The sequence below is a fragment of the Nitrosovibrio sp. Nv17 genome, from assembly GCF_900119085.1.
Classification (GTDB): domain Bacteria; phylum Pseudomonadota; class Gammaproteobacteria; order Burkholderiales; family Nitrosomonadaceae; genus Nitrosospira.
Genome location: NZ_FPIQ01000001.1, coordinates 114,433 through 345,118, shown reverse-complemented (window position 1 = coordinate 345,118; position 230,686 = coordinate 114,433). Strand labels below are relative to the sequence as shown.

The window sequence follows — 230,686 nt, the reverse complement described above, 5'->3', positions numbered from 1 at the left end:
ACCTTGTATACACCCCGACGCGGTGTTTCGCGGGCACGCCCGAACCCACCGGGCATGCCGGCCAGGTTCTGCAACTCCAGCGTGACGTGCTCGAGGATATGAGCAGGCCAGGTGCCCTCCTGCAGCCGCCGCAGGAATCCTCCCCGCTCGCCATAGCTGCAGCGATGGTCGATCAGGGAAGGCAGCCAGGCGGAGAGCCGCTCGTACAACCCCGGGATGGTGTTGGAAGGAAAATCCTCCAGATCGCCTATATCGACCAACGCCTCCAGCACCGGGCGGCAGCTCCAGACATTGGGGCCGTTCAGGTGCCGTATGGCAAGAAACTTGATATTCCTCCGGCTGTCGGCAGGATGTAAAGCCTTATCGGGGCAGCTCGCCATGAAGTCACGCAACACGTGGATTGGGCCGGAACTCCACTGCCGCCTTCAGGCTCATGAACCGTCTGCAGGCCGGAACGACATGGACAGCGAAGCCCCTGAAAATACAAGCATATGTCATGCCAGACATTATTTATAATACTAAACAATAACTTATCATGGTCACATTGAATGTCATCCGGGTGAGAATGTCGCGACTCGCCGACAGGGAAAATTGTCTCCAATGACAACTACCTGAAACATAATGGATATGCCATGTCTCCAGATGGAGACATGGGTCGTTCGGCCTGTGCTGGCGCCCCGAGCGTGAAATATTCGTCACAGGAAACGATCGAGCACCCTGCGGCTGAAGGAATCGAGCGCTTCCGAGTCACGCACCAGGAACTGTATCCCGTGGCTGTCCACGATCAGCAGGCTGGGAATGGAGAGGCGCCGGATGCTCTCCTCCCCCCTCAGGATGAAGGAAGTCGGACCGCGATCCGTTTCCACGCTCCAGACATTGGGGGTGACGAAGCTCGAAACCCCCAGGATGCGGATGATCTCAGGGATGAACTCGCGCTCCGCCAGATCGGCTTCGACCAGCCCGTGCAGCGCCTCCGGCAACCGGCTCAACCGGTCTATCCATGCCAGTTCATGCCCCTGCCGGTCGACCAGCGCGATGCCGCTGCCCGGAGCGGTGACCGGAAAGGCCCGCACACAGGCCACCCCTACGTGGAGTCCGCCCTCCGCATCGGTCAGGATCAGCCGTCCGAAGGCGTCCCGACTCAACTCGTATCCCATCCCTGCGCTCATTCGTACTTTTCCCCGGCGTCCCGGGCCATGTCGACGCGGGGCACCCCGTTCTCGGCATCGACGTTGCGCACCTGCGCCTGATACAGGTGGTAATAGGCCCCCTCCCGCGCCATGAGTTCGGCGTGGCTGCCGGTTTCGATGACGCTTCCCCGATCGAGCACGATCAGCCGATGGGCACTGCGCAGCGTCGAAAGACGATGGGCGATGGCAATGGTGGTACGGCCGCGCACGAGATTCTCGAGCGCCTTCTGGATTTCCTGTTCCGTGGCGGTATCGACGGAGGAGGTGGCCTCGTCCAGGATCAGAATGCGGGGATCGATGAGCAGCGCACGCGCGATGGAGATGCGCTGCCGCTCCCCTCCGGAGAGCGCCTGCCCGCGTTCGCCCACCAGCGAGTCGTAACCATGCGGCAGACGCAGGATGAACTCGTGGGCATGCGCGGCGCGCGCGGCGGCGACGATCTCTGCGCGGCTCGCTTCCGGCTTGCCGTACGCGATGTTCTCGGCGACCGTGCCGAAGAACAGAAAGGGTTCCTGCAGCACCAACCCGATATGCCTGCGGTATCCGGTGATCGACAGGGAACGGATGTCGTGGCCGTCCAGGAGGATCGCGCCTGCAGTCACGTCGTAGAAACGACAGATGAGATTGACCAGCGTGCTCTTGCCCGAACCGCTGTGCCCCACGAGGCCCACCATCTCCCCCGGTTCGATGGTCATGTCGACATCGCGCACGATGCTGCGGGTGCCATAGCGGAATCCGACTCCCTGCAATTCGAAATGCCCTCGGACTCCCGCCAGGCGTACCGGCTGCGCAGGCTCCGGCACGCTGGAAACGTGGTCGAGAATCTCGAAGATACGCTTGGTGCCAGCCGCCGCCTTTTCCGTGAAGGAAACGATCCGGCTCATCGAATCGAGCCGCAGGTAAAAGCGGCTGATGTAGGCAAGAAAGGCGGTGAGCACACCGACCGTGACCTCGTTTCGCGAGACCTGCCAGATGCCGAATATCCATACCACGAGCAAGCCCGCCTCGGTCAGGAGGGTAATGGTAGGGGTGAATAGCGCCCACACCCCGTTGACCCGGTCATTGACCTCGAGATTGCGCAGATTGGCCGCACGGAAACGCTCCGCTTCACGCTTTTCCTGCGCAAAGGCCTTGACCACGCGTACGCCCGGAATGGTGTCTGCCAATACGCTGGTAACCTCGGCCCATACGCGGTCCACCTTCTCGAAACCGGTGCGCAGCCTGTCGCGCACCTGATGGATCAGCCACGCGATGACCGGCAGCGGTGCCAGCGTGGCCAGCGCCAGCCAGGGATCGATCGAGACCAGTATGACGACCGTCATGCCCATCATCAGCACGTCGGTGGCGAAATCCAGCAGATGCAGCGACAGGAAGAGATTGAGGCGGTCCGTTTCAGTACCGATGCGCGCCATCAGGTCACCCGTGCGCTTGCCGCCGAAATAGGCATGCGAGAGCCCGAGCAGGTGCTCATAGGCGGCCGTGCGCAAGTCGGCGCCGATGCGCTCGGAAATCCGCGCCAGGGTATAGGTTCGCGCCCAGCCCAGCCCCCAGGCCAGGATCGCGGCGGCCAGGAGGCCGGCAAGGTAGGACGCGACCAGCACGGGATCGATCGGTTTGCCGTTCTGATGGGGAATCAGCACGTCGTCCATCAGGGGCATGGTGAGGTAGGGCGGCACCAGCGCGGCTGCGGTGCTGCCCAGCGTCAGGAGGAACCCCGCGAGCAACTGCCGTCTGTAGGGCCGGGCGAAACGCCACAGGCGAAACAGCACCCGGGCCGAAGTCGGCGCATGGGCCCGGGTTCCGCAGGCCGCGCATACGTCTTCACCGGGCAACAGCGGAACCTCGGGTATCCTGTGGCAGCCGGGACACACCGGGTCCGCGAGCGGCGGCGCCTCCGCGAGCCGCCCGTCGCGCCCTATCGTGAAACATTCGACCAGCCGACCGACCGCGGCGGCGCGGCTGCCCAGCGTGTAGCGCCAACTCCCGAGCCGGGCAGCCCTGTCGACGAGTTCGAGCATGCCGACGCCGTGATGGTCACGGTGGATCAGTGCCAGTTCCGACCGGTACTCCCATGTCCGCCAGTCCGAACCTGCCTCATCCGGATCCGGGCTCGCCTGCATGCGCCGATCGGTCACGACCACCAGTCCGGAAGCGTAGCGCAGTCGCGTATCCAGATCCGTTTCCAGCCAGGCCAGCACCTGCTCGCCGGGAAAGAGGCGGGATGCGACCTCGTCCGCCCAGGCACCGGGCAGCGCAGGCAGCACAGCGTCCGGCAGGACGCCGGCGGATACACCTGGGGCGGATGAAGCCACCATCATCAGGGAAATGGATCGTTCGCCTCAGTCTGGGTGGGTAAAGGCAGGGGTCTGGCTCAGGTGGAGCGTCCACGCACCGGCCTGAATGACGGACCGTACGTTATCATCCGCGCCTTTCTCCCGCAACTGCCTTCCCCTTTCAGGGCAAGGCCGGCCCCGCTCCGTGCACCGCATCCCTGATGCGCTCCAGTGCAGTGCGGAGGGTACGGCGCGGCGTGCCAAGGTTCAAGCGCATGAAACCGCTGCCGACCTCTCCGAACAATGTCCCCGGGCTCATGCCCACGCCGGCTTCCCGCACGAAGAAGTGCCTCAGCTGACTATCGTTCATCCCCAGGCGTACCGCCAATGCGCGGCAGTCCAGCCACAGCAGGTAGGTACCCTCCGGCTCGACCAGGCGGATCTCCGGGACATGGGCTGCCAGATATCCCGCCACTTCCTCGCGGCTGTGCCGCAGGTACTCCATGAGCGCGTCCAGCCATGGGCCACCCTCCCTGTAGGCAGCTTCAAACGCCACGATGCTGAACGGATTGGACGCACTCACGTGCATGGCATCGAACACCCGGGCGAGCGCATCGCGGCAAGCCGGGTCCGGTACGACGAGGGCGGACAGATTCAGCCCCGGTATGTTGAACGCTTTGCTCGGCGCCACGGCGGTCACGATATTCCTGCAGGTACCGTCCGCCTGCAGCGCCAGCCGGGCAAGCACGCGATGCCGGTTTCCGGGGTAGACCAGATCGGCGTGCACTTCGTCGGAGAAGACAACCAGATCATGTGCCTGCGCGATCCGCAGGACACGCTCCAGCTCAGGCTCACTCCACACCCGCCCCACCGGATTGTGCGGCGAGCACAGCAGCAGCAAGCTTGCGTCTGCCGCGCACTGCTCCAGGTGATCGAAATCCACGGTATAGCGACCTTCCCGCAGCCGCAGGGGGTTGTGCACCAGCCTCCTGCCACTGTCGGTTACCGCGGAAAAAAAGGGAAAGTACACCGGCGGCTGCACCACGACCGATCCACCCGCCGCGGAGAACGCCGTCACCGCCGCGTACAGCGATGGCACCACACCCGGGCACATCATGATCCACTCGCGCCGCACCTCCCAGTCGTGACGGTGTTTCAGCCAGCCCATCAACGAATCGTACAGGCTGTCCGGATAGACGGTGTAGCCGTACACCGGGTGCATCGCACGCTGCGCCAGCGCCTGCGTCACGGCGGCCGGAGCGGCAAAATCCATGTCCGCCACCCACAGCGGAATCACTTCATCCGTACCGAACACCTCCCGCCGTCCGTCGTACTTCAGGCTGGCAGTGCCCTCACGGTCGACGTCGCGATCGAAATCGACCGTCGGGACACTTTCGCCGCTCAGGGCACCCTTTCCCATACCGTCGTTTCGGAGAGCGTATGCTGGAACTTGCGCCGGGTCTCACGGATCACGAACGGTACTTCCAGGGGACCCCGGATCAGCCTGAAATGCCGGCCGAGGATCTCCCTAAGGCCGTCCAGGGTGGAGAAGCTCTCACCATCGCGTTTGAATCCTCCGATCCAGGCATCCTTCTTGGTGTGCTCCTCCAGCCAGGTATAGGGAGATGCGATGACCAGCAGCCCCCCCGGCTGGATGCGGGTGTGAATGGCCGACAGCAGCCGGGCAGGATCGTACAGGCGATCGATCAGGTTGGCCGCGAGAATCAGGTCGTAGCCTGAGAACAGCGGCTTGAGATTGCAGGCATCGCCCTGATAGAACGCCACCTTGCGCCTGGCGCCGTCCAGGCCCAGGCCGGCGAGGGTGCGCTCCTTGTAGTAAACGAGTTCTCCCTCGTCCGCCAGCGTATAGCGGAGCACGCCCTGGCTCGCGAGCTGGGCGCCCTGACCGATGAAACGGGCGGAGAAGTCGATGCCTGTCACCTCATCGAAGTGACGGGCCAGTTCGAAGGTCGCACGCCCGGATGCGCAACCGAGATCCAGCGCGCGCCGGGCAGGCCGGTCTCCCATGGCGGCGATCGCCAGTTCGGCCAGCGTCTGCGGAAAATTGGCCACGCCGAAGTATTCATCCCCATAATGGAATTCCGCGTATTCGGACAGGAGCCTGTCGGTTTCGTAACGGGAATCCAGCCGGATGGCGGGTGCCTCCGCCACCACGTAGCGAAAGCCGGCATGCTGGAAGAAATGCCGGCGGAAGGCGTAGCGGGCGCTCCTGCGCGACTCGTTGCCGCACGAGATCCAGGAGCCGCCCTTCATTAGATTATGGCGTCCGTCGAAGGTCGGCGTGGTGAAATCGTCGTAGTGCGGATGGGTGTCGAAGCCCTCGAACGGATAGATCGGCGTTTCCGTCCACTGCCATGCGTTGCCGATCACGTCGTAGAACTCCCCGTGCCGGAACTCATCGACGGGATGACTGGAAGCGGAGTGGTCAAGGTGAATGTTCGCGGCCGCGGGTTCCGCGTCCGAAATCTCGGAGAGCCCGCCCATATCGTACAGCCGGTACCATTCGTCCTCGGTGGGCAGCCTGAACGGCCGGCCGGTGGCCATGGCCTTCCAGTTGCAGAAGGCCTTGGCCTCGTGATAGTTCACCTCCACCGGCCAGTCCCAGGGCATGGGCACCTCCTCGGTCATCAGGCGCAGCCACCATTCTTCCCCACGTCGAATCCAGAACGTGGGACAGTGCGCACGCACATGACGTTGCCATGCACGGCCCTCTTCCTCCCAGCAATCCTCCAGGACATATCCGCCGGCCTCGACGAACGCCAGGAATTCCTGGTTGCTCACCAGATACTGCCCAGCCTGAAACGCGGGAATCTCCTCCGTGTGACGACCGTATTCATTGTCCCACCCATAGAAAGGATCGGATCGATCCTTGCCCAGGGACACCGTGCCGGCAGGAACGTCGATCAGCCGATTCCGCGGCGCCTCGCGGGACACCCGGCAAGGTGTCCACTCCGGATGCGGCTTGACGTATCGCAACGCATGCTGCCGTATGAGCACCGAAGAGGTCTCGAGGTGGATACGCTCGTGTTCGATTCCCATCAGTATCGTCCACCACGGGTGATTCCAGCCGATCGGCAGAGTCAGGGGCGCCTCCCGGATGATGCGATCGACGGTGCTGCGAACCGCATTGCGATAGGCCCAGACCTCCTCGACCGCGGGCCAGCGATAGTGGGTCGTGTTCAGATCATCCCAGCTCATTTCATCGACGCCGACCGCGAACATGGACTCGAATCCAGCATTGATCCGCTGCGTCATCAATCCCGCCAGCAGCAGCTTGTTGGTAAAAAAGGTTGCCGTGTGGCCCAGGTAGAAGATCAGAGGATGCCGCAGCGGTATCGGTTTCTCGAAGTAGGCTTCGTCCCCCTGCAATGTCTCGAACAGGCTTTCGTAGCGATCCAGCGTGGCATGAAAATAGGCGCGTATCTCCTCGCGTTTCGCGGTCACGTCCCCGTCTGTCAGACTCGGGCTTCTCTGAAACAACAGTTTCGGCATTGAACGCATGGCATCGATTTTCCGTTTTTCAAATGAAAAATTGCGCAAACATTATAACTTTTCACGAATTCGAATTGATACTCAATCGTCCGGGTTGAATCGCGAGCGAATCCTTGGAAGCGGGAGGCACGCCATCCGCTTCACGCTGCATGGGCTTGCTGCTATGATGCCTTTTATATTTGGAGCAGGAATCATCGCCTGCGCCCGCTGTCATATGAAGAGAATACAATCGGGATCCCAACCGGCCGCAAGCAAGGTGGACAAGCCCGATATCGGGCCGGCCGGCCCGATATCATCGTCAGGAGATCGTGCGTGAGACACTATTCGCTGGGTGTATGTCTTCTTCTTGGCGCATGTGCCGGCCTGCCATCCGGCGTCAAGGACATTCCGGTCAAGAATGTCTCCTACGGCCAGGTGATCCAGGATCCGGCGGCCTACCGGAATACGCCGGTACGATGGGGTGGCGTCATCATCGACGTGGAGAATGAGGACAGCTTCACACTGGTGCAGGTGCTGTCCTACCCGCTCAGCTATTACGGCCGCCCGCAGCTGAGCAGGGCAAGCGAGGGACGCTTCGTCATCAGGAGCGACGAATTTCTCGACCCGGCGGTATACGCGAAAGACAAGGAAATCACCGTTGCAGGCACGCTGCAGGACGACGTCGAGCGAACGATAGGCAAAAAGGTCGTACGGCTGCCGCTGCTGACTTCCCAAGCGATCCACCTTTGGCCCACCTACCAGGCCGGCCCCTACGGGTATGGCTACCCGGGGCCGTGGGGATATGGCTTCAGCCCCTACATGGGGTACGGATTTTATGGCAACCCGTACTCCTGGGGAGGATACTACCGGCCCTACTGGTAAAGCCGGGACAACCGGTGTCTCCGCGGTGCGCGCCGCCGCCCGTCCGTCCATTGCCGCATCGAACCCTCTCCCCGACAGGGCGAGTCATCGCACGATATTCCTCACGTCACGCACATGAATTGCTGCACTCCCCATCCGTAACCACAGGCCATGCGCAGATTCGCGCTTCTTTCCCTGACCCTGCTGGTTCTCCCTCCCCTGTTCCTCCTGGCGCTGACGGTACTGGCCATCGAAGATTACCCTCGCACAGATCGTCAGGTGATCCTCACCCCCGAGCACATAGAACGGGTGAAACGGATCGTCGATGCGCACCGCTACCAGGTTCGCCCCGGCATGCTGGCGTCGGCCGGAATCCTGCCGGGTGATGTCGATCTGGCGGCAAACTACCTGGCTCACCGACTGGGAAAGGGCAGTGCGCGGATCGCGTTGGCCCATCGGAATGCCAGGGTCCACCTGAGCCTCCCTCTGGATCGATACTTCATCGACGGCTACCTGAACCTGGAAGCAACGATGACGGAAACGACCAGCCTGCCCAGGCTGGAATCCGTAAGGATCGGAAGGCTTCCCGTTCCGGACGTGCTGACGGATGCGGTCGTACCCCAGCTGATCCGATGGCTGCGGAACAATCCGGAGTACTCGACGGGGCTGGACGCGCTCCATCTGGTCAAGATGTCGCCGCATGAATTGAAGGTGATCTACCGCTGGAACGGGAACATCCCGCGTGAAACCAGGACTTCGATCGTCAGCAGCGACCTGGGCGAACGCCTGTTCCGCTACCAGTCGGCGCTGACTTCGATCGTTCGGAGGCATGGCCGGGTGATCCCTCTTCCGGAAATCCTGATGCCGCTGGCACGCCTTGCGGTGCAAGGACGGGAAGACGGCGATGGCCCGCAGGAGAACCGCGCGCTGATCCTGGTCGCGACCTGCTACGTCCTCGGCGTCCCGCTGGAGAAGATTTTCCCTGATGCCGCACGCTGGCCCCGCCCGCCGCATCGGACCGTCACCCTCGACGGACGCAGCGACTTCGCCAAACATTTCATGGTATCCGCCGCGATTGCCGCTTATGCCGATACCATGCTGTCGGATGCGATCGGCCTGTACAAGGAAATCGAGGATTCCCGCTCGGGAAGCGGATTCTCGTTCAACGACATGGCCGCCAACCGGGCCGGCACGCGATTCGGCGCAAGGGCCGTGTCCGGCGCATCCTCCGCGCGGGAGATTCGGCGGCGAATCGCGGGGGGCTTGAGGGATTCGGATCTGATGCCCGCCTGGTCGGACTTGCCGGAATTCATGCCGGAGGCCGAATTCAAACGGCGCTTCGGCGGCATCGATGCTCCCGCCTATCACGACATGATGGAAAGGATCGATCGCAGGGTTGCCACCCTGCCCATCCTGGCCTCGCCGGGCGATGGCCGGGACGGGTCCGTCGCGCCTACAAGCGATTGAGGAAAGTGGAGATCGTGGGCCAGGTCCACGCGTCGAGCTCGCGCTCACCGAGGGGATCCGGCAGCTTGGACGGCAATTTCTCGTCGTCGCCCTGGAGCAGCAGCACCGGCATTCTTCCCTCATAGGCACACCGGATCTCCCAGCGCTGGCCATCCGCCCGGATGACGTTCTTCGTGACGATGGCGATCACGCCGTCACAGCTGGTCACCTTGTCCCGGCACTCCTCCTTCCAGGAGGGTTCCCATGATTGCTTGATGGGCATGTCCACGAACGCATAACCCGTCTGTTCCCTGTTCAGCTGTTCCAGCAACTGATCGCGCAGCTTGATGTCCCTCAGTGCGAAGCTGATGAATACCTTGTTTGTCTTTTCAGCCATCTATTCCCCCTGGAAGTCAGATTTACCACCGATGATTCCGAGCGCCAGGCCATCCGGCGTCGGCGCATCCGTCGGGTCAGGCGCCTGAGCCGCGGCGGGCCGTCGCCTGGATCTCGATGCGCATGCGCGGATCCGACAGGCCGGCGCAAATCATCATGGCCGCAGGCCTGACCGTACCCAGATACTTTCGCAATATGGGCCAGCACTTGGGAAAATCCGCGGCATCGGGCAGAACGTACACCACTCGCACGATATCCCGCAAGCCGGAGCCGGCTTCGTCCAGCGCGGCCTGGATATTGACGAAGCACTGCTCCGCCTGCTCCAGCAGATCATCCGAGATCGTCATCCTGCCGTAGTCGAATCCCGTCGTGCCCGAAACAAAAATCCAGTCGCCATCCACAACGGCGCGCGAATACCCGATCTCCTGCTCGAACGTGGAACCCGAGCTGATCAGCCGACGCGACATGACACGCCTCCCCCGCCGCCGGATATTCCCGCCACGGTGCAATCCCCGACCGGCATGAAGGGGGAGCGACCCCAACTGGAACCGGCCGCCGTACCCCGCGGGCTCAATTGGAAAAACACTGGTTCTTGTCCGACACCACGGTACAGGCATAACGCATTTCCTGTACCCCTCCGGCCCGGTTGAAGACATACTCCGCCCGTAATCCCTTGAATTGCTCGGGCGTGAATGAGACCGCATGGGGAATGAGACGCGCCTCGTTCCAGAACCTCACCCTGCAGAAATCGGTCTCGGAGCGGCATATCTTGCTGAGTGCGGCACCGTACACCGCCGTATCCATGTCCCGCTTGCTGTCGATCAGTACGAAATGGATGTAGTTTCCCGAACTTCCGAGCTCGATCGAACGCACGAGCTGCCAGCCATCACCGTGCAATGCCGGCTGAGACACAGCCTGCGGCTGCGCCTCCGGCGGCGGCACCGCGAAGACATGGCCCGAGAAAATGAATGCAGCGGCTACCACAATGATTCTTCCGTTCACGACCACTCCCTGGTTGAGCCGTTCCCCAGCCCCAAAATCCGGTTGACCACATTCCACCGCGCGGGATTGCATAAAGGAGCCCCTCCCGTCGACGACCCCGTCGCAGGGTCTTCATTTTAGCAACAAAGAAACGGCGGGAGCAAATCTATACGGGATAAGGAGCGGCAAGAGGCAGGGAGCCGGTAAACGAATGATATCCCCGCACCGGCATTTGGAAGCGAAAGCACGGCACCCCTCCGGCCAGCAGGATGCCCAGGCCGCAGGCCGGGGCGGGAATCCGCCCGATCCGATTTCAGAACGCCATCACCGCTCCCCGGACAGCGCCTGTGCCATGGGACGGAACTGCAGGTGATAGAACATGCTGAGATAGCGCATGGTTTCCTGGTGCTCGATGTTGCTGACGAATTTCCAGAAACCGTAGATCCTGGACAGGGTCATCATCCTCTCCGCGTAGAGGCGCCAGGTATAGTGGGATTCGACCCGCTTCAGGGCCATCTCGGATACCCTGTTCCAGAAATCCGGGTCGGCGGCGGAGCGTGCGAAGAAGTCCGCCATGGCCGCCGCGGCCGCGGCCCCATCGTTGGGATCGAAATGATAGCCCGAGACTCCATGCTGGATGATTTCACGCGGACCGCCGTAGCAGGTGGCGAATACCGGCAGCCCCGACGCCATGGCCTCGATGATGGTCAGTCCGAACGCCTCGAACCGCGCCGGCTGCACGAAGATCCCCCGCTTGTCGGCCACATGGCGATAGAGCTCTCCAGCGAGATTCTTTTCCAGGCGGGTGCCCAGCCAGCGCATCCGCCCCTCCAGCCGGTACTCGTCCATGATGGCATGCATGTGTTCGATCTCGGCGCGCTCCTCGCTGTCGGTGGAGGCAGCCGGGTCGATGTGTCCGCCGATGATCAGCAGATTCGCGGCATCCGACAGCGGCGGGCACTGCGCGAACCACGCCGCCAGCGACGTGAGGTTCTTGACCACGTCGAGACGCGCCATGGTGAAGATGAGGGGCTTGTCCGGATCGTCGAAGTGGCCGCGCCAGGGTGCACCCGGATCCGGTGCGTAGAGAAGCCGCTCGATGTCCGGCAGCACCGACTGGAGCCGGCGCGCCTGGTCGCGGTAGGAAAAATACACCTCAGCGTCGGCACCCGGCGAAACGATGTTGAACTTGGGATCGAAGAGATCGATGCCGTTCACCACCCGGTACAGGCCGGGCATGGTATAGCTCTGGTAGGTCTCGTACTGTCCCACCGTATGGAGTGTGCCTGCAATCTCCTGGTAAGTGCTGGTGATGATGAAGTCGGCGCTGTTCATGGCGATGAGATCGGCGGTGTACTGGCAGTTGAAGTGGTACTGGGCCTCGCTGTCGCGCCAGTACAGGGCGGAGTGCAGATACTTGCTCTGCTCCAGCGCATGGGCGATGTTGCACTGCGTGACCCCGGTGCGCTTGGAAACCAGCGAGGCCACCAGGTTGCCGTCGGAATAATTCCCGATCACCAGGTCGGGGCGCCCGTTCAGCTGCGCCAGCGCCTCGCGCTCGACGTCATGGGCGAAATCCTCCAGATAGGGCCAGATCTCGAAACGGGAGATCCAGTGGCTGACGATCTCGCCGCTCGGCCTGCGGAAGGGCACGCGCACGATCCAGGCATTGCGGGTGCCGTGCACCTTCTCCAGCGGCTGGTTGCACGACGTGGTTCCGGCCTCGGGAATCAGGCGCGTGCATACCAGGATCTTGGGCTGCACGTCTATCCCCTGCAGCAGCAGGCGTTCGCTCATTTCCCGCTCCAGCGCCCGCACCTGGTCGAGGATATATACCACCTGGCCGCCGGTATCCGGCAATCCCAGCACGCTGTCCTGCCCGAAATAGCCGTGCGGCGAGAGAATCAGCAGTTTCGAGACCATCGGGATGCGCGCCAGGAAATTCTCGAGTATCTGCGGGGAAGCCGCCTCGAGGATATCCACCAGCAGGCTCATGGTCTCGCTGACGCGCCGCGCGCGATCGCCCCAGCCGGGCGCGAACCCCAGTTCGCCCAGCGGCCCCGCGATCTCCCGCCAGGGCGTATCCTCCGCATGGCTGTCCAGCAGATAGAGTGCGTGTCGCAGGCTGGTGCGCAACTCCGCCACGTCGCCGAAGCCGCGATTCAGCATCAACTGCTGCCCCTCCATGGAATGGACCGCGAGAAAGTGCAGCAGCTTGGTGGTGCCGCCGCCGGACTGGGTGAACAAGGCGCCCGCGAGCTGCCGGTTGAGAAACATCACGCCCTGCCCGATCGACCGGATTTCCTTGAGCCTCGGAAAATCGCGGTTGAAGGGCGCAAAATCCAGTTCCAGCACCGGCTCATGCGCGCCCTCCGGGCGAACCAGCGATTCCTTGAAGGCCAGGTACTCGGATACGCCGATGCGTTCCGGCAACAACAACTCCTGGTGGATGCGCAGGTAGGACCAGCGTCCCGCGCCTTCACGCAATGCCAGGCAAACCAGCGGAGGCTTGCAGGCCGCCTCCTGCAGCAGCTTGACCAGCTCGTGCAGCGGCGTATTGGCGAGCGGCAGGGGATGGGAGACGCATGCCTGGTTGAACGCTTCCAGCAGGTCGGAACGCAGCAGCAGCACGCGTTCCAGCTCGAACCACTTGCGCAGCAGCGCGTGGAGTTCGTCACGATGGTCCGCTGCCCAGGCTTCAAGATGTTGGATCATTTCCGGCCTCCAGGTTAGAAACACCGAATGCGTAATGTGCCATGCCTTCCAGGATCCCGTCGGCATGGGTGCTGCGGGCGAAATAGATCTGCTCGTTGCCCTTCAGAACGTCCAGCTCACGGCTGTGATTGGCCACCACCACCCCCAGGGTATCCCCGACCAGCATCTCCAGATCGTTTCCGGAATCGCCCGCCACCAGAAAGGCGCGCAAGGGCAACCCCCACTTGTAGGCAAGGTAGCGTATCGCCCGGCCCTTGGAAGCGCGTACGGGCAGCACATCCAGGTATGCCTGGCTGGAATAGACGAGATGGACGGGCAGACGCCGGGCGTGCAGCAACGCCTGGATTTCGGGAATGGGCGGCAGTTTATCCGGATCGACATCGTAGCTGAGCTTGAATTCGCGCTGGTTCTCCAGCGGCTGCAGGGCCAGTCCCGCCACGTCGCGCAGCACCTCCTCCACCCTGTCGCGGCGCCACGCATACCGGATGAGATTCCGCCATCCCGAATCGCGCCGGAGTTCCCGGCCGTAGTGTATCTCGCTGCCCACCGCCGTGATCATCACGTCCGGCGGCGGCACGCCCCATTCCTTCAGTATCGCGACGGCGCTTTCCAGCGTGCGTCCGGTGGCGATGCCGAAACCCAGGTCCGGCGGCGTGGCGCGCAGCACTGCGAGAAATCGGCGCAGGGCGGCGCTCTCGCCGAGCAGGGTGTTGTCGATATCGCTGATCAGCATGCGCGACACGAAAGGCAGCGGATGCCGCTGGGTGGAACGGAATACCTCCATGTCACGCCGGATCTGCTTGCGTTCATGGCGCAGCAGACGGGAGACGGCGCGCAGGTACTTTCCCACGTGCGCCTCCCACGTATAGTGCCTTCTCACCCCCCGGACGCCATTGCGCGCCCAGTTGCGCCAGCGCTGCGCATCCGCCAGCACATGCTCGATCGCCTCGGCCACGGCCGCCGGATCCAGGGGATCGATCAGCAGTCCGTTCTCGCAATGGGTAATGATGTCGCGCGGCCCCCCGTCCTCGGTCGCCACGACCGGAAGGCCGCTGGCGGCGGCCTCGATCAGCGTCAGGCCGAACGGCTCGGTCAGGGCGGGATTCACGAATACGCCGCGGCGGTACGCCGCGAGCCGGTAGAACCCCGGGATATCCGACGCCTGGTGATGCTTGGGAAGCGCTACCCTGCCCCACAGGTCGTACCGGTCGATATCCAGCAGCAGATCGGTCATCACCTGGCCCTGTGCCGCCTCCAGCGTGCGGATATCCTCGCGGTTGCCGGCAACGATGGCAAGGTTGGCGCGCTCGTGCAGCGAGGGCGACCGTCCGAATGCCTCTACCAGCACGCCAAGATTCTTGCGCATCTCCGGGCGGCAGATCGTCAGGATCAGGGGCTTCCGGGGCTGCTCCAGGAAGCGGTCGATGAGACCGGCGATTCCCGGTTCGAACGGCCGCTGGCGGGTGGGCGGCGCGAAGCGCGATACGTCGGTCCCCGGCGGGATCACGAGCGCGTGCTCGGGCTGGTAGCTGGCATACAGGGCGTACTGCTCGCTGCTCTCCTGGGTGGTGCTGGTGATGATCACGCTGGCATGCTGCAGCACCGCTTCCTCGGCGGCGATACGCCGCTGGAAATTGAATTGCCGTTCCAGGGCGTGGGGCTTGCGCCCCTGTGCCAGCAGGCGCTGCAGCTTGCCGCGTCCGAGCGAGTGGCCGGTATGGATCTGGGGAACACCCAGCAATTGCGAGAGCTGCGTGCCGACATAGCCGGCATCGGCATAATGGCTGTGGATGACGTCGGGCAGGCGCGCCTGCGCACGCAGATACAGCAGCGTTCGATCCACCAGTTGGTCGAGGTAGGGCCAGAGGCCCTCCTTGCGCAGATAGCGGCGCGGGCCGCAGCGCAGGCGGATGATGCGCGCGCATCCATCCAGCGGCTCTTCGGGGCGCGCATAATCCTCCGACACCGCGGCATCCTCCACCAGGCGGGTGAGCAGGTCGACCCTGCCGACCTGCGGCTGGCGCGCGAGTGCCCTAGCCAGCTCCACCACGTACAGGGTCTGCCCGCCGGTATCGGCATCGCGCCCGAGCTCCAGATCGTGCCCGCGGATCAGCCCGTGCACGCTCAACATCAGCACGTACAGCTCATTCATCCGCGTGTCCGTCGATTTCGCCGAACCATCGATCGAGGAACGGCCTGTAGAAATCCCCGTCCTGCGGAATCGCGCCGCGTATCCCGCATATCGCGCCGGCAAACGCGTGCGCCCGCTGCAAGGCGACGGATATCGCCCAGCCGTGCAGCAGGCCGAGCATGAAAACCGCGGAAAACGCGTCACCGGCCCCCACGGTATCGCGGATCTGCACCGCAGGGCCGGCGGCCGTTCTCGTGATCCGCGCGGCATCATCCATCCACCAGGCACCCTGGGCACCGCAGGTCACCAGCATGCCCCGCAACCGGTAGCGCCTGATCAGCGCTTCCGCCTGGGTTTCTGCAGACGCCTCCCGGAGATCGAGCAGACGAGCGATGCAGGCGAGCTCGCCATCATTGGCCTTGACATGGTCGGCCTGCTCCAGCGACCAGTCCAGCTTCTCCGTACAGACCCACGGATCACGCAGATTGACGTCGAAGAAACACTGTCCGGTCACCACCTCCAGTACCCGGCGCAGCGCCAGGTGCGAGGCGGCACGCTGCGCCAGGGTTCCGAAGTACACCAGGTCGGGCGCGAGATCCCGTGCCGCCGCGCACGACCGGTCGGGATCAATGTGGTCGTAGGCGCGATCGGGCAGGATGTCGAAGCGATGGCCTTCCCCGGACAGAACCACCTCTACCGCCCCGGTCGGGCGCAGGGAATCGCGCTGGATACCCTCCGTCTCGATTCCGGCTCCCCCCAGCGCCCGCACCAGAGATGCCCCCGCCGCGTCTTCCCCTATGCGGGTCACCAGCAGCGGTCGGCAACCGAATGCCTGCAGATGCCAGGTCACGTTGAAAGGCGCTCCACCCGGCGTTTCCTGAGCTGGAAAACGATCTATCAGGATCTCCCCGAACAGCAGGACGGGATGGCGGGCGATGGTCATGCTCGACGATTCATGGCAGAGAAACGGGAAAACCGGGCCGCCGGAAGATTCGTTGAACTCCCGTGGAGCGCGAACCGGACTTGAATGACGAATGATAGGCCGTCCGAACGCGGGCGTATGTACGATTGTTCACGCTCGCGGCCGGCGATGGCACGAAACCGACCTGCATCCCTTCCGGAATGCTGCCGGTTAGAACTTGTAGCCGCGATGCAGCGCCACCACGCTGGCACTCAGGTTGAAATATTCCACCCGCTCGAAACCCGCATCCTGCATCAACTGCTTCAGTTCCTCCTGGGAAGGATGGACACGAATGGACTCGGCCAGGTAGCGGTAGCTGTCCCGATCCTTGGCGATGAGGCCGCCCATTGCGGGCAGAATCTTGAAAGAGTAGGCATCGTAGAGCGGCTGCAGCGGCTTCCACACCTTGGAGAACTCTAGCACGACCACGCGCCCGCCCGGGCGCAGCACGCGCAGCATCTCCCCGAGCGCCTTGTCCTTGTGGGTCATGTTTCTCAGCCCGAACGCCACGCTCACGCAGTCGAAATGATCATCCGGAAAAGGGAGGTGCTCCGCATCGCACTGCGCCACCGATACGGCTGCCCCCGCATCCAGCAACCGGTCGCGGCCGATGGTGAGCATGGCATTGTTGATGTCGGTCAGCCAGACTTCCCCTTCCGCGCCGACGCGATCCATGAACAGCGCGCTCAGGTCGGCGGTGCCGCCGGCGATGTCGAGCACCCGCCCTCCTTTTCCGATGCCGCTCGCCTTCACGGCGAAGCGCTTCCACAGGCGGTGCATGCCTCCCGACATCAGGTCGTTCATCAGGTTGTAGCGTTGCGCCACCGAATCGAACACACCTGCCACCCTGCGCGCCTTTTCCGTCTCCGGTACGGCGGCGAAGCCGAAATGGGTCGTTTTAGTCATGAATGTCCATTCCCGATGAAATGATTCCGGCATGCCATGGGCTATTCCGGGCCATGCCTCCCGGGGGAGGCGCGCGGGGTGGCAACAGGCGCGCGACTCATGCCCGCCGCCGCCATGCGTTCGAGATACCGCTGCCACATCTCGTCCTGGTTGAGGCCGTAGTCGTACAGCAGATCCCATGAATACAGGCCGGTATGATGGCCGTCCGAGAACACCAGCTGGACCGCGTAGTTCCCCACCGGCTCGATATGGTTGACCGTCACGCCCTGCTTGCCGGCCTGCAGCACCTCCTGCCCCGGCCCATGCCCGCGTACTTCCGCGGATGGGGAATACACCCGCAGGAATTCGCACGAAAGCCGGAAACGCTTCCCATCCGAGAAGGCGATCTCCAGGAATCCGGATTTTCTGTGCAACCTGATTTCGGTGGGAACGGGCGTCCCCTTGCTCAGCCCCGCCATCTCGATGCTCCATCGGCAAGCCCACATGATAAACCAGGGCACCGGAAACGGAAACCCGCCGGGCGACGGCCGGCGGCGATCAGCTCCGCAAGACGGCGTGCCTTCGCCATTCTTCCGACGGTCTGCGCCTCATGCGGCACGTGCAAACTCCGACGGTGCCGGAACCGGGACACGGCCGTCATTGTGCGACGTGGCCGCATTCCCTACAATCGAGCCTTGCGACCCGCACCGACGACGCATGCAGAGTCTTCCAGTCGCACCGCCCAGGAAACACCCCGTGAGCCGCTATCTCGTACAACTGGACTTCATCTCTTTCCTCAAATTCAATTCGGTGGCGTTCTGCTGCGCCAACACATTGTTTTCGCCCTTCAATGCCTTCCATACCTTTCAAGGCAGCGGCATCAGCCGCGCGCTGCTGGTGCTCCTGCTCGCGCCCCCCGCCGGCCTTCTCCTGGGACTGGTCTTCGGAGCGCTCGCCTTCCCGCTCTACAAGTTTCTCACCAGCCGCAGCCGGTTTCTCGCAACCCTTGCCGGCACCTTCCAGGAACTGCCGGGCGAGGATGCGGACGCGGCGCCACCGCCCGGCGATGACTGACGGCCTGCAGACGGCCGGGAGCCGGCGTTGAAGACCCGATCCACCGTCGCGGAAGTACTCGCGCGCATACCCGGCCCCGCCACTGCCGAGTGGCCCATGGGGGAAAGATTCGCCGTCGCCCTGGCGCACGGCACCATGTCCGTCGAGTACTATGCCCCCATCGGCCATGACCCGCAGACCCCCCACGACCAGGATGAAGTCTACTTCGTGCACCAGGGCAGTGGCACGCTCGTCGTCGAGGGAGAACGCCACCCGTTCGAAGCGGGAGACTGCCTGTTCGTGGCCGCCCACGCCGAGCACCGTTTCGAGGATTTCTCCCGGGATTTCGGCACCTGGGTGGTCTTCTGGGGCCCGAAGGGGGGCGAGAAACCGGACGGCGCCTGACGGAACGGCCAACCGCCGTTGAATGAGCATGCAATCGCAATGAATGTTTCACTCCCATTCGAGGCAACCCGGCAACTGTCGGAAGCATGTACCGTCCTCGAACGCCACCTGGCTGGAACGCTGCAGGCCATCCACCTGCTCGGGTCAGCCGTCGACGGGGGACTCGAGCCACATAGCGATATCGACCTGCTGGCGACGGTGAGCGCACCGTTGTCCCTATCGGTTCGACGCGCGCTGATGACGGACCTGCTGTCGGTCTCCGCGAGGCCCGGAGGCAGCGCCGCCCGGCGCCCGCTCGAAGTGACCGTCGTGGTGCAGCGCGAGGTAGTGCCCTGGCGCTACCCGCCGCTGCGCGAACTCCAGTTCGGCGAATGGCTCCGCGATGAGCTGCAGGCCGGAGGCGTACCACTCCCCGTTCCGGATCACGATCTCGCGATCCTGCTGACGAAAGCAAGAGCGCGCAGCGCCTGTCTGGCCGGCACGCCCGCGCCCGAACTGATCGATCCCGTTCCCAAGGAGGATTTCGTCCGGGCGCTGGCCGACACCATCGCGCAATGGAACCGGGAAGCGGATTGGCAGGGCGATGAACGGAACGTGGTGCTTGCACTTGCGCGCATCTGGTTCAGCGCATCGACCGGCGGAATCACGCGCAAGGATACCGCCGCCACGTGGGCGCTCGAACGCCTGCCGGATGAGCACAGGCCGATCCTGATGAATGCGCAGGCAGCCTACCTGGGCACCGCCCGGGACGACCTGGGCGCTCGTGCGGCGGATGTGGCGGCGTACGTGCGCCACGTCAAGGCAGTGGTTGATAATATCTGCTCAGCCAGGCGACCGTTTGCCCGTAGCCACGTGTAACGGCTGCAGCAGTTGCTCAACAGGTACATCTCCCGGTGAACACCTGCCGATACGGATTCTCCATCCGCGTCCCTGCCACGTCCCCGTCCGACAGGTCGACCGTATTCCGAGGTTATTCAGGACCGACTCGTTACTTGAACACGGTCAAGTCAAATGATGTGTGACGGTGTGCCATTGCACAGACCAGAGCCTGCTGCCTTGGCTAATGTACGAACTGTAAGAATTTGTAAATTATTATCTTTGTGCCATTTCTCAAACATGAATCCATAAAATGCACGCGAGAATCATTATCTAATTCCGAGAGAATATCATGACAGTATATTATTTTCACAACCCCCATGAAAATCCCGGCCAGCCCGAGAAAAAACCTGATCCGCCGGATAAACCCGTCGATCCCAGGCCATTTGATCCAGATCCGTCCCCGGGAGACCCGATCGTGGATCCTGCAGACGAGCCTCTGCTTTGATTTGCAGGTATCCGCCTCGCGCATTGGGAGCGCCATTGACATCGGCATCAAGTGCCGGGTGTCACACATCATATTTGACACGCAGGTGCTGAATATACGATCCGATCTGCCCGGCATGCTTCTCAGCATGGTCATGCGCGCCTGAAGCGCCGCACTCAGGAGAAGAATTATGGAAAACATTATCGCAGGACGATTTGAAACGGAAGATGAAGCCAAGTCAGCGGCGGCATCATTGGCCCCTTTAGCAAACAAGAATGATATTTTCATTTTTTTCAACAACCAGCCGGGGGCTCATGATGCAGACGGCAGACCCGCCGATCAGGATGCCGCAGAAAGCGCCGCAAAAGGCGGGGCAGCAGGCGCGGCTGCCGGAAGCGCCGCCGCAGGTATCGTCGGAACCGTGGTCGGGGGGCCTGCCATAGGCGCAGTGGCCACTGCTGTTGGTGGATATACCGGTTCACTCATGGGCACAGCGCGAGGTCTATCGGGAGTAAACGAGCATGCAAGCAATGCCTCACATTCGCGGTCAGCCGGAATGATGCTTGCAGTACGCGTTGCGGATGCCAAGAACAGACAACGGATAATCGATCGCTTAAGACAGCATGACGCTGCGGACATCGAGACTGCGAAAGGCGAGTGGAGGAATGGGGAGTGGCTAGACTTCGATCCAATGAGTTCACCACAGCTCGCAGGTTAATCCCTCGTTACGTCGAATGCCACCACGAAGCCGGTGGCTTACCCCTATGGATTCATCTCCGCATCAAGAATCGGGGCGTAGCGGTATTTCGAGAGCAGGGCCGCGCTGCCGGTGGTCATCGCCATGACGCTGCCCTGGCAGTCGCCGTGGAAGTAGCGCACGCTGGGGGGTGCTGCGCTGTCCATGGTGATCACCTTGCCGATGGGATGGCCCCCGCCGTAGAGGGTGTGACGGTGCTCCACGGCGCCGCCTGCGTAGCGGGCGCGCTCATCCGCACCCGCCGGTGCTCGGGGTCGTAGGTCCCGGCGGTGGCCTGGCCCAGGGCGTTGGTGACGGTGGCCACGCGGCGCAGGGCGTCGCGCTTCTCGGTGACGCCGTGACCCAGGATGCCGGTGCGCACCCGGGTCAGGCCGTCGTAGGCGACGATGAGGGCCGCGGTGGAAGAGCTGTCCGGCTCGAAAATAACAAGATCTGACCCCATATTACTGTTCTCCGGCGGCGAGCAGGTCGAGCACGTCCTTAACCCGGATGCGCATACCCCGGATGCAAAGCCTGCCCTGCCGCATGGCTCACGCCTCGTTCCGGCTGAAATCCGTCACCGTCGTGAACACGAAACAGGACAGGCCCTAGAATTTATAGGTCAACCACGCCGTGAAATAATCGACTAAATTGTTTCCCGGATCGTCATTAAAGGCAGGTCCCGGAAAGAAATGGACATAGCTGGCCAGCATAGTGACGTGCCGGCTGAAATCCCAGGCTACCGTCACCGCGGGGGAGCTCCCCGAAAATCGCTTCTGATTGACTTGAATCGAGCGTATAGGCAAGGTCGCAATGGAATAGAATCCATCATGAGTACTTTCTCGCCAGAAGAATCCCCAGTCCAGCGTCATTCTGAGCTTCGCGGCCAAATAGATATCGACGGAAGGATGTATATGGATAAAATTCGATGGCCCAAGCAAATCAGCCAGATTAAAGTAGGCTCCGGTCGGGAAAAGGGGGTTGTATGTCTGGAGATTGGCTGAGTCTGGATTCCGATCCCCACTGGTAATATCCAGTGTCAACCCCAGCCGGGGACGCAATGGCAGATCATTCAGCCAATAGCGCAGATTGGTGGCTACCGCCCAGGCGTTGATATCTCCGCTACCAAACCGGCCGAACTGCCAGATAAACTCGGCATTATATTCCCATGGCGCTGGCTGTCCCCATAACCGGGCGCCCAGCGTGTGGCGTACTTCGTGTGCGGTGCCCTGGATAAATACCCCCTGCCTGTTCTCGAAACCAAGGTAATACAGATCGGCATGCCCATCAGGCAGAAACGAATGAGGGCGAACCGCATAAATGCCCCACAGGGATTTATTCCGATCTGGATCATCGTCGAACACGCGGAAACGGTTACGCACCGGTTTACCCCAAAACCCATCGATTGCCCATTTCCCCGTTCGGAAGAGTACCCGAGCCGCATCGAACGAACGGCGCGTATTCGGCACCTCACGAACAGAAACGAGTCGGCCAGAGCCATACTCGAACTCCTGCCGCCCTAGCCGCCAGGTAGCTGACGTACTCTCGGTGAACGGAATCACAACATCCATGAACCCCTGATGTACGTCGAACGCATTTTGATCCACTTCCGGGCGCGCGCCCCCGACTCGGCCATGTTCCAGACTCGACATGAACTGGCCAAAAAAGCGGAGATGTGGCCCCAAATGTAGATCGCCATGCAGAAAATAACGCTGCAGCAGGTAGTCATTGGTTCCCCGGCTGTTGGATGGGCCGCTCCCGAAACCGGGATTGCGGTAGAACTCATACCGCTGCCGCATTTCACCGCCGATCGAGAAAAACCAGTCGTCTCGATCGCCAGGAGAACCAAGTGGGATATATTTGACAGAATCCCAGAGGTCGATATGACGATTGGGATCTCTGAGATACCTGTAGTCCTCATCGTAACGCAGCAGCTTGAATGGTGGAGCAGCAGGTATCATCGTCGCATTCTTTTGGACAACGGCTGTCTCCATCGATCGGGCAGGTGGTACCTCTTGGGCTCCACTCGTAGAAACAGACAGCATCCCGTTCGTGAACAAAATCATACCGGCAAACACAATGGCATCTCTTTTATTCGGCAGCCTGGTCACTGTTATACGCCCAACTTGCATATGCACAATCGATCACAAGGCGTGCCCATGAAGGGCGGCATGGAGTACAAGGCACCATATAAGTCGAAGAAATAGCCTAACGGCGTGAGGCCCCCCGCCAGGTCGGCGGCCTTGCCTGGGCTGAGAATTCCGTCTTCACCGGGAGTCTCGTCCTCGTCGGAGATCTCGAGCGGTTCGACATCCCCCCTGCGCCATATGAATGGCCCGGAAGGGGGGGTGGGGGACTGTACCGCCGGTGGAGCATTGTCGAACCTTTGGGCGAAGTCTGCAGGCGAACGCCCAGGGCCGCTCATTCCGCCGGATAGCCCGCCGGCCAGAGTGTCGCCGAGCAGGGGGTTGACGGTCACGAGAGGGTTGATCCATCTGCCTTCGGTTATCTTGATCTCGTTCAGATTGGATTGATACCCCGACGGATCGGTGTAGGCCAGGGGGTTGTTGAACACGTAGCCGTAGCGGTTGAGGCTTTGCAGGTCGTGCGGCGCCTGCACCAGGGGGTCGGCGGAGATGAAGCGCGCCAGCACCGGATCGTAGAGGCGCGCGTTCATGTGGGTGAGCCTGATCTCCAGCATCTCGTGCCCGGCGTGCCCCTGCCGGGTGGCGAGAAGGCCGCTGGCCCTTATTCCCCCTTATCTACTACTTTTAGCACTCAACATTTCATGCTCAATAGTCAGCCCAATGTTCCTTTGCATATTCAAGTTTTAGTCTCTCAGACTTAGTAAGATGATTCTCGATCGATATATATAGATCAACGATTCTTTTAAAATCTCGTTTCTGCCAAGCTTCTTCGACCTCGGATCGAACTCGCTGTACCTTCATGCCTTGCATTAACGCATCTGCTTTTGAATGTCTGAATGTCTTTAACCGTCGAAAAAACATTCGATCACCCGCCAGCGCTGGTTGTGCATGAGCCTCTACTTCTCTAGCCAATTGATCCACAAATGGTCGAAGTCGCTTCTCGTCTGCGATTTGAAAAGACATTCTGCGATTCCGTGGCAGCACTCCTTGCATGTCGAGAATGTCCGTCAACGAATATAAATTCTGAGTTTGATTAATTTCTAATCGAGGTCCGACGAACACCTCCAGCCCCCCCGAACGAATATCCCGTTTGATTATGACAATACATTTATCCGTTTCATACTGCGACTGACCTGCTTTATTTTTTGTGAAACAAAAACCCGCATCGTTCAAAAAGGAAAACGCCTGATTCACGATACCGATAAATCGTTCGCTCATGGTCTAGTCGGAGGGTACCACATGGTACTTCCCGGATCATAATTCGCTTGACTACAAAATCTGGAACTTCAGTCTAACTCAGGACATTAGGGCAACGGCCACAAGCCGCTCACCTCCATGCAGCTTGACGAACTCACACTTGACTAACTCGCCCGGTAAAAATTCCCAATGCTCGTCACCTGGATCATAATCGGAGGTTGGAAACAACCGGTAAAACCCATCCGACGTACGCTCTGCCTCAGTAGGCCGGAACACGTCCGTGCCTTCGTCCAACAGGCGAACATAAACGGTAGCTGTGCTCATCGATGGAGATCCCAGTCGGAATAATCGAAGTTCTTGCCACCGACGTGAATAATTTTATTGGTTTTACTATCAATTACTATTGATTGACCAGTTTCAGGGTGGACATGCCGCATCGCGGGATTTCCTGGACTTACCGCATTCCGTGTGGGAATCCCCTTCATACCAAGCGCCTCACCAATCTGCTTTTCGTTCCAACCCCGCTTAACCATCTGATTGGCCCAGGTGGTGGCGGATTTTCCACTGCCAAGTATCCACTTCACCGTCCCCACCGCCGCCCCACCCACTCTTTGAACGGAGCCTGCGAAAGGGATTATACCCAGCAGCCGCTCCCAGGAGGTGAGCCGCTTCCTGCCGAAGAGCGTCTCCCCATACAGGGCATCGCGTAGGCCCACAGCGGGGCCGGGTGGCGAGGAGGCCGTTGGCCGCCCCGGTGACGATGCTGCGCCTGCCCCAGGGGTCGTAGCGGTACTTGGAGAGCAGGCTGGCGCTTTTGTTTTTGCGGCGGCGCCGCGATGTCCATGGTGATCACCTCCCGATGGGATGGCCCCCCGCCGTAGAGGGTGTGTCCGAAGGAGATCTTGGGGGCGGCTATCGGAAAACAGCACCTGCTTCACGTCTCGGTTCTAAATTGAACCGTGGTGAGAAACCACACCTAAATATAAGAGGTAAAAAAAGAACACGAGCGCGATCAGCGCACTTCGATGAGGCGTTCGCCCTGCTGGACCATCGTTTCGACCTGAGGCAGCAACTGCTCGAACCATTGGAGCAAGGCCCGGCGGCTGGTGCTGCCAATGCGCAGCCAGAGAACGATCGGAGCGGTGCCACCCTGCCGCAGCCGGTGCGGGAAATCCTCGTCCTTGGTGACGAGGATGGCCTGTTTCTCCACGGCATAGCGCCAGATCGGGGAGTCATCGGCATCCCGCAGACCGATGTCGGCGACGTGTTCGGCGCGGTGGCCGCGCGAAGTCAACAGCTGGGCGAGGGCGGGCGGAAGCTGGGCGTCGATGACGAAGCGCATGGGCTACCGGCGACGAGAACGGGGTGATCGGCTTCGGCGGCGGCATACTCCAGACAGGCCCGGATGTCTTCGGCTTCAAGGTAGGGATAGTCTGCGAGGATTTCGACTTCCCCCACTCCGGCGGCGAGCAGGTCGAGCACGTCCTTGACCCGGATGCGCATGCCCCGGATGCAAGGCCGTCCGCCGCATTGGTTCGGGTTGAAGGTGATCCTGTCCATAACGGGATGATCATAACCTACGGAGGATGGCGGGTAAAGGGCGCGGGGAATACACCTATAGGATGCCTCTGCCGGCAGCCGCTCCAGTGCTCGGTGACGAGATTGTAGCGGTAGAGAGGGATGTCCTCTCAGACAGATACTCATGACTTCCACCGGCCAGGACATCTCCGCCAACATGGAGAAGAGACCACCATTATTCCAGCCACACGAGGCCGCCCACCCCCGGGGCAATGCCCTCGGCCACGCGCTCCCTGCGTTTGGTCTTGAAGGAATAGGCCCAGAGGTCGTAGCGCTCCAACATGAAGGTGCCGTCCAGCCAGCCCATCGTGGGCTTGTTCATCAGCAGAACGTCCTGCTTCTCGCTGTAGGCCAGTAGCAGGAGATACCCTTTCGGCAGATCGATCGGCTCGACCCGGCTGCCGTCCAGGCTGACGAGGTAGTACCCATTATTTCCGTAGGTCTCGCAGATCAGCTGGCTGCTCGCGCTGCGCCAGGCGCACGGGATGCACTTGCCGAACGTCCATTCCGGCAACCGCTCCAGGTGCTCGGTGACGAGGTTGTAGCGATAGAGGGGGATGTCCTCTTCTCCCTGATATTTCCTGAAGACGATCTCGTCGTCCGAGACGCGCACGATCGGGTCCGACGAAATTACTCCTTCATCCGGCGCGATCTCCCTCGCCTCCGCTTCCGGATGGTCGAGGTCGGCCAGGAAGAGTCGGGGGCCGGTTTCGCGGCTGCCTTGAATGAAGAAGAATTTGCGGTGCCTGGGCATGTACAGGGGTTCGGTTCCCCTGCGAAGATCCTTGACCTCCAGGGAGGAAAGTGTGAGGAGGGCAAGCCTGCTTGGTTCGGCAAGCCCCTCCGACCCTATCAGGAGGGTGTCGTTGTCCACCACCTCGAGGAAGGACCGGAGCTTCGGCCAGTCGACCAGCGGTTTCGGGATACGGGTGGCCAGATCGAAGGCATGGAGCTTGTTGCCGCGCTCGTAGATCAGGGTGCCCTGCATGGATATCTTCTCCTGTGCGCCGCAGCCCGGAATCAGGCACAGCAGCGCCAGCAAGGACAGGAAGACGGGCCAGGCCCTCATGGCTTCCACCGGCCAGGACATCTCCGCCAACATGGAAAAGAGACCACCATTATTCCAGCCACACGAGGCCGCCCACCCCCGGGGCAATGCCCTTTGCCAGCCGCTCGCGACGCCCCGTCTTGAAAGAATAGGCCCAGAGGTCGTAGCGCTCCAACATGAAGGTGCCATTCATCCAGCCCATCGTGGGTATGTTCACGATCAGGATGTCCTGCTTCTCGCTATAGGCCAATGGAAGGAGATACAAGAAATCCATCGGCTCAACCCGGCTGCCGTCCAGGCTGACGAGATAGTGCTCTTCCCCTTCGTATGTCGAGCAGATCAACTGGCTGCTCGCGCTGCGCCAGGCGTAGGGAAGGTATTTGCCGAATACCACTGCCGGCAACTGCTCCAGGGCACCGGTGACGAGGTTATAGCGATAGGGTGGGGTCGTGCCGCCATCGCCCCGGATCTTGAAGACCACCTCGTCATCCGAGATGCGCACGAGCGGTGCCATGGACGAAAATTCTCCTTCATCCGGCGCGATCTCCCTCACCTCCGCTTCCGGATGGCCGAGGTCGGCTAGGAAGAGCCGAAGTCCGATTTTCCGGTCTCCGTCCTTGAAGAAGAATTTGCGGTGCCTGGGCATGTAGAGGGGATTCTTTCCCTCCCGCAAATCCGTGGTCTTCAAGGTTCTGAGATTGAGCATGTGAATACGGTAGTCTCCTGCCGTATCGACCAACACTTGCTCTCCATCCACACCGGCCAGCGAGGGACTTCCATGGTGATAGAACCAGTCGATCAACGGCCTCGATGTACGAATGGCCAAATCGAAGGCGTGGAGCTTGTTGCCGCGCTCGTAGATCAGGGTGCCCTGCATGGGTATCTTCTCCTGTGCGCCGCAGCCCGGAATCAGGCACAGCAGGCATATCACGACCATCCAGTGTCTCATGATTCATCCCTCCCTACGGACCCAGGCGGGGTATCGCGGCGCAGTACGCCTGGCAGTTGTTGTGCCAGAAGGTATAGTCGCCGGCTTCGAACCCTTCCATGGATCTCAGATAATTGCCCAGATCGGACGGCCCCTGGAAGGGTTCGCTAAAAAGGAATCCCTTTATATGATCGTTGTCAAATCGAAGGTCGGGACGAACGCCGTCCGGAAAGAAACCCATCGAGACAGGATCACCGTCGGGATCGAGATAGACCACGCCCGCGTGGTAGACCCCAAATCAGATTGATGAACCCGGTATTGCCGAAACTTTCCAGCATCGTTGAAGGTTAAGCGATCCATCAATGATTGCTCTCTCACTGCAAAATTCTTAAGATCAAGAATCTTGCCAACCACTGTCCCTCATATGTCCTGCCACAGATTCTGGATCGAGCTTGCTCAACAAGGGCTCTATAATTCGGTCGAAGTTGCCCAGATGCCAGTCTCCATCCATTCACGAATTACCGCTAGGAATTGCTATGACGTTTAGACTAGAAGCCGGTCAAGACAGAGCCTTCAGGATCAGTAGAACGTGAGCGTATTCCAATCAGGCCCAATTACCTTGCCTTCTTCGAAGCGCACAATCTCCAGTTCGTACAAGCGATCATTTTCGTCAGTAAATAAAATTACATCGAGATAGGCTCCATCCTGATCTTTTGCCCTGCTATCAGCTATCACTCGTCCACCTGATTTCGGCGGATGTTGATATCCAGGTATTTCAAAACGAATAATTGTGTCGTCATCATTCATAGGTAATGCTGTTGCTTGCGCCAAGTCAGCCATGATCTGAGCCCGCTTGGAATCTACCAAGCCCTCACACATGCGAGAGACAACCATCCTCTCGGTCTCCGTTAAAGGCCGAGTCATGGTGTCACCTTGACGATTGTTCCAACCTCTATCGATCCGTTGGGAAGCTTGAATGCTCGGTACTCAAGCATGACATCATCCATCATAAATCGACCGCGGAACGGTGCCTCAACAGCTACATTTGAATGGATAGTATCTATCCTTTCAGCAATCGCTTTTTCCGCACGAGCAACATCCACTCCTTTTGCTCCCAATCGATCAGCATAGTGTCCCGACTTAAATACTGTCGCTCCTGCCTTCACCGCCCCCACCGCCGCCCCACCGACTTTCCGAATGGAGCCTGCGAATGGGATTATACCCAGCAGCCGTTCCCAGGGAGTGAGCTGCTCCCTCCCGAAGAATGTCTCTCCGTACAGGGCGCCATACACCTCGAGGGGGTAGCCGAGCAGCGTGAAGGCACCCAACAGATCGGCGGCCTTGCCTGCATCGAATTCCGGTGTCTCCACCACATTGATGGTCGGCAGGACCACGGGCTCCTCCGATGCTGCGTCGGCGGATTGTACCGCCGGCGAAACATTGTCCATTCTCTGGGCAAAGGCCTGGAATGAAAAGGCAGGGCCGCCCATCCCACCGGATAGCCCGCCAGCCAGGGTGTCACCGAGCAGGGGATTGACGGTCACGAGAGGGTTGATCCATCTGCTTTCGGTTATCTTGATCTCGTTCAGATTGGATTGATACCCCGACGGATCGGTATAGGCCAGGGGGTTGTTGAACACGTAGCCGTAGCGGTTGAGGCTCTGCAGGTCGTGCGGCGCCTGCACCAGGGGGTCGGCGGAGATGAAGCGCGCCAGCACCGGATCGTAGAGGCGCGCGTTCATGTGGGTGAGCCCGATCTCCAGCATCTCGTGCCCGGTGTGCCCCTGCCGGGTGGCGAGGAGGCCGCTGGCCGCCCCGGTGACGATGCTGCGCCTGCCCCAGGGGTCGTAGCGGTACTTGGAGAGCAGGCTGGCGCTGCCGGTGGTCACCGCCATGACGCTGCCCTGGCGGTCGCCGTGGAAGTAGCGCACGCTGGGGGGTGCTGCGCTGTCGAAGGTGATCACCTCGCCGATGGGATGGCCCCCGCCGTAGAGGGTGTGGCGGTGCTCGACGGCGCCGCCGGCGTAGCGGGTGCGCTGGTAGTGGCCACCCTGGTGGATGCCGGGGTTGAAGTACCAGGTGGTGCGGTCGGGTGCAGTCATCTTCACCCGCCGGTGCTCGGGGTCGTAGCTCCAGGTGGTGGCCTGGCCCGCCTGGGTGATCGACGCGGGCATGTTCCAGGCGGTCCAGCCTATGGTGCGCCCGCCTCCGCTGGTGAGGTTGCCGTTGGCGTCGTAGGCGTAGGCTTCGCTGCCCGCACGGCACACCGCGTGCGGCCCGGCGCCGCTGCCGGGGGCGCAGCCCGGGTTTCCGCCGTAGAGGTAGGCGCCCACCCCGTCCTTGGCGGCGATGTTGCCCAGCACGTCGTAGGCCACCTCAGTGAGCGTCTGCACGCCGTTGGTATCGTTCTCGACGCGCGTGAGGCGGTGCAGGGCGTCGTAGGCCAGCACGTCGCCGCTACCGCTGCCGCCGCCCTCGTCCCAGCGCAGGGTCACGTTGCCCGCCAGGTCGTAGCCGTAGAAGTTGTACTGCACCGGCTGGTTCAGCGCATTGCGCGCATCCTGCGTGACCAGCCTGCCGTTCTGGGGCAGGTAGGCGCGCGTGGTGGTGACGCCGTTGCCGTACGCCTCGCGGGTGACGTGGCCCTCGGCGTCCACGTCCAGCGCCTGCCAGTACAGGGCGTTGGTCGCCGTGTCGCGCAGCTCGTGGGCGTAGCCGGTGGCGGTGTAGGCGTGCCGCGTGCCCTGGCCGGTGGTGAAGTACTGCGCCTGGATGCGCCCGGCGGCGTCGTACTCGGTCATCTGCCCCATCTCGATGCCGTCGACGGCCACGACGGTGGTGAAGGGCCGCCCCTTCTGGTCGTAGAGGTGGGTGCGCAGGTAGCCGCCGCCCGTGGCGGCAGTGTGCAGCCGCCCCTTGCCGGCGGTGGGGGAGGTGTCCCACACCCAGGTGCTGGCAAGCCCCGGCTCGGTGCGCTGCACCAGCCGGCCCAGCTTGTCGTAGGCCAGGGAGGTGACCTGGCTGCGCGCGTCGGTCGTGCTCGTAGACCCAGGTGCCCATGTCGGGATCAATGGTCTGCGTCTTGCGCCCGCGGATGTCGTAGGCGTTGACGATGCGGTTGCCCGCCGGGTCGGTGGTGCCGAGCAGGTTGCCGAAGGGATCGTATTCGTAGGCGGTGGCCTGCCCCAGGGCGTTGGTGACGGTGGCCACGGATGGCCTTGAGGCGCTTGCCGGTCTGGTAATGCGAGCCGTTGACGTAGCCCGTGTCGAGATCGGGCCGGGCTTCGTGGATGAGTTCCACCGCGTTGTAGGGGCTGGCGGGGATGGACGCGTTGCCGGTGTAGTCGATGCGCTGGAGGTAGTGCTCGCCGTTGGCGGCGTCCTCGGTGTAGGTGTAGGCGATGTAGTTGCCGGTGGTGTCGCTGGTCCTGTTGAGCGCCCAAGAGCGCGCGATGGCCTTGCCCTGGGCCTCGACGCGCGAGTCGGCGGTGTTGCCGTATTCGAGGATCCGCCCCGCCTTGGTCCAGACCTTGAAGTGGCCGGGGTCGCCCGCGCTGCCGCCGTGGGAGACGATCCGGGCGAAGGTGTCGATCTCGGTGCGGTATTCGGTGCCGGGCTCGCCGTAGCCGCCCGTGATGGCGACGAGGCGCTGGCCGTCGAGGCAGAAGCGGTCGCGCGCGTCCAGGCGCACGCCGCCCTGCACGCCGTCCTGGACGATGGTCCTGCCGCAGCGGGTGATGGCGGACTGGCCCGAGAGCGACCAGCCCACGCCGAGGTGGCCGTTGCCCGCATGGCTGTCGTAGGCGAGGGCGAGTTCGGGCGCGAGGCCCGCGGTGCCGGGCGGCACGGCGATGGGGATGGCGTAGGTGGCCCCGCCGTTGGCGGAGACGGCGAACGTGCCGTCGAGGGTGCCGACCGCCGCGTGGACGCGCGGGAGAACGGCGGCGAGCAGGGCCAGGGCGGCGAGAGACGGGCGAACGTGCGGCGGCAGGGCGGGCATGGCAGGCTCCGGTTCGGGTGCGTGTCTTCCTGGAGCGGTGAGGAGCAGCGGCGGGACAATGTGCGGCCAACCGCGAAGTCGCCCGGGCGCCGGGAGGCATGCGCGTATGCGCTACGGGGCTGGCATACCCGCTCCGGGGAGCGGGAGGCTGGCGGGACGCCTGGCGACAAGCCGAAGCCGTACTGCCGGGCGAGGAACGGTATTGCGGTGCTGCCGCAGCATGCCCCCCGGCGACGGCGGGAGGCGAAACTCATGCGTGATTCAAGGATGAGGCTAATGCATGGAGAGGGCAAATGTCAAGCGTTATTTATCCCGAAAGCCGGCGACCCCGCCTGGGCCCGCCGGCGGAACCCATCTTCATGAGAAGAAACAAGGTGACAAAACAGCCGTGATCGGGTATACAATCCAGTTGCCATGATCAGACGCCATGCCCCTCTCGTGATGCTCGCCCTGGTCGTCAGCATGCTGACGAACGCGCTGGGCTGGGCGTTCAACGGCGAAGTGTTCGCCCACGAACTGGATCACGAGCACCACGTGCTCTCGCTCGACCCGACGGCGCACCTGGAGGCGCATCGTTCCGCGCTGCGCAACGACGAAGGGCATCTGGACGCCGCGACCCACCTCTGCCTCCACGCAGCCGGACAGTACCAGCCGTTCTTCTTCACCGCGCCCCTGGCCGTGCCGCCTGCCCTGCACGCGCAGGCACTGGTGGCGCCCGTCTCCGCCAGCGTCCCCGAAGCCATTCCCGATTCCCCGCTGCACCCTCCCCGGCTTTCCGCCCGCGCCTAGAGCCGTTGCGGCGCCGCCCTGGACGGAGAATCCGTCCGCACGCAGCTGCCGCCCCGTGACGAGCGCCGCATCCGCCGCGTGGAATGCCGACCGCATCCCCATGCGGCGATCCGCCGCGCACCCATGCTTGCGAGGGAGGATTTCCCATGAGTTTCGAGATTCCGTTCATGCCGCCGGGAAACCGGCTGCCGGCCTGCCTGCTCGCCGCGGCGCTGGCGCTGGCCGATGCGCACCCGGCCGCCGGCGGGGCATTCTCCGGCACGATGGCGGGCGTGTTGGACCCGGCCGGCGCGCCCGCCCTGCCACCCGAGGAGAAAGCCGAGCTTTTCCTTCCCGATGCCATGCGCCTGGCGCTGCTGCGCAACCCCGAACTGGCGGCGTTCGCCAAGGAACGGCATGCCCTGGAAGGCCTCACGCTGCAGGCCGGGCTGCTGCCCAATCCCGAACTGTCCGTCATGGCCGAGAACGCGGGCAACTTCCAGAGGACGAATACCAGCGGAACGTCCATCAAGGAGGTGGAGCAGCAGGACACCATGATCCGCATCCAGCAGCTGATCGAGCTCGGCGGCAAGCGCGCGGCCCGCGTCAAGGCGGCGATGCTGAACGAGGATCTGGCGGTGCAGGCCTACGAGGTGAAGCGCCTGGCGCTCATGACGCAGGTGGCCGACGGATTCACCGAGGTCCTCGCCGGCCAGGAGCAGTTGCGGCTGGCCCAGGAAAACCGGCAGCTGGCGCGCGACGTGGCGGACGCGGTGGCGCGCCGCGTCGAGGCCGGCAAGGTGGCGCCGATCGAGCATACCCGGATGGAGGTGGCGCTCGCCGCCACGGAGATTGCCCTGGTGCAGGCGCAGCGCGACCTGGCCTCCGCGCGCAAGCGCCTGGCGCTGCTGTGGAGCAGCCCCGCGCCGCAATTCGAGAGGGCGGTGGGCCACCTCGAGTCGTGGATCGACCTGCCGGGGCTGGAGACGCTCGTGGAGCGCGTGCTGGCAAGCCCCATGGCGCTGCACGCCGCGAAGAACATGGAGCAGCGCCAGGCGCTGCTGGAGGTGGAGCGGACGCGGCGCATCCCCAACCTCACCCTCGTCGCCGGCATCCTGAACCACTCGCAGACCGGCGGCACCACCGCCGTGGCCGGCATCAGCCTGCCGTTGCAGATATTCGACCGCAACCAGGGCAATCTCCTGGCGGCCCACCGGCGCGCGAACAAGGCGATGGACGAACGGGCTGCAACCGAGCTGCGGCTCAGGAGCGAACTGACGCAGGCCCATGAGGCCTGGTCGGCCACCCGGAACGAAGTCCGGGCCCTGCGCGACGACATCCTGCCCAAGGCGGCGGCGGCCTTCGAAGCCACACGCAAGGGCTACGAGCTGGGGAAATTCGGCTTCCTGGAGGTGCTGGACGCGCAGCGCACCCTGTTCCAGCACCGCGTGCTGTACGTACGCGCGCTGTCGAACCACAGGCGCCTCGTCAACGAGATCGAGCGGCTGATCGCCGCTCCCACCGACGGCGCAGCGGATGCCCTCGCCGTGGACGGAGCGGATGCGCATGGTATCGCGGGGAGCGGATCATGAGTACGACCCCGGACGCAAGCCGGCGGCAATCCTTCCTGATCGCCCTTGTCATCATCGCCGGCGTGGCGCTGGGGGGGCTGATCCTGACCCTGGACAAGGCCCCGGTATCCGGGGACGGGCATGGACACGCAGGCGGCTCCCACGCGGCGCACGACGATTCCGGCGACCATGGCGGCCACGAGGATGAGGCGGGCCACGACGGCCACGAGCATGACGATCATGACGACCATGATCACGGCCATGACGAGGACATGCACGCGGATGAAGCCGGGGATGGAAGCGGGAAACACCGGCCCGCCCGGGGTCCACGGGGCGGAAAGCTGTTCGTGGAAGACGGCTTCGGCGTGGAGGTGACCCTGTTCGAGAAGGGCGTGCCGCCGCAGCTGCGCCTTTACCTATATGAAAACGGAAAACCGCTGCCGCCGGCCGCGGCCCGCATCACCGTCACCCTGGCCCGCCTCGGCGCCCCTGCACAGGTGTTCGGCTTCAGTCCCGAGAATGACTACCTGCTGGGAGACCAGGTGGTCGACGAACCGCATTCCTTCGACATGGCGATCGCCGCGGAGTACGGCGAGAAATCCTTCCGCTGGGGATACAGCCAGGTCGAGGCGCGCATCACGCTGTCCGACGATGTGCTCCGGCGCATCGGCGTGGAGATCCGCACCGCCGGGCCGGCCACGATCAGGCCCAGGCTCAGCCTGCCGGGAGAGATCGTGTACGACGAACACACGATCGTGCAGGTGGTTCCCAGGCTGCCGGGCATCGTCACCGCCGTCCACCGCCACCACGGCCAGCAGGTGGAGAAGGGCGAGGTGCTGGCGGTCATGGAAAGCCAGGTGCTGGCGGAACTGCGCGCGCAGTTCCTGGCCGCGCGGAAGCGGCTCGACCTGGCGCGCATCACCCACGACCGGGAAAAGCGGCTGTGGGAGGAAAAAATCTCCGCCATGCAGGACTATCTGGCCGCGCGGCAGGCCCTGGACGAGGCCGGGATCGCGGCGGATCTCGCCCTTGCCAGGCTGCGCACGCTGGGCATCCCGCCCGGGGCGATGCAGGGCAAGGGCAACCTCGCGCGCTACGAGATCCGCGCGCCCAACCGCGGGCTCATCACCGCCAAGGCCATCGCCCAGGGCCAGACGCTCAAGGAGGATGCCGCCATCTTCACCATCGCAGACATCTCCACCCTATGGGCGCACGCCACGGTCTACGAGCGGGATCTGGAGAAGATCCGGGTCGGCAGCCGCGCCGTGGTCCGCTCCACCGCGCTCGGCATCGAGGCGGAGGGCGTCGTCTCCTATGTCAGCACCCTGATCGGCGCCCAGACGCGCAGCGCCACGGCGCGCATCGTGCTGGACAACAGGGCGGGCCACTGGCTGCCCGGCATGTTCGTCACGGCGGATGTGGTCACGGAAGAAATCGCCGTGCCGGTCGCCGTGTCGCGGGATGCGATCCAGACGCTGAACGACTGGTCGGTGGTATTCGGCCGCTACGGGCAGTACCTGGAAGCGCGGCCCCTGAAGCTCGGACGCAGCGACGAGACGATGGTCGAGGTCAGGGGAGGAATCTCCGCCGGGGAACGATACGCGGCGGGCAACAGCTTCGCCGTCAAGGCGGAACTCGGCAAGGCGGGCGCCTCCCATGACCACTGAGCATATCCCCGCCCGCGACAGGCCGGGCCTGGTCGAACGCATCCTGCACCTGTCGATCCGGCGGCGCGTGCTCGTCCTGGGCGCGGTGCTGGCGATGGCCGCACTGGGCGTCCACAGCTACCAGAGGCTGGCCATCGACGCGGTGCCGGACATCACCAATGTCCAGGTCCAGATCAACACCCCGGCGCCCGGCTACTCGCCGGTGGAGACGGAGCAGCGCGTGACCTTCCCGATCGAGACGGTGATGGCCGGCCTTCCCCACCTGCACCATACCCGCTCGCTCTCACGCTACGGGCTGTCCCAGGTCACCATCATCTTCGAGGACGGGACGGACATCTACTTCGCCCGGCAGCTGGTGGACCAGCGGATCCAGGAGGCGCAGGGCAGCCTGCCTGCGGGAATCGTGCCGACGATGGGACCGATTTCCACCGGCCTGGGTGAAGTCTTCATGTGGACCGTCGATGCGCAGGAAGGGGCGCTTAAGCCGGACGGCACGGCGTACGACACCATGGACCTGCGGGAGATCCAGGACTGGATCATCCGCCCCCAGCTGCGGACGGTGAAGGGAATCACCGAGGTCAATTCGATCGGCGGCTACGTCAAGCAGTACCACGTGACGCCCCACCCCGAAAAGCTGCTCTCCCTGGGCCTGACCCTGCAGGACGTGGTGCGCGCGCTGGAACGCAACAACCTCAACGTCGGCGCCGGCTACATCGAGAAGAGCGGAGAGCAGTACCTGGTGAGAGTGCCCGGCCAGCTCGCAAATCTGGACGAGATCGCCGATGTGCTCCTGGAAAGCCATGCCGGCGTGCCGCTGCGCATCCGGGACATCGCCGACGTGGCCATCGGCAGGGAACTGCGCAACGGCACCGCCACGCGCGACGGCAAGGAAACGGTGCTCGCCACGGCACACATGCTGATCGGCGAGAACAGCCGCGCCGTGGCGCGAGCGGTGGCGGAAAAGCTGGCGCAGGTCAACCGCACGCTGCCCGAAGGCGTGGTCGCCAGCGCCGTGTACGACCGCACCCACCTCGTCGACCAGACTATCCGCACGGTGGCCACCAACCTGTTCGAGGGCGCCACGCTGGTGATCGCGGTGCTGTTCCTGTTCCTGGGCAACCTGCGCGCGGCGCTCATCGCCGCGCTCGTCATCCCGCTTTCCATGCTGTTCACCTTCAGCGGCATGGTGGCCCACGAGGTCAGCGCCAACCTCATGAGCCTGGGGGCGCTCGATTTCGGGCTCATCGTGGACGGCGCCATCGTCATCATCGAGAACAGCATCCGCCGCATCGTCCACGAACAGGAAAGGCTGGGACGCGCACTCACGCCCCCCGAGCGGCGCGCGGTGGTCTTCGAGGCCTCCCGGGAAGCGCGCAAGGTGCTGATCTACGGGGAACTGATCATCATGGTGGTCTATCTTCCCATCTTCGCGCTCTCGGGCGTGGAAGGGAAGATGTTCCATCCCATGGCCTTCACGGTGGTCATTGCGCTACTGGGGGCAATGATCCTATCGGTCACCTTCGTCCCGGCCGCGGTCGCGCAATTCCTCTCCGGCAGGCTCGCGGAAAGGGAAAGCCCCGCCGTCGCCTGGGCGCGGCGGGCCTACCTGCCCCTCCTCGACGCCGCCCTGCGCAACCGGGCGCTCACCGTCACGCTGGCGGTGGTGGTCATGGCGCTGTCCGGCCTGCTGACGACCCGCATGGGCAGCGAGTTCATCCCCAGCCTGGACGAGGGCGACATCGCGCTCCATGCCATCCGCATCGTCGGCACCAGCCTCACCACGTCGATCGGGATGCAGAACGAGATCGAGCAGCGCCTCGCGGAATTTCCCGAGGTGGACCGCACCTTCTCGAAGATCGGGGTGGCGCAGATCGCGACCGACCCCATGCCGCCCAACGTCACGGACGTATTCGTCATCCTCAAGCCCGCGTCGGAGTGGCCCCGGCCGCGGCGCACCAAGGCTGAGCTGGTCGCCGCCATGGAGCTGACGCTGCAGCGGATACCTGGCAACAACTACGAATTCACCCAACCGATACAGATGCGCTTCAACGAGCTGCTGTCGGGCGTGCGCGCGGATGTCGCGGTCAAGGTGTTCGGCGACGACATGGAAACGCTGCTCGACACCGCCGGACGCATCGAGGCCGTGCTCGGTACCGTGCCCGGGGCGGCGGACGTGCGCGTCGAGCAGATCACGGGACTGCCGGTGCTGTCCGTGCGCATGGATCGGGCCAGGCTGGCGCGCTACGGCCTGAGCGGTACTGACGTGCAGGACGCCGTCACCATCGCCATCGGGGGCAGGACCACCGGCACCCTCTACGAGGGCGACCGCCGCTTCGACCTGCAGGTGCGGCTGCCCGAGGCCCTGCGCAGCGACGTCGACGCCCTGGGACGCCTGCCGATCAGGCTGCCGCCGATCGGGATAGAGGCAGGCGCGGGTGCCGCTGTCCCTGGCGGAGTGGCCGGCTACGTCCTGCTGAGCGAGGTCGCCGACATCGTGGTGGCGCAGGAACCCAATCAGGTGAGTCGGGAAAACGGCAAGCGCAGGGTGGTGGTCACGGCGAACGTGCGGGGGCGCGACCTCGGTTCCTTCGTCGGGGATGCGCAGGCGCGCATCGCGGAAAGGATTTCCATTCCTCCCGGATACTGGGTGACCTGGGGCGGGCAGTTCGAGCAGCTCGTCGCCGCGGCGCAGCGGCTCAAGATCGTGATACCGCTTGCGTTGGGGCTGATCTTCGCACTGCTGTACACGATGTTCGGCAATTTCCGGGATGGATGGCTGATGTTCACCGGCGTGCCCTTCGCCCTCAGCGGCGGCGTCGTGGCGCTGTGGCTGCGCGGCATTCCTCTGTCCATATCGGCGGGGGTGGGCTTCATCGCGCTCTCCGGCGTGGCGGTGCTGAACAGCCTGGTGATGCTCGCGTTCATCCGTGACCTGCGCAACCGGGGAGAAGCCCTCGACGACGCCATCCGCAACGGCGCGCTCACCCGGTTGCGGCCGGTGCTGATGACCGCCCTGGTGGCGGCCATCGGATTCATTCCCATGGCGGTCGCCACCAGTACCGGCGCGGAGGTGCAGCGTCCGCTGGCGACGGTGGTCATCGGCGGCATCCTGTCATCCACGGCGCTGACGCTGCTGGTGCTGCCGGTGCTCTACCGGCTGGCCCACGCCGGCGACCGCACGCAGGCGGCACCCTCTGGTTCCGGCATGGGCGATCGGGCAACGAATTGAATCAGGCGGATTTAGGTTAGAATGGCGCTTTACCGCATCCGTCCATCCTCCCATGAAGAAGCCCCGCGCCCTGCATCGCACGCGATCCCTGCGCCTGGTCCAGGAACTTTCCAGGCTGGCCGCGGGACTTGCCGCCTCCGGCAGTCGTATCGAGGATGCTTTCTGGGAAAGCCGGCTTGCAGCCAAGATACTTGCGCAACTGCGCGCCGGCGACGACCAGAACCTGGAAGCGGCCCTGGATCAGCTCTATGAGACCGACTCGGTGGCCTACGGCGAATTCATCTACGCCATCGAGGCTGCCATCGAGTGCAGCCTGCTGACACACGAGAACACCGATAACGACGTGCTCATGTTCGCTGCGCCGATACTCACCTGGTCGCGTTTTTCCATTCCCTCGGGCCCGGTTTCCGGCCCGGTGCTCGCCGACGTACGCGTACAGCTGCAGACGCACGTGATGGCGCAGGAAACCCGCTTCGTATTGGCGAACTGCCTGTTCAGCCCCGATCAGCTTCCGCGCGGCTACCACCTCACGCACGAATTCGCCGGCAGGTTGTGGGCCGCCGCAGTGAACGAGGAACACTACCTGCACATCAATCCGCGCCAACTGGCGGAAACCGGACGCTTCCTGTCGGATACGCGCTACCTCCTCGGTGCAGTCGCCGCACCCCAGGGCAAACCCATGTTCCGATGGCAGGAAATCCAGGAAAGCCGCGCGAGCAAGAATGTCCATGCCCCCGATGGCAGGCTTTCCAAGGAAGAAATCCTGCAGGCGTGGCAGGCGCACGGGAGCGAAGCCCTCCGCCCCCTGTTCCAGGGATGCGCATTCGAGCTGCTGCTGCCGGACAGCTTCTTTTCGGCATGGCGCACGGCCGACCGACTCGCCCGTCCCTATTCCACGCACGCCACCGTCAATTTCCTGCAATCGACGCTGAACATCCCGGCGAGCCGCCTGCGCGCCGTCATCGCCCCTTTTCACGACCAGTGGCTGGAGGAGTATCGCGTCAGCTTCACTCTCAACGATCGCGACGACGTCCTCTACGGCATCGTCTGGGCGCTGGTGGGCGACGAGGACGAGCACAGCGACACCGTGGCGCAGATCGAGTCGACGCTGCGGGAGTGCGGCGTCACGCACATCGTCACGCTGGACCACCATTTCCTGCTGGAGTACTGCGAGGAATGCGGCGCACCGCTGTTTCCCAATCCGGAAGGCGAGGCCGTGCACGCCGAATTCCCTGACGAGGGGGAGGTGATGCCGGTTCACCTGCACTGAGAACCGAATCGCCGTCGAGGTGGCGCGATGACCGATACCCTGCTACATTCCGCCCATTGCGCCCGGCATCCGGCATGGGCCTCGAACGCCTTCCGGCGACGGTATCGGCATCCATGAAATTCCTTTTCGACCTCTTTCCCGTCATCCTGTTCTTCATCGCCTTCAAGGCCTACGACATCTACGTCGCCACGGCGGTGGCGATCGCCGCCACCTTCGCGCAGATCGGCTGGGTCTGGTTCCGCCATCGCAAGGTCGAGACCATGCTCTGGGTCAGCCTCGTCATCATCGCCATTTTCGGGGGTGCGACGCTGATCCTGCAGGACGAATCCTTCATCAAGTGGAAGCCATCCGTGCTCTACTGGCTGTTTGCGGTGGTGCTGCTGCTGGCCCACGCGATCTTCAAGAAGAACCTGATACGAATCATGATGAAGGAGCAGATCGTGCTGCCCGAACCCATCTGGGCCCGCCTCAACGCCAGCTGGGCTGCGTTCTTCGCGATGATGGGGGCCATCAACCTGTATGTCGCCTTCAACTTCTCCACCGAGACCTGGGTCAACTTCAAGCTGTTCGGATTCATGGGGCTCATGCTGGTGTTCATCGTCCTGCAGGGACTGATGCTGAACCGGTACATGGAAGACAAGGAAGACAACGAAGCATGATGCTGTATGCAATCAGCGGGGAGGATGTGCCCGACAGCCTGGACAGGCGCCTGGCGGTGCGCACCGCGCACCTGGAGCGCCTCAACGAGCTGCGCCAGGACGGCCGCCTGATCCTGGCGGGACCCTACCCGGCCATCGACAGCCCCGATCCCGGTCCCGCCGGCTTCTCCGGCAGCCTGATCGTGGCGGAATTCGAGTCGCTCGAGGCGGCACGCGCCTGGGCGGAAGCCGATCCCTATGCCACCACGGGGGTCTATGCGAGGGTGACGGTGAAGCCGTTCAAGAAGGTACTGCCGTGACCGGCATCCCCGGAACGATCGATGCGATAAGGGATAGGCTCGCCCCGTTGGAACCGCAAGACGTCCACATCGTGGACGAGAGCGCAAGGCATGCGGGGCACGCGGGCGCACGAAGCGGTGGCGGCCACTACCTCCTCACCGTGGTCTCGCACAAATTCATGGGGCAGTCGGCGCTTGCCCGGCACCGCATGGTATATGGCCTGCTGCGGGAGATGCTGCACGGGGATATTCACGCGTTAAGCGTAAAAGCGTATACTCCCGAAGAAATTTGACCTGACCTACCGTCCACTCACAAGGAAACCCCATGCGTCTCATGAAGCCCTCCCTATTGACGACACTCGGCATCTCCAGCCTGGTCGCCGTAGCAATCGCACACGCGCAGCCCAGTTCGCCTCTGGCAAAGGTGAACGGCGTCACGATCCCCCAGTCACGCCTGGAATTCATCGTCAGGGCGCGGGCGGCTCAGGGGCAGGCCGACAACCCGGAAACCAGGAAGGCACTCAAGGAAGCCCTCATCACCGAGGAGATCGTCGCGCAGGAAGCCCTGAAGAAAGGCCTCGACAAGGACCCGGATTTCGTCTCCCAAGTGGAGATCGCCCGCCTGACGGCGCTGGTGAAGGCGTACGAGGTCGACTATGTGAAGAGCCATCCGGTCGCCGACGAGGAACTGAAGAAGGAATACGAAGCCTTGAAGGCCCAGGTGGGGGACAAGGAGTACAAGGCGCACCATATCCTGGTTGCCACCGAGGCGGAAGCCAAGGACATCATCGCACGCCTCAAGAAGGGCGGCAAATTCGACAAGATCGCGCAGGAAAAATCCATCGACACCGGCAGCAAGGGCAAGGGGGGCGAGCTCGAATGGAGTCCTCCCGTGAGCTATCCCCAGCCTTTTGCCGAGGCCCTGACGAAAATGAACAAGGGGCAACTGAACGAGCAGCCGGTACAGACCCCTTTCGGCTGGCATGTCATCCGGCTGGAGGATATCCGGCCCCTGAAGATACCCTCGTTCGAGGAAGCGAAGCAGAACCTGACGCAGCGCGTGCTGCAACGCCAGTTCGCAGCCTTCGTCGGCGATCTTCGCAGCAAGGCCAGGATCGAATAGTCGGGATTCGGCAGCCAGGCCCCTGGAGGAGCCTGCGAATCCCCTCCGGGGCGAATGTCCCTCCGCACCCCGCTGCTCAGGTTCAGGTCACGATACGCATGCGCGGCGCCAACGCGCATAGCAATTCATAGGCTATGGTGCCTGCCGCGCGAGCCACTTCATCCACCGGCAGGCCCTTCCCCCAGAGCGTGACGGGGCTGCCGACACCGGCATCTTCCATTCCGCTCAGGTCGACGTGCAGCATGTCCATCGACACGCGTCCGACGAGCCGAGTGCGCCGGCCATTTACCAGAACAGGCGTGCCAGTGGGCGCATGCCGTGGGTAGCCGTCCGCATAGCCGCCCGCCACGATCCCGACGCGCATGGGCCGGTCGGCGCGGAATGCATGACCGTACCCCACGCCGTCTCCCCCCTGCAGCGCCTGCACCGCGATGATCCGGCTCGAGACGGTCATCGCCGGACGCAGATCCAGCGCGGCGGCACTCGTGCCCGGAAGGGGCGAGGCACCGTAGAGCATGATGCCGGGGCGCACCCAGTCGCCATGCGTACCGGGACAGCGCAGGATGGCGGCGGAATTGGCCAGGGAGCACGGTAGCCGGCGCCCGCCGGCAGCGGCTTCGAAGGATCGCATCTGCGCAGCAACGCTTTCGTCGCCGGAGGATTCGTCGGCGCGGGCAAGGTGGGTCATGAGCGTGATCCGATGAGGCGGGAAATCGGCCGCCAGCGCGTCCAGCACGGAGGGGATCTCCGCGAGTGAAAACCCGAGGCGATGCATGCCGGTGTTGATCTTCACGAATATATCGACCGGGCTGCGCCGCTTGTATGATGAAAGCATCTCGATCTGCTCGCGGTGATGAATGACCGTGCTCAGGCGGTAGCGCTCGATCCACGCCAGTTCCTCCATCGAGAAAAAACCCTCCAGCAGCAGGATGGCCTGGCGATGTCCTGCCTCGCGCAGCTGTATGGCCGCATCGATCTCGAGCATGGCGAAGCCTTCCGCGCGCTTCAGCGCATCCGCGGCGCGCAGCAGGCCATGCCCATAGGCATCGGCCTTGACCACCGCCATGACCTGCGGACGGGGTGCGTGGCGGCGAACGACGGTGAGATTGTGCTCGATCGCGGAAAGATCGATCAGCGCCTGGATGGGACGCGACATCAGGAGCGGCAGGACAGGCGCGCCACCGGCGCGGCCTTACCCGCCCCCTGCTCCCTCAGGGCGGCACAGCAGGGAAATGCCTTGATGATTCGTGGCGTTTCGCCGGGATAAGCCTGGATGCGCATTGTATAATCTCACGCCTGACCACGAGGGGATCTCTGGAGAACGTTCGAAGTGAAACGCGGATTCTATACCATCATGACGGCGCAGTTCTTTTCCTCGCTCGCCGACAATGCCCTCCTGGTCATCGCCATCGCGCTGCTGCTCGAATTGCACGCGCCCGCCTATCTTACTCCGATGCTCAAATTCGTCTTCGTCCTGTTCTACGTGATACTGGCGCCTTTCGTCGGCGCCTTCGCCGATTCCATGGCCAAGGGACGGGTCATGTTCATCAGCAACGCGATCAAGATCACGGGTTGCGGTCTGCTGTTCCTGGCAGCGCACCAGTACGTCGCGCTTGCCGCCTACGCGGTGGTGGGTCTCGGCGCGGCGGCCTACTCGCCCGCCAAATACGGCATCCTCACCGAACTGCTCCCGCCCGAGATGCTGGTGATCGCCAACGGCTGGATAGAGGGCCTGACCGTCGCCTCCATCGTGCTGGGCACGGTGCTTGGCGGACTGTTGATCACGCCCGAGATTTCCGCGGTACTCCTGGATCTCGATCTGCCGCTCATCGACACCATGCTGGAAGCCGCCATCCTCGTGACCGCCGTATTCTACAGCATCGCCGCCGCCTTCAACCTGTACATCCCGAATACCGGGGTCGACCACCGCATCCTCAGAAAGGATCCCGCATTCCTGGTCCGGGAGTTCGCCCACTGCATGAAGCTGCTGTGGACGGACAGGCTCGGCCAGATCTCGCTCTCCGTGACGACGCTATTCTGGGGAGCCGGGGCCACGCTCCAGTTCATCGTGCTCAAGTGGGCCGATGCCGCGCTCGGCTATCCGCTGAACAAGGCTGCCCAGCTGCAGGGCATTGTCGCCCTCGGCATCGCGATCGGCGCCGTCACCGCGGCGAAGGTGGTATCGCTGCGGCAATCGGTGAAGGTGATCCCTCTGGGGATCGCCATGGGCATCGTGGTGATGGCCATGATCTTCGCGCGCGACCTGTGGATCGCGATCGTGCTGCTCGCCCTGATAGGCGGGCTGGCGGGATTCTTCGTGGTGCCGATGAATGCGCTGCTGCAGCATCGCGGGCATATCCTGATGGGTGCAGGCCACTCCATCGCGGTGCAGAACTTCAACGAGAATCTGAGCATACTCGCCATGCTGGCGATCTATGCGGGACTGGTCAGCCTGGACGTGCACGTGTACACGGTCATCGTCCTGTTCGGGCTGTTCGTCTCGGTCATCATGGCGCTGATCCGCCAATGGCACCTGCACAACCAGAGCGTGGAGGACTCCCTGCACCTGATCGGTGCGCACAAGAGGCACTGATCGCTACAGGATGACGGGAGCGTCGGGCACCACGTTGCCGTTCTCCCGGCCGTCGCCCTCCACGCCGAAATGCGCCCGCAGATGGCGATCGACCGCATCGATGCCGGCAATCACGCCCGGCCCATAGCGTCCCTGGCCGAACGCATGCTCCATTTCACGACAGATTCTCTCCCACTCCCCGGAACCGACATGCGCCGCGATCCCCCGATCGGCGATGATCTCGACGTCGCGGTCCGCCAGCAGCAGATAGATCAGAACGCCATTGTCATGTTCCGTGTCCCAGATCCGCAGATGGGAAAACACTTCCACCGCACGATCCCGGGCCGACTGCCCCCTCACCAGGGGCAGGGTGTCGAGCGCCGCTTCCACCGCGAAGCAGATTTCGCCGGTATGCCGCGCTTCCGATGCACGGATGGCCCTCTCGACGGCAGCCAGGCAGGCCTCGGGAAACCGGTGCCGCACGGCTGCACGGCCCATCAGGAAATGCCGCCATATGCGTCCAAGGCTCACTCACCACCTCCCCGAAGCACCACCACCGCCAAAGCCGCCTCCACCTCCTCCGAACCCCCCGCCCCCGCCAAAACCGCCGCCGCCGAATCCGCCGCCGGGAGGCCAGCCGCTCCGGCCGCCTCGCGCGATTCCACCGCCCATGCCGCCCAGGAAACCCATGACAAACGCAAGCAGTGCGAGAACGATGGCGGCCGCCAGCGACGAGAAAACGATCCAGCCGATGATGCCTCCCGCCGTGCTCATGAGGGTGGCGCCGGCCAGACGCCCGAACATGGATTGCAACACCCTGCCGGCCAGAAGCAGGCCGATGAACAGCAGCAGAACCGCATCCGCGGCACCGGCCATCGGCGCTCCACTGCCCGGTCGCGGCGGCGGCAGCGCTTCGCCCTGGACGATGCGCTCCAGCGCCTCGATTCCCGCATCGATGCCGCCGGCGAAATCCTCCGCCCGAAAGCGGGGCAGGATGACTTCCTCGATGATGCGTTTCGTCACGGCATCCGGCAGGATGCCCTCCAGTCCGTATCCCACCTCTATTCGCAAGGCCCGATCATCCCTGGCCACCACCAGGAGTATTCCGTCATCCACCTTGCTGCGCCCCAGCTTCCAGTGCTCGGCCACGCGGATCGAGTATTGCTCGATGGATTCGGGGTGGGTGGTTGGAACGACCAGCACCGCCATCTGGCTCCCCCGCCTTTCCTCGAAGACGGCCAGCCTGCGTTCGATCGCGGCTGCCCGGTCCGCGGGCAGGATACCCGTCAGGTCGGTCACGCGGGAGACGAGGGGAGGTACCGCCACTTCCGCCGCCACTGCGGCGGCAAGGAAGGGCAGGCACGTCAGCAGGAAAACCCTTCCCCAGGTGGAAATCATGATGACGAGCCGCTGCGCATCGCCGGGAGGGCTATCTGTCCGCCGCAGGGGCGCCGAAATCCACTCTGGGGGCGGAAGATATCGCTTGTTCGTTCTCCACCGCGAAGCCCGGCTTCACCTCGTAGCCGAACAGCTTTGCGGTCAGGTTGCTGGGAAAGGCGCGCACCGTCACGTTGTAGTCCTGTACCGCCTCGATATAGCGCTTGCGCGCCACCGTGATCCGATTCTCGGTACCCTCCAGCTGAGCCTGCAGATCACGGAAATTTGCGTCCGACTTGAGCTGCGGATAGTTTTCGGCCACCACCAGCAGGCGCGACAGGGCGCCCGACAGCTCCCCCTGGGCGCTTTGAAATCGGGCAAACGCTTCCGGATCGTCAACCAGTTCCGGCGTGGCCTGGATGCTTCCCACCCTGGATCGTGCATCGGTCACGCCCAGCAGCACCTCCTTCTCCTGGGCGGCGAAACCCTTCACCACATTGACGAGATTGGGAACCAGATCCGCACGGCGCTGGTACTGGTTCAGCACTTCTGACCAACTCGCCTTGATCCGTTCATCGGCGGACTGCAGGGTGTTGTAGCCGCAACCGCTCAAGGACAGGGCAAGCAGTACCAGGGACAGCAGTTTGAGCATGGCGTTCTCCCGAAAGAATCGAAGCTGAACCTTAGAAATGGCCATCGAAGCGCAGGATCCATGATGCACAACCATGGGCGACCGGATTCCCGGGCATTGGACAGGCAAGGTCGCAGGCGGCGCAACCCGCTTCCCCCATCGGACCGTGGCCGGGCATTCATCCGGCGGGCATCAGATCCTGCATCGTGCTGCGGGCGAAACACAAATCCTCCCAGACTTTGGCCTTGTCGGCAAGCGTGCGCAGCAGGTAGGCGGGATGGTAGGTGACGATCACCGGAATTCCGGCATGCCGATGCAGCCTGCCGCGCAGGCTGGCGATACTGGCATCGGTATGCAACAGGTTCTGCGCGGCGATCCTTCCCAGTGTCACGATGAGCCGGGGCTGGATCAGTTCGATCTGCCGCGCGAGGTAGGGCGCGCACTGCTCCATTTCATCGGGGGCGGGATTCCTGTTGCCGGGCGGACGGCACTTCACGATATTGGCAATGTACACGCCTCGCCCACGCATGAGGCCGACAGCCGCCAGCATGTTGTCGAGCAGCCTGCCGGACGGACCGACGAAAGGCTCTCCCCTGGCGTCCTCCTCCGCCCCGGGCCCTTCGCCTACGCACAGCCAGTCGGCACGCCTGTCGCCCACCCCGAATACCGTATGGGTGCGTGAACGACACAGCCCGCATGCCGTGCATGCCGCCACGCTCGCCTCAAGCTCGCTCCAGTCCATGCTCCGGATCGCCGCGACGCGTCCGGCGATCGCATCGGCGGGAAATGCCGGAGCGATGGTGTCCTGTGCAGCGGAGGGGCCCATCGGGGCCCGGGCACGCCACAGCGGCCCCAGTCCCAGTTCCCTGAGCACCTCTTTGCGCCGGGATCGCCGGGAGGGATTGTCCGGCGTCACAGCATCAATTCCATCACCAGAGAATCCTCGCGCCCACCCATCGCCGGGTAGTAGTCCCTGCGCCTGCCGACCTGAACGAAACCCACCCGCTGATACAGCCGGGCCGCGGCATGATTGGACTCGCGCACATCCAGGAACATCGAGCGGGCATGCTGCTCCCTCGCGATGCGAATGAAGTGGCGCAACAGCTTCTCCCCCCAGCCTTTTCGCTGCGCCCCCCCCGCGACGCTGAGCGTGAGCAGGTGCGCCTCCTCGGCTCCGATCGTCATCACCCCGTAGCCAACGGGGTGATCATAGTACTCCAGCACCAGGCAGTGATAGCCGGAATCGAGCGAATCGCAGAAATTACCGCGCGTCCACGGAAACAGGAAGACTTCGCGTTCGATCGCCACGACTTCGTCCAGATCCGCCGCAAGCATCTTTCTGATCCGCGGAACCTCCTGCAGCTGCGCACTCATCGTTCCCGTTCCTTCAGCGCCACCTTGTCGCGTACATAGAACGGCACGGCTCCGGCAGGGTCCATCCCTCGGCCGCACTCGAACGCTGCTTTCGCCAGTCGCGCCACTTCGCGGGCATGCGGCCGGATTCCGGGCAGGATGCGGTCGATGCGCCCCGCATGACGGGCACGCAATGCCTCACCGTATACTGCAAAGCCGCTGCCGCAGCCTGTCCAGCCGCTGCCCTCCATCCGCGGCGCCTGCTGCGGCGCGCACAGAACGGGCGCGCTCACCGGTTGCCACCCATCGAGCGTCCTTTCATAGGCTGCATGATAGATCTCGCCCATGCGGGCATCAAGGGATGCGACGACACGGTCTCCACCCGCCGCCTCGGCCAATGCCTCCAGCGTGCCGATGCCCGCCACCGGCAGGCCGGCTCCCAGGGCCATTCCCTGCGCGACACCGCAGGCGATGCGCAGACCGGTGAAGGATCCGGGGCCGGCACCGAAGGCGATGCCGTCCAGCTGGGCAAGCGCCAGGCCAGCCTCGTCAAGCAGGCATCTCGCCATCGGCAGGATCAGCTCGGAGTGCCGCTGCTGTGCGAGCACCTCCCGGTGCACGCACGCGTCGCCCGTCAAAACGGCAACGGAACAGTATTCGGTGGAGGTGTCGAAGGCCAGGATCCTCAACGCCGCGCCGGGAATCATGACAGCGGCCAGCGGCGAATGGCACTATAGACCGATCCGCCCGCAGCCGGCATCGATTCGGCCAACACCCATTCGCGCACCCGCCAGCCGATGGGCGCCGCCAATGCGGGCAACGCGGAACATGACGCACCCCGCATCAGCGTCACGTGAGGCACATAGGGCCGCCGCTCCAGCGGAAAGCCGGCCTCGGACAGTGCGTCTTCCAGGGTATGCGCCAGATCCACGAGGGCCCGCGAAGGCTCGCTCACGGCTGCACAGATGATACGGCTCCGCTTCCAGTAGCAGAGCCTGTCCAGGGTGCATTCGAATGCATCCGCATTCCGGCGACCCACGGCGTCGGCCACCCCATGGAGTACCGTCAGTCGCTCCGGTGCGACCTGCCCCACGAACGCCAGCGTCAAGTGGAGATTCGCCGCCCTGACGCCGTGGCCACCGCCGCACGAACCTGCGTACAGACGCTCGGCCAGCGCCGCCAGCTGCCGTCGCGCCGGCTCGTCAGGCCAGAGTGCGAAGAAAATCCGGATGCCGCCCCCTTTCACCCATCCGCAACATGCGGCCGGGCGATCAGGCATACCGCCTGCGCCTCCACACCCTCTCCCCTGCCCACGGGACCCAGATGCTCGGCGGTCTTTGCCTTGATGTTGACATCCTCTCCCGGCACGCCGAGATCCTGCGCGATATTGGCCACCATGGCAGGAATGTACGGTGCCATCCTCGGCGCCTGGATAATGATGGTGGCATCGATGTTCACCACGCGGCACCTGCGCTGCGCCAGCAGATCCGCAACGGCCCGCAGCAGCGCGCGGCTGTCGATATCCTTGAAGCGCGGATCGGTATCGGAAAAATGCCGGCCGATGTCCCCCAGCGCCGCCGCACCCAGGAGCGCATCGCAGATCGCGTGCAGCAGCACGTCGGCATCGGAGTGGCCGAGCAGCCCCTTGTCCCAGGGAATGGCCACGCCGCCGATGACGAGCCTGCGGCCCTCGACCAGCTGGTGCACGTCGAATCCCTGCCCCACCCTGAATCCGTCCATTTCCCTCCCTATCCGGAATTCTTGCGCCATGTGGCGCGCCTGCCCGCCAGGATCAGTTCCGCCAGGGCGAGATCCTGCGGATAGGTCACCTTCAGGTTGAACGGATCCCCCGGCACCAGCCTGGGATGCAGCCCCAGCGCCTCGATGGCCCCGGCGTCGTCGGTCATGGCCGTGCCGCCCGCCCTGCACAGCGCCTCGACCAGCCGCGCGTAGCGGAACATCTGGGGCGTTTGCGCCTGCCACAGATCCTCCCGGGACTCGGTGTGCGCGACACGGCCACCGCTGCCTCCGCGCTTCAGCGTATCCGCCACCGGCACCGCGAGCAACCCCCCCACCGCATCGTCGGCCAGTTCGTCCAGCAGCCGGTCCAGCTGCGCAGCCGCCAGGCAGGGCCGCGCCGCATCATGCACCAATATCCAATCGTCATCATTGATCGCGAAGGCCTGCCGTGCCGCCCGCAGACCGTTGAGCACGCTTTCGGCACGGGTGGCGCCGCCGCATTCGAGCACGGCCAGCCTGGACGAGAAAGCCGACCAATCATGCCGTTCCCATTCGGTATCGCCGGGGGAGAGCACCACGCATACGCGGGCGATCCTGGGAGAGCCGCACAGAAGCTGCAGCGCATGATGGATCATCGGCCGGCCGGCCAGGGGAAGGTACTGCTTCGGAGTCTCTCCACCCAGGCGCGAGCCCGCCCCCGCCGCGGGAATCAATGCGAAGAACGGCATCGGACGAATCCGGAATGAATCGGATGCAGCAGACGCAATTCAGGCCATTTCTCCACGCGATGGGGATTCCATGCCCTTGCAACCGGTTTCACAGGCTACAGAACGTCAGGTCGAACGCGACGTCGTTCTCGTACACCCGTGTTCTCTGCCTCGAACCCGACGTGACGAAGCGGATGTTGAGCGCGTACTTGTTGGCGCTGATTTCGGGAATGCACGGCAGCTTCTCGTCCACCTTCAGGCACAGCATATGGGCGACCCGTCCGGCGGCCATTTGCTGAAACGACCCCCGCCGAGCCACGTAGGAAGCGGTCTTGCCGCTGCGGCGCAGCAGGTCCAGCACGATGTCGATACCTTCCCTGAGGGGCAGCAACGGTGCCAGCCATCCGTCGAGATCGGTACGGCGCAGGCCGGGATTCAGGTGCAGCCAGTAGTGATAGGACGGCAGGTCGAACTCGCACGCGCCGCCGGGTATCCCCACGCGCTGCCTGATGCCCATCAGCCATTCGTCTTCCCGCATGTGCTCGCCGATCTTGCCCGCCATGCCGAGCATGCTGCGGGACGCAGCCTGAATGCTGCCCAGCACCTCGTTCAGCGCCCCTTCCGAGATATTCGGGCTCCTGCGCATGGTCTCCAGGGACTGCTTCTGGCGCTCCAGCTCCTGCAGCAGTTCCGACTTCATGTCCGAGCGGCTCGTCACATCCAGTATCTCGAACAGCGTCACGAGAGCGGAATGATGCTCGATCGCCTCGTCCCTGGCTGTAAAGAACGCCACCCTGTCGAACAAATCCTCCAGCCGCAGCAGTGTACGGATGCGTTCGTTCAGCGGATGTTCGTAACAGATCACAGTGACGATCCAGAAAACAGGGGCCGTTATGGAGAGAAGGGCGGCATTGCCCGGCGAAACGGAATTATACAATCAATTCGGGGCGGGATTCCCGCTCCCTGCCATCGCTGCGAATCATCGGCGCGCACCGGCCAATGCCAGGTATCTCCGATGCAGCGCATGCACCTGCCGGGTCAGACACGTCATGCCGCCGTCGTTGGCAATGACGTCGTCCGCCCGCTGCAACCGCTCCTGCCGGCTCATCTGGGTCGCGACGACGGCGAGCACCGCCTGCCGGTCCAGGCCGGTACGGGAGATGGTACGCGCGATCTGTTCCCGCTCGCTGCAGTCCACCACCACGGTACGCTGGATCATGTCCCGATAGTGGCCGGTCTCGAACAGCAGCGGTACCACGACGATCCCATAGGGTGCGGAAAAAGCGGCCACCTGACGAGCAAGCTGGTCGAGGATGAGAGGATGCAGGATCGCTTCGAGCCTGTGTCTGGCAGCCTCGTCGGAAAACACCAGATTACGCATCCTGGCGCGGTCAAGTGCGCCTTCCGCCGTGATGAATCGTTCCGGAAACGCCCGCCGGATGGGGGCAATGGCCAGGCCCTGCGGTTGGGTGAGCGCGTGCGAAACCGCATCGGCATCCGCCACATCGACGCCCAGTTCGGCGAAAAGGCGGGCGGCAGTGGTCTTGCCGCTGCCGATGCCACCCGTCAACCCGACGACCAGGGACATGGGCTAGGCCGTCAGGCCGGACCATCCGAGCCAGGCACGGTTGGCGCAATCGCCCCAGAACAGGGCGACGCCGCCCGCGCCGGCCAGATAAGGCCCGAAAGGAAGGGGCGCCCGGTGGTCGCGCCCCGCGATCGCCATTGCCCCAATGCCCGCGGCCGCACCCGCCAGCGATGCCAGCAGGATGACCAGCGGCAGCATCTGCCAACCGAGCCATGCGCCTATCATGGCCAGCAGCTTGAAATCGCCGTGCCCCATGCCCTCTCGGCCCGTCGCAAGCCTGAAGCACCAGTATATCAGCCATAGCGCGAGGTAGCCGGCGGCTGCGCCGATGACCGCGGAACGCGGATCGGTCAATCCGCCCTCCAGGCTCGCGAGCAACCCCGCCCACAGCAAGGGAAGCGTGATGCCGTCGGGAAGCAGTTGCGTCCGGGCGTCGATGAAGGCCAGGGCGATCAGCCCCCACACGAACACCAGCGCCATGAGCGCAGCCGGGCCATAGCCGAGATGCGCGGCAGTCAGGCCGCTCAGCGATGCCGTCAGGATCTCGACCGCCGGGTAGCGCAGGGATATGGACGCCCGGCACCGGGAACAGCGCCCTCCCAGCCACACGTAGCTCGCCACGGGGATATTCTCCAATGCCCGCAAGGTATGCCCGCAATGCGGGCAGGCCGAACGCGGAACACAAAGATTGAACGGCGTCGCGCTGGATTCGACGGTCCCCCCGCGCAGCCCGGCGCATTGCTGCATCCACTCGCGCCGCATCATTTCCGGCAGGCGGTGGATGACGACGTTCAGAAAACTGCCCGCCGCCAGGCCAACGACAGTGCACAGCGAGATGAAGGCAGCCGGCGAGTGCTGCAGGAAGTCGTTCAACGGCATCGGGACATCGCGCTACCGGCCCGCAATCCGTTCTTCGGCTTCCGGGGACTCTGTGACGGGTGCCAGGCTGGGGAAAATCCGTACCACCTTCACCACTCGATCCTGAGTCTGGATGATCTCCATCGGATAGTCTGCGATTTTCAGGCCGGTACCGGCTTCGGGAATGTCCTCGAAGTATTCCAGGATGAGACCATTGAGGGTCTTCGGGCCACCCAGCGGCAAGCGCAGCCCGAGCTTGCGGTTGAGGTCGCGCAGCAGGCTGCTGCCTTCCACGATCACGCTGCCGTCCTCTTCCTGCTTGATTGCCATGCCCGCCTGGGTCGGCGCGTGCGTGGTGAATTCCCCGATGATCTCCTCGACGATGTCCTCCAGCGCCACCAATCCTATCCATTCTCCATACTCGTCCACGATGAACCCCACACGTTCGCGATTCTCCTGGAACGATTGCAGTTGTGAAAACAGGGCGGTACCGGAGGGAACGAAATAGGGGTCGCGCATGGTTTTTTCGAGTATCGCCCCGGTGATCGCGCCGTGTCGCATCTGGTGCAGCACCTTGCGCACATGGATCACGCCCACGAGGTTGTCGAGCGTTCCGCGGTATACCGGCAGACGGGTATGGTGGCACGTCAGCAACTGGTTGTGGAGCACGTCGTCACCGGCATCCAGGTCCACCGCCTCGATCTGGCCACGCGGCACCATGACGTCGTCGACGCTGACGGTCTCGAGGTCGAACAGGTTGAGCAGCATGCCCTGATGCTTCTTGCGGATGAAGTGCCCGGCTTCCAGCACCAGGGTTTTGAGTTCCTCCAGACTGACCGTCTGCGCGGCGCTATTCTCCCCGGGCTTCAGGCGCAGGATCGTGAGCAGCGCCTGGACGAACAGGTTGACGAACCATACCACCGGATAGAAGATCTTGAGCAGCGGCGTCAGGACGTAGCTTGACGCGAGGGCGATGGGCTCGGGGTAGGCGGCGGCGATGACTTTGGGGGTGATCTCGCTGAATACCAGGATGGCAAAGGTTACGCCCACCGTGCCGATGAACAGCGCCAGGTCGTTATGCCCGAAGAGGCTGGAGACGATCACCGCCACCAGCGTGGCGGCTGCCGCGTTGAGGAGGTTGTTCCCGAGCAGGATCACGCCCAGCAGCCTGTCGGTGTTCTGCAGCAGCCGTGATGTCAGGCGCGCTCCCCGATGCCCGGTTTTTGCAAGATGCCTCAACCGGTAACGGTTGATGGCCATCATGCTGGTCTCTGAAATCGAGAAGAATGCGGACAGGATCAGCAGAACGGCCAGTGCCAGCAGCAGCGCATACAACGGCAGATCTTCCAATAGAAACGCCTCTCCTTCTCATGCGGTGGAGGAATTCGGAACCTGCGAGCGGCCACGGCGCGCAATCGACAGCCTTGCGGCACGTCAGCGCTTCAGGATCACTTCCAGTACGAACTTGCTTCCGAGGTAGGCCAGCAGCAGAATGACGAAGCCGGTCAGGGTCCAACGGACGGCGATGCGCCCACGCCAGCCGTAGAGCTGCCTGCCCGCCAGCAGCGCTGCGAACACCGCCCAGGAAATGATGCCGAACAAGGTCTTGTGCGTGAACTTGAGTGGCTGGCCAAACACTTCCTCCGAAAAAACGATGCCGCTGAGCAGCGTCAGCGTCAGCAGCACGAATCCCACCCAGATGACGCGGAACAGCAGCTTCTCCATGGTCAGGAGCGGAGGCAGCCCCGCCAGCACCGCCGGCATCGAGGGACGATGCAGGCGGCGTTCCACCACCGCCATCAGCAAGGCATGGAACGCGGCGATGGTGAGCAGGCTGTAGGCCAGCATGGCGATGGAAATATGCGCCTTGAAAGCGGGAAATTCGGTGTTGGCCAGGGGACGCAGCGAGGGAAACGCCAGCGGCAGCAGCACTGCCACCGCCGCCACCGGGGCCACCAGGGTCTGCAATCCCTCGAAACGGTGAAAGAACCCCGACAGCCAGTAGATCGACGCCGTCAGCCAGACGATGGACGAGACCGCGCTGCCCACTCCGAAATTCAGCCCTTCGCCGGAAAATACCGACTGGTACAGCGTGTAGCCATGCAGGCACAGCGGCGCGAGCAACGCGTATCGCTCCCATTCCGCGGCCGGGGCATCTCCTTTCCGCTGCGACACGGGGCTCCATTGGGTGCGCCAGAAATGCCAGCTGATCAGTCCGTACAGCAGACAGGCAACGGCATAGGCTAGAATGACGGGCATTGAACGGGCAGATCTTAAAAATTCAACTGAATTCAACCTATTTCAGTTAGTCTACACCAATTTTTCCCGAGGGGCATTTCGCATGTTCGACAACCTGACGCACCGGCTTTCTGCCGTCATCAAGACCCTGAAAGGCGAGGCAAGGCTGACCGACGACAATATTCAGGATGCGCTGCGAGAGGTGCGCATGGCGCTCCTGGAAGCCGACGTCGCCTTGCCTGTGGTCAGGGAATTCGTCGCACGGATCCGGGAAAAGGCCGTCGGCCAGGAGGTCGTGGGCAGCCTCTCGCCCGGTCAGGCGCTGGTGGGAGTGGTGCACCGGGAGCTGATCGCCATCATGGGCGGGGAAAAGGCCGAGATCAACCTGGCGACCACCCCGCCGGCAGTGATACTCATGGCCGGGTTGCAGGGCGCGGGCAAGACGACCAGCAGCGGCAAGCTCGCCAAATGGCTGATGGAGCAGAAAAGGAAAAAGGTGCTGTTGGTATCCTGCGATACCTATCGGCCTGCCGCCATCCAGCAACTGCAGTTGCTGGCCGGGCAGACCGGCGCGGACTTCTTTCCGGTCCAGAGCGGGCAGCGACCCGGGGAGATCGCCGCCGCCGCCCTGGATTTCGCCCGCAAGCACTTCCATGACGTCATGATCGTGGACACCGCCGGCCGGCTTGCCGTCGACACGGCCATGATGGAGGAGATCAGCGCGCTGGGAGCGCTGTTGAAACCCGTTGAAACGCTGTTCGTGGTGGACGCCATGCAGGGACAGGACGCGGTCAACACTGCAAAGGCGTTCGCCGAGGCCCTGCCTCTGACAGGCATCGTGCTCACCAAGCTCGACGGGGATGCCCGCGGCGGAGCCGCATTGTCGGTACTCCACGTAACCGGCAAGCCGATCAAGTTCGCCGGGATCGCCGAGAAAATGAACGGACTGGAGGCATTCCACCCGGACCGCATGGCCTCGCGCATCCTTGGCATGGGCGATGTCCTGGGCCTGATCGAGGAAGCCCAGCGCGGTGTGGATCGGGAGGAAGCCGAGAAGCTCGCCAGGAAGATGAAGTCCGGCAAGAGCTTCGACCTGAACGACTTCAAGGCACAGCTTCAGCAGATGAAGAACATGGGCGGGATGGGCGCCATGATGGAAAAGTTGCCCGCCCAGCTGACACAGGCGGTGCAGAAGGTGAAGATAGACGACAGACTCATGGGGCGCACCGAAGGCATCATCGATGCGATGACCCCCCAGGAACGCACCCGGCCGGATATCCTGAAGGCATCCCGCAAGCGGCGCATCGCCGCCGGGGCGGGCGTCACGGTGCAGGAGGTGAATCGCCTGCTGGCGCAGTTCGAGCAAACCCAGAAGATGATGAAGATGATGAGCAAGGGGGGCATGGCGAAGATGCTGCGAGGCATGAAGGGCATGCTGCCGGGCATGCGGTGAACCGACGGGTCATCTGGCCGGCGGGACCTTTTCGAGCCCGGTCAGGCGTGCGCCGGCGGCGATCTTGCGCGCTGCGAACCAGCCCAGATTCATCTCCAGCGCATACTTCGCCGCTCCCGCCGAACGATGCGCCGTCAAGGTATAGGGCGCCATGTCGGCAATATTGAGAATCACGCCCGCTTCATCGATGAAGGCCACGCTCAGGGGAATCGCGGTGTTCATCATCCACATGCTCTGCTCCACGGTCTCGGCAAACACGAACAGCATGCCGTCGTTCTCGCCCAGCGACTGCCGGAACATCAGCCCTCTTGAGCGGGTATCATGGGTGCGCGCGACCTCCACGGAGAAAGCATGACCGGAAATTCCAAGGTCTGCCACCGGCATTTCCGCCATGGCTGACCCGGACGTCAGCGGCAGGACAAGAATGAACAGCCACCGGAAGACGCGATTCATTCGTTCTCCTCTTTCTTTAATGCCAGAATCGTGCTCGAGGCCCGGCAATCCGGCACCGATTTCCCGGTGGCTTGACGATTAGCCGGTCGCGGTTCTCGAGAGAATGGGAGCATTTCCATGCCCGCCGGTTCAATGCTTGCCGGTGCTGCCGAACCCTCCGTCGCCCCGCCGGCTCCGCGCAAAGTCATCGACCACCTCGAAAGCCACCTGCACCACCGGCACCACCACCAGTTGCGCGATACGCTCGAAGGGATCGAGAGAAAAGGAGTGCGTTCCGCGATTCCAGCAGGAGACGAGTATCTGCCCCTGATAGTCTGAGTCGATGAGACCGACCAGGTTTCCCAGCACGATGCCATGCCTGTGGCCCAGGCCCGAGCGTGGCAGCACCATCGCCGCCAGGCCGGGATCGGCGAGATGAATGGCGATGCCGGTCGGGATGAGGTCAGCCTGTCCCGGCGCTATCGTCATGGCGTGATCGATGCAGGCGCGCAGATCCAGGCCCGCGGACCCCGGGGTGGCATAGGTGGGCAGTTGATCCCGCATGCGCGGATCCAGGATCCTGACATCGACCCTCTTCCTGTCATCCACCGGCTCTCCCTCCATCCCATTTCGCATACAGTGCCGCGGCATGCCCGATCAGTCGCCGTGCCTGCTCGATCTTGGGCGCTTTCGGTAGGTACGTCCTGCCGCCATCGTCAAACAGAATCAGTATGTTTTCATCGCTGGAAACCGCGTCCTGTACTAGGTTGGCGGCCAGCAGCGGGAGCTTCTTGTCACGCCGCTTGGTCTGCGCATTCTTTTCCAGGTTTTCCGTCTCCGCCGCGAAGCCGACACAGAAGGGCGGCCGGGGCAAATCCGCCACGTAGCCGATGATATCGGGATTCGGAACGCACTCCAGCAGGATACCCTCTGCCTGCTTCTTCAGCTTGCGCCTGCTCGTGCTGGCCGCACGATAGTCGGCGACCGCCGCAACACCCACGAAGATATCGACGCCATCCTCGAGCTGCGCCTTCACGGCCGCCAGCATCTCCAGTGCGCTGACCACGCCCACCCGCCTGACCCGTGCGGGAACGGGAAGGCACACGGGACCGGAGACGAGCGTCACGTCCGCTCCGGCCTCGGCCGCCGCGCGCGCCACCGCATAGCCCATCTTCCCCGAACTCAGGTTGGTCAGCCCCCGCACCGCGTCGATGGCCTCGTACGTCGGCCCTGCGGTCACGAGTACGCGCCTGCCGTGCAGGAGGCCCGGACGGGAAAAGGCATGCACCGCCCCGGCAAGCTCGGCAGCCTCCAGCATGCGGCCCATGCCGGTCTCGCCGCAGGCCTGGGCGCCGCTCGCCGGGCCCAGTATCGTCACGCCATCCTGCGTCAGCGTGGCGATGTTGCGCTGCGTGGCGGGATGCTCCCACATCTGCCGGTTCATGGCGGGCGCCAGCAGCAGGGGACAGTCACGCGCAAGACACACCGCGGAGAGCAGGTCGCCGGCAAACCCATGGGCAAGCTTGGCGATGAAGTCGGCGCTGGCAGGTGCCACCAGGATGGCATCCACACCCCGCGAAAGTTCGATATGCGCCATGCCGCCGGCCGCACCGGGGTCCCATAGATCCGTGAATACGGGTTTTCCCGTCAGGGCCTGCAGCGTCGCAGTACCCACGAAATGGCGGGCCGACTCGGTCATGACCGCCTGCACGTCCATGCCATCCTGCACCAGCAGGCGAGCAAGCTCAGCCGCCTTGTACGCAGCCACGCCGCCGGTCAGCCCCAGCAGCAGGCGTCCGGCGTGAGGGGGGAGTGGATCGATCGCCATACGTAGTGGTAAATAAGAACGCTTCGATGGAGACCGGGAGTTTAACTCAAAAAGCACGTCCTCATGCACGCCCCTGCTTCGGCACTGCAGCGGGATGATGCAGCATGCGAATGGACGATATCCGCCTACCTCCACTGGAAAACAAGGCGCTTCCCTGATACTCTGCTCATTCGAACTCCGCCTCTTCCCTCGTTCACCACATCATGGCGATCCCGGACTGGCCCGAATCCGAGCGGCCACGCGAAAGACTGCTGCTGCACGGCGCATCTCACCTCTCCGATGCCGAACTCCTGGCAATATTCCTGAGAACCGGCATGAAGGGAAAGAGTGCCGTGGACCTGGCACGCGAACTTCTCGGACGCTTTGGCGGACCGACGGGTCTATTTGCGGCAGAGCGGGAAGCTTTCTGCCAGGTGCCCGGACTGGGACCCGCCAAGTACGCCCAATTGCAGGCGGTACTTGAGATGGCGAGGCGTGCGCTCGCGGAAAGGCTGAAGACCGGCGATGCCATGGATTCTCCGGAAGTCGTGCGCAATTATCTGCGGCTGTTGCTCGGAGGCAGGCAGCATGAGGTGTTCATGGGCATCTTCCTCGATACCCGGCACCATGCCATCGCCAGCGAGGAACTGTTCAGGGGAACCCTTGCGCAGACCAGCGTATATCCCCGTGAGGTGGTGAAACGCGCGCTGCACTACAATGCCGCGGCCATCATCTTTGCCCATAATCACCCTTCCGGCGTGGCGGAACCCAGCCGCGCCGACGAGATTCTGACCCAGTCGCTCAAGCAGGCGCTTGCGCTGGTGGATGTCAGAGTGCTGGATCACTTCATCATCGGCAACGGCATCGCCATGTCTTTTGCCGAACGAGGATTGATTTGAGGAAATCCTCGGATCTGGAGTATAATTCCGGATCAATCGATTTCTGGAGCGCTCCACATGGCACGCGTATGCGAATTGACCGGCAAGAAACCCATGACCGGGCACCATGTTTCCCATGCCAACAACAAGACGAAACGGCGTTTTCTGCCCAATCTGCAGCATCGTCGCTTCTGGGTGGAAAGCGAGAAACGGTGGATCAGCCTGCGACTGTCGAATGCGGCGCTGCGCACCATAGACAAGAACGGTATCGAACCCGTGCTGGCGGACCTGCGCGCTCGCGGCATCGTCTAGGTCCAGGATAGACAACTCGGGAAAACATCATGCGGGAAAAGATAAAGCTGGAATCGTCGGCGGGTACGGGACACTTCTACACCACCACCAAGAACAAGCGCACCACGCCGGAGAAACTGGAAATTCTCAAGTTTGATCCCGTGGTGCGCAAGCACGTCAAGTACAAGGAAATCAAGCTGAAATAGGATCCCCGTCACCACCAACAAAAAACCCGCATGATGCGGGTTTTTTGTTGGTGGTGTAACCCTGGGCTCCTCTCAGGCGTAGCAGCGCAGCCTGCGGGAGAATTTTTCGAGCACCTCGATACCGCTTTCTTCCGCACGATGACACCAATCCTCGAGCTGCCGCACCAGATCATCCTTCGAGGCCGTCGAGCGCTGCCAGACAGTCATGAGCTCCTCGCGCATGGTATAGACCTTGTCCAGCGTGACGGCCTTGCTCAGCACCGCGCTCAGCTTCGCGCGCTCGTCCTCCTGCAGGGTCTTGGAATCGGCCAGCACCCAGCGCTTGAGCGTAGGCCGATCCACCCCCAGATGGGTAGTGGCCTCCTTGAGATGATCGATTTCCTTGGCCAGCGTCAGCTTGAGCGACTGGGCATACTTCGCGAGCACCTCGTAGCGATGTGAAATGACGGCCTGGAGGGTATCCAGGTCGCACTTCGTCTTGGCCGCATCCAGGCGCAGCTTGGGCGCGATCTTCTTCACCTGCGCCAGCCCCATCATCTCCAGGATACGGATATACAGCCAGCCGATGTCGAACTCGTACCACTTGTTGGAAAGCCTGGCGGAGGTGGCATAGGCGTGATGATTGTTGTGCAGTTCCTCTCCGCCGATGAGTATGCCCCAGGGAACGATGTTGCGGCTTGCATCCTCCGCCTGGAAGTTGCGATACCCCCAGAAATGCCCCACTCCATTGATGACGCCGGCCGCCATGATGGGAGCCCACGCCATCTGTATCGCCCATACCGTGAGACCCATGGTTCCGAACAGGACGAGGTCGATGACCAGCATCAGCGCGACACCCTTGCGGCTCTGGCCGGCATAGACATTGCGTTCCAGCCAGTCGTCCGGCGTCCCGTGGCCGTACCTTTCCAGGGTTTCCAGATTCTTGGCCTCCGCCCGATAGAGTTCCGAACCTTCCTTGAGGACCTTGCCGATGCCGAATATCTGCGGGCTGTGGGGATCATCGGAGGTTTCACACTTGGCATGATGCTTGCGATGTATCGCGGTCCACTCCTTGGTGACCATGCCGGTGGTCAGCCACAGCCAGAATCTGAAGAAATGGCTGGGTATCGGATGCAGATCCAGTGAGCGGTGGGCCTGATGGCGGTGGAGATAGATCGTGATGCTGGCAATCGTGATATGGGTGAGGCCCAGAATGACCGCAATATAGCCCCACCATGGCAAATCGACAAGACCCGTCACTGTTGAGTATCCTTTTTTTGAATTCCGGGAAAAAGAGATTGCAATTTAAAGTGAAACCGATCTTTAGTCAAGAAATTGTGCTAAGAAGCATCAAGGATCGGCCGGGTCGTGGAACCCTCTCCTATATCCGTTTCCTGCGGATTCCTGCAGGGATGTCCGATGGAATGCCGCGGCGCTCGGTGTCCTTCAATCCGCTCTCGACATCCCTGCCGGCCTGCTCAACCGCATCGCGCGACTTCTTGTGCATCGTGGCTGCGGCAGTGCTTTCCGGCCCGACGGTCTCGTCGCGCTCGTGTGGCAGGAGCACGGCCCGTGATTTCCGTTTTCTTGAAGATGAAGGCTGTCGATGCGCCATGTTCTCCTCGCTTCCCGTTTTCCCGCCTGCACAAAAATTACGACCCGATCCCGTCAGGGGGGTTCAACGCAACGCCGGCAAATTTTTTCGGTTCGGCGTGGATCAGGGCCTGGCAACGCTTAACACCTGTTTCCTGGCCGCGTTGCTGCGCGAAAAAAAAGCGCGAGGGCAAGGACGGGCAGGATGGGCAGAGCGCAGCGCAACCCATCATCTTCCGGACAGCGCTGGGATGCGTTGCATTTCACTTTACCATGGTGCCTGGTTTACGGATGTCACGACCAGAAATGCCTCTTGCCGAAATCCGTGCCGCTTTCCCCGGCAATCTTCGATGGACCCATTTTTTCCGCATGCCGCCATTGATTAGTGGGAGAGACAGGTTCTGTATTAGAATACCCGTCCATTCCCGCCCTCGATGAAAGATGGCACGAGGCCGGCGGTCCGGGATGCACAGCCTCCCCTGCCTCGGCAGGAGAATATCCTGCCAGCGCTCCCTCTCCAGCCGGGCTCGTCGAAGTCGTGATATCCATCAGTACAGTCGGGAGCGACCATTACCCGGAATCCTGCTCTCTGCTGCAACGATCGATTGCCTGGATTTCAGGATGGCTTCAACCAGGACAGGATGACCTCACCCGAAAACCGGATCTATCTTGCTTCGCGCAGCCCCCGCCGGCGAGAGCTGCTGAAGCAGATCGGCGTCGATTTCGCCACGCTGCTGCTGCGCGAGGCGGCGCCTCGCGCGGCCGATGTCGACGAGTCGTCGATGCCGGATGAAGCGCCGCATGCCTACGTCGCGCGCGTGGCGCGGAACAAGGCGGGTATCGGTTGGATGCAGCTCATGCAGCGCAAGCTGCCGCAACTGCCGGTGCTCGCCGCCGATACCATCGTGGTGCTGGGAGACCGTATCTTCGGCAAGCCGGCGAGCCCGGCCCATGCACGGGAAATGATGGAGGCGCTGTCAGGCCGGATTCATCAGGTATTGACCGCCGTCGCAGTCGCCGCGCAGAATGGGCTGCACGTACGCGTCTGCGCCTCCACGGTGCGTTTCCGCTCTCTCAGCGAACGCGACATCGAAAGCTACCTCGCGCACGAGGAGGGCCACGACAAGGCCGGAGGCTACGCGATCCAGGGGATCGCGGCGGTCTTCGTGACGGAGATCGCCGGGAGCTACAGCGGTGTCATGGGATTGCCGCTGTTCGAGACCGCCCAGCTCCTGGAGGAATCCGGGATCAGAATACTGCGCTGACCTGACGCCGCCCCCTCCAGCCCCGACTTCCATGACCAGCGAAATCCTCGTCAACGTCACGCCGCAGGAAACCCGCGTCGCGGTCATGGAGCAGGGCGCGGTCCAGGAACTGCACATCGAGCGCACCAGCAATCGCGGCATCGTCGGCAACATATACAACGGCCGCGTCACCAGGGTGCTGCCGGGCATGCAGTCCGCATTCGTGGACATCGGCCTGGAGCGCGCCGCCTTCCTGCATCTGGCCGACATCTGGAGGGTGCGCCAGGGCGAGGACGCCGACAAGCCCATCGAACGCCTGCTGTACGAGGGCAAGCACGTGCTGGTCCAGGTGATCAAGGACTCCATCAGCACGAAGGGCGCACGCCTTTCCACGCAGGTGAGCATCGCCGGACGCATGCTGGTCTACCTGCCGCAGGTCTCCCACATCGGCATTTCCCAGCGCATCGAGGACGAAACCGAGCGCAAGCTGCTGCGCGAGAAACTGAAGCACCTGCTTCCCACGGGGGAGAAGGGCGGCTTCATCATCCGCACCATGGCAGAGGCCGCCAGCGACCAGGAACTGCAGACCGACATCGACTATCTGTACAAGCTGTGGCACGACATCGAGGAAAAATTCTCGACCGGCGCGCCCGGGCTGCTCTATCAGGATCTGACCCTGGGCCACCGCGTGCTGCGCGATTTCGTGGATGACGGCACGGCCAGGATACTCGTGGATTCACGCGAGACCTTCCAGAAAATGATCGGCTTTTCGCAAGACTACATGGCCAATGTGACGGAGCGGATCAGTCACTATGCGGGAGAACGCCCGCTGTTCGACCTGTACGGCATCGAGAGCGAGATCGAGAAATGCCTTGCGCGGCGCGTGGACCTCAAGTCCGGCGGCTACCTGATCATCGACCAGACCGAGGCCCTCACCACCATAGACGTCAATACAGGCGGGTTCGTGGGGGTCCGCAGCTTCGACGATACCGTCTTCAAGACCAACCTGGAGGCGGCGCAGGTCATCGCGCGCCAATTGAGGCTGCGGAACCTGGGCGGCATCATCATCATCGATTTCATCGACATGGAGAGCGTGGATCACAAGAATGCCGTCCTCGCGGAATTCAAGAAATCCCTGGCGAAGGATCGCACCCGCATGACGGTCAATGGCTTCACGGCACTCGGATTGGTGGAAATGACGCGCAAGCGCACGCGCGAGAGCCTGGCCCATATCCTGTGCGAAACGTGCCCTACCTGCCAGGGGCGCGGCGAGGTCCGGACCGCCCAGACGATGTGCTACGAAATCCTGCGCGAACTGCTGCGCGAATCACGCCAGTTCGATGCCCGGGAATTCCGCATCCTCGCCTCCCAGCAGGTGATCGACCTGTTCCTGGACGAGGAGTCGCAGAGCCTGGCGCAGCTCGGCGACTTCATCGCCAAACCCATCAGCCTGCAGGTGGAAACGACCTACTCGCAGGAGCAGTATGACGTCATCTTGGTGTAGGAAGGGCAGACATGTTGCGCCGCCTTTCGCCAAGCCGTCGTGCGGCGCAGGCGAGCACGGCGCTCATGGCTCTTCCGCCTCCTTCTGCTCCAGGCCCCTTGCTATGTCCGCCGCAATGGTGCGGTAGAGTGACTGCAGGTTGGTTCGCATGTTGCGTATGACGCTGCTCACGCTCATCATCGAGGGAACACGTACGCCATGGTGCTCGATCGGGCGGCCGATATACTGGAGATTGAACCCCAGCTTGTCGAAATGGCTCGCAAGCCGTTCCTCCGTCAGGACAAATACCGTCTCGACCCCGTTCAATCGTGCCAGCTCGGTCGTGGCAAGGTACAAGCCAATCGGGATGAATGGAAAACGGGGCTGGAGCGGCGTGCCGAAATCCGCCTCCGAAATCCCCATTGCCACGTTCGACTCGCCCTTGCGTCGGCGGTAATCGGCCACCACAGCCAGGCGTGACACTTCCCCAATGCTGCAACGCGCTAGTTTTGCGGGATCGACGACGGATCGGTCCAGCGTCGCGGCACACGCCTTCTCGAAAGGCAGAAGGTCGTGCGGATTGCCCGGCCGGGGACGAATGATGCGCGTGCAACCGACGAACCTTTTCGTTTTGCTGCTGCATATCAGAATATGCAGCGAATGCGGATCATGTTCATCGACCTCACGGCCATCCGGTCGCGTTGGCTCGAATTTCAGATCCTCGCAGTAGACCTGATGCCGTATCCGATAGACCTCGTCTTTCAAGGCATCGGAAACTGCGGGCACGATTTCAAAGTACTGCCTGAAAGCGTTACCCAGGGTAAAAGCTTCACCAGAAGTCATTTCGATCTCCTTGGCAAATCGAGATGCGGAAGGCTTCAATAGGGATATTCGAGTTTTTAGGTAGGTGGTACTCGTTGCAGGGTATTACGGCCGTTGCCGACGATTCAATAGGGGTCTACTCGAGTTTCTTCAGGTAGTTCTTGGTAAAGATTTTATCCGGCAAATCCTGCAGCTTCATTTCGGAATATTCCAGTACGGATTTTTCACCCTTCCGCAATGCATCTTCCATGACGAGGCGTGTAGGCCTGTGTTTGCCGAGGAGCAACTTGAAGTCTTCATAATAAGCGGTTTTGAGCAGACGATCGGAAAGCGAGTAAAATTCGGCACGGTATGGCCAATGGTTCGTTTGGCGTATCCAGTATAAAACCTTGTGATAGGTGACTCCCCGGTCGACACCGGTCAGTTCCAATACGTAGAATTTCTCGTCGTCTATGGTGTCCGTGCGCAGGATCGTCGCATTGTAGTCGCCTGTAAAATTGGCGCGGGCCAAGTCGCCATTTGCCACCTGGCCGGTCAGTCTCTGAGATAATGACAGACGTACCGGTTGAGAAACATCCGGAAGGAATATCCACAGATCACGACCCTTCATCAATATCGCCTGGCCACGATCCGAGGCAGGCTCGACAGTCATCACGACGCTGTTTTCATTGCCCTTGGACAAGACCCGGTATTTGCGGATGTCCGCCGCCTGGTCAGGCGCAGTGGAGGTGACGTTGACATCGACCTGGAAGCTTTCCCGCGGGAAGCGTATCTGATCGGCGTTCTCGAGGATGCCTTGCGCGGATATCGCCTCCTCCGCTCTGGCCACCGTGGAAGGCACCGAGGCCAGGAAGAGGCAGGCTACCATCAACCGATACAGGAAGGACTGGTTCATCATGGCTCCTCGCTACAGGTGGCGATTCCTCACGGAATCGCACATTTCAGGACTGGGATGATCTTCATGGCATGCGGGAGCCGCATGCACATGTGACATGGCCGGAAACCCCTCTGCAGACAAATCGGCTGGGTTTCCATCATAGTCCCAGTGAAAGCACTCTGCAATGGGTAAAGCAACGGCGAAGGCTTGATTCGGCGGAGCATCAAAGGAAATCCAGGCACACATCATGGCACGGCGTGAGACATACCCATACGAACTCGGAGGCTCGGTACTGATTGCGGGACTGCTCTCCCTGTCGTCCCACGGTCTGGCCGACGGGACCGGCCATCCGCCCTACTCTCACCCATATGAAGCGCAAACGCCATTGGGCTCGCCGGTCACCAGGGCGGTCGGGCATGCCGCAGTCGGCAACGGGCCCTCCCTGCTGTCCCCGATTCATGCGGCAGCCGGGAATACGGGGGGCAGTCTGATGACGGTGCAGCGCGGCGGGGGAAACGGAAATATCCTCGACACCTCCCCGCCGCCCTCCGGCCCCGACGAATCCGCGTCATCCGGCGCGCTCATCTGGAACGAGTTGACAACCGGCTGGAAAGGATTTTCCCAGCTTGAGATTGCAGGAACCTACAGTCGCCCGGAACATTTTTCCAAAGGAAAACTGCGTACCGAGCTTTCCCGCACCGGGCAGTTCGGCGCGAATGTGAAGTGGAAGATAAGCGGCCGCTTCGACTATGACGCCGCCTACGATCTGTCAGGCTTCTATCCATCCGAGGTTCGGCGGGATCAGCGCTACGACTTCTTCCTGCGCGAGAACTATCTGGACATCTCCGCAGGTGATTTCGATTTCCGGCTGGGCCGCCAGCACGTCATATGGGGTGAAATGGTCGGGCTGTTCTTCGCGGACGTGGTGTCGGCCAGGGATATGCGTGAATTCATCCTCCCTTCGTTCGATATCATGCGCATTCCCCAATGGGCCATGCGTACCGAATATACGAAAGACGACCTGCATGCCGAAGTATTGTGGATCCCCGTGGCAACGCTCGATGAAATCGGCAGGCCGGGCGCCGACTATTATTCCGGCCCGCTGCGAGGGGCCGGCTACCTTCCCGAAGATCGATCGGGGCGCAATATCGGCAACTCGAACTATGGGCTTCGTCTGTCATACCTGAAAGACGGCTGGGACGTGTCGGGATTCTATTACCACAGCCTCGATGCGTCTCCCACGTTCTATCGCGTCAGCGGACCCGCTGCCCCCCCCGTGTTCCAGGCACGCCACGACAAGATCGACCAGGTCGGCGCAACCTTCGCCAAGGACTTCGGGTCGATCGTGCTGAAGGGCGAGTTGATCTATACGGATGGCCGCAAGTTCAATGTCACTCGCCCGGCCGCCGTCGATGGCCTGGCCAGGCAGAATACCCTGGACTACGTGCTGGGCCTCGATTTCAATCTTCCGGCCGAAACCCGCCTGAATCTGCAATTCTTTCAACGCGTCTATTTCGGGCACGATCCCGATCTCATCGCGGACAAAAGGGAAAGCGGCGCCAGCATCCTGCTCAACGGCAAGATCTGGAACAAGCTGGAGGCGCAGGCCTTGCTGATTCACAGCCTGAATCATAGCGACTGGATGTTCCGGCCCCGGTTGTCCTGGAATTTTCAAAAGGACTGGCGCTGGGCGCTGGGTGCCGACATTTTCGGCGGGAGGCCCACCGGCCTGTTTGGGCGCTTCGACCATAGCGACCGTGTCTACAGTGAATTGCGCTATTCCTTCTGATATCTGCGGGCATCGAGTGCCGCATTGACCCCTGATGGGGTTGGAGGTATATTCCCCGGTAGCTTTCATGCTCGCGTATTTGGAATCCAATGGTTGAGCGAGGCACGGGAAGGACGTACGGGCCTTCGATGCAGTCGTGCTTCATTCGCCCGCCTCTCCGCCGCACGCTGTCGTCGCTGCGTCCGTCTCCAGGCCCCTTTTCCAGCCGAGATCGGCGCTTAACAGATTCCCGGATCGCATGCCGTCCTTCAACTATGACGAGGCTTTTTCCAGAAATGTCGGCTGGCTGACCCGGCAGGAGCAAACGCAACTGCGTCATGGAAGGGTAGCCATCGCCGGCCTTGGAGGAGTGGGAGGCATCCATCTTCTGACACTCTGCCGGCTGGGCATCGAAAAATTCCACCTGGCCGATTTCGATACCTTCGATCTGGTCAACTTCAATCGTCAGGCCGGTGCGACTGTGAGCAGTCTGGGTCGGAGCAAGCTCGAAGTCATGATCCAGCAGGCTCACGATATCAATCCCGGGATCGAAATCAGGGAGTTTGCAACCGGAGTCACCCCTGACAACCTGGAAGAGTTTCTGGAAAACGTGGACGTGTACGTCGACGGCCTGGATTTCTTTGCCCTGCAGATTCGCCAGCAGGTCTTTGCGGCGTGCCTGCGCAAGGGTATTCCCGGTGTCACGGCCGCCCCGCTGGGCATGGGGGCGGCAGTTCTCAATTTCCTGCCGGGCGGCATGAGTTTCAGTGACTATTTCCGCCTCAATGACGGCCCTGCAAGCGAGGAACCCGTGCGTTTTCTCATGGGGCTTGCACCCGCCCGCCTGCAGATGGGCTATCTGGCGGACCCATCGACGGTCGATCTCGCCAACCGTAAAGGCCCATCGACCATCATGGCCTGTCAGCTCTGCGCCGGCGTGGCCGCAACCGAAGTCCTGAAGATCCTCCTGAAGCGCGGCCCGATCCGGGCGGCACCCAGGGGCTATCATTTCGACGCCTATCGCAACAAGCTGGCATCGACCTGGAGACCCGGCGGCAATCGCCATCCTCTCCAGCGTCTCGCCATCGCCCTGGCGAAACGCAGACTGGGACTGTAGGCCATGATCCCCCGACTTCTCGCGGATATTCTGGAGTCCGCCCGTTGGGCGCCGAGCGGGGACAACACCCAGCCATGGAGATTTGAAGTCATCGATGACCATCATCTGGCTATCAATGCATTCGACACCCGCGACCACTGCGTCTACGATCTCGATGGCCACCCCAGCCAGATGGCGCTGGGCGCATTGCTGGAGACCCTTGCGATCGCCGCCAGCGCGCACGGCATGCACGCCGAATTCAGGCGCTGCACCGAATTGTCCGATACGCACCCCAGGTATGTCGCGACGCTGAATCCCCAAGATCAACCGCCCGATCCGCTGTTTCCCTGCATCAGGACACGCTCGGTACAGCGCCGGCCCATGCGCACCACGCCGCTGACCGCAGCACAGAAAACGGCGCTGCAACATGCCGCAGGAAACGCCTGCTCCATCAGATGGTTCGATACCCGGGCACAGCGGCGGCAATTGGCCAGGCTGATGTTCGACAATGCCAAGCTTCGGCTGACCTTGCCGGAAGCCTACACCGTACACCGGGACATCATTCAATGGCGATCACGATACAGCGACGACAAGGTACCGGATCAGGCCCTCGGACTGGATGCCATGACCCTCAGGCTGATGCGTTGGGTCATGGCAAGCTGGCAACGTGTCGCTTTCTTTAACACCTACCTGTCCGGGCATCTCGTTCCCCGCATCGAAATGGATCTGCTGCCCGGCCTGTTCTGTGCAGCCCATTTTGCCATCCTGTCCGCGCGCGCGCCGCAGACGATCGACGACTACGTCGCCGCCGGACGGGCCGTCCAGCGTTTCTGGCTGACGGCGACGCACCTGGGATTGCAGCTGCAGCCCGAGATGACCCCTTTGATCTTCGGCCGTTACGTGCGCGAGCAGCGGACGTTCAGCCGTCTGCCCGGCATGATGGATACCGCGACCGAACTGTCCGCACGCCTGTCTCGACTGATGGGCGATTCCCTGGTCGAGCGGGTCGTTTTCCTTGGGCGCATCGGCCATGGCCCCCCAGCAGCAAGCCGCTCCTTGCGCCTGTCCCTGGAACGCCTGGTTGAGCGCGAAAAATAGAATCACGCGGAAGATGCGGCGCAAGCGATGGCAGTCACGCCCCCCTTCCTTCACATTCCCTGGCCGATGATCTGGCCATCGGCCAGCCTGACCAGCCGGCTTGCCATCTCCATGACCCGCGGATCATGGGTCGAGAAGATGAACGTGGTCCCCTCTTCCTGATTGAGCGACTTCATCAGGTTCAGTATGCCTGCGCCGGTCTTGTGATCGAGATTGGCGGTTGGCTCATCCGCAAGTACGATGCTGGGACGGGTGGCGAGCGCACGCGCGATGGCCACCCGCTGACGCTGCCCGCCGCTCAGTTCATTGGGACGATGGTGCGTGTAGTGCTCCAGTCCAACCACGCCCAGATAGTGCCGTACGCGCTCATCCCGTGTTTCCTTGGACATGCCGGCCTTTTGCAGCAAGGGGTATTCGACGTTCTCCCATGCAGACAGGACCGGCAGCAGGTTGAAGGTCTGGAAAACGAAGCCCAGGGTGTTCAATCGCAGGTCGGAAAGCTCATCGGGTGTCCTGCCGCCGATATCCTGCCCTGCGATCAGGATGCTTCCCGACGTAGGGGTATCGATGCAGCCGATCAAATTGAGCAAGGTCGATTTGCCGCTGCCGGAGGGGCCCGCTAGCGCCATGAACTCGCCTCGGCCCACGGTAAGCGAGACCGCATCCAGAGCCATGACCGACTGCTTCCCGAGCGAATACACTTTGCTGACCGCGCGAACCTCGACCATCGCTGCCGACGATCCGGTGTCATGCCTCTCATTCATGACCATACTCCCTCTGGAAGCCATATTGCCCCTAAGACCACGGACAGCGGCCGATTGCACATGCATTCGACGTCCGGCCCGTCATGCCGCCCAAAGTGGCCCGATCGGATGCCTGGAAAAGACCCTCCATGGCCGGCGACGCACGCATGCAGGACCACCTTGCCCATCAGATATTCTGGCGCAACGCATTCACGATCACTAGGCGCGAGGCGCGGCGAGCCGGCAGCAGGGCAGCCATGATCGCCGCCAGAATCCCTATCGTGGCCGCCGTTCCGAGTATCCAGGGGGCCAGTTGTATCGTGGCGGTATAGCCGATGTTCGAGCCGGGCGGCGGCGGCATGGCAATGCCGATGTTCGATATCGCTCCCGCAAGCGCAGTCCCCAGCAGCACGCCGAACATGCTGCCGATCAGTCCCAGCAGCGTGTTCTCGATCATTACGAGCTTGAAGATCTGACGCTGACGCAGCCCCAGCGCAAGCAGGGTTCCGAACTCCCCGGTGCGCTCATGCACCACCATATTGATGGTGCTGGTCACGCTCAGAACCAGCATGACGAGGACGATGAACTGCAGCGCCCCGAGCTGGCGCCGATAGAGCGCTTCCGTTTTCTGATAGAAATCGGCCAGCTCGTCCCAGGACTTGATCTCATGGCCCAGCGATTCCAGTTGCGTCTTAAGGGCTTGCGTCACGGTATCCGTGGTGCGGGTATCATCCAGCAGCACGACCATGTTGTGCACCGACTGGGTAAAGAGAAGCTCCTGGGCGGAGACCAATGAAATACGGATGGCACGGTCGTCGTATTCCTTGGAGAATGTTCGGAATACCCCGACGACTTCGCACTCCAGCGTATTCAACGCACCCTCCAGGGTATTCACCATCAGGGTTATCTGGCTGCCGGGCCGCAGATGCATGGCTGTTGCAACGCCCTCGCCGATCACCGCCCCGAACGTATCGTTGCCGGACAATGCACGGCCGGCGATGATGGCCATGCCGGTTCCCAGCTGGGCCTCCTTGTCCGGTTCGATGCCTTCGCCCACAATGGACAGGTTGGCGCGGCCGTTGTTGATCAATCCGGAAAAATTCAGACGCGCCATGACGGTACGCACATGCGGGATATGCCCTATGGCATCCGCCACGGGAGCGGGCTGCGTGATCATGTAGCGCGAAGGCTCGCGCCCCCCGTATTCGTTGTATCCGTACCTGAACACCTGGACGTGCCCGATACGTGAACGAATCGTCGATTCGCGCAGCTGCACGAACACATCCTCGACGAAACCGCCACTGATGATGATGGCCACCACACCGGTGGTGATGGCCGCCAGCGTCAGGGCAGTGCGCAAGCGATTCCGGAAGATGTTGCGAAAGGCAAGCTTGAGCATGCGGAGATCCGTACTCAGGTGGCCGTATTCAATCGATGCCTCATATATTGTGGCGCAATGCGTTGATGATCTGCAGGCGCGATGCCTGCCATGCCGGATACACGCCTGCGAGCGAGGTGGTAACGAGCGCGACCAGGAAGGCATGCGTCATCACGCTCGCGGTCACCCGGATCTCGCCAGTGTAGCCTTCCGTCATGCCGGGTGGAGGCGGCATGGGAATGCCGATCGCCGAGATCACCTCAGCCAGCGCATACCCGAGGACCAGTCCCATGGAGGCGCCGATCAGGCCCAGCAGCAGGCCCTCCATCGCAAACAGGCGAAGAATCTTGCTGCGCTTGAAGCCAATGGCCAGCAGCGTGCCGATTTCACCCGTGCGCTCCAGCACATTCATCACCAGCATGTTGGAAATGCTGAGTATGATGATGCAGCCGATGATCAGCCGCAACACGTTCATCTGCTGCGAGAACAGCGTCACCGTCTTCTTGTAGAAATCGGCCTGCTGATGCCACGGCACCAGTTCGAGCTGGCTCGCTGCCATGGGAAAGCGCGCGCGAAACCCGGCCAGATAATCGTCCGTACGCTCGGTGTCGTCCAGCAGCACCAGCCAGAGGTGGGCGCCCTTCACCCGCATCAGAGACTGGGCCAGGCCGATCGGGAGACGCAGCGCCGAATCATCATAGACTTTGTTGACACTGACGAAAGTCCCGGCCACCTTCGCTTCCACGGCATTGATGCCTCCGCTCGCGGTGGTCGCCAGCAGGGTGATGGTAGCCCCCGGCTCCACAGCGAGGGTGCGCGCCAGACCGCTGCCGAGAATCACCTCTCTTGCTTTCGCATCGGCGAGGTTCCGTCCCGTCACGATGTTCAAGGACTTGCTCAGCTCAGCCTCCCTGTTCGGGTCCACACCGTCCGCCATGAATGCGACAGTCGTCTCGTCATGGCTGATGAGTCCGCTCAGTGCCAGTCTCGGGGTCGTGAGCTTGACTCCTGCCGTGGATTCGATTGCGCTACGCTGCGGCGAATTCTCCGGTAACATGTAGGCGTAGGGATCGCTGGCGCCCGCAGCGAGGTATCCTGGACGCATGACCTGGATGTGCCCGGACTGGGAGTGGATGGTGCTTTCGCGCATGGCCCAGAAAATCCACTGGATGAAACCGTCGGCAAGTATCAGCGAGACGCCGCCGACGACCACCATGAGCAGGGCCGCAAGCGCCCGCCGCCGGTTCCGTGCGAGGTTGCGGGCAGCAATCCGAAAATCCGCCATCGCGCTTTTGATCATGACATCCTTGCGAGCACCGGTAAGATTGGCTGGAACAGCGTGCCGGTCAATCGAGTGACGGTTCCGTCTGACCGGGAAAGGCCTTCATGACACGACCCGCCCTTCTCATCCCGATGAGAATGACCTCATGTGAACCAGCGTAATTGAAAACGCCAGCCAAGCCCGTCATCCTCCTTGTCGCCGAAGCGGTCACGCTTGCACATTTTGCCCGGATCGCCGTGTTGGCTCGCTCGCTCGATCCATCCGAATATGAAGTGGTGGTCGCATCGGATCCCCGCTATCTGGCGCTGGAGTCATTGTCAGGATGTGCGTTCCGTCCCATATGGTCCATCCCTTCCGCCGCATTCGAGCGCGCCCTTGCCCGGGGCGAGCGGCTCTACAGTGCGGAAACTCTTGCCCGCTACGTCGAGGAGGACCTGGTGCTGCTGGACGACGTCAAGCCGGATCTGGTGGTTGGCGACTTCAGATTGTCCCTGGCCGTCAGTGCGCCACTGCGCAACGTACCATATGCCTCGATGGTCAACGCCTACTGGAGTCCATTCGCAGGGACGGAATACCCCGTGCCTGACTTGCCCATCACCCGCTTCCTCGGGGTCGGTATCGCACAAGCGATATTCGACACCGCCAGGCCCGTCATATTTGCCCTGCATGCAAGACCCCTGAATCAGGTGCGCCGCCGTTACGGGCTGCCGCCCTTGCAGCCCGATCTCAGAAACGTCTACACCTGGGGCAACTATACGCTATACGCGGACATTCCCGAGATTGTACCCACACGTGCCCTGCCGTCCCACCATTATTACCTTGGTCCGGTATTCTGGTCGACATGCACTCCCTTGCCGGCCTGGTGGACCCATCTGCCCCCGGACAGACCAGTGGTGTTCATGACGCTGGGAAGCTCGGGGCAGGCCGGCCTCCTGCCTTCGGTTCTTGTCACACTGTCAAGGCTCCCGATAACGATCATCGTGGCCACCGCCGGGAAGATCGTGATTGCCGATCCGCCCTCGAATGCCTTCATCATCGATTACCTCTCCATCGAGAGCGCAAGCCGGCGATCCCGGTTGATCATCAGCAACGGCGGCAGCCTGACCACCTATTGGGCGCTTGCCCACGGGGTACCGGTCATCGGCCTGTGCTCCAATATGGACCAGCTATTGAACATGAAGGCGGTGGAGCGCTCCGGATCCGGCATCGCGCTGCGCGCGACCAGGAATTGCCTCGCAGACCTGGACAAGACGGTGACCGAAGTGCTGGAAAACACCACCTACGCCGAAGCCGCCGGACGGATCAGCCGTATCCTGGCCCAGACCGACGCCAGCCGGCGTTTCCGGGCGATCACCGCGGAAATCCTGCACGGGAAGCGCCACGGAGCATGAGCATGCATCCGCATCCAACACGGCCGGCCCATCCCGGACGACAAGCCGTCACAGCCGATCGAGCAGCGTTCTGGCCTCTGCCTTCTGGGGAAACTTGCCGTTGGCCGCCAGCAATTTCTCCAGCTGCCGGCGTGCCTTGACCTTTTCTCCCGCCTTGGCCAGGGCCACCGCGTAATGGTATCCGATCTCCAGGTCGGCAGGCGCGCCGGTCGCCGCCTTGTGCAGCAATTCCACGCCTCGGGCGACCTCACCCTGTTCCGTCAGGATCCAGCCCAGGGTATCGGCGACGACGGGCGAGCCCGGGCTGAGCTTGTAGGCCTTCTCGGCCCATGTCAGCGCCTCGGGATTCTTTTCCTGGTGATACAGCCCGGCAAGATTGTTCAGTACCGCGACGTTCTCAGGATTTTTCTTCAAGAGAATCGAATACTGCTCAATCGCCAGCTTGTGACGTCCCGAAGCCAGGTAAGCGTGCGCAAGATGGTATCGCGCATCCGGGCTGTCGTGGCTCTTCAGCCATTGCAGCAGGTCGGCATCGGCCTTCTGTGGATTGCCCGCAAGAATCCGTGCCCGATGGACTTCGATGGCCACCGGGCCACTGTTTTCGATCGCCAGGGCCTTTTCGTAGGCCGCCGCCGCTTCCGCGTGCTTTTCCTGGGCGGTCAGAACCTTGGCTTCGAGCATGAAGCCGGAGGCAAGGCCGGGGGACTGCTTCTGGATTCTCTGCGCGAGCTTCAGCGCCTCCGCCGGCCGGCCGGCATTGTACTCCAGCCAGACGAGCGCCGTTTGCGCAGGCAGGTAGTCGGGCTTGAGCTTCAACGCCTTGGTCAGGGATGCCCGGGTCGTGTCGCTATCCGTCATGGCCGCCTGTACCGATGCCAGCTTGTAGTAGGCGACGGCGGACTCGGGCGGCATCGCGGTGGCAAGCTGAGTAAACGTCGCCAGTGCCTTGTCCTTTTCTCCATTTTCCCATTGCGTCGTGCCGAGCAGGTCGACCGCATCGCGGCTGGCGGGATTCAGGCGCACCCCCTCCTGGGCGAGCGCCAATGCCTGGGCCGGCTGCTGCTTTCTCAGGTAATACTGGGCCAGGAGAATCCTGGGTTCCAGCACAGCAGGATTGGCTTCGACCGCCCGCTTGAGCCAGGTAATTTTTTTCCCCTCGTCGCTCTCCAGTCGCATCAAGGCCAGCATGGACTCAACATCGCTTTTATCCATCACTAGGACAGCCTCGAAATGCTTGCGGGCAGCGGCCAGATTGTTTTCCTGCAGCTCCAGTTTCGCCAGATTGGTCAGCGCGGCTTTGTAATTGGGCTGTATCGCCAGGGCCCGTTCTAAGCTCCTGCGTGCATTGGCGATATCCTTCCTGGCCGCGTAGATCGCGCCACGGAAATTGTGCACGGTAGGATCGTCGGGGTGCTTCTTTTCCAGCCTGGCAAGGGCGGCGAGCGCCTTGTCATATTCCCGCTTGTCCATGTAGCTCAGGATCAGCAGTGTTTCCGCGGTCGTCTGCTCCGCATCCTCCGCGACGACCGACTCCAACTCCGCCACGCCGCGAATCGCGTCACCGGCCATCATCAGGCCCACGCCCAGGGCGGTGCGCAAACGGGTATTCTTCGGATCGTCCGCCGCCGCCTTTTGAAGATAGTCCCTGGCCTGGGCAGGGTGCCCCCCCTGGAGCGCCGCCTCGCTGGCCAGAACCCATACGTCCGTATTCTGACTACCCGCTGTGAGTAGGGGCTTCAGGGTAGTCAGCGCACGGTCGGATTGCCCCGTTTTCAGCAACGCGGCAGCCAGGGCTTTGCGAGCGTGCTCGTTATCGGGGAATCGATCCAGCACCTTCCCGAGATTCTGGATCGCCTGCTGGAAGCTGCCCAGTTCATGAAAAACTACCCCGGAAAGCAGCAAGCTGGGCGTGTCATCCGGAGCACTTTTCAGCACTTCCAGCAGGTTGTCCCTGGCCTCCGTATAATTTTTCTCCCGGAAATTCAACAACCCCTGCAGATACAAGAGCCTGAGATTCTTGGGCGCGAACTTGCGCGCTGCGCCGAGTTGTGTCCGTGCCTTGTCGTACTCACCCGTTGCTAAGTACAGGAAGACCAGGTTCTGATAAGCCTCGACATGATCCTGAGAGATCTCGAGCGCACTGGAGAAGGCCGCCTCGGCCGCCTTGAAATCGCTCGTCATCTGCGCCAGCTTGCCCAGCCATATCCAGGTCTCGGCATTCCGGGCTTCGAGTTCCAGTGCGCGCTCAAGCAGCGTCCTGGCATACTGGAAATCTTCCCTGATGGCGGCACACCGGGCCAACCCCCAATAAACCGGGACATAGGTCGAGTCGACTCGCACGGATTGTTCCAGCAGGTCGCAGGCCTGCTCCGGATGCCCCAGGCCGAATTGAGCTTCCGCACGAAGCTGCTGTATCCTGGCCACATCCTTGGGGGATGCCCCGGGATCCGGTTCGATCTCTTCCAGGATCCGGGTGTAGCTTTCCTGCAGGAGCAGCGCCTGACCCAGCATTATTTTGCTGGATTCGCCATCGGCTCCCAGTTTTCTCGCCCGCGACAATTCCTTTTCGGCGCTGACCCCGTCGCGTACCGCGACATATATCTCCCCAAGCAGCAGCCGCGCTTCCGCGCTGTCGGGATTCTGCTGCAGTGCATTCTTGAGCTCGATGATGCTTGCGCGCAGTTCCCCCTTGTCCTGAAAAACCTTCGCATTCTGCACGTGCTGATCGAAAGTCTGGCCGCCGACCCTGTCGCACGCCGGGAAAAAAAGCAGCAGGGCGACCGCTGCCAGCGACGCGGCCACCACCTTGCCTCGGTTGTTTAACACATACATGAAACGCCACCGATCCATTCTTACAACCTCTCCCATCGACCAAAGAGACATGATGATAAGCGATGTATGTCTAGAATATTGTTTACGGTCGGCTTTACCGGTACATTTGCGGGATCAACCAACGCGCAGCGTCACGGCATCACCCCTGCCCCATGGGTGCATTTCCTTTTAAGGGCATTCGCTTCCGTTCGAGCGAGCTTCAGGGTAATCCGTCCGATCGGTCTGGTTTATTCACCCTCATTCACAAGCTCGTGACAACGCACCGCATATCATGCAGATGCAACTAAATCCGACGCTTTGCCCGGTTTTCTTCCTAAAAGGCTCCATGCCCTTCCGATCGTCGTAATCTACAAACATTGCCCCTGCCGTAAATCTGGTCTATTGTGCCTATACTAGGGCAAAAAGTCCCGCAAATGGTTCAGGAAAATGCAGATAAAAAATATGGTTGTCGGAATATTTTACAATCCGGTCGTGCCCAATTCGTTAAAAGGCGGCCCCACCCCGTTTCATCGTCCGAACTACATAAATATTCCTTATTAAACATTGATATATAATACAACAACAAGAGATGGCACGCGAATTGCTTTATGAAGCATGTCAGGCTAGTTGTCGAAAAATACCGGTTTATTGATTTTATCTCTCCTGGGAGCCACAAGAAATGAACAGTCTCTTTAAAAAAGCCACAATCAGCGCCGCGGTCGCCATGCTTTTCAGCGCTGCCCCGGCGTCAGCCACGTTCTTCACGGACCTCGCTAATTTTCAAATCGATTCCGCGGGAGGCACAACGCCAAATGTGACCGACGTGAATGGCATCACCGGTCGCGGTGTCACTTTCACAAACAACGTTACCAGCAATGCCGCGGGCTCTGCTGGAGCAATTCGCGTAGTCGGTTCCAACCTGCTCGGCAGCTATACGGTACAAGGCGGTACTGGGGCGGATGCCACTTATAACGGATTGGCGATCGTCGGCGTCTTCTCCCTTACGGGTACCGCGAGCGCTCCGGACGCTGCTGGTGTATCGACGGCAACTTTCACCGGCGGCAGCCTGGCATTCTTCACGATTTCCAATCCGAACTCGTACAACCTGAATGACCCGCTTTCGTGGGGGGCGACTAATGGTGCAGGCACACTGCTCAACGCGCCGATCGCGGTTTTCAACCTGGGTACCCCCGATAATGTTGCACCTGGCACTGGCTATTCCGCCTTCAATTTGTTGGCAGGACAGGTCAATACATCGGGCGTAAGCACCACAACAGCCACGGATCAACAAGGCAACATTCTGTTCCTGCCGGAAAACGGTGGCCCGCTGACCAACACGGACGGCACACCTGTGACGCTCGATCCCGGTGCGAACTGGCTGACGGTGACATCGCCTACGGGTAGCGGGGAAGGATTGATCATTCAATCCAATCAACACGTTATTACCGGAACTGCCAATCAGGGGGCGCTGGATTCGATAACGGGACTTGCTGCATTGAATACGATTTCAGAAGTTCTCGCCGGTGTGGAGTTTGCCAGCACCATTTGCAATCCTCTGAATTGCACAGCAGCAGAATTGGCTGATCCGGAGGCGTTCGTAATTGCTTCCACCGTAGGGGCCACTGGCCTGAATAGTGCCGATGCCCGGCTCACCTTGGGCACGATCGCAGCGCCGGGATCCAGCTTCGTGCCGGAACCTGCAACACTGGCCCTGCTGGGATTGGGATTGGCGGGCATGGGATTCACCACCCGGAGCCGCAAGAACAAATAATTCAATCTAAATAATAATATCCTTTAAACGCCTGCTTTAGCAGGCGTTTTTTATTCTGGAAACCGGGAAGGCAAAGGAAGACAGGAAAGAAAGACAGGGTGTAAAAAATTTCGACAGCGGATCGAAGACCGCGTCGATCAATCGGACAAAACCGCTGGCGTCCCGCTCATGATCCTGCTGAGATATCCACTCACCTTGCTCGCCGCCTTTTCTTCTTCGCGCTTGGAGAAGAAGTAGGGATAGAGCGAGCGCTCGCCCTGGTCACACAGCTCCGCGAGTCCCGCCAGCTGGGCAATCTTCTCGTCCACGTAGTCCAGTTCCAGGTGCATCAGGACCGCAGGCGCCTGGACACGCCGGCAGGTGCGTTCCTCGCCAATCTGGCGCAGGCCGAGCATGCGCCGGTAGAATCCGGCATGCCTGGGGTTGACCTCGATGAACAGATCCGTGGCCTTGTTAATGTTGCGCCCCAGGATATAGGCAAGGTGAAACAGGGATGCCAGCATTTCTTTCGAACCATGCTCGAGATCCATGGCAAGCCTGGAAAGCTCGCAAACCTTTCGATTCTGCCGACGGAAGAAATTGATCTCCCGCCCATAGAGCTCATCAGCCAGGAGCCCTGATTCGGAATCCATGCCCAACGTCAATGTTCCCAGGATTCGACAGGGGTCCGAGGCCTCGAGCGTGAGCTGATTGGCACGATTCTGCAGGAGCGCGCAGATATCGGTGTGGTAGCCCCTGCATGAATACATGCGCTCGATGAATATCCCGGTCTTGATGCGCTGCCGGGATGTGCTCACCAGCCGGATATCGTAGTGCTCGCGTTCGAGCAGCAATTCTTCGTGCGGAATATCGCCAAAAGGCCGGTCCGCTCGTGCGGCATGTGACGCGGTGGAATACTCCTCTGCCTCACGATTCATGATTCAGGTACTGGAAGAATGGACTTGGCATGGCTCACTCGTGCAAACATGACCAGCGATCCCTGTCGACGAATCTTTCACTGCGCGGAAATCCTGTCCCCACAAGAGGTAATGGGAGTCATTTCCTTCGAGAAACAATCTGCCAGCAAGTCTCATCGAACAAGGAGTGTATCGTCATGGATTGAAAACAAGGCTAGCAGTTACCTGCTAGTTGGCTTGACCAACGATGGATCCCCCAGGAAAAACCGGGAAATCCGATGCTCCACTGCATGCCCCCCCCGACGTCTGGAGCAGGACGAACATCTATCCCAACCGGAACGCTCTCGATAGCAGTTGACGAACCAGTGGCATGCCTGTCTCAACACGCCGGTCCGGAAAGAATCGATTCGAATGCCATCATCCGGTTTCCATGATACGGATCACTTCGATATCGACCTTGATCGCGGTTCATTCTACCGGAAATGGTCATGCGGTATTTGGCTACATCGTACTACCAAAAATAATGGAGCGGTGTGTTCATTTGCATATGCCGGATGTATCCAGATCAGATCACCAAGTTGATTAGCACGATTCATGCCATGTCATTAAATGATTATTTAAACCAGTCACTTATAAATAATATATTTGAGATTATGTCGTAGAATTACGACAAGATATCCCATATCATTATCAAGACTTTGTTTTATATGAAAATTGATTGTCGCCATATGGCGACAACATGTATTTCCGTATCATGAAAATGAGACGGATGAAAATCCGTACCCGCCCCGATCACGCGTGCGCATCGTCCTGACACGGGTCGGGTGATGCTGCAAAGAACACCGCCTGAAAATCCGGGCTAGCGGTGGCTCCTGACCCAGTCCCGCCATTTGATGAACAGCTCCGGGTCGAGTGCGGCGATGGTGGAACGCTGCCATGGAGGCTCCGCCCAGAAATCATCCTGGTCGAACCCGCACATGCTTCCCCCTGCCTCTTCGAGGATCAGGCTGCCTGCGGCATAATCCCACAGCTTCTGCCCGCCGTGCAGGGAAAGGTCGAACCGCCCTGCGGCGGTATAGCACCACTCCAGTGCGCAGGATCCATAGTTGCGCTGGGAGGAGAAGGGCCGCCCGGTGCAGATCTCCCGTGCCAGCCGGTTGCCCAGCCGCTTGAGATCGACGTTCGCCATGGCGCCGGAGAGAGGGGGGGCATGCGTCCTGATGGGCAGTTTCTCGCCATTGAGATAGGCGCCGCCGCCCTTGGTGGCGTGGAACATCTCGTCCATCACGGGATTGTAGACGACGCCCAGCACACTCCTTCCCCGCCGCATCAGGGCCACCGATACGGCAAAATAGGGCAATCCGTTGACGAAATTGGAGGTGCCGTCTATGGGATCCATGCACCACAATCCCGCATCTCCCGCCAGCCATTGTTCCACCTGCTCGCGCTCCGTCATCTCCTCGCCCACCACCGCGGCGGGCAGGATCTCACGCAAGGCATGCGACAGCGCCTCCTGCGTCGCAAGGTCGGCGTCCGTGATCAGGCTTCCGTCCGCCTTCCGCTGGCGCGCGACGTTGAGGTAACGGGGAACGATCTCCTGCTGCGCGACCGTGCGCACCGCCTGCATGACGGCATCGATCACCGGCTAGCGTTCCCGCCACTTGATCGAGCAGCCGATGCTGGGAATCTGTTCGGCGGGACCACGACTCGTCTCGGCCACCTGCTGCATGGCCTCAAACAAGTCGCGGCGCGCACCCACGGGTGCGGCCTCCTTGCGCGACGCATCCAGCCGGCCGCGGTACTGCAGCTCCAAGCGGGCGTTGAAGCCGAAGAAATCGGGCGTGCATACCGCACCATAGGCCCGCGCCACCTGCTGAGTTTCGTCCCATACGTAGGGAAACGGAAAACGATGCTCCAGGGCGATCCGCGCCATGTTGTCGAAGGAATCCTCGGGATAGTCGGCGGGATCGTTCGACATGATGGCGATGCTGCCGATACCGTACCGGGCCAGTTCTCCAGCATCGCGGACGATGCGATCCCGCACCGCCTTGACGTAGGGGCAATGGTTGCAGATGAACATGACGAGCACCCCCTTCTCGCCGGCCGCCGATGCCAGGGTATGGCGCCTCCCGTCCACACCCGGCAGGTCGAAGTCCACCGCCTTCCAGCCGAAGTCGCACACCGGTGTTTCCAGACTAGCCATCTCTGTTCTCCAGGTTACTGAGGGATCCATGGGCGCTCAGCCGCCACGGTCGGGAATCCGGAACGGAATCAACGGTCCTTGCTTGCCGGGCCGTATAATGTAGCCATCCAGAACTCCGTTATATTATCATGAGAGCCGATGACTGACCGCCCCGCCCGGGTGCCGGTGCTTCCCCGCTTCTACCATCCGGGTGCGATGAGGATCGGCGAGGCCGTCAGCCTGCCGGACACCGTCGCGCATCATGCCCTCCGGGTGCTGCGGCTGAAACCGGGCGCTGGGCTGGTCCTGTTCAACGGCGAGGGAGGAGAGTTCGAGGCCGCCCTGGTTCGTTGCGGCGCGCAGGGCGCGGAAGCCGTGGTCGAGCGCCATCTGGACGTCGAGCGCGAATCGCCGCTGGACATCACGCTGGCCCAGGCGATCTGCGCCGGGGAGAAGATGGACTGGATCGTCCAGAAGGCGGTGGAACTCGGAGTCTGCCGCATCCAGCCGCTCATGGCCGAGCGGAGCACGGTCAGGCTTGCCGGGATGCGCGCGGAACGGCGCCTGCGCCACTGGCGACAGATTGCCATCTCCGCCTGCGAGCAATGCGGACGCAACCGCATCCCGCCGGTGGCGCCGTCGGCGTCCCTGCCGGAGTGGCTGGATACCTGCAGAACGGAGCGTGCCGGCGGAGACGGCACAGCCGCGCCGCGCTTCATACTGCTGCCCGCCGCGGAAAGAGGGTTGCGCGACCTCTCAGGCACTTCATCCCCGCGCCGGTTGATCCTGATGGTAGGTCCGGAAGGCGGTCTTGCGCCGGGGGAAGTAGCGGCCGCCCTGGCATCCGGATGGATCCCCCTGCGCCTGGGCAGGCGCACGCTGCGCACGGAGAGCGCTGCCCTGGCGGCGGTGGCAGGCATGCAGGCCCTGTGGGGGGACTATTGATGCCGCCCGGACGATTGTCCCCCCATCCGTGCTGCGCCTGCATATGGCCCTTAATGCGATGAAACCCCCTGCGTCTCCTTCACCGACATGAAAATCCATACCGGCTTCGTCACCTGGTTCCGCTCGGTGGCACCCTATATCTATGCATTCCGTGGCAAGACGTTCGTCATCGCCTTCGGTGGCGAAGTGGTGGCCGATGGAAAATTCGTCGGGCTCGTCCATGACCTCAATCTTCTGGCGAGCCTGGGAGTGCGGCTCGTGCTGGTGCACGGGGCACGCCCCCAGATCGAGGCCAGGCTGAAGGAACGGGGGCTACGGACCACGTACGCCGGCAGCCTGCGCGTGACCGACGCAGAGGCGCTACAGTGTGCCAAGGAGTCCGTGGGACACATCCGCGTCGACATCGAGGCGCTGCTGTCCATGGGGCTGCCGAACTCGCCCATGGCCAACGCCGACATCCGCCTGGCCAGCGGCAACTTCGTCACCGCCCGCCCCATGGGCGTCATCGATGGCACGGACCTGATGTACACCGGGGAAGTGCGCAGGATCGCGGTCGCCGCGATCCGCGCCCGGCTGGAGCAGGGCGAGATGGTGCTGCTGTCGCCGCTGGGATATTCCCCCACCGGGGAAATCTTCAACCTGACCCTGGAAAACGTCGCCACCGAGACGGCGATGGCGCTCAAGGCCGAGAAACTGGTATTCCTGATGGACACCGCCGGCGCCGAAGCCGCCTCCGGCGAGGCCCCGGAACTGCCCCGGGAGCTGACCGTCGCACAGGGCAAGGCCCTGCTCGCGGGGACTCCCGGCGAAACATCCGCCCTCTGCGAGGATGCACGGCTGTATCTGCCCTGTGCGATCCGGGCATGCGAGCACGGCGTGGCGAGGGTACACCTCATCAGCCGTCACGTCGACGGCGCCATACTACAGGAGCTGTTCACGCACGGCGGCATCGGCAGCATGGTCGCGGAAGGATCGCTGCAGAACCTCAGGAACGCGGGGATCCGCGACGTGGGCGGCATCCTGCAGCTGATCGAACCGCTCGAGGCCGACGGCACGCTGGTGCGCCGAAGCCGGGAGCTGCTGGAAATGGAAATCGATCGCTTCATCGTGGCCGAACATGACGGCATGATCGTAGGTTGCGCCGCACTTTACCCGTTTCCCGACGACAAGGCCGGTGAACTGGCCTGCCTCACGGTCCATGCCGACTACCGCAGTACGGGATGCGGCGATGCGCTGCTCAGGCACGTGGAGACCCGGCTCCAGTCCATGGGTGGCCGGAAGCTCTTCGTTCTCACCACCCGTGCCGCCCACTGGTTCGTCGAACGCGGGTTCCGCGAAACCGGCATCCGGTCCCTTCCCGGGATCAAGCGCGGACTGTACAACTACCGGCGCCGCTCCAAGGTGTTCATCAAGACGATGGCGCCGCGCGTATAGCGCGGACGCATGTTGGCGCCGAGATTCACGGCAAAAGGGCAGGCCGGGGATCGGTGACGGCAGCCGCGTGTTTACGGGGTCGGCCGAAATGGCCATAATGCATCCCTTATCTGTTCATTACGGAGACGCGATCGATGCCAAGACTGGTACGCTGCATCAAGCTCGGGCGAGAGGCCGAGGGCCTGGAATTTGCGCCTTATCCGGGGGAACTCGGGAAGCGCATACTCGACAACGTCTCGAAGGAAGCGTGGGCGCGATGGGTCAGGCACCAGACCATGCTGGTCAACGAGAACCGCCTGAATCTTTCGGAAGCGAAGGCACGCAAGTACCTGCTGGAACAGATGGAAGCGTACTTCTTCGGCGAGGGGGCGGAACAGCCGGCGGGCTACGTGCCCGTAAAATGACCAGAAGCGATGTCAGACATGGCTTTCGTCGCTGAAACGGCGGCACTGCCTGCCTCCCGCCCTCCTGACGGCGGAGCCGGAAGCCGATGGGCAGTGCGGCCATGCTGAGCACCCTCAACGGCAGCCAGTTCATCAACCGCGAACTGGGCCAGATCGAGTTCAATCGCCGCGTGCTCGCGCAGGCCGGCAACAAGCTCACGCCCCTGCTGGAGCGGCTGAAGTTCCTGTGCATCGTCAGCAGCAATCTGGACGAGTTCTTCGAGGTCCGCGTCGCCGGGCTGAAGGAGCAGATCGACCTCGACACGCACGGCTTCGGACCGGACGGCATGCTGCCGCAGCAGGTATTCAGGCTGGTATCCGAGCAGATCCACACGCTGGTGGCACGCCAGTACCAGATCCTGAACCAGGAGGTCCTGCCCGGACTCGCCAGCGAAGGCATCCATTTCCTGCGCCGCGACGCCTGGAACGACGCGCAGCGCGAGTGGGTCAAGGCGTTCTTTTTCCGCGAGTTGATGCCGGTCCTGACCCCGATCGGCCTCGACATCTCCCACCCTTTCCCGCGCGTGCTCAATAAAAGCCTGAATTTCGCGGTCGAACTGGAAGGCAAGGACGCCTTCGGGCGCAGTTCCGGCACCGCCATCGTACAGGCGCCCCGGGTGCTGCCGCGCGTGATCCTGCTGCCGGACGAATTGACCATCGGCAAGTACAACTTCGTCTTCCTGTCCTCGATCCTGCACGCCCATGTGGGTGAACTGTTCTCCGGCATGAGCGTGCTGGGCTGCTACCAGTTCCGCGCCACGCGCAACAGCGACCTGTTCGTCGACGAGGAGGAGGTCAAGAACCTGCGCATCGCGCTCCAGGGCGAGCTGCCGCAGCGCCACTTCGGCAATGCGGTACGCCTGGAGGTGGCGGACAACTGCCCGCGGCACATGGCGGACTTCCTGCTGGAGCAGCTCGGCCTCACCCGCGACGACTTCTACCAGGTGGAGGGCCCCGTCAATCTCGTCAGGCTGATGCAGGTGCCGGACCGCATCGAGTGCCCCCAGCTCAAATACCCGCCATTCGTCCCCGGCCTCCCGCTCACCCTGCAGAAGAAAAAGATCGTCGACATCTTCCAGATCATCCGCAAGAACGACGTCCTCCTGCACCACCCGTACCAGTCGTTCCAGCCCGTGATCCATTTCATCCAGCAGGCGTCGACCGATCCGGATGTGGTGGCGATCAAGCAGACCGTCTACCGCACCGGCGCGGATTCGTCGGTGATGACCGCGCTGATTGCCGCCGCCAGCAGCGGCAAGGAGGTCACGGTGGTGGTGGAGCTGCTGGCGCGCTTCGACGAGGAGGCCAACATCAACTGGGCCGGGCGCCTCGAAGAGGTGGGCGCGCACGTGGTGTACGGCGTGGTGGGCCACAAGACCCATGCCAAGATGGCGATGGTGGTGCGGCGCGAGGAGGGGAAGCTGCGGCGCTACGTGCACGTCAGCACGGGAAACTACCACCCCAGCACGGCGCGCTTCTACACCGACTTCGGGATGTTCACCTGCAACGAAGAGGTCTGCGCGGACGTGAACGAGGTCTTCATGCAGCTCACCGGCCTGGGCAAGGCGGGAAAACTCAAGCACCTGTGGCAATCTCCCTTCAGCTTCCACAGCCAGATGCTCGCGGCCATCAACAAGGAGGCGCAGAGCGCCAGGGCGGGGAAGCCGGCACGCATCATCGCCAAGATGAATGCGCTGCTGGAGCCGGAAATCATCCAGGCGCTGTACGCCGCATCGAACGCCGGCGTCCGCATCGATCTCATCGTGCGGGGAGTGTGCGCCCTGCGTCCCGGCATCGCGGGACTGTCGGAGAATATCCGGGTGCGATCCATCATCGGTCGCTTCCTCGAACATACCCGCATATTCTGTTTTCATGACGACGGCAGCCACGCCATCTATCTCTCCAGCGCGGACTGGATGGACCGGAATTTCTTCCGCCGCATCGAGATATGCTTCCCCATCCTGGAGCCGAGACTCAAGAAGCGCGTGCTGGCGGAGGGTCTGAACACGTACCTTCGGGACAACACGCAGGCCTGGGAGATGGACGGCAACGGCCACTACCGCCTCAAGTCTGCCCGCGCCGGCAAGAAGTTCTGCGCTCAGGAAACGCTGCTCGCGGAACTTGCGCTGACAGGCCCTCCCGCCCTGTAGCGGGAGCGTGACCGGCATGACCACCGAGATCGAACTCAAGCTGCGCCTGTCTCCGTCCGCCGCCGCCCGCGTGCTGCGCAACCCGTGGCTACGCGCGCTGGGCGGCTCGGATCCGGTCACCCGCAGGCTGCGTACGGTCTACTACGACACGCCCGCCTTTCATCTGCGCCGCCACGACGTCGCCCTGCGTCTGCGGCGCGAGGGTCGCCACTGGATACAATCCGTCAAAGGCGGGGGAAGCGTCGCGGCGGGGCTGCATCGACGGGAAGAGCAGGAAGCGCCGGTACTGGGTCCCCACCCCGACTTCACCAAGATCGCGGATCCCGCGCTCGCCCGGCTGCTGGCGTCGGACAAGCTGCGCGAGCGCCTGCGACCGCTGTTCACCACCACCTGCCAGCGCAACACCCGCATGCTGCGCCTGCCGGACGGCAGCGAAGTGGAATTCTGCCTCGATCGGGGCACCATCGCCGCGGGCGACGGCGAGGGACCCGGCGTGCCCCTGTGCGAGATTGAACTCGAACTGCAGTCGGGCCATCCGCTCTCCCTGTTCCAGCTGGCACAGGCGCTGATGCACCACTTTCCCGTCCGGATCGAACATGCCAGCAAGGCCGCGCGGGGCTACGCCCTCGTGTCCGGCGCCGCACCGACACCGCTCAAGGCGCGCCCACCCCGCCTGACCTCCGGCATGGGTATGGATGCGGCCCTCAAGGCGGTGGTGCAGAGCTGCCTCGACCACCTGCACGGAAACGAGACCGGCATGCTGGAGGGAAGCGGCATCGAGTACCTGCATCAGATGCGCGTGGCCTTGCGCAGACTGCGCTCGGCCTTCGGCCTTTTTTGCGGGAAGCAGGCCCGGACGGGGCTGATCGCGCCCGCTGCCGGGGAGCTGCAATGGCTCGCGGGACAGCTGGGTCCGGCACGGGACTGGGACGTATTCACGGAAGAGACATTGGCCGCAGTCGATGCCGCCCTGCCGGACCATGCGGGAATCTCGGAGTTGCGGGATCGCTGTGAACGCATGCGACAGCACCATGGCGAGATCGCGCGCCAGGCCGTGGCGTCCCGGCGCTATACGGAAACGATGCTCAGCCTGGGAGCGTGGCTGTGCGGGGCGCCTATGGAGGCTCAGCAGGAGAATCCCCAGGCGCCGGACGACGCCCGGGCGGACATGGGGGTGGGACCCTTCGCCAGGAAACTGCTGACCCGGCGGCACCGCCAGTTGAGAAAACACGGACGCACGCTGCAGGGCCTCGGCGCTCCCGCGCTGCACGCCGTGCGCATTCTGGCCAAGAAGCAGCGCTACGCAGTGGAATTCCTGTCCAGACTCTACCCCGCCGGCGCAGCGGGTGCCTACCTCGACTCCCTGTCCGCGCTGCAGGACATCCTTGGCATCCTGAACGACGCCACGGTAGCCAGGGGGCTGCTCGGCGAGATGTCGGCCGCCGGAGAGGACCGACATCCAACGGCCAGGGGCCAACAGGAGAAACACGAAGCGATCGGCATCGTGCTGGGATGGAGCCTGCGCCAGGCCTGTCCCAGGCAGGATCTGCTGGACGATGCCTGGCAGCGTTTCCGCAGCGAGCAGCCATTCTGGTAGGCAGGGGCGGCGGTGCGCCCCTTCCCTCGTCAGTGGATGATGGCCTTCAATTCCCCTTTGACGTACTTGCTGGCCATGCTGTCGAGCGCGACGGGCTTGATCCTGCTTGCCTGGCCCGCGCTGCCGAATGCCTCGAAGCGCGCCTTGCAGATCTCCTTCGCCGCCGCGGTGGCATCCTTGAGGTACTTCCTCGGGTCGAATTCGCTCTTGTTCCTGGCCAGGTGCCGGCGGATCGCGCCCGTCATGGCGAGCCGGATATCGGTATCGATGTTGACCTTGCGCACGCCGTGCTTGATCCCTTCCTGGATCTCCTCCACCGGCACGCCGTAGGTCTCCTTCATCTCTCCACCATACTCGCGGATGATCTCGAGCCATTCCTGGGGCACGGAGCTGGAACCATGCATGACCAGATGGGTATTGGGAATACGCTGGTGGATTTCCTTGACGCGCTCGATGGCGAGGATATCGCCGGTCGGCTTGCGGGTGAACTTGTACGCCCCGTGGGAAGTGCCGATGGCGATGGCCAGCGCATCCACACCCGTCTGCTTGACGAAGTCCGCCGCCTGCTCCGGATCGGTCAGCAACTGGTCGTGGGAAAGCTTGCCCTCGGCTCCGTGGCCATCCTCCGCCTCGCCCATGCCCGACTCCAGCGAACCCAGGCAACCGAGCTCCCCTTCCACGGATACTCCCACGGCGTGGGCCATGCTCACCACCTTGGCGGTGACCGCGACGTTGTACTCGTAGGATGAAGGCGTCTTGGCATCCTCTTCCAGGGAGCCGTCCATCATCACGCTGGAAAAGCCGCTGCGGATGGCATTGACGCAGACCGCCGGCGAGGCGCCGTGATCCTGATGCATGACGATGGGAATGTGCGGATAGCTTTCCACGGCCGCCTCGATCAGATGCCGCAGGAACGCCTCCCCGGCGTACTTGCGGGCGCCCGCCGAGCCCTGCATGATCACGGGGCTGTCGCATTCGTCGGCAGCCTGCATGATGGCGTGGATCTGCTCCAGGTTGTTCACGTTGAAGGCGGGCAGACCGTAGTCGTTTTCCGCCGCATGATCCAGAAGTTGACGCAATGATACGAGTGCCATGTCGAGCCTCCTTTACCTTTCAAATTAAAATCCGTATATGAGCAACGCCCGGACTCTCGTCCCCGACGACCGAACCGCCATCCGGAGGATCGGAAGTCCGGCATGTCGCTGGCCCGATCAGGACTTGGCCAGCGCCTTCTTGTATTCTCCCACCCTGACGATCTTCATGGTGTTGGTGCCGCCCGCCTTGCCCACCGGCTCACCGATCGTCATGATGATCAGGTCGTCGTTGCGCACCACGCCCCGCTTGAGCAACTCGTTTTCGGCGTGATTCAGGATGATCTCCGGATCGTTCGAGCCGCCCCCGAATTTTATCGGATACACACCGCGAAACAAGGTCATTTTGCGGCGCGTGTCCTCCTGCGGGCTCAGCGCGAAGATGGGCACGTTGGAGCTTCTGCGGGACATCAGCAGCACGGTCCGGCCGCTTTGCGTCAATGCGGCGATGGCGCGCAGCTTGAGTCCGCCGGCGGTGAACATGGTGGCCCGCGCGATCGCCTCCTCGATGGTGTCGGGCAAGCCTCCCTGCGAGCGGCGCAGCTCGCTGCCCGCCAGGTACTCCTTCTCCGCCTCGAGGCAGACCCTGGCCATGGCCGCGACCGATTCCACCGGATACTGCCCTGCCGCGGACTCCGCCGAGAGCATTACCGCATCGGTGCCGTCGAGCACCGCGTTGGCGACGTCGGAGACTTCCGCCCGGGTAGGCACCGGACTGCTCACCATCGACTCCATCATCTGGGTAGCCGTCACCACCAGCTTGTTGTTGGCACGCGCGGTGCGGATCATGCGTTTCTGCAGGGCGGGCACCACCGCGTCCCCCACCTCGACCGCAAGGTCGCCGCGCGCCACCATGATGGCGTCGGATTCCTGCAGGATGTCGTCCAGCGCGAGGATCGCCTCCGATCGCTCGATCTTGGCCATCAACAGGCTCTTGCCGCCCACCTCGCGCATGACCTGGCGCGCCCAGCGCATGTCCTCCCCGGATCGCGGAAACGACACCGCGAGATAATCCGCCTTGATCGCCGCCGCGGTCCGTATGTCCTCCACATCCTTGCCGGTCAGGGCAGGGGCGCTGAGTCCGCCGCCCTTGCGGTTGATGCCCTTGTTGTCGGACAGCACACCGCCCTGCTCCACCGTGCAATAGACCTGCGCACCCTGGACCTCGGCCACGCCCAGGACGATGCGGCCGTCATCCAGGATCAGGGTTGCGCCGGGCTCGACGTCATTGGGCAGTTCCTTGTAGTCCAGGCCGACCCGCTCCTGATTTCCCAACTCGCACTCGGCATCCAGGATGAAGGTATCGCCGGTCGCGAGCAGGATCCTGCCCTGCTCGAACCTGCCGATCCGGATTTTCGGCCCCTGCAGGTCGGCCAGCACTCCCACGGCATGGCCCGCGGCATGCGCCAGCGAACGGGCCAGCTCGGCACTGCGGATATGCTCCTCGCGCGTGCCGTGGGAGAAATTGATGCGTACCACGTCCACGCCGGCATTGATCATGCGCTCCAGCACCCCGGGATCACGGGAGGCCGGCCCGAGGGTGGCGACGATCTTGGTTCTGCGGATCATTCTGGATCGGCCGGGGAAACGATCATGAGGGATCAGCCTGCACGCTGCTCCAGGATTTCGACGGCCGGCAGCGTCTTGCCCTCCAGGAATTCCAGGAAGGCGCCGCCGGCCGTCGAAATGTACGATATCCGGTCGTAGATGCCGTACTTCTGGATCGCTGCGATGGTATCGCCGCCACCCGCCAGGGTGAACGCGGCGGTCTCGGCGATCGCCGTGGCGATGGTGCGGGTGCCGTCCCCGAACTGCTCGAATTCGAATACGCCCACGGGTCCGTTCCATACCACGGTTCCGGCCTTCATGATGATGTCGGCCAGCTCCTGCGCACTCTTCGGGCCGATGTCGAAGATCATCTCGTCATCGGCCACTGCATCGGCATCCTTCAGCACCGCGGGCTCGTTGGCGTCGAACTTCTTGCCCACCACGACGTCCACCGCGATCGGAATGGAGGCCTGACGCCGGGCCATCTTGTCCATCAGGGCCCTGGCGGTCGGCACCAGGTCATCCTCGCACAGCGACTTCCCGACGCGCTTGCCGGTGGCCTTGAGAAAGGTATTGGCGATGCCGCCGCCCACCACCAGCTGATCCACTTTTTCCGACAGGGATTCCAGCACCGTAAGCTTGGTCGAAACCTTGGAGCCGCCGACGATGGCCACCATGGGGCGCGCGGGATTCAACAGCGCCTGGCCCAGCGCGTCCAGCTCCTGCGTGAGCAGGATGCCCGCGCAGGCAACCGGCGCATACCTGGCGATGCCGTAGGTCGAGGCTTCGGCACGATGGGCAGTGCCGAAGGCATCCATCACGAACACGTCGCACAGGCGTGCATACTTTCGGGCCGTCTCGTCGGCGTTCTTCTTCTCCCCCCGGTTGATGCGGCAGTTCTCCAGTACCACCAGCTCGCCTTCGGCCACTTCGAACTCGCTTTTCGTCCAGTCCCTGATCAGGCGAACCTGCCTGCCCAGACGGGCGGCAATGTCATCGGCCACCGGCTTGAGCGAGTGCTCGTCCGACCATACGCCTTCTTCGGGCCGCCCCAGATGCGAGGTCACCATCACGCGGGCGCCCTGCTTGAGGCAGTGTTCGATGGTGGCCATGGAGGCGGTGATGCGCGCGTCCGAGGTTACCCTTCCATCCTGGATGGGAACGTTCAGATCGGCGCGGATGAATACACGCTTGCCCTTGAGATCGAGGTCGATGAGCTTGATGACTGGCACGGGAATACTCCGGGTTGGTAAGGCACGGGAAAGGGCTGCGGCACCTTCCCGCGCCGGATCAGGATGATGAGCGAAAAGGAGACGTGGACGGGACCCCGCTCCCGCGGTTGCCCCGTTCCACCGATTGCCGCAGGTTATCTGGCCGCAATGACCCGGGCCATCTCCAGTATCTTGCTGGAGTAGCCCCACTCGTTGTCGTACCAGGACACCACCTTCACGAAACTGCCGTCAAGCGACATGCCCGCCTCCGCATCGAAGATGGAGGTACAGCTCTCGCCCCGGAAATCGGTGGACACCACCTTCTCGTCGGTATAGCCGAGTATCCCCTTCATCGACCCTTCCGATGCATCCTTCATGGCGGTGCAGATTTCCTCATAGGTGGCATCCTTGCTGAGCTCCACGGTCAGGTCGACCACCGACACGTCGGAGGTCGGGACACGGAACGCCATGCCGGTCAGTTTCTTGTTGAGTTCCGGAATGACCGCGCCCACCGCCTTGGCCGCCCCGGTCGACGACGGGATGATGTTCTCGAGGATGCCACGGCCTCCGCGCCAGTCCTTGTTGGAAGGACCGTCGACGGTTTTCTGCGTGGCAGTGGCGGCGTGCACCGTCGTCATCAGCCCGCGCTTGATGCCGAACGTGTCGTTCAGCACCTTCGCGACCGGCGCCAGGCAGTTGGTGGTGCAGGACGCGTTGGATATGATGGACTGTCCCGCGTAGGCCTTGTCGTTCACGCCGTAGACGAACATGGGCGTATCGTCCTTGGACGGTGCCGACATGATGACTTTCTTCGCGCCTGCCGCGATGTGCTTCTGGCAGGTTTCCTTGGTGAGGAAAAGCCCCGTGGACTCGATCACGACGTCCGCGTCCACCTCGTCCCACTTCAGTTCGGCCGGATCCTTGATGGCCGTCAGCCGGATCTTCTTGCCGTCGACGACGAGCGTATCGCCCTCGACGGAGACGCTTCCCTTGAAGCGCCCGTGCACCGAGTCGTGCTGCAGCATGTAGGCAAGGTAATCTGGTTCGAGCAGGTCGTTGATCGCCACGATTTCGATGTCCTTGAAATTCTGTACCGCTGCGCGAAACACCATGCGTCCGATACGGCCAAACCCGTTGATGCCGACTTTTATTGTCATGTCTTGAACTCCTCGAATAAAAAATCTTGCCGCGGTGCGAGATTCCTGTCTCCGCAATCAGGCGATGCCGTTGACCGCCTTCACCACGTTTTCGACGGTGAAGCCGAAGTGTCGGAACAGATCGCCGGCCGGGGCCGACTCGCCGAAGGTATCCATGCCCACCACCGCACCGTCGAGTCCCACGTACTTGCGCCAGTAGTCGGTGATGCCCGCCTCCACCGCCACACGCCCGACGCCCTTCGGCAGGATGCTGTCGCGATAGGCTGCGTCCTGCCGGTCGAACAGGCTGGTGCAGGGCATCGAGACCACGCGCACGGGCACGCCCGTCTCCGCCAGCGCCTTCTGCGCCAGGATCGCGAGGCCGACCTCGGAACCGGTCGCGATGATGACCGCCCTGGGCGCACCGCCGTCCGCCTCGGAAAGGACGTAGCCCCCCTTTTCTATCAGCCCGATGGTGGCCGCGTCACGCTTCTGGAAAGGCAGGTTCTGGCGGCTGAATATCAGCGCCGACGGCCCCTCCCTGCGCTCGATCGCATGCGCCCAGGCGACGGTGGACTCGACGGTGTCGCAGGGACGCCAGACATCCATGTTGGGGATGTAGCGCAGCGTCGCGGTCTGTTCTACCGGCTGGTGCGTCGGACCGTCCTCGCCCAGGCCGATCGAGTCGTGGGTGAACACGAACAGGGTACGGATCTTCATCAGGGCGGCCATGCGCAGGGCGTTGCGCGCATATTCCGAGAACATCAGAAAGGTGGCGCCGTAGGGAATGATGCCGCCGTGCAGGGACAATCCGTTCATGATGGCGCTCATGCCGAACTCGCGCACGCCGTAGTAGATGTAGTTGCCGCCCCGCTCCCGGTTGCAGCCCTTGGATCCGGACCACAGGGTCAGGTTGGAGCCGGCCAGGTCCGCGGAGCCGCCCACCAGTTCCGGCAGCACCGGCGCCAGGCCCTCGATGGCGTTCTGCGATGCCTTGCGGGTGGCGATCGTCTCCTGCCTGGCATCGACCTGGCGCAGCAGATCCTGCACATGCTCCCTCCAGCCGGCGGGCAGTTCCCCCGCCGTGCGCCGCCTGAACTCGGCAGCCTCGGCGGGGTACTGGGCAGCGTATTCGGCAAACCTGCGATTCCATTCGCCTTCCAGCGCCTCTCCTTTTGCGCGGCCGTCCCACGCCGCATAGACCTCCTCCGGAATCTCGAACGGCGGATACTGCCAGCCGATGTGCGGGCGGGTTGCCGCGATCTCGGCGTCGCCCAGCGCGGCGCCGTGCACTTCGTGGGTATCGGCCTTGTTGGGCGAACCCATGCCGATGACCGTCCTGCAGCAGATCATGGAAGGTTTTCCCGCGGCCCGCCTGGCCGCCTGGATTGCCGCCTCGATCGCTTCCGGATCGTGGCCGTTCACGTTCGGCACCACGTGCCAGCCGTAGGCCTCGAAGCGCTTCGGGGTATCATCGGTGAACCATCCCTCGACGTGGCCGTCGATGGAAATGCCGTTATCGTCATAGAAGCAGATCAGCTTGCCGAGCCCGAGGGTACCGGCCAGGGAGCAGGCCTCGTGCGACACCCCTTCCATGAGGCAGCCATCTCCGAGGAACACATAGGTGTGATGATCGACGATGTCGAAGCCGGGGCGGTTGAAATCCGCCGCCAGCATCTTTTCCGCCAGCGCCATGCCGACCGCATTGGCGAGTCCCTGCCCCAGCGGTCCGGTGGTGGTTTCCACCCCGGGGGTATAGCCGTATTCCGGATGCCCCGGGGTCTTGGAGTGCAGCTGGCGGAAGCGCTTGATCTCCTCCATGGGCAGGTCGTAGCCGGTCAGGTGCAGCAGGGCGTAGATCAACATCGATCCATGCCCGTTCGAAAGCACGAACCGGTCGCGGTCGACCCATTTCGGATTGGCGGGATTGTGGCGAAGATGGCGGGTCCACAACACCTCGGCGATCTCGGCCATACCCATCGGCATGCCAGGATGGCCGGAATTGGCCTTCTGCACGGCGTCCATGGCCAATGCGCGGATTGCGCTGGTCGAGTTCCTGAACACCGGCGCATCGATATTTCTGAATGTTCCCATGGACGTAGACTCCCTCGTTCGATGGATAAGGATACAGGTGGATACGGCAACGAGATTCCGCGCCCGGCAGCATGCCGGTGCGGATCGAAAGCGCGTTATTATCGCTTAAGATGCGATGTCAGACAACTTCGCTTCCACTCTGCACCGGATGGGGTACAGGCGCGGGACGGGGCCGGGCGCGCAGAGTCGCGCCACCAGCCGCCGCGGCCCCACAGTTCGCGCCCGCGGCTGGCCACGGTTCAGTGGCCGCGCAACCGGATGCCGAGCAGCTTGAGCTTGCGATACAGATGGGTACGCTCCAGTCCCGCCCGCTCGGCCACACGAGTCATGTTGCCATTTTCCTGATTGATGAGCTGCTCGAAATAGACCTTCTCGAACATGTCGCGCGCCTCGCGCAGTGGAACGTTGAGCGGAATGCCACTCACCGCCTGAATGGGTGAGGACGAGGCCAGTATCCGCTTGACGTCCTCCGCCGATATCTCTTCGCCCGCGCAGGTGAGCGCGAGCGAGCGCACCGTGCCTGCGAGCTGGGCGAGATTGCCGGGCCAGTCATGGTTTCTCAGGCTGTTGAGCGCCGCGGTGCTGAACTGCCGCACGGGCGCCTCGCCCGATTCGATGCAGCGCGAGAGCATCTGGCTGGCCAGCTCGGGGATGTCCTCCCGGTGCTCGCGCAGGGCCGGCACGCCGATGCAAAGACCACCCAGTATCTCGTACAGCTGCTGGTCGTAGGCGCCCTGCGCGGTCAGATCCGCCAGCGGCATGGAAGTGGCGCATACCAGGCGCACGCCGTACTTTTCCAGCTTTCCCATGAGCAGCAGCAGGCCCTTCTGCGCCAGCCTGCCGAGGTCGCCGATCTCCTTGAGGAACAGCAGCCCGCCCTTCGCGCGTTCGAGCAGGTCGAGCGGGGCATGGGCAAGAACGGTGAAGGTGTCCGGCTCCACCCAGGGTGTATTCGGGCGGTGCAGGAAGCGCGCGCACAGATCCATGCCGGTTCCCGGTTCGCCAGTGAGCAGCAGCGGCGTTCCCAGATCCGCCACCTGCTCCAGTCGTCGCTTCAGGTCCGCAATCACCGGCCCGCGGCCGAGGCTGGCAAGCGGGAAAATCGTCAGCGGCCTGCCCTGTCCGCCGCGCAGGGCGCGACCCACCGTGCTCAGCAGTTTCTGCAGCGGGATCGGTTTCTCCAGATAACCCGATGCCCCCATGCGCGTCGCCTCCACCGCGGTGTCTATGGTGCCGTGACCCGACATCATGACCACCGGCATGGTCAGCAGCCCGCTGCTCGCCCATTCCTTCAACAGGGTGATGCCATCGGTGTCCGGCATCCAGATGTCCAGCAGCACCAGGTCGGGGCGCATCTGCCGGCGCAGGTGGCGCGCCTGCTCGGCATTTTCCGCAAGGGTGACGTGATAGCCCTCGTCCCGCAGGATTTCGGACAGGAGCTCGCGTATGCCGATTTCATCGTCGACGACGAGTATGGAATTGTTGCCCATGGTTCAGAAGTCGAGTCTCATCGGTAAATGGCCGGAAGCGGTGGCGTCACACGGTGCGGGATGGAATGATACGACAAAGTCGCCGCCCCCTCATCCGACCGGAAACGTGATCGACACGCGGGCACCGCGAGGCTGGATATTTTCTATCTGGATCATGCCGCCGTGCTCCTCGACGATCTTCTTGACGATGGGCAGCCCGAGCCCCGTCCCCCGCGCCTTGGTCGTGATGTAGGGCTCGAACACCCGCGCCTTGACGTGCTCAGGAAACCCGGTGCCATTGTCGCTGACGCTGAGGCGCACGCCTTCCGGCACGGTTTCGGTGCGCACCGTGATGGCGGATTGCGGCAGCCCGATCAGGGCGTCCTGCGCATTCTGCAGGAGATTGTGGATCACCTGGCGCAACCGCACTGAATCGCCCCGCACGGCGGGAAGGTCCGGCGCCAGTTCAGAATGGATGGGGGACGGGGGTTCGGCCGGTACCGCGAGGCTCGCCGCCTCGTACAGGGCGAGCACTTCCCGTATCAGGCGGTTGAAATCCAGCATGTGAAATTCCAGTTCCGGCACGCGCGCATACTCGCTGAACTCGTTGACCATCTTCTTGAGGGCCTCCACCTGGTTGACGATGGTCTCGGTGGAGCGCGCCAGGATGCCTGCATCCTGGGCGTCCAGCTTTCCGGCGAGCTTGTGCTGCATGCGTTCGGCGGAAAGCTGGATCGGCGTGAGGGGATTCTTGATCTCGTGCGCCAGGCGCCGCGCCACCTCCCCCCAGGCCGCGGTACGCTGCGCCTGCAACAGGCTGGTGATATCGTCGAATACCACGACGCCCCCGCCACCCGACTTCTGCGGCAGGCGCGTGCCGCGCAGCAGCAGGACCTGATGGGCGACCTCCGTCGGGCGTTCCACCTGGTATTGCCACTCTCCGCTCCTTCCGGAATGGAATCCCTCCAGTATGCGGGCCTTGAAGGATCCCAGGCGAGGCTCCCGCGCCGCGCACTCTTCGATGGTCAATCCCTGCAGAGCCAGCAGCGGGACGTCCAGGATCTGCTCCGCACTGGGGTTGGCGGTGCGCATGCGCAAATGCTCGTCGAACACCAGCACGCCGGATGACAGGTTGGCAAGAATGTTTTCTAGATAGGCCCGGGCGCTCTCCACTTCCTGCTGATTGCGCTGGGCCATCGTGCGGGCTTCTTCGAGCTGCTGGGTCATGAGATTGAACGACTCGGTCAGTACGCCGAGCTCATCCCGGCTCTGCACCGGATGCCGCCTGCTGAAATCGCCCTGCGCCACCGCGCGCGTACCCTCGGCCAGCATGCCCAAGGGAGCGCTCAGCCGCTCGCTGACGAGGAACGCCGCCGCCAGGGCGGAAAACAGCGAAAGCAGCAACGCAAGCGTGAGCGTCACACCGTACAGGCTCTTGAGCCCCTCGCGCGACAACAGCAGCTCCTGGTAATCGCGATACGCCGCCTGGACGATTTCCGCGTCTTCCGCCAACCGCTTGGGCACCGGCTGCAGGAGTTGCAACGCCCCGATGCCCTCAACCATGGCGACAGGCACCACCACCCTGAGATACAGCCCTTGGTCGGCAATGGATTCGACCACGCTGTACGACTGCCCCGTCCTCATCTGCTGCAGGATTTCCCCGTTCAGGGTGCCGGGAAGCAACGGAGCGCCGGATGCCTCGGACGATGCGATCGCCTCGCCGCGCCGGTCGAACAGGATGGCCTCCCGTATCGCCGATTGATCCAGCAGATGGGCCAACACGGGGCGCGACGCACCGGATTCGTCGGACAGCGTCGATGCGATGGCCTCGGCCCGGTCGCGCAGATCGGCCAACAGGTTGTCCAGGATGGTACGGCCAAGATTCAGTCCTCCTTCCAGCGCCCGATCCACCTTGACGTCGAACCATGTCTCGATGCTCTTTCCGAGAAACTGGACGGAGACACCATATACGAGGGCGCCCGGCAGGATCGCCATGAGCGAGAGGATCAGCAGCAGACGCAGCGCCAGCCGGGAGCCGAACACGCCCACCTTGAGTCTGCGCCTGAGTCTCCACAGCAGGTACCCGACCACCGCCATGAGCAGCAGCACGAACCCTGCGTTGATCCGGATCAGGAGCCGGTACTTGCGCTCGAACAGCCCCGTGTCCGCACCGGCGCTGGCGAGCAGGAACAGCATGACCGCACCCAGACCCGCCATGATTATGACAGCATACTTCACGGCGCAGCGCGATCCTGAAGTCCCGGTACCGGCAGTTTCGTGCCCCAGCGCAGCACGCCGGTACCCAGATCCCATTCCCTGGTACCCAGCGTTTCCACCTGGAAGGGCTTGGGCAGCGCCGATATGTCCAGCCACATGCGCAATTCCAGGATGTAGTCGCGGTCGGGCGCGAGTTCCGCGCTGGCCAGGATGGGGCGGTCGCGAACCCGGCCCAGGACTTGAAGTGCCTCCTCTATCGTATTGAAATTCTGGGATAGCCCGCCACGGCTCAGGCGATACTGCCGGGTCAGCGCGTAATAGCTCAGCCCCTCCCTCACCCTGCTGTGGGCGACGCGCTGATTCAGCCAGTACCAGCGGAAATTCACCAGGTTGAGCTCGGTGACGAAGTACAGCACGATCCCCTTCTCCAGGGCGCGCTCCAGCTTGGAGTTGAGCGTGATCTCGAAATCCGCGTCGAAGCGGTAACCCTCATCCGCCGAACCGATCGCGATCGATTTGACCTGTATGCCTTCTGCATGAACGGGAGCGCCGAGGGACAGCATCAGGCCACCGAGGACCACCGCCCCCCGCAGCAGGCGCCTCAAGGAGTCAGGCTTTGCGCAGCAGGGCATAGAAGAAGCCGTCATGGCGGGAGTCGGGCAGCAACTGCCCGTCCATCGCTCCGATCCGGGACAATGGCAGCAGCCGGGCATCCGGATGTCCTTGCATGAAGCGCTCGATCTGAACCAGGTTCTCTTCGGGAAATACCGAGCAGGTGGCGTAGAGCAATTTCCCCCCCCTGGCGAGCAGCGGCCACAAGGCCTCCAGTATCATCCCCTGCCTTGTTCCGAAGCGGGGAAGATCACCGGGACGCCGCAACCACTTGATGTCCGGGTGGCGGCGCACCACGCCCGAAGCGGAGCAGGGGACGTCGGCCAGAATACGATCGAAGTGCCGGCCGTCCCACCACTGCGCCGGGCTTGCGGCGTCTCCGTGGACCACACGCCGTGCGTCCAGCCCCAGGCGCGCCAGATTCTGGACGATGCGCGCAATCCGGTCACAGTCGCTGTCGAGCGCGGTCAATTCCAGGTTCGCCAGCTCCAGCAGATGGGCGCTCTTGCCCCCCGGTGCGGCGCACGCATCCAGAACGCGCATGCCGTCGCGCGCGTCCAGCAGGTGGGCGGCAAGCTGGGCGCCCGCATCCTGCACCGACACCCATCCACGTGAAAATCCAGGCAGCCTGTCCACCGCGACCGGCCGCGCCAGCATGAGGGCGTCATCCCATAGATGCTGCGCCTGCATGCCTTCCTGCTCGAGGCATGCCGCGTATTCCGCCACCCCGATTCTGCGCCGGTTGACCCTCAGTGTCATGGGAGGACGCTGGTTACCGATCTCCAGTATCGTTCGATAGCGCTGCGGATAGTCTGCGCGCAATCGGTCCATCCACCATTGCGGATGCGAATACCGGCCCATCTCGGTGCCGGCCGCACGCGTCAGAAAATGGGCCCGTCGGCGCTCGAAGTTGCGCAGCACCGCATTGACCAGCCCCTGAGCGCCCGTGTTGCCGTTCAAGGCCCGCACCGACGTCACCGCGTGATCGACGATGGCATGCGCCGGGGCCCTGCTGTATTCCAGCTGGTACAACCCCACCAGCAGCAGGTGACGCACGCTTCCATTCCGGATCGGCTTGTTCAGCAGCAACGCCAGCAATCCGTCGAGCAGGCCATAGAAGCGCAACACGCCGTAGCTCAGGTCCTGGATGGCGCCGCGTTGCTGGCCGGACAGGTCCGAGCGTGCCCGCCACAATTCCTGCAGCACGTCCGTCAGAGCCGCGCCCGCCAGCACCTTGCCGACCATCCTGGCGGCCAGGCACTGGGCTTCGATCATCCCGCCATCCATGCGGCCCGAACCGCACAGGCGAGTGCCTTCCTTCGTCTTCACCGGACGGGTGAAGGGGCTGCCGGGCCGGGAGCGATCGTGCCATCGACCGGCGTCGCCCGGATCAGCCATCATGCCCGGATTCGAAGCGATCGCCCGGCGCGAGCGCGTGCCCGGCAAGAAACTCCGCCACGCTCATTCTCTTCCCGCCGGACTTCTGCACCACTTTCAGAACCATCCCTCCCCTGCCGCACGCCACCAGGACGCCGCCCCGTCCAGCATCGACCACTTCCCCCGGCCTGCCGGAGATGCTTCCAACGACGTCCGCCCGCCATATCTTCAGGAGCACTCCGTGAATGCGGGTGTATGCCCCCGGACGGGGATTGAACGCCCGCACGGCGCGACCGGCCTGCTCCGCATCGGATCTCCAGTCGATACGGGCCTCGTGCTTTTCCAGTTTGGGAGCGTAGATCGCCGCGGCCTCGTCCTGCACGACCCCGTGTATCGTGCCGGCCTGCAACTGCGCCAGCGTCTCCACGATGCAGCGGGCTCCCGCGGATGCCAGCCTGTCGTGCAGCGTCTGCGCCGTATCGTCCGGCAGAATCGCGACGGGGTGCTGCAGCAGGATCGCGCCCGTATCCATGCCGCGATCCATCTGCATGATGCTGATTCCGGTATCCCGGTCGCCCGCCAGGATCGCGCGCTGGATCGGGGCCGCCCCGCGCCAGCGGGGCAGGAGCGACGCGTGGATGTTGAGGCAGCCGAGGCGGGGGATGCCCAGCACCGACTCGGGCAGGATCAACCCGTACGCGGCCACCACCATCACATCAGCATCGATCCTCGTGAGCAGGGCGTGCAGTTCCGGCTGCCTCAGCGAAGAGGGCTGCAGAAGGTCGAATCCATGACGCTCGGCCGCGAGCCGGACTGCGCTGGCGGCTGGTTTCATGCCCCGGCCCGCGGGGCGGTCCGGCTGGGTCAGCACCAGTGCGATCTCGTGCCCCGCATCCGCCAGCGTTTCCAGCGCAGGCACGGCGAACGGCGGGGTACCCGCAAAAATGATCTTCATGGCAAGACGGCGCCGTCAAGTCGATGGAAGGGAAACCCTGCAGAACAGGATCTGCGCACCGAAGGCATGAATGCACGTCCCCGGCACCGGCGACATCAGGCCGGATCGGCGCGCCCCCACATACCACGCTGGTGCGATGTCATGCCGCAACCTTGCGCCGTTGTTTCCTTAATCTGGCCTGCACCCGCTCCTGCTTCATCCTCGACCAGTATTCGACGAATACCCTGCCTTCCAGATGATCCATCTCATGCTGTATGCATACCGCGAACAGGCCCTCGGCGTCGAGGACGAACGGCGCACCTTCACGATTCCAGGCTTCCACCGTGATGCGTTCCGCACGCGTCACCTTCCCGAATATGCCCGGCAGCGAGAGGCAGCCTTCCTCGTAGTCGGATTCGCCGCTGCGGGCGACGATGCGCGGGTTGATCAGCACCTGCAGCCGGTCACGGCTATCCGAGGTGTCGACGATGACGATGCGCTTGTGCACGTCGACCTGTGTGGCCGCCAGGCCGATTCCCGGCGCGGCGTACATGGTCTCCGCCATGTCGTCCACCAGCGCCCGGATTTCCGGAGTCACCGCAGATACCGGCTCCGCCACGGTATGCAGCCGCTCGTCAGGGTATTGCAGTATTTTCAGGCGCGCCATAAAAAACTTGCACGTTTACCGTTCTAAATGCAGAATTCAGGCCGAGTCCTCATCGGTACGATCATTTGACCCGTATTACAGGATCCCGTTCATGGCCTTCGCTCCCGCGATCTTCCGCGCATAGATCCATTATATCCCGATTTTGGCCGGGAACTTCTTGAGTTCGCCCACCCTCACTCGCAACGAATCCTTCCGCACAGCGCGCGGCCGTGGCCCGGAAGAGCGGGTGCCAGCCTCCGGGCAGTGGCTCGTGCGCTGCGCCCGGCCGGCATGAAACCGATGGACGATATCGAATCCTGGTTGGCGCTTGGCCTGATCGACGGCTTGGGCGACGAATCGATACGGCGGCTGCTGGTCACCTTCGGCAGCCCGGAGGCCGTACTTTCCGCCGGACCCGCCGAGTTGGAGCGCGTGGTGAAAAGGAAAGCGGCGGCGGCCGTCGGCCGGGGCGCGGACCCGGCGCGGGTCAAGGCAGCGCTCGCCTGGCTGGAGGATCCCCTCAATACGCTCATGACGCTGGCGGATCCCGACTATCCGTCCCTGCTGCTCCATATCGCCGATCCTCCTCCGTTGCTGTACCTCAAGGGCAGGCGTGAACTGCTGGGTACCCCGGCACTGGCCGTGGTCGGCAGCCGCAATGCCACCCCGCAGGGGCTCTCCAACGCGGAAGCCTTCGCCAGGGCTGCAAGCGATGCCGGACTGTGCATCGTGAGCGGTCTGGCACTGGGCGTGGATGCCGCCGCCCACCGTGGCGGTCTGGGCGGAATATCCGCCAGCATCGCGGTCGTGGGCACTGGGCTGGACATCGTCTATCCCGCCCGCAATCGGGAGCTTGCCCATGAACTGGCGCAGCGGGGGCTGCTGGTCTCGGAGTTCCCGCTCGGCACCCCGGCCGTGGGCAGCAATTTCCCGCGTCGCAACCGTACGATCAGCGGCATCAGCCGGGGCTGTCTGGTGGTGGAAGCCGCCCTGCAGAGCGGCTCCCTCATCACCGCCCGGCTGGCGCTGGATCAGGGACGGGACGTGTTCGCCATCCCCGGCTCGATCCACTCCCCGCTGTCGAAGGGATGCCATGCGCTCATCAAGCAGGGCGCGAAGCTGGTCGAAAGCGCCGGGGACATCCTGGATGAACTGGGGCATGCCCCGGCGGGACACGCGAGCGGCGATGCAGCGGCGACGCCGCCAGCAGCCTCGCCGCTGCTGGCGTACCTGGGCTACGACCCCACCAGTATCGATATACTGTGCAGCCGCAGCGGCTTGACGCCGGAAACCGTATCAGCGATGCTATTGCCGCTCGAACTGGGCGGCATGGTCGCCGCATTGCCTGGCGGATACTACCAGCGGCTGCGTTGACCCGCCGGCGGACAGGCCGCCCGGTATCCGTGCAACATTCACAGGAGCTTCATGGGAAAAACCCTGATCATCGCCGAGAAACCGTCCGTCGCCGCCGACATCGCGCGCGCGCTGGGAGGATTCACCAAGCATACCGATTATTTCGAGAACGACGAGTATGTCCTGTCGTCAGCCATCGGCCATCTGCTCGAACTGGCGGTCCCCGAACAATACGAGGTCAAGCGCGGAAAATGGAGCTTCACCAACCTGCCGGTCATCCCGCCCTATTTCGACCTCAATCCCATCGAAAAAACGGCTCCGCGCCTGAAGCTCCTGACGAGACTCATCAAGCGCAAGGACGTGACCGCTCTGATCAACGCCTGTGATGCAGGCCGCGAGGGCGAACTGATCTTCCGTTACATCGAACGGCACACCGGCACCCGGAAACCGGTCAAGCGGCTCTGGCTGCAGTCGATGACCCCAGCCTCGATACGGGAGGGATTCGTCCGGCTGCTCGACGACGACGCCGTCCAGCCGCTGGCGGAAGCGGCCGTCAGCCGCTCGGAGGCGGACTGGCTGGTGGGCATCAATGGCACCCGTGCCATGACCGCCTTCAATTCCCAGGAAGGAGGGTTCCACAAGACCACCGTGGGAAGGGTGCAGACCCCGACCCTGGCGATCCTGATCGAACGCGAGGATGCGATTAGGAAATTCGTGCCCCGGAACTACTGGGAGGTGCATGGCACCTTTGCCGCCTCGTCAGGAGCCTATTCCGGACGCTGGTTCGACGAGAAATTCTCCAGGAACAAGAAGGATTCCGAACAGAAAGCCGAGCGCCTGTGGGAGTCCGGCCGCGCCGAAGCGATACGGACCCGATGTCAGGGGAAGCTCGGCAGCGTCACCGAGGAAAGCAAACCGGCCACGGAAGTCTGCCCGCTGCTGTACGACCTGACCAGCCTGCAGCGTGATGCCAATGGCCGCTTCGGGTTTTCTGCCAAGACCACCCTGGGACTGGCGCAGGCACTGTACGAGAAGCACAAGGCACTGACCTATCCACGCACGGATTCGCGCGCCTTGCCCGAAGACTACATCGGCACCGTCCGCGAGATTCTCGCCGCGCTGGAGCCCACTCGCTACGGATCCTTTGCCGCCGGAATCCTGCAGGCGAACTGGGTCCGGCCCAACAAGCGCATCTTCAACAATGCCAAGATATCCGATCACTTCGCCATCATTCCGACCTCCATCGAACCCAAAAGCCTGAACGACGCGGAAGCGAAACTGTATGACCTCGTCGTCAAGCGCTTCCTGGCCATCTTTCATCCCGCTGCGGAGTTTCTCGTCACGACCCGCATCACCCGCGTGGAAGGCGAGCCGTTCAAGACCGAGGGCAAGGTGATGGTACACCCCGGATGGCAGGCCGTGTACGGCAAGGAAGCACAGGAAGGCACCGCGGCCACCCTGGTCGCGGTACAGCAGGGCGAGCAGGTGCTGGCCACCGAAGTCCAGGTCGTCGCCAGCAGCACGCGGCCGCCGGCGCGGTTCAACGAGGCCACCCTGCTCTCGGCCATGGAGGGCGCCGGCAAGCTGGTGGAGGATGAGGAACTCAGGGAGGCCATGAGCGCAAAGGGTCTGGGCACCCCCGCCACCCGGGCGGCGATCATCGAGGGCCTGGTACTGGAAAACTACATGCAGCGCGTGGGACGGGAACTGCATCCGACGGCCAAGGCGTTTTCGCTGATCACGCTGCTGCGCGGCCTGAACGTTCCCGAGTTGACCTCGCCCGAATTGACGGGCGACTGGGAATTCAAGCTGCGCCAGATCGAGCAGGGCAGGCTCGAGCGCGACCGCTTCATGCAGGAGATCGCGGGCATGACGAGCCGGATGGTGGCGCAGGCGAAGAATCATTGCGGCAAGACCATTGACGGGGATTTCTCCACGCTCCGGTCACCCTGCCCCCGGTGTGGAGGTATCGTGCAGGAGACCTATAAGAAATTCCAGTGCCAGGCGTGCGATTTCGCGCTGTGGAAGATCCTGGCGGGGCGCCAGTTCGAAACCGAGGAAATGGAACAACTGATCACCCGGCGCGAAGTGGGCCCGCTCCAGGGGTTTCGCAGCAAGATGGGGCGCTCCTTCAACGCCAACATCAAGCTGACCGACGAATTCGAGATGAAGTTCGACTTCGGCGACGATAACGCGGAAGGCGCGGCCGTCGTCGACTTTTCCGGCCAGGAGGCGCTGGGGCAGTGCCCACGCTGCGGCGGTCGCGTATTCGACCACGGGATGGGCTACACCTGCGAGAAGGCGGTAGGGGCGGGGCGCACCTGCCAGTTCAGGATCGGCAAGATCATCCTTGCGCGGCCGCTCGAGCGCGAACAGGTCGAGAAGCTGCTGCGCACCGGAAAAACCGATCTGCTGCAGAAATTCATCTCCAAGAAGGGCAGGCCGTTCTCGGCCTACCTGGTGGCAGGAACGGATGGAAAGGTGGGATTCGAATTCGAGCCGAGACAGCCGAAGACCATTGGACCTGCCTCCCGTCCCAAGGGAGGAACATCGAAATCCAGGGTGCCTGCGGCAGGAAAGTGAGGAGCGGGTGAGGGCCTGCCTTCCGCATCACTCAACCGCCGCACGACGCGGCGGTTGCATGGGGGCAGGTCATGCGGATGATGCCTGATGCTTCTCGATGTAGGAAACGATGTCGCCGACACTGGTGAATCCCTTCGCCTCCTCGCTGTCGAAACTGATCCCGAAGGTATCCTCGGCATCGAACAGCAGTTGTATGGTATCCATGGAATCGAGCCCCAGGTCCTCGAACTTCGAGGACCGGTCGATGACGGCCGCGTCCAGATTCTCCACCTTGGTCGAGATGAACTGTATGACTTTCGTTTCGATATCCGCTGTATCCATGTTCGATCCATTCCTTCATTCAAGTGTTGTGAAGACGATGCTTGCGTTGCTGCCGCCGAATCCGAACGCGTTGCAAAGACCGTTGCGGGGATTCCTTTGCTGCGCGGAATTGGGCGTGTAGTCGAGATCGCATTCCGGGTCGGGCTCGTCGAGGTTGATGGTGGGGTGTATCGTACCGCTGTGGAGCGCCATCACCGTGGCGATGCTGCCGATGGCAGCCGATGCACCGATGGAGTGCCCGACCATGGATTTGGTGGCATTGATGGCGATCTCGCGCGACCGGCTTCCGAACAGGTGCTTGATGGCGCGGGTCTCCACGACATCCCCGAGCGGCGTCGAGGTGGCATGCGCATTGATGTGCTCGACGGCGTCGGGACCCATTCCGGCGTCTTCGATGGCCGCGCGCATCGCCGTGACCTGGCCCTCCATGTCCGGCATGACGATATGCACCGCGTCGCATGCCTGGCCGTAACCGGCCAGGCATGCGTACATTTTTGCTCCCCTCCGCACAGCCTCGTCTTCTCTCTCCAGGATCAGGATGCCGGCCCCCTCCGCCATGACAAATCCGTCGCGGCCCTTTGCGAAGGGCCGGGATGCCCGCGCCGGCTCCGTGTTGAATCCGGTGGTCAGGGCATGCAGCACCTCGAAGCCGGTCATGGTCAGGGGCAGCACACAGCCCTCGGCGCCGCCCGCAATCACGGCATCCGCCCGTCCTGTCCTCAGAAGATCAAGAGCCATGCCGATGGCATTGGCACCGGAGGAGCACGCCGTGCTGCAGGTCAGGTTCACGCCCTTGAACTTGTGCCGGATGGCGATCCAGGCTGCCGCGGAATTCGCCATGGTGCGGGGCACCGTGAACGGCGGTATGGGTTGGTCGCGGAACTTGCGCAGGGCCGAGGATTCGAAGGTGGAAAATCCGCCCATCCCCGAGCCGACGCTCACGGCCAGGCGTTGCGGCGCGTATGCGTCGAGCCCCCCCGCGTCCTCCAGTGCCAGATCCGTGGCCAGCAGCGCCAATTGGGTAAATCGATCCGTCTGGTCCAAATACTTGGGCGTCAGGAACGCGGCCGGATCGAACCCCGGCACCTCCCCCGCCACCCGGGAACGCTGGCCGGATGCGTTGAAAGCGGTGATCGACCGGATACCGCTGACTCCGGCGACAGCTGCCTCCCAGAACCGCTCCACGCCCACTCCGATCGGCGAGACGACCCCCATGCCTGTCACGACTACCCGCATACGCGACAGGGGGGAGCGATCCGGTTGAGGTCTATCCGTACGGTCGTCACGTCACGCAGATGGGAATGGGGCTCTGGCAATCCGGAAATCGTCACAGCCGGTCCGGACTTATTGTGCGTTGAACATCATGGGGAACAGGTATCTCGCAATTCCGCCCATGATCCAGATGATCAGCAACAGGCTGCCTATGATGGCCACCCCTTCGATGAGGGTCGACAGCAGCATGGCACCCATGCTGTCGAATTCCTGCTGCCCCGTTTCATTGCGACGATGGCTGCGGCGATTCTTTACCCAGAGCTGCAGCATGAACACGACCGGAATCAGGGCAAGGGAGATGATCAGGTTATATTCAGCGGTATCCATGGTTCCTTCCATAAAATTTTCCGATTCTGCTGCTCTTTTTTGCCTCCGGTATCCGGCTGGCCATCCCGGTGGATGATAGAATCGCACCCGATCATGGATGCCTGCCCCCGCCCTCTGCCCGCCACCCCGAGCAACACCGGGAAACCGGTGATCGGTTCCCGGATTTCCGCCCTTCGAGCGGTCATTATAATAGCACACCACTCGGTTCACCATCGGCATGGCGTCCATCATGGGACAGGGTAGAACGGGTGGCGGGAATGATGCGAAAAGGATGATGCATCACTACGATGGTCGGAGTCGATCGGGCTTTCGGGCGGATGCCCGGTTGGAAGCCTTGCCGCCTCGCGGACGGCTCAGGAGCGGAAGGTACGCCTCCGGCATCCGCGCTTCACATGGGTGAGCCATCCGGCGGGCTTCCCGAGGGCGCCGTCGCGGTGCGGCCGGTGACCGGTCGACACGGGATGAAGGCGTTCATCGACGTTCCCTGGCGCATCTACGCGGACGATCCGATGTGGGTGCCCCCACTGCGCCTGGAACGGCGCTTCCACTTCTCCCGATTCAACCCGTTCTTCAGGCATGGGGAATGGCAGGCATGGGTGGCGTACCGGGATGGACAGCCGGCAGGCAGGATCAGCGCGCAGATCGACCGGTTGCACCGTCAGCGCTACGGCGGGGATACAGGCCATTTCGGCCTGCTGGAGGGTATCGAGGACGTGGAAGTGTTCGCGGCGCTGCTGAGGGTCGCCGAGACATGGCTGACTGCACGGGATACCCGCCGTGTCAGCGGCCCGTTCAATCTATCCATCAATCAGGAATGCGGCGTTCTGGTGGACGGCTACGAAACCCCGCCCATGGTCATGATGCCGCATTCCCGCCCCTGGTACGGCAGGCTGCTCGAGGCGCAGGGCTACCGGGGCCAGAAGGATCTGCTGGCTTACTGGGTGGAAACCGATCGCGAACTGACCAGACTGATGCGTGCCGTGATCGAGCGATTCGCGGGGCAGATACGACTGAGAACGCTGCGGCGTGGCAGATTTGCCGAGGAAATGGGCATACTGCGTGATATATTCAACGATGCGTGGTCGGAAAACTGGGGCTTCGTCCCCTTCACCGAGGCCGAGTTCGCCGAACTGGGCAGCAGCCTGCGCCTGCTCGTACCCGATGAATTCATCCGGATCGCCGAGGTGGATGGCATGCCGGCGGCATTCATGGCGGGATTGCCCAATCTCAACGAGATTTTCGCGAAGCTCGACGGCCGCCTGTTTCCGCTGGGCTGGGCGCACATGATCCGATCCCTCAGGTCCGGGAGTGTCCGTACCGGCCGAATACCTCTGATGGGCGTGCGCAAGCAATTCCAGAATTCCCCGCTGGGCATGGCGCTGGCGATCACGATGATCGATGCGCCCCGCCAGGCGGCGCTCTCCAGGGGAATACGGGCGGTCGAGCTGTCATGGATACTCGAGGACAATCTGCCGATGCGTGGCATTCTGGATCATCTGGGATGCCGGGAATACAAGCGCTACCGGATCTATGGAAAAACGCTGCCATGAACCGTTCCTGGAACTGCAAACGATGAATGCAGCGTCGCGATTCACCGCCATCGTGCTGGCAGCGGACCGTACCGGCCGTGACCCGGTGGCCACTGCAGCGGGCATGGCGTGCAAGGCGATCGTGCCGATCGCCGGCGTGCCGATGGTCATTCGCGTGCTCGATGCGCTGGAGGACAGCGGCGAGGTCGACGCCATCATACTCTGCGGCCCCCCCCCGTCCGCCATCGCCGACTGCCCGGAACTGGAACGGCGCATCGGGAGCGGGCGCGTCACCTGGGTGCCGAACCTGGATTCCCCCAGCCGCAGCGCCGACAGCGGACTCGCGCAGTGCGACGCAGATACGCCGGTCCTGCTGACGACGGCGGATCATGCGCTGCTTTCGCCCGCGATCGTGCGCCATTTCCTGCATGCGGCGCGACTGGCGCAGACCGACGCCGCGGTCGGCGTGGTCAGGCACGAGGATGTCGCCGCCGCATTCCCCGGCGTCGGGCGCACCGTCATACGCCTGGGCGACGGCGGAATCTGCGGCTGCAACCTGTACGCCTTCCTGAACCCGCGTGGCCGCGGCCTGGTTGCCTTCTGGCAGCAGGCCGAGGATCTGCGCAAGCAGCCCTGGCGGCTGATCGCGCAGGTCTTCGGCCTGCGCATGGTACTGTCCTACGTGCTGGGCAGGCTGACGCTCGGCAAGGCGCTGCATCGCGTCTCCGCCAGGACCGGCATCCGGGTACAGCCGGTGTTCCTGCCCTACCCCCAGGCTGGCATCGACGTCGACAAGGTCGAGGACATGCGGCTCGCAACATCCGTACTCGCAAGCACCGCACCGCCCGCCGATGGAGACAGGCAGATACGACCTGCCGCCAAGGCGGAAAATCCGCCGGCCGAGAAACGGTGACGGCACCGTGAAGATCGTCGAGCGCTACATCACGCGCGAGCTGATGACGCCGTTCACGGTGGTGATCGTCATCCTGGCGGCACTCTTTTCGAGCTTCAGCAGCGCCCGCTTCCTGGCGGGCGCGGTGACGGAATCGCTGGGGATGGCAGCCATGCTGAAACTCGTGCTGCTGAAGACGCTGATCGCCCTGGAAGTCCTGATGCCCATCGCCCTCTACGTTGCGATCGTCATGGGATTGGGCCGCCTGCACCGGGACCAGGAAATCAACGTACTGCGGTCCGCCGGCATCAGCGAGCATCGCATCGTCTACGCCGTACTCCTAGTGGCCATCCCGGTAGGGATCGTCAGCGGCGCGCTGTCGATCTTCGCACGCCCCTGGGCCTACGAGGAAAGCTATCTCCTGAATGCCCAGGCGGAAGCCGAGCTCAACATGGACCGCTTCCAGGCCGGACGCTTCTATGGCAGCGAAAGCAGCGGCAGGGTCGTCTATCTGCGCGCCAAGGACGACACGGGCAAGGAGATGGCGGAAGTATTTCACTACATCAGAAAGAATGGCGGCAGCGAGGTGATCGTGGCCAAGAGGGCCCTTTCGCGGGAACCGGCATCCGGTCAGCGGCCCCAGATTCACCTATTCGACGGCGCTTCCTACCGGCTGACGCATGCCGCCCCGGGAGACACCGCCACCCGCTTCGAGAAGCTGGTATATTTCACCGACAGCGGCAATGCCCTGGACTACAAGCGCAAAGCCGCCACGACCGCAACGCTGCAGGCATCCGACGAACCGCGCGATATCGCAGAATTCCAGTGGCGGCTGTCGCGTCCGCTGGCTACCGTCCTGCTGGCGCTGATCGCCGTACCGTTCAGCCGCGGGTCGCCACGGCAGGACAAGAATGAAAAAACCTACTATGCTGCGGCGCTGGTCTTCGCGATCTACTACATCCTCAGCGGGCTGGCCCAGACATGGGTCGAACAGGGCACCATCGGCAGGTTTCCCGGCGTCTGGTGGCTCTATCTGCTGATGACTGCAATCGCCCTCGCACTACTTTCCCCCGGCTATCGGTGGAAGCAGGCCTTGCGTCGATGACGGTCGCCTATCGCTACCTGGCCCTGCAGGTGCTGCTGGGGCTGTGCATCGCGACCGCCATCCTGCTGCCGCTGTTCGGCTTCCTGGATCTACTGGACCAGCTCGACGACGTCGGCAAGGGCACCTACCGCGTCCCGGACGCATTCATGCACACCGCATTGCTGCTGCCGCGCCGATTCGTGCAGCTGGCTCCATTCATCGCGCTGCTGGGCAACGTGATCGCGCTGGGACGGCTGGCAGTCAGCTCGGAGTTGACGGCGCTGCGGGTGGCAGGCGTTTCTCCCCTGCACATCAGCCTCGCGCCGCTGGGCATCGGGCTGGCGCTCCTGCTGGGTATCGCGATACTGGAGCAATTCGTGGCGCCGCAGCTGCAGCAGCAGGCGATATCCTCCCGTGCGGCGGCACTCGACAAAAGTACCGCACTTGGCAGAAACCTGGGAATCTGGACCCGCGACGAGCACAATATCCTGCGAATCGGCGAGATGCTGCATGCGAAGAAAGCCGTGGACATCGAGATCCTGCACTTCGACGACGCGGGCCTGCTCGCCACCCATATCTACGCCCGGCATGCGGACCTCGTCGCCGACGACCTGTGGAAGCTCGACGACGTCACCATCAAGACCTTCTCGGCGCAGCGTATAGAAACCGCACACAGCGCGTCGATGGACTGGAAATCCTTTCTGAATCCCGATGATATCTCCACCCTGACCAAGTCGCCCGAGAGCCTCTCGCCCGTCGAGCTGTTCCTGCACGTCCGCTTCCTGCGCGCCACGGGTCAGGAAGCGGATGCCTACGCGCTGGCCCTGTGGCGCAAGGTGGGCGGCGCGCTGACGACCATCGCGATGCTGCTCCTGTCCATACCTTTCGTGTTCGGATCGGTCCGCACGGGTCTCGGCAGCAAGCTGGTATTGGCGGCGATACTCGGGATCAGCGTCTACCTGCTGGACCAGATCATCGCGAACGCGGGATTGCTGCTGCGCCTGAATCCGGCGTTCACCGCGCTCTTCCCGGGGCTGATGCTCATCGTCCTGGCCGGCGTCTGGCTGCGGCGGATCATCTAGCCCCCGGTCGACCGATCGCGCGAATGCCATGGCATAACGATGGAACCATCACACCTCGACAACCTGGAAGCCGGCACGGCGACCGTCGGTATCCTGTTCAACCCCTTGGGCGGACGCATACGCAAGCGCGAGCACTCGATCCGGGATGAACTGGAGCGGATTCCCCGTGCCATCTGCCGCCGGGCAAGCGACGCACCGGCCATCCGTGAGGCGATCGACGCGTTCCTGGTCGCGCGGGTCGACGTGCTGCTGGTGGTGGGTGGCGACGGCACGGTGCAGGCGACGCTGAGCCGCCTGTTCGAACAGCGGCCCGCCGAGGAATGGCCTGTGCTGGCAATCGTGCCGGGCGGCACGACCAACATGACCGCGCTCGATCTGGGCATGCACGGCAAGCCGGAGATGGTTCTGCGCGAACTGCGCACGCGGCTGTCGGCGCAGATCCCGCCCAGGCTGATGAAACGCCATATCCTGTGCATCGAACAGCCGGGCGCCGGCAAGATATACGGGATGTTCTTCGGGCTGGGCCTGATCGCCCGCGCCGTGATCTTCTCCCGGGGCAGCATCAAGCGGCTGGGCATCACGGGAGAAGGCTACTCGGCCCTCATCACCGTCGGATACTTTCTCGGCATCCTCCTCGGCCGCCGGAAGGGCGCCTGGGCACCGGCACATCTGTCTATCCGCCATGAGCAAGGCGAGTTCCTTCACGAAACCTGTCCGTTCCTGTTCGCCAGCACGCTCGATCGTCTGCTGTTCGGCATGCGCCCGTACTGGGGACGCGAGGCGGCGCCGCTGCACGTCACCTTCGTGCGCCAGCAATGCAGGCGTCCGCTGCGGGCCCTGTGGAGGGTGCTGGCGGGCCGCGGGGAAATCCTCCGCGAAGTGGAGGGCTACCACAGCTTCAACAGCGCAACGCTGGAACTCCTGGTGGACGACGACTACATCGTCGACGGCGAGTCCTACCGGGCCTCGAGCGCCCATGGGCCGCTGCGCGTCGGGGCGGCCGGGCCGGCCACCTTCCTGGGCATCGATGCGGGCACCCCGATGCCGTCTTCTCCGGTGCCCCCGTCGCCATGACGGCCGTCCATCCGCCAGCCGGTCTGATCGCGGAAATGGCCATCCTGAGCGCTCTGCCGGTGTCGGCGGATTTTCACGTGCTGGTGGAAGCGCTGAGGCAGCGTTTCGGCCCTGCCCTGGATGCGGTGCTGCTCTATGGATCCTGCCTGCGCGCCAGCGAGGTCGGCGAAGGGATCGCGGACTTCTATGTCATCGTGGACCGCTACGACCATGCCTATGGGCAGCGTCATCTGGCCTACCTGAACGCGATGCTGCCACCGAACGTCTTCTACCTGGAGGCGTGCCATCAGGGCAGAACGCTGCGCGCCAAGTACGCCGTGGTCTCGAGGACGCACTTCGAACAGGGCACCCGCGACTGGTTCCATCCCTATCTGTGGGCGCGCTTCGCCCAGCCCACGCGGCTGCTGTACGCACGTGACGACACGATCCGCGCCCGCGCCCACGTCTCCCTGGCAGAAGCGGTCATCGTCTTTCTCGAATCCATCCTTCCCATGCTGGAGGTTCCCGTGGTGAACGTGGAAACCCTCTGGACCCACGGACTGGGTCTGACCTATGCGGCGGAACTGAGGCCCGAGCGGACGACGCGCGCGCAGCAACTCGCCCGGCTCAATCTGGAGGATTATGCGCGCCTGACCGCTCGCGCCGTGCCCGGACTGGCGGGAAAGCTCGAAGAACTGCCGGACGGCAGGTATCGGCATCCGGCGGACGCCTCGGCCCGCCGGCGCTCGGCAAGGCGCTGGCGACTGCGGCGCTGGCAAGGCAAGATCCTGACCGTGCTGCGACTGGCCAAGGCCGCGTTCACCTTCGGCGACAGCATCGGCTACGCCGCATGGAAGATCGAACGCCATACCGGCGTGCACGTCGAGGTCACTCCCCTGCTGCGGCGGCATCCGCTGCTGTGGGGCCTCAAGGTGTCGTGGCGCCTGCTGCGGCGTGGCATCATGCGCTGAGGCTGAAATCGCTCAGCAGCCCCTCAGGTCCGGTACCACCTCCACCTCCGCCGGAAAGGGATTGGCGTCTCCTGGACGCACGCGCCCCAGGAATGCGATGCCGTGCTGCCTTGCACTTTCATAATCGATGAGCGCGTCCCCCACCATCAGGACCTGTTCGCGGGACAGGCCATGGCCAGCCAGAATCTCGCCCACCAGCGTCTGTTTCGGCGTCGGGGATCCGCGCACTCCCGTGAAATAGCCGGACAAGCCGCGGCGTGCCACGATCGCGTTGAGTTCGACCTCTGGCGTACCCGAAGCAATGAACAGGGGGATGCGCGCCGCCTCGCGGCGGATCAGCTCGTTCGCCCCCGGAACCGCCTCGCTTGCGATGACGGCCTCGACCACCAGTTCCGAGAAGCGCCGGTCCAGCTGACGTTCCTCGTCCGCGGTCAGCGGGGGCCGCTTCAGCAGGTGCTCCTGGAAGTAGTGGAACTTGCGGTAGCGTGACATGCCCCCGTGGAGGCGGTGATAGTGCATCACCGCCTCCACGACCGCCTGCCCGTGCGCACGGTACAGACTGCCGAAGGCCTGCGTCTTGATGTCGCCCGACTCGACCACCACGCCATCGAAATCGAAGATGATGGCCTGCCAGCGGCTCGCCCTCATGCCTTGTTGGCGGAGGCCAAGGGCGTGGCGCCGTCGTCGTCTCCGGAGTGATGCAGGGCCTGATGGATGTCTCCGAGGCAGTCGAGCAGTCCCTGGCCGAGGTCGACGTGCTCGTTCAGCACCAGCTTGCGGCCCACCCGGGGCTGGAATGCGTAGGGCGTCACCTCGTAGTGGTGCACGGCACTGCCCTCGTCGAAGTTCAGGGTGACCTCCCAGGGCATGATCTCCGATATCATCGTCATGACATCCCTGATGCGGAGCCGTTCCTGGCCTGTCAGGATCAGGTGGCGATTGGCGAATTCCGGTGCCAGCACCTGGACGCTCATGCGGGCGGCGTCCTCGACATGGATGTATTCGCGCAGCGCCTCGCCGGTTCCATGGTAGGTGATCGAACGTTGCGCCACGGCCTCGTGCAGCATGCGGTAGATGCCGTTGCGCGCATCCGCGCGCCTGCCGTACAGGGAACCGTAGCGCAGGATGCTGTAGTCCAGCCCGTAGCGCTCATGGTAGGTCTCGATGAAGCGCTCCGCCGCCTGCTTGCTTGCGCGGTAGAAAGAGCCCGACTCGGAATAGACGTAGATCGTGCTGGCGAAAACGAAGCGGCGTGCCTGGGCGAGGCGTGCCGCCTCGAGCGCGTGCATGTTGCCCAGCACATTGATGGTGGCGGTGGCGAGCGGCTTGTGGTGGGCCTCGTCGATGTCGGCGATCGCAGCGAAGTTGTAGACGACGTCTGCGCCGCGGGCCGCCTCCGCCACCTGGCCGAGATCCATGATATCGCCGATGATCATTTCCTGGTCGGATCTCTGGTAGCGCGACGGCACCCGGTCGAACAACCGCACCCGGTATCCGGCCGTGGACAGCGCGTCAGCAACGTGGCTCCCGAGAAAGCCGCTCGCGCCGTACACGATCGCGATCTCGTCAGCCATTTTTCAACAGGCCCGCCGCAACCAGCCCCTTGTGCAGGTTCTCGGCGGCCTCGATCTCCATGCGATGGCGCGCTTCCCGGGCGAGCGAGCCGACGTGCGAAGTCAGGATGGCATCACGGCAGCCGAGCAAAGGCCCGTGATAGGGTTCCTGCTCGAACACGTCGAGGGCGGCCGCCCCGATCTGGCCTGATGCCAGGGCCCGCGCCAGCGCCCCCTCGTCGACGAGGCCGCCGCGCGCCGTGTTGATGACCACGGCCCCCGGCTTCATGCGCCCCAGCGCCGCCTCGTTCACCAGGTGATGGGTGGCGGCATCGTAGGTCAGGTGCAGGCTCACGACGTCCGATTCCGTCAGGAGCCGGTCCAGCGGCACCAGATCCACACCCTGCGGCGCGGACGTCACATAGGAGTCGTGGGCCACGACCCTGGCGTCGAAGGCCTGGCACAACCGGGCGACGCGCCGCCCGACACGCCCCAGGCCGACGATGCCGACGGTCTGGGCGGCGAGCAGCCGTCCCTGGGTCCTGGGCCATGCGCCGGTCCGCAGCTCTCCATCGATCCGGCAGATGTGCCGCAAGGCAGCCAGCATCAGGCCCATGGCCAACTCGGCCACCGCCTGGGCCGGCGCCTCCGGCGTACTGAGCACGGTGACGCCATGGCGCTGTGCAGCTGCGAGATCGACGCTGTCCAGGCCGCTGCCGCAACGGGAAACGACCCTCAGGTTCCTCGCCGCCGCAAAGACGCGCTCCGTCAGGGGCTCGATGCCGGCGATCATGCCGATGGCCTCGCTGCCCAGCAGCTCGATCGCCTCGCTCTCGGTGAGCTTGCGCCGGTAGGGATTGCCGGTGACGCGCAGGCCCGCCTGCTGGAGATCCCGGATGTGCGGATTGTTGTCCACGTCGAACGAGGAGGTGGAAATGACGAGTGTGCTCATAGCGCGTCCCTTATGGTCTGCATGTGGCTGCGACACAGGGTGTCGAGGATGCGGATATCCAGACCGTAGCCGAGGAAGTTGAAGCCGGCGTCCACATGGCGGCGCAGAGCCTCCGGATCCGGTTCGACCACATGGATGCCGCCGGGTTTTGCCAGCCGCTGCCCCGCCTCGCGTACCCGCTCGACGGCGGACTCGACGTCCGGGTGGTCGAGTTCGCCGGGCCGGCCAAGCGAGCCGGACAGATCGTAAGGCCCGATGATGTAGGCGTCGACACCGGGTACGGACAAGATCGAATCGATGGCGTTGACGGCATCCACGTGCTCGATCATGACCACGATGACTGCATTATCCTCCAGCCAGTGACGGTATTGCTGGAAGCGCGCGCCGTAGCCCTGCGCGCGCGCCAGACCGACTCCCCGCCTGCCGCGCGGAGGATAGTAGACCGCATCGACCGCAGCCTGGGCATCGGCGGCGGTCCGCACCATGGGCACCATCACGCCCGCGGCGCCCGCATCCATCACCCGCTTGATCTGATCGGGGTGGTTCGATGTCAGCCGCACGATCGCCGGGCACTGCTGGCCGTCGAGCACCTGAATCAGCATCTGCACCTCGCTCAGTTCCAGGACGCTGTGCTCCGTATCCAGCACCAGCCAGTCGAATCCCGCCGCCGCCATGATCTCGGCGATCGCCGGATGTCCCAGCGTGATCCACGAGCCTATGGTCAGGGCGTTTCGGGTCAGTTTCGATTTGAGCTGCATGGAACTTCCCAGGTTCGAAGGAGTTTACGCCGCATCCGCGGAGGGCGGATGCGATTCAATAGGTGCCCAGCAGCGGGTCGGCACCCATCAATCCCGCAACGCGCGCCAGGTCGGCCGGCGTATCCACCGCCTGGGTATTGAAGGGCGTCTCCACCATCTTCACGCGATGGCCATGCTCCAGCAGCCGCAGCATGTCCACCGATTCCAGCCGCTCCAGCGGAGTGGATGGCAGACGGGTGAATTCGACCAGGGTTTCACGCCGGAACGGGATGATGCACACCTGCTTGTACGCATGCACCTGTGCGAAGTCGACGGTGGCAGGCAAGTTCGGAACAGGCTGGCGCGACATGTACAACGCATCGCCCTGTCGGTCCATGACCACCTTGATGGTGTTGACATCATGGAAATCGGCTGCGCTGCCGATGCGGTGCGCCAGATTGACGCAACCCAGCCGGTCGTCATGGCGGAACGGCTCCACCGCGGCATCGATCATCTCCGGGCGGGTCATCGGCTCGTCGCCCTGCACCATGACGACTAGGTCGGCGTCGAGTCCCGTGACTGCCTCCGCCACCCGGTCGCTGGCCCGCTCGTGCGTGTCGGAGGTCATGATGACCGGCGCGCCGAAACCTTCCGCCGCTTCCCGAATCTCCTCGTCGCAGGTAGCGATGTAGGTGGCATCGATGGCGCCACTGAGGGCCACCCGCCGGTAGACATGCTCCAGCATGGTCCGGCCCAGCAGGGGGGAAAGCGGTTTGCCCGGAAACCGGGATGAGCCCATGCGGGCGGGTATGACGGCAATCGTTCTCATTCGTGGCGTAATAAATCGTGGCACCTGCATCGCGGAGAAAAGCCGCCGCTCCCGTCATGGCCCGAGCCGGCATGACCGGAAGGGCGGGCATCGCCCGCTCCCCGGCCACTATCGTATCACCAGACAGGAGACTCCGCGAGGAAAACCGCGGAAACCGAATCCCGTACGGCGCATGCCGGGAAGGATGCGCGTCCTGCGCCGATGCCGTAAAGGGCATCGGGCGGATGCATTCCCGATGCGCGCGCATCGGGCGTGCCATGCTGGTCAACCCCTATCCGCGCGTGTACAATGACGCGCTTTTTCGCCGTTCACCGCTTATCCACCGACTCCCCGGCCACGGAAATCAGTGAATCCGGACTGGCCGGCTACGCGTACGCGAGAGATGGGCATTGGCATGAAGGCTCTTTTTTTTCTTCGCCACTACAACGATATCGATCACATGACCCCGGTAATCCACAAGTGGATCACCTCGGGCCACACGTGCGACATCGTCCTCATCGGCAACTCGCGCTTCCGCAACGACTATCGCATCGAATTCCTGCGCGGCCTGAAGGGGGTGCGCATGGCCTACATCGGCGACGTCCTGCCCCCCGTGGAGTTCATCGGCTGGTTCCTGCAGACGCTGATCCTGATCCGCAGCCTGAGGCGTCCGTTCATCGGCCCGATCATGGCGGCACTCGCCAAATGGTACGATGCCGGGCGAAGGGCGCCGCTGTGGCACAGCACCGCGCAACGCCTGCTGAAGCGCTGCTTTGGTGACGATGCCGCACCCGGGGGCGTAGTGGCGTTCGACTGGATCGAACGGAATTCTTCCATATGCGTGGAATGGGTCGAGATCGTGCTCTCCACGGCCCGCACCATGGGGCTGGGTGTGGTATCGCTCCCCCACGGCGACAGTCCGCATGCAAGCCAGCTGATCCGGCGCCGGGAGCTGCGCCTGGAACCCGATACCACCTTCTCCAATGCAGGAATATTCGACAAGGTGGTGGTGCCCAACGAACTGTGCTCGATACGGTTTCGCCCCTTCATGAACGACGACAAGCTGAAGGTTCTGGGATCCCCGCGCTACTGCGACGAATGGCTCGCCAAGGTGGCCGAACTGATGCCACCCTCGCCGCTGGCGCGCTCCGACAGCCGCCTCAAGGTCGTCCTGTTCCTGAGAAAAAGCAACTTCTCCACCTTCTGGGAGGAGGTCGGCGAGGTCGTGCGCATCGTTGCCGGTTTTCCCGGCGTGGAACTGGTCATCAAGCCGCATACCCGCGGCGGCTGGCAGCAGTCGCTGACCAAGAGCGCTTCCCTGCGGCGTCTCTCGAACGTGAGCGTGGCCGGCAGTATGCACTCCATCCATCTCATGAACTGGGCGGACGTGATCATAGATCTGGCCACCTCGGTCGTGTTCGAGGCGGTCCGCAAAAAGAAGCCGGTGCTGGCGGCAGACTACCTGCACGCGGGGCGCTCGGCGCTGGCCGAGTACCTGCCGGAGACGGAACTGCGCTGCCGGGATGACGTATACCGCCAGATCGAGCGGTTTCTGGCACAGGGCTGCGCCGACTTCTACGTCGAGGCGCACCATCAGCGCTTCGTGAAGGAAATGATCAACGCAGGAGAAGAAACGGATGTGCTATCCCGCTACGTGGCGCTGCTGGAGGAGCAGGTACGATCGCCTGCACGGGAAAGCCGGTCCGATACACACGAACACGACGCGACCCCCTACGCTGGATGACCATCGATCATTCGATGCAAACTGCCCCTTTCCCGAAACATAGCTGAGACGTGACGCCGGTTCCATCGTCGGCCATGCTCCCATTCCCGTCCATGTCGCCCATAGACGTGATCATTCCGGTCTACAATGCACCGGAGTTGACCCGGCGCTGCATCGACTCCGTACTGACCCACCTGGATTCCTCGATGGGACGCATCCATATCCAGGACGATGCCTCCGACGAGGACACGCGCGCAATGCTCGCTGAACTGCCGCAGGCGCGCATAGAGGTACATCGTGCCCTGGAAAACCGGGGATTCGGCGCATCGGTGAATGAGGCGATGCAGCGAACCGGCACCCCCTGCGTGCTGGTGCTCAACTCTGACGTCGAAATCAGCGCGGATATTCTGCCACCGTTGTACGCGGCGCTCGCAGCCGATGCGCGGTTGGCGGTCATCATCCCTGCCGGAAACGACTATGCCCGGTATGATCTGGAACGCTACTCGCGCACGCCCGGCGGCTATATTCCGACCCATCGCCTGCAGGGTCACGCGTTCCTGGTCCGGCGCGACGTCTTCCTGGAGCTTGGCGGCTTCGATCCGGCGTACGGACGCGGCTACTACGAGGATGTCGATCTCGGCCGGCGCCTGGATCGTCATGGCTGGCGCATCGGCGTGCATCCCGAAGTCCATGTGTACCATGCCGGGGGAGGTTCATTCGGACGCGGCCAGGCCTTCAGGGAGCTCGTGCGCCGCAACCGGAGCCTGTATTACGCACGCCACCCCGGTGCACGCCGCAATGTCCTGCTTCTCACCGGCCGCTCCGTTCCCGGGAGCTTGCCCCCGGCCCTCGTGGATGCGACCGAGGATGTATTCCACCAGGGAGGGTACATACACTGGCTCACGCCGGAATCCACTCAATCTCTTTCCTGCCTGCAGATGAGGCACGATCTCATCAGCCCGGGAGCGGTGGCGAAACTCGTGCTGCGAGGCTGGCGCAGCGACAAGCGTATTTCCGATATATGGATGGCTGCGGACGCACCGCGCCTGTTGCGCGCATTTCTCACGCTCTGGGGATACTGTCGAAATATCGAGGTACGCCTTTGGGAGAAACATGGCAGCTTGAAAAAATGAGCCTGGCTGGTTAAAAATGGGGTCAATCCCCGTGGAATCGTCGCCATCCGGTCGATGTCAGCACGATGATCAAGGATGGCGACGGAATGCAGGCGAGGAAGGCCACAGACCTTATGCGCGTGACGATTCTTGGATGTACCGGCGGTGTGGCGGCCGAACTGAGAACCACCTGCCTGATGCTGGACGAGGATGTGCTGGTCGACGCCGGTACCGGCGCGGGCGATCTGACGGTGGAGCAGATGCTGCGAATCGATACGGTATTCCTCACCCATGCCCATCTCGACCACGTGGCGCTGCTGCCGATGCTGGCCGACATGATCGGCCCGCGGCGAACGTTCCCCCTGCGGGTCCACGCCCTGCCCGAGACGATCGCCGTCCTCAGGCAGCACGTATTCAACTTCCGGCTCTGGCCCGACTACACCATTCTGCCTTCGCCGCAGCGGCCGTACATCGTGCTGGAGCCCATCACCGTGGGGCAGACGCTGGAACGGGGTGGGAAAAGAATCACAACCCTGCCGGTACGGCATGCGGTGCCCGCTGTGGCCTACCGGTTCGACAGCGGTGGCGCCAGCTTCGTCTTCAGCGGCGACACCACCTACCACGAACCATTCTGGGATGCGCTGAACGCGATTGCCAACCTGCGCTACCTGATGATCGAGGCGACCTTCCTCGACGACAATACCGCCGCTGCGACGGCTGCCGGCCACATGCGTCCGGAGTTGCTTGCCAGGGGGCTGCGGCGTCTCGATGAGCGGCTACGCGGACGGATGCGCCTGCTGATCACCCATATGGAACCTGGCAATGAAGAGACCATCATGGCGCAGATCCAGGCCACCGGTATCGGACTCGAGCCGGAGAGGCTGCACCGGGGGCAGGTATTCGAGTTCTAGACCGGCCGCCCGAGGCGGAACGCACGACCACATGCCCATGGCACAGACACCCAATCTTCGAATGCCGCGGCGGTCTATTTCTCCGGGGAAACCTGCCGCACCCGGAAATCGAAATTCACGGCCGCCCATTCCTCGATTTCATCGGACAGCGCGGTATCTGTCAGTGGATTGCGCTGCAGCCAGGCCTGCTCGATGGCGAGTTCAAGTCTTGTGTCCTCCGCATGGACGTCCAGCCAGGGTATTTCGATGTCGCTGCGATTGCGGTAGAACAACGTTGCCAGGCGCAGTGCGAATATCAGGATGGGATCCCACGTCTCGGCGGCCCCGTTTTTCGCTTTACCGATCGAGCCGCGATGAGCGAGGGCAAGCAGGCTCAGCCGCTCCTGCTCCATTCTCGAGAAACCAGGCATGTCGGCATTGCCCAGTATGTACGCCGAATGCTTGTGATAGCCGGAATGGGCGACCGAGATGCCAACCTCGTGCAGTCGCGCCACCCACGACAGGCTTTGCAGCCTCTCTTCCCGCTCATCGCCGAACTCCGCCAGCAACTGCCCTCCCAGCAGCAGCGCCAGCGATTCCACGCGTCTGGCCTGCGCAGCATCCACGCGATAGCGCTGCATGAACTGCCTGACGGTCATCTCGCGCATGTCCTGGTTATGGAAGCGTCCCAGCAAATCGTAGAGCACGCCCTGGCGCAGGGCGCCCATGGCCTGGGACATGCGACGGATGCCCAGTTCGGAGAAAGCGGCCGACATGATGGCGAAACCGCCGGGGAAAACCGGCACCCGATCGGCGCGTAGCCCGGCGATCTGCAGCTTCCTGATGTCACCTGCCCTGAGCAGGAGGTCACGGATACGGCTCAATCCCTCCGCCGTGATGTCGCCGTCGCTGTCGTCGGCATCGAGGCCGTTGAGCTCGATGATTTCGCCCAGCGCGTGCGCTGTGCCGGACGAACCGAAGGCATCCTGCCAGTGAGCGCTGGAGAATCCGGCAGCAATGGCCTGGATCTCGCTGCGCGCCGCCAGTTCGGCCCGCTTCATCGCACTTTTCGTGATCCTGCCATCCGGAAAGAAACGCAGGCTGTGGCTGACACAGCCCATGTAGAGGCTTTCCAGCTTGATGGGCCTGAGCCGCTTGCCGATGATGAACTCGGTGGAGCCCCCCCCGATGTCGATGACCAGCCGATCACTGGTGGACAGCGGCAGGCTGTGGGCGACGCCGAGATAGATGAGGCGCGCTTCCTCATACCCGGCGATCACCTCGATCGGGAAGCCTATGGCATCCTCGGCCTTCTTGAGAAAGGCAGGGGCGTTTCCCGCCACCCTCAAGGTATTGGTCGCCACCGCACGCACCGCATGCGGCGGAAAATCACGCAGGCGCTCGCCGAAGCGCTTCAGGCAATCCAGCGCACGCGTCTGGGAATCCTCATCCAGCCGCCCGTCGGCGCCCAGGCCGGCGGCGAGCCGCACCATCTCGCGCAGGCTGTCGAGCGGGTAGATCTGCTTGCCCACCACCCGCCCCACCTGCAGGCGAAAACTGTTGGAACCCAGATCGACGGCCGCAAGTGTAGAGTATTCGAGCATAGTCTTGCCGGTCACTGCGGAACAGCCAGGCTATTCCCTGACCTCGCGCTCGATCTCCTCAACGGTCACGTGCCGCACGTCCTTGCCCTTCACCATGTAGATCACGTATTCCGCCATGTTCTTGGCGTGGTCGCCAATGCGCTCGATCGCTTTGGCGACGAACAGGATCTCCAGTGCCGTGGAAATCTTCCGAGGATCCTCCATCATGAAAGTGATCAGTTGACGCATGATGGACCGGAATTCCTCGTCGACCTGTTCATCCTGGCGCACCACCCTCGCAGCCGCGGTCAGATCCAGGCGAGCGAACGCATCCAGCGAGGTATGCAGCATCTCCATCGCGATACTGGCCACATGCCTGATCTCGAAGAAGCGCGGCACATGCATGCGGTCGACCTTATAGATCAGTTTTGCCATGCGTGCAATCTTCTCCGCCTCGTCGCCGATGCGTTCCAGGTCGGTGATGGTCTTGATGACCGTCATGATCATGCGCAGGTCGCCGGCGGCAGGCTGGCGACGAGCAATGATCTGACTGCACACCTCGTCTATCGAGACTTCCATGGCATTCACCCGGTGATCGTCGGCAACGATGTCGTCGATCAGATTCTCGTTGCCGCTGATCAGCGCCTCGATGGCTCTTTCGATCTGCTCCTCCACGAATCCGCCCATGCGCAGCACGCGCGTACGCACTGCTTCGAGATCAGTGTCAAATTGCTTGGAGGTATGCTCGCTACTGACCATCGGCGCCTCGACCATGGGAGGGAAGAAGGATATGCGAGAGATGTGACAATTTCGTGGCCGCGATCCCCGCATGTATTTCAGACAACAATCGTCTGCACGCCGCCGTCGGCGCCCAGCAACAGCATATCGGCGCCACGTCTGGCGAACAGCCCGTTGGTCACCACGCCGGCTATCTGATTGAGAGTGGCCTCCAGTTCGAGCGGATTCGAAATCCGCAGGTCGTGCACGTCCAGTATGAGATTGCCGTTGTCCGTCACAAAGCCGCCGCGCACGATCGGCCTCCCCCCCAGTCGGACGATCGTGCGCGCGACATGGGTGGAGGCCATCGGGATCACTTCCAACGGCAGCGGGAACCGTCCCAGCACCTCGACGAACTTTCCCTGGTCGGCGATGCAGATGAATCTATCCGCCACGGCGGCAACGATCTTCTCGCGCGTCAGGGCACCCCCGCCGCCCTTGATCATGTGCAGACGGGCGGTGATCTCATCGGCGCCGTCCACATACACCGGCAATGCCTCGACCGCATTCAGGTCGATTACCTTGATGCCATGTCCCTCCAGTCGGCGGGCGGTGGCTTCCGAACTTGCCACCGCGCCGTGAATGGCGTGCCGGATGCCGGCCAGCGCATCGATGAAGTGATTCACGGTGGAACCCGTGCCCACTCCGACCACGCTGCCCAGCGGGATATGCTGAATGGCTGCCTGCGCGGCCAGACGCTTCTGTTCGTCTTGAGTCATGTCGTATGTCTTGGAATAAAAACCGACCTTGCGAGGATAATCCTATTCGTCAATTATCACAATGCGTCAGAAACCCCAGCGGCACGAAACGGCGACCACCGCCGCCAGCGGGGATACGCGACGATACGCTGCACGCGAGGCGATTCATGTGGTTTCTTATTTAAGTTTGACATTGAACCAAGGCTGGCATAGAATTTTCGGCCTTATTTGCGGCTTGTGCGCACGCGATGGTGTGGGCATGATCGAAACCGCGTGCAACAATCTGGAAAAACGGACGCATCGTGAAAACCTTTTCAGCCAAACCCCATGAAGTGACCCGCGACTGGTTCGTAATAGACGCGGCGGACAAGGTTCTGGGTCGCCTTGCCGCAGAGATCGCCCTGCGCCTGCGGGGCAAACACAAGCCCATCTATACACCCCATGTGGATACCGGCGACTTCATCGTGGTCGTCAATGTCGACAAGCTGCGCGTCACGGGCGACAAAGCGAACGCCAAGACCTACTACCGCCATAGCGGCTATCCCGGCGGAATCTATGAGACCAGTTTCGCCAAGCTGCATGCGAGATTTCCCGGGCGGCCGCTGGAGAAGGCGGTCAAGGGCATGCTGCCCAAGGGCCCGCTGGGCTACGCCATGCTGAAGAAATTGAAGATCTACGCCGGCGCCACGCATCCGCACGCCGCCCAGCAACCGCGACATCTCGAAGTCAGGGCCTGAGAACATGGGGACAGTCTACAACTACGGTACCGGACGCCGCAAAAGCGCGGTGGCCCGGGTGTTCATCAAACCCGGGAAGGGCGTCATCATCGTCAACGGCAAGCCGGTCGACGAATTCTTCTCCCGGGAAACCGGGCGCATGGTCGTGCGCCAGCCCCTGGAATTGACCGGAAACCTCACCAGCTTCGACATCACCGTGAATATCCATGGTGGCGGCGAATCTGGACAGGCGGGAGCGGTACGCCATGGCATCACTCGCGCCCTGATCGACTATGACGCGGCCCTCAAGCCGGTGCTGAGCAATGCCGGACTGGTCACGCGTGACGCGCGTGAAGTGGAGCGGAAAAAGGTCGGCCTGCGCAAGGCGCGCCGGCGCAAGCAGTTCTCCAAACGCTAGCACCTCGCCGCGTTCCGGAGCGTACGGCTCCGGGTGCAGTTGCAGGCGGTTCCCCATCCTCCGTGCTCCGTCCGGGGTTCGCCCATGCCGACCCGCGCAGGGATGCTTTGCATCCCCGGGCGCCTCCCGTTATCATGGCGGATCTGGCTCGACCGCGCAAACCCGACCATCCATATCAACGACGCACATCGCCGTGAGAATGCCCATCCGCCACCCTCTTCCCCCCGCTGACCCGGAAGCGCCATGCTGAAGGTCGGTATCGTGGGCGGCACCGGCTATACGGGTGTGGAGTTGCTGCGCATCCTGACGCGACATCCCGAAGTGGAAATACGCACGATCACCTCGCGCAAGGAAGCGGGACTGGCAGTGGAGGAACTGTTCCCCAGTCTGCGCGGGCATGTGTCGCTCAGATTCTGCGATCCGGCGGAAGCAAGGCTGGACGACTGCGCCGTCGTATTCTTTGCCACACCCAACGGGATCGCCATGCAGCAGGCCCGCACCCTGATCGATGCAGGAGTGCGGGTGATCGATCTTGCCGCCGATTTCCGCATTCGGGACGTCGCGGCATGGGAGAAGTGGTATGGCATGTCGCATGCCTGCCCCGAACTGGTGGAGCAGGCAGTATACGGCTTGCCGGAGGTAAATCGGGACGCGATCCGAGAAGCCCGCCTGATCGCCAATCCCGGCTGCTACCCCACTGCGGTCCAGCTCGGATTCCTGCCCTTGATCGAGGCAGGCATCGTGGATCTGGAACATCTCATCGCCGACACCAAATCGGGCGTCTCGGGAGCGGGCCGCCATGCCGCGGTGCATACCCTGTTTTCCGAAGCTTCGGACAACTTCAAGGCATACGGCGTGCCGGGACATCGACATCTGCCGGAAATCGTGCAGGGACTTTCCCGCATCGCGGGAAAGTCGATCGGGCTGACGTTCGTGCCACATCTCACTCCCATGATACGGGGCATCCATGCCACCTTGTACGCCAGGCTGACTCGCGACGTCGATCTGCAAGACCTCTACGAGACCCGCTATGCCGACGAACCGTTCGTGGATGTGCTGCCCGCGGGCGGCCACCCTGAAACCCGCTCGGTACGCGGCTCGAACATCTGCCGCATGGCGGTGCATCGCCCACAGGACGGGAGCACGGCAGTGGTGCTCTCGGTCACCGACAACCTCGTCAAGGGCGCCGCGGGGCAAGCCGTGCACAACATGAATCTCATGTTCGGTTTTCCGGAGACCCTGGCGATCGACCAGGTGCCGTTGCTTCCATGATGATCCCTGCGGCTGGAAATACAGTATCATGAAATGACCGCATGAGGCATGCACCCGATTCTCGGCATCCGCATGCCCGGTTTTCCGAGGCCCGCAACCGCGGCATGTCGAGCGCTTCCGTCTGCCGGAATGAACGCGAACCGGCGGTACGGCGGTTCAAGGTAGATACTCCCGGCCCCGCCTCGCACAGCCTGCAGCGTCGGCCATGATCAAGTCATCCCGGCGCAGAAGACGGTCGGGCATCTTCGCACCCAGGGTCACGGTGCGTCCCCATCGGCCGGCGTATATCCGCTGGCTCATCGTCCTGCTCGCCTGCACGCTCATCCTGGCGCTGTCCTGGGGCATGTACGATGCGGGACACCAGCTAGTGGATTCGGACGAAAAGGAAACCATCGAAGAGATGGACCATCTTTCGCGTTCGAATGCGCGCCTGAGCGAGGAGAATGGAGAGCTGCGCATGAAGATCGCGGCCCTGGAACGCCAATTGCAGATGGATGCAGTCGCGCGCGAGGACATTGCCAGCCATGTCAAAGCCATGGAAGACGAGAATACCCGCCTGAAGGAAGAACTGGCGTTCTTCGAGAATCTGGGAACAGCCATCGGCAAGATCGATCAGCAGATTTTCATCAACCAGCTGAAGCTGGTACGCGGCCAGTTGCCGGGAGAATACCGCTACAGCATGCTGCTGGTGCAGAGCGGGAAACGTGTCAAGGATTTCAAGGGCAGTCTGGAATTCATCGTCCATTTCCGGCAAAATGGTGAAAAGATGGTGACGCCGCTCGCCAGCGAGAATCCGTCGAATACGTTCGATGTGAACTTCAAATTCTACCAGCGCATAGAAAACGGTTTTCGCATGCCGCTGGATGCGCAAGTGGAAAGCATGCAGGTGAAGGTGTTCGAGAAAGGGGTCGCGCAGGCGAGACTCTCCCAGAGCGTCAATCTTTCACTATAAGGAAAGCAGAATGTTTGGCGGCAAAAAAACGGCCATACCCCAGAATCATATCGATTCGCTCATCGGCTCGGGTACCCATATCGACGGGGATATCCGCTTCAGCGGGGGGCTGCGCGTGGATGGGCACATCTCGGGGGACATCGTCGCGGCAGAGGATCGGCCCAGCACCCTGGTGCTGAGCGACCAGGCCACCATCAAAGGAGACATCCGTGTCTCCCACGCCGTGATCAACGGCGCGGTGACGGGCACCCTGCACGGTAGCGAGTACGTGGAATTGCAGCCCAGGGCCAGAATATCGGGCGACATACACTACAAGACCATCGAGATTCAGCTGGGTGCCGTAGTCGACGGCATGCTGCACCACCAACACGACCCCCAGCACGAAAAAAAGGTGTTGGCACTGGTTGCCGCCGGACATGGCGATTGACGCTCGCCCGATGAAGACGCATAATTTTCCATCCCGCGTCGCCTTTTCACGGGCGACACCTTCACGGACATCCGCAGGATGAGCATCATGGCTGGAGAACATCCGGGGACCGAAGCGCATACGCCCCTCATTTTCACCGATAGCGCCGCCAGCAAGGTCAAGGAACTGATCGACGAGGAGGGGAATCAGGACCTGAAGCTCAGGGTATTCGTCGCAGGCGGCGGATGCTCGGGTTTCAAGTACGGCTTCACCTTCGACGAAACGATCGCCGAAGACGACACTATCATGGAAAAGAACGGGGTCAAGCTGCTGGTGGATCCCATGAGTTTCCAATACCTGGTCGGTGCGGAGATCGATTACCAGGAAGACGTCGAAGGCGCCCAGTTCATCATCCGGAATCCCGGTGCCGCCAGTACCTGCGGCTGCGGATCCTCGTTTTCCGTCTAGGCCGGATAGATCGCGCCCAGCAGGCGGGCGCCGCGTGCTCCCGTCACACCCGGAAGGCCGGCAGGAATCTTCAGGAGGATCTGCCGTGCCAGCCAGGCGAAGGCGAAGGCCTCCACCCAGTCCGCGTCAATGCCCAGCCGATCCGTCGGTTCCACCGGCCTGCCGGGCAAGGCGGAACGCAATCGCTCCACCAACGCCCTGTTGTGCACGCCACCGCCGCACAGATAGATCTCCCGGGTATCCGGAAAATCGGCCTGCACCGCCTGCACGATCGCTGTGACGGTCAGTTGCAACAGGGTCGCCTGCACGTCGGCCGGTGCCTCGTTCCCGGATAGATGCCGCGCCAGCCACGCTGGACCAAAGGCTTCCCTGCCGGTGCTCTTGGGCGGCCGCAGGGAAAGGAACGGGTGCGCAAGCAGTGCATCGAGCAGTTCGGGGAGAATCCTGCCCGACTTCGCCCATGCCCCCCCCTCGTCGTAGGGCCTGCCGGTGTGCCGCAGGCACCATGCATCCATCAGGAGGTTGCCCGGGCCACAGTCGAATCCGGAAACCCCGCCGTCGGACGCAAGACCGGTCAGATTGGCAATCCCGCCGATATTGATGATCGTCCGATGGATTTCCGGATGGGCGAACAAAGCGTGATGAAACGCCGGCACCAGGGGCGCCCCCTGCCCGCCCGCTGCCACGTCCCGGCTCCTGAAGTCGGCCACGACGGTGATTCCGGTCAACTCGGCGAGCAAGGCGGCGTTGCACAGCTGTATGGTATAGCGCCTTCCGGGCTCGGGGCAATGCCGCACAGTCTGCCCATGGCATCCGATGGCTGCCACCGCCTGCGGTTGCAGGCCGCATTCACTCAGCAGGTCGGTCACAGCCTGGGAATAAAGATGGGAAAGCTCGTTGCCGAGCACGGCTGCGCGGTGCAATTCGTCATCGCCCGGCCGGGCCAGCGCCAGCAGTCGCTCGCGCAATTCGGGGGAATATGGCAGGTAGCGGGTATGCAGCAACCGCGGCGGCGATGCGCCGAAATCCGCCAGTACCGCATCGATGCCGTCGAGGCTGGTCCCGGACATGAGGCCGATATGACGGACACTCATGCCGGAATGCATGTCCCCTTCATCCGGATGGCGGGATGCCCTGTGCCCCGCACAGCCGGGGGCAGCGGCTAATCCAGGAAGGCCAGGCTGGTTTCACGCAGCATGTCCAGACGCGCCATCAGCGGTTTCGTGTGCGTATAGAACGCCGGCATGTGCTTGGCGGCAACCGATTCCGCACTCGGCATGGCGATACGCGTCGGGTCGCGCTGCACGCCGTTCACGAGAAACTCGTAGTGCAGGTGCGGGCCCGTGGCCATCCCGGTGGCGCCGACGTAGCCGACGACCTCGCCTTGGCTGACGCGCTGCCCCGCGCGCAACCCCTTGGCGAAGGCCGACAGGTGGCCGTAAACGGTGGAATGCTGTCCATGGTGCTGCAGGATGACGACATTGCCGTAGCCGCCCTTCCAGCCTGCAAAGGAAACCGTTCCATTCGCGGCCGCCTTTACCCGCGTCCCCGTCGGCGCCGCATAGTCTATGCCCTTGTGGGCGCGCCAGGTCTTCAGGATGGGATGAAAGCGTCCGCTGGAAAAACCCGAGCTGATGCGGGAAAATTCCAGCGGCGTGCGCAGGAATGCTTTCCGCATGTTCTTGCCGTCGGGCGCATAATAGCCCCCGGTTCCGTCTTCGGATTGGAAATAGATCGCCCGATGGGGCGTACCCTGGTTGATGAATTCCATCGCCAGCACTCGTCCGGGTCGGGCGGGCTCGCCGTTGCCGTACAGCGAGTCGTAGACCACCGTGAAGCGGTCCCCCTTGCGCAGATCACGGTGGAAGTCGATGTCGGACGACAGGATGTCGACCATCTGAGTGGCGACCCCTTCCGGCACGCCGGCGCCGTCAGTAGCCGCGAACAGCGAGCTGTCGATCACCCCGGACTTCATCTGGATGTGGGTCTCGAACCTGACCGGCTGCTCGCTGACCCTGAAGGCACCCTCGACCTTCTCCATCACCAGCTGTTCGCTGCCTCCGGAAAAATAGCGCAGCAGCCGCAGTTCGCCTGCCGCCGTGGTCTGTGCATGGACAACCTTTCCGGCGATCAGCTGGTTCACCCCCCTGCTCCCGCGGGTATCCTGTAGGAAGCCCACCACGTCCTGATTGTTGACGCCGAGCCGGGACAGCAGGCTTGCAATGGTGTCGCCCGCCTGGATGCGCTCCTGCCGCCAGAACGTCATGTCATAGTCTTCGAACGGCTGGATCTCGGGGAGTTCAAGACTGCGGATGACATTCTCGATGGGATGGGCGCCCGTCGAGGTATCGGGGGCGATGCCAAATGCAGCCATCATCCCGAACAGCGGAAAACTGGATAGCAGAACCAGCCACCGCAGTCGTTTTTTTGTCAGCGTAAGCGGTTTGTGCGCTAGAATACCCGTATCGTTCCCTGACATGCCTGCCTCGCGTTCAAGAGCCGAAAGTCTAGCATAAAATCCGCATCGTGCATGTGGGGATGCGATCCACCCGTCCTCGGGTTCCCCGTGTCCACCCCCCTCATCGATGCAGGATTCCGCGAGGCACAGTGATTGCCCCCTCCCACAAACCATCTCCTGGAAATGAACATCACATGTCGACGGAAGAGTCCACAGAAGACCTGACGCTCGATCTCCTGGCATACCATACCTTTCCGCAGCTGGCATCCGCCCTGCGGCAACGCAAGGAGGCCATCCTGCACGCGTGGGAGGCGGCCGTGGTGCAGACCCTGCCTGCAGCCGACACGCTCACTCTGCAGGCGCTCCGCAACTCGGTTCCCCTCATACTCGAAGAGATCATCGACGCGTTCGCCGCGGACACGCCGCGCACCACGCGCACGCTGGTGGAAGGCAGCAAAATGCATGGCGCATCCCGCTTCGAGGAAAACTACAACATCCGTGAACTGGTGGTGGAGTATCGGCTGCTGCGGCGAGTGATCATCGAGCAGGTTTCAGAGGCAATGGACCATCGGCTCTCCATGCGCGAGAACGTCGCGCTGAACATGGCCGTGGATACCGCGCTGCAAAGCGGGGTGGTCAAGTTCATCGAGCACTTGCAGCAGCGGAACCGGATCGCCACGGAGATCCAGGCAAAATACCTCGCCTTCCTGTCCCACGATCTGCGGAATCATCTGCACCATGCCCTGCTTCACGTCCAGATGCTCGAAACCCGGCTTGCGCACGTGCCGAACCTGACGCAAAGCGTGGCAAATCTCGAATCAGTCCGGCACGCCGTCATGCAGACGATGGAAGGCATGGATCGGCTGTTGCAGGCGGAACAGCTGCGCAATGAACCCGTGCGCGAAATCGCTCAGGCGGTGGATCTGAATGCGCTGCTCGGGGAGATCGTCGGCCAGTTCGATCATGAAGCGCGATCCAGGCACATCAGGCTGAGTCTGGACATGCCCGAACATGCGCACGCCATTGGCGACGCCAGCCTGCTGCGACTGGTACTGCAGAATTTTCTGGGCAATGCGATCAAGTACAGTTCGGGCGGCGTCGTCAGGGTAGAGGCCCGAAACCAGGCGGATGGCGCCGCTACCGGCTGGACGCTGAGCGTCAGCGACCAGGGGCCGGGCATTGCAAGCGAGGATCTGGAGCACCTGTTCGATGCCTTCCGCCGAGGGGAGACGTACGGCCAGCCGGGCGTGGGACTGGGACTCGCCATCGCATCCGAGGCGGCCCGGCTCCTGGGCGGCAGGCTGGAAGTCGAATCCGGGACAGGCGTCGGTTCCATCTTCCGGCTGGTGCTGCCCGGCCACTCGGCGGACCCGGATTCCTGACGGCAGTGTCCTGGCGCACATTCCCCACGTTTCGTTCAAAAGCTTTCTGTTCCTTCCTGCTGGGCATCCTTACCGTGCTCGGCTTCGCGCCCTTCTACCTGTTTCCGGTACCCGTTGCGACGCTTGCGCTGCTCTGCCACTTCTGGCGCCGCCATGCCGCCCCTCTGCACGGATTCCTCCTCGGTTTCGCATTCGGAATGGGGTTGTTCAGCGCCGGTGTGACCTGGATCTATGTCAGCCTGCACGACTTCGGTGCCATGCCGATGCCGGCCGCCGTGCTGGCACTGCTGATCCTGTGCGCCTACCTCGCGCTGTTCCCGGCCGTCACGGGCTGGATACTGGCGAAACTGGGCAGCACCTCGCCGGTATCCTGGTCGCTGCTTGCGGGCGCACTGTGGGGGCTGTCCGACTGGCTGCGCAGCGTCCTGTTCACCGGATTCCCATGGCTGACGCTGGGATACTCCCAGGCGCCGGCAAGTCCCCTGGCCGGATACGCCCCCCTCATGGGCGTCTACGGTGTCTCGCTCGTACTCGTACTGAGTGCGGCGCTGCTGGGCCTGCAGACCGGGAAGTCATTCCGGAAATGGTTCCTCCTGCTGGCCATCTGGATCGGCGGCTTAGGTTTGCAGCAGATTCCCTGGACCGATCCGGACGGCGAACCGGTCAGCGTAAGTCTCGTGCAGGGAAACATCGCCCAGGATCTGAAATGGCGGGAGGATCAGCTTGCCGCATCCATGGAGGCCTATGCCCGGCTAGTGCTGGAGAGCAGCGGACGCCTCATCGTCACCCCCGAAATATCGATCCCGCTATACCGCGACGAGGTACCGGCGGCGTACCTCGCACAACTGGCCTCGCACGCCCGGCGGAACCGTGGCGACATCCTGATCGGGATGGTGGAGGCGCCGCAGGTGGGCGGCGAGTATTACAACGCCATGTTCAGTTTCGGCACGGCCCCGGAACAGCGCTATCGCAAGCATCATCTGGTGCCATTCGGCGAATTCATCCCGTTCAAGCCGCTGTTCGGATGGGTCATCGACGTGTTGAAAATTCCCCTGTCGGACTTCGCACGCGGTGACCCCTACCAGCAGCCGATGCATCTTGCCGGGCAGAAAATCGCGGTGAACATCTGTTACGAAGACGTATTCGGCGAGGAAATCATCCGGCAGCTGCCACAGGCCACGCTGCTCGTCAACGTCAGCAACGACGCCTGGTTCGGCCGCTCCATCGGCCCGCGCCAGCACCTGCAGATCTCGCAGATGCGCGCCATGGAGACGGGGCGCTACATGCTGCGCGCCACCAATACCGGCGTCACCGCCATCATCGATGCGCGCGGCCGGGTACGACAGGAGGCGGAGGTGTTTACCGCCACCGTGCTGCATGGAATGGCACAGGGTTACGCCGGCGCAACCCCCTACGTGCGTTACGGCAATGGCCTGTTCCTCTTGCTGGCGGGCATGCTGTTGGCCGCGGGTTGCCTGCCGATTGTTCGTGGCCTGCGCAAAAACCTGTAAAATCGCCGTGCCAACAGAAGACGTCCACCACCCAATCCATCCCGGCCATGCTCACTTTCCAGGAAACCATACTCGCCCTGCAGCACTACTGGGATAACAAGGGGTGTACGCTGCTTCAGCCGTACGATATGGAAGTGGGCGCAGGGACGTCGCACACGGCCACCTTCCTGCGCGCCCTGGGACCGGAACCCTGGAAAGCCGCCTATGTCCAACCCGCCCGCAGGCCCCGCGACGGACGCTACGGCGAGAACCCGAATCGCCTGCAGCACTACTACCAGTTCCAGGTCGTGCTGAAACCGGCACCGCCCGACATCTTGGATCTCTATCTGGGATCGCTGCGCGAACTCGGGCTGGATCTGACACGCAACGACGTGCGCTTCGTCGAAGACGACTGGGAAAACCCCACACTGGGGGCATGGGGCCTGGGTTGGGAGGTCTGGCTGAACGGTATGGAAATCACCCAGTTCACCTACTTCCAGCAGGTTGGCGGACTCGACTGCAGGCCGATCACCGGCGAAATCACCTACGGCCTGGAACGGCTCGCCATGTATCTTCAAGGCGTGGAAAACGTTTACGACCTGACATGGACGAAGGGTGTATCGTACGGCGACGTCTATCGCCAGAATGAAGCCGAACAGTCCGCCTACAATTTCGAACACAGCGATGCGGATTTCCTCCTGGCCGCCTTCGACAGCCATGAGCGCCAGGGCCGACACCTGGTAGGCTGCGCGCTGGCGCTGCCTGCCTACGAGCAGGTGCTGAAAGCCGCCCACGTCTTCAATCTGCTGGAGGCACGCGGAACGATTTCCGTCACAGAGCGTGCGGCCTACATCGGGCGCATCCGTGACCTCGCACGCGGCGTGGCACAGGCCTACTACGAAAGCCGCAGACGCCTGGGATTCCCGATGGCACCCCGCGCCTGGTGCCCTTCATCGGCGGAGGCCGCCCTTGAGTAGTACCGTCCGGAATCTGCTGGTCGAATTGCTGGTCGAGGAACTGCCGCCAAGATCGCTGCAGAAGCTCGGCGACAGCTTCGCGCAGGGGCTCGCGGCAAGCCTCCAGGTCCAGAACCTGATCGAGGACGGCGCGCCGGTCGTCGCCTTCGCCACGCCGCGACGACTGGCAGCGCACTTCGGGAGAGTCGCCCCGAGATCTCCCGATACCTCCACACCGCTAAGACTGATGCCGTCGTCCATCGGTCTGGATACCGCAGCCCAGGCCACGCCCGCCCTGCGCAAGAAATTGTCCGATCTTGGCGTCGATGCGGCAGACATGCCGGCTTCGCATCTCAGGATCATGTCCGACGGCAAGACCGAGATGCTGTATCTGGACCGCCTCATTCCGGGTATCCCCCTGGCTGCGGGGCTGCAGAAAGCCCTCGATGCGGCGCTCGCCGGACTGCCGATCGCCCGGACGATGACCTATCAGCTGGCCGACGGCTGGAGCAGCGTCGACTTCGTGCGGCCCGCGCATGGCCTGGTTGCCCTGCACGGGAGGGATGTCGTGCCGGTGCGCGCCCTCGGGCTGAGCGCGGGGCGCGAGACACAGGGGCATCGATTCGAGGCCAGGGTCAGCCCGATCGTATTGCGGGACGCCGACAGCTACGCGGACCAACTGGAGAGCGAAGGCAGGGTCATCCCCGGCTTCGCGGCGCGCCGCAACGAGATCGTCCGGCAGCTCGACGCCGTGTCGGCCGCCCCGGGATCGAGCCCGGTGCGGGATGCGGCACTGCTCGATGAAGTGACGGGACTGGTCGAACTCCCGAACGTCCTGACGGGGAAATTCGATGACGCCTTTCTGGACATTCCCCGGGAGTGCCTGATCCTGACGATGAAGACGAACCAGAAATATTTCCCGCTGCTGGATGCGGAAGGCAGGCTGCAGCCCCGGTTCCTGATCGTCTCCAACATCCGTCCCGCGGATCCTGCCGAGGTGGTCTCCGGCAATGAACGGGTGCTGCGCGCGCGCCTGGCGGACGCCAGGTTCTTTTTCGATCACGACAGGAAGAAACCGCTGGACGCGTGGCGCGCCGGCCTGGACAAGGTGGTCTATCACAACCGGCTCGGTACCCAGGCCGAGCGCGTGGCGCGGATCGCCGCGATCGCGCATGCGATCGCGGTGGAACTGGGGGATGAGGAACTCGCGGCACAGGCGCGGGTCGCCGCAAACCTTTCCAAGGCGGACCTGCTCACCGGCATGGTGGGCGAATTCCCCGAGCTACAGGGTATCATGGGACGCTACTACGCCTGGCACGACGGGCAGCCGGACGAGATCGCCTATGCCATCGAGGACCACTACCGGCCGCGTTTCGCAGGCGATGCACTGCCGCGCGGGCCGGTTGGCACCTGCGTCGCGCTGGCGGACAAGCTGGAGACGCTGGTCGGCATGTTCGGCATTGGGCGGATCCCGACCGGCGACAAGGACCCCTATGCGCTGCGCCGCCACGCCCTGGGTATCGGGCGCATCCTGATGGAAAAAGGGCTGCGCATTTCCCTGGAAACACTGCTCGGAATGGCGCGGACGGCGTTCGCCGGGGCAGTGCCCCTGGATGACGCAGCCTGCACTCGCCTGCCCGACTTCATCCATGAGCGGATATCCGGTCTGCTGCGCGAGCAGGGCTATTCCTTCCAGCAGGTCGATGCGGTCCTCGCCAGCCGCCCCGGCCTTTTGAACGACATTCGGGCGCGCCTCGAGGCCGTACGCGCCTTCACTGCCCTGCCGGAAGCACAAAGCCTCGCCGCAGCCAACAAGCGGGTCGGCAACATCCTCAAGAAGGCGGGGGACGAGGCGGACGCGACGCTGACCGTCGACCTGCTGCAACAGCCCGCCGAGCACGCGCTGCAGGATACGCTCAACCGGATCGCTCCCACGGTGGATCATTTGATCGATCTGGGGGAATTCAACGATGCCCTGCGGCAGCTCGCGGCGCTGAGAGAGCCGGTGGACGCCTTCTTCGACCAGGTCATGGTGAACGTGCCCGATCCCGTCCTGCGCGCCAACCGGCTGGCATTGCTGGTCCGCCTGCAGCGCGAGATGAACCGGGTGGCCGATATTTCCCGCCTGGCGACCTGACATGAAGCTCGCCATCGTGGATCGGGACGGCGTCATCGCTCATGGCATCGACACCTCGCTGCGCGCGCCGGACGAATGGAAACCGATCCCCGGCGGCCTGGACGCCCTTGCGCGCCTCGGGCAGGCAGGCTATCGGATCGTGGTCGCCGCCCATCAAGCCGGCGACACCCGCAAATTGCCGGACATGGCGACACTCAACGCGATCCATGACAGGATGTGGAAGGCGGTGGGCCAGGCCGGTGGCCGTATCGATGCGATATTCTTCCATGCGCGTGCCGCGACATCCCCTCGCGCCGAACATGCCTCCATCGCCGCCACGCTAATCGAAATCTCGCAGCGCTTCGGGGTGACGCTGGACGGCGTACCCGTGATAAGCGACTCGCTCCGCGACCTGCAGGCAGCGGCGGCGGCAGGCGCCGCCCCGATGCTCGTGCTGACCGGCAGAGGCAGGAAAACCAGATCGGAGGGAGACCTGCCGGCAAACACCCGGGTCTTTCGCAACCTTGCAGCAGCCGTCGACGCCCTGGCATCATGAGGCCAGCCATGCTGCTGCTGCGCGCCACGCTCTATGTCCTGCTGCAGGCCATCATTACGCCGCTCTATTTCCTGATCGTCCTGGCGGCGTTTCCGCTTCCTCCCCTGCACCGCTACCGCATCACCTCCGGCTGGGCCCACCTCATGCTGTTTCTGCTGAGCCGCGTCTGTGGCATACGGTATCGCGTCATCGGCAGGGAAAACATCCCCGGGCAGCCGAGCATCGTCCTTTCCAAGCATCAGTCCGCCTGGGAGACCCTTGCATTCCAGCAGATTTTTCCTCCCCAGGTATGGGTACTCAAGAAAGAGTTGCTGCGCATCCCGTTTTTCGGCTGGGGCCTGGCACTCAACAGCCCCATCGCAATCGACCGCAGCTCGGGAAAGACGGCATTGAAGCAGATCGTCGAGCAAGGCAGGGATCGCCTGCAGGCCGGCTTCTGGATCGTGATCTTTCCGGAAGGCACGCGCATCGCACCGGGGGAAAGGGGCAAGTATCACATCGGCGGCGCCTGGCTCGCCACGCATAGCGTCGCACCGGTCGTGCCGGTCGCCCACAACGCAGGTGCGTTCTGGGGCAGGAACGCCTTCATCAAGCGCCCCGGCACCATCACCGTGAGCATCGGCGCGCCGATCGACCCGAAAGGAATGGAGCCGGGGGATCTCAATGCACGCGTGGAAGAATGGATCGAAGCGGAAATGATGCGGCTCGACGACAGGCAGACACCTCCCCCTGACGCTTCCTCTCCCCTCCCCGTGCCGGAAAGGTAGCATCGATGCCCGCCAGCGAGACTCGCCGCATCCACCTGAATGGCGAAGAGATCGCCTATGCCCTGGTGCGGCGCGCCCGCAGGACGATCGGCCTGAGGATCGACGACCGCGGCCTGACCGTCAGCGCTCCGCCGAGAATGGCACTCTACCGAATCGAATCGGCGCTGCTGGGCAAGACTGGATGGGTGCTGACAAAGCTCGCCGAATGGCGCAGCCGGGAATCCATCGAGCCGAGATGGGAGGAAGGTGCCATGTTTCCATTGCTGGGAGCATCCTGGCAGGTGGTGGCGACTCCTGCCGGCGGCATACGGATGCACCCTGTCCGAACGACAACGAAGGCTGTCGAAGACGGACAGATGCCGTTGCCGCTGCCGTGCGCACTCGATGCCCGACGGATCGAAACGTTCGTGATGGACTGGTACGACCGCGAGGCACGGGCATGCTTCGGCGAGCGCCTCGCACTCTATGCAGACAGGCTCGGCATCGGGGTGCCGCCCCTGCGCCTGTCCCGGGCCCGGAGCCGGTGGGGCAGCTGCAGCGCACGCGGCATCGTGCGCCTCAACTGGCGCCTGATCCGGATGCCGCTTCATCTGGTGGACTACGTGATTGCCCATGAACTGTCCCACCTCATCGAAATGAACCATTCCCCCGCCTTCTGGAAAACGGTGGAGCGCATCTATCCGGACTACCTGCAGGCAAGGAAGGCGCTGGGAAGACTCGGTTAAACCGCAGGATCGGGCATATCCCCAGGTTGTCCGGCTGACCCACAGCCCGATGTGCTAATATCTCCCATCAACCTGGCCGGCCCTGCCGTCATTTCCCATGCGTCGATTCTGCTCCGCCCTTATGCTCGTCCTGCTGCTTGGCGCCTGCGGGCTCAAAGGGCCCCTCTATCTTCCTCAAGAGCACTCCCCGCAACCTGAAGCAAAGAAGAAGTGAGCGGCTTCCCCTGGTTCGACTATCGTCGCGGCAGACTGCATGCGGAGTCGGTCGCGCTGGAGCACATCGCCCGGGAGTTCGGCACCCCCTGCTACGTGTACTCGCGCGCCGCCATCGTTGCGGCCTACCGCGAGTTCGATGCCGCCTTCGAGGAACGCGACCACCTGGTATGCTATGCGGTCAAGGCCAACCCCAACCTTGCCATTCTCAATCTGCTCGCCCGCCTCGGCAGCGGCTTCGACATCGTCTCCGGAGGCGAACTCCAGCGCGTTCTGAAGGCGGGAGGGGATCCGCAAAAAATCGTATTTTCCGGTGTGGGCAAGCAGGCCGGGGAGATGCGCGCGGCACTCGCCGCCGGCATACTCAGCTTCAATGTCGAATCCGAAGCGGAACTGATGGCGCTGGACCGGGTCGCGGGCGAAACGGGACGCATCGCGCCGGTGAGCCTGCGGGTCAATCCGGATGTGGATGCGAACACCCATCCCTACATCTCCACCGGACTCAAGGAGAACAAATTCGGTATCCCCTTCGGCGAAGCCGAGGAACTGTATGCTCGTGCACGGCGGCTTCCCAACCTGCGCATCACGGGACTGGACTGCCATATCGGCTCCCAGTTGACCGGCCTTGCCCCCTTCGCCGAGGCCAGTGGAAAAATGCTCGGCCTGCTGACCCGGCTCGAAGCGCTGGGGCTGCCGATCGAGCACCTGGACCTGGGCGGCGGCCTGGGCATCCGCTATTCGGACGAAACCCCTCCCGCAGTACGAGAATACGTCGCCGCATTGTGCGCCACAACCAAAGGCCATTCCCGCCATCGCATCCTGATCGAGCCCGGCCGCGCGCTGATCGGAAACGCCGGGGTGCTGCTCACGCGCATCGAATACCTGAAGCACACACCCCACCGGAATTTCGCCATCGTGGACGGCGCCATGAACGACCTCATCCGCCCGGCACTCTACGATGCCTACCATGAGATCCTGCCGGTGATGCGCAACCGCCGCCGCGGAAAAATCTACCAGATCGTCGGGCCCGTCTGCGAGACCGGCGACTTCCTGGGGCGCGATCGAAAGCTGCCGCTGTCGCAGGACGACCTGCTGGCCGTCATGTCCGCCGGCGCATACGGCATGAGCATGAGTTCGAACTACAACTCCCGCCCGCGCGCCGCCGAGGTCATGGTGGATGGTGATCGGGCCTGCCTCGTCCGCCGGCGCGAATCCGTCGAGCAGCTGTTTGCCGACGAAAGCATGCTGCCCTGAAACGCGCCTGCCGGCGGACCGTGGATCAGAGCAGAAAGAGGGTGGCCAATCCGAGGAAAATGAAGAAACCGCCGCTGTCGGTAACAGCCGTGATCATCACGCTCGACCCCGCCGCAGGGTCGCGCCCGAGCCGGTTGAGAGTGAGGGGAATGAGCACACCCAGCAGGGCCGCCAGCAGCAGGTTCAGCATCATTGCCAGCGTCATCACCAGTCCGAGCGAAACGCTGCCGTAGATCAGAAACGCGAACAGCCCCACCACTCCCCCCCAGACCAGCCCGTTCACTGCGCTCACGCCAATTTCCTTGACGAGCAGCTTGCGCGCGTTGCCCGAGCTGATCTGGCCCAGGGCCAGGGCACGGACGATCATGGTGATGGTCTGGTTCCCGGAGTTGCCGCCTATGCCGGCGATGATCGGCATGAGCGCCGCCAGCGCCACCAGCTTCTCGATGGAATCCTCGAACAGGCCGATGACCCGGGACGCGACGAACGCCGTCACGAGATTGATGGCAAGCCAGGTCCACCGGTTTCTCACGCTTTTCCATACCGGGGCGAACAAGTCCTCTTCCTCGCGCAGGCCCGCCAGATTCAACGCATCGCTCTCCGCCTGCTCGCGTATGAAATCCATCACTTCGTTCACGGTCACCCGCCCCACCAGCTTTTCCTCCCCATCGACCACCGATGCGGACACCAGATCGTAGCGCTCGAACGCCTGCGCCGCCTGATGCGCATTGTCGCTGGGATGGAGCTTCACGATCTCGGTGGTCATCAGCGACCCCACGGTCGCGTCGGGATCGCTCACCAGCAGGCGGTTCACCGGCAGCACGCCCTTGAGATGCTCGTTCCGATCGACCACGAACAGCTGGTCCGTATGATCGGGCAGCTCGTCCAGGCGGCGCAGGTAGCGCAACACGACCTCCAGCTTGACGTTCTCGCGTATCGTGACCACATCGAAATCCATCAAGGCGCCCACCGCGTCCTCCGGGTAGGACATGGCGGCGCGCAACTGCTCGCGCTCCTCCATCGGCAGCGACTGGAACACATCCTCCATGACGTCGCGGGGGAAATCCGGAGCAAGATCGGCGATTTCGTCGGCATCGAGCTGGCCCGTGGCGGCCAGCATCTCGCCGCTGTCCATCGTGGCGATGAGCGTCTCGCGCACCGCGTCGGAAACTTCCAACAGGATCTCGCCGTCACGCTCCGCCTTGACCAGTTCCCAGATCATCAGCCGGTCATCGAGCGGCATTGCCTCCAGGATGTGCGCCACGTCGGCCGGATGGAGCTCGTCGAGCAGCTTCTGCAGTTCCGCCAGATTCTGCTTGTGCACCAGCGCTTCGACCAGATCGCGGCGCGGCATGTGCTGCGTATGCACCAGCCCTTCCACCAGCTTGTGCTTGTGCAGCAGGTGCGTGAGGCGCCGCAGGGTCTCCTGCAGACTCTCGGTTTTCCTGAGATTGCTCGCTTTGGTCATCTCTGGTCGCTCTGGCGTGTGGAATCGTGCAGGTACCGCCGCCGGACGCCGAGCCGGCGGCATGATCGCCCGGATTTTATCTCATGGGGGTTTCAGACCTGCAATGATTCTTTTCGTTGCCGTTAACTTCATCGGCACAACATCGGACGAATCGGCATCGTACGCTACCCGCCGGCCAACCGGGTATCATGTCAAACGGGAATACCGCGGTTCCGGTGGAAAAGAAGCCGATGCATCATGCCTCCTCCAGGGATGCGGGAAAGCCGTCACGGAATCCGCGCGGCCGCCATGCGCGCCAGGATGGCTCGCATTTTCCGCTTCAGCCCCGCAGTATCGCGATGCCGATCATGGTAGCGCGGATCGGGGATCATGGCGGCGAGGCGAGCCGCCTGCTCCATGCCGGCGGAATCGGCGGAAATACCGTAATAATGGCGCATGGCCGCCTCCGCCCCGAACACTCCATCCCCCCATTCGATGACGTTGAGATAGATCTCCAGGATGCGCCGCTTCGACATCACGCCTTCCAGCATCAGCGTGATGACCGCCTCCTGGGCCTTGCGCCACGGGGTCCTGCTGGCGGAAAGAAACAGATTCTTGGCAAGCTGCTGGCTGATGGTGGATCCGCCCGCGACCAGCCTGCCGGCCTTCAGGTTTCTCTCATGGGCCCTGCGCATGGCGTCATAGTCGAAGCCCTCATGCATCATGAACCGGTCATCCTCCGCCGCGACGACTGCCCGTTTCAGGTGGGATGAGATTCGTTCGTAGGGTATCCACTGGAGATGGAGCCGAGCCTGGGAGCCATTCTCCCGCGCCTCCTCCAGGCGGTTGCGCATGAATGCGCTGGTGGCGGGATCATGGGTGTTCCAATACACCACATGGCCGAAAATCCAAGACTGATAGAGCAGCATTCCCCCGAGCGGGATCAGAAAAAGCCGCCACAGCCAGCGCCGGATGCGCGCCTGCACGCTCAACGGCGGAATGGATGCCTGGCGGGAACGGGACGCCGGTCCAGCATCCCCGGGCAGGCACCGGGAGCCTTGCCGCTCATGGCGCAGCCCGCAGCCGGTCGATGATCCGGCCCGTCTCCGGCCTGACGCCGCGCCAGACGAGAAACGATTCCGCCGCCTGCTCCACCAGCATGCCGGCACCGTCGATCTGACGGGATGCCCCATGCTGCCTGGCGAAATCCAGGAAAGGCGTACCCGTGCCGCCGTACACCATGTCGTAGGCCATGGCTCCGGTGGAAAAGATGCCGGCGGTCAGCGGTGGCAGCTCACCGGCCAGGCTGGCGGACGTGGCGTTGATGACGAGATCGAACGACTCCCCGCCGATATCCTCATAGTCCCCGGATATCACGTTCCCATGGCAGGAGAATCGCTGCTGCAGGGCATGCGCCTTTTGCCGGGTGCGGTTGGCAATGAGCAGTGTCCGGGGGCCCTGCTCCAGCAGCGGCAGGATCACTCCACTGGCGGCGCCACCCGCTCCCATCAGCAGCACCCGCTTTCCCGCGATGGGAAACCCCAGGTTGGTGCGAATGTCGCGTACCAGCCCGACGCCGTCCGTATTGTCGCCCAGCACCCCCTCTCCGTCGAAGACCAGCGTATTGACGGCCTGGGCGGCCTTGGCCCGCGGGGTCAGGCGGTTCGCAAGCGCGCACGCCTCCAGCTTGAACGGAACCGTGACGTTCATTCCCCTGCCGCCACGCCCACGAAAATCCGCCACCGTCGGAGCGAATTCACCCAGGGGCGCAAGAATGGCCTCATAGACCATGTCCTGGCCGGTTTGTCGCGAAAACTGCGCATGGATCCATGGCGACCGGCTGTGGGCAATGGGATTGCCGACAACGGCGTACAGGTCGGTCATGAAACCGGTGCTCCGGGGAAAGCGGGGCCCATGTCCGAAACCGTCCGATTCCCTACCTGGGGCGCAGCCTTCATTGGCTCGTCAGTTCATCCGCTCGGGTGAATACCCAGAAGCGTGTGATGTACAGGACATCGGTATCGCGGCCGATGTCCGGCGGGAACGGCGCGAATCCGTTCTGCCCGGCCAGCTTGACGATGCGTACCGCCGCCTCGTCCAGCACCCTCTCACCCGATGAACGATTGAGCTCGATCGATTCGAGCGCGCCGTCGGATCGGATGCCGACGGTCAACTGCAGGCTGCCGTGCAATCCCTCGCGTCGCGCCGCCTCCGGATAGTTCAGATTGCCGATCCGCTCCACCTTGAGGCGCCAGTCCTCGATGTAGCGCACGAAGCGGTATTCCCGCGTGCGGGCGCTGACGAACCTGTGCCGGGGAGGACGCTGGATCTCATGCTCGCGTCCGGCTCGGGCCTGCATGCGGGCGATCTCGAGGCCGCGCTGCACTAGGTCTCCCGCACTCAGCCCGAAGCGGTCGGGGGCAAGGGTATCGGGATCCGCGTCCATGCCACGCTCGGCGGCCGGATCCTCCTCAGGCGCAGCCGCCGCGGGCGCCGCCTCCTGTCCAGCCGGATCAGCAGCTTCCACGGCGGCAGGCACGGACTCCACGGATGGCGGAGTGGAGCCTACGACCGTCCCGGCCGTGTCGCTCGCGCTGTCCCGCCTGCTCGCACGCGGCCGCAGCGACGCCGTGGCGGACACGGATTCCGGCTCAGGCCGGCTGCCTGCGAGCACCACCTCCAGCGGCCCGGTCACGCTGTCGATTTCAAGGCGGGGAAGCTTGAAGGAAACTGCAAACAGGACGGCCACATGCAGAATGATCGAAATCGACAGCGCCGCTTTCAGCCGCCCCGCGGGACCCCGGCGCCCCGCATGCACCCCGAATGCTGCGTCCATCGCCATGCTATGCGTCCAGCTTGCGCACGAATTTTACCTGGAGGGCCAGTTCCAGCAGGTCGATCTGAGAGATCTCCACCTCGATGGCGGTTTCCGGCGCCATGTCGGGCAGGGGTGTGACGCGCACGGCCAGGGGCAGGTGATCCAGCTTGACCAGATTTTCCCTGAGAACCTGCGCGCCCAGGATACTGACGCGCTCCTGCTGCAGCCAGCGCAGGCACCAGTAGCGTTCCATTCTCCTCTGGAAATCCCCGTATATCTCGTAAGCTTCCTCGAAGTCCCGCATGGCGATCTGCAGCCCGTCGCCCTCCCGGCTGTAGGTCGGCGTCTCCTTCCGCAACAGGGCCACCAGTTGCCGCTGGTTGACGAAATCCACGTAGCGGCGCATCGGCGAGCTGCTCCATGCATACTGGGAGACGCCCAATCCCTGGTGCGGGGCGGGAGAGGTGCTCATCCTGACCTTGCCGCCCCCCTGATTGCGATAGATGCCGGCTACTCCCCCGTTGGCCAGCTGCCTGCCCCACTCGGTGTTGAGGAAGATCATCAGTTCCGATACCACCTTGTCGATCGGCGATCCCCGCCGGCGCTCGGTAATAATGACGCGCTCCCCCTCGACCCGGAAATTGTAGTCGACCTTCTCGCTGTTGCCATCGTTGGCCTTGCCCCGAACCTGCTCCATCCTGCACGCAAACTTCCACAGCGCCAAGAGGGCCTCCCCGAAAGGGTGGTCGATACGTTCCGCCGCCAGTGCGGATTCGTTGAAGTACGCCTCCAGCGTATCGTGCCTGAGATTGGCGGACACCCTGACGCGCTCGATACGGCTCTGGGTGGAAACGACGGTGAAGTCGTCCGAGACGTCCACGTACAGCGAGAGCGCCGGGCACAGGCGATCCTCGCCCAGCGTATAGTGCTGGATCACTCCCTCCGGCAGCATGGTGATTTTCCTGCCGGGGATGTAGACGGTGGAAAGACGCTGTGCCGCCACCTCGTCCAGATGCGATCCCGGAGCGATCCCCAGCGTGGGCGCGGCGATATGGATACCGATGCGAAAACTTCCCAGGGTCAGCGGCGTCACCGAAAAGGCATCGTCGATTTCGGTCGTGGTGGTATCGTCGATACTGAAGGCGATCACATCCGCGCAGGGCAGATCTGCCGGATCGCCAGTTCCCGCGCCGCTGTCGAGCTCGCCAAACCCTGTCCCGCCCGGGAAATGCTCCAGCAGGAAACGGTTGAGATGATAGTCGTGCGTGGACGGTATGGCACCGCACTTTTCAAGCAACCCGGGCACGCTCAACCGCGTTCCGGCGCAAACGGCATCGAGCGCCTTCCATTCGATGGTGGTCTTGTCGGGCCGATAAAGCAGATCCGACACCATGGACACGAACTCATCCGGCAGGCTGAATTTGCTCAGCAATTCGACATAGCGCGCCTGCTGCTGTGCCTGCTGGCGCTTTTTCTCCTGGCTTGCAAGGGCTGCTTCCAGCGCCTTCAATGGCGCTGCCTTGTAACGCCCCCGGCCCTTCTTGTAGAAATACATCGGCGCACTGTGCAGCCGGATCAGCAGGGCAGCAGCCTCCTCCGGGCTGGCAGCATGGCCGAAATAGTCGGCGGCCAGTGCGTCACTGGCGAATTCGGCTTCGTTCTCGCAACATTCCCAGAGAAACCCCGGATCCAGATCATCCGCCATTTTCTGTGCCGCATCCATGAATCCGGGCAACGACGGCGTATCAAATCTCAGCAGTATTGAAGCTGCCTTGATCTTCGCGCGCTTGCCATGAAGCGCCTCCACTTGCAATGACGTCGTGTTATCGGCGAGGATGGTGCCTACCTTGAAAGTACCTTCCTCTTCGTAAAAAACGTTCATGAGATGGTTTTTCGCGGATGCGGTCGGTAAGTGCCATGAATAACGCGCATGGATTCAGAGAGATACCAGCCGTCAGATTATAGCCTGAAACATATTTCCCGCGAGATCAACCCCGGCGGTCTAGCGGGCCCCGGCATCCTTGAGCAGCCTTGTCACGGCGTGATGGCGATATCTTTCGGCCAGCATGAGCGCTGTGATGCCGTTCCCCGCCCGGGCGTTCACGTCGGCCTTGCCGTCCAGCAATGCCTCAACCGTGCCGGCGTGGCCGATCTGCGCGGCCAGCATCAGCGCCGTCGCGCCATTGCCCAGGCGAGCGCCGGCGTCTGCTCCCGCCCCCAGCAATATCTGCACGATGGGGCGCTGCCCTTCCTGCGCGGCCTGCATCAACACCGTGAGGCCCTCGTCCGTGCGGGCATTCACGTCCGCCCCGGCAGCAAGCAATTCCTGCACGACGTCCTTGTGACCCCGGCGCACCCCCTGCATCAGTGCGGTGACGCCACCGCGCGAGCGTGCATCCGCAGGGATGCCTGCGGCGAGCAGCACCCGCACCACCTCCTCATAGCCGTTCGCGGCGGCCGCCGTCAGTGCGGCAGCAGCCTCTTCCACGCCGGCGGCCGAACCTGACAGCAGAGCGCGCACGCGCTCCACATCGCCTCTGCCCGCGGCCGCCGCAAGCTCTGCGGCAGGCGGACCGCCCCAGACGCCCATCGACAGGCACAGCAGCATGCCGCAGAGGAGCGCGCGGCCCCGGACGGCAACCACGCCGCATCTTCCCCGGCGTGCAGCCTCCTTCAACATACCGGCGCGCCCTCGATCGCTTCAAGCAGTTTCTCGTGGATGCCGCCGAAACCACCATTGCTCATGACGAGCACGTGATCACCGGGCGCCACCTCCTCCACGATGGCGTCGACGAGCGCACCGAGATCGTCGCGGCTGGCTGCGCGCGTCCCCAGGCTGCCCAACGCCCGCGCCACGTCCCAGCCCGGGTCCGGCGTATAGCAGAACACTCGATCGGCCGCTTCCAGGCTCGTCCCGAGGCTGTCCTGCCACACGCCCATCTTCATGGTGTTGGAGCGTGGCTCCAGCACGGCGATGAGGCGTGCGTCCCCGACCCTGGCCCGTAGTCCCTCGATCGTTGCGCGGATGGCGGTGGGATGGTGGGCAAAATCGTCGTACACCGTGATGCCGTGAACGCAGCCGCGGATCTCCATGCGGCGCTTGACGCCGCTGAACCGCGCCAGCGCGGCGGTCGCCACCTCCACCGGCACGCCGGCATGGCGTGCGGCAACCAGGGCCGCGAGCGCGTTCATGCGGTTGTATGCACCCGGCAACGCCCAGCGCAACCTTCCCTCGACCCTGTCCCCCTGCAGGATGGCGACGCTTCCGTCGGACTGCATCTGTGCATGCCAGCCGCTCTCTATGCCGATCCGTTCCACTGGCGTCCAGCATCCCTGCTTCAGCACGCGTTCCAAGCTGGCCTCCTGCCCATTGCTGACCAGCAGACCGTTGCCCGGGACGATGCGTACCAGATGATGAAATTGTTGTTCGATAGCTGCAAGATCGGCGAATATATCTGCATGATCGAATTCCAGATTGTTGAGGATGGCGGTTCTGGGACAGAAATGGACGAACTTGGAACGCTTGTCGAAAAAGGCGGTATCGTACTCATCCGCCTCGATGACGAAAAATGGCGATCCGCCGAGCCTTGCCGACAGGCCGAAGTCGCGGGGAACGCCCCCGATCAGGAAACCCGGCTCCATGCCGGCGTATTCGAGTATCCATGCCAGCATCGAACTGGTGGTGGTCTTGCCGTGGGTTCCCGCGACCGCCAGCACCCACCTGTTCCGCAGGATATTCTCCGACAGCCACTGCGGACCGGATGTATAGGAAAGGCCACGCTCGAGTATGGCCTCCATGAGCGGATTTCCCCGGGACACCACGTTGCCGACCACGAACAGATCGGGTTCCAGGCCGACCTGTTCCGCACCGTACCCCTGCGTAAGGACGATGCCCTGGGATTCCAGCTGCGTGCTCATGGGCGGATAGACGCCCGTGTCGCAGCCGCTCACCTGATGGCCGGCGGCGCGCGCGATGGTCGCGACACCGCCCATGAACGTTCCGCAGATACCGAGTATGTGAATATGCAAGACCGGACTCCTGAACATGAGCGGGCGCCGCCCCCGCCGCGGTGGAAATCGTTCGGGCACTGTGCCGCCGCCGTGCGCAGACCCGGAGTCATCCCCTGTTTTTTGCTACACTTACGGCTTTGCCCTTTGCTGGAACCACATCGACACCAGCCGTGCAACGAGGTCACGCGTCGCAGCCACCGATCGAAGTAGCAAAGCACGGTTCGGGCTCCTGCCATCGCCTCCTGTTTTCAGCAGGAAGACAAGCCATCAGGTATTCGATACGGGCCCCATGAATCCCTCGGGCATGGCTACCCATCCGTATCAAGATACCGCACCGGGATGAATACTCGCACATGAAGCCACGTTTCACGGCCTCCCTGGGCTGGTTGATCTGTGCATCCTGCCTCGCGCCTCCGATACACGCCGAGGTGCCGCCAACGGACAGCCCGGGCGCGCGGGAACGCTCGGCCGCGGGGAGCAATGGTGCCGTCATCATCGATACGGATCAGATACGGGGCCAGCACGAATACCGCACCGAATCCGAAGATGCGCTGCGTCCCGACGGAAGCCGCGCCGATACCGTCCGTCTGCACGAAAATCCACCCATCGGCGCACCGCATGACTATACACCATCCTCGAGTGCAACGAATGCCCCTCGCCCGGAATCACCCGCGCTGACGGAAATCGAGCGCGTACCGGGACCTCTCGAACGGGAGAGCGGGACCGGCCTGCGCACCGACGTGCGGGACGAATCCCGGCTACCGGCCGCCGCCGCACCGGAAGACGCAGGCCGGCCGGCGTTGTCAGGCACAACGATGCCGCCCGACCCCCATCCCTCCGTCGTCGTCGGTACCGAGGAGATCCGGGGGTACTCGGAACACCGGGGCGAAACCCGCCTGCGCCTGGGCGACGCCCTGGCGCCCGACGACGCACCGGCCCGCATCACGGCCGCGGAGGAAGACCGGTTCATCGCCGACGCCGTCACGCTGCCGGAGAGAAAAACGGGGCGACCCGTATTCGTCTCGGCGGAACGCCTGGAAGGTCATACCGAGAACGAAATCAATGCCATCGGCAAGGCGGAATTCTTCAGCGGAGACCAGTTCGTCTCCGCGGACCGCATGACCTACCGGCAGGATGAAAATACGGCCGAAGCCCAGGGCAAGGTGCGCGTAGAGCAGCGCGGAGACATACTCGAGGGTTCGCAACTCCGGTTCAATCTGGTGGACAAGACCGGACAGCTGAGCGAACCCAGCTATCGCCTGAAGGATGCCGGCAGCCGCGGCAAGGCCAACATGCTGCTGTTCGAAGGCGAAGACCGCTACCGGCTGCGGCAGGCGTCCTACACCACCTGTCCGGCAGGCGACCACGACTGGTATCTCAACGTCGACGACGTCGAGATCGACAACGAGAAGAAGGTGGGCACCGCGCGCAAGGTGAAGCTGACGTTCAAGGACGTGCCGATCCTCTATACGCCGTGGATGGACTTCTCGTTCAGCGGACAGCGCAAGACCGGGCTCCTCGCCCCCCTCTACGGGTACAACGTCCGGACGGGGGTGGACCTCACGGTACCGTTCTACTGGAATATCGCCCCCAACATGGATGCGACCCTTTCCGCGCGGGCGATGTCGCAGCGGGGGGTTGCGCTCAACAGCGAATTCCGCTACCTGGGCACCACCTGGAACGGCAATCTTCTGGGGGAGGTACTGCCGACCGACATCGACACCAAGGACACCCGCTACCGCGTCTCCTTCGGGCACAACCAGACCTTCGGGCAGCACTGGTACAGCCGGCTGGACTACAACCGGGTATCCGACGACACCTACTTCCGCGACTTCGGCAACACGATGAATCTGACCTCCCGGACCAACCTGCTGCAGCAGGGATTGCTGGCGTACAACCGCAACCTGGGAGAAAACGGCACCCTGAACGTCACATCCCTGGTGCAGCAGTTCCAGACCATCCAGGATCCGCGCAACCCGATCGTCTCGCCCTACAAGCGGCTGCCGCAGCTCACGCTGACGGCGAACAAGGCCGACGTGCTCGGACTGGATTTCAACCTCACCGGCAGCTGGACCAATTTCACCCATCCCACCCTGATCAACGGACAGCGCATCACCTTTTTCCCCACGGCCAGCTACCCGATGCGGAATGCATATGGCTACATCACCCCCAAGATCGGCCTGCACCACACCCGCTATGACCTGGAATCCCCGGGTTCGGGACCCGTCACGCTGCCGGACATGAGCCCGAACCGCACCCTGCCGCTGTTCAGCCTCGACAGCAGCGTGGTGTTCGACCGGAAGATGGAACTGGCCGGGGAACGCTTCACCCAGACTCTCGAACCGAGGCTCTTCTACGTATACGTACCGTTCCGGGATCAAAGCGCCCTGCCGAATTTCGACTCCGCCAAGACGGACTTCAGCTTTGCCCAGATCCTGACCGAGAACCGCTTCAGCGGAAACGACCGCATCAACGACGCGAACCAGCTGACATTTGCCCTCACCTCCCGCCTGATCGACGCGGATACCGGCAGAGAGCGCCTGCGGGTCGCCATCGGACACCAGATGAGCTTTATAAACCGCCGCATCACGCTCGATGCGCCCTCCACCATCATCAGGCGGCCGGACATCATCGCCGCCATTTCGGGGTTCATCACGCCCACGATCAGCACCGACACCAGCGTGCAGTTCGACCAGACCCGGCTGCTCGCGGACGTGGTGCGCTCCGGCCTGAGCTACCGCCCCGAGCCGGGCAGGGTCCTGAACTTCGGCTACCGCTTCACGCGCGACGTGCTGCACCAGGTCGACGCCTCGTCGCAGTGGCGATGGTCGGAACGGTGGCAGACGGTGGCGCGCCTGAACTACTCGCTGCAGGACCAAAGGATCCTGGAAGGCTTGGCGGGCATCGAGTACAACGCCTGCTGCTGGTCGCTGCGGTTCGTGGTGCAGCACTTGACGCTGGCCACCCAGAAGACCACCACGGCCGCGTTCCTGCAGCTCGAACTGAACGGCCTGATGCAGATCGGATCGAATCCGCTGCAGGTGCTGCAACGCAGCATTCCCGGATACGTCCGCACCGGCAGCCAGGGAAGCGGCACCGTGGAAGGACCGTAACGGCGTATCACTTGACCTCCATCTCCGCCGTGGTTACGCTACAGCCACCCGACGCCGGTTGGAACCAACTCACATGGATGCACGATCTCTGTCACGCCTGCCGATCCTGCTGACCCTGTTCATGGGAAGCATCGCCATCACCCAGCAACCCGCGCACGCCCGCGGCATCCAGACCATCGACCGTATCGTCGCGGTCGTCAACGAAAGCGTCATCACCCGCCACGAACTCGACGAGATGCTGAAGGTCGCGGTCAGGCAGATACAGAAGCAGGGCATGCAGATGCCCGCGTACCCGGAACTGGAAAAGCAGATACTGGAGCGTCTGATCGTCAACCGCATCCAGCTGCAGCTGGCGAAGGAAACCGGCCTGACCGTGAGCGACGCCGAACTCGACCAGACGGTCCGCCGCATCGCCCAGGAAAACAAGATGTCGCTGCAGGAATTCTACAATGCACTGGCGCAGGATGGCATCAGCTTCAAGAAATTCCGCGACGAAATCCGGGACGAGATCACCCTCGTGCGGCTCAAGGAGCGCGAGGTCAACAACCGTATCAACGTCACCGAAAGCGAAGTGGACAATTTCCTGCACACGCAGGCGAACACCTCGGCGGACGATCTCGAATACCGGATCGCCCATATCCTGGTCGATGTCCCGGAACAGGCGGATGCCGCGACGATCGAGGTCATGCGGCGCCGCGCCGAGGAAGCCCTGGCCCTGCTGCGGGAAGGCACGGAATTCGCGCAGGTTGCCAGCGAGTTTTCCGATGCCGACGACGCCGCGCAGGGTGGGCTGCTGGACTGGCGTCCCGCCAGCCAGCTGACCCAGCGATTCGCGGAGTACGTCACCCCCATGGAACCCGGCCACATCTCGCCCATCATCCAGAGTCCCAACGGATTCCACATCCTCAAGCTGGTCGACCGGCGCAACCAGGGCGAGGCGGTGACGATGGTGGAGCAGACCCACGCCCGCCACATCCTGGTGAAGATCAGCGAACTGATCTCGGAAAGCGACGCCCGGCGCCGCATCGCCGACCTGAAGGAACGTCTCGAGCATGGCGCCCGGTTCGAGGAGCTGGCGAAACTCCACTCGGAGGACGGAAGCGCGTCGTCGGGCGGCGACCTGGGCTGGCTGTCCCCCGGCGACACCGTGCCGGAATTCGAGCATGCCATGAACGCGTTGGCCGACGGCGAAATCAGCGCGCCGGTGCAGTCTCCGTTCGGGTGGCATCTGATCCAGGTCATCGAACGCCGTTCCCAGGACGTCACCAAGGAACGGCGGCGCCAGACGGCGCGCCAGGCGATCCGCGCGCGCAAGGCAGATACCGCCTTCCAGGACTGGCTGCAGCGCCTGCGCGACCAGGCCTACGTCGAGTACCGGCTGGAGGAAGGCTGATGCTGCGCCGCGAGGCGGACTCCCAGGCGCACGCCCGGCACGCGGCCGGAGCCGGCACGGCATGAACGCAGATTGCCCGGTGCTGGCGCTCACCACGGGCGAGCCCGCCGGCATCGGCCCCGACCTGTGCGTGCAGATCGCCCGGCACAGCCTGCCCTGCCGGCTGGTCGTCATCGCCGACCACGGGCTGCTGCGGGAACGCGCCCGGCTGCTGGGCCTCCCCCTGGACATCGACCTCCTCCCTGAGCAGAGCGACGGGTACGCCACGCATCGTGCCGGCAGCCTGTCCGTCCTGCACGTCCCGCTGGCGAGCCCCGCCGTCCCCGGCAGGCCCGATCCCGCCAATGCGGGCTACGTCCTCGACACCCTGGCGCGCGCCGTCGACCTGTGCGTACGCCGGGAGTGCGGCGCCATGGTGACCGCACCGGTGCACAAGGGCGTGATCAACGACGCGGGCATCGCCTTCACCGGGCATACGGAATACCTCGCCGCGCTGACCGGTGGCGAGGCGGTCATGATGCTGGCAGGCGGCGGCATGCGCGTGGCACTGGCCACCACGCATCTGCCGCTGAAGGAGGTGGCCGGCGCCATCACCCGCGACAGGCTGATGCGGAAGCTGCGCATACTCCACCACGATCTGAGGACGCGCTTCGCCCTCGACGCACCCCGCATCGCCGTGACCGGCCTCAATCCCCACGCGGGGGAGTCGGGTCATCTCGGCAGGGAGGAGATCGACATCATCATTCCCGCACTGGAAGCACTGCGCGGCGAAGGCCTCGTCCTGGCCGGCCCGCTCCCGGCCGATACCGTGTTCCATCCCGCATGCCTCAAGGACTACGACTGCGTGTTCGCCATGTACCACGACCAGGGACTGCCGGTACTGAAGCACGCGAGCTTCGGCGCGGGGGTCAACGTCACGCTGGGCCTGCCGATCATCCGCACCTCAGTGGACCATGGCACCGCCCTGGAACTGGCAGCCACCGGACGGGCCGATCCCGGCAGCCTGCTCGTCGCCGTCGAGATGGCGGCGATGCTGGCCGGCAACCAGCAACGGCTCGAAACGGGCATTCCCGCCGGATGATCCGCCCCGGAATGCCGGCCGCCGAAACGGACGGGTCACGGCATGCGCCCCGCCGGCGCTTCGGCCAGCATTTCCTGGTCGACCGGGACGTCATCGCGGACATCGTGCGCGCCATCGCCCCCTGCAAGGACGACCGCATGGTGGAGATCGGACCCGGCCCGGGCGCCCTGACGCGTCCCCTGCTGCGATCGCTGCGCCACCTGCACGCGGTGGAGATCGACCGTGATCTGGTCTCGCACCTGCGGCAGTCATTCCCGGCGGAACGCCTGACCCTCCATCCGGTCGACGCCCTGCTGTTCGATTTCTCCACGCTCGGGCCCCGACTGCGGGTGATAGGCAACCTGCCCTACAACATTTCCACGCCGCTCCTGTTCCATCTCGCCCGGTTCGCCGGCGCCCTGCGCGACCTGCACGTCATGCTGCAGCGAGAAGTGGTGGCGCGCATGGTGGCCGAGCCCTCCACGCCGGACTACGGCCGGCTGTCGGTCATGCTGCAGTACCGCTTCGACATGGAACAGCTCTTCGTCGTGCCGCCGGAATGCTTCAGGCCCGCACCCAAGGTCGAGTCAGCGGTGGTGCGCCTGCTGCCGCAGGCCCGGCCTCTCATCGATGCGGACAGGGAGATGCTGCTGGCGAGCATCGTCTCCGCCGCGTTCTCGCAGCGGCGCAAGACGCTGCGCAATACGCTGCACGCCCACCTGGGTCCTCGCGACTACGATGCGCTGGGTATCGATCCAGGCTGGCGCGCCGAAAACCTGTCGACGGCGCAGTTCATCGCCATCGCCAACCATCTGTCCAGCCCATCCGGATGAGGGACCTTCGTAAGGCTCATGCATCCCTTGCCGCCGGACAGAAGAAATGGTACAAATGGACCCCATCCCATTGCCGCGGACCCGCTGTACAATTCGTAGGCCGGCGGCTTGACCCGACGCCTGCAGGTTTTGCCACCCGCTACGGGAGCGGGACGGCAGCTGCGCCCTGACTCACCGTCGACCGCTTCCATGCAGACTGGCTTCCATCGTGCCCTCCTCCTGACCGCCGCGCTTGCCTGCGGCCTGGCGTCATCCGCGCGCGCGGACATCTACTGGTTCACCGACGATGACGGCGTGGCGCACTTCAGCAACGTGCCCACCGATCGACGTTACAAGCCTTTCATGAAAACCCCGGACGGCGTCACCAGCCCGTCCCGCACCGGCACGCCGGGCCGGAGGCTGGAAACCGGCGCCCGGATCCGGTACGCCCCGATCATCGACACGGTCGCCCGCCGCCATGCCCTGGACAGCGCGCTGATACACGCCGTGGTGACCGCCGAGTCTGCCTACGACGCCGCCGCGGTATCGAAGAAGGGCGCGGCGGGCCTGATGCAGCTCATGCCCGAGACCGCGCAGCGATACGGCGTGACCGATCGCCTCGATCCGGTCCAGAACCTGCACGGCGGAGCGCGCTATCTGAGCGACCTGCTGAAGATGTTCGACGGCAACCTGAGCCTTGCGCTGGCGGGTTACAACGCGGGGGAAAACAGCGTGGTCAGGCATGGCTACCGCATCCCGCCGTTCGCGGAAACCCGGCACTACGTGCCCAAGGTGCTGGATCTCTATCGCCGCTACCAGGATGAGGCAGCGGCCGGCAAACGCAAGGGCGCCTGATTCAGATCCGGGTAGAATGGGTGGAGCGCAGCGCAACCCATCATTTCCTGTCAGAACCCCTCGAGCACGAGCTTGCCCCGGGTGTGGCCGCCCTCGATCCGCTCATGGGCACGCTTCAGGTTGGCTGCATCGATGGATCCCAATGTCTCCGAGAGCGTCGTTCGCACCTGCCCCGCGTCGACGAGCTGCGCCACCCTGTTCAGCAGCGCCCCCTGCTCCCCCATGTCCGCGGTTTCGAACATGGAGCGCGTGAACATGAGCTCCCAGTGGATCGAGACGCTTTTCTGCTTGAAGAGATTGAAGTCCAGCACGGGGCTGTCGATGAGTGCGAAGCAGCCCTGCGGGGCGATCAGCCGGGCGATTTCGGGCGCATGCACCTGCGTGTGAGTGGTGCAGAAAACGAAGGCAGGCGCACCGAGACCCAGCGCGGCCACCTGGTCCGCAAGCGGCAGGCCGTGGTCCACCACGTGATGCGCGCCGAGATCGAGGGCCCACTGCCGGCTTTCCGGGCGCGAGGCGGTGGCGATCACGGCGAGATGCGTCAGCCTGCAGGCAAGCTGGATCGCGATGGAACCGACGCCGCCCGCGCCGCCGACGATCAGTACCGCGGGCGCGGCCCCGGCAACGATCCTGTTCGCGACGTCGAGCCGGTCGAACAATGCCTCCCAGGCGGTGATCGCGGTCAGCGGCAGCGCCGCCGCCTCGGCCCAGCCCAGGGTAGCCGGCTTGCGGCCGACGATGCGCTCGTCGACCCGATGGAACTCGGCGTTGGTACCCGGCCGCGCCAGCGCCCCGGCGTAGTACACCTCGTCGCCGGGCCGAAACAGACCGGCCTGCGGCCCCGTTTCCACGACGACACCGGCCGCGTCCCACCCCAGCACCTTCCATTGGTCTGCCTCCGGCGCCACGCTGCGCCGTACCTTGGTATCGATGGGATTCACCGAAACGGCCTTGACGGCGACGAGAAGGTCGCGCCCCTCGGCAGCGGGCTGCGGCAATTCGATGTCGACCAGGGACTGCGGCTCCTCGATGGGCAGCGGGATACGGTAGCCGATGGCGTGCATGTCGATGTCCTGCGTTACTTCTTCGGCAGATAGAGGTCGGTGATCGACCCTTCCGCGATCTCGGCGGCGAACACGATCGTCTCCGACAGCGTCGGGTGCGGATGGATGGTGAGGCCGATGTCCTCCATGTCCACTCCCGTTTCCAGCCCCAGCACCGTCTCCGCGATCAGTTCGCCCGCATTCACGCCCACCATGCCGGCGCCCAGAATGCGGCGCGTCTTTCCGTCCAGCAGCAGCTTGGTGACGCCTTCCTCGCGCGCCATGGCGATGGCGCGGCCGCTCGCCGCCCACGGGAATACCGCCTTCTCGTACTCGATGCCCTGCCTGGCGGCCTCGGTCTCGGTCAACCCCATCCAGGCGATCTCCGGATCGGTGTAGGCCACCGAGGGAATGGCACGCGCGTCGAACGCCGCTTCCTGCCCCGCCGGAGCGGCGCGCGCGATGATCTCGGCGGCAAGCTTGCCCTCGTGGGATGCCTTGTGCGCCAGCATGGGCTCGCCGCAGACGTCGCCGATGGCGAAGATGTGCGGCACATTGGTACGCATCTGCCGGCTGACCGGAATGTAGCCGCGCGCGTCCACCTCGACCCCGGCCCGCTCCGCGCCGATGTCGCGGCCGTTGGGGCGGCGCCCGACCGCCAGCAGGATGCGATCGTATACCTGCGGCGCGGGCGCGGCTGCGTCTCCCTCGCCGGAAGCCGCGGCGAAAGTCACCTTCAGCCCATTCTCCTGCGCGTCGATGCGCGTGACCCGCGTCTTCAGATGGATCGCCTCGTAGCGTTTCTGTATGCGCCGGTGCAACGGCTTCACCAGATCCGCGTCCGCGCCCGGGATCAGCTGGTCCATGAGTTCCACCACGCTCACCCGGCTGCCCAGGGCATCGTAGACCGTCGCCATCTCCAGGCCGATGATCCCCCCGCCGATGACCAGCAGGCGTCCGGGAATGTCTTCCAGCTTCAGCGCGCCGGTCGAATCCATGAGGCGCGGATCCTCGTAGGGAAAACCGGGGATGCGCGCCACGCTCGAACCGGCGGCGATGATGCAGTGCTCGAAGGAGACGGTCTTCGTCCCGTCCGCCGTCTCCACCTCAATCAGGTGGGGCGACGCGAAGCGGCCCGTTCCCTGCACCACCCGCACCTTGCGCTGCTTGGCAAGCCCGGACAATCCCTTGGTGAGTTTGCCGACGACGGATTCCTTCCATGTGCGCAGCTTGTCCAGCGCGATGTCCGGCTTGCCGAAGGCGATGCCCTGGCGTGATGCCTCCTCCGCCTCCGTCACCACCTTTGCCACGTGCAGGAGCGCCTTCGACGGAATGCAGCCCACGTTGAGGCACACTCCGCCGAGCGTGGGGTAGCGCTCGATCAGCACCACCTTCCTGCCCAGATCCGCCGCGCGGAAAGCGGCGGTATAGCCGCCGGGACCCGCGCCCAGCACCACGACGTCGGCGTGGAAATCGCCCCGGGGGATCTCGGCGGCGGGAGGAGGCGTCCGGGGAACCGGCCCGCTTCCGCCGTCGTCGGGCGCGGATCCCGTGCCGGGCGCGGGAGCGGCCCCGGCTTCCCCTCTCCCGTCCGCGGCGGGAGACGGCGCCGCCGCCTTGCCTGCGCCGGCATCCTCCGGGGCTCCCTGCTGCGCCGTCTCCAGCACCAGGATCGGCGTACCCGCCGAAACCTTGTCGCCAACCGCGACCTTGAGCGCCTGCACCACGCCGGCGTGAGGCGAAGGGATCTCCATCGTCGCCTTGTCGGTCTCCAGCGTGATCAGGGAGGTTTCCTGCTCCACCGCGTCGCCCGGCTTGACCAGCAGCTCGATGACCGGCACGTCGCTGAAGTCGCCGATGTCGGGAACGCGTACTTCCGTCAGATTGCCCATGGATGCTCCATGATGGGGATGAATGAAATCATGCGCGATACGCCTGCCCGCAGCACGGGACCTCAGGTCCGCACGTGCCCATCCCCCAGCACGATGAACTTCTGGCTGGTAAGGCCCTCCAGGCCCACGGGGCCGCGCGCGTGCAGCTTGTCGGTGGAGATGCCGATCTCCGCGCCGAGACCGTACTCGAATCCGTCGGCGAAGCGGGTGGAGGCGTTGACCATCACCGAGCTGGAGTCGACCTCGCGCAGGAAGCGGCGGGCACGGCCGTAGTCCTCCGTGACGATCGCGTCGGTGTGCTGCGAACCATAGGCGGCGATGTGCTCGATGGCCTGGTCCAGCCCGCTCACCACCCGCACGCTCAGGATCGGCGCCAGATACTCGGCGTGCCAGTCCTCCTCCGTCGCCTCGCCCATCTGCGCGACGATGGCGCGCGCCGCGGCGTCCCCCCGCAGCTCGACCCCCTTGCCGAGATAGATGCGGCACAGGGGCGGCAGTATCTCCCGGGCGACGGCCTCGTGCACCAGCAGCGTCTCCATGGTGTTGCAGGTACCGTAGCGCTGCGTCTTGGCGTTGTCGGCCACCCGTATCGCCTTGCCGGGATCGGCGCCCGCGTCGATGTAGACGTGGCAGACGCCGTTCAGGTGCTTGATGACCGGCACGCACGCTTCGGCGGAGATGCGCTCGATCAGTCCCTTGCCGCCGCGCGGCACGATCACGTCGACGAACGCCTGCATGGTGACGAGCTCCCCCACCGCCGCGCGATCGGTGATCTCGACCACCTGGATCGCGGTCTCGGGCAGCCCTGCGGCGCGCAGCCCCTCCTTCACGCACGCCGCGATGGCCTGGTTGCTGTGGATCGCCTCCGACCCGCCGCGCAGGATGGCGGCGTTGCCCGACTTGAGGCACAGGCCCGCGGCGTCCGCCGTCACGTTGGGACGCGCCTCGTAGATGATGCCGATCACCCCCAGCGGCACGCGCATCCTGCCGACCTGTATGCCGGTCGGACGAAAGCTCAGGTCGCTGATCTCCCCCACCGGATCCGGCAGGGCAGCGATCTGCACCAGCCCCTCGGCCATGGCGTCGACGGCCTTCGGCGTGAGCGTCAGGCGGTCCACCATGGCCGCCTCCAGCCCGGCCGCCCGTGCGGCCTCCACATCGCGCGCATTCGCCGCCAGGAGCAGCTGTGCGTCGCGCCGGATGGCTGCGGCCGTCGCCGCGAGCGCGCGATCGCGGGTGGCGGTATCGGAGCGGGCAACCCATCGCGACGCGCTGCGCGCCTCGCGGCCGACCGCATGCATGTAGGTTCTCACATCCATGATATCCATATCATCTCCCTCCGGGGGGTGCGCCCCGCGCCGTCCCCCGCGCGAGGCGCACCCCCAGCTGCAGCAGCTCGTCCCACGCATCGCCCGCCGCGACACCCTTGCCGATCCGGTCTATCCTCGCGGCCTGCCGCAGAGCACGGATGAGCTGTTTCGTCCCCAGGCGACCCACCGCCTCTTCCACGAGCTTCTGCTGGCTTCCCCATATCCTGGCCTGGTTCATCAACTGCGCCAGCGGCCTGCCCGCGTCCCGTCCCCGCCGGACGGCAAGCAGCGCCCGTATCTGCCCTGCGAGAACGCCGACGATGAGCGGCAGCGCGGTGCCTTCGCCACGCAGGCCTTCCAGGACGCGGGCATAGCGCACCACATCCCCCGCCACCAGCGCGTTCGACAGTTGATAGGCATCGTAGCGCGCCACGTCCAGCACCGCGTCCTTCACCTGTTCGAAGGACAGCATGCCGGCGGGGTGAAGCAGCGCGAGTTTCTGCAGTTCCTGGTGGGCTGCGAGCAGATTGCCCTCCACCCGATCGGCAAGGAACCGCAGCGTCTCCGGCGCGGCATCCTGTCCCTGGGCTTGCAGCCGCCGGCCGATCCATTCGGGCAGGCGGGCGCGCTCCACCGGAAACGCCTGAACCACGACGCCGGCGTGGTCGAGTGCCTGGAACCATCGGGTCGCCATGCCGGGCTTGTCCATCCTGGGCAGGGTGACGAGCGTGACGGTGTCGGGCGGCAGCGACCGGCAGTAGGCCTCGATGGCCGCGCCCCCCTGGGTTCCCGGCTTGCCGGAGGGAATGCGCACATCCATTATACGTCGTTCTCCGAACAGCGAAAGGCTGTTGGCCCGGTGCAGCAGCTGACTCCAGTCGAAATGGGGATCGATCGCCACGACCTGGCGCTCGGCATGGCCGCTGTCCCGCGCGCGCGCGCGAATCTGGTCGGCGGCCTCGATCGCCAGCAATTCGTCGCCGCACACCGTGTAGAGGGAAGCGAGCCGGCCCTGGAGATGCCGGGGCAGCTGCTCGGAACCGATGCGCATGGCGGCGGGACCGGCCGCGGCCCGCTACCGCGCCGCGGCGGCGAGCTTGACCGCTTCCAGCCGCCGCAGGATCTGCTCCGCCGCATCGCTCTGCATTTCCCTGACGAGCATCGCCTCCTCTCCTTCCTTCGCCACCGCCTGCGCGTCGGTGTACGGAATGATGCGCCGCAGCGAAATCTCGTTGGCGGGAATCAGGTCCGTGCCGCGCGCATCGTAGAGGCGGAACGTGACGCGGTAGCGCAACTCGAATTCCCGCACCCGCCCGCCTTCCGACACCGACATGATCTGCCGGTCGTTCGCCACGCTGAGGATGTCCAGCGTGGCCTGCGCGTCCTTCGCCTTCTCGACCACGCGCGTGGTGGTGCCGGCCTGGACGAGCCGGCGGAGATCTATGCCGATCGGATGACCCACGGGAAAGGAGATGTAGATCGTCTCGAACGGCAGGGAAGCCTGCCCGCGCAACTGGAAGCCGCACGCGGCCAGGGTCAGCGCCAGCAAGGCAACCAGGATCTCGCGGAATACGGGGTTCACTCGATCGTTCCTCCCATGGCGGAGTCGAATTCGACCAATCGTAGCCAATTGGTCGCTTCATCGTCGCAGAAATGCTGCACGAATTCCAGTAGAGAGATGTTCATGACGGCCTCTTCATGCGAAGAAGGATGCGCGTCCCGTGACGACGGGATCGGTCCGCGGGCAATCGGCACGCCCACCCCGCTCCTGCAGCGGCCTCAGCGGGCGTTCAGGCTTCATCAACCCGGCACGGACGCGATCCACGTAGTCCCGGTGAATTTCGATGCCGATGGCATCGCGCTGCAGCCGCTGCGCCACGCGCAGCGTGGTGCCTGATCCCATGAACGGATCGAGCACCACGTCGCCCGGTTCCGTGAACAGCCGGATGAACCATTCCGGCAGCGCTTCCGGAAAGGCTGCACTATGGTCGCGATTGGCACACTCGGTCGCAAGATGGAGCACATTGGTCGGATAGACCTTGTCGCGGCTCAGCCAGTTTTCGATCTTCTTGCCGAAACCGCTGCCGACGCGCGATTCGTCCCGCAGCCTGTCGGTTGCGCTCAGGTTGCGCAGGCGTGTCTTTGCCCAGGCGCCAGTATCGACCATGACTTCTTGCTGGAACATCTTGAACTTCCTGTGCTTGTTGAACTGGAGCAGACGCTCCCAGGCGTCCCGGAAACGGTTCGGCCATTTCCCCGGATAGCAGTTTTTCTTGTGCCAGACGAACTCCTCCGTCCACAGCCAGCCCTGGGCCCGCATCGCCATGATCAATTCCAGCACATAGGTATGCCGCTCGCCGCTCACCACCCGCTCCTTGATGTTGAGCATGAACGTGCCGCCGGGCTTGAGCACCCGCAGCAGCTCGATGGAGACCGGCTGGAACCACGCCACGTATTCGTCCGGCGGCACGCCCCCGTAGGTGCGCCTGCGCTGATCCGCGTACGGCGGAGAGGTCACGATCAGATCCACCGAGGCGTCGGCGAGCTTCCGCAGCTCGTCCCGGCAGTCACCGTGCAGCAGCCTGATTCCCGTCATATCCCATGCGCCTGCTTCCTGTCCCGCAAATTTTGGATATCGTGACTATACAACGATATTCACCAGCCGGCCCGGCACCCACACCACCTTCCTCACCGGCCGGTCGCCGATGAACTTCCGCACCTGGCCGTCCTCCAGCGCGGCGCGCTCGACCGCCTCGCGCGCCGCATCGCTGGCGACGCGGATCTGGCCGCGCAGCTTGCCGTTGACCTGCACCACCAGCTCGATCTCGTCCTGCACCAGGGCGGCAGCGTCGGCCTGCGGCCACGCCTGGTCGAGAATCTCGGTACCCGGCCTGAGTTCGCGCCACAGCGCGTGACAGATGTGCGGCACCACGGGCGACAGCAGCAGCACCACATTCTCCAGCGCCTCCTGCATCAGTGCGCGCGCCGCCGCGTCGTCGTCCTCCAGCCGTCCGAGCGCGTTCATCAGCTCCATCACCGCCGCGATGGCGGTATTGAAGGTGTGCCGCCTGCCGAAGTCGTCGCCGACCTTGGCGATGGTCTGGTGCAGCTGGAACCGGAGGGCCTTCAGTTCCTCTCGAGATTCAAGCGCGCCGGCGTCCCCGCGCGCCGCGTCCGCCGGGAGCGCCTGCTGCTGCAGATGCTGGTGCACCTGTTTCCACAACCGCTTCAGGAAGCGGAATGCGCCTTCCATCCCGGCGTCGGTCCACTCCAGCGTCTGCTCCGGCGGACTGGCGAACATCATGAACAGGCGCGCGGTATCGGCGCCGTACTGCTCCATCAGCTCCTGGGGATCGACACCGTTGTTGCGCGACTTGGACATCGTGCCGATGCCGCCGGACTCCACCGGCAGCCCGTCCGCCCGCAGCCGCGTCCCGGTGCGCCGGCCGTGCTCGTCGGTCTCGAATTCGACCTCGGCCGGATTGAAATAGACGGTGCGCCCGGTCTCGGTCTTCCGGAACAGGATCTCGTTCAGCACCATGCCCTGCGTCAGCAGGCTGGTGAACGGCTCGTCGAACCGGACCAGTCCGAGGTCGCGCATGACCTTGCTCCAGAAGCGGGAGTAGAGCAGATGCAGGATGGCATGCTCGATGCCGCCGATGTACTGGTCCACCGGCAGCCAGTAGTCCGCGCGCGCGTCGGTCATCGCATTCCCGCCGCTTCCCGCGCAGACGTAGCGGATGTAGTACCAGGACGAGTCCACGAACGTGTCCATGGTGTCCGTCTCCCGCCGCGCCGGACCGCCGCAGCGGGGGCAGGCGCAGGCGTGGAAGGAAGGCGTCTTCGCCAGGGGATTGCCGGAACCGTCCGGCACCAGGTCTTCCGGCAGCACCACCGGCAGCTGGTCGTCCGGCACCGGCACCACCCCGCAGTCCTCGCAGTAGACCAGGGGAATGGGACAGCCCCAGTAGCGCTGGCGCGAGATGCCCCAGTCGCGCAGGCGGTAGCGCACGCGCTTCTCCCCCAGCCCTTTCCCCTGCAGCGCCGCCGCGATGGCGTCCACCGCCGCCGCGGACGCCAGCCCGGAAAACTCGCCCGAATCGAAGGTCACCCCCGGCTCGACGTACGCCCGCGCCAGCGGAAGCGCCAGCGCCCCCTCCGGCGGCCGCACCACCGGTCTGACCGGCAGCCCATGGCGCGCCGCGAACTCGAAGTCGCGCTCGTCGTGGGCCGGCACGGCCATGACCGCGCCCTCGCCATACCCCATCAGCACGTAGTTGGCGACCCACACCGGCAGCGCGGCCCCCGTCAGCGGATGCAGCACGCGCAGGCCGGTGTCCATGCCCTTCTTCTCCTGCGTGGCAAGCTCCGCCTCCATGGTCGCCCCATGCCGGCATTCGTCCACGAAAGCCGCCAGCGCCGGATTTCCCCGGGCCGCGTGCAGCGCGACCGGATGCTCTGCCGCCACCGCGACGTAGGTCACGCCCAGCAGGGTGTCGGCCCGCGTGGTGAACACCTTGAGCGCCTGCGGCATGCCCGAGCCGGGATCGGCGGGAAAGACGACGTCGACGCCGAAGCTCCTGCCGATCCAGTTGGCCTGCATCGCCCTGACCCGCTCCGGCCAGCCCGGCAGGGCGTCGAGCGTCTCCAGCAGCTCGTCGGCGTAGGCGGTGATCTTCATGTAGTACATGGGGATTTCGCGCTTTTCCACCAGCGCCCCGGTGCGCCAGCCGCGCCCGTCCACGACCTGCTCGTTGGCGAGCACCGTCCGGTCGACCGGATCCCAGTTGACGGTGCCCGTCTTCCGGTACGCGAGCCCCCGTTCCAGCATGCGCAGGAACAGCCACTGGTTCCAGCGGTAGTACTCCGGCGCGCAGGTGGCGAACTCGCGGCCCCAGTCGATGGCGAACCCCAGCCGCTGCAGCTGCCGGCGCATGTAGGCGATATTGTCGTAGGTCCAGCGCGCCGGCGGCACGCCGTTCTGCATCGCCGCGTTCTCCGCCGGCAGGCCGAAGGCGTCCCACCCCATGGGCTGCAGCACGTTGTAGCCCTGCATGCGGCGATAGCGCGACAGCACGTCGCCGATGGTGTAGTTGCGCACGTGGCCCATGTGCAGCTTGCCGGATGGATAGGGAAACATCGACAGGCAGTAGTACTTGGGCCTGCCCTCCGCCTCCCTCGCCTCGAAGGCGGCGCTCGCCTCCCAGTGCCGCTGGGCTTCCTGCTCGATCCGCTGTGGCTGGTATTTTTCCTGCATCGCCCGGCTTCGCCATAAAGCGGAGGATTATACCGTGAACCGCTCTCGCCGGCGCCGCCGCGTCCCCGCGTCCGCGTCCGCGTCCGCGTCCGTCAGCGGATGACGAGGGTCAGCCTGAAGTCTCCGCGCAGCAGATTGAGCACGAGCACATCCGCGCCCGCCCTCAGGATCGCGAGCAGTTCCGGGACGGTGCGCACCTTGCGGCGGTTGGCGCCGACGATGATGTCCCCCGGCCGCAGGCCGTGCAGCCATGCGGGGCTGTTGGGCTCCACCTGGGTCACCACCACGCCCTCCACCCGGCCGCGGCCGGGCTTGAGGTTGGCCACGGTGGCGCCGGCGAGCTGCGGCACCGTCTCCGCCGCCCCGGTGGCCGCCTCCTCCAGCGGCTTGGCGATCCTGACCCTGGCGACCAAGGACTTGCCGCCGCGGATCACCCGCAGTTCCAGGGTCTCCCCGATCGGCACCATCCCCACTTTGTTGCGCAGGTCGGCGGCGCTGCGCACCGTGCGGCCGTTGATGGCCGTCACCACGTCGCGCGGCCGCAGGCCCGCCTTGTCCGCGGGCGAGCCCGCCTCCACCGCGCTGATGATGGCCCCGTCGGTAGAGGCCAGCCCCAGCGACAGCGCGAGCTCGTGGGTGATGTCCTCGCCGCTCGCGCCCAGCCTGCCGCGGCGCACCTCGCCGTAGCGCACGATCTGCTCCAGCACCGCCTTCACCATCACGCTCGGCACCGCGAAGCCGATGCCGACGTTGGCGCCGGAGGGCCCGATGATGGCGGTATTGATCCCGATCAGCTCCCCCTTGAGGCTCACCAACGCCCCGCCCGAGTTGCCGGGGTTGATGGAGGCGTCGGTCTGGATGAAATCCTCATAGCCGTCCATGTCGAGGCCGCTGCGTCCCAGCGCGCTGACGATGCCCGAAGTGACGGTCTGCCCCAGCCCGAACGGATTGCCGATGGCGATGACGAAATCCCCCACGTTGAGCAGGTCGGAATCCCCCAGGCGCAGCGCCTGCAGCTTCTGCGCCTCGATCTGCAGCAGCGCGAGGTCGGTACCGGGATCGGTGCCCACCAGCCGCGCCTGGAACTGGCGCCTGTCCTTGAGCGTGACCAGCACCTGCTGCGCGTCCTTGATCACGTGGAAATTGGTGACGACGTACCCCTTGGCCGCATCCACGATCACGCCGGAGCCGACGCTGCGCTCGGGGCGGGCCGCCTGGTCCGGCAGCTCGAAGAAGCGCCGGAAGAACGGGTCGCGGAACAGCGGATTGTCCTCGATGGCGGAGCGCGTCTGCACCGAAATGTTCACCACGGCCGGCGTCACGTCCCGCAGCAGGGGCGCAAGCGACGGCACGCCGCCCTTGTCGTCGAACGGGAGGGCGGCATGCAGCGGCGCCATCATCGACGCCAGCATCAGCACGAGAACGAAAACAGGGGCAACGCCCCGGCAGCAGGAGGAAACAGGCGGTTTCGTCAGGAACATGCGTGGAATCCGTGGTAATCGGGGAGTGGCCGGGCTCAGTCGCGATCCAGATGCAGAAGCTCTCCCATGGAGGGCTCGAACGTTTCCGGATCGAACGCCCGGTCTCCGTCGGCAACCGGGCCGTCGCCCGTGCTCAGCCCGTGGAAGTCGTACAGCCGGCCATCGGCCAGGTGCGAGGGCTGCACGTTCTGCAGCGCGGTGAACATCGTCTCCAGGCGGCCGGGAAACTTCCGGTCCCACTGCCGCATCATCTCCTTCACCTCCTGGCGCTTGAGGTTCGGCTGCGAACCGCACAGGTTGCAGGGAATGATGGGGAAGTCCTCCATCCTCGCGTAGGCCTCCAGGTCCTTCTCCTTGCAGTAGGCCAGGGGACGGATGACGATGTGCCGACCGTCGTCGCTCACCAGCTTGGGCGGCATGGCCTTGATCTTGCCCCCGTAGAACAGGTTGAGGAACAGGGTCTCCAGCATGTCGTCGCGATGGTGCCCCAGCGCGATCCTGGTCGCGCCCAACTCCCCCGCCACGCGGTACAGCACCCCGCGGCGCAGCCGGGAGCACAGGCTGCAGGTGGTGCGGCCTTCGGGAATGACGCGCCTCACCACGCTGTAGGTGTCCTGCTCGACGATGCGGTACGGCACACCGATGCCGCCCAGGTAGGCGGGCAGCACGTGCTCGGGAAAGCCGGGCTGCTTCTGGTCCAGGTTCACCGCCACCAGTTCAAACGCTATTGGCGAATGCGCCTGCAGGCTGCGCAGGATGTCGAGCAGCGCATAGCTGTCCTTGCCGCCCGAGAGGCACACCATCACCCGGTCGCCCGCCCCGATCATGCCGAAGTCGGCGATCGCGGCGCCGACGAGGCGGCGCATGCGCTTGCGCAGCTTGTTGGCGTCGTGCTGCGCCTTCCTGGACAGGACTTCCATGCCTCGCTCCTTCCCCACCTCTTCCCGTTTCATGCCGTCCCGCAAATCGGGCGCATAGATTGTAAGGCAATTTCCCGCCATGGCAAGCGCGGATTCGGCATCCGGCGCCCGCCACGCCCCTCCGCCGCCGCAGCCGGGCGCGAGAGAAACAGGGCGCGATCTTATGAGAAAAAGTGTGATCTTTACCATTTTTTGTCCTTTGCGGAGCCGTTTGTCCATGCCGTATGCTCTTCCAGCGATCATGGGCATGGATTCGGCCGGCAACTCCGCTTCATATGAAATGGATTCATTGATCCATGCGAATATGTCGTTTTTATTTATAACGAAACTCTTCTACGATGCCGAGGCAGTTCGGGCATTTACGTTCAACTTGAAATCAAGAGGAAATCCATAATGAAATTGAACAAGATCAAATATCTCGCAGCCGCGGCCGCCCTGGCCGTCTCGGGCTCCGCCTTCGCCGTGGTGCATTCCCAACAGGGAAACAGCTCGGTGATATTCAGCGCCTACGAGTCCGTGAGCGGCTACACCTACGTCTGGGATACCGGCTTCCTCAAGGATGACATCGATACCGGCGGCGCCTTCCCGAGCTTCACCTACAACCTCTCCGCCGACCAGAATTGGACCAACTTCATTGCAGCCGCGGGTCCCAACGTGGGCGATATCCGCTGGGCCGTCGTCGCCGGGGACACCAACTCCGGTTCCATCGACAACGATCCCATCAGCTACCTCTCCACCGGTCCGCTGGCAGGCCTGCCCACCGGCATAGAGGCCACGCGCAACGCGCAGTTCCGTAACGGCACGGGTCCCATCAGCAACTACCTCAACTACCTCGGCGCCCACCTCGGTTTCGACGAGTCCTCCGCCGGGCAATCGCTGCTGCACCTCAAGGAAGGTCCGATAGACGCCGCCTCGTTCGAGGTCGCGCTGGGCCAGAAGTGGGGGCCCGCACTGACATTCAACATCACCGGGCTGCTCGGCGACACCTTGGGCCTCTACGCGCTGGAGCAGGATCCCACTACCAACCGCAACACGGGGGCCATCCTCCAAACCCTGATCGGCAACGCCTCGGTGGTCGACGGCGTACTGACAGTCAGCGCCATTCCGGAAGCCGACACCTGGGCCATGCTGCTCGCCGGCCTGGGCCTGGTGGGCACGCTCGCACGGCGCCGCAACGGTTCGCGCCCGGTCTAATCGAGTCTGAGCTGAGCAGCAATCGCGGGCCCGCCGCGGGGGAGGGTGATCATCTCCCACGGCGGGCCGCCAAGAAGGGAAGCATTCTGGTTCGATACCCCCGGCAATTCTGGCCGGGAGGGTAAAGGTTTGCCTCCTGCTTCCCTAAGTATCCAACCGCGGTTTGCGGTGCGCATGAGGAAGAACAGCAAATTGAATACAGACCGTACCACTCCCACAGCAAGCGATAGCACGAACGGTAGATACCGTACCTGTACTTATTGCTGTACCAGCTGAAAAGGTACTACCTGAAACCAACCCGTCTCAATTTGGAGGGATACACCAATGAAACAGAAACTGAAGCTCAACCTACTCGCCGCCTCGCTGGCGCTGGCTTTCGCCGCCCCGTCCTACGCGGTGGGCCCCGGCACCACCCCCGACCACATCCTCTACGTGGGCGGCGGCGCGGAACAGAATAACGTGTTCGAGACCATCGCCACGTCGCTGTTCCAGCCCGGTAGCATCGACTACTACACCGACGAGCCGACCGGCACCGCCAAGGGCCGCTCCTTCCGCGCGGTGTACGGCAAGCTGGCGGCTGCGGCGGGCAACGTGCCCGCGGGCGCCAACGTGCTGGTGATCTACCGCTCGCTCGGCGGCGTGTTCGCCAACGGCATCAACCCCCTGGTGCGCGGCCAGCTGCTGCCCTACTACCAGGTCATCGGCAACGCCACCGCCATCGCCGGCAGCACCAACCCATCCTACCGCATCACCAACACCAGCCTCACCACCCCGAACGCGCCCGACATCGGGCTGGCGAACGAGGAGCTGACCCTCTTCACGCAGATCAACCTCCCCACCGGCATCCCCGCGGTCACCCCGGCCGAACTGGCGAAGGTCAACTCGCGGGCGCTGTACGCGGTGGTGAACGGCATCGCCGCCACCAACAACCTGGCCGCCGCCATCGCAGCGGCGCGCCCGGACGGCGAGGGGCTGCGCAAGGCCGAGATCGCCGCCATCCTGGCGGGCAATTTCGAGAATTGGAGCGACATCGATCCGGCCTTCCCGAACGCGCCTGTCATCCTGATCGACCGCAACTTCGGCTCGGGCGCCAAGGCCGCCGCCAACCAGTACTTCCAGAACAACCCGGGCGGCTCGGGCTATAGCGGTACGGCCGAACCCGCCAACCTGAGCGGGGACTTCGGCGATCCGGTGAACTACAGCCAGCAAACGGTGCGCACCGAGCCCAGCGCGGGCAACGTGCCGGGCGTGCTGGACGGCGTCGCCGCCAAGGGTGCCTACGGCATCGGCCTCCTGGGGCTGGAAAACATCCCGGGGCCGAGCAGCCAGTGGCGCTTCATCCCCATCGGCTACGCCAGCGCGGGATCGACCTCCTTCGACAAGACCGATGCGATCAGCGGCAAGTACGACTACTTCTACCAGGCCTCCGTCAACACTCGCAACAGCGTTGTGAACGGCCAGCGCTACCACCAGGCCGGCACCACGTGGGGCAATCTGATCAATGCCTTCATCAGCAAGGCAGTCAGTCCAGCGGTCATCACCACCGTGCCCGGTACCATCCTGGACCCCATCACCTTCCCTCCCTCTGGCAATCCAGCCCTGGACGCCTTCCGCGCCAGAGGAACGCGCTTCGGTAACTCCACCGCCCCCCTGACACTGGTGGAGTAATGCGGCGCATCCCGCTGCGCGTTCTGCGCAGCGGGTCCGACACCCCCGTGTCCTGCGGGGGTCGAATTTTCCGAGTCCCCGCACCCCGTGCGGGGACTCGCCCGTTTCAGGCGGGCCATATGCATGAGGATTGGATGACAGAGGAGTAGGATGGGTGGAGCGCAGCGCAACCCATCATCTCCCAACAAACGCTGCGATGGGTTGCCTTTCATTTCACCCATCTTACCTGGCGGATGAGAGACGCGGCAGGCATGGCCGCATGAGAACAGTAGAGGTAGGATGGGTGGAGCGCAGCGCAACCCATCATCTCTCAACAAACGCTGCGATGTGTTGCATTTCATTTCACCCATCCTACCTGGCGGATGAGAAACGCGGCAGGCATGGCCGCATGAGGCCGACGCACCGGATGCATACCACACACCCATATAGATCATAAATAAACGATGAATCACGACACGCCGCCTACCCCGCCGACTTCGCCCATCGCCCGCCCTGCCCGCTCGGCCCTGTCCCGGCGTCGGCGGCGCCGGGGCGGCGGCTTCCAGCTACTGTGGGCGGCCAGCGCAGTGCTGCAAGCCTGGTCGGGCCTGGCCGGCGCCGCCGACCCCGCCCTGCCGATACCCTGCGCCGGCGGCGCCTGCGGCGCGGGCGGCAGCCTGCCCTTCGTCGGCGCCGGCCAGATCGGCCACGGCGGCGCGCCCGTCATCGACGGCAACACCATGACGGTGCACCAGCTAAGCCAGCAGGCCATCCTCAACTGGCAGGACTTCAACATCGGCGCCGGCAAGGCAGTCGTGTTCGACCAGCCCGGGGCCACCGCCTCCACCCTCAACCGCGTGTGGGGGCCGGACGCCAGCACCATCGCCGGCCAACTGCGCGCCAACGGCCAGGTCTACCTCATCAACCAGAACGGGGTCCTATTCGCCGAGGGCGCGCGCGTCGACGTCGGCGGCCTGGTGGCCTCGACCCTGGACGTCAAGGATGCGATCTACCTGGGCGGCCTGCTCAGCGCCAACGCCGGCGTGCTGTCCGACAACCCCAACCTCCCCGCGGTGTTCGAGCAGGGCGCGCTGCCCGCCGGCGACGTCGAGATCCGCCCCGGCGCGGTGCTCGCCACCGCCAACGGCGGGCGCATCATGCTGCTCGCGCCCACGGTCACCAACCGCGGCACGATCAGCACCCCCGACGGCCAGGCCATCCTCGGCGCCGGCCACACCGTCTACCTCGCCGCCAGCAGCGACCCCGGCCTGCGCGGCCTGCTGATCGAGGTGGACGCCGCCGGGCTGACCCACTCCGCCGCCAGCAACCACGGCAGCATCACCGCGGAACGCGGCAACATCACTCTGGCGGGCCTGATGGTGAACCAAGCCGGCCGCCTCACCGCGACCACCTCGGTCAGCGCCAACGGCTCCATCCACCTCTCCGCCGGCGACGTGTCGCGCGGCACCGGCTTCTACAGCTTCAACGAGCCCGGCAGTCACCGGCTGCTGCCGAACCAGGGCGGCAGCCTCACGCTGTCGGCCGGCAGCCTGACCCAGGTGGTGGCCGACGCCACCGACACCAAGACCATCAACGATACCCAGGCGTTCCTCCCCTCGGCGGTGTCGCTGGTGGGCAAGACCATCCGCCTCGAGGGCGACGCCGCCGTGGTCGCGCCGGGCGGCAGCGTGCACGCCCTGGCGGCGGACAGCCCTTTCCTGCGCTTCTCCGAACGAAATCTCGCAAAGCCGGCGCCCGTTCCCTCCGACGGCAGCCGCATTTACCTGGATGCCGGCAGCCGCATCGACGTGGCCGGGCTGCGCGGCGTGCAGCTCTCCGCCGAACGCAACCTGGTGGAGGTGGAACTGCGCTCCAACGAGCTGCAGGACGCGCCCTTGCAGCGCGACGGCTTCCTGCGCGGCAAGACGGTCACGGTGGACCTGCGCAAGGGCACGCCGCTGGCGGATCTCGCCCCCTACCGCGACAACCTGGCGCGCGGCATCGCCGAGAAACTCGCCCGCGGCGGCAGCATCACCCTGGATGCGGGCGGCGACGTCATCGCCCGCGCCGGCTCGATCCTGGACGTGTCCGGCGGTACCCTCCAGTACCAGCAGGGATACGACCGCACCACCACCCTGCTGGCCAGCGACGGCCGCCTCTACGACATCGCCGACGCGCCCATCGACGTGCGCTACGTGGGCTTCGCCGACGGTTATACCTTTACCTCCGGGAAGTGGGGCACCACCACCGCCGTGGCAACGCCGCGGCCGGTGCTGCAGGGCTATACGGAAGGAAAATCTGCCGGTACCCTATCGGTCAGCACCCCCTGGGCCGCCCTGCAGGGCACGCTGAACGGACACGCCAGTCCCGGCCCGCTGCAGCGCAGCGCCGCCGAGCTGCCCCGCGGCGGCACCCTCGTGATCGGTGAGGCCAGCCAGGAGATCAACGGCGGTGAGACGCCGGACTACCGCGCCCGCAACATCGTGCTGGGCCAGGGCGTGCCGGCGCTGCCCGCCGGGTTCGGCGCCGACGATACGGTTCCCGAAGAGTGGCGTCAGAGCCTGCAGCTCTCCACCGACCTGATCCGGCAGGGGGGCTTCTCCGAGCTGCACCTCTACAGCAACAGCGACGTCTCCCTGCGGGCGGGCACGCACCTGCAGCTCGCGCCCGGCGGCGCCTTCTCGGCGCTGGCGCTGCGCGACATCGACGTCGGCGGAAACATCAGCATCCTCTCCGGCAGTGTCCACCTGGACAGCACCCATGGCGGCAGCGTGCGCCTCGCGCCCGGCGCGCAGATCGACGCGCGCGGCGGCTGGGTCAACAATTCCCCCCTCATCTTCGCCACCGCGGACAATGCGCCGTTGCTGCTCGACGGCGGCAGCGTCACTCTGGAGGCCGAGCGCGACGTGAGCCTCGGCGCCGGCAGCCGCATCGACGTCTCCGGCGGCGGCTGGGTGGACAGCGGCAACACGCTCACGCCAGGCAAGGGCGGCAGCATCCGGCTCGTCTCCACCAGCGTGAATGAGAGCGGCACCCTGCTGGGCCGGGTCGACCTGGAGGGCGAGCTGCTGGGCTATGGGCTGTTCGACGGCGGCACACTCGCCATCACCGCCGCCACGGTACGCATCGGCGGTGTGCCCACGGGCGCCGCCGGGGAGCTCTGGGTGGATCCGGCGCGCTTCGGCCAGGGCGGCTTCGCCGACTACAGCCTGACCGGCGTCAACGGCCTGGAGATCGCCGCCGGCGCACAGATCCGCCCGCGGATGCAGAACTGGATTCCCGACGCGAGCTACCTGATCCGCCCCAGCGGCAGCGCCCTCTCCACTTTCAGCCGCAGCGGCGTACTGGATCCGCTGTTCCGCAACCCGGTGAACCTGGCACTGGCGGCCACCAGCGTCCTCAGCCAACGGGGTGACCTGACGATGGGCGCGGGCGCAGCCATCGTCACCGACCCGGACGCCACGGTGTCGCTCGCCGCCAGCGGCAGCCTGCGCGTCCACGGCACCATCGACGCGCCCGCCGGCCGCATCCGCCTGGAGGTCGCGCCGAGCGTCGCCTTCGGCGCCGACGCCGACTTCACGCAAGGATACGTCGCCACCCAGCAGTTGCTGCTGGGCAGCGGCGCGCGCCTGCTGGCGGGCAGCGTCGCCCAGATCCGCCGCGACAGCGCCGACGGGCTGCGCAAGGGCAGGATGCTGGACGGCGGCAGCGTGGCGCTGAACGCGTACAAGGGCAGCCTGATCCTGGAAGCGGGATCGCTGATCGACGTTTCCGGCGCGCGCGGCGAAATCGACCAATTCACCCCTTCGGGGGTGCAGACCCTGGCCCTGGCGGGCGCCGGCGGCGCCATCAGCCTGCGCGCGCGAGAGGGCCTGGCCGTGAACGGCAGCCTGCTGGGCCGGGCGGCGGACGTGCCGGGCGCGGCCGCCGGCAGCCTCACCCTCGGGCTGGACCTGTACCAGCGTACCGACAATCCGAACTTGCTGCTGGCGGGTACGCCCAGGGCCTACCCGACCCAGGACCGCGTCCTCACCCTCACCGCCGCCCCGGCCGACGGCCTGCCGGCCACGCCCGCCAACGGCACCGCCCGCGTCAACACCCAGCAGATCCAGGCCGGTGGCTTCGACCGGATCGAACTGCGCAGCACCGACGTGATCGCCATCGACGGCGCCGTGGACCTGGGCGCACGGCGCAGCCTGGTGCTGGACGCGCAGGTGCTGAGAGGCAACCCCGGCGCCACCGCCTCCCTGCACGCCGCCTACGTGGCGCTGGGCAACGCCGATGGCGCGCGCCAGCCGGGCAGCGGCCCGTTGCTACCAGTGCGCAACCCCGCCAGCGGCGACGCCGTGCTGCACGCCCATGCCCAGCTGCTGGACATCCGCGGCCACAGCGTGCTCGACGGCTTCGCGCGCGCGCACTACCACAGCGACGGCGACATCCGCTTCGCCTACAGCGTCACCGCCGCCGCCACCGCCGCCGCGGCCACCGACTTCACCGGCTCGCTGCGCACCGCCGGCGACCTGACGTTCCAGGCGAACCAGCTCTACCCGGTGACGCGGGCGCAGTTCACCCTCAACCCCGAGGGCGCCTATCCCTCCGGCGCGCCCGGAACGGTCACCTTCCTTGCCAACGGCGGCGCCCTGCCCGCCCTACCCGGCACGCCGCTCTCCGCCGGCGGGCGCCTCACGGTCAACGCCTCCACCATCGACCAGGACGGCGTGGTGCGCGCGCCGCTGGGGCAGATCGTCTTCAACGCTCGCGACCGTGTCACCCTGGGTGACGGCAGCCTGACCTCGGTCTCCGCCGAGGGCGCGCTGATCCCCTACGGCAGCGTGCAGAACGGCAGCACCTGGGTATACCGGATCGACGATGCCAACTCCGCCCTGGTCTCCGCGCCGCCGGCCAAGCAGCTGTCCCTGAATGCCCCCACGGTCGACATTCAGGCGGGCGCCACGGCCGATCTTTCCGGCGGCGGCGACCTGTACGCCTACGAGTTCGTGGCGGGACCGGGGGGTTCGCAGGACGTGCTGGAGAACCGCTACTTCGCGGCCATCCTCCCCGCCCTGGGTGCGCGCACCGCTCCCTCGGCATTCGCGCCGCTGGACCACCAGTACGGGCTCGGCTCCAGTGTGGGCGTGGGCGACACCGTCTACCTGAGCGGCGTGCCCGGCCTGGATGCCGGCTACTACGTGCTGCTGCCGGCGCGCTACGCCCTGCTGCCGGGCGCCTACGCCCTCTCCATCGTGCAGGGGGTGCAGGACCTGCCGCTGGCGGCGCTGAGCGCCTCTCTGGGCTACCAGGACCTGCCGCTGGGCACCACATTCGCGCAGATGGACGGCTCCACCGTCGTGGCCGGGCACACCGCGGTCGCGGGCACCGACATCGTGGCCAGCCGCACCACGCTGTTCCACGTCACCCCCGGCAGCGTGGTGCGCACACAGTCGCAGTACAGCGACAGCTACTCCAACCACTTCTTCTACAACGCCGCCGACGCCGGCGCAACCGCCGTTCCCCGGCTCGCCGCTGACGCGGGCCAGCTCCAGCTCGCCGCCACGCAGGCGCTGGCGCTGAACGGCCGTATCGGCTTCGGCGCAGCCGCCTTCGTCACCGGCCAGGACGAGGAGGAGCGCGACGTCACGCGCACCGGCCGCGGCGGCGAGGCCTCGGTGGAGGCCCCCGCCATCAGCCTGGTGGACAGCCTCGGCGCGGACGACGGCACGCTGCAGCTGCAGACCTCGAAACTCAACGAACTGGGCGCACAGAGCCTGATCATCGGCGGCCGGCGCAATACCACGGCGGCAGGCGACCAGCTGCTGGTGAGCGCCGCGCGCGTGGAGCTGCGCAACAGCGCCGCGGCCACCCTGGCCGCGCCCGAGATCATCCTCGCCGCCACGCAGGCGGTCGTCGCGCGCGCCGGCAGCGCCCTCCAGAGCCAGGGCACCCTGGACGGCGCCGCCACGGCCCTGAGCGTGGAAGGCGACGGCGCCCTGCTGCGGGTGGCGGAGGCGCCGCCGCCCGTATTCAGCCGCACCCTCGCGGATCCCTCCGCCACCCTGCTCGGCACCCTGACTGTGGAAGACCAGGCCCGCATCGCCAGCGGCGGCAGCGTCATCCTGGACGCGGCAGCGGACAGCCGCATCGGCGCCGCCGCCCGCATCGACGCCCACGCCCTCGCGCTCTCGTCGAGCCGGATCGGCATCGGCGACGCGCCGGAGGGCGCGCCGGCGGCCGGTCTCAAGCTGACCTCCTCCCTGCTGGCCGGTCTCGCCAGCCTAACCGACCTGACGCTGCGCAGCTACGGCGCCATCGATCTCTACGGTGATCTGGCGCTCGGCGGCACCGACGCCCAGGGCAAACCGCTGCTGCACAGCCTGCACCTCGACGGCTGGGGACTGGTCGGCCACGGCGCGGGCGACAAGCTGCTGCAGGCGGGCACGATCAACCTCACCAACCAGGGCCAGGCCGCCTGCGCCGCAGCCTGCACGGGCGATGGCGGCGGTAGCCTGACGCTGCGCGCCCTGGGCGGCGCCGGGGAACAGACCGGGGAGCAAGCGGCCGACGCCGGGCGCCTGTTCCTCGGCGCGGGCGACAAGCACGTGAGCGGCTTCTCCGGCGTACTGCTGCAGGCGCAGGGAGACATCGCCGCGACCGGCGACGGCAGGCTCGACCTGGCCGACGCCGGCGACCTGCGGCTGCAGTCGGCCCGGCTGGGCACCGCCACCGGCGCGGATCAGTCCATCGCCAACGCCAGCGGCGGCGTGCACATCGAGCCGGCGGCCGCGGCGGAGCAGGTGCCGGCCCTGGCGGACGCCGGCATCGGCGGCAGGCTGGCCATCAGCGGCACGCGCGTCCACCACGGCGGCACGATCTCGGTGCGCGCGGGCGAGCTCACGCTGCACGCCACCGGCGCCCAGCCCGGGGACGACGTCACCCTGCTGGCGGGCTCGCGCATCGACGCCTCCGGCGTCGAGCGGACGCTGGGCGGCGGCAGCGCCTACGCGGCCGCCGGCAAGGTCGGCCTGGCCGCCGACCGGGGCGACGTCGACATCCAGACGTCCGCCCTCGTGGACCTCTCCGGCGCCCCGGCGGCGGCTGGAGGGAGCAGTGGCAGTGACAGCGGCGGCGGCAGCGACGCCGGCACCCTCTCCATCCACGCCGCCCAGGGCCAGGTGACACTGGCGGGTGACCTGCGCGCCAGCGCCGCGGCCGGACGGCGCCAGGGCGCCTTCGAGCTCGACGTCGGCAGCCTGGGGACGGACGGTTACGCCGGGCTGAACCCGGCGCTGGCCGCTGGCGGCTTCACCCGCGCGGTGAACGCACGCATCCGCCAGGGCGACGTGCTGATCGGCGCCGCCGACAGCGTGCACGCCCACCAGTTCAGGCTGAGCGCCGACGGCGGCGCGATCGCCGTGGCCGGCAGCATCGACGCCAGGGGCGCCGACGGCGGCCGCATCGCCCTGAACGCGCGCGACGACCTCACCCTGGCCGACAGCGCCACCCTGCGCGCGGACGCGACTGCAGCCAATGGACAAGGCGGACAGGTCGCCCTGAGCACGGCCGCTGGCACGCTGGACCTGCAAACTGGCAGCCGCATCGACGTCAGCGGCGGCACAGTAGGCGGGGCGGGTGGCGAAGTGCTGCTGCGCGCCCCCCGTACAGGGACCGGCGCCGGCGATGGGGTGGCGATCGCCGCGCTGGACGCGGAGATCCAGGGCGCGGCCGCCACGGTGCTGGAGGCGGTGCAGACCTACGAAGGCGTGAGCACGCTCACGGCGGGCAGCGCCGGCGGCGCCACCCTGGGATTCGACCGCATCGGCGCCGACGTGGCCGCCTTCATGACGCACCAGGGAACGATCCTGACGACGCTGGGCAGGAGCGGCGATGCCGGCTTCCACTTGCGCCCGGGGGTGGAGGTCCGTTCAGATGGAAATCTCACGCTTGCGGGCGACTGGAACCTCTACGCCGCCAGCCGCCCCGGCAACGAGCCGGGCAACCTGACCCTGCGTGCCGGCGGCGACCTCATCCTCGCCGGCAGCCTCAGCGACGGCTTCGCCGGCGCCGCGCCCAACGCCGCCCTGGGGGACGGCCCCTCCTGGTCCTACCGCCTCGCGGCGGGCGCGGACCTCACCGGAGCCGATCCACTGAGCACCGCCGCCACCCCCGACGGCCACTTCATCCTCGCGCCCGGCAAGCTGGTGCGCACCGGCACCGGGGGCATCGACATCGTCGCGGCCGGGGACGTGCGCCTCGGCTACGACCCCATTGCCGGCCACTACGACCACCCCAACGCCCCGGCCTCGGTGATCTACACCGCCGGCACCGCCGGCGTGGAGATCGACCCGGCGCTGTTCCAGCTGCCGGTCAGCTCCAACGGCACCTCGCTGAACGCCTACTACACCACCGGCGGCGGCGACATAGAGGTGCGCGCCGGACGCGACGTGGTCAGCGCCCCGAGCAGGCAGTTGATCGCGGACTGGCTGTGGCGGCGCGGCGAACTCACCGCCAGTGGTGCCATCGCTCAAGGCGGCACCGGCAACAGGGGCCTGCAGACCACCTGGTGGGTGAACTTCGCCCAGTTCCGCCAGGGCATCGGCGCGCTCGGCGGCGGCGACATCGAGGTGCGTGCCGGGCGCGACATCGACAACCTCTCCGCCGTGATCCCGACCAACGGCCGCCTCGCGGGCGCGCCCGGCACGCTGCCCGACGCCGCCAACCTGGTGGTCCAGGGGGGGGGCGACCTCAGCGTGCTGGCGGGCGGCGACATCCACGGCGGCCTGTTCCAGGTCGACCGCGGCCAGGGCCTGATCGATGCCGGCGGCTCGCTGGGCGCCCCCAGCAGCGTGGGCAGCTCGCCCCTGCACACGCTGCTGGCGTTGGCCGACGCCCAGATCGACGTGCGCGCGCGCAGGGATGTCACCCTGGAGTCCGTGCTCAACGCCACCGTCCTGCCCACGGCCAGCGCACTCACCACTAACCCGAATCGCAACATCAAGCCGTCCTTCTTCTACACCTACTCCGCCGCGAGCGCGGTCGACCTGAGCAGCGTCGCCGGTAACCTGACCCTCAACAACGACGCTGGCGCCATCCAGTCGGCCGCTGGAGGACTGAGTATCCTCGTCAGCTATAAAATCGACGAATTCCTGGTCTATCCCGCCCGCGTCCACGCCGCCGCGCTCTCGGGCAGCCTGCAGACCAACAACGGCATGCGCCTGTTTCCCTCGCCCCGGGGCAGCCTGCACCTGCTGGCGCAGGGGGACGTCAGCCTCGGCAGCCTGCAGATGTACGAGGCCGACCCCGCGCGCGCGGCCAACCCGCTGCGGCCCGCCAACCTGCTGCAAGCCGCCGGTGCCACGCCGATACCCGGCGCCAGCGCCCTGATCCACCTGGACACGGTGGCCTGGCCGCTCGTCCCGCTGCACCGCGACAACCCCGAGCCCATCCGCATCGTCGCCGCGCGCGGCAGCATCCTCGGCAACAGCCAGCCGATCTACCTGCCCAAGCAGGCGCAGTTCATCGCCGGACAGGACATCCGCAATCTGAGGCTGGAGGGCAAGAACCTGAACCCGGGTGACCTGACCCTGCTGCAGGCGGGCCGCGACCTCCATTTCGACGTCAACCTGAGCCCGAGCAGCAATCGGCTGGTGCGTAACCCCGACCGTATCCGCGTCGGCGGGCCGGGCCTGCTGCAGATCCTGGCGGGGCGCCACGTCGACCTCGGCAACAGCGGAGGCATCAGCACCCGCGGCGCCACCGATGACGCGCGCCTGCCGGCGCGCGGCGCCGACATCGTCGCCGCCGCGGGCCTCGGCAGCCAGGCGGACGGCGGGCTGCGCGCACCCGAGTACGCCGCCTTCATCGAGCGCTACCTGGTGCCGGCAAGCGCGCACGCGGGCACGCACCCGGCGGCGCTGACTGCCTACATGAAGCAGCTCACCGGCCAGGGCAGCCTCACGGACGCGCAGGCGCTCGCGGCCTTCCGCGTCCTGCCGGATCCGCAGAAACTGCCCTTCGTCTCGCGCGTGCTGTACGCCGAGCTGCGCACCGCCGGCCTGGAGCACAACCTCGGCGAAAGCGAGGAGGGCACGGGCTACGACCGCGGCTACGGCGCCATCGCCACCCTGTTCCCCGGCGCCGGGGCGGACTACGCCGGCGACATCAACCTGTTCTTCAGCCAGATCAAGACCGAGCAGGGCGGCGACATCTCCCTGCTGGCGCCCGGAGGCTCGGTGGTGGCGGGGTTGACCAACCCGCCGGCCGAACTGACCGCCCTGAAGATCGACGATGCCGTCATACCCAGCATCCCAGCAGCGGCCAACCTGGGCATCATGGCCTTTGGCGAGGGCGCCATCCGCACCTTCGCGCGGGAGCACATCACCGTCAACCGCTCGCGCATCCTCACCCTGCAGGGCGGCGACATCCTGCTGTGGGCCTCGGAGGGCAACATCGACGCCGGCCGCGGCGCCAAGACCGCCTCGGCGGCGCCGCCGCCCGTGATCCAGACGGACGCCAACGGCAACATCTTCGTCAACCCCAGCGGCGCGGTCTCGGGCAGCGGCATCGGCCAGCTGCTGACCGGCGGCGGCACCGCGGTCGGCTCGGTCGACCTGCTGGCGCCCCGCGGCATCGTCGACGCGGGCGACGCGGGCATCCGCGTGGCCGGCAACCTGAACGTGGCGGCGGTGCAGGTGGTGGGCGCGGACAACATCCGCGTCGGTGGCGTGTCCACCGGCACCCCGGTTTCCGACAGCGGCGTGCTGGCGAGCGCGGCGGCGGCCGGCTCCAGCGTGGGCGCCTCGGTGGCGCGCTCCACCGACGACTTCGGGCGCGACATGGCGAGCAGCAGCGCGAGCCTGTCGAACACGCGCGACCTGCTGCCGTCGTTCATCCGGGTCGAGGTGCTGGGGCTGGGCAAGTAGCGCCCGCACCCAGGCTTGAAGGAAGCCGCCCCGCCTCACCCGGCGCCGGGGCGGACTCTCCCTGCTCCATCCGTCCAGGCGGCGCGGACGCCACGCGATTGTCATGGCCTCGGCAGCGAGGCCATGTGGGAGAGTTTTTAGCATAAAAAGTCATATCGTAACCATTTTTTATAGGTTCATCTGGCCTGGCATCGATCGTATATTGTCCCGGCCCGACTTTTAATGATGGATTTCGCACTTTATATGACTTTCGGTTGATTCAACCCCGCCGTCATGCGTACGAGGGCATGGCCGCCCAGGCGGGCGGGCCCATTCCAGGCCCTCCCATACGCCCGGAATACCCATAAGAAAGAAACCTCGGATTCGATGAGACTGAAAACAATACCGGGTCGCCGCACGCCGTGCCGCTTCAGGATACTGTGGATACTGCTGCTCGCGATGGAATGCGGGCTCTGGCCGCACATCTCGGCGGCGGAAACATCCCCGCCGCCCGGCGACGCAGAACCGGAAGCCGGCACGGAAACCACGGGGACAGAGGGAGAAGGGAAGGTGTCTTTCGATATCCTGGACATCCAGATCGAGGGCAACAGCGTGCTGCCGCAGGTGGAGGTGGAGAACACCCTCTACCCCTACATGGGCGAGCACAAGACCATCGACGACCTGGAAGCCGCGCGCCTGGCGCTGGAACAGCGCTACAAGGACGGCGGCTATCTCACCGTGTTCGTGGACATCCCCGAGCAGGACGTCAAGGACGGCTCGGTGCGGCTGGTCGTGACCGAGGGCAGGGTCGGGCGCCTGCGCGTCAAGGACGCCCGCTACTACTCGCTGGGGCGGATACGCGAGGCGCTGCCTTCCCTTGCCGAGGGCAGCGTGCCCCATTTCCCCGGAGTGCAGAAGGAGATGGTTGCCCTGAACCGCTCCGCCAGCCTGCGCGTGTCGCCGGTGCTGCGGGCGGGCACGACGCCGGGCACGGTGGACGTCGACCTGAACGTGCGGGACCGGTCGCCGCTGTACGCAAGTCTGGAGCTGAACGATCGCTTCAGCCCCAATACCAGCCGCCTGCGGCTGATCGGCACCCTGCGCTACGACAACCTGTGGCAGCGGCGCCACAGCCTCAACCTGCAATACCAGATCTCGCCGGAGAGCCTCGACCAGGTGCAGGTCTTTTCCGGCACCTACCTGATGGGGCTGGGGGACAGCGGCCTCATGCTCGCCGTCTACGGCGTGCACGCGAACAGCAACGTGGCGATACTGGGCAACACCAACGTGATCGGCAAGGGCGACATCGTCGGCGCCCGGCTGGTGCTGCCGCTGACCGGACTCGACGATTACTACCACAGCCTGACGCTCGGCCTCGACTACAAGAGCTTCGACCAGACGGTGCAGCTCGGAACGAACTCGCTGAACACGCCGATCCGATACTTCCCCATCAGCCTGCAGTACAGCGGCACCCTGCAGGACACCCAGGGCGCGACCCAGTTCGGGCTGGCCGCGAACTTCTCGGCGCGCGCCATCAGCGAACGCAAGATCGAATGCCTGCCCGGATTCTTCGAGGAGCAGTTCGAGTGCAAGCGCCACGGCGCGCAGGCGGACTTCATGTACCTCCGCGCCGACCTGCAGCGGCGCCACACGCTGCCCCGGGACTTCCTGCTGACGGGCCGCGTGTCCGCGCAGATCGCCAACCAGCCGCTCGTCAACAACGAGCAGTTCGGCGCCGGCGGCTTCGAGTCGGTGCGCGGCTATCCGGAAGTCCAGCTGCTGGGCGACAACGGCTTCCAGGGCTCGGTCGCGCTGCAGACCCCCCGCCTGCCGTGGGATCTGGCCGACCTGCGGCTGCTCGCCTTCCTCGACGGCGCCTTCACCCACAACTACAGGCGCCTGGACACGGATTTGTCGTACGGCATCGTGAGCGCCGGCTTCGGCCTGAGGCTCAGGTCGCCCGACAGCCTGAGGTTCCTGAGCGGCTTCAGCAGCGCGCTGGATTTCGCCTGGCCGCTGCGCGGCTTCAGAAACAGCACCACCCACATCCAACCCGGCGACCTGCGCCTGCACTTCAAGCTGCTGCTGGAAATGTAGCGTACGCCCCGGAGAACCCCACCAAGGACATTCGCCCTGATGAACAAAGTATTCGCCCTGCTGCTGACGCTGCCCTGCCTGCTGCTTTCCCCGCTCGCCGCCGCCTACTGGGACGAGGCCTGGACCTCCCGCATCAAGATCACGCTCGATCCGCGCGGCGTGGCTTCCGCGGTCGAACAGGTGCCGGTGGCGGTGCGCCTGCACTCGGGCAACTTCAATTTCCTCGATGCCAGCCCGGACGGCTCCGACCTGCGCTTCGTGGCGGCGGACGACAAGACCGAACTCAGGTTCCACGTGGAGAAGTTCGACGCCCTCAACGAGCTGGCGGTGATCTGGGTGCACCTGCCGAAGGTCGATCCGGCGGACAAGTCGGCCCACTTCTGGCTCTACTACGGCAACGAGTCGGCCCCGGCCGCCGACAGCGGGAGCGGCTGGGATGCGGCAACCGCGGCGGTGTTCCATTTCGGCGCTGCCGCGCTGCTGCAGGACGCTGGCCCCGGCAGGCTGGCGGCCACGGGCGAGGTGGGGCTGCAGAAGGCGGCGCTGCTGGGCGAGGCGGCGATATTCCAGGGCCGGCCCCTGAGCATCGCGGCGGCGCCCGCCCTCGCCCTGAGCGCCGGCGGCGGCCTGACGTACTCCGCCTGGATCAAGCCGGACGCCCTGCCGCAGCAGGCGACGCTCTACCGCCAGGGCACCCTGACCCTGGGGATCGACGGCACCCGGCTGGTGCTGGCGGCCGGCGGTGCCAGCGTGGCAGGCGGCGAGATCAAGGCCGGCGCCTGGCAGCACGTGGGCGTGAGCGTGGGCGACGGCAGGGCGGTCCTGTACGTGAACGGCCTGACCGCGGGCGACGGCGGCCTGACGCTGCCCGACGTGCAGGAGGCGGTGGAGATCGGCGCGGGCTACAGCGGCGAGCTGGACGAGATCCAGATCGCCAGCACGGCGCGCGGCGCGGACTGGTTCAAGCTGGCGGTGGCGGGCCAGGGGATGGACGGGCAGCTGCTGAAGCTCGGCAAGCCCTCCTCCATCGACGGCGACGAGGAGGACGACGGGGACGTGTCCTACATCGGCATCCTGGTGCAGAGCCTGACGGTCGACGCGTGGGTCGTCATCGTCATCCTGGCGTTCATGTTCGCGATCAGCCTGGTGGTGATGGTCGCGAAGAACAAGCTGATCACCCGCACCGATCGCGGCAACCGCCTATTCCTGGACCGTTTCGTGAACGCCGGCGGCGAAGAGCTGCTGGTGCTGGACCAGGGAGGCGACTATCCCGATTCATCCCTGTTCCACCTCTACGGCGCGGGGCTGAGGGAGATCCGCAAGCGCTACGGCAGCGACCACGAGCTGGCGCTGAGCGGCGCCTCGATCGACGCCATCAAGGCCTCGATCGACGCCAACCTGATCCGTGAAACGAAGAAGCTGAACGCCAACATGGTGCTGCTCACCATCGCCATTTCCGGCGGCCCCTTCCTCGGCCTGCTGGGCACGGTGGTGGGGGTGATGATCACCTTCGCCGCGATCGCCGCGGCGGGCGACGTCAACGTCAACGCCATCGCCCCCGGCATCGCGGCGGCGCTGCTGGCCACGGTCGCGGGGCTGGGCGTCGCGATCCCGGCGCTGTTCGGCTACAACTACCTCGCGAGCCGCATCAAGAACATCACCATCGACATGCAGATTTTCGTGGACGAGTTCGTGACCCGCGTGGCCGAACTGTACGGGCGCTAGGAGGCCGGGCCATGTCGAGCGACGTCAAGGAGGACAACCAGCCCTACGACGAGATCAACATCACGCCGATGCTGGACCTGGCGTACGTGCTGCTGGTGATCTTCATCATCATGACGACGGCCTCGGTGCAGGGCGTGAAGGTGGAACTGCCGCACACGCGCAACACGGCGAGCCTGGCCAAGCCGCAGATGCGGGCCATCACCGTCACCCAGGACGGCGCCGTCTACCTGGACGCCTATCCGGTGGACATGGCGCTGCTGGAACAGCGCCTGAGCGAGTTCCAGCGCGGCAACCCGGCGCTGCCGGTGGTACTCAAGGGCGACGCCGCGGCGCACTACGAGAAGATTTCGGAAGTGCTGGAGATCTGCAAGAGGCTGGGCATCACGGAGGTGGGCCTGGTCACGAAGAGAGGAGCCGACTGATGCAGGTGCAGAACGACGCGCAGCCCTACGACACCATCAACATCACGCCGATGCTGGACCTGGCGTACGTGCTGCTGGTGATCTTCATCCTCATGACGACCGCCGGCGTGCAGGGGCTCACCATGAACCTGCCCAAACCCTCCAGCAAGCCCAGCACCGAGCAGCACGAGGTGAAGATCGTGCAGGTGCAAGAGGGCGGCGGACTGCTGATGAACGGCGTGGGCGTGAGCCTGGCCGAGCTCGAAGCCCATCTCGGCGCGACCAAGGCGCGCGATCCCAAGTTCTCGGTGATGATCAAGGGCGACGCCCGGGCGCCCTACGCCGGCGTGATCGCGGTGGTGGATCTGGTGACGCGCCTGGAGATCGAGAACGTGGGCCTGGTGACGGCAAAGATAGGCACCTGATGGCCAACCCGTCCCAGGGCGCATCCCCGCTCTCCGCGCCCGCCGCGCGCGGACAGGCGGGCGGCCGGACGTGGCTGCGGCGCATTGCGCTGGGGCTGGGCGTGGCGCTGGCGCTGGCAGGCATCGCCCTGGTGCTGAAAAGCCTGATGAGCGGCGGCGCTCCCAAGAAACCGGTGACCACGATCAAGATCATGCCGGACAAGCCGCCACCCCCGCCGCCGCCCAAGGAACCGCCCAAGGAACAGCCGAAGGAGGTGAAGGTGGAGCAGCCCAAGCCGCAGGAGACGCCGCAGCCGCCGGCGGAGTCGCTGAAGATGGAAGGCGCCGCCGGGGACGGGCCCAGCCCGTTCGGGGCCGGCACGGTGACCAACGAGTACCAGGGGGGCACCGTCATCGGCGGCAAGGACCGCTTCTCCTGGTTCACCGGCCTGCTCAAGGGGCAGATCGAGGATGCGCTGGCGCGCGACAAGGAGCTGGCCAAGGGGGACTACCGCCTCATCGTCCGCGTCTGGATCGCCGGGAACGGGCGGATCGAGCGCTTCGAGCTGGAAGGCAGCAGCGGCAACGCCAAGACGGACGGGCTGATCAGGACGGCGCTGAACGGCATGCCGCCGCTTTCCGAACCGCCTCCGGAAAGCATGCCGCAGCCGGTGAAGCTGAGGATCATTTCCCGCTCGGCGAGCGGCTGACGCACGCATATACATATGACATAAAGACAAGATGAGATGAGATGAAAATGAGACGACTACCGAAAATCGCACTGGTACTGTTCGGCCTGCTGTCGCCGGACCTCGTGATGGCCGACGCCAGCACGCTCAAGCTGATCGACCTGCTGGTGCAGGAGGGCATACTGTCCAAGGAAAAGGCGGATCTCCTGCTGAAGCAGGTCGAGGAGGAAAACGCCCCCAAGGCGGGCGCCGAGCCGCTGCCGGCGGTCGCGGGCAGTCCGGGGACGGAGAATGGCGGCAAGGGCAAGGTCATCCGCATGCAGTACGTCCCCGAGCTCGTCAAGAAGGAGATGCGCGAGGAGATCAAGCAGGACGTGCTCGCGCACGCGCGCACCGAGCAGTGGGGAGACCGCAAGCCGCTGCCTTCCTGGGTGGAACGGTTCTCGTGGAGCGGCGACGTGCGCCTGCGCCACGAGAATGCGCTGTTCTCCTCGGCCAACGCGCTGCCGGGGATCTTCCGGCTGTTTGGCGTGGATGTGAACAACACCACCGTCGACCGCATGCGCTGGCGCGTCCGGGGCCGGCTCGCCACCAGCGTGACGCTGACGGACCACTTCAGCGCCGGAGCGCGGCTGGTCACCAACGGCAGCAGCGACAACCCGATCGCCACCAACCAGACGCTCGGCGACAGCAACCGCCACTTCGCAGTCCAGTTCGACCGGCTCTATCTCAACTACAGGCCGTACGACTGGCTGCTGCTCAGCGGCGGCAAGGTCGCCAATCCCTTCTACCGCACCGACATGGTGTGGGATCCGGACCTGAACTTCGACGGCGTAATGGTCTCGGCCAAGCCGCGCATCAACGACAGCCTGAGGCTGTTCGGCACGGGCGGCGCGTTCCCGGTGCAGGAGGTGGATCTCTCGAAAAGCGACAAATGGCTATTCGCCGGGCAGGGCGGCGTGGAGTGGAATCCGACGCCGAAGTCCAAGATCACGCTGGCGGCGGCCTACTACCATTACGAGAACATGTCGGGCAGGATCAGCGAGCTCAACGGCGACATCCGCCTCAACACCACCGCCGTGCAGTGGCGCCAGAAGGGCAATTCACTGATACAGCTCAACAATCCTCCCGTGGCCGGACTGGACGGCGGCGGCGTCTACGGGCTGGCCTCGGAGTTCCGGGAAATCAACGTGACAGGGGGGATCGACCTGAGCATGTTCAATCCCCTGCACATCCGCCTCATGGGCGACTACGCCCGCAACCTGGCCTTCAACCCCGACAAGATGAGGCGGCGCGGCGCGAGCCTGAGCGGCAGGGAGGGCGCCACCGCCTACCAGATCCGCCTCGACATCGGCACCACCATGCTCCAGGACATGGGACAGCTGCTCGCGGCGAAGCGCCACGACTGGCTGCTGTTCGCGGCATTCAAGCGCATGGAGTCGGACTCGCTGCTGGACGGCTTCACCGATTCCGAGTTCTACCTCGGGGGCACCAACGCGCAGGGCTGGATCGGTGGCGCGTCGTATGCGGTGGCCGACAACGTCTGGCTCACCGGGCGCTGGCTGAGCGCCAACCAGATCATCGGCCCCAAGCTGGGAATCGATGTCTTCCAGCTGGACCTTACGGCGAGGTTCTAGATGCCGGATACGCTGTCGCCGCTGCCCGTCCGCCTGAAGGCGTCGACGCTCGCGCTCCTGATTGTGCTCGTGTCGACGGCAGGACCCGCGTGGAGCGTCGACAAGAAGGAGACCCAGCGCCGCGCGCAGCAGGCGATCCGGCATGCGCAGGCCAAGGCCGCGGAGCTGGAACGCGCCAATGTGGAACTGGACGGCAGGCTCAAGGAGCAGGAGGCGCGCGCCGCCGAGGCGCAGCAGGGACTGGAGCAGGCGGCCCAGCGCCACCACCGCCTGACGCAGGAGCATGCGCGGGAGCTGGCCCGCGCCGCCGATCTCGAAGCCCGGCTGAAAGCGGCCGAGGAGGCCCTGCAGCAGGTGCGCGGGGAACTGGCCGATACCCGAACGGCGCGGCAGGAGGGCGAACGCCTGCTGGAGCGCGCGGCGGCGGAGAAAACCACGCTGGACGAAACCCTGGCGCAGTGCATCGACAAGAACGGTCGGCTCTACCAGCTGGGACGGACGCTGATCGACCACGTCGAGAAGCCGGGGCCCCTGACCAGCGTGCTGCGTGCGGAACCCTTCACCCAGATCAAGCGCGTGGAGCTCGAGAACATCTTCCAGGATGCCCGCGACGACCTGGACCGGCACCGGCTGAAACTCCCGGGTTCGCGTTCGGAGAGTGCCCGATGAGCGGCCCATGGGAGCGCCCTGCGCCCATCCCACTCCAGCTACTTTCTTAATCACAATTTCTCATATCGAAACCATATTTTATAACTTCATATACGGCTGACAACACGGTAGATTTCCGCTTATGAATTTTCAGCAACTACGGATCGTCCGCGAGACCGTCCGTCAGAATTTCAACCTGACCGAAACCGGGAAGGCACTGTTCACCTCCCAGTCGGGCATCTCGAAGGGGTTGAAGGAGCTGGAGGACGAACTGGGGGTCGAGATCTTCTCCCGCTTCGGCAAGCGCCTGGTGGGATTGACCGAGGCGGGCAGGGATCTGCTGAAGGTGGTCGACCGGATCCTGCTCGACGCCGAGAACATCAAGCGTGTGGCCTCCCAGTTCTCGGGACGCAAGCGCGGCAACCTGACGGTGGCCACCACGCACACGCAGGCCCGCTACGTCCTCCCGAACGTGATCAAGCGCTTCATGCTCGACGTGCCCGAGGTGCACCTCTCGCTGCACCAGGGCAGCCCCAAGGAGATCGCGGAACTGCTGCTCAATGGCGATGCGGACATCGGCATCGCCACGGAAACGCTGTCCCAGATCCCCAACCTGATCAGCTTTCCCTGCTACGAATGGGAGCACGGCATCATCGTTCCCGCCGACCACCCCCTGCTGGCGCTGGACACGGTCACGCTGCAGGACCTGAGCAAGTTTCCGGTGATCACCTACCATCCCTCGTTCACCGGCCGTTCGCACGTGGACCATGCGTTCCGCCAGGCGAACCTCGAACCCGACATCGTCATCACCGCGATGGACGCGGATGTCATCAAGACCTACGTGGGCCTGGGCCTGGGCGTGGGCGTGGTGTCATCCCTCGCCTTCAATCCCGAGCGCGACATCTCGCTGGCGCTGATTCCGGCGGGACACCTGTTCGGCTCCAATTACGCCCGCATCGCGGTGCGGCGCGGGCGCTATCTGCGCGACTACGCCTACGACTTCATCGGCCGTCTGGCACCGGACCTGACCGAATCCGTATTGCGGGAAAAAATATACGCCTGAGCCGAACGCGTGGCGGGAACCGGTTATCCGCATTTCCATCCGGTCCGGGCGGCCATATATGAAAAAAAGAGATAAACAAATCGAAACTTATTGGTTCCGCGACTAAAAAAGCGCTGGTACCTTCTGTCGACCAGCGTCTTCGCTCGGAATATCCGTTGCCGGGACCGCCATTTCCACTTGCAGGCCTCTGGCAACACCATGGAGAAAAGATGCTTCGAATACTGATGGGGCTGTTGTTCCTTGGCGCAATGCCGGCAACGGCAGAGACTTCGTTGCTCAACGTGTCCTACGACGTCACCCGCGAATTCTACAAGGACTACAACCCCGCCTTCACCGCGCACTGGAAGAGTAAAACCGGCGAGGCGGTCACGGTCAGTCAGTCCCACGGTGGATCGAGCAAGCAGGCGCGGGCCGTGCTGGACGGCCTGCAGGCCGATGTCGTCACCATGAATCAGGCCAATGACATCGACCTGCTGGCGGAGCGCGGCAAGCTCCTGCCGCTGGATTGGGCCCGCCGGTTCCCCTACGGCAGCGCTCCATTCACCTCCACCACCGTGTTCCTGGTGCGCCGGGGCAATCCGAAGAACATCCGCGACTGGAACGATCTGGTCAGGCCGGGCGTAGCGGCGATCATTCCCAATCCCAAGCTTTCCGGCAATGGCCGCTACAGCTACCTGGCCGCGTGGGGCTACGTGATCAGGAAAGGGGGTGACGAACGTGCGGCACAGGATTTCGTGGGCCGGCTGTTCCGGAACGTGCCGGTACTCGACGGCGGAGGCCGGGCTGCCAGCACCACGTTCGTGCAGCGCGGCATCGGCGACGCGCTGCTCACGTTCGAGAACGAAGCCTTCCTGACGCAGAAGGAACTCGGGGAGGACAAGTTCGACGTGGTCTACCCCTCCACCAGCATACTCGCGGAAAGCCCGGTGAGCGTGGTGGACAAGGTGGCCGACAAGCGGGGTACCCGCGCGCTGGCGACGGCCTATCTCGAATACCTGTACTCGGACGAAGGCCAGGAGATCGCCGCCCGGCACTACTTCCGCCCGCGCAACGAAAGCATTCTGGCCCGGCACCGGGACCGGTTCCGCGCACTGGATCTGTTCACCATCGACGAGATATTCGGCGGGTGGAAGCAGGCGCAGTCCAGGCATTTCAACGATGGCGCCCTGTTCGACCAGATCTACGGAGTGAGATAGATGACCGCGCCCATCGCGAACAGCGACGATGCTGCCGCGACGGGTAACGATACGACGGGGCACCTGCCCCCGGAAATCGGCCAGCAGATACTGCGGGCCATTGCCGCCGTCCAGTACGGATCGGTGGAAGTGCTGATCCACGACGGCCGCGTGGTGCAGATAGAGAGCCGCAGAAAGATTCGCCTGAGTCACGACGACGCCTCTCGCAGGAGATGAATCGTCACAGCCGCTGATCGAGGGAAACAGCGTTTATCAACCCGACCCCGCCGCTCCGGAGGAGCGGTCGGTACAGAAAGCCGGCGACCCGACCGGAATACCGGGGGAGCCCTATGGAGTCAAGGCATGAGAAGTTTTCGGCGCATCCTGATCGCAGCCGCGATCGGCACACTGCCCGCCAGCCCGATTCAAGCGGAGGAACACGAAATACACGCACACCCGACCCGGCCGGACGCCCGTTCCGTCCGATACGCACAGGCCGATTTGCCGGAGGAGACACAGGCCCCGGCCGGCCGCACCGACAGCGAAGCCACGTGGGCCGTTCCGCTGCCGGTGCGGCGCGAACCCGGGACCGGCGCAGGCCGGACCGAGGCCAGCCGAAGCACGAGCTACTACAAGCCTGCCCGCAGCTATTCGACGCAGCCCGAGTCCGATCCGCCGCGCTACGTCCGCAACCTGTCCGAGACCGGCATCGAAGCCTTCAAGGACATCACCTGGCTGGACGTGGGCCTGGACCATCGCACCCGCTACGAATTCCGCAGCAACGACATCCGGCGCAACCGGTCGACGCTGGACCAGCCGTTCCTGCTGCGCTCGCGCGCCTACTTCGGCATCAAGGAGATTCTGGATCCGCTGCGCGGGGTGGTCGAGTTCCAGGATTCGCGCCGCTACAACGGCAAGTTTCCCCATGACGACCGCGACTTCAACGACTACGACCTGATCCAGGGATACGGCGAACTGTACTTCCGCCAGGCGCTGGGCCAGGACGACCGCAAGCAGGATCGCCCGCTCAGGGTACGGATCGGCCGCATGGCCTACGAGGCGCTCGACCGCCGTCTGATCGGCCGCAACGAATGGCGCAACACGACCAACACCTTCGAGGGTTTCCGCATCAACCTGGGCCAGGAAGTCAACGACTGGGAAATCGATCTATGGGCCTATCAGCCGGTCAAGCGCGTCCTGACCGAATTCGACCAGCGCATCACGAACCAGTGGTTCTACGGCGCGATTGGCCACTGGCGCCGGTGGTCCGACGTCATCACGCTCCAGCCCTACTACATGGGCCTGGTGCAGGACGGCAGCAAGGTGCCGGGGCAGGTCGACCGCGTGATTCACGCCACCGCCCTGCGCGGCTACGGGGTCGTCGGCGGCACGGGCCTGGACTACGACTTCAACCTGATCTACCAGTTCGGGGAGAATGGCGCCGACCGGCAGGACGCGCACGGCTACACCCTCGAGGCGGGCTATACCTTCAAACATGCCTGGAAACCCCGTGTCAGCGCCTTCTACGGCTACGCCAGCGGCGACCGCAACCCCGGCAACCGGGTCAGCAACCGCTTCGAGCGCTTCTTCGGCTTCGCGCGGCCCTGGTCGGCTGACGACTACATCATCTTCGAGAACGTCAAGGCCCCCAAGATCAAGCTGGAATTCCAGCCGGCCAAAAACCTGCGCATCGATGGCGGCTACAACTGGTACTGGCTTGCAAGCAGCACGGATCGATTCAACAACCTGCTGGGCGGCAGCAGCTTCAACCGGGACCCCACCGGGCGGAGCGGGGACTTCATCGGCCACTCGGTCGACGTGCGCGTGCGCTATCAGCTGACGGGGCACATCGGGGCGACGCTGGGCTACTCCCACTTCACCAGCGGCGAATTCACGCGCAACCGGCAGATCGCGGCACTGGGAAGCAGCCCCGGCAGTTCCAATTTCTTCTATGCCGAAGTGGTGATCAGCGCATTCAAGTAGCCTTCATCCAACCGACACTTCAATGAAAGGGAAAAACATGCAAATCAGGAAATGGCTGGTATCGGGCCTGCTGACCGCGGGGCTTCTTTGCGGCGGTCACGCACTGGCGGACAAGGCTCTGCTGAACGTCTCCTACGACCCGACCCGGGAACTCTACCAGGCATTCAACGCCGCCTTTGCCCGGCAGTGGGAAGCGAAGCATCATGAAAAGGTGACGGTCAGCCAGTCCCATGGCGGTTCGGGCAAACAGGCACGCTCGGTGATCGACGGGCTTCAGGCCGACGTCGTGACCCTGGCCCTGGCAAGCGACATCGACGCCATCGCCGAAAAAGCCAGGCTGCTGCCGCAGGACTGGCAGCAGCGCCTGCCGCTCAACAGCACGCCGTACACCTCGACCATCGTCTTCCTGGTGCGCAAGGGAAACCCCAAGGGCATCAAGGACTGGAACGATCTGGCCCGATCCGGCGTGTCGGTGATCACCCCCAATCCGAAAACCTCCGGCGGCGCGCGGTGGAACTACCTGGCCGCCTGGGAATTCGGCAAGCGCCATTTCGGGGAGGCGAAGGCCAGGGAGTTCGTCGCCGCCATCTACCGCAACGTGCCGGTATTGGACTCCGGCGCGCGCGCCTCGACCACGACGTTCGTCGAACGCGGCGTGGGGGACGTGTTCATTTCCTGGGAAAACGAGGCTTTCCTGGCAATCAAGGAGCTGGGCAGCGAAAAGTTCGAGATCGTCGTGCCTTCGCTCAGCATCCTGGCGGAGCCCTCGGTCGCCCTGGTGGACAAGGTGGTCGACAAGAAGGGCACGCGGGCGGTTGCCGAGGCCTATCTCAAGTACCTGTACTCGGATGAGGGCCAGGAGATCGCCGCAAGGAATTTCTACCGGCCCACCAGTCCGAAGGTCGTGGAAAAGTACGCCAGCCACTTCCCCGCCATCAAGCTGTTCAGCGTCAACGACGCATTCGGCGGCTGGCAGAAGGCGCACAGGATCCACTTCGCCGATGGTGGCACATTCGACCAGATTTATCAGAAGTGACACGACCGGGTGGCGCCGCAGCGCCACAACCCACAAGGAGGTTGATATGACTGCATTGATCGTAGGCGGAGACTACATAGAGACGTTCCGGCGGGAGCTCATCGCGCATGGGCTCAAGGATGTCGAGCACTGGAACGGACGTCAGTCCAGGTTCGCCAAGCGAACCATCCCGACCAGCGCCAAGCTCGTGGTGATACTGTACGACTACGTCAACCACAGTGTATCGAACGCCTTGAAGCTGCAGGCCAACAAGAATGGCATCCCGCTGCTCTTTTGCCGCAGTTCGACGCACGAATTGCGCCGCAAGCTGGGTGAGCTGGCGCTTGCGGAGCCTCCCTGTCGCGGCGGCGACCCGCTCCCGTTCATCGCCTCTCTCGCCGCGGCACTGAATCCACCCATCCATCCGCGCCACCCGCATGCCTGAGGATACGGAAAAACGAGCATGAGCAGCCCGCCTGACGAACTGGTGCAAATCCAGGCAACCACCGACTCTCCGCTGCGGCGGTCGGAGGATGGCTGGATAACCGCTCATTTTTCCGATCGGCGGCTGTCGAGCGCGTTCCAGCCGGTCATCGATGCCCGCACCCGCCAGGTCGCGGGTCATGCCGCCTACGTTCGTTGCGGACCCGGCCACCAGCGCATGACGCTGCCGAGGGACATTTTCGCGCTGGCAACGGAAGACCGGTTGCTGGTCAAACTGGATCGCCTGTGCCGTACCCTGCATGCATTCAATTACTTCAACGTCGCAAATGGGCTGGGCTGGCTTTCCGTGAACGTGCAGCCGCGCCTGTTGGAAAGTGTCAAGGACGACCATGGCCGCGCATTCTCGGAAATACTGAATCTGATCGGCATAACGCCTTCGCGCGTGGTCATCGAGATTCCGGTAGAAGTGAACCGCGACTGGCGGTTGTTCAAGCGAGTGGTCGGCAATTACCGCTCGCATGGCTACCGGATCGCGGCCAATCACAGCGGCGCGGCAGGCTGGATGCCGCAGCTGCGGGACCTCTATCCCGATGTCCTGCGGTTGGAGGCTTCCAGCCTGCTGCACCATTCCGATTCGGCCCCATTGCGCGAGGACGTGCACCGCTTCGGCGCTGTCCTGCTGGTGCACGGTATCGAGACCCGGCAACAGATGGCGGCCGCATTCCAGGTCGGTGCCGGCCTGCTGCAGGGACGCCTTCTGGGAGGACCGGTTTCACGTGTCTTCGAAGCAGCGGATCCTGGTATCTTTGTCCTGCAGAGACGCCTTTCCATACGCCTGCCGCATCCTCCGGCGACAGCCTGAGCCATGTCGATGCAGCCGCGCCCGCTCCCGGGACATCACCCATGACACAATCACAGGAGTCTTCACTTGCGCGCCCTCAGACAACATAGCGTCTTGCCGGGATTCAATCTGGCGCTCGGATTCACGCTGCTCTACCTGAGCCTCATCGTGCTGATCCCGCTGTCCGCGGCGTTCATCCGCACCTCCGCGCTGACATGGCCGGAATTCTGGGACGCGGTCACGACCCCCCGCGTCCTGGCATCCTACCGTCTCACCTTCGGCGCGTCGTTTGCGGCGGCGGTGGTCAACGCCATATTCGGTCTGCTGGTGGCATGGGTGCTGGTGCGCTACCGTTTCCCCGGCAAGAAGCTGGTGGATGCCTTGGTCGACCTGCCGTTCGCGCTGCCCACGGCGGTCGCCGGTATCGCGCTGACCGCGCTTTACGCCGGCAACGGCTGGATCGGCCAGTTCTTCGAGCCGATCGGCGTCAAGATCGCCTTCACGCCGATCGGCGTCTTCATCGCGCTCACCTTCATCGGCCTGCCGTTCGTGGTGCGCACGGTGCAGCCGGTGCTGGAGGATCTCGAACCGGAACTGGAAGAAGCGGCGGCGACGCTGGGGGCGAATCGGCTGCAGACGTTCTCCCGGGTCATCCTCCCCGTGCTGCTGCCGGCGCTCATGACCGGCTTCGCGCTTGCGTTCGCACGTGCGATCGGCGAGTATGGCTCGGTGATTTTCATCGCCGGCAACATGCCCATGATTTCGGAGATCACCCCCCTGCTCATCATCACCAAACTCGAACAATACGACTACGCCGGTGCCACGGCGCTGGCGGTGGTCATGCTGGTCATTTCGTTCCTGATGCTGCTGATCATCAATGTACTGCAATGGTGGAGCCGTCGGCGAACCAGCGCCATATAATATGGAAGTAGTGAGATGACCCCCCAGTCCATGACGACCGCTGCACTTCCGACGCCTGCGCCCGCGACCGACCTCGGCCATCGCCGGGAAATCACCAGTGAACCCGCGTGGGTGCGCAAGACACTGATCGGAACGGCGCTCACGTTCCTCACGCTGTTCCTGTTCGTCCCGCTGATCTCGGTATTCTACGAGGCCCTGAAGAAAGGGGTGGATGCCTATCTCGCCGCCATCACGGAGCCGGATGCGGTGGCGGCGATCCAGTTGACCCTGACGGCGGCGGCCATCGCAGTGCCGGTCAACCTGGTATTCGGGGTCGCTGCGGCCTGGGCCATCGCCAAGTTCGAGTTCCGCGGCAAGAGCCTGCTGATCACGCTGATCGACCTGCCGTTCTCGGTCTCGCCGGTGGTCTCGGGGCTGATCTACGTGCTCGTGTTCGGCCTGCAGGGCTGGCTGGGGCCCTGGCTGGCAGAATATGACATCAAGATCATCTTCGCGGTGCCCGGCATCGTGCTCGCCACCATTTTCGTGACGGTGCCCTTCATCGCGCGGGAACTGATTCCGCTGATGCAGGCGCAGGGCAGCGAGGAGGAGGAGGCCGCCGTGGTGCTGGGCGCCAATGGCTGGCAGACCTTCTTCCGCGTGACGCTGCCGAACATCAAGTGGGGCCTGCTGTATGGCACCATACTCTGCAATGCGCGCGCCATGGGTGAATTCGGCGCGGTGTCGGTCGTTTCGGGGCACATCCGCGGCAGTACCAACACACTGCCGCTGCATGTGGAGATTCTCTACAATGAATACAACTTCGCGGCCGCATTCGCCGTGGCGTCGCTGCTGGCGCTGCTGGCGCTGGTGACGCTCGCCCTCAAGACCCTGGTCGAATTCCGGAACAGACAGCAGGAGAATATAGATGAGCATTGAAGTACGCAATCTGGTGAAGCGGTTCGGGTCCTTCGTCGCGCTGAAGAATGTCGATCTGGAGGTCCGCTCGGGCGAACTGCTGGCGCTGCTCGGGCCGTCGGGTTCCGGAAAGACGACGCTGCTGCGCGTGATCGCGGGGCTGGAGGTAGCCGACTCCGGACAGGTCCTGTTCGAGGGAGAGGATGCCACCCAGCAGCACGTGCGCGAGCGGCGCGTGGGATTCGTGTTCCAGCACTATGCGCTGTTCCGCAACATGACGATCTTCGAGAATGTTGCATTCGGCCTGCGTGTACGCCCGAAGCCGCAGCGTCCCAGTGATGCCGACATCCGCCGCCGGGTGCAGGATCTGCTGAAGCTGGTGCAGCTCGACTGGCTGGCCGAACGCCACCCGCACCAGCTGTCCGGAGGACAGCGGCAACGCGTCGCCTTGGCGCGGGCGCTCGCTGTGGAGCCGAAGGTGTTGCTGCTGGACGAACCCTTCGGCGCGCTCGACGCCAAGGTGCGCAAGGAACTGCGGGCCTGGCTGCGCAGGCTGCACGATGAGATTCACATCACCAGCGTGTTCGTGACCCATGACCAGGAGGAAGCGCTCGAGGTGGCCGACCGGGTGGTGGTCATGAATGAGGGACGCATTGAGCAGATCGGCACGCCGGACGAAGTGTACGAGCAGCCGGCCAGTCCGTTCGTCTACGAATTCCTGGGGAAGGTGAACCTGTTCCATGGCCGCCTGCACCAGGGACGCGCCCGGATCGGGGGCATCGAAATCGATGCCCCCGATCATTCGGAAGCCGAGGAACAACCCGCCGTCGCCTACGTGCGTCCGCACGACATCCACGTCGACCGGGTAATCCATGACGGCGGTGCGCTCGCGGCACATGTCTTCCACATCCTTTCCGTCGGCCCCATCGTGCGCCTCGAGCTGACGCGCGATGACGGCGACGCGCAGGATCTGATCGAGGTCGAGATCACCAAGGAGCGCTTTCGCGAGCTGCAACTGGCGCAGGGGGACCAGGTCTACATCAAGCCGTTCCGCCTCGACCTGTTTCCCCAATCGGTGGAGGAGCCGGTACACTGAACTCCGTGCTGCCGGGCGCTGCGCCACCGACTGAAGAGGAAAATAAAAAGCCCCGGTTCGTAAGAACCGGGGCTTTTTCATGGAATGCCTGGCAGCGACCTACTTTCACATGTGAAAACACACTATCATCGGCGCAACTTCGTTTCACGACCCTGTTCGGGATGGGAAGGGGTGGGACCAAAGCGCTATGACCGCCAGGCGTAACCGTGGATCACGATACGGAGCGATTCGTATCGCGTTCCTGAAGAAGTCAAGCGGGTGGATTGCATCCTGCAGACACCTCGCAGCGATACCCCAGGGTATGCTCAAGGTTATAGGATCAAGCCTCACGGTCAATTAGTATCGGTTAGCTCAACGCATTGCTGCGCTTCCACACCCGACCTATCAACGTCGTAGTCTTCGACGAACCTTTAGGGGGGTTTAACCCCCGGGAAGTCTCATCTTGAGGTGAGTTTCCCGCTTAGATGCTTTCAGCGGTTATCTCTTCCGCACTTAGCTACCCGGCGATACGACTGGCGTCATAACCGGTACACCAGAGGTGCGTCCACTCCGGTCCTCTCGTACTAGGAGCAGGTCCACTCAAACTTCCAACGCCCACGGCAGATAGGGACCAAACTGTCTCACGACGTTTTAAACCCAGCTCACGTACCACTTTAAATGGCGAACAGCCATACCCTTGGGACCGGCTACAGCCCCAGGATGTGATGAGCCGACATCGAGGTGCCAAACTCCCCCGTCGATATGAACTCTTGGGAGGAATCAGCCTGTTATCCCCGGCGTACCTTTTATCCGTTGAGCGATGGCCCTTCCATACAGAACCACCGGATCACTATGACCTGCTTTCGCATCTGCTCGACTTGTCAGTCTCGCAGTCAAGCACGCTTTTGCCATTGCACTATCAGCACGATTTCCGACCGTACCTAGCGTACCTTCGTACTCCTCCGTTACACTTTGGGAGGAGACCGCCCCAGTCAAACTGCCTACCATACACGGTCCCCGATCCAGATCATGGACCCAGGTTAGAACCTCAACAACATCAGGGTGGTATTTCAACGTCGGCTCCATGAACTCTAGCGAGTCCACTTCAACGCCTCCCACCTATCCTACACAAACATTGTCAAAGTCCAATGTAAAGCTACAGTAAAGGTGCACGGGGTCTTTCCGTCTAGCCGCGGGGAGATTGCATCTTCACAAACATTTCAACTTCGCTGAGTCTCAGGAGGAGACAGTGTGGCCATCGTTACGCCATTCGTGCAGGTCGGAACTTACCCGACAAGGAATTTCGCTACCTTAGGACCGTTATAGTTACGGCCGCCGTTTACCGGGGCTTCGATCAAGAGCTTGCACCCCATCACTTAACCTTCCGGCACCGGGCAGGCGTCACACTCTATACGTCCACTTTCGTGTTTGCAGAGTGCTGTGTTTTTATTAAACAGTCGCAGCCACCATTTCTTTGCAACCCCCTTCCGCTTCACGCGCGAGGCGCTACACGTACCAGGGGCACACCTTATCCCGAAGTTACGGTGTCAATTTGCCGAGTTCCTTCTCCTGAGTTCTCTCAAGCGCCTTGGAATTTTCATCCCGCCCACCTGTGTCGGTTTGCGGTACGGTCCTCATTCAACTGAAGCTTAGCGGCTTTTCCTGGAAGCAGGGTATCACTCACTTGGCATCCCGAAGGATGTTGCGTTATCACGCCTCAACTAAGCCGCCCGGATTTGCCTAGGCGGCACGTCTACACGCTTGAACCGGGACATCCAACACCCGGCTGAGCTAACCTTCTCCGTCCCCGCATCGCATTGAACGAAGGTACTGGAATATTGACCAGTTTCCCATCAGCTACGCATTTCTGCCTTACCTTAGGGGCCGACTCACCCTGCGCCGATGAACGTTGCGCAGGAAACCTTGGGCTTACGGCGAGGGAGCTTTTCACTCCCTTTATCGCTACTCATGTCAGCATTCGCACTTCCGATACCTCCAGCAGCCTTCTCAAGCCACCTTCGCAGGCCTACGGAACGCTCTCCTACCATCTGCACTTGCGTGCAAATCCCTAGCTTCGGTGCACAGTTTGAGCCCCGTTACATCTTCCGCGCAGGACGACTCGATCAGTGAGCTATTACGCTTTCTTTAAAGAATGGCTGCTTCTAAGCCAATCTCCTGACTGTCTTAGCCTTCCCACCTCGTTTACCACTTAACTGTGTCTGGGGGACCTTAGCTGAGGGTCTGGGTTGTTTCCCTCTCGACACCGGACGTTAGCACCCGATGTCTGTCTCCCACGCTCGCACTCTTCGGTATTCGGAGTTTGCCATGGTTTGGTAGACCTAAACGGCCCCCTAGCCATAACAGTGCTCTACCCCCAAAGGTGATACGTGAGGCACTACCTAAATAGTTTTCGGAGAGAACCAGCTATTTCCAGATTTGTTTAGCCTTTCACCCCTACCCACAGCTCATCCCCTAATTTTTCAACATTAGTGGGTTCGGACCTCCACGAGGTGTTACCCCCGCTTCATCCTGGCCATGAGTAGATCATCTGGTTTCGGGTCTACACCCAGCAACTGAGCGCCCTATTAAGACTCGCTTTCGCTGCGCTTCCCCTATGCGGTTAAGCTTGCTACTGAATGTAAGTCGCTGACCCATTATACAAAAGGTACGCAGTCACGGAACAAGTCCGCTCCCACTGTTTGTATGCATGCGGTTTCAGGATCTATTTCACTCCCCTCCCGGGGTTCTTTTCGCCTTTCCCTCACGGTACTGGTTCACTATCGGTCGATTACGAGTATTTAGCCTTGGAGGATGGTCCCCCCATGTTCAGACAGGATTTCACGTGTCCCGCCCTACTTGTCCCAACCCTAGTTCCACACCCGGATTTTCGCCTACGGGGCTATCACCCGCTATGGCCCGACTTTCCAGACGGTTCGACTAACCCGGATGCTAAAGATTGGAGGCTGCTCCCATTTCGCTCGCCACTACTCTGGGAATCTCGGTTGATTTCTTTTCCTCTGGCTACTTAGATGTTTCAGTTCACCAGGTTCGCCACGCTTGGCCTATGTATTCAGCCAAGGTTGACCCTTGCGGGCCGGGTTTCCCCATTCGGACATCTCCGGATCAAAGCTCGTTTGCCAGCTCCCCGAAGCTTTTCGCAGGCTTCCACGTCCTTCATCGCCTGTAATCGCCAAGGCATCCACCACATGCACTTATTCGCTTGATCCTATAACCTTGAGGGCTCGGAACGACCGGAAAGCTTCCGGATGGACCCGGATATTCCATGTCCTCCAAACCAGCCTGGCTACAGGCGTCTGCGCGCACCGCATACGACTAAACATGCGGCACGTCGATGCAATCCAACCCTATCGTTCCACATCCTCGAACATGAAACCCAAGACACGGGCAACATATTCCCTGGATACGGAACGCTTGACTTCTTCCAAATTGTTAAAGAGCACCGGAGCGGCATGACAACCCGGAACCTCCCGGGTTTCCCCTGGAATTTCCACCCTCCGACGGCTACAGCCGCTGGTCAAAAACCAGAAGTCAGCGACTGGCTGAATTCTGGCTTCTGGATGATGACGTCGTTCTTCGACGCGCAGAACTGGTGGAGGTGAACGGGATCGAACCGATGACCCCCTGCTTGCAAAGCAGGTGCTCTCCCATCTGAGCTACACCCCCATGAGTTGGTGGGTCTGGGTGGATTTGAACCACCGACCCCACGCTTATCAAGCGTGTGCTCTAACCAACTGAGCTACAGACCCTGCACAGAGCTCAAGAACGAGAGCCCGGGTCTGCGGCTTCTCCAGCCTCACGCCGAACCCCAACCCTGCTTCATCGAACAACCGATAGGTTGTGGGCACTTGAATCCGGATCGACTCTAGAAAGGAGGTGATCCAGCCGCAGGTTCCCCTACGGCTACCTTGTTACGACTTCACCCCAGTCATGAATCTCACCGTGGCAAGCGCCCTCCTTGCGGTTAGACTACCTGCTTCTGGTGAAACCCACTCCCATGGTGTGACGGGCGGTGTGTACAAGACCCGGGAACGTATTCACCGCGACATGCTGATCCGCGATTACTAGCGATTCCGACTTCACGGAGTCGAGTTGCAGACTCCGATCCGGACTACGACGCGCTTTCTGAGATTAGCTCCCCCTCGCGGGTTGGCAACCCTCTGTACGCGCCATTGTATTACGTGTGAAGCCCTACCCATAAGGGCCATGAGGACTTGACGTCATCCCCACCTTCCTCCGGTTTGTCACCGGCAGTCTCATTAAAGTGCCCAACTGAATGATGGCAATTAATGACAAGGGTTGCGCTCGTTGCGGGACTTAACCCAACATCTCACGACACGAGCTGACGACAGCCATGCAGCACCTGTGTTACCGCTCCCTTTCGGGCACGCCCACTTCTCGGCGGGCTTCGGTACATGTCAAGGGTAGGTAAGGTTTTTCGCGTTGCATCGAATTAATCCACATAATCCACCGCTTGTGCGGGTCCCCGTCAATTCCTTTGAGTTTTAATCTTGCGACCGTACTCCCCAGGCGGTCAACTTCACGCGTTAGCTACGTTACCAAGTCCGTTAAGACCCGACAACCAGTTGACATAGTTTAGGGCGTGGACTACCAGGGTATCTAATCCTGTTTGCTCCCCACGCTTTCGTGCCTGAGCGTCAGTGTTGACCCAGGGGGCTGCCTTCGCCATCGGTGTTCCTCCACATCTCTACGCATTTCACTGCTACACGTGGAATTCCACCCCCCTCTGCCACACTCTAGCCTTGTAGTTTCAAACGCAGTTCCCAGGTTAAGCCCGGGGCTTTCACATCTGACTTACAAAACCGCCTGCGCACGCTTTACGCCCAGTAATTCCGATTAACGCTCGCACCCTACGTATTACCGCGGCTGCTGGCACGTAGTTAGCCGGTGCTTCTTCTTCCGGTACCGTCATTAGTCACGGGTATTAACCGTAACCGTTTCGTTCCGGCTGAAAGAGCTTTACAACCCGAAGGCCTTCTTCACTCACGCGGCATGGCTGGATCAGGGTTGCCCCCATTGTCCAAAATTCCCCACTGCTGCCTCCCGTAGGAGTCTGGGCCGTGTCTCAGTCCCAGTGTGGCTGATCGTCCTCTCAGACCAGCTACTGATCGTAGCCTTGGTAGGCCTTTACCCCACCAACTAGCTAATCAGACATCGGCCGCTCCAAAAGCGCAAGGTCTTGCGATCCCCTGCTTTTCTCCTCGGAGATTATGCGGTATTAGCGCATCTTTCGATGCGTTATCCCCCACTTAAGGATACGTTCCGATGCATTACTCACCCGTTCGCCACTCGCCACCAGGGTTGCCCCCGTGCTGCCGTTCGACTTGCATGTGTAAAGCATGCCGCCAGCGTTCAATCTGAGCCAGGATCAAACTCTTCAGTTCAATGCTGGTAAAACTCTCGCTTGACGTACGACTGGATCCCGGTGTCTGCAGAAGCAGGACCGGAATCCACTTACATCGTGCGAGCACTTCGACTCTCAAGTATCCGTCATCCCGTTTCGAGAAACGGAACTTCCGGATGCTCCGGCCAAGTGCCCACACCTATCGGCTGTAAATTTTTAAAGAGCGACGGCGACCACGAATTCATGAAGTAGTCGCAACAGAAGGCGGGATTATACAGATACCAGACAGGGGGTCAAGGGGTTTGTGGCATTCCTTCCGTTTCACGTCGGACGAGCGCGATGCGCATGAATCTGCGCTTGCCGACCTGCAGTACCACGGCTGCCCCACAATCCAGCCTGAGCGTCTTGTCGACGACTTTCTCGCCGTTCAGCCTCACGCCCCCCTGCTCGATCGCACGCAACGCCTCGGTGGTGCTGGCCGTGAGTCCCGCCTGCTTGAGCACCTGGGCAATGGGCAATCCCTCGCCATCAGTATGCAACACTTTCTCGGAAATGTCATCCGGTATCGCGCCACGCCTGAAGCGCGCCTCGAAATCGGCGAGCGCTCGTTCCGCGTCCTGTCGACTATGGAAGCGCGCCACGATCTCCTGTGCGAACTGCACCTTGATGTCGCGCGGGTTGCGTCCCTGCTCCACTTCGCGGCGCCAGCGGTGGAGGATATCGAGCGGCTCGAAGGACAGCAGGTCGATATAGTGCCACATCAATTCATCGGAAATCGACATCAGCTTGCCGAATATCTCCGCAGGTGGCTCGGCGATGCCGATATAGTTGCCCGAGGACTTGGACATCTTGTGGACGCCATCCGTGCCTACCAGCAACGGCATGGTGAGGACGCACTGCGGTGGCTGCCCGAAATGCCTTTGCAGCTCCCTGCCCATCAGGAGGTTGAACTTCTGGTCGGTGCCGCCCAGTTCGACATCCGCCTCGAGCGCCACGGAGTCGTAGCCCTGGACGAGCGGATACAGGAATTCATGGATTGCGATGGGCTTCCCGGCCGCGTAGCGCTTGCCGAAATCATCCCGCTCCAGCATGCGCGCAACGGTATGCGTGGCCGCCAGCCGGATGAGATCCGCGGCAGCGAACGTATCCATCCAGCGGGAGTTGAACACCACCTCGGTCCGTTCGGGCCGGAGGATGCGAAATACCTGGTTCGCATAGGACTGCGCATTTTCAGCCACCTGATCCCGGCTGAGCGCGGGGCGGGTGACGTTCTTGCCGCTGGGATCGCCGATCATGCCGGTAAAGTCACCGATCAGGAACAGGGCGTGGTGCCCCAGATCCTGGAAATGACGCATCTTGTTGAGCAGGACGGTGTGGCCGAGATGCAGGTCGGGGGCGGTCGGGTCGAATCCTGCTTTGACTCGGAGGGGACGCGCCAGCGCGAGCTTCTGTTCAAGTTCCGTCTCGATCAGAAGCTCATCGCATCCGCGCCTGATGACCGGCAGCTGTTCGGCTGGCGTGGGGATGCGACCGTTCACGGAAGCACGCCGAACATGTCATGCATGGTTGTCCGCTGCGAAACCCCAGTTGATCAGCTTGTCGAGCACGGCGTTGACGTAGTCCGCGCGGCGGTTCTGATAGTCGAGGTAGTAAGCGTGCTCCCATACGTCCAGGGTCAGCAGCGGCGTCAATCCCTTGGTCAGCGGCACGTCCGCGTTGCCGGTCTTGACCACCTTGAGCGTATCGCCATCCCGCACCAGCCACGCCCAGCCGCTGCCGAACTGGGTGGTGGCCGCCGCCGCCAGTTCCTGCTTGCACGCATCCACGCTGCCGAAGGAGGCCTCGATGCGCTCCCTGAGCGCAGCCGGCGGTTGCCCGCCCCCCCCCGGTTTCAGGCTGTTCCAGTAGAATGTATGGTTCCAGATTTGCGCGGCGTTGTTGAACACGCCCGCCTTGTCCGCCTGACCAGCGGTCGCGGCGATGATTTCCTCCAGGGAACGGTCGGCAAGTTCGGTACCCGCCACCAGTTTGTTCAGATTGTCCACGTAGGCCTTGTGGTGCTTGCCATAGTGAAAACTCAGTGTATGGGCCGAAATGACGGGATCCAGGGCATCATCCGCGTAGGGCAGGGGCGGCAGGACATGCGTGATGCTTCCGGTCTTTTGATCGCTCATCGTTTTCTCTCCTATGTGATCTCTCGAAGAATATCCGTTGCTGCGCTTGCTTTTTCATTTTCATATGGGCCGCACGTGGCGTTGGTCAAGTATATCCGAAATCACGGGTATCCTCGCAACCCGGGCCGGAGATTGGAACTTGGCCGGGCGGCGCGGTTTCCCGATGGGATGGGTATTGCGGGTTGCTGCCGGCACTCGTCCGGCGCGCCGAGGGAAACGCATGCCAGGTCATGAGGCACGGGGCCGAAGCATGGGGAGCGGACCAGGCGGGTGACGGTGCTGCGATGGGCTTATGGGGACCCGCGCTATCGCGGGCAGGGCCCTCTCTTCAGAGAGTCGAGGGGCTGGAACTGGAAGGTGTGAATCTCGGGGGTGAATGAGCTATTCTGCAGCCAACTCACCGTATAATGAAGGATTTGAATAAATCGAAAGGGCAGGCATGGCAACCCAGATTTTCGTGAACCTTCCGGTCAGGAGCCTTTCCCGGTCGGTCGCTTTCTTTACCAAGCTCGGCTTCAGGTTCAATCCTGAGTTCACCGATGAAACCGCTACCTGCATGATCGTGGACGAAAACATCTTTGTCATGTTCCTCACCCGGGAAAAGTTCGCGACGTTTACGCCCAAGGCAGTCTGCGATGCCACGAAAAGCACCGAGGTGCTGGTATGTCTGTCGTGCGAGAGCCGCAACGCGGTCGATGCCCTGGTACGCAAGGCCCTGGCCGCCGGCGGAACCACGCCCACGGAACCCGGAGACTATGGCTTCATGTACCAGCATGGCTTCGAGGATCTTGATGGCCATCTGTGGGAACTCATCTACATGGAACCCGGCCCGGCGGGCGACGGGCAGGGATCTGCCGGAAAGAACTGACGTATGGGACGATAGACCCGGGGAACCACTGCCGATGGCTCCCGTGGGGGCTACCCGGGCAGCTACTCGATCAACCCCACCAGTTCCCTGTCCGGGTAGCGCTCCATCTGATATCGCAGCCATAGCCTGTCGCCGATGTGCAGCGCCAGGGTATCGGCATTGAACTTCAGGACGGGATTCTCCATCTCGCCCGTGGTTTCACGAAAGAGATGCAGCCAGCGTCCAAAGAGTTCCGCCGTGAGGCCAGGAAGCGCAACGTGCTTGGGCATGGGAGCGCCCCGAAAACGGCTGGTGCCGCGCAGCTTCATCGACCAGAAATTGATCATCTGCACGAAGTGCGCATCCCAGTCGCTCACGTGTCCCTCGAAAATCGGCCCCAGCTTCGGGTCCTTTCTGGCTTTTGCGTAAAAGGCATGCACCAGCCACGAAATTTCCTCTTCGGTGCAGATGTCGGGGTGGGGTGCGGCAAACTCGGGTTGTGACATATTCATAATCGGCTCGAGCGCGTGAAGTATCGTACACCGGGACTGTGTGCGACACGGTTGATCGAAGACCCGACCGTGGAGACCGGGTCGCATGGCGCAAACAACCATCATCCAGCGACGATTATACTTCAAACATGAATAAAGGCCACACGCCGGCCCCGCGCCCATCCGGTGCTCCCCGGACGATGGCAGGCCCTAGAATACGCCGTCCCTGGAAACACCCTCGCCGCTCAATACGGTGCGCAGGGCCTCGAGCGCCTCCAGCTGAATCTGCCGCACGCGCTCGCGGGTAAGGTGCAGATGGCCCGCCAGCTGCTCCAGGGTGTGGATTTCGCCGCCATTGAGACCGTAGCGCCGTTCGATGATGTAGCGCTGCTTCTCGTTCAACCGACCCAGCCATTCCTGCAGCCGGCTTCTGAGTTCATGCTGCTCCAGCATGAGATCGGGGCCCGGCGTATTCTCGTCGGCCATGATGTCGCCCATGCACAGTAGCGGATCGACATCGAGCGGAGCATCCAGGGACATCATGCCGAGGTTCAGGAACAGCATGCGCTGCACTTCCTTGACCGGGCGTCCCACCAGGTACGCGATGTCCTCCGGCCTGGGTTCCTTGCCCGTGTGCGCTTCCAGATGGCGGGACGCCTGCAGGACGGTATTCAGGTCCTTGATGACGTGCACGGGCAGGCGGATCGTACGGGATTGATTCATGATGCAGCGCTCGATGCTCTGGCGTATCCACCACGTGGCATAGGTCGAAAAACGGAATCCGCGCTCCGGATCGAATTTGTCGAGCGCGTGCATCATGCCCATGTTGCCTTCTTCGATCAGGTCCAGAAGAGCGACGCCATGATGGGTGTAGTGCTTCGCGATATTCACCACCAGGCGCAAATTGCACTCGATCATTCGTTTCCGCGCCTCGGCGTCGTTCTGCTTCACCTTGCGGGTCAGTATCGCTTCCTCCTCCGCATTCAACAGCGCACTGTGGCCGATTTCGTTGAAGTAGATCTGGGTCGCATCGATCGAGGGCATGTCGCCCGCTCCCCTGCTGCCGTCCGCGACCATCGTTTCCGCCGCAGTATCGGGTGCCGTGCCGCCCGGTTCGATCAGGGTCGGATCGGACACTCCGTACTCCTCGGTGTCATCCTTTCCTTTCATCCAGGAGCCTCCGGCAGGTATTGCAGCGGATCCACCGGTTTTCCATTCTTGCGAATTTCGAAATGGAGCTTTACCGTGCTGGCATCGGTCCTTCCCATCTCGGCGATCTTCTGTCCTTTCGCCACGCTCTGCCCCTCCTTCACCAGAATCTTGTCGTTATGCGCATAGGCGCTGAGGTATGTATTGTTGTGCTTGACGATGATGAGCTTGCCATAGCCGCGCAGCCCTGCCCCGCTGTATACCACTTTGCCTGCGGCAGAAGCCGTCACGGATTGTCCGGCATTGCCGGCAATATCGATCCCCTTGGTGCCCTCCGAGAACTTTTCGATGACCCTGCCGGCTGTCGGCCAGCCCCAGTCTACGTGATCCCGCCCACCGACGGCGGTCTCCGGCGCTCCGGATGGCGCGGTTGCCGTCGAACCAGGCTGGAGCACGCCTTTTTCTGCCATGGGCGCTTCTCGAGGCAAGCCGATGGCAGGAACGGGCGCCACGCCCTGTATCTGCGCCATGGCCTGCTCGGAATAGGGCAGCTTCAACGCCTTGGGTTCAACCTTGAGCCTGTCGGTATTGATCCCCGGTTTTTCTTCAAAGGCGGGCGCGGCATCGGGTACGGTCACCACGGCCGCAACCGATGGTGTCGGCGGCAGCGCGAAGAGTTCAGGTTGCGGTATGGAGAAGGGGGCGGACAGCACCAACTGCTGTCCAATGAGAATCGTGGCCGGATCCTGGACGCCGTTCCAATCGGCCAGTTCCTTCTGATCGATGCCGTAGCTTCGTGCAATACTGTAGAGTGTATCCCCTTTCTGAACGACATGGACACCGCGAGACGGGCCCGTCGCTCCCGAAGCGCCCGGTTCGCCTGCAGGGGAGGGCATCACTGCGCTCTCCGTTACCGGCGCCGGATAGGGCGTGGATTCGCAGCCCGCCAACAGCAGGGCAATCGCAATGCAGGAGATGCGCACAAAAGCAGGCGTGCCCGCGGAGAGCACTGCAGATGCGCAACTCATGATGATCCGGAGTCGTTCGTCATGATGAAAAATTCTGCTGGCATCCCGACCTCGCGCTTGCCGCCGTGGATGGCGGGCGGCCTGTACTGCCCTCTCGCACTGCTAGCCCTTCAGGACGCCCGGCAGCATCGGCACGAACCTGACCTCATCGAATACCGTCTCCACGCAGCCCTCCGCATCCCGTTCGACCACGCACAGTCGCTGATCCTGGCTGCCCTTGGGCAGCACCATTCTACCGCCAATCGCCAGTTGTTCCAGCAGGGACGAGGGAACGTGCGCGGTTGCCGCAGTCAGCATGATGGCGTCGAATGGCGCACACTCCGGCAGGCCCAGCAGGCCGTCGCCATGCTTCAGGCGAACATTGCCGAGACGCAGTTCCCTAAGCCGGGCGCGTGCGCGCATCAACAACGGCCCGATGCGCTCGATCGAGTATACCTCGCGCGCCAGCCGCGCCAGTACCGCCGTCTGGTAGCCGCAGCCCGATCCGACCTCCAGCACTCTGCCCAGGCCCATGCCTGCGCGCAGCAGTTCGCTCATGCGTGCCACGATGAACGGACTGGAAATCGTCTGGCCGAAATTGATCGGCAGGGCCAGATCATCGTAGGCGCGGCTGGCCAGAATCTCCTCGACGAAGATATGGCGCGGAGTCGCGCTCATCGCCCCCAGCACCACTTCGTCGCGGATGCCTTGCTCCCGGAGACGCTCGATCATTCGCGCTCGGGTACGCTGGGACGTCATGCCGATGCCGGAATGGTGCACGTTCACCATCGTCGCCCGCGCAGCCTGGCCGGGAAGCCAGCCGCTATTTCGTGAGCCACTGTCTGACGGCATCCAGCTGACCGTATCGGGTGAGATCGATCTGCAGCGGCGTCACCGATACCTTGTTGCGCTCGACAGCAAGGAAGTCCGTGCCCTCTCCCGCATCCTGGGCGGAACCGGCCGCGCCTACCCAGTAGACGGTCTCTCCCCGGGGAGTCCGGGAGCGTACGACCGGCTCGGCCTTGTGCCGGCGGCCGAGCCGGGTCACCTCCATCCCCTGCAACGCCTCGTGGGCGATATCCGGCACGTTCACGTTGAGCAGCACGGGGCCGAGTAATTTGTCACGCTGGAAGCGCCGCACCATGTCGGCGACAACGCGCGCAGCCGTACCGAAATTGCCGGCAGAAAAACCGGCCAGAGAAACGGCAATGGATGGCACGCCCAGCAGAAAACCCTCGGTGGCGGCCGCCACCGTTCCCGAATAGACGGTGTCGTCGCCCATGTTGGCGCCGTCGTTGATGCCGGACACGACCATGTCGGGCAGGGTGTCCAGCATCCCGGTGACCGCCAGATGCACACAGTCCGTGGGAGTGCCGTTCACATAATAGAAGCCGTTGTGCGATTTGCGCAGATGCAGCGGACGATCCAGTGTCAGGGAATTGCTGGCACCGCTGCGGTCGCGCTCGGGAGCCACCACGATGATGTCCGCGATGCTGGACAGCACTTCGGCAAGGCAGGCCAGGCCCGGCGCAAAATACCCGTCGTCATTACTGAGCAGTATGCGCATTCGAACAATACCGAGTAACCGTATGGCCTGTCATGGGCAGACGCACGCAGACGATCGATTGGGAATTGGGTTTTGGTCGGGGCGAGAGGATTTGAACCTCCGACCACTTGCACCCCATGCAAGTACGCTACCAGGCTGCGCTACGCCCCGAACGTCGGAATTATAGCAAACAAGCCCGCAGCACAGGGAATCTCCTCCGGAAGCCGCCCGCCGGGGAGATTGCCGCGGGATCGAAGGGGTGCATCAGGATCGCAGCAGCGACACCACGCTGCCGATCTCGCTGCGCAGCGATGCCAGATCGACCGATGCGGGAACCGAGGCTGCCCGTGCCGGATCCGGCATGCCCTGGCCCAGGCGGCCGCGGGCGCCCTGGATGGTGAAACCGTGATCGTACAGCAGCTCCCGGATGCGACGCACCAGCAACACCTCATGATGCTGGTAATAGCGGCGGTTGCCCCGCCGCTTGACCGGCTTCAGCTGGGAGAATTCCTGCTCCCAGTAACGCAGCACGTGCGGCTTGACGGCACAGAGTTCGCTCACTTCGCCGATGGTGAAGTAGCGTTTCGCCGGAATGGGCAGGAGGACGCTACCGTGCGTCCTGTTTTCCATGCTGATGGCTCTGCTCGACCATGGCCTTCAGCTTCTGGCTGGCATGGAAGGTCACGACGCGACGTGCGGTGATCGGTATTTCCTCGCCGGTCTTGGGATTGCGCCCCGGACGCTGCCGCTTGTCGCGCAGTTGGAAATTGCCGAAACCGGACAACTTGACGGCATCCCCGTTCTGCAGCGCGGCGCGTACCTCTTCGTAAAAAGATTCCACCATGTCCTTCGCCTCGCGCTTGTTGAGTCCCACCTTCTCGAACAGCAAATCCGCCAGCTCAGCCTTTGTTAAGGTCATGTTCTCCCTCATTCAGTCCATCCACGTCTGCGAGTGGATCATCGCTGCGACTCCTCAATGTCGCAACATGGCCCCACATTGATTTTCTAGTGCGCGCACCAGCCTTTCCATGACAATGTCTACTTCCGCATCCGTCAGAGTCTTTTGAGTATCTTGCAATAACACTCGGAATGCAAGACTTTTTTTACCATCTTCCACTCCCTTGCCGCGGTATATGTCAAACACCGAAATCTCCGCGACCATGGACTGCTGCTGTGCCCGCATGCTATCCAGCAGCGTCCGCACGGTGACGTTTTCCGGCACTACCACGGCAATGTCGCGACGTATCGATGGGAATCTGGGAATCTCCCCGGCGTGGGGTAACGCTCGTTCGAGCAGCACCTCCAGATCCAACTCGAAAAGTACCGCGGAGTCGGCAAGTCCAAGTAGCCCCTGCCAACGGGGATGCAGAGATCCAAGATGGCCGACGGATTTTCCGCCGTGGATGATACGGGCAGACTTCCCCGGATGCAGCAGGGGATGGGAAGCCGGTTCGAAATCGGGCAGCATCGGCCAGAACAGCGCCTCGACGTCCGCCTTGACGTCGTAGAAGTCGATTTTGCGCGCGGGCGCTCCCCACTGCTCCGCCAGTGCATCCCCACAGGCAAGGCCGGCCAGTCTCTCGGGTTGCAAGTACTCCTCCGCTCCCCGCTCGAAACAGCTCCCGATCTCGAACAGCCGTACCCGTGTCTGCCTGCGATTGAGATTGAACTGCAGGTTTGCAACAAGACCTCCCAGCAGGCTGCTGCGCATCACGCTCATCTGCTCCGACAGCGGATTCTTCAGTGCCACCGGCGCGCACTCCCCTGCCGGGCTGTGTTCCCATGCGGGATCCACGAAAGCATAGTTGATCACTTCCTGATACTCCCGCTCCACCAGGATCTGGCGCAGCCGCGACGGCGCGCGCCGGGATTCTGGCACGGGCAGCATGCCCAGCCCCGCGCGTGGGGTGTCGGCTGGAATGTGGTGATACCCATGGATGCGTGCCACTTCTTCGATCAGATCCTCCTCCACGGCAAGGTCGAAACGGTAGCTCGGCGGGATGACGCGCAACACGCCGGAGGTGGTCGAGAATTCGAATCCCAGGCGGCGCAGTATCCCGGCGACCGCGGCCTCGTCCAGCTCGATGCCGAGCACGCGCCGCAACCGGCTCAGACGCAAGTCGATCGGCGGGCGGGATGGAATCCGGCCGCGCGCTTCGACGACGGCTTCCGCACGACCGCCACAGATGTCGAGTATCAGGCGCGTGGCCCGTTCCAGCACGGCGCGGGTGGCGGCAAAATCCACGCCGCGCTCGAAACGATGGGCGGAATCCGAATTGAAGCCCAGGCGAAACGACTTGCCGGCGATCACGTCGGGAGCGAAGAATGCGCTTTCCAGGAACAGGGCCGTGGTACCGGTCTGCACCCCGCTGTCACGCCCACCCATGATGCCGGCGAGCGCCAGCGGCGCTCCCTCATCGGAAATGACCAGCATGTCGGGCTGCAAAGCGAGGTGCACGCCATTCAGCAAATGAAGCGCTTCGCCGGGCGCGGCGAAGCGCACGCGTATCATCCCCTGGCCGCTTCCCGTACCCGCGATCCTGCCAAGGTCGAAGGCATGCAGCGGCTGACCGGTCTCCAGCATGACGTAGTTGGTGACGTCCACCACCGCGTTGATGGAGCGTATCCCGCTGCGCTCGAGCCGCCGGATCATCCAGGGCGGAACGGTGGCGGCAAGGGTCACGTCACGTATCACCCTGCCGCAGTACAGCGGACAGGCCTCCGGCGCCTCGATTCGCACCCCCACGGATCCGTCCATGGTACCCTCGACTGAGGCATCCTCGAAAGGATTGAGTACGGTGGAGGTAATCGCCGCCACTTCCCGCGCGATGCCCCGCAATCCCAGGCAGTCGGCGCGGTTGGGCGTCAGCTTGAGCGTGACCAGCGTATCGTCGAGTTCATGGTAGCCACGAAAATCCGCCCCCACGGGTGCGTCGTCGGCCAGCTGCAGCAAACCTGCGCCGGTGTCCTCCAGGCCGAGTTCCCCGGCCGAGCACAGCATGCCCTGGGAGTCGATCCCGCGTATCGTGGCACGGGCCAGGACCATGCCCGGCAAGCGTGCCCCGACCAGGGCGCAAGGCACCTTCATTCCGCTGCGAACGTTGCCTGCCCCGCAGACGATCTGCAGCGACTCGCGTCCGGCAGAGGCGCCGACATCCACTTGGCATATATTCAGGTGATCGGCATCCGGATGCTTCTCCGACGACAGCACCTGCGCCACCACCACTCCCTCGAAGTCCGCTGCGACGGGTTCGAGAGCCTCCACTTCCAGTCCCGCCATGGTCAGCGCATGCGCCAGCCGATGTGTCGGCAATGGAGGATCGACGAAGGTACGCAGCCATTTTTCCGAGAATTTCATGAGCTATCCGGAAAAAAGGCGGTGCGCCCGCCATCGATGGAACGTCGCGCACGCATGCTCACACAGTATGGAATCATGGAACGCCTCAGCTGAACTGCTTGAGGAACCGCAGGTCGTTTTCAAAGAACAGGCGCAGGTCGCTGACACCATATCTCAGCATCGCCAACCGTTCGACACCCATGCCGAAGGCAAACCCCGTGTACCGTTCGGCGTCGATCCCGACATGATGGAAGACGTTGGGGTGCACCATGCCGCATCCCAGCACCTCCAGCCAGCCGGTGTGGCCGCACACGCGGCAACCGTCGCTGCACATCACGCAGCCGATGTCCATCTCGGCAGACGGTTCCGTGAACGGGAAAAAAGAGGCACGAAAACGGACGCGCAGGTCGTCCCTTTCGAAAAAATGCTGCATGAAGTCGGCAAGCACGCCCTTCAGAGTCGCGAAATTGACCTGTTCGTCCACCCACAGCCCCTCCACCTGATGAAACATGGGCGTATGGGTGAGATCCGAATCGCGACGGTATACTCGTCCCGGCGCAATGATCTTGAGGGGTGGACGACTGTGCTGCATGTAGCGGATCTGCACCGGCGAGGTATGGGTACGCAGGAGATATCCGCCGCGGGCATCGTCGATATAGAAAGTATCGTGCATCGCCCTGGCCGGATGATTGTCCGGAATATTGAGCGCGGTGAAATTGTGGAAATCGGTTTCGATTTCCGGGCCTGACGCCACCGCGAAGCCGATCGCGCGAAACAGGGATTCGATGCGCTCCAGTGTCAACGTGACCGGATGCAGTCCACCCCTGCCCGAACCGCGCCCCGGCAATGTGACATCCAGGGCCTCGCCGGTCAACTGCGCCGCCATCTGCTGTTCCCGTATGGCATCGCGCCGCAGTCGGAGCGCCGTCTCCAGCGCTTCCTTCACCTGATTGATGCGGCTGCCCACGACAGGGCGCTCCTGGGGCGACAACCGGCCCAAGCCTTTCAGCAGATCAGTCAGCTTGCCGTTGCGGCCGAGGTAATACGCCTTGGCCTGCTCCAGTTCAGCGGCATCACCTATGCTGTTGAACCGATCGACGGCCTCGTTGAGCAGAGCATCCAGATTGTTCATGGAACGCGACGGAGATTCCAGTCACAGCAGGAAGGAACCGCCACCGGCCATCCGTGGCCGCTTCGCGCCTTCCCGTGACTACCGGCTTTCAGGTGGCCAGGCTGGCCTTGGCCTGCTCGGCTATCCTGGCAAAGGCCGCCTTGTCGAATACGGCGATGTCCGCCAGCACCTTGCGATCCACCTCGATCTCGGCCTTCTTCAGGCCGTGCATGAACACGCTGTAGGACAACCCGCATTCGCGGGCCGCAGCATTGATGCGGGCAATCCACAAGGCGCGGAAGTCGCGCTTCTTCTGGCGGCGATCGCGGTAGGAATACTGCCCCGCTTTCATCACCGCTTCCTTGGCCACGCGATAGACGTTCTTGCGCCGCCCGCGATAACCCTTCGCGAGCGTCAATACCTTCTTGTGACGGGCATGGGCCGTGACGCCCCGCTTGACTCTTGGCATGGCGTTCTCTCCTTAGGCGTAGGGCAGCATGGTGCGCACAGACACCACGTCGCTGGCATGAACGCCAGTGGTGCCGCGCAACTGACGCTTGTTCTTGGTGGTCTTCTTGGTCAATATGTGACGCTTGAACGCCTGCGAGCGCTTGATGCTGCCACCGGCCCGCACCTTGAAACGCTTTGCCGCCCCGCTCTTGGTCTTCATTTTTGGCATGCTACGACTCCTGTCTTGGATGACGCCGGGCGGTTCCCGCAAGAACACTTCGAAAACCCGGAAATCACTTGTTGTGCATCCGACGCAAACCTGCATTTCGGCCGCATGAACCGCCACGGGATGCAATGTCGTCTGCTAACTCACCGGGAGGTGGCATCCTCGATCCGGGACGCCGTCTCCTGCCTGCTCCCTCCCAACTGGCCGGCACCGCTAGAATCCTCGGGAGCCTTCGGCTTGATGACCTTCACCTCCCGCTTGCGCGGAGACAGCACCATGACCATCTGCCGACCCTCCATCCGCGGAAACTGCTCCACCACCGCATGCATCTCCAGATCGGCCTTGATCCGCTCCAGCAAGCGCACACCAAATTCCTGATGCGCCATTTCGCGACCGCGAAAACGCAAGGTGATCTTGGCCTTGTCGCCCTCCTGCAGAAAACCGATCAGATTGCGCAACTTGATGTTGTAGTCACCATCGTCGGTATTGGGCCGGAACTTGACCTCCTTGATCTGAACCTGTTTCTGCTTGAGCTTGGCGTCGTGTCTTTTCTTGCTTTCCTGATAACGGAACTTGCCGTAATCCATCAGGCGACACACCGGCGGTTGTGCGGTGGGGGCGATCTCGACCAAATCCACCTCGGCCTCCTCTGCCAGGCTGTTGGCAGCTGCCAGGGACACCACGCCGATCTGTTCTCCTTCCACGCCAATCAAGCGCACCTCCGGTGCGGTAATCTCCTGATTGATGCGCGCTGCTTTTTCTTGGACTATAGTAACTCCCCAGGTGTGTTATCGCCGACGGACGCGCCGGCTCCGACAGACGCTTCTCTTCTCAACCGCTCGATCAGCGCCTGCAATGACATTTGACCAAGATTCGAACCCTCCCGGGTTCGCACCGATACCAGCCCCGCGGCAACCTCCCGGTCGCCGACTATGACCTGATAAGGCAGTTTCCGCAAGCTATGCTCACGTATTTTATAGGTTATCTTCTCATTTCTCAAGTCCGCGCAGGCACGTATGCCCTCCCGCTTCAGCGTGTCCGTCACTTCCCGGGCATAGTCCGCCTGCCCCTCTGAAATATTCAGCACCACCGTCTGATCCGGGGACAGCCATAACGGCAGGGCCCCTGCATGATTCTCGAGAAGGATGCCGATGAAGCGCTCCAGCGAACCGAGGATCGCCCGGTGCAGCATCACCGGCACGCAGCGGGAATTGTCTTCCGCGACATACTCCGCACCCAGCCGCTCGGGCATGGAAAAATCCAGTTGCAACGTGCCGCACTGCCATACCCGGCCGATACTGTCCTTGAGGGAAAACTCGATCTTGGGGCCGTAGAAAGCACCCTCGCCTGGCTGCAATGTCCAGTCGAGCGCCTTGCGGGCGAGCGCCGCCTCCAGCGCGGCTTCCGCCGCATCCCACTGCGCCTCCGAACCCACGCGCTTTTCCGGGCGGGTGGACAGCTTGATCAGGATCTCGTCGAAGCCGAAGTCGGCATACACCTTCTGCAGGAGCTCGATGAACTGCACTGCCTCGTCCTGCACCTGGGGTTCGGTGCAGAATATGTGCGCATCGTCCTGGGTGAATGCGCGCACGCGCATGATGCCATGCAAGGCGCCGGAGGGCTCGTTGCGATGGCAGGAACCAAATTCCGCCAGACGCAGGGGCAGATCGCGGTAGCTCTTCAATCCCTGGCGGAATACCTGCACGTGCCCGGGGCAGTTCATGGGCTTGACCGCGAAATCACGCTCCTCCGAATGCGTGATGAACATGTTCTCGCGAAAATTCTCCCAGTGGCCGGAACGCTCCCACAGGCCTTTGTCCAATACCGACGGCGTGCGGATCTCCTGGTAGCCGTTGTCGCGAAATATCCGCCGCATGTACTGCTCCACCTGCTGCCAGATGATCCAGCCCCGGGGATGCCAGAATACCATGCCAGGTGCCTCTTCCTGGATGTGGAACAGGTCCAGCTGCCTGCCGAGCCTGCGATGGTCACGTTTCTCGGCCTCCTCGAGGCGCAGCAGGTAGGCATCCTGATCCTCTTTCCGCGTCCATGCCGTACCGTAGATGCGCTGCAGCATCTCGTTGCGGGAATCGCCGCGCCAGTAGGCGCCGGCAAGCTTCATCAGCTTGAATACCTTCAGCCTCGAAGTCGTCGGCACATGCGGGCCGCGGCACAGATCGGTGAAATTCCCCTGGGTATAGAGAGACACGTCCTCGTCGCCCGGGATGCTTTCAATGATCTGCGCCTTGTAGTGCTCGCCTTGGTTCTTGAAGAAATTGATGGCTTCCGAACGATCCCATACCTTGCGCTCCACCTTCAGATTGCGCGCACTGATCTGCGCCATGCGGTTTTCTATTGCCGCCAAATCTTCCGGCGTGAACGGACGTTTGTAGGAGAAGTCATAATAGAAGCCGTCTTCTATCACCGGCCCGATGGTCACCTGGGCATCCGGGAACAATTCCTTGACTGCGTGCGCCAGCAGGTGCGCGCTGGAATGGCGGATGATCTCCAGGCCTTCGGGATCCCTGTCGGTCACGATGGCCAGATCGCTGTCGTGCTCGATGGGACTGGAGACATCCACCAGCCTGCCATTGACCTTGCCCGCCAGCGCGGCACGAGCGAGCCCCGCACCGATCGAGGCTGCCACCTCTCCTACCGTCACCGGTTGATCATAGCGGCGCTCCGAACCGTCCGGCAGACGCACGACGGTCATGCGCCGCACGCGTTTCTTTGGCCCATAGCGTACCACCCCGCTCGCATATCCCGACGCGAAAGGGCGTACCAGCGACTGGGGTTATGTGTATGCATTTTCCCGGAGGGCATCATCACCACGACAGGCGAACCGCGGCCACTTGCGGCTCCGCATCGGGATCGCGCATGGCGGCACCACGCAATCCGGCATTTTCCCATAGCTCTCGACGACCTACAACTCGAGAACCTCAATTCCTGTGCGCCGGGCCGGAACACCTCCCGGAATGCAACATGACGGGTTCGATCAGACCGGATCCGGAAGGGGGAAACGAATACCGGCCCGCCGCCGTGACGAGATACCGGGCACCTCCCGCGTGCTCAAGGCCGAACGGGGCAACCGGTCGCAGACGAGGAACGACGGGCGTGGGCGCCTGCAGCCTGCCAGTTTGGCAGCACGAGCATCCACGATCCGCGCTCAGAAGCTGGCCTCGCGCTGCAGCAAGTCCTCGATCTTCAGGCCGATCTCAGATTGACCTGAAAATACGGTACCGACCTTTCTCTTCTCGAGGTGCTCCAGATTGACGGTGTAGACCTTTGCGGGCAGAGGAAAGAATTTTACCTCCTTGACCAGCGTAGCCGCATTGCGCATGTAGAACTCCACGAAATCCCGGATTTCCGGTCTTTGCGCAGATTTGATGTTGACATAGATGAAGATGGGGCGCGACAGCGGCTGGTAGCTTCCCTCTTCCACCGTTTTCACGGAGGGCAGAATCCCGCCCCTGCCGCCATCCACGGCGAGCGCTCTGATCTTCTTCTGGTTCTCGACATAATAGGCAAACCCGAAGAAACCGAGCGCATTCCTGTCGCTTGCCACGCCCTGCACCAGTACGTTGTCGTCTTCCGACGCGGTGAAGTCTCCCCGGCTCGACTTGGCCTTGCCGACGATGGCCTCGGTGAAGTAGTCGAAGGTTCCGGAATCCGCCCCCGGCCCATACAGCTTGATCTCCGCATCCGGCCATGCCGGATTGACCTGATTCCACTTCATGACCCTTCCCTGAGCGGCGGGCTCCCAGATCTTCCTCAGATCGGCAACCGTGATGGTCTTGATCCAGTCGTTCCTGGGATTCACCACGACCGTCAGCGCATCATACGCCACCGGCATTTCCACGTACTGCACGCCGGCCGCCTTGCAGTCATCCATCTCCTTCTTCAGAATGGGACGCGATGCATTGACGATGTCGGTTTCCGCACGACAGAATTTCTTGAAACCTCCGCCAGTACCCGAAATACCCACGGTGACCCTGATCTTGCCTTTCCTTGCGATCTGGAAGTCCTCCGCCACCGCCTCCGTGATGGGATAGACCGTACTGGAGCCATCTATCTTGACTACTGCATTGGCGCTCGCGACACCCATGGCGCCGAGCAGCAGGCCCAGTGCAAGCGATGCCTGCACTGTTCGTACGACAGGCGATTCTGGCATTCTCTTCTCCTTTGTGACCTGAATCCGGTAGCGAACCGGCCGGTACCGGACTGCGCAGGGCCTTCTTCCCCGACACGGCATGAGCATGCTAGACCACCCATGTTACAACGGCAAGACAGTCGTCCGCCCTCCCATCCCCGTCATTGTTTCCCGCCATCCCTCCCTGCTCACGCCTCCGCCGCATCGTGTACCACATCCGCTATTTTCTGCGCCCAGTGCTCGACCTGCTGCAGGGACTCTCCCTCGACCATGACACGTATCAGCGGCTCGGTGCCCGAAGGCCGCAGCAGGACGCGGCCACTCCCGTTCAGGCTGCGCTCCGCCTCGTCCTGTATCGCCCGGATCGCTGCGTTGGCATGCGCATCGAATCCTTTCGACACCCTGACATTGATCAGTTTCTGGGGATAGAGCGCGACACCGTGCGCCAGTTCCGGCAGGGACAGTCCGGTGTCGCGCAGGGCGTAGAGCACCTGGAGGGCGGAAATGATGCCGTCGCCGGTGGTATGTTTGTCGGTGCAGATGATATGGCCCGAACCCTCGCCCCCAAGCTGCCAGCCTTCCCGCTGCATGAGTTCCAGTACGTAACGATCGCCCACATTGGCCCGGGCGAACGAGATGCCCAGCTTTTTCAGGCCCTTCTCGACCGCAAGATTCGTCATCAGCGTGCCTACCACTCCTCCGTCAAATACCCCTTTTTGCTGGCGATGCCGGGCAATGACGTAGATCAGGCGGTCACCATCGTAGAGCATGCCCTCGCCATCGACCATGATGACCCGATCACCATCACCATCCAGGGCGATGCCGATGTCCGCCTGGTGGCGCTTGACCGCGTCGCGCAAAGCAGCATCATGGGTGGCGCCGCATTCCTGATTGATGTTGAGGCCATCGGGCTGCACGCCGATAGCGACGACATCGGCCCCCAGTTCGTGCAGCACATGTCCAGCGATCTGGTAGGCCGCCCCGTGGGCGCAGTCGATCACGATGCGCAAGCCGCGCAAATCCAGATGATTCGGGAAGGTGCTCTTGCAGAACTCGATGTAGCGCCCCCGGGCGTCATCGACACGACGCGCCTTGCCAAGCTGGGCTGAAGGCATCGTCCGGATGGGAGCTTCCAGTCCCGCTTCGATCTCGCGCTCGGTCGCATCGGGCAGCTTGCTTCCCTCCGCTGAAAAAAATTTGATGCCGTTGTCCTCGAATGGATTGTGCGAGGCGGAGATGACGATGCCGGCCTGCAGGCGCAGCGCCCGGGTCAGATAGGCCACCGCCGGCGTCGGTGTCGGCCCCGACAGCAGCACATCCACGCCCGCCGCCGACAGGCCGGCCTGCAGGGCAGACTCCAGCATGTAGCCGGAAATGCGCGTATCCTTGCCGATCAGTACCGCTGGCCGCTCTCCCCTCGACAGATGCCAGTCCGAAGATGCCAGCACCTTGCCGGCGGAATAACCAAGGCGCATGATGAATTCTGGAGTAATGGGCGTTTCCCCCACCCGCCCGCGTACTCCATCCGTGCCGAAATATCTACGCATCATCGTATCTCCCAGAAGGAATCAGAGGAAAGTCGAAGGAACATGCCGGGATCAGGCCGCATTGACCGCTTCGTATACCGCCAGCGCGTCCCGCGTCGCCCGTACGTCGTGCACGCGCAGGATGCGGGCACCGCCGGATCGTGCCAGAAGCGCTGCCGCTACGCTGGCATGGGTGCGATCGCCAGCCTCCCTGCCGGTGACGGTCCCCAGCATGGACTTGCGCGACAGGCCAACCAGCACCGGCACGTCCAGCTCCGAGAATCGGGTGAGGTGCCGCAACAGCTCGAGGTTGTGCTGCAGCGTCTTGCCAAAGCCAAAACCGGGGTCGATCACCAGTCGCTCGCGCGCGATGCCCGCTGCCAGGGCGGCATCCAAGCGCTGCCGCAGGAAATCCCATACCTCTTTCACCACGTCATTATACTGGGGATTGATCTGCATGCTGCGCGGATCGCCCTGCATGTGCATCATGCATGCCGCGACGCCGCTCCGGGCCACCACCTCCAGCGCACCCCGGGCCTGCAATGCATTGACGTCATTGATCATCGCCGCCCCGGCCTCGATGGCCGCCTGCATCACTTCCGGCTTGGAAGTGTCCACCGAAACACATGTGCCCGCATCCGCCAGCGCCCGCACCACCGGAATGACGCGATCCATTTCTTCGCGCACACCGACGGGGCAACTGCCTGGACGCGTGGATTCGCCCCCGATATCCAGCATGTCCGCCCCCTCCTCCACAAGGGCTGCTGCGTGTCGCAGTGCGCTTTCGGTCGAAGCGCACAATCCGCCATCGGAAAAGGAATCCGGCGTCACGTTGATCACGCCCATGATCAGGGCACGACCGGAGAAAAGGGCCGGGAACGGTTTCAAGCCGAAATGATGAATGGGGACGATTCCTGCTGGACCCTGCTCATAGGAGACCGTGCACGGCCTCGTACACCCCCGGGCACCCCGCGAAGGAAATCCTCCGCGGGGGATGGGAGACCCCCTATGCTTCCTGAGCAGGTGCCGCCGTGGTGGCGGGTGCCGCAGGAGGCGACGTGTCCTTGGGCGGAGGCGGCGCCATCCGGGTCGGCTTGGGCGGCCGTGGAGCACGGCCATCCATGATGTCCCCGATCTGGTCGGAATCTATGGTCTCCCATTCCAGCAGCGCCTTGGCCATGACCTCGATCTTGTCGCGATTCTCCTCGATCAGCTTGCGGGCCAGTGCGTATTGCTGATCGATGATGCGGCGGATTTCGATATCCACCTTCTGCATGGTGGCTTCGCTCACGTTCTTGTGCGTCGTCACGGAACGGCCCAGGAAGACCTCCCCTTCGTTCTCTCCGTATACCATCGGCCCGAGGGAATCCGACATGCCCCACTGCGTGACCATGCGACGCGCCATCTCGGTGGCACGCTCGAAGTCGTTGGAGGCGCCGGTGGTCATCTGACTCATGAACACTTCCTCGGCGATGCGCCCCCCGAAGAGCACGGCGATGTTCTGCAGGATTTCCTCGCGATCCATGCTGAAACGGTCTTCGGTCGGCAGTTGCATGGTCACACCCAGTGCCCGTCCGCGCGGAATGATGGACACCTTGTGCACCGGATCGGTCCTGGGCAGGAGCTGCGCCACTACGGCATGACCGGATTCATGGTAGGCGGTATTGCGCCGCTCGTGCTCCGGCATCACTACGGAGCGGCGTTCCGCACCCATGAAGATCTTGTCCTTGGCACGCTCGAAGTCGTCCATGTCCACCAGTCGCTTGTTGCCCCGGGCCGCAAACAGCGCCGCCTCGTTCACCAGATTGGCAAGATCCGCCCCCGACATCCCCGGGGTACCGCGCGCCAGCACCTCCGCATGCACATCCGGAGCGATCGGCACCTTGCGCATGTGGACATGCAGTATCTGTTCGCGCCCCCGTATGTCCGGCAACGGCACCGTGACCTGGCGATCGAAGCGGCCGGGACGCAACAAGGCCGGATCGAGCACGTCCGGACGATTGGTGGCCGCAATGACGATGACGCCGACGGCACCTTCGAAGCCGTCCATCTCTACCAGCAGCTGATTCAGGGTCTGCTCGCGCTCGTCGTTGCCACCCCCGAGCCCTGCCCCGCGCTGACGACCCACCGCGTCGATCTCGTCGATGAAGATGATGCAAGGCGCATGCTTCTTGGCCTGTTCGAACATGTCCCGAACCCGTGCCGCTCCCACGCCCACGAACATCTCCACGAAATCGGAACCCGAGATGCTGAAGAACGGAACCTTGGCTTCGCCCGCGATCGCCCGGGCCAGCAGCGTCTTGCCGGTACCGGGGTTGCCCACCATCAGGACGCCGCGGGGGATGCGCCCGCCGAGCTTCTGGAATTTGCTGGGGTCGCGCAGGAACTCCACCAGTTCGGAAACCTCTTCCTTGGCTTCCTCGCATCCCGCCACATCCGCAAACGTCACCTGGTTGGTGGATTCATCCAGCATCCGTGCCTTGCTCTTGCCGAACGAGAACGCACCTCCGCCACGACCTCCGCCCTGCATCTGACGCATGAAGAAGATCCACACGCCGATCAGCAACAGCATGGGGAACCAGGAAACGAAGATGTTCATCAGGAGCGACGGCTCTTCCTCCGGCTTGGCATCGATGATGACGCCGGCTTTCAGCAGATCGCTGACCATCCAGGGATCCGATGGCGTATAGGTCGTGAATCGCCTGCCATCGGACTTGGTCCCCTTCAGGGTACGACCTTCTATGGTGACCTTTGCAATCCTGCCCTGCTTCACTTCCTCGATGAACTGGGAATACTCCATCGGGGCCTGTGCCGTCTGGCGGGTGCTGAACTGGTTGAACACCGTCATCAACACCAAAGCGATCACCAGCCAGATGGCCATGTTTTTAATGAGATTGTTCAAGATAGCTCCTTGGCTTGCGCCGTCAATATCCTTGAATGCTTCATTCTAAACCCATTTCCGGTTTAATGACAGCCAAGGGCCGCACCCCGGAAACCGCCACCGCCTCAGCTGCCAGGAGTGGTGCACATTTCCCCTGAGACCCTGCTTCATCCGCCTTCCCGCTTCGGCCGGGGAGCCGCCATCGGCCTCCGTTTGCCCCGGCCCAGCAGGTACACCTCGCGACTGCGATCCCGAGATGCATCCGGCTTGCGCGTCAACACCCGATCGAACCCGGCCCGCATGTTCGCCAGGAACTCCTCGAATCCGGAACCCTGAAACACTTTGACGAGCAAGTCGCCATCAGAGTTCAATCGCTCCAGGGAGAACTCCAGGGCCAGTTCGGCCAGATGCATGCTGCGCGCCTGATCACTGACTCCTATACCACTTATATTAGGCGACATGTCCGAAATTACAAGATCGGGCGAGGATTCTCCCAGCACCTCGGCCAGTTCCGTCAGCACCGGGACTTCACGAAAATCGCCGCGGATGCATATCACGCCCGGCAACGGCGCCATCTCCAGCAAATCCAGCGCGATCACCTTCCCTCTGCCGCCGAGTTTCTCGACAGCCACTTGCGACCAGCCCCCTGGAGCCGCACCCAGGTCCACCACCGTCATGCCCGGCCGGAACAGGCGATCGCGCGCGGCGATCTCCAGCAGCTTGTACGCAGCTCGGGAGCGATATCCCTCTTTCCTGGCCTGCCGTACGAAAGGATCGCTCACGTGCTCCTTCATCCACGCCCTGCTGGTTTTGGCACGCTTCATTACGTAGAATGACGGCTTTCGGAACACCCCATGCTATCCCTCGCTCTCGATCATCGGCACACGCTGCGAGCGCTTGCCCACGCCATCAGGCCGATCGTCTGGATCGGTCCGGACGGTCTCTCGGAAAACGTTCTGCGCGAATTGGATCTGGGGTTGACCAGCCATGAACTGGTCAAGATCAGGGTATTCGAGGAGAAGCGGGAAGCACGGAACGCTTTACTCGAAGAGATGTGCCATCGTCTTGGTGCGGCTCCCGTGCAGCACATCGGCAGGATACTGATCATCTATCGCCCCAAACCGGATGGCGCGCCCCAGCCGGTTGCCCCGGCAACTCGTAGAAAACACGAGCCGCGCCGCAGCAAGCGCAGCTTCCAGGGATGACGGCCCGGGAAGCGCTAGACGTACCTCACATCGAGAATCTCGTACTCCCTGATCCCGCCCGGTGCCTGAACCTCGGCAATGTCGCCGGCATGCTTGCCGATCAGGGCGCGCGAAATGGGCGAACTGATGGAAATCTTCCCCTCCTTGATGTCGGCTTCGTCGTCGCCGACGATCTGATAGGTGACAACCGTATCGTTCGTCATATCCTGGAGATCGATCGTGGCGCCGAACACGCAAGCGCCGTTGGCATCCAGCAATGTCGGATCGATGATCTGGGCATTGGAAAGCTTGTTTTCCAGTTCGGCGATACGCCCCTCGATGAAACCCTGCCGCTCCTTGGCCGCCTCGTACTCGGCATTTTCCGAAAGATCCCCGTGGGAACGCGCCTCCGCGATCGCGGCTATCACCGCAGGCCGCTGCACCGTTTTCATTTCATGCAGCTCGGCGCGCAGCTTGCTCGCGCCGATCACGGTCAATGGAATTGTACTCATGATCTGTTCATGCCTTTGTGTAGTGTCATTCGATGCCATCCTCCGGCGGCCGGGCGGATATCCGCTGCGAGGCGCGACCGGCGATGGATTTCACTGCATCGTGTCGAGCAGCGGCGACGCCGCCGGCGCATGCAGCGACTGCAGGCGATAGGGCTTCAATTCCTGCAGATCCGCCATGCCGATGCATGCGGCGCGCGCGCCCGCCAGGGTGGTGTAGTAGGTGACCCTCGCCTGCAGCACGGCGTGGCGGATCGAGTATGAATCCTGGATCGCACTGCGCTTGTCCTCGACCGTATTGATGATCAGATCCATCTCGCCGTTCTTGATCATGTCCACGATGTGCGGGCGTCCCTCCGCCACCTTGTTGACCGCCGCGACCGTCAGCCCGGACTCGGCCAGCACTGCCGCAGTACCGCGGGTAGCATAAAGGGCAAACCCCAGTTTCGCAAGATTGCGGGCGATCTCCACCACCCGGGCTTTGTCCGACTGGCGTACGCTGATGAAGACCTTCCCGCCGCGCGGCAACCTGACCCCGGCGGCCAGCTGCGATTTGACGAAGGCTTCGGCAAAGGTACGCCCCACTCCCATCACCTCGCCCGTCGATTTCATTTCGGGCCCGAGGATGGTATCCACGCCGGGAAACTTGATGAACGGGAACACGGCCTCCTTCACCGAGCAGTGGGTGGGCACTCTTTCCGCGATGATCCCCTGGCGGGCAAGCGTGGTGCCGACCATGCAGCGCGCGGATATCTTCGCCAGTGGCAGACCCGTCGCCTTGGATACGAAAGGAACGGTTCGCGAGGCCCGTGGATTGACTTCCAGAACGTACACCGAGTCCCCCTGGATGGCGAACTGCACGTTCATCAGCCCCACCACTCCCAGCGCATGCGCCATCGCCGACGTCTGGCGCCGCAACTCTTCCTGAAGGACGGCCGAAAGGCTGAAGGGAGGCAGCGAACAGGCAGAATCCCCGGAATGCACCCCCGCCTGCTCGATGTGCTCCATGATGCCGCCGATCAGCACGGCCTCGCCGTCGCATACCGCATCCACATCCACTTCGATGGCGTCGTTGAGGAAGCGGTCCAGCAGCACCGGCGAATCGTGCGATACCTTGACCGCCTCCCGCATATACCGCTCCAGGTAAGACTGCTCGTGGATGATCTCCATGGCGCGCCCCCCGAGCACGTAGCTCGGGCGCACCACCAGCGGATAGCCGATCTCGCTGGCGGCGGCAAGAGCCGCCCCGGGGTCGCGGGCGGTACGGTTCAGCGGCTGCCTGAGCCCCAGCTCATGCAGCATTCCCTGGAAACGCTCGCGATCCTCGGCGCGATCGATCATGTCGGGACTGGTGCCGATGATG

Annotated in this window: 205 protein-coding genes, 3 tRNA genes, 3 rRNA genes and 2 pseudogenes (2 of these 213 running past the window's edge); 88 read left to right on the top strand and 125 right to left on the bottom strand. The window is 63.6% G+C overall.

From position 1 onward, the window contains the following. The 5 genes from cphA to ovoA all read right to left on the bottom strand — a co-directional run. Nucleotides 1-380, bottom strand: the 5' portion of a protein-coding gene (gene cphA, locus BT108_RS01550; protein WP_072292829.1) for a cyanophycin synthetase. Its footprint begins 1,906 nt before the window's first position; 380 of the gene's 2,286 nt are visible here — the first part of the coding sequence; its start codon is at nt 378-380; its stop codon lies off the left edge, out of view. A gap of 315 nt (nt 381-695) precedes the next feature. Then, nucleotides 696-1,169: a cyanophycin metabolism-associated DUF1854 family protein gene (locus BT108_RS01545; protein WP_072292764.1), complete on the bottom strand. Its 474-nt coding sequence runs from the start codon at nt 1,167-1,169 to the stop codon at nt 696-698. Continuing rightward, nucleotides 1,166-3,508: a cyanophycin metabolism-associated ABC transporter gene (locus BT108_RS01540; protein WP_255369565.1), complete on the bottom strand. Its 2,343-nt coding sequence runs from the start codon at nt 3,506-3,508 to the stop codon at nt 1,166-1,168. Before BT108_RS01540 ends, BT108_RS01545 begins: the two co-directional genes overlap by 4 nt. Nucleotides 3,509-3,644: 136 nt before the next feature. Then, nucleotides 3,645-4,883, bottom strand: a complete 1,239-nt coding sequence (locus BT108_RS01535) for a MalY/PatB family protein (protein WP_072292763.1) — start codon at nt 4,881-4,883, stop codon at nt 3,645-3,647. Continuing rightward, complete coding sequence (gene ovoA, locus BT108_RS01530) at nt 4,865-6,985, bottom strand: 5-histidylcysteine sulfoxide synthase (protein ID WP_072292762.1); 2,121 nt, start codon at nt 6,983-6,985, stop codon at nt 4,865-4,867. The genes BT108_RS01535 and ovoA overlap by 19 nt, the downstream gene beginning before the upstream one ends. Before the next feature lie 303 nt (nt 6,986-7,288). Here ovoA and BT108_RS01525 point away from each other — a divergent pair, with 303 nt between their 5' ends. After that, complete coding sequence (locus BT108_RS01525) at nt 7,289-7,837, top strand: Slp family lipoprotein (protein WP_072292761.1); 549 nt, start codon at nt 7,289-7,291, stop codon at nt 7,835-7,837. Between the two features lie 150 nt (nt 7,838-7,987). Continuing rightward, nucleotides 7,988-9,283: a YfiM family lipoprotein gene (locus BT108_RS01520; RefSeq protein ID WP_072292760.1), complete on the top strand. Its 1,296-nt coding sequence runs from the start codon at nt 7,988-7,990 to the stop codon at nt 9,281-9,283. Here the strand turns inward: BT108_RS01520 and BT108_RS01515 are convergent. The 8 genes from BT108_RS01515 to BT108_RS01480 all read right to left on the bottom strand — a co-directional run bounded on the left by BT108_RS01515 (nt 9,270) and on the right by BT108_RS01480 (nt 17,810). Beyond that, entirely contained in the window at nt 9,270-9,659 is a 390-nt protein-coding gene (locus tag BT108_RS01515; protein ID WP_072292759.1) for a TIR domain-containing protein, read from the bottom strand. The genes BT108_RS01520 and BT108_RS01515 overlap by 14 nt on opposite strands. Before the next feature lie 76 nt (nt 9,660-9,735). Beyond that, nucleotides 9,736-10,125, bottom strand: a complete 390-nt coding sequence (locus BT108_RS01510) for a RidA family protein (protein ID WP_072292758.1) — start codon at nt 10,123-10,125, stop codon at nt 9,736-9,738. Between the two features lie 103 nt (nt 10,126-10,228). Beyond that, nucleotides 10,229-10,660 carry a hypothetical protein gene (locus BT108_RS01505; protein ID WP_072292827.1) on the bottom strand — a complete coding sequence of 144 codons (432 nt, stop codon included), beginning with the start codon at nt 10,658-10,660 and terminating at the stop codon, nt 10,229-10,231. Nucleotides 10,661-10,963: 303 nt separating this feature from the next. After that, nucleotides 10,964-13,354: a sucrose synthase gene (locus tag BT108_RS01500; protein WP_072292757.1), complete on the bottom strand. Its 2,391-nt coding sequence runs from the start codon at nt 13,352-13,354 to the stop codon at nt 10,964-10,966. Beyond that, entirely contained in the window at nt 13,338-15,506 is a 2,169-nt protein-coding gene (locus BT108_RS01495) for an HAD-IIB family hydrolase (protein WP_072292756.1), read from the bottom strand. Before BT108_RS01495 ends, BT108_RS01500 begins: the two co-directional genes overlap by 17 nt. After that, nucleotides 15,499-16,428 carry a PfkB family carbohydrate kinase gene (locus tag BT108_RS01490; protein WP_072292755.1) on the bottom strand — a complete coding sequence of 310 codons (930 nt, stop codon included), beginning with the start codon at nt 16,426-16,428 and terminating at the stop codon, nt 15,499-15,501. Before BT108_RS01490 ends, BT108_RS01495 begins: the two co-directional genes overlap by 8 nt. Nucleotides 16,429-16,617: 189 nt before the next feature. Further along, the gene (ubiE, locus tag BT108_RS01485) at nt 16,618-17,352 is read right to left on the bottom strand and encodes a bifunctional demethylmenaquinone methyltransferase/2-methoxy-6-polyprenyl-1,4-benzoquinol methylase UbiE (protein WP_072292826.1); all 735 of its coding nucleotides are present in this window, start codon (nt 17,350-17,352) and stop codon (nt 16,618-16,620) included. 41 nt (nt 17,353-17,393) lie between these two features. Continuing rightward, nucleotides 17,394-17,810, bottom strand: a complete 417-nt coding sequence (locus BT108_RS01480) for a gamma-butyrobetaine hydroxylase family protein (protein WP_072292754.1) — start codon at nt 17,808-17,810, stop codon at nt 17,394-17,396. Between the two features lie 277 nt (nt 17,811-18,087). Here BT108_RS01480 and BT108_RS01475 point away from each other — a divergent pair, with 277 nt between their 5' ends. The 5 genes from BT108_RS01475 (at nt 18,088) to BT108_RS13715 (ending at nt 20,810) form a co-directional block, all read left to right on the top strand. Beyond that, on the top strand, nt 18,088-18,405 hold the full coding sequence (locus BT108_RS01475; RefSeq protein ID WP_072292753.1) for a hypothetical protein: 318 nt from the start codon (nt 18,088-18,090) through the stop codon (nt 18,403-18,405). A gap of 27 nt (nt 18,406-18,432) precedes the next feature. After that, a complete protein-coding gene (locus BT108_RS01470) occupies nt 18,433-18,789 on the top strand; it encodes a cupin domain-containing protein (protein ID WP_072292752.1) in 357 nt (118 codons plus the stop codon). 39 nt (nt 18,790-18,828) lie between these two features. Continuing rightward, a complete protein-coding gene (locus BT108_RS01465) occupies nt 18,829-19,647 on the top strand; it encodes an aminoglycoside adenylyltransferase family protein (RefSeq protein WP_072292751.1) in 819 nt (272 codons plus the stop codon). 338 nt (nt 19,648-19,985) lie between these two features. Then, entirely contained in the window at nt 19,986-20,258 is a 273-nt protein-coding gene (locus tag BT108_RS13720) for a hypothetical protein (RefSeq protein ID WP_177257223.1), read from the top strand. A gap of 24 nt (nt 20,259-20,282) precedes the next feature. Next, entirely contained in the window at nt 20,283-20,810 is a 528-nt protein-coding gene (locus BT108_RS13715) for a hypothetical protein (RefSeq protein ID WP_072292749.1), read from the top strand. Between the two features lie 44 nt (nt 20,811-20,854). On the opposite strand, the gene BT108_RS13710 is transcribed toward BT108_RS13715, so the two are convergent. The 16 genes and pseudogenes from BT108_RS13710 to BT108_RS01395 form a co-directional block, all read right to left on the bottom strand. Continuing rightward, the gene (locus BT108_RS13710; RefSeq protein ID WP_177257222.1) at nt 20,855-20,995 is read right to left on the bottom strand and encodes a hypothetical protein; all 141 of its coding nucleotides are present in this window, start codon (nt 20,993-20,995) and stop codon (nt 20,855-20,857) included. A 5-nt stretch (nt 20,996-21,000) separates the two neighbouring features. Continuing rightward, entirely contained in the window at nt 21,001-21,291 is a 291-nt protein-coding gene (locus BT108_RS01450; protein WP_072292748.1) for a hypothetical protein, read from the bottom strand. A 1-nt stretch (nt 21,292) separates the two neighbouring features. Continuing rightward, nucleotides 21,293-21,376, bottom strand: coding sequence for a DUF433 domain-containing protein (locus BT108_RS14250; protein ID WP_072292747.1), 84 nt, complete (start codon nt 21,374-21,376; stop codon nt 21,293-21,295). Nucleotides 21,377-21,436: 60 nt separating this feature from the next. Further along, entirely contained in the window at nt 21,437-22,822 is a 1,386-nt protein-coding gene (locus BT108_RS01440) for an alginate export family protein (protein ID WP_218184787.1), read from the bottom strand. A 119-nt stretch (nt 22,823-22,941) separates the two neighbouring features. Then, complete coding sequence (locus tag BT108_RS01435) at nt 22,942-23,580, bottom strand: RHS repeat domain-containing protein (protein ID WP_255369567.1); 639 nt, start codon at nt 23,578-23,580, stop codon at nt 22,942-22,944. A gap of 40 nt (nt 23,581-23,620) precedes the next feature. Continuing rightward, complete coding sequence (locus BT108_RS13415; protein WP_143142334.1) at nt 23,621-24,193, bottom strand: hypothetical protein; 573 nt, start codon at nt 24,191-24,193, stop codon at nt 23,621-23,623. Nucleotides 24,194-24,492: 299 nt separating this feature from the next. After that, entirely contained in the window at nt 24,493-24,756 is a 264-nt protein-coding gene (locus tag BT108_RS13405) for a hypothetical protein (RefSeq protein WP_143142332.1), read from the bottom strand. A gap of 428 nt (nt 24,757-25,184) precedes the next feature. Continuing rightward, nucleotides 25,185-25,514 (bottom strand): DUF5615 family PIN-like protein, encoded by a 330-nt coding sequence (locus BT108_RS01430; RefSeq protein ID WP_072292745.1) that lies wholly within the window; start codon nt 25,512-25,514, stop codon nt 25,185-25,187. Beyond that, complete coding sequence (locus BT108_RS01425; protein ID WP_072292744.1) at nt 25,463-25,732, bottom strand: DUF433 domain-containing protein; 270 nt, start codon at nt 25,730-25,732, stop codon at nt 25,463-25,465. Before BT108_RS01425 ends, BT108_RS01430 begins: the two co-directional genes overlap by 52 nt. Before the next feature lie 193 nt (nt 25,733-25,925). Beyond that, nucleotides 25,926-26,819: a hypothetical protein gene (locus tag BT108_RS01420; protein ID WP_143142331.1), complete on the bottom strand. Its 894-nt coding sequence runs from the start codon at nt 26,817-26,819 to the stop codon at nt 25,926-25,928. Nucleotides 26,820-26,868: 49 nt separating this feature from the next. Further along, nucleotides 26,869-27,747: a hypothetical protein gene (locus BT108_RS01415; protein WP_143142330.1), complete on the bottom strand. Its 879-nt coding sequence runs from the start codon at nt 27,745-27,747 to the stop codon at nt 26,869-26,871. A 13-nt stretch (nt 27,748-27,760) separates the two neighbouring features. Then, the gene (locus BT108_RS13400) at nt 27,761-28,003 is read right to left on the bottom strand and encodes a hypothetical protein (protein WP_143142329.1); all 243 of its coding nucleotides are present in this window, start codon (nt 28,001-28,003) and stop codon (nt 27,761-27,763) included. A gap of 302 nt (nt 28,004-28,305) precedes the next feature. Beyond that, entirely contained in the window at nt 28,306-28,566 is a 261-nt protein-coding gene (locus tag BT108_RS01405) for a DUF6984 family protein (protein WP_143142328.1), read from the bottom strand. An 80-nt stretch (nt 28,567-28,646) separates the two neighbouring features. Next, nucleotides 28,647-30,797 carry an RHS repeat domain-containing protein gene (locus tag BT108_RS01400; RefSeq protein ID WP_072292739.1) on the bottom strand — a complete coding sequence of 717 codons (2,151 nt, stop codon included), beginning with the start codon at nt 30,795-30,797 and terminating at the stop codon, nt 28,647-28,649. An 85-nt stretch (nt 30,798-30,882) separates the two neighbouring features. Continuing rightward, nucleotides 30,883-30,936: pseudogene (locus BT108_RS14245) on the bottom strand (hypothetical protein); the annotation flags it as partial. A 169-nt stretch (nt 30,937-31,105) separates the two neighbouring features. Beyond that, nucleotides 31,106-31,726: pseudogene (locus BT108_RS01395) on the bottom strand (SpvB/TcaC N-terminal domain-containing protein); the annotation flags it as partial. Between the two features lie 414 nt (nt 31,727-32,140). Between BT108_RS01395 and BT108_RS01390 the strand changes: the two are divergent. From BT108_RS01390 to BT108_RS01350, 9 genes are all read left to right on the top strand, one after another. Beyond that, nucleotides 32,141-32,515, top strand: a complete 375-nt coding sequence (locus BT108_RS01390) for a hypothetical protein (RefSeq protein ID WP_072292737.1) — start codon at nt 32,141-32,143, stop codon at nt 32,513-32,515. A 146-nt stretch (nt 32,516-32,661) separates the two neighbouring features. Continuing rightward, nucleotides 32,662-34,086: a TolC family protein gene (locus BT108_RS01385; protein WP_072292736.1), complete on the top strand. Its 1,425-nt coding sequence runs from the start codon at nt 32,662-32,664 to the stop codon at nt 34,084-34,086. After that, entirely contained in the window at nt 34,083-35,732 is a 1,650-nt protein-coding gene (locus BT108_RS01380) for an efflux RND transporter periplasmic adaptor subunit (RefSeq protein WP_072292735.1), read from the top strand. Before BT108_RS01385 ends, BT108_RS01380 begins: the two co-directional genes overlap by 4 nt. 28 nt (nt 35,733-35,760) lie before the next feature. After that, nucleotides 35,761-38,961, top strand: coding sequence for an efflux RND transporter permease subunit (locus BT108_RS01375; RefSeq protein WP_083566091.1), 3,201 nt, complete (start codon nt 35,761-35,763; stop codon nt 38,959-38,961). A gap of 52 nt (nt 38,962-39,013) precedes the next feature. Continuing rightward, nucleotides 39,014-40,231 (top strand): DUF2863 family protein, encoded by a 1,218-nt coding sequence (locus BT108_RS01370; protein WP_072292734.1) that lies wholly within the window; start codon nt 39,014-39,016, stop codon nt 40,229-40,231. Nucleotides 40,232-40,344: 113 nt separating this feature from the next. Next, the gene (locus BT108_RS01365; protein ID WP_072292823.1) at nt 40,345-40,890 is read left to right on the top strand and encodes a septation protein A; all 546 of its coding nucleotides are present in this window, start codon (nt 40,345-40,347) and stop codon (nt 40,888-40,890) included. Then, a complete protein-coding gene (locus BT108_RS01360) occupies nt 40,890-41,189 on the top strand; it encodes a YciI family protein (RefSeq protein WP_072292824.1) in 300 nt (99 codons plus the stop codon). Before BT108_RS01365 ends, BT108_RS01360 begins: the two co-directional genes overlap by 1 nt. Then, nucleotides 41,186-41,461: a BolA family protein gene (locus tag BT108_RS01355; RefSeq protein ID WP_369816907.1), complete on the top strand. Its 276-nt coding sequence runs from the start codon at nt 41,186-41,188 to the stop codon at nt 41,459-41,461. Before BT108_RS01360 ends, BT108_RS01355 begins: the two co-directional genes overlap by 4 nt. A 32-nt stretch (nt 41,462-41,493) precedes the next feature. Continuing rightward, nucleotides 41,494-42,291 carry a peptidylprolyl isomerase gene (locus BT108_RS01350; RefSeq protein ID WP_072292733.1) on the top strand — a complete coding sequence of 266 codons (798 nt, stop codon included), beginning with the start codon at nt 41,494-41,496 and terminating at the stop codon, nt 42,289-42,291. A gap of 82 nt (nt 42,292-42,373) precedes the next feature. Here BT108_RS01350 and alr read toward each other — a convergent pair whose 3' ends face one another. Beyond that, nucleotides 42,374-43,447, bottom strand: coding sequence for an alanine racemase (gene alr / locus BT108_RS01345; RefSeq protein ID WP_072292732.1), 1,074 nt, complete (start codon nt 43,445-43,447; stop codon nt 42,374-42,376). A 174-nt stretch (nt 43,448-43,621) separates the two neighbouring features. On the opposite strand from alr, the gene lplT reads away from it, so the two are divergent. Then, nucleotides 43,622-44,884 carry a lysophospholipid transporter LplT gene (lplT, locus tag BT108_RS01340; RefSeq protein ID WP_072292731.1) on the top strand — a complete coding sequence of 421 codons (1,263 nt, stop codon included), beginning with the start codon at nt 43,622-43,624 and terminating at the stop codon, nt 44,882-44,884. Between the two features lie 3 nt (nt 44,885-44,887). Here lplT and BT108_RS01335 read toward each other — a convergent pair whose 3' ends face one another. The 14 genes from BT108_RS01335 to BT108_RS01270 form a co-directional block, all read right to left on the bottom strand. After that, nucleotides 44,888-45,394 (bottom strand): TPM domain-containing protein, encoded by a 507-nt coding sequence (locus BT108_RS01335; RefSeq protein WP_072292730.1) that lies wholly within the window; start codon nt 45,392-45,394, stop codon nt 44,888-44,890. After that, nucleotides 45,395-46,261, bottom strand: a complete 867-nt coding sequence (locus BT108_RS01330) for a TPM domain-containing protein (protein WP_072292729.1) — start codon at nt 46,259-46,261, stop codon at nt 45,395-45,397. It lies immediately after the preceding gene. Nucleotides 46,262-46,292: 31 nt separating this feature from the next. Beyond that, nucleotides 46,293-46,892 (bottom strand): LemA family protein, encoded by a 600-nt coding sequence (locus tag BT108_RS01325; RefSeq protein WP_072292728.1) that lies wholly within the window; start codon nt 46,890-46,892, stop codon nt 46,293-46,295. A 157-nt stretch (nt 46,893-47,049) separates the two neighbouring features. Beyond that, nucleotides 47,050-47,787, bottom strand: coding sequence for a uracil-DNA glycosylase (locus tag BT108_RS01320; RefSeq protein ID WP_072292727.1), 738 nt, complete (start codon nt 47,785-47,787; stop codon nt 47,050-47,052). After that, entirely contained in the window at nt 47,784-48,245 is a 462-nt protein-coding gene (rimI, locus tag BT108_RS01315; protein WP_072292726.1) for a ribosomal protein S18-alanine N-acetyltransferase, read from the bottom strand. Before rimI ends, BT108_RS01320 begins: the two co-directional genes overlap by 4 nt. Continuing rightward, entirely contained in the window at nt 48,242-48,913 is a 672-nt protein-coding gene (tsaB, locus tag BT108_RS01310; protein WP_072292821.1) for a tRNA (adenosine(37)-N6)-threonylcarbamoyltransferase complex dimerization subunit type 1 TsaB, read from the bottom strand. Before tsaB ends, rimI begins: the two co-directional genes overlap by 4 nt. A 14-nt stretch (nt 48,914-48,927) precedes the next feature. Next, complete coding sequence (gene thpR, locus BT108_RS01305; RefSeq protein ID WP_072292820.1) at nt 48,928-49,503, bottom strand: RNA 2',3'-cyclic phosphodiesterase; 576 nt, start codon at nt 49,501-49,503, stop codon at nt 48,928-48,930. Continuing rightward, nucleotides 49,467-49,964, bottom strand: a complete 498-nt coding sequence (gene ispF / locus BT108_RS01300) for a 2-C-methyl-D-erythritol 2,4-cyclodiphosphate synthase (RefSeq protein ID WP_072292725.1) — start codon at nt 49,962-49,964, stop codon at nt 49,467-49,469. Before ispF ends, thpR begins: the two co-directional genes overlap by 37 nt. A gap of 8 nt (nt 49,965-49,972) precedes the next feature. Beyond that, nucleotides 49,973-50,692: a 2-C-methyl-D-erythritol 4-phosphate cytidylyltransferase gene (ispD, locus tag BT108_RS01295; RefSeq protein WP_072292724.1), complete on the bottom strand. Its 720-nt coding sequence runs from the start codon at nt 50,690-50,692 to the stop codon at nt 49,973-49,975. 88 nt (nt 50,693-50,780) lie between these two features. After that, nucleotides 50,781-51,536, bottom strand: coding sequence for a cell division protein ZapD (zapD, locus tag BT108_RS01290; protein ID WP_072292723.1), 756 nt, complete (start codon nt 51,534-51,536; stop codon nt 50,781-50,783). Nucleotides 51,537-51,650: 114 nt separating this feature from the next. Further along, nucleotides 51,651-52,259 carry a dephospho-CoA kinase gene (gene coaE, locus BT108_RS01285; protein WP_072292722.1) on the bottom strand — a complete coding sequence of 203 codons (609 nt, stop codon included), beginning with the start codon at nt 52,257-52,259 and terminating at the stop codon, nt 51,651-51,653. 3 nt (nt 52,260-52,262) lie between these two features. After that, the gene (locus tag BT108_RS01280; protein ID WP_072292721.1) at nt 52,263-53,138 is read right to left on the bottom strand and encodes a prepilin peptidase; all 876 of its coding nucleotides are present in this window, start codon (nt 53,136-53,138) and stop codon (nt 52,263-52,265) included. Between the two features lie 12 nt (nt 53,139-53,150). After that, nucleotides 53,151-54,467, bottom strand: coding sequence for an HlyC/CorC family transporter (locus BT108_RS01275; protein WP_072292720.1), 1,317 nt, complete (start codon nt 54,465-54,467; stop codon nt 53,151-53,153). A gap of 84 nt (nt 54,468-54,551) precedes the next feature. Further along, on the bottom strand, nt 54,552-55,376 hold the full coding sequence (locus BT108_RS01270) for a cytochrome C assembly family protein (RefSeq protein WP_072292719.1): 825 nt from the start codon (nt 55,374-55,376) through the stop codon (nt 54,552-54,554). Nucleotides 55,377-55,458: 82 nt separating this feature from the next. Here BT108_RS01270 and ffh point away from each other — a divergent pair, with 82 nt between their 5' ends. Beyond that, nucleotides 55,459-56,808 (top strand): signal recognition particle protein, encoded by a 1,350-nt coding sequence (gene ffh, locus BT108_RS01265; protein WP_072292718.1) that lies wholly within the window; start codon nt 55,459-55,461, stop codon nt 56,806-56,808. A gap of 9 nt (nt 56,809-56,817) precedes the next feature. Here ffh and BT108_RS01260 read toward each other — a convergent pair whose 3' ends face one another. From BT108_RS01260 to coaBC, 3 genes are all read right to left on the bottom strand, one after another. Next, nucleotides 56,818-57,261, bottom strand: a complete 444-nt coding sequence (locus BT108_RS01260) for a DUF192 domain-containing protein (RefSeq protein ID WP_072292717.1) — start codon at nt 57,259-57,261, stop codon at nt 56,818-56,820. Between the two features lie 129 nt (nt 57,262-57,390). Continuing rightward, entirely contained in the window at nt 57,391-57,849 is a 459-nt protein-coding gene (gene dut / locus BT108_RS01255; RefSeq protein ID WP_255369564.1) for a dUTP diphosphatase, read from the bottom strand. Then, nucleotides 57,842-59,068 carry a bifunctional phosphopantothenoylcysteine decarboxylase/phosphopantothenate--cysteine ligase CoaBC gene (gene coaBC / locus BT108_RS01250; RefSeq protein WP_072292715.1) on the bottom strand — a complete coding sequence of 409 codons (1,227 nt, stop codon included), beginning with the start codon at nt 59,066-59,068 and terminating at the stop codon, nt 57,842-57,844. The genes dut and coaBC overlap by 8 nt, the downstream gene beginning before the upstream one ends. Before the next feature lie 203 nt (nt 59,069-59,271). On the opposite strand from coaBC, the gene radC reads away from it, so the two are divergent. The 3 genes from radC to rpmG are packed head-to-tail and all read left to right on the top strand — an operon-like array spanning nt 59,272 to nt 60,422. Further along, a complete protein-coding gene (radC, locus tag BT108_RS01245; RefSeq protein WP_072292714.1) occupies nt 59,272-59,946 on the top strand; it encodes a RadC family protein in 675 nt (224 codons plus the stop codon). Between the two features lie 57 nt (nt 59,947-60,003). Continuing rightward, nucleotides 60,004-60,237: a 50S ribosomal protein L28 gene (gene rpmB, locus BT108_RS01240; protein ID WP_072292713.1), complete on the top strand. Its 234-nt coding sequence runs from the start codon at nt 60,004-60,006 to the stop codon at nt 60,235-60,237. Between the two features lie 29 nt (nt 60,238-60,266). After that, complete coding sequence (rpmG, locus tag BT108_RS01235; protein ID WP_072292712.1) at nt 60,267-60,422, top strand: 50S ribosomal protein L33; 156 nt, start codon at nt 60,267-60,269, stop codon at nt 60,420-60,422. A 72-nt stretch (nt 60,423-60,494) separates the two neighbouring features. Here the strand turns inward: rpmG and BT108_RS01230 are convergent, their stop codons facing one another. Continuing rightward, nucleotides 60,495-61,661 (bottom strand): DesA family fatty acid desaturase, encoded by a 1,167-nt coding sequence (locus BT108_RS01230; RefSeq protein ID WP_072292711.1) that lies wholly within the window; start codon nt 61,659-61,661, stop codon nt 60,495-60,497. Between BT108_RS01230 and BT108_RS13395 the strand changes: the two genes are divergently transcribed. The 3 genes from BT108_RS13395 to rng all read left to right on the top strand — a co-directional run bounded on the left by BT108_RS13395 (nt 61,637) and on the right by rng (nt 64,742). Next, nucleotides 61,637-62,380: a hypothetical protein gene (locus BT108_RS13395; RefSeq protein WP_218184786.1), complete on the top strand. Its 744-nt coding sequence runs from the start codon at nt 61,637-61,639 to the stop codon at nt 62,378-62,380. The two genes, BT108_RS01230 and BT108_RS13395, sit on opposite strands and share 25 nt — an antisense overlap. Before the next feature lie 255 nt (nt 62,381-62,635). Further along, nucleotides 62,636-63,259, top strand: a complete 624-nt coding sequence (locus BT108_RS01220; protein WP_072292819.1) for a Maf family protein — start codon at nt 62,636-62,638, stop codon at nt 63,257-63,259. Nucleotides 63,260-63,290: 31 nt separating this feature from the next. After that, a complete protein-coding gene (rng, locus tag BT108_RS01215; protein ID WP_072292709.1) occupies nt 63,291-64,742 on the top strand; it encodes a ribonuclease G in 1,452 nt (483 codons plus the stop codon). Between the two features lie 63 nt (nt 64,743-64,805). Here the strand turns inward: rng and BT108_RS01210 are convergent, their stop codons facing one another. Beyond that, nucleotides 64,806-65,603, bottom strand: coding sequence for a PEP-CTERM/exosortase system-associated acyltransferase (locus BT108_RS01210; RefSeq protein ID WP_255369563.1), 798 nt, complete (start codon nt 65,601-65,603; stop codon nt 64,806-64,808). Nucleotides 65,604-65,679: 76 nt separating this feature from the next. Then, nucleotides 65,680-66,441: an outer membrane lipoprotein-sorting protein gene (locus BT108_RS01205; protein WP_072292707.1), complete on the bottom strand. Its 762-nt coding sequence runs from the start codon at nt 66,439-66,441 to the stop codon at nt 65,680-65,682. 226 nt (nt 66,442-66,667) lie between these two features. Between BT108_RS01205 and BT108_RS01200 the strand changes: the two genes are divergently transcribed. The 3 genes from BT108_RS01200 to BT108_RS01190 all read left to right on the top strand — a co-directional run bounded on the left by BT108_RS01200 (nt 66,668) and on the right by BT108_RS01190 (nt 70,382). Further along, on the top strand, nt 66,668-68,209 hold the full coding sequence (locus tag BT108_RS01200) for a DUF1302 family protein (RefSeq protein ID WP_255369562.1): 1,542 nt from the start codon (nt 66,668-66,670) through the stop codon (nt 68,207-68,209). 238 nt (nt 68,210-68,447) lie between these two features. Further along, nucleotides 68,448-69,305 (top strand): ThiF family adenylyltransferase, encoded by an 858-nt coding sequence (locus tag BT108_RS01195; RefSeq protein ID WP_072292706.1) that lies wholly within the window; start codon nt 68,448-68,450, stop codon nt 69,303-69,305. A gap of 3 nt (nt 69,306-69,308) precedes the next feature. Continuing rightward, nucleotides 69,309-70,382: a nitroreductase family protein gene (locus BT108_RS01190; RefSeq protein ID WP_072292705.1), complete on the top strand. Its 1,074-nt coding sequence runs from the start codon at nt 69,309-69,311 to the stop codon at nt 70,380-70,382. A 50-nt stretch (nt 70,383-70,432) separates the two neighbouring features. Here BT108_RS01190 and BT108_RS01185 read toward each other — a convergent pair whose 3' ends face one another. The 3 genes from BT108_RS01185 to BT108_RS01175 form a co-directional block, all read right to left on the bottom strand. Beyond that, nucleotides 70,433-71,146, bottom strand: a complete 714-nt coding sequence (locus tag BT108_RS01185; protein WP_072292704.1) for an ABC transporter ATP-binding protein — start codon at nt 71,144-71,146, stop codon at nt 70,433-70,435. A gap of 166 nt (nt 71,147-71,312) precedes the next feature. Then, nucleotides 71,313-72,524: an ABC transporter permease gene (locus BT108_RS01180; protein WP_072292703.1), complete on the bottom strand. Its 1,212-nt coding sequence runs from the start codon at nt 72,522-72,524 to the stop codon at nt 71,313-71,315. A gap of 40 nt (nt 72,525-72,564) precedes the next feature. After that, nucleotides 72,565-73,803 carry an ABC transporter permease gene (locus BT108_RS01175; RefSeq protein WP_072292702.1) on the bottom strand — a complete coding sequence of 413 codons (1,239 nt, stop codon included), beginning with the start codon at nt 73,801-73,803 and terminating at the stop codon, nt 72,565-72,567. Nucleotides 73,804-73,946: 143 nt separating this feature from the next. Between BT108_RS01175 and BT108_RS01170 the strand changes: the two genes are divergently transcribed. Further along, nucleotides 73,947-75,176, top strand: a complete 1,230-nt coding sequence (locus BT108_RS01170) for a glycosyltransferase (RefSeq protein WP_072292701.1) — start codon at nt 73,947-73,949, stop codon at nt 75,174-75,176. Nucleotides 75,177-75,224: 48 nt separating this feature from the next. Here BT108_RS01170 and prsT read toward each other — a convergent pair whose 3' ends face one another. Continuing rightward, entirely contained in the window at nt 75,225-78,008 is a 2,784-nt protein-coding gene (gene prsT / locus BT108_RS01165) for an XrtA/PEP-CTERM system TPR-repeat protein PrsT (protein ID WP_072292700.1), read from the bottom strand. Between the two features lie 658 nt (nt 78,009-78,666). On the opposite strand from prsT, the gene BT108_RS14050 reads away from it, so the two are divergent. Continuing rightward, a complete protein-coding gene (locus BT108_RS14050) occupies nt 78,667-79,758 on the top strand; it encodes a PEP-CTERM sorting domain-containing protein (RefSeq protein ID WP_072292699.1) in 1,092 nt (363 codons plus the stop codon). A gap of 137 nt (nt 79,759-79,895) precedes the next feature. Here the strand turns inward: BT108_RS14050 and BT108_RS01155 are convergent, their stop codons facing one another. The 3 genes from BT108_RS01155 to BT108_RS01145 form a co-directional block, all read right to left on the bottom strand. Beyond that, entirely contained in the window at nt 79,896-80,675 is a 780-nt protein-coding gene (locus BT108_RS01155) for an N-acyl amino acid synthase FeeM domain-containing protein (protein WP_072292698.1), read from the bottom strand. 838 nt (nt 80,676-81,513) lie between these two features. Beyond that, the gene (locus BT108_RS01150; RefSeq protein ID WP_072292697.1) at nt 81,514-82,296 is read right to left on the bottom strand and encodes an inositol monophosphatase family protein; all 783 of its coding nucleotides are present in this window, start codon (nt 82,294-82,296) and stop codon (nt 81,514-81,516) included. A 3-nt stretch (nt 82,297-82,299) separates the two neighbouring features. Then, nucleotides 82,300-82,857, bottom strand: coding sequence for a thioredoxin family protein (locus tag BT108_RS01145; RefSeq protein ID WP_072292696.1), 558 nt, complete (start codon nt 82,855-82,857; stop codon nt 82,300-82,302). A 138-nt stretch (nt 82,858-82,995) separates the two neighbouring features. Here BT108_RS01145 and BT108_RS01140 point away from each other — a divergent pair, with 138 nt between their 5' ends. From BT108_RS01140 to BT108_RS01120, 5 genes are all read left to right on the top strand, one after another. Then, entirely contained in the window at nt 82,996-83,781 is a 786-nt protein-coding gene (locus BT108_RS01140; protein ID WP_218184785.1) for a 16S rRNA (uracil(1498)-N(3))-methyltransferase, read from the top strand. A gap of 87 nt (nt 83,782-83,868) precedes the next feature. Continuing rightward, nucleotides 83,869-85,215, top strand: a complete 1,347-nt coding sequence (argA, locus tag BT108_RS01135; RefSeq protein ID WP_072292695.1) for an amino-acid N-acetyltransferase — start codon at nt 83,869-83,871, stop codon at nt 85,213-85,215. Nucleotides 85,216-85,349: 134 nt separating this feature from the next. Beyond that, nucleotides 85,350-85,619, top strand: a complete 270-nt coding sequence (locus tag BT108_RS01130; RefSeq protein ID WP_072292694.1) for an oxidative damage protection protein — start codon at nt 85,350-85,352, stop codon at nt 85,617-85,619. An 86-nt stretch (nt 85,620-85,705) separates the two neighbouring features. Then, a complete protein-coding gene (ppk1, locus tag BT108_RS01125; RefSeq protein ID WP_255369561.1) occupies nt 85,706-87,808 on the top strand; it encodes a polyphosphate kinase 1 in 2,103 nt (700 codons plus the stop codon). Nucleotides 87,809-87,824: 16 nt separating this feature from the next. Next, the gene (locus BT108_RS01120; protein WP_072292693.1) at nt 87,825-89,405 is read left to right on the top strand and encodes a CYTH and CHAD domain-containing protein; all 1,581 of its coding nucleotides are present in this window, start codon (nt 87,825-87,827) and stop codon (nt 89,403-89,405) included. A gap of 29 nt (nt 89,406-89,434) precedes the next feature. Here the strand turns inward: BT108_RS01120 and fba are convergent, their stop codons facing one another. From fba to def, 11 genes are all read right to left on the bottom strand, one after another. Further along, entirely contained in the window at nt 89,435-90,499 is a 1,065-nt protein-coding gene (gene fba / locus BT108_RS01115) for a class II fructose-bisphosphate aldolase (protein ID WP_072292692.1), read from the bottom strand. Between the two features lie 117 nt (nt 90,500-90,616). Further along, nucleotides 90,617-92,065: a pyruvate kinase gene (pyk, locus tag BT108_RS01110; RefSeq protein ID WP_072292691.1), complete on the bottom strand. Its 1,449-nt coding sequence runs from the start codon at nt 92,063-92,065 to the stop codon at nt 90,617-90,619. 32 nt (nt 92,066-92,097) lie between these two features. Further along, on the bottom strand, nt 92,098-93,276 hold the full coding sequence (locus tag BT108_RS01105; RefSeq protein WP_072292690.1) for a phosphoglycerate kinase: 1,179 nt from the start codon (nt 93,274-93,276) through the stop codon (nt 92,098-92,100). A 134-nt stretch (nt 93,277-93,410) separates the two neighbouring features. Then, nucleotides 93,411-94,412: a type I glyceraldehyde-3-phosphate dehydrogenase gene (gene gap / locus BT108_RS01100; RefSeq protein ID WP_072292689.1), complete on the bottom strand. Its 1,002-nt coding sequence runs from the start codon at nt 94,410-94,412 to the stop codon at nt 93,411-93,413. 57 nt (nt 94,413-94,469) lie between these two features. Further along, nucleotides 94,470-96,485 (bottom strand): transketolase, encoded by a 2,016-nt coding sequence (gene tkt / locus BT108_RS01095; RefSeq protein WP_072292688.1) that lies wholly within the window; start codon nt 96,483-96,485, stop codon nt 94,470-94,472. 239 nt (nt 96,486-96,724) lie between these two features. Continuing rightward, the gene (locus tag BT108_RS01090; protein WP_072292687.1) at nt 96,725-97,975 is read right to left on the bottom strand and encodes a sigma-54-dependent transcriptional regulator; all 1,251 of its coding nucleotides are present in this window, start codon (nt 97,973-97,975) and stop codon (nt 96,725-96,727) included. Between the two features lie 90 nt (nt 97,976-98,065). Further along, entirely contained in the window at nt 98,066-100,192 is a 2,127-nt protein-coding gene (locus tag BT108_RS01085) for a sensor histidine kinase (protein ID WP_072292686.1), read from the bottom strand. Then, nucleotides 100,189-100,776 carry a DUF4390 domain-containing protein gene (locus BT108_RS01080; protein ID WP_255369560.1) on the bottom strand — a complete coding sequence of 196 codons (588 nt, stop codon included), beginning with the start codon at nt 100,774-100,776 and terminating at the stop codon, nt 100,189-100,191. The genes BT108_RS01085 and BT108_RS01080 overlap by 4 nt, the downstream gene beginning before the upstream one ends. Nucleotides 100,777-100,780: 4 nt before the next feature. Next, nucleotides 100,781-102,058, bottom strand: coding sequence for a 16S rRNA (cytosine(967)-C(5))-methyltransferase RsmB (gene rsmB / locus BT108_RS01075; RefSeq protein WP_072292816.1), 1,278 nt, complete (start codon nt 102,056-102,058; stop codon nt 100,781-100,783). A 115-nt stretch (nt 102,059-102,173) separates the two neighbouring features. Beyond that, nucleotides 102,174-103,115, bottom strand: a complete 942-nt coding sequence (gene fmt / locus BT108_RS01070) for a methionyl-tRNA formyltransferase (RefSeq protein ID WP_072292684.1) — start codon at nt 103,113-103,115, stop codon at nt 102,174-102,176. 139 nt (nt 103,116-103,254) lie between these two features. After that, a complete protein-coding gene (gene def, locus BT108_RS01065) occupies nt 103,255-103,761 on the bottom strand; it encodes a peptide deformylase (RefSeq protein ID WP_072292683.1) in 507 nt (168 codons plus the stop codon). A 270-nt stretch (nt 103,762-104,031) separates the two neighbouring features. Here def and dprA point away from each other — a divergent pair, with 270 nt between their 5' ends. Together dprA and BT108_RS01055 are read left to right on the top strand one after the other, a co-directional pair. Next, nucleotides 104,032-105,114: a DNA-processing protein DprA gene (dprA, locus tag BT108_RS01060; RefSeq protein WP_072292815.1), complete on the top strand. Its 1,083-nt coding sequence runs from the start codon at nt 104,032-104,034 to the stop codon at nt 105,112-105,114. A 51-nt stretch (nt 105,115-105,165) separates the two neighbouring features. Further along, entirely contained in the window at nt 105,166-107,676 is a 2,511-nt protein-coding gene (locus BT108_RS01055) for a DNA topoisomerase III (RefSeq protein WP_072292682.1), read from the top strand. A 69-nt stretch (nt 107,677-107,745) separates the two neighbouring features. Here the strand turns inward: BT108_RS01055 and BT108_RS01050 are convergent, their stop codons facing one another. The 3 genes from BT108_RS01050 to BT108_RS01040 form a co-directional block, all read right to left on the bottom strand. Continuing rightward, entirely contained in the window at nt 107,746-107,997 is a 252-nt protein-coding gene (locus tag BT108_RS01050; RefSeq protein ID WP_072292681.1) for an acyl carrier protein, read from the bottom strand. A gap of 15 nt (nt 107,998-108,012) precedes the next feature. Next, a complete protein-coding gene (locus BT108_RS01045; protein ID WP_072292680.1) occupies nt 108,013-109,233 on the bottom strand; it encodes a beta-ketoacyl-[acyl-carrier-protein] synthase family protein in 1,221 nt (406 codons plus the stop codon). 108 nt (nt 109,234-109,341) lie between these two features. Further along, a complete protein-coding gene (locus tag BT108_RS01040) occupies nt 109,342-109,596 on the bottom strand; it encodes a hypothetical protein (RefSeq protein WP_072292814.1) in 255 nt (84 codons plus the stop codon). Nucleotides 109,597-109,988: 392 nt separating this feature from the next. Here BT108_RS01040 and BT108_RS01035 point away from each other — a divergent pair, with 392 nt between their 5' ends. The 6 genes from BT108_RS01035 to BT108_RS14040 are packed head-to-tail and all read left to right on the top strand — an operon-like array spanning nt 109,989 to nt 116,207. Further along, nucleotides 109,989-111,146: an N-acetyltransferase gene (locus BT108_RS01035; protein ID WP_072292679.1), complete on the top strand. Its 1,158-nt coding sequence runs from the start codon at nt 109,989-109,991 to the stop codon at nt 111,144-111,146. Nucleotides 111,147-111,168: 22 nt separating this feature from the next. Then, nucleotides 111,169-112,038, top strand: coding sequence for a nucleotidyltransferase family protein (locus BT108_RS01030; RefSeq protein ID WP_083566086.1), 870 nt, complete (start codon nt 111,169-111,171; stop codon nt 112,036-112,038). A gap of 7 nt (nt 112,039-112,045) precedes the next feature. Continuing rightward, nucleotides 112,046-113,122 (top strand): LPS export ABC transporter permease LptF, encoded by a 1,077-nt coding sequence (gene lptF / locus BT108_RS01025; RefSeq protein WP_072292678.1) that lies wholly within the window; start codon nt 112,046-112,048, stop codon nt 113,120-113,122. After that, nucleotides 113,119-114,183: an LPS export ABC transporter permease LptG gene (lptG, locus tag BT108_RS01020; protein ID WP_072292677.1), complete on the top strand. Its 1,065-nt coding sequence runs from the start codon at nt 113,119-113,121 to the stop codon at nt 114,181-114,183. Before lptF ends, lptG begins: the two co-directional genes overlap by 4 nt. A 39-nt stretch (nt 114,184-114,222) precedes the next feature. Next, nucleotides 114,223-115,257 carry a diacylglycerol/lipid kinase family protein gene (locus BT108_RS14045; RefSeq protein ID WP_072292676.1) on the top strand — a complete coding sequence of 345 codons (1,035 nt, stop codon included), beginning with the start codon at nt 114,223-114,225 and terminating at the stop codon, nt 115,255-115,257. After that, nucleotides 115,254-116,207, top strand: a complete 954-nt coding sequence (locus tag BT108_RS14040) for a hypothetical protein (RefSeq protein ID WP_072292675.1) — start codon at nt 115,254-115,256, stop codon at nt 116,205-116,207. The genes BT108_RS14045 and BT108_RS14040 overlap by 4 nt, the downstream gene beginning before the upstream one ends. A 12-nt stretch (nt 116,208-116,219) precedes the next feature. Here the strand turns inward: BT108_RS14040 and BT108_RS01005 are convergent, their stop codons facing one another. Genes BT108_RS01005 through BT108_RS00985 form a run of 5 tightly spaced genes read right to left on the bottom strand, consistent with a single transcriptional unit; the run spans nt 116,220 to nt 120,278 of the window. Further along, entirely contained in the window at nt 116,220-116,855 is a 636-nt protein-coding gene (locus BT108_RS01005) for an HAD family hydrolase (RefSeq protein WP_072292674.1), read from the bottom strand. Further along, entirely contained in the window at nt 116,852-117,781 is a 930-nt protein-coding gene (locus BT108_RS01000) for an NAD-dependent epimerase/dehydratase family protein (protein WP_072292673.1), read from the bottom strand. Before BT108_RS01000 ends, BT108_RS01005 begins: the two co-directional genes overlap by 4 nt. Next, nucleotides 117,774-118,712, bottom strand: a complete 939-nt coding sequence (locus BT108_RS00995; RefSeq protein WP_072292672.1) for a phosphoglycerate dehydrogenase — start codon at nt 118,710-118,712, stop codon at nt 117,774-117,776. The genes BT108_RS01000 and BT108_RS00995 overlap by 8 nt, the downstream gene beginning before the upstream one ends. Beyond that, nucleotides 118,709-119,470, bottom strand: coding sequence for an HpcH/HpaI aldolase family protein (locus BT108_RS00990; protein ID WP_072292671.1), 762 nt, complete (start codon nt 119,468-119,470; stop codon nt 118,709-118,711). The genes BT108_RS00995 and BT108_RS00990 overlap by 4 nt, the downstream gene beginning before the upstream one ends. Nucleotides 119,471-119,525: 55 nt before the next feature. After that, entirely contained in the window at nt 119,526-120,278 is a 753-nt protein-coding gene (locus BT108_RS00985) for a 3-deoxy-manno-octulosonate cytidylyltransferase (RefSeq protein ID WP_072292670.1), read from the bottom strand. A gap of 394 nt (nt 120,279-120,672) precedes the next feature. Here BT108_RS00985 and BT108_RS00980 point away from each other — a divergent pair, with 394 nt between their 5' ends. The 3 genes from BT108_RS00980 (at nt 120,673) to BT108_RS00970 (ending at nt 124,003) form a co-directional block, all read left to right on the top strand. After that, entirely contained in the window at nt 120,673-122,001 is a 1,329-nt protein-coding gene (locus BT108_RS00980) for a hypothetical protein (RefSeq protein ID WP_072292812.1), read from the top strand. 92 nt (nt 122,002-122,093) lie between these two features. Continuing rightward, nucleotides 122,094-123,113, top strand: coding sequence for a glycosyltransferase family 2 protein (locus tag BT108_RS00975; RefSeq protein ID WP_255369559.1), 1,020 nt, complete (start codon nt 122,094-122,096; stop codon nt 123,111-123,113). Nucleotides 123,114-123,199: 86 nt separating this feature from the next. Continuing rightward, complete coding sequence (locus BT108_RS00970; protein ID WP_255369558.1) at nt 123,200-124,003, top strand: 3',5'-cyclic-nucleotide phosphodiesterase; 804 nt, start codon at nt 123,200-123,202, stop codon at nt 124,001-124,003. 74 nt (nt 124,004-124,077) lie between these two features. On the opposite strand, the gene ppx is transcribed toward BT108_RS00970, so the two are convergent. From ppx to rpiA, 3 genes are all read right to left on the bottom strand, one after another. Beyond that, nucleotides 124,078-125,586 (bottom strand): exopolyphosphatase, encoded by a 1,509-nt coding sequence (ppx, locus tag BT108_RS00965; RefSeq protein ID WP_072292668.1) that lies wholly within the window; start codon nt 125,584-125,586, stop codon nt 124,078-124,080. Between the two features lie 30 nt (nt 125,587-125,616). Continuing rightward, a complete protein-coding gene (gene phoU / locus BT108_RS00960) occupies nt 125,617-126,324 on the bottom strand; it encodes a phosphate signaling complex protein PhoU (RefSeq protein ID WP_072292810.1) in 708 nt (235 codons plus the stop codon). Between the two features lie 77 nt (nt 126,325-126,401). Next, nucleotides 126,402-127,061, bottom strand: coding sequence for a ribose-5-phosphate isomerase RpiA (gene rpiA, locus BT108_RS00955; RefSeq protein WP_072292667.1), 660 nt, complete (start codon nt 127,059-127,061; stop codon nt 126,402-126,404). A gap of 281 nt (nt 127,062-127,342) precedes the next feature. On the opposite strand from rpiA, the gene rplM reads away from it, so the two are divergent. The 6 genes from rplM to erpA all read left to right on the top strand — a co-directional run bounded on the left by rplM (nt 127,343) and on the right by erpA (nt 131,272). Continuing rightward, complete coding sequence (gene rplM / locus BT108_RS00950) at nt 127,343-127,777, top strand: 50S ribosomal protein L13 (protein ID WP_072292666.1); 435 nt, start codon at nt 127,343-127,345, stop codon at nt 127,775-127,777. Between the two features lie 4 nt (nt 127,778-127,781). After that, nucleotides 127,782-128,174, top strand: coding sequence for a 30S ribosomal protein S9 (rpsI, locus tag BT108_RS00945; protein WP_072292665.1), 393 nt, complete (start codon nt 127,782-127,784; stop codon nt 128,172-128,174). Between the two features lie 243 nt (nt 128,175-128,417). Beyond that, entirely contained in the window at nt 128,418-129,446 is a 1,029-nt protein-coding gene (gene argC, locus BT108_RS00940) for an N-acetyl-gamma-glutamyl-phosphate reductase (RefSeq protein ID WP_072292664.1), read from the top strand. Nucleotides 129,447-129,651: 205 nt separating this feature from the next. Then, nucleotides 129,652-130,398 (top strand): DUF6776 family protein, encoded by a 747-nt coding sequence (locus BT108_RS00935; protein ID WP_255369557.1) that lies wholly within the window; start codon nt 129,652-129,654, stop codon nt 130,396-130,398. Between the two features lie 10 nt (nt 130,399-130,408). Then, nucleotides 130,409-130,825 carry a bactofilin family protein gene (locus tag BT108_RS00930; protein WP_072292663.1) on the top strand — a complete coding sequence of 139 codons (417 nt, stop codon included), beginning with the start codon at nt 130,409-130,411 and terminating at the stop codon, nt 130,823-130,825. Nucleotides 130,826-130,912: 87 nt separating this feature from the next. Then, nucleotides 130,913-131,272 carry an iron-sulfur cluster insertion protein ErpA gene (gene erpA, locus BT108_RS00925; RefSeq protein ID WP_143142326.1) on the top strand — a complete coding sequence of 120 codons (360 nt, stop codon included), beginning with the start codon at nt 130,913-130,915 and terminating at the stop codon, nt 131,270-131,272. Here the strand turns inward: erpA and BT108_RS00920 are convergent. Further along, nucleotides 131,269-132,366, bottom strand: a complete 1,098-nt coding sequence (locus BT108_RS00920) for an anhydro-N-acetylmuramic acid kinase (protein WP_083566085.1) — start codon at nt 132,364-132,366, stop codon at nt 131,269-131,271. The genes erpA and BT108_RS00920 overlap by 4 nt on opposite strands. A 68-nt stretch (nt 132,367-132,434) precedes the next feature. Continuing rightward, the gene (locus BT108_RS00915; protein WP_255369556.1) at nt 132,435-133,649 is read right to left on the bottom strand and encodes a M23 family metallopeptidase; all 1,215 of its coding nucleotides are present in this window, start codon (nt 133,647-133,649) and stop codon (nt 132,435-132,437) included. A 275-nt stretch (nt 133,650-133,924) separates the two neighbouring features. On the opposite strand from BT108_RS00915, the gene BT108_RS00910 reads away from it, so the two are divergent. The 9 genes from BT108_RS00910 to lysA all read left to right on the top strand — a co-directional run bounded on the left by BT108_RS00910 (nt 133,925) and on the right by lysA (nt 143,189). Continuing rightward, a complete protein-coding gene (locus tag BT108_RS00910; protein ID WP_083566077.1) occupies nt 133,925-135,112 on the top strand; it encodes a sensor histidine kinase in 1,188 nt (395 codons plus the stop codon). A 5-nt stretch (nt 135,113-135,117) separates the two neighbouring features. Continuing rightward, nucleotides 135,118-136,623 carry an apolipoprotein N-acyltransferase gene (lnt, locus tag BT108_RS00905; RefSeq protein WP_072292659.1) on the top strand — a complete coding sequence of 502 codons (1,506 nt, stop codon included), beginning with the start codon at nt 135,118-135,120 and terminating at the stop codon, nt 136,621-136,623. Nucleotides 136,624-136,670: 47 nt separating this feature from the next. After that, nucleotides 136,671-137,579, top strand: a complete 909-nt coding sequence (gene glyQ, locus BT108_RS00900) for a glycine--tRNA ligase subunit alpha (RefSeq protein WP_072292658.1) — start codon at nt 136,671-136,673, stop codon at nt 137,577-137,579. Continuing rightward, nucleotides 137,572-139,695, top strand: a complete 2,124-nt coding sequence (gene glyS / locus BT108_RS00895; protein ID WP_072292657.1) for a glycine--tRNA ligase subunit beta — start codon at nt 137,572-137,574, stop codon at nt 139,693-139,695. Before glyQ ends, glyS begins: the two co-directional genes overlap by 8 nt. A gap of 1 nt (nt 139,696) precedes the next feature. Continuing rightward, nucleotides 139,697-140,230: an HAD-IIIA family hydrolase gene (locus tag BT108_RS00890; protein WP_072292656.1), complete on the top strand. Its 534-nt coding sequence runs from the start codon at nt 139,697-139,699 to the stop codon at nt 140,228-140,230. 8 nt (nt 140,231-140,238) lie between these two features. Then, entirely contained in the window at nt 140,239-140,997 is a 759-nt protein-coding gene (locus BT108_RS00885) for a lysophospholipid acyltransferase family protein (RefSeq protein ID WP_072292655.1), read from the top strand. A gap of 5 nt (nt 140,998-141,002) precedes the next feature. Next, the gene (locus tag BT108_RS00880; RefSeq protein WP_072292654.1) at nt 141,003-141,722 is read left to right on the top strand and encodes a M48 family metallopeptidase; all 720 of its coding nucleotides are present in this window, start codon (nt 141,003-141,005) and stop codon (nt 141,720-141,722) included. 97 nt (nt 141,723-141,819) lie between these two features. After that, complete coding sequence (locus tag BT108_RS14240; RefSeq protein ID WP_083566076.1) at nt 141,820-141,936, top strand: LPS translocon maturation chaperone LptM; 117 nt, start codon at nt 141,820-141,822, stop codon at nt 141,934-141,936. Beyond that, nucleotides 141,933-143,189 carry a diaminopimelate decarboxylase gene (gene lysA / locus BT108_RS00870; RefSeq protein ID WP_072292653.1) on the top strand — a complete coding sequence of 419 codons (1,257 nt, stop codon included), beginning with the start codon at nt 141,933-141,935 and terminating at the stop codon, nt 143,187-143,189. The genes BT108_RS14240 and lysA overlap by 4 nt, the downstream gene beginning before the upstream one ends. Nucleotides 143,190-143,214: 25 nt before the next feature. Here lysA and mgtE read toward each other — a convergent pair whose 3' ends face one another. From mgtE to mpl, 7 genes are all read right to left on the bottom strand, one after another. Beyond that, nucleotides 143,215-144,657, bottom strand: coding sequence for a magnesium transporter (mgtE, locus tag BT108_RS00865; protein ID WP_072292652.1), 1,443 nt, complete (start codon nt 144,655-144,657; stop codon nt 143,215-143,217). A 266-nt stretch (nt 144,658-144,923) separates the two neighbouring features. Continuing rightward, nucleotides 144,924-145,565 (bottom strand): monofunctional biosynthetic peptidoglycan transglycosylase, encoded by a 642-nt coding sequence (mtgA, locus tag BT108_RS00860; protein WP_218184792.1) that lies wholly within the window; start codon nt 145,563-145,565, stop codon nt 144,924-144,926. Nucleotides 145,566-145,701: 136 nt separating this feature from the next. Next, nucleotides 145,702-146,520 (bottom strand): shikimate dehydrogenase, encoded by an 819-nt coding sequence (gene aroE / locus BT108_RS00855; RefSeq protein ID WP_072292651.1) that lies wholly within the window; start codon nt 146,518-146,520, stop codon nt 145,702-145,704. 70 nt (nt 146,521-146,590) lie between these two features. Next, nucleotides 146,591-147,478, bottom strand: a complete 888-nt coding sequence (locus BT108_RS14035) for an energy transducer TonB (protein ID WP_255369555.1) — start codon at nt 147,476-147,478, stop codon at nt 146,591-146,593. Nucleotide 147,479: 1 nt separating this feature from the next. Further along, the gene (locus tag BT108_RS00845) at nt 147,480-149,336 is read right to left on the bottom strand and encodes a ribonuclease catalytic domain-containing protein (RefSeq protein ID WP_072292650.1); all 1,857 of its coding nucleotides are present in this window, start codon (nt 149,334-149,336) and stop codon (nt 147,480-147,482) included. A 120-nt stretch (nt 149,337-149,456) separates the two neighbouring features. Then, nucleotides 149,457-150,098, bottom strand: coding sequence for an ankyrin repeat domain-containing protein (locus BT108_RS00840; protein WP_177257220.1), 642 nt, complete (start codon nt 150,096-150,098; stop codon nt 149,457-149,459). 29 nt (nt 150,099-150,127) lie between these two features. After that, a complete protein-coding gene (mpl, locus tag BT108_RS00835; protein WP_072292649.1) occupies nt 150,128-151,483 on the bottom strand; it encodes a UDP-N-acetylmuramate:L-alanyl-gamma-D-glutamyl-meso-diaminopimelate ligase in 1,356 nt (451 codons plus the stop codon). A 335-nt stretch (nt 151,484-151,818) separates the two neighbouring features. Between mpl and BT108_RS00830 the strand changes: the two genes are divergently transcribed. The 5 genes from BT108_RS00830 (at nt 151,819) to BT108_RS00810 (ending at nt 158,698) form a co-directional block, all read left to right on the top strand. Then, entirely contained in the window at nt 151,819-154,578 is a 2,760-nt protein-coding gene (locus tag BT108_RS00830; RefSeq protein WP_072292648.1) for an LPS-assembly protein LptD, read from the top strand. Between the two features lie 73 nt (nt 154,579-154,651). Continuing rightward, nucleotides 154,652-155,971, top strand: coding sequence for a peptidylprolyl isomerase (locus BT108_RS00825; RefSeq protein WP_072292647.1), 1,320 nt, complete (start codon nt 154,652-154,654; stop codon nt 155,969-155,971). 61 nt (nt 155,972-156,032) lie between these two features. Continuing rightward, nucleotides 156,033-157,052: a 4-hydroxythreonine-4-phosphate dehydrogenase PdxA gene (pdxA, locus tag BT108_RS00820; protein WP_072292646.1), complete on the top strand. Its 1,020-nt coding sequence runs from the start codon at nt 156,033-156,035 to the stop codon at nt 157,050-157,052. A gap of 11 nt (nt 157,053-157,063) precedes the next feature. Continuing rightward, complete coding sequence (gene rsmA / locus BT108_RS00815; RefSeq protein WP_072292645.1) at nt 157,064-157,864, top strand: 16S rRNA (adenine(1518)-N(6)/adenine(1519)-N(6))-dimethyltransferase RsmA; 801 nt, start codon at nt 157,064-157,066, stop codon at nt 157,862-157,864. A gap of 189 nt (nt 157,865-158,053) precedes the next feature. After that, on the top strand, nt 158,054-158,698 hold the full coding sequence (locus BT108_RS00810; RefSeq protein ID WP_072292644.1) for a lytic transglycosylase domain-containing protein: 645 nt from the start codon (nt 158,054-158,056) through the stop codon (nt 158,696-158,698). A 50-nt stretch (nt 158,699-158,748) separates the two neighbouring features. On the opposite strand, the gene BT108_RS00805 is transcribed toward BT108_RS00810, so the two are convergent. From BT108_RS00805 to ttcA, 9 genes are all read right to left on the bottom strand, one after another. Then, nucleotides 158,749-159,762: a zinc-binding alcohol dehydrogenase family protein gene (locus BT108_RS00805; RefSeq protein WP_072292643.1), complete on the bottom strand. Its 1,014-nt coding sequence runs from the start codon at nt 159,760-159,762 to the stop codon at nt 158,749-158,751. A 14-nt stretch (nt 159,763-159,776) separates the two neighbouring features. Next, complete coding sequence (lpdA, locus tag BT108_RS00800; protein WP_072292642.1) at nt 159,777-161,633, bottom strand: dihydrolipoyl dehydrogenase; 1,857 nt, start codon at nt 161,631-161,633, stop codon at nt 159,777-159,779. Between the two features lie 62 nt (nt 161,634-161,695). Continuing rightward, on the bottom strand, nt 161,696-162,961 hold the full coding sequence (locus BT108_RS00795) for a glutamate-5-semialdehyde dehydrogenase (protein ID WP_072292641.1): 1,266 nt from the start codon (nt 162,959-162,961) through the stop codon (nt 161,696-161,698). 1 nt (nt 162,962) lies between these two features. Further along, complete coding sequence (gene holA, locus BT108_RS00790) at nt 162,963-163,994, bottom strand: DNA polymerase III subunit delta (RefSeq protein WP_072292640.1); 1,032 nt, start codon at nt 163,992-163,994, stop codon at nt 162,963-162,965. 24 nt (nt 163,995-164,018) lie between these two features. Then, the gene (gene lptE / locus BT108_RS00785; protein WP_072292639.1) at nt 164,019-164,525 is read right to left on the bottom strand and encodes an LPS-assembly lipoprotein LptE; all 507 of its coding nucleotides are present in this window, start codon (nt 164,523-164,525) and stop codon (nt 164,019-164,021) included. Between the two features lie 114 nt (nt 164,526-164,639). Further along, nucleotides 164,640-165,539 carry a DNA-methyltransferase gene (locus BT108_RS00780; protein WP_083566074.1) on the bottom strand — a complete coding sequence of 300 codons (900 nt, stop codon included), beginning with the start codon at nt 165,537-165,539 and terminating at the stop codon, nt 164,640-164,642. Between the two features lie 45 nt (nt 165,540-165,584). After that, nucleotides 165,585-168,200: a leucine--tRNA ligase gene (gene leuS, locus BT108_RS00775; RefSeq protein ID WP_072292638.1), complete on the bottom strand. Its 2,616-nt coding sequence runs from the start codon at nt 168,198-168,200 to the stop codon at nt 165,585-165,587. Nucleotides 168,201-168,292: 92 nt separating this feature from the next. Beyond that, complete coding sequence (locus BT108_RS00770) at nt 168,293-169,681, bottom strand: Do family serine endopeptidase (RefSeq protein WP_072292637.1); 1,389 nt, start codon at nt 169,679-169,681, stop codon at nt 168,293-168,295. A gap of 35 nt (nt 169,682-169,716) precedes the next feature. Continuing rightward, nucleotides 169,717-170,601: a tRNA 2-thiocytidine(32) synthetase TtcA gene (gene ttcA / locus BT108_RS00765; protein ID WP_072292636.1), complete on the bottom strand. Its 885-nt coding sequence runs from the start codon at nt 170,599-170,601 to the stop codon at nt 169,717-169,719. A 79-nt stretch (nt 170,602-170,680) separates the two neighbouring features. Here ttcA and BT108_RS13390 point away from each other — a divergent pair, with 79 nt between their 5' ends. From BT108_RS13390 to BT108_RS00665, 21 genes are all read left to right on the top strand, one after another. After that, entirely contained in the window at nt 170,681-170,995 is a 315-nt protein-coding gene (locus BT108_RS13390; protein WP_143142324.1) for a hypothetical protein, read from the top strand. Continuing rightward, a complete protein-coding gene (locus BT108_RS00760; RefSeq protein ID WP_072292635.1) occupies nt 170,995-171,795 on the top strand; it encodes a PEP-CTERM sorting domain-containing protein in 801 nt (266 codons plus the stop codon). Before BT108_RS13390 ends, BT108_RS00760 begins: the two co-directional genes overlap by 1 nt. A 324-nt stretch (nt 171,796-172,119) precedes the next feature. Further along, a complete protein-coding gene (locus tag BT108_RS00755) occupies nt 172,120-173,463 on the top strand; it encodes a type 2 periplasmic-binding domain-containing protein (RefSeq protein ID WP_072292634.1) in 1,344 nt (447 codons plus the stop codon). A 443-nt stretch (nt 173,464-173,906) separates the two neighbouring features. After that, nucleotides 173,907-184,358: a filamentous haemagglutinin family protein gene (locus tag BT108_RS00750; protein WP_072292633.1), complete on the top strand. Its 10,452-nt coding sequence runs from the start codon at nt 173,907-173,909 to the stop codon at nt 184,356-184,358. Nucleotides 184,359-184,724: 366 nt separating this feature from the next. Then, nucleotides 184,725-186,434, top strand: a complete 1,710-nt coding sequence (locus BT108_RS00745; RefSeq protein WP_177257219.1) for a ShlB/FhaC/HecB family hemolysin secretion/activation protein — start codon at nt 184,725-184,727, stop codon at nt 186,432-186,434. A 39-nt stretch (nt 186,435-186,473) separates the two neighbouring features. Beyond that, a complete protein-coding gene (locus BT108_RS00740; protein WP_072292632.1) occupies nt 186,474-188,159 on the top strand; it encodes a DUF2341 domain-containing protein in 1,686 nt (561 codons plus the stop codon). A gap of 11 nt (nt 188,160-188,170) precedes the next feature. After that, nucleotides 188,171-188,581 carry an ExbD/TolR family protein gene (locus BT108_RS00735; RefSeq protein WP_072292631.1) on the top strand — a complete coding sequence of 137 codons (411 nt, stop codon included), beginning with the start codon at nt 188,171-188,173 and terminating at the stop codon, nt 188,579-188,581. Continuing rightward, entirely contained in the window at nt 188,581-188,985 is a 405-nt protein-coding gene (locus BT108_RS00730) for an ExbD/TolR family protein (protein ID WP_072292630.1), read from the top strand. Before BT108_RS00735 ends, BT108_RS00730 begins: the two co-directional genes overlap by 1 nt. Then, the gene (locus BT108_RS00725) at nt 188,985-189,674 is read left to right on the top strand and encodes a TonB C-terminal domain-containing protein (RefSeq protein WP_072292629.1); all 690 of its coding nucleotides are present in this window, start codon (nt 188,985-188,987) and stop codon (nt 189,672-189,674) included. Before BT108_RS00730 ends, BT108_RS00725 begins: the two co-directional genes overlap by 1 nt. 47 nt (nt 189,675-189,721) lie before the next feature. After that, on the top strand, nt 189,722-191,290 hold the full coding sequence (locus tag BT108_RS00720; protein ID WP_072292628.1) for a putative porin: 1,569 nt from the start codon (nt 189,722-189,724) through the stop codon (nt 191,288-191,290). A 69-nt stretch (nt 191,291-191,359) separates the two neighbouring features. Beyond that, nucleotides 191,360-191,959, top strand: a complete 600-nt coding sequence (locus tag BT108_RS00715) for a hypothetical protein (protein WP_177257218.1) — start codon at nt 191,360-191,362, stop codon at nt 191,957-191,959. 121 nt (nt 191,960-192,080) lie between these two features. Next, the gene (locus BT108_RS00710; protein WP_072292626.1) at nt 192,081-193,001 is read left to right on the top strand and encodes a CysB family HTH-type transcriptional regulator; all 921 of its coding nucleotides are present in this window, start codon (nt 192,081-192,083) and stop codon (nt 192,999-193,001) included. Nucleotides 193,002-193,210: 209 nt separating this feature from the next. Next, on the top strand, nt 193,211-194,197 hold the full coding sequence (locus BT108_RS00705; RefSeq protein ID WP_072292625.1) for a sulfate ABC transporter substrate-binding protein: 987 nt from the start codon (nt 193,211-193,213) through the stop codon (nt 194,195-194,197). Further along, entirely contained in the window at nt 194,198-194,413 is a 216-nt protein-coding gene (locus BT108_RS00700; protein ID WP_083566071.1) for a YezD family protein, read from the top strand. It abuts the gene before it with no gap. A gap of 126 nt (nt 194,414-194,539) precedes the next feature. Next, on the top strand, nt 194,540-196,159 hold the full coding sequence (locus BT108_RS00695) for an alginate export family protein (RefSeq protein WP_072292624.1): 1,620 nt from the start codon (nt 194,540-194,542) through the stop codon (nt 196,157-196,159). A 37-nt stretch (nt 196,160-196,196) separates the two neighbouring features. Then, nucleotides 196,197-197,195, top strand: a complete 999-nt coding sequence (locus BT108_RS00690; RefSeq protein ID WP_143142323.1) for a sulfate ABC transporter substrate-binding protein — start codon at nt 196,197-196,199, stop codon at nt 197,193-197,195. A 46-nt stretch (nt 197,196-197,241) separates the two neighbouring features. Further along, nucleotides 197,242-197,619: a DUF2325 domain-containing protein gene (locus BT108_RS00685; RefSeq protein ID WP_072292622.1), complete on the top strand. Its 378-nt coding sequence runs from the start codon at nt 197,242-197,244 to the stop codon at nt 197,617-197,619. Nucleotides 197,620-197,637: 18 nt separating this feature from the next. Further along, nucleotides 197,638-198,480, top strand: a complete 843-nt coding sequence (locus tag BT108_RS00680; RefSeq protein WP_072292621.1) for an EAL domain-containing protein — start codon at nt 197,638-197,640, stop codon at nt 198,478-198,480. A 66-nt stretch (nt 198,481-198,546) separates the two neighbouring features. Continuing rightward, nucleotides 198,547-199,380: a sulfate ABC transporter permease subunit CysT gene (gene cysT / locus BT108_RS00675; protein ID WP_072292620.1), complete on the top strand. Its 834-nt coding sequence runs from the start codon at nt 198,547-198,549 to the stop codon at nt 199,378-199,380. A gap of 30 nt (nt 199,381-199,410) precedes the next feature. Continuing rightward, a complete protein-coding gene (cysW, locus tag BT108_RS00670; protein WP_072292802.1) occupies nt 199,411-200,298 on the top strand; it encodes a sulfate ABC transporter permease subunit CysW in 888 nt (295 codons plus the stop codon). Continuing rightward, nucleotides 200,288-201,373, top strand: coding sequence for a sulfate/molybdate ABC transporter ATP-binding protein (locus BT108_RS00665; RefSeq protein WP_072292619.1), 1,086 nt, complete (start codon nt 200,288-200,290; stop codon nt 201,371-201,373). Before cysW ends, BT108_RS00665 begins: the two co-directional genes overlap by 11 nt. An 86-nt stretch (nt 201,374-201,459) precedes the next feature. Here the strand turns inward: BT108_RS00665 and rrf are convergent. From rrf to BT108_RS00630, 7 genes are all read right to left on the bottom strand, one after another. Then, nucleotides 201,460-201,572, bottom strand: a 5S ribosomal RNA gene (rrf, locus tag BT108_RS00660). A 116-nt stretch (nt 201,573-201,688) separates the two neighbouring features. Then, a 23S ribosomal RNA gene (locus BT108_RS00655) occupies nt 201,689-204,578 on the bottom strand. Nucleotides 204,579-204,960: 382 nt separating this feature from the next. Then, nucleotides 204,961-205,036: transfer RNA gene (locus tag BT108_RS00650), tRNA-Ala, on the bottom strand. A 6-nt stretch (nt 205,037-205,042) separates the two neighbouring features. Continuing rightward, a tRNA-Ile gene (locus BT108_RS00645) sits at nt 205,043-205,119 on the bottom strand. Between the two features lie 120 nt (nt 205,120-205,239). Further along, a 16S ribosomal RNA gene (locus BT108_RS00640) occupies nt 205,240-206,775 on the bottom strand. The 16S, 23S and 5S rRNA genes sit together here with 2 tRNA genes alongside, the layout of an rRNA operon. Before the next feature lie 253 nt (nt 206,776-207,028). Continuing rightward, nucleotides 207,029-208,273: a tyrosine--tRNA ligase gene (gene tyrS / locus BT108_RS00635; RefSeq protein ID WP_072292618.1), complete on the bottom strand. Its 1,245-nt coding sequence runs from the start codon at nt 208,271-208,273 to the stop codon at nt 207,029-207,031. Nucleotides 208,274-208,291: 18 nt separating this feature from the next. Then, on the bottom strand, nt 208,292-208,909 hold the full coding sequence (locus tag BT108_RS00630; RefSeq protein ID WP_072292617.1) for a superoxide dismutase: 618 nt from the start codon (nt 208,907-208,909) through the stop codon (nt 208,292-208,294). A 439-nt stretch (nt 208,910-209,348) separates the two neighbouring features. Between BT108_RS00630 and BT108_RS00625 the strand changes: the two genes are divergently transcribed. After that, nucleotides 209,349-209,777 (top strand): VOC family protein, encoded by a 429-nt coding sequence (locus tag BT108_RS00625; protein ID WP_072292616.1) that lies wholly within the window; start codon nt 209,349-209,351, stop codon nt 209,775-209,777. Nucleotides 209,778-209,839: 62 nt separating this feature from the next. Here the strand turns inward: BT108_RS00625 and BT108_RS00620 are convergent, their stop codons facing one another. The 19 genes from BT108_RS00620 to BT108_RS00530 form a co-directional block, all read right to left on the bottom strand. Next, nucleotides 209,840-210,268 carry a group III truncated hemoglobin gene (locus tag BT108_RS00620; RefSeq protein WP_083566070.1) on the bottom strand — a complete coding sequence of 143 codons (429 nt, stop codon included), beginning with the start codon at nt 210,266-210,268 and terminating at the stop codon, nt 209,840-209,842. Between the two features lie 189 nt (nt 210,269-210,457). Beyond that, complete coding sequence (gene rpoS / locus BT108_RS00615) at nt 210,458-211,417, bottom strand: RNA polymerase sigma factor RpoS (RefSeq protein ID WP_072292614.1); 960 nt, start codon at nt 211,415-211,417, stop codon at nt 210,458-210,460. After that, the gene (locus BT108_RS00610) at nt 211,414-212,424 is read right to left on the bottom strand and encodes a peptidoglycan DD-metalloendopeptidase family protein (protein ID WP_072292613.1); all 1,011 of its coding nucleotides are present in this window, start codon (nt 212,422-212,424) and stop codon (nt 211,414-211,416) included. The genes rpoS and BT108_RS00610 overlap by 4 nt, the downstream gene beginning before the upstream one ends. Before the next feature lie 102 nt (nt 212,425-212,526). Next, entirely contained in the window at nt 212,527-213,192 is a 666-nt protein-coding gene (locus tag BT108_RS00605) for a protein-L-isoaspartate(D-aspartate) O-methyltransferase (protein ID WP_218184789.1), read from the bottom strand. 34 nt (nt 213,193-213,226) lie between these two features. After that, nucleotides 213,227-213,970, bottom strand: coding sequence for a 5'/3'-nucleotidase SurE (gene surE, locus BT108_RS00600; RefSeq protein ID WP_072292612.1), 744 nt, complete (start codon nt 213,968-213,970; stop codon nt 213,227-213,229). 73 nt (nt 213,971-214,043) lie between these two features. Continuing rightward, nucleotides 214,044-214,120 (bottom strand) — tRNA-Pro (locus tag BT108_RS00595). 93 nt (nt 214,121-214,213) lie between these two features. Continuing rightward, nucleotides 214,214-214,579 carry a MerR family transcriptional regulator gene (locus BT108_RS00590; protein WP_072292611.1) on the bottom strand — a complete coding sequence of 122 codons (366 nt, stop codon included), beginning with the start codon at nt 214,577-214,579 and terminating at the stop codon, nt 214,214-214,216. Next, entirely contained in the window at nt 214,557-214,868 is a 312-nt protein-coding gene (locus BT108_RS00585; RefSeq protein WP_072292610.1) for an integration host factor subunit alpha, read from the bottom strand. The genes BT108_RS00590 and BT108_RS00585 overlap by 23 nt, the downstream gene beginning before the upstream one ends. A 54-nt stretch (nt 214,869-214,922) precedes the next feature. Further along, nucleotides 214,923-217,307, bottom strand: a complete 2,385-nt coding sequence (gene pheT, locus BT108_RS00580) for a phenylalanine--tRNA ligase subunit beta (RefSeq protein ID WP_072292609.1) — start codon at nt 217,305-217,307, stop codon at nt 214,923-214,925. Between the two features lie 85 nt (nt 217,308-217,392). Then, entirely contained in the window at nt 217,393-218,418 is a 1,026-nt protein-coding gene (gene pheS, locus BT108_RS00575; protein ID WP_072292608.1) for a phenylalanine--tRNA ligase subunit alpha, read from the bottom strand. A gap of 88 nt (nt 218,419-218,506) precedes the next feature. Then, complete coding sequence (gene rplT / locus BT108_RS00570; RefSeq protein ID WP_072292607.1) at nt 218,507-218,866, bottom strand: 50S ribosomal protein L20; 360 nt, start codon at nt 218,864-218,866, stop codon at nt 218,507-218,509. 12 nt (nt 218,867-218,878) lie between these two features. Next, nucleotides 218,879-219,076, bottom strand: a complete 198-nt coding sequence (rpmI, locus tag BT108_RS00565; protein ID WP_072292606.1) for a 50S ribosomal protein L35 — start codon at nt 219,074-219,076, stop codon at nt 218,879-218,881. Nucleotides 219,077-219,216: 140 nt separating this feature from the next. Continuing rightward, nucleotides 219,217-219,843 (bottom strand): translation initiation factor IF-3, encoded by a 627-nt coding sequence (gene infC / locus BT108_RS00560; protein ID WP_083566069.1) that lies wholly within the window; start codon nt 219,841-219,843, stop codon nt 219,217-219,219. Beyond that, nucleotides 219,840-221,786 carry a threonine--tRNA ligase gene (thrS, locus tag BT108_RS00555; protein ID WP_072292800.1) on the bottom strand — a complete coding sequence of 649 codons (1,947 nt, stop codon included), beginning with the start codon at nt 221,784-221,786 and terminating at the stop codon, nt 219,840-219,842. Before thrS ends, infC begins: the two co-directional genes overlap by 4 nt. 453 nt (nt 221,787-222,239) lie before the next feature. Then, nucleotides 222,240-223,244 (bottom strand): PstS family phosphate ABC transporter substrate-binding protein, encoded by a 1,005-nt coding sequence (locus BT108_RS00550; protein ID WP_072292605.1) that lies wholly within the window; start codon nt 223,242-223,244, stop codon nt 222,240-222,242. A gap of 167 nt (nt 223,245-223,411) precedes the next feature. Continuing rightward, complete coding sequence (gene glmM, locus BT108_RS00545) at nt 223,412-224,773, bottom strand: phosphoglucosamine mutase (RefSeq protein WP_072292604.1); 1,362 nt, start codon at nt 224,771-224,773, stop codon at nt 223,412-223,414. A 48-nt stretch (nt 224,774-224,821) separates the two neighbouring features. After that, nucleotides 224,822-225,637, bottom strand: coding sequence for a dihydropteroate synthase (folP, locus tag BT108_RS00540; protein WP_369816906.1), 816 nt, complete (start codon nt 225,635-225,637; stop codon nt 224,822-224,824). Nucleotides 225,638-225,755: 118 nt separating this feature from the next. Next, nucleotides 225,756-227,651 carry an ATP-dependent zinc metalloprotease FtsH gene (gene ftsH / locus BT108_RS00535; RefSeq protein WP_072292603.1) on the bottom strand — a complete coding sequence of 632 codons (1,896 nt, stop codon included), beginning with the start codon at nt 227,649-227,651 and terminating at the stop codon, nt 225,756-225,758. A 146-nt stretch (nt 227,652-227,797) separates the two neighbouring features. Beyond that, a complete protein-coding gene (locus BT108_RS00530) occupies nt 227,798-228,454 on the bottom strand; it encodes an RlmE family RNA methyltransferase (RefSeq protein WP_072292602.1) in 657 nt (218 codons plus the stop codon). A gap of 30 nt (nt 228,455-228,484) precedes the next feature. Between BT108_RS00530 and BT108_RS00525 the strand changes: the two genes are divergently transcribed. Continuing rightward, entirely contained in the window at nt 228,485-228,835 is a 351-nt protein-coding gene (locus tag BT108_RS00525) for a YhbY family RNA-binding protein (RefSeq protein WP_072292601.1), read from the top strand. Between the two features lie 14 nt (nt 228,836-228,849). On the opposite strand, the gene greA is transcribed toward BT108_RS00525, so the two are convergent. Further along, the gene (gene greA / locus BT108_RS00520) at nt 228,850-229,326 is read right to left on the bottom strand and encodes a transcription elongation factor GreA (RefSeq protein ID WP_072292600.1); all 477 of its coding nucleotides are present in this window, start codon (nt 229,324-229,326) and stop codon (nt 228,850-228,852) included. Between the two features lie 90 nt (nt 229,327-229,416). Continuing rightward, on the bottom strand, nt 229,417-230,686 hold the final stretch of the coding sequence (carB, locus tag BT108_RS00515) for a carbamoyl-phosphate synthase large subunit (protein WP_072292599.1). The gene runs 1,961 nt beyond the window's last position; 1,270 of the gene's 3,231 nt are visible here — the last part of the coding sequence; the start codon falls outside the window, past its right edge; it ends in the stop codon at nt 229,417-229,419.

Coding starts and splice junctions, on each gene's coding strand:
- argA (WP_072292695.1), top strand. CDS start 83,869: ATGAAAATCCATACCGGCTTCGTCACCTGGTTCCGCTCGGTGGCACCC.
- BT108_RS14040 (WP_072292675.1), top strand. CDS start 115,254: ATGACGGCCGTCCATCCGCCAGCCGGTCTGATCGCGGAAATGGCCATC.
- BT108_RS01260 (WP_072292717.1), bottom strand. CDS start 57,261: ATGAATCGCGTCTTCCGGTGGCTGTTCATTCTTGTCCTGCCGCTGACG.
- BT108_RS01490 (WP_072292755.1), bottom strand. CDS start 16,428: ATGACCATCGCCCGCCATCCCGTCCTGCTGTTCGGGGAGATCCTGATA.
- BT108_RS13390 (WP_143142324.1), top strand. CDS start 170,681: ATGGCAAGCGCGGATTCGGCATCCGGCGCCCGCCACGCCCCTCCGCCG.
- BT108_RS00690 (WP_143142323.1), top strand. CDS start 196,197: ATGCAAATCAGGAAATGGCTGGTATCGGGCCTGCTGACCGCGGGGCTT.
- BT108_RS14240 (WP_083566076.1), top strand. CDS start 141,820: ATGCGTCGATTCTGCTCCGCCCTTATGCTCGTCCTGCTGCTTGGCGCC.
- BT108_RS01055 (WP_072292682.1), top strand. CDS start 105,166: ATGGGAAAAACCCTGATCATCGCCGAGAAACCGTCCGTCGCCGCCGAC.
- pdxA (WP_072292646.1), top strand. CDS start 156,033: ATGAACGCAGATTGCCCGGTGCTGGCGCTCACCACGGGCGAGCCCGCC.
- BT108_RS01330 (WP_072292729.1), bottom strand. CDS start 46,261: ATGATTTCCACCTGGGGAAGGGTTTTCCTGCTGACGTGCCTGCCCTTC.
- mgtE (WP_072292652.1), bottom strand. CDS start 144,657: ATGACCAAAGCGAGCAATCTCAGGAAAACCGAGAGTCTGCAGGAGACC.
- alr (WP_072292732.1), bottom strand. CDS start 43,447: ATGTCGCGTCCCATCCAGGCGCTGATCGATCTTTCCGCGATCGAGCAC.
- gap (WP_072292689.1), bottom strand. CDS start 94,412: ATGACAATAAAAGTCGGCATCAACGGGTTTGGCCGTATCGGACGCATG.
- BT108_RS00740 (WP_072292632.1), top strand. CDS start 186,474: ATGAACAAAGTATTCGCCCTGCTGCTGACGCTGCCCTGCCTGCTGCTT.
- ffh (WP_072292718.1), top strand. CDS start 55,459: ATGTTCGACAACCTGACGCACCGGCTTTCTGCCGTCATCAAGACCCTG.
- thpR (WP_072292820.1), bottom strand. CDS start 49,503: ATGCCTGATCGCCCGGCCGCATGTTGCGGATGGGTGAAAGGGGGCGGC.
- BT108_RS13710 (WP_177257222.1), bottom strand. CDS start 20,995: ATGGACAGCGCAGCACCCCCCAGCGTGCGCTACTTCCACGGCGACTGC.
- coaE (WP_072292722.1), bottom strand. CDS start 52,259: ATGTCCCTGGTCGTCGGGTTGACGGGTGGCATCGGCAGCGGCAAGACC.
- BT108_RS00760 (WP_072292635.1), top strand. CDS start 170,995: ATGAAATTGAACAAGATCAAATATCTCGCAGCCGCGGCCGCCCTGGCC.
- BT108_RS01405 (WP_143142328.1), bottom strand. CDS start 28,566: ATGGCTGACTTGGCGCAAGCAACAGCATTACCTATGAATGATGACGAC.
- BT108_RS00720 (WP_072292628.1), top strand. CDS start 189,722: ATGAGACGACTACCGAAAATCGCACTGGTACTGTTCGGCCTGCTGTCG.
- mtgA (WP_218184792.1), bottom strand. CDS start 145,565: ATGCTGCTCTATCAGTCTTGGATTTTCGGCCATGTGGTGTATTGGAAC.
- BT108_RS00825 (WP_072292647.1), top strand. CDS start 154,652: ATGGATGCACGATCTCTGTCACGCCTGCCGATCCTGCTGACCCTGTTC.
- BT108_RS13395 (WP_218184786.1), top strand. CDS start 61,637: ATGGCAAATCGACAAGACCCGTCACTGTTGAGTATCCTTTTTTTGAAT.
- BT108_RS01005 (WP_072292674.1), bottom strand. CDS start 116,855: ATGAGGGCGAGCCGCTGGCAGGCCATCATCTTCGATTTCGATGGCGTG.
- BT108_RS13720 (WP_177257223.1), top strand. CDS start 19,986: ATGAAAATCCCGGCCAGCCCGAGAAAAAACCTGATCCGCCGGATAAAC.
- ppk1 (WP_255369561.1), top strand. CDS start 85,706: ATGGGCAGTGCGGCCATGCTGAGCACCCTCAACGGCAGCCAGTTCATC.
- BT108_RS00885 (WP_072292655.1), top strand. CDS start 140,239: ATGCTGCTGCTGCGCGCCACGCTCTATGTCCTGCTGCAGGCCATCATT.
- BT108_RS00935 (WP_255369557.1), top strand. CDS start 129,652: ATGATCAAGTCATCCCGGCGCAGAAGACGGTCGGGCATCTTCGCACCC.
- BT108_RS00755 (WP_072292634.1), top strand. CDS start 172,120: ATGAAACAGAAACTGAAGCTCAACCTACTCGCCGCCTCGCTGGCGCTG.
- BT108_RS01120 (WP_072292693.1), top strand. CDS start 87,825: ATGACCACCGAGATCGAACTCAAGCTGCGCCTGTCTCCGTCCGCCGCC.
- ttcA (WP_072292636.1), bottom strand. CDS start 170,601: ATGGAAGTCCTGTCCAGGAAGGCGCAGCACGACGCCAACAAGCTGCGC.
- BT108_RS00685 (WP_072292622.1), top strand. CDS start 197,242: ATGACTGCATTGATCGTAGGCGGAGACTACATAGAGACGTTCCGGCGG.
- ispF (WP_072292725.1), bottom strand. CDS start 49,964: ATGGACGGATTCAGGGTGGGGCAGGGATTCGACGTGCACCAGCTGGTC.
- BT108_RS01220 (WP_072292819.1), top strand. CDS start 62,636: ATGACCTCACCCGAAAACCGGATCTATCTTGCTTCGCGCAGCCCCCGC.
- BT108_RS01145 (WP_072292696.1), bottom strand. CDS start 82,857: ATGGCTAGTCTGGAAACACCGGTGTGCGACTTCGGCTGGAAGGCGGTG.
- BT108_RS00620 (WP_083566070.1), bottom strand. CDS start 210,268: ATGAATATGTCACAACCCGAGTTTGCCGCACCCCACCCCGACATCTGC.
- BT108_RS13715 (WP_072292749.1), top strand. CDS start 20,283: ATGGAAAACATTATCGCAGGACGATTTGAAACGGAAGATGAAGCCAAG.
- BT108_RS01045 (WP_072292680.1), bottom strand. CDS start 109,233: ATGCGGGTAGTCGTGACAGGCATGGGGGTCGTCTCGCCGATCGGAGTG.
- BT108_RS01425 (WP_072292744.1), bottom strand. CDS start 25,732: ATGGACAGGATCACCTTCAACCCGAACCAATGCGGCGGACGGCCTTGC.
- BT108_RS01190 (WP_072292705.1), top strand. CDS start 69,309: ATGATCCCCCGACTTCTCGCGGATATTCTGGAGTCCGCCCGTTGGGCG.
- leuS (WP_072292638.1), bottom strand. CDS start 168,200: ATGCAGGAAAAATACCAGCCACAGCGGATCGAGCAGGAAGCCCAGCGG.
- prsT (WP_072292700.1), bottom strand. CDS start 78,008: ATGTATGTGTTAAACAACCGAGGCAAGGTGGTGGCCGCGTCGCTGGCA.
- BT108_RS01440 (WP_218184787.1), bottom strand. CDS start 22,822: ATGGAGACAGCCGTTGTCCAAAAGAATGCGACGATGATACCTGCTGCT.
- BT108_RS00780 (WP_083566074.1), bottom strand. CDS start 165,539: ATGACGGGAATCAGGCTGCTGCACGGTGACTGCCGGGACGAGCTGCGG.
- BT108_RS00930 (WP_072292663.1), top strand. CDS start 130,409: ATGTTTGGCGGCAAAAAAACGGCCATACCCCAGAATCATATCGATTCG.
- BT108_RS01430 (WP_072292745.1), bottom strand. CDS start 25,514: ATGCGCTTCGTCATCGACGCCCAGCTTCCGCCCGCCCTCGCCCAGCTG.
- BT108_RS00980 (WP_072292812.1), top strand. CDS start 120,673: ATGAAGGCTCTTTTTTTTCTTCGCCACTACAACGATATCGATCACATG.
- BT108_RS01500 (WP_072292757.1), bottom strand. CDS start 13,354: ATGATCCAACATCTTGAAGCCTGGGCAGCGGACCATCGTGACGAACTC.
- BT108_RS01535 (WP_072292763.1), bottom strand. CDS start 4,883: ATGGGAAAGGGTGCCCTGAGCGGCGAAAGTGTCCCGACGGTCGATTTC.
- BT108_RS01360 (WP_072292824.1), top strand. CDS start 40,890: ATGCTGTATGCAATCAGCGGGGAGGATGTGCCCGACAGCCTGGACAGG.
- glmM (WP_072292604.1), bottom strand. CDS start 224,773: ATGATGCGTAGATATTTCGGCACGGATGGAGTACGCGGGCGGGTGGGG.
- holA (WP_072292640.1), bottom strand. CDS start 163,994: ATGCGCATCGGTTCCGAGCAGCTGCCCCGGCATCTCCAGGGCCGGCTC.
- rpmB (WP_072292713.1), top strand. CDS start 60,004: ATGGCACGCGTATGCGAATTGACCGGCAAGAAACCCATGACCGGGCAC.
- BT108_RS00705 (WP_072292625.1), top strand. CDS start 193,211: ATGCTTCGAATACTGATGGGGCTGTTGTTCCTTGGCGCAATGCCGGCA.
- BT108_RS01050 (WP_072292681.1), bottom strand. CDS start 107,997: ATGGATACAGCGGATATCGAAACGAAAGTCATACAGTTCATCTCGACC.
- BT108_RS01495 (WP_072292756.1), bottom strand. CDS start 15,506: ATGAATGAGCTGTACGTGCTGATGTTGAGCGTGCACGGGCTGATCCGC.
- def (WP_072292683.1), bottom strand. CDS start 103,761: ATGGCGCGCCTGAAAATACTGCAATACCCTGACGAGCGGCTGCATACC.
- pheT (WP_072292609.1), bottom strand. CDS start 217,307: ATGAAATTCTCGGAAAAATGGCTGCGTACCTTCGTCGATCCTCCATTG.
- rpmG (WP_072292712.1), top strand. CDS start 60,267: ATGCGGGAAAAGATAAAGCTGGAATCGTCGGCGGGTACGGGACACTTC.
- BT108_RS01185 (WP_072292704.1), bottom strand. CDS start 71,146: ATGAATGAGAGGCATGACACCGGATCGTCGGCAGCGATGGTCGAGGTT.
- BT108_RS01200 (WP_255369562.1), top strand. CDS start 66,668: ATGGCACGGCGTGAGACATACCCATACGAACTCGGAGGCTCGGTACTG.
- BT108_RS00710 (WP_072292626.1), top strand. CDS start 192,081: ATGAATTTTCAGCAACTACGGATCGTCCGCGAGACCGTCCGTCAGAAT.
- BT108_RS00745 (WP_177257219.1), top strand. CDS start 184,725: ATGAGACTGAAAACAATACCGGGTCGCCGCACGCCGTGCCGCTTCAGG.
- BT108_RS01365 (WP_072292823.1), top strand. CDS start 40,345: ATGAAATTCCTTTTCGACCTCTTTCCCGTCATCCTGTTCTTCATCGCC.
- cysW (WP_072292802.1), top strand. CDS start 199,411: ATGACGACCGCTGCACTTCCGACGCCTGCGCCCGCGACCGACCTCGGC.
- pheS (WP_072292608.1), bottom strand. CDS start 218,418: ATGAACAATCTGGATGCTCTGCTCAACGAGGCCGTCGATCGGTTCAAC.
- thrS (WP_072292800.1), bottom strand. CDS start 221,786: ATGACCGTCGTGCGTCTGCCGGACGGTTCGGAGCGCCGCTATGATCAA.
- ispD (WP_072292724.1), bottom strand. CDS start 50,692: ATGCCGTTCTTCGCATTGATTCCCGCGGCGGGGGCGGGCTCGCGCCTG.
- BT108_RS13415 (WP_143142334.1), bottom strand. CDS start 24,193: ATGAGCGAACGATTTATCGGTATCGTGAATCAGGCGTTTTCCTTTTTG.
- BT108_RS00665 (WP_072292619.1), top strand. CDS start 200,288: ATGAGCATTGAAGTACGCAATCTGGTGAAGCGGTTCGGGTCCTTCGTC.
- rpsI (WP_072292665.1), top strand. CDS start 127,782: ATGGGGACAGTCTACAACTACGGTACCGGACGCCGCAAAAGCGCGGTG.
- BT108_RS00735 (WP_072292631.1), top strand. CDS start 188,171: ATGTCGAGCGACGTCAAGGAGGACAACCAGCCCTACGACGAGATCAAC.
- ovoA (WP_072292762.1), bottom strand. CDS start 6,985: ATGCGTTCAATGCCGAAACTGTTGTTTCAGAGAAGCCCGAGTCTGACA.
- BT108_RS00530 (WP_072292602.1), bottom strand. CDS start 228,454: ATGAAGCGTGCCAAAACCAGCAGGGCGTGGATGAAGGAGCACGTGAGC.
- BT108_RS14035 (WP_255369555.1), bottom strand. CDS start 147,478: ATGGCGATGGACGCAGCATTCGGGGTGCATGCGGGGCGCCGGGGTCCC.
- rpiA (WP_072292667.1), bottom strand. CDS start 127,061: ATGACTCAAGACGAACAGAAGCGTCTGGCCGCGCAGGCAGCCATTCAG.
- BT108_RS01325 (WP_072292728.1), bottom strand. CDS start 46,892: ATGCTCAAACTGCTGTCCCTGGTACTGCTTGCCCTGTCCTTGAGCGGT.
- BT108_RS00730 (WP_072292630.1), top strand. CDS start 188,581: ATGCAGGTGCAGAACGACGCGCAGCCCTACGACACCATCAACATCACG.
- BT108_RS01090 (WP_072292687.1), bottom strand. CDS start 97,975: ATGGGCAACAATTCCATACTCGTCGTCGACGATGAAATCGGCATACGC.
- rimI (WP_072292726.1), bottom strand. CDS start 48,245: ATGAGTGCGCAGCTGCAGGAGGTTCCGCGGATCAGAAAGATGCTTGCG.
- BT108_RS01510 (WP_072292758.1), bottom strand. CDS start 10,125: ATGTCGCGTCGGCTGATCAGCTCGGGTTCCACGTTCGAGCAGGAGATC.
- BT108_RS00805 (WP_072292643.1), bottom strand. CDS start 159,762: ATGCACGCCATCGGCTACCGTATCCCGCTGCCCATCGAGGAGCCGCAG.
- BT108_RS01280 (WP_072292721.1), bottom strand. CDS start 53,138: ATGCCGTTGAACGACTTCCTGCAGCACTCGCCGGCTGCCTTCATCTCG.
- BT108_RS01515 (WP_072292759.1), bottom strand. CDS start 9,659: ATGGCTGAAAAGACAAACAAGGTATTCATCAGCTTCGCACTGAGGGAC.
- rpoS (WP_072292614.1), bottom strand. CDS start 211,417: ATGAAAGGAAAGGATGACACCGAGGAGTACGGAGTGTCCGATCCGACC.
- pyk (WP_072292691.1), bottom strand. CDS start 92,065: ATGATCCGCAGAACCAAGATCGTCGCCACCCTCGGGCCGGCCTCCCGT.
- BT108_RS01465 (WP_072292751.1), top strand. CDS start 18,829: ATGAATGTTTCACTCCCATTCGAGGCAACCCGGCAACTGTCGGAAGCA.
- BT108_RS00915 (WP_255369556.1), bottom strand. CDS start 133,649: ATGATGGCTGCATTTGGCATCGCCCCCGATACCTCGACGGGCGCCCAT.
- BT108_RS01175 (WP_072292702.1), bottom strand. CDS start 73,803: ATGATCAAAAGCGCGATGGCGGATTTTCGGATTGCTGCCCGCAACCTC.
- BT108_RS01270 (WP_072292719.1), bottom strand. CDS start 55,376: ATGCCCGTCATTCTAGCCTATGCCGTTGCCTGTCTGCTGTACGGACTG.
- BT108_RS14250 (WP_072292747.1), bottom strand. CDS start 21,376: ATGCGGCAGGGCAGGCTTTGCATCCGGGGTATGCGCATCCGGGTTAAG.
- BT108_RS00605 (WP_218184789.1), bottom strand. CDS start 213,192: ATGGTGAACGTGCACCATTCCGGCATCGGCATGACGTCCCAGCGTACC.
- BT108_RS00995 (WP_072292672.1), bottom strand. CDS start 118,712: ATGAGCACACTCGTCATTTCCACCTCCTCGTTCGACGTGGACAACAAT.
- coaBC (WP_072292715.1), bottom strand. CDS start 59,068: ATGGCGATCGATCCACTCCCCCCTCACGCCGGACGCCTGCTGCTGGGG.
- BT108_RS00680 (WP_072292621.1), top strand. CDS start 197,638: ATGAGCAGCCCGCCTGACGAACTGGTGCAAATCCAGGCAACCACCGAC.
- BT108_RS00625 (WP_072292616.1), top strand. CDS start 209,349: ATGGCAACCCAGATTTTCGTGAACCTTCCGGTCAGGAGCCTTTCCCGG.
- BT108_RS00585 (WP_072292610.1), bottom strand. CDS start 214,868: ATGACCTTAACAAAGGCTGAGCTGGCGGATTTGCTGTTCGAGAAGGTG.
- BT108_RS01035 (WP_072292679.1), top strand. CDS start 109,989: ATGGGTGAGCCATCCGGCGGGCTTCCCGAGGGCGCCGTCGCGGTGCGG.
- BT108_RS01140 (WP_218184785.1), top strand. CDS start 82,996: ATGACTGACCGCCCCGCCCGGGTGCCGGTGCTTCCCCGCTTCTACCAT.
- surE (WP_072292612.1), bottom strand. CDS start 213,970: ATGCGCATACTGCTCAGTAATGACGACGGGTATTTTGCGCCGGGCCTG.
- BT108_RS00975 (WP_255369559.1), top strand. CDS start 122,094: ATGTCGCCCATAGACGTGATCATTCCGGTCTACAATGCACCGGAGTTG.
- BT108_RS00750 (WP_072292633.1), top strand. CDS start 173,907: ATGAATCACGACACGCCGCCTACCCCGCCGACTTCGCCCATCGCCCGC.
- argC (WP_072292664.1), top strand. CDS start 128,418: ATGCTGAAGGTCGGTATCGTGGGCGGCACCGGCTATACGGGTGTGGAG.
- BT108_RS01350 (WP_072292733.1), top strand. CDS start 41,494: ATGCGTCTCATGAAGCCCTCCCTATTGACGACACTCGGCATCTCCAGC.
- BT108_RS00695 (WP_072292624.1), top strand. CDS start 194,540: ATGAGAAGTTTTCGGCGCATCCTGATCGCAGCCGCGATCGGCACACTG.
- BT108_RS01030 (WP_083566086.1), top strand. CDS start 111,169: ATGAATGCAGCGTCGCGATTCACCGCCATCGTGCTGGCAGCGGACCGT.
- BT108_RS01180 (WP_072292703.1), bottom strand. CDS start 72,524: ATGCTCAAGCTTGCCTTTCGCAACATCTTCCGGAATCGCTTGCGCACT.
- phoU (WP_072292810.1), bottom strand. CDS start 126,324: ATGGTCAGTAGCGAGCATACCTCCAAGCAATTTGACACTGATCTCGAA.
- BT108_RS00990 (WP_072292671.1), bottom strand. CDS start 119,470: ATGCAGCTCAAATCGAAACTGACCCGAAACGCCCTGACCATAGGCTCG.
- glyQ (WP_072292658.1), top strand. CDS start 136,671: ATGCTCACTTTCCAGGAAACCATACTCGCCCTGCAGCACTACTGGGAT.
- BT108_RS00590 (WP_072292611.1), bottom strand. CDS start 214,579: ATGGAAAACAGGACGCACGGTAGCGTCCTCCTGCCCATTCCGGCGAAA.
- BT108_RS01195 (WP_072292706.1), top strand. CDS start 68,448: ATGCCGTCCTTCAACTATGACGAGGCTTTTTCCAGAAATGTCGGCTGG.
- BT108_RS00920 (WP_083566085.1), bottom strand. CDS start 132,366: ATGAGTGTCCGTCATATCGGCCTCATGTCCGGGACCAGCCTCGACGGC.
- BT108_RS01420 (WP_143142331.1), bottom strand. CDS start 26,819: ATGAGGGCCTGGCCCGTCTTCCTGTCCTTGCTGGCGCTGCTGTGCCTG.
- BT108_RS00890 (WP_072292656.1), top strand. CDS start 139,697: ATGAAGCTCGCCATCGTGGATCGGGACGGCGTCATCGCTCATGGCATC.
- lptG (WP_072292677.1), top strand. CDS start 113,119: ATGACGGTCGCCTATCGCTACCTGGCCCTGCAGGTGCTGCTGGGGCTG.
- rng (WP_072292709.1), top strand. CDS start 63,291: ATGACCAGCGAAATCCTCGTCAACGTCACGCCGCAGGAAACCCGCGTC.
- BT108_RS14045 (WP_072292676.1), top strand. CDS start 114,223: ATGGAACCATCACACCTCGACAACCTGGAAGCCGGCACGGCGACCGTC.
- BT108_RS00795 (WP_072292641.1), bottom strand. CDS start 162,961: ATGGATATCATGGATGTGAGAACCTACATGCATGCGGTCGGCCGCGAG.
- BT108_RS01520 (WP_072292760.1), top strand. CDS start 7,988: ATGCGCAGATTCGCGCTTCTTTCCCTGACCCTGCTGGTTCTCCCTCCC.
- fmt (WP_072292684.1), bottom strand. CDS start 103,115: ATGAAGATCATTTTTGCGGGTACCCCGCCGTTCGCCGTGCCTGCGCTG.
- BT108_RS00985 (WP_072292670.1), bottom strand. CDS start 120,278: ATGAGAACGATTGCCGTCATACCCGCCCGCATGGGCTCATCCCGGTTT.
- BT108_RS00880 (WP_072292654.1), top strand. CDS start 141,003: ATGCCCGCCAGCGAGACTCGCCGCATCCACCTGAATGGCGAAGAGATC.
- ppx (WP_072292668.1), bottom strand. CDS start 125,586: ATGCTCGAATACTCTACACTTGCGGCCGTCGATCTGGGTTCCAACAGT.
- BT108_RS00725 (WP_072292629.1), top strand. CDS start 188,985: ATGGCCAACCCGTCCCAGGGCGCATCCCCGCTCTCCGCGCCCGCCGCG.
- lpdA (WP_072292642.1), bottom strand. CDS start 161,633: ATGGGCAATCTGACGGAAGTACGCGTTCCCGACATCGGCGACTTCAGC.
- rplT (WP_072292607.1), bottom strand. CDS start 218,866: ATGCCAAGAGTCAAGCGGGGCGTCACGGCCCATGCCCGTCACAAGAAG.
- BT108_RS00810 (WP_072292644.1), top strand. CDS start 158,054: ATGCAGACTGGCTTCCATCGTGCCCTCCTCCTGACCGCCGCGCTTGCC.
- BT108_RS00630 (WP_072292617.1), bottom strand. CDS start 208,909: ATGAGCGATCAAAAGACCGGAAGCATCACGCATGTCCTGCCGCCCCTG.
- BT108_RS01415 (WP_143142330.1), bottom strand. CDS start 27,747: ATGAGACACTGGATGGTCGTGATATGCCTGCTGTGCCTGATTCCGGGC.
- BT108_RS00830 (WP_072292648.1), top strand. CDS start 151,819: ATGAAGCCACGTTTCACGGCCTCCCTGGGCTGGTTGATCTGTGCATCC.
- BT108_RS01390 (WP_072292737.1), top strand. CDS start 32,141: ATGATCAGACGCCATGCCCCTCTCGTGATGCTCGCCCTGGTCGTCAGC.
- BT108_RS01545 (WP_072292764.1), bottom strand. CDS start 1,169: ATGAGCGCAGGGATGGGATACGAGTTGAGTCGGGACGCCTTCGGACGG.
- BT108_RS01480 (WP_072292754.1), bottom strand. CDS start 17,810: ATGGCGGGGCTGAGCAAGGGGACGCCCGTTCCCACCGAAATCAGGTTG.
- BT108_RS00845 (WP_072292650.1), bottom strand. CDS start 149,336: ATGAACGTTTTTTACGAAGAGGAAGGTACTTTCAAGGTAGGCACCATC.
- BT108_RS01385 (WP_072292736.1), top strand. CDS start 32,662: ATGAGTTTCGAGATTCCGTTCATGCCGCCGGGAAACCGGCTGCCGGCC.
- BT108_RS00970 (WP_255369558.1), top strand. CDS start 123,200: ATGCAGGCGAGGAAGGCCACAGACCTTATGCGCGTGACGATTCTTGGA.
- BT108_RS00525 (WP_072292601.1), top strand. CDS start 228,485: ATGCTATCCCTCGCTCTCGATCATCGGCACACGCTGCGAGCGCTTGCC.
- erpA (WP_143142326.1), top strand. CDS start 130,913: ATGGCTGGAGAACATCCGGGGACCGAAGCGCATACGCCCCTCATTTTC.
- tkt (WP_072292688.1), bottom strand. CDS start 96,485: ATGGGAACATTCAGAAATATCGATGCGCCGGTGTTCAGGAACTCGACC.
- BT108_RS00770 (WP_072292637.1), bottom strand. CDS start 169,681: ATGTTCCTGACGAAACCGCCTGTTTCCTCCTGCTGCCGGGGCGTTGCC.
- BT108_RS01155 (WP_072292698.1), bottom strand. CDS start 80,675: ATGAATCGTGAGGCAGAGGAGTATTCCACCGCGTCACATGCCGCACGA.
- radC (WP_072292714.1), top strand. CDS start 59,272: ATGGCGATCCCGGACTGGCCCGAATCCGAGCGGCCACGCGAAAGACTG.
- BT108_RS00700 (WP_083566071.1), top strand. CDS start 194,198: ATGACCGCGCCCATCGCGAACAGCGACGATGCTGCCGCGACGGGTAAC.
- BT108_RS01040 (WP_072292814.1), bottom strand. CDS start 109,596: ATGGATACCGCTGAATATAACCTGATCATCTCCCTTGCCCTGATTCCG.
- rsmA (WP_072292645.1), top strand. CDS start 157,064: ATGCCGGCCGCCGAAACGGACGGGTCACGGCATGCGCCCCGCCGGCGC.
- dprA (WP_072292815.1), top strand. CDS start 104,032: ATGAAACCGATGGACGATATCGAATCCTGGTTGGCGCTTGGCCTGATC.
- greA (WP_072292600.1), bottom strand. CDS start 229,326: ATGAGTACAATTCCATTGACCGTGATCGGCGCGAGCAAGCTGCGCGCC.
- aroE (WP_072292651.1), bottom strand. CDS start 146,520: ATGACCGACCTGTACGCCGTTGTCGGCAATCCCATTGCCCACAGCCGG.
- rsmB (WP_072292816.1), bottom strand. CDS start 102,058: ATGATCGAAGCCCAGTGCCTGGCCGCCAGGATGGTCGGCAAGGTGCTG.
- BT108_RS01000 (WP_072292673.1), bottom strand. CDS start 117,781: ATGGCTGACGAGATCGCGATCGTGTACGGCGCGAGCGGCTTTCTCGGG.
- rpmI (WP_072292606.1), bottom strand. CDS start 219,076: ATGCCAAAAATGAAGACCAAGAGCGGGGCGGCAAAGCGTTTCAAGGTG.
- ubiE (WP_072292826.1), bottom strand. CDS start 17,352: ATGACTAAAACGACCCATTTCGGCTTCGCCGCCGTACCGGAGACGGAA.
- BT108_RS00910 (WP_083566077.1), top strand. CDS start 133,925: ATGTCGACGGAAGAGTCCACAGAAGACCTGACGCTCGATCTCCTGGCA.
- BT108_RS00610 (WP_072292613.1), bottom strand. CDS start 212,424: ATGAGTTGCGCATCTGCAGTGCTCTCCGCGGGCACGCCTGCTTTTGTG.
- BT108_RS00550 (WP_072292605.1), bottom strand. CDS start 223,244: ATGCCAGAATCGCCTGTCGTACGAACAGTGCAGGCATCGCTTGCACTG.
- BT108_RS01130 (WP_072292694.1), top strand. CDS start 85,350: ATGCCAAGACTGGTACGCTGCATCAAGCTCGGGCGAGAGGCCGAGGGC.
- BT108_RS01540 (WP_255369565.1), bottom strand. CDS start 3,508: ATGATGGTGGCTTCATCCGCCCCAGGTGTATCCGCCGGCGTCCTGCCG.
- BT108_RS01205 (WP_072292707.1), bottom strand. CDS start 66,441: ATGATGAACCAGTCCTTCCTGTATCGGTTGATGGTAGCCTGCCTCTTC.
- fba (WP_072292692.1), bottom strand. CDS start 90,499: ATGGCACTCGTATCATTGCGTCAACTTCTGGATCATGCGGCGGAAAAC.
- BT108_RS01380 (WP_072292735.1), top strand. CDS start 34,083: ATGAGTACGACCCCGGACGCAAGCCGGCGGCAATCCTTCCTGATCGCC.
- BT108_RS14050 (WP_072292699.1), top strand. CDS start 78,667: ATGAACAGTCTCTTTAAAAAAGCCACAATCAGCGCCGCGGTCGCCATG.
- BT108_RS01450 (WP_072292748.1), bottom strand. CDS start 21,291: ATGGGGTCAGATCTTGTTATTTTCGAGCCGGACAGCTCTTCCACCGCG.
- BT108_RS01370 (WP_072292734.1), top strand. CDS start 39,014: ATGAAGAAGCCCCGCGCCCTGCATCGCACGCGATCCCTGCGCCTGGTC.